The organism is Nocardia cyriacigeorgica (genome assembly GCF_010868145.1).
Classification (GTDB): Bacteria; Actinomycetota; Actinomycetes; order Mycobacteriales; family Mycobacteriaceae; genus Nocardia; species Nocardia cyriacigeorgica_D.
In genome coordinates, this window is record NZ_JAAGUY010000012.1 from 1 (window position 1) to 172,597 (window position 172,597).

General features: G+C 66.9%; 160 protein-coding genes, 2 tRNA genes, 1 other RNA gene and 2 pseudogenes. 73 read left to right on the plus strand and 92 right to left on the minus strand.

Features of this window, described 5'->3' with window-relative positions; genetic code table 11:
* On the minus strand, window positions 1-128 hold a 128-nt coding region (locus GV792_RS30345), incomplete at its 3' end, for a hypothetical protein (protein WP_375154465.1).
* Between GV792_RS30345 and GV792_RS15710 the strand changes: the two genes are divergently transcribed.
* Window positions 81-2,279, plus strand: a complete 2,199-nt coding sequence (locus tag GV792_RS15710) for an elongation factor G-like protein EF-G2 (RefSeq protein WP_375154466.1) — start codon at window positions 81-83, stop codon at window positions 2,277-2,279. The two genes, GV792_RS30345 and GV792_RS15710, sit on opposite strands and share 48 nt — an antisense overlap.
* Before the next feature lie 169 nt (window positions 2,280-2,448).
* Window positions 2,449-3,201 carry an SDR family NAD(P)-dependent oxidoreductase gene (locus tag GV792_RS15715; protein ID WP_163824866.1) on the plus strand — a complete coding sequence of 251 codons (753 nt, stop codon included), beginning with the start codon at window positions 2,449-2,451 and terminating at the stop codon, window positions 3,199-3,201.
* A gap of 237 nt (window positions 3,202-3,438) precedes the next feature.
* Here the strand turns inward: GV792_RS15715 and GV792_RS15720 are convergent, their stop codons facing one another.
* From GV792_RS15720 to GV792_RS15730, 3 genes are read right to left on the minus strand one after another with little or no spacing between them, the layout of a single operon-like run.
* Window positions 3,439-4,131 carry an ABC transporter permease gene (locus GV792_RS15720; RefSeq protein WP_163824867.1) on the minus strand — a complete coding sequence of 231 codons (693 nt, stop codon included), beginning with the start codon at window positions 4,129-4,131 and terminating at the stop codon, window positions 3,439-3,441.
* The gene (locus GV792_RS15725; protein ID WP_163824868.1) at window positions 4,131-5,048 is read right to left on the minus strand and encodes an ABC transporter ATP-binding protein; all 918 of its coding nucleotides are present in this window, start codon (window positions 5,046-5,048) and stop codon (window positions 4,131-4,133) included. Before GV792_RS15725 ends, GV792_RS15720 begins: the two co-directional genes overlap by 1 nt.
* A complete protein-coding gene (locus GV792_RS15730; protein ID WP_163824869.1) occupies window positions 5,045-5,407 on the minus strand; it encodes a GntR family transcriptional regulator in 363 nt (120 codons plus the stop codon). The genes GV792_RS15725 and GV792_RS15730 overlap by 4 nt, the downstream gene beginning before the upstream one ends.
* A gap of 280 nt (window positions 5,408-5,687) precedes the next feature.
* On the opposite strand from GV792_RS15730, the gene GV792_RS15735 reads away from it, so the two are divergent.
* Window positions 5,688-6,428: an SCO6745 family protein gene (locus tag GV792_RS15735; protein WP_163825000.1), complete on the plus strand. Its 741-nt coding sequence runs from the start codon at window positions 5,688-5,690 to the stop codon at window positions 6,426-6,428.
* A 156-nt stretch (window positions 6,429-6,584) separates the two neighbouring features.
* Here GV792_RS15735 and GV792_RS15740 read toward each other — a convergent pair whose 3' ends face one another.
* The gene (locus tag GV792_RS15740) at window positions 6,585-7,148 is read right to left on the minus strand and encodes a TetR/AcrR family transcriptional regulator (RefSeq protein ID WP_163824870.1); all 564 of its coding nucleotides are present in this window, start codon (window positions 7,146-7,148) and stop codon (window positions 6,585-6,587) included.
* A gap of 94 nt (window positions 7,149-7,242) precedes the next feature.
* Between GV792_RS15740 and GV792_RS15745 the strand changes: the two genes are divergently transcribed.
* Window positions 7,243-8,133 (plus strand): oxidoreductase, encoded by an 891-nt coding sequence (locus GV792_RS15745; RefSeq protein ID WP_163824871.1) that lies wholly within the window; start codon window positions 7,243-7,245, stop codon window positions 8,131-8,133.
* Window positions 8,134-8,372: 239 nt separating this feature from the next.
* On the opposite strand, the gene GV792_RS29075 is transcribed toward GV792_RS15745, so the two are convergent.
* From GV792_RS29075 to GV792_RS15770, 5 genes are all read right to left on the minus strand, one after another.
* Complete coding sequence (locus GV792_RS29075; protein WP_175584417.1) at window positions 8,373-10,751, minus strand: hypothetical protein; 2,379 nt, start codon at window positions 10,749-10,751, stop codon at window positions 8,373-8,375.
* 91 nt (window positions 10,752-10,842) lie between these two features.
* A complete protein-coding gene (locus tag GV792_RS15755) occupies window positions 10,843-11,154 on the minus strand; it encodes a hypothetical protein (RefSeq protein WP_163824872.1) in 312 nt (103 codons plus the stop codon).
* 76 nt (window positions 11,155-11,230) lie between these two features.
* Window positions 11,231-11,572 (minus strand): hypothetical protein, encoded by a 342-nt coding sequence (locus GV792_RS15760; RefSeq protein WP_163824873.1) that lies wholly within the window; start codon window positions 11,570-11,572, stop codon window positions 11,231-11,233.
* Between the two features lie 22 nt (window positions 11,573-11,594).
* A complete protein-coding gene (locus GV792_RS15765; RefSeq protein WP_256671739.1) occupies window positions 11,595-11,948 on the minus strand; it encodes a hypothetical protein in 354 nt (117 codons plus the stop codon).
* Window positions 11,949-12,183: 235 nt separating this feature from the next.
* The gene (locus GV792_RS15770) at window positions 12,184-12,867 is read right to left on the minus strand and encodes a class I SAM-dependent methyltransferase (RefSeq protein WP_163824874.1); all 684 of its coding nucleotides are present in this window, start codon (window positions 12,865-12,867) and stop codon (window positions 12,184-12,186) included.
* Between the two features lie 106 nt (window positions 12,868-12,973).
* Here GV792_RS15770 and GV792_RS15775 point away from each other — a divergent pair, with 106 nt between their 5' ends.
* Together GV792_RS15775 and GV792_RS15780 are read left to right on the plus strand one after the other, a co-directional pair.
* Window positions 12,974-13,546 carry a TetR/AcrR family transcriptional regulator gene (locus GV792_RS15775; RefSeq protein WP_163824875.1) on the plus strand — a complete coding sequence of 191 codons (573 nt, stop codon included), beginning with the start codon at window positions 12,974-12,976 and terminating at the stop codon, window positions 13,544-13,546.
* A gap of 329 nt (window positions 13,547-13,875) precedes the next feature.
* A complete protein-coding gene (locus tag GV792_RS15780) occupies window positions 13,876-14,130 on the plus strand; it encodes a hypothetical protein (protein ID WP_163824876.1) in 255 nt (84 codons plus the stop codon).
* A gap of 13 nt (window positions 14,131-14,143) precedes the next feature.
* On the opposite strand, the gene GV792_RS15785 is transcribed toward GV792_RS15780, so the two are convergent.
* Together GV792_RS15785 and glnA (GV792_RS15790) are read right to left on the minus strand one after the other, a co-directional pair.
* A complete protein-coding gene (locus tag GV792_RS15785) occupies window positions 14,144-14,617 on the minus strand; it encodes a nitroreductase family deazaflavin-dependent oxidoreductase (RefSeq protein WP_163824877.1) in 474 nt (157 codons plus the stop codon).
* A 251-nt stretch (window positions 14,618-14,868) separates the two neighbouring features.
* Window positions 14,869-16,305 carry a type I glutamate--ammonia ligase gene (gene glnA, locus GV792_RS15790; protein WP_163824878.1) on the minus strand — a complete coding sequence of 479 codons (1,437 nt, stop codon included), beginning with the start codon at window positions 16,303-16,305 and terminating at the stop codon, window positions 14,869-14,871.
* Between the two features lie 287 nt (window positions 16,306-16,592).
* Between glnA (GV792_RS15790) and GV792_RS15795 the strand changes: the two genes are divergently transcribed.
* Together GV792_RS15795 and GV792_RS15800 are read left to right on the plus strand one after the other, a co-directional pair.
* On the plus strand, window positions 16,593-17,123 hold the full coding sequence (locus GV792_RS15795) for an RDD family protein (RefSeq protein WP_163824879.1): 531 nt from the start codon (window positions 16,593-16,595) through the stop codon (window positions 17,121-17,123).
* A gap of 52 nt (window positions 17,124-17,175) precedes the next feature.
* A complete protein-coding gene (locus GV792_RS15800) occupies window positions 17,176-17,556 on the plus strand; it encodes a YrdB family protein (RefSeq protein ID WP_309138570.1) in 381 nt (126 codons plus the stop codon).
* A gap of 92 nt (window positions 17,557-17,648) precedes the next feature.
* Here the strand turns inward: GV792_RS15800 and GV792_RS15805 are convergent, their stop codons facing one another.
* Window positions 17,649-18,383 (minus strand): DUF4191 domain-containing protein, encoded by a 735-nt coding sequence (locus GV792_RS15805; protein WP_163824880.1) that lies wholly within the window; start codon window positions 18,381-18,383, stop codon window positions 17,649-17,651.
* 296 nt (window positions 18,384-18,679) lie between these two features.
* Between GV792_RS15805 and GV792_RS15810 the strand changes: the two genes are divergently transcribed.
* From GV792_RS15810 to GV792_RS15820, 3 genes are read left to right on the plus strand one after another with little or no spacing between them, the layout of a single operon-like run.
* Window positions 18,680-20,326, plus strand: coding sequence for a CocE/NonD family hydrolase (locus tag GV792_RS15810; protein ID WP_163824881.1), 1,647 nt, complete (start codon window positions 18,680-18,682; stop codon window positions 20,324-20,326).
* Window positions 20,323-21,861: a M20 family peptidase gene (locus GV792_RS15815; RefSeq protein ID WP_256670493.1), complete on the plus strand. Its 1,539-nt coding sequence runs from the start codon at window positions 20,323-20,325 to the stop codon at window positions 21,859-21,861. The genes GV792_RS15810 and GV792_RS15815 overlap by 4 nt, the downstream gene beginning before the upstream one ends.
* Window positions 21,858-23,765 carry an alpha/beta hydrolase gene (locus GV792_RS15820; protein WP_163824882.1) on the plus strand — a complete coding sequence of 636 codons (1,908 nt, stop codon included), beginning with the start codon at window positions 21,858-21,860 and terminating at the stop codon, window positions 23,763-23,765. Before GV792_RS15815 ends, GV792_RS15820 begins: the two co-directional genes overlap by 4 nt.
* A 63-nt stretch (window positions 23,766-23,828) precedes the next feature.
* Here the strand turns inward: GV792_RS15820 and GV792_RS15825 are convergent, their stop codons facing one another.
* The 3 genes from GV792_RS15825 to GV792_RS15835 all read right to left on the minus strand — a co-directional run bounded on the left by GV792_RS15825 (window position 23,829) and on the right by GV792_RS15835 (window position 27,795).
* A complete protein-coding gene (locus GV792_RS15825) occupies window positions 23,829-25,268 on the minus strand; it encodes a metallopeptidase (protein ID WP_163824883.1) in 1,440 nt (479 codons plus the stop codon).
* 251 nt (window positions 25,269-25,519) lie between these two features.
* Window positions 25,520-26,335: a phosphotransferase enzyme family protein gene (locus tag GV792_RS15830; RefSeq protein WP_163824884.1), complete on the minus strand. Its 816-nt coding sequence runs from the start codon at window positions 26,333-26,335 to the stop codon at window positions 25,520-25,522.
* A gap of 65 nt (window positions 26,336-26,400) precedes the next feature.
* Window positions 26,401-27,795, minus strand: coding sequence for an XRE family transcriptional regulator (locus GV792_RS15835; RefSeq protein ID WP_256670492.1), 1,395 nt, complete (start codon window positions 27,793-27,795; stop codon window positions 26,401-26,403).
* 850 nt (window positions 27,796-28,645) lie between these two features.
* On the opposite strand from GV792_RS15835, the gene GV792_RS15840 reads away from it, so the two are divergent.
* Entirely contained in the window at window positions 28,646-29,788 is a 1,143-nt protein-coding gene (locus tag GV792_RS15840) for a radical SAM protein (RefSeq protein WP_163824885.1), read from the plus strand.
* An 8-nt stretch (window positions 29,789-29,796) separates the two neighbouring features.
* Window positions 29,797-30,450 carry a hypothetical protein gene (locus tag GV792_RS15845; RefSeq protein WP_163824886.1) on the plus strand — a complete coding sequence of 218 codons (654 nt, stop codon included), beginning with the start codon at window positions 29,797-29,799 and terminating at the stop codon, window positions 30,448-30,450.
* A 59-nt stretch (window positions 30,451-30,509) separates the two neighbouring features.
* Here the strand turns inward: GV792_RS15845 and GV792_RS15850 are convergent, their stop codons facing one another.
* Window positions 30,510-30,926 (minus strand): NUDIX hydrolase, encoded by a 417-nt coding sequence (locus GV792_RS15850; RefSeq protein ID WP_309139116.1) that lies wholly within the window; start codon window positions 30,924-30,926, stop codon window positions 30,510-30,512.
* A 390-nt stretch (window positions 30,927-31,316) separates the two neighbouring features.
* On the opposite strand from GV792_RS15850, the gene GV792_RS15855 reads away from it, so the two are divergent.
* On the plus strand, window positions 31,317-31,502 hold the full coding sequence (locus GV792_RS15855) for a hypothetical protein (RefSeq protein ID WP_163824888.1): 186 nt from the start codon (window positions 31,317-31,319) through the stop codon (window positions 31,500-31,502).
* Between the two features lie 70 nt (window positions 31,503-31,572).
* On the plus strand, window positions 31,573-31,758 hold the full coding sequence (locus GV792_RS15860) for a hypothetical protein (protein WP_163824889.1): 186 nt from the start codon (window positions 31,573-31,575) through the stop codon (window positions 31,756-31,758).
* A gap of 265 nt (window positions 31,759-32,023) precedes the next feature.
* On the opposite strand, the gene GV792_RS15865 is transcribed toward GV792_RS15860, so the two are convergent.
* Entirely contained in the window at window positions 32,024-32,968 is a 945-nt protein-coding gene (locus GV792_RS15865; protein WP_256673826.1) for an endonuclease/exonuclease/phosphatase family protein, read from the minus strand.
* A gap of 152 nt (window positions 32,969-33,120) precedes the next feature.
* Between GV792_RS15865 and GV792_RS15870 the strand changes: the two genes are divergently transcribed.
* Complete coding sequence (locus tag GV792_RS15870; protein ID WP_163824890.1) at window positions 33,121-33,408, plus strand: hypothetical protein; 288 nt, start codon at window positions 33,121-33,123, stop codon at window positions 33,406-33,408.
* A 47-nt stretch (window positions 33,409-33,455) separates the two neighbouring features.
* On the opposite strand, the gene GV792_RS15875 is transcribed toward GV792_RS15870, so the two are convergent.
* From GV792_RS15875 to GV792_RS15885, 3 genes are all read right to left on the minus strand, one after another.
* Window positions 33,456-36,467 carry a bifunctional [glutamine synthetase] adenylyltransferase/[glutamine synthetase]-adenylyl-L-tyrosine phosphorylase gene (locus GV792_RS15875; RefSeq protein WP_163824891.1) on the minus strand — a complete coding sequence of 1,004 codons (3,012 nt, stop codon included), beginning with the start codon at window positions 36,465-36,467 and terminating at the stop codon, window positions 33,456-33,458.
* Window positions 36,468-36,523: 56 nt separating this feature from the next.
* On the minus strand, window positions 36,524-37,861 hold the full coding sequence (glnA, locus tag GV792_RS15880; protein ID WP_163824892.1) for a type I glutamate--ammonia ligase: 1,338 nt from the start codon (window positions 37,859-37,861) through the stop codon (window positions 36,524-36,526).
* Between the two features lie 85 nt (window positions 37,862-37,946).
* Window positions 37,947-39,485: an alpha/beta hydrolase gene (locus GV792_RS15885; RefSeq protein ID WP_175584428.1), complete on the minus strand. Its 1,539-nt coding sequence runs from the start codon at window positions 39,483-39,485 to the stop codon at window positions 37,947-37,949.
* A 268-nt stretch (window positions 39,486-39,753) separates the two neighbouring features.
* On the opposite strand from GV792_RS15885, the gene panB reads away from it, so the two are divergent.
* From panB to GV792_RS15905, 4 genes are all read left to right on the plus strand, one after another.
* Window positions 39,754-40,608 carry a 3-methyl-2-oxobutanoate hydroxymethyltransferase gene (panB, locus tag GV792_RS15890; RefSeq protein WP_163825007.1) on the plus strand — a complete coding sequence of 285 codons (855 nt, stop codon included), beginning with the start codon at window positions 39,754-39,756 and terminating at the stop codon, window positions 40,606-40,608.
* A 192-nt stretch (window positions 40,609-40,800) separates the two neighbouring features.
* Window positions 40,801-41,262, plus strand: a complete 462-nt coding sequence (locus GV792_RS15895) for a hypothetical protein (protein ID WP_175584418.1) — start codon at window positions 40,801-40,803, stop codon at window positions 41,260-41,262.
* Window positions 41,262-42,224 carry a prolyl aminopeptidase gene (gene pip / locus GV792_RS15900; RefSeq protein WP_163824893.1) on the plus strand — a complete coding sequence of 321 codons (963 nt, stop codon included), beginning with the start codon at window positions 41,262-41,264 and terminating at the stop codon, window positions 42,222-42,224. Before GV792_RS15895 ends, pip (GV792_RS15900) begins: the two co-directional genes overlap by 1 nt.
* Window positions 42,225-42,227: 3 nt before the next feature.
* Window positions 42,228-43,106, plus strand: a complete 879-nt coding sequence (locus tag GV792_RS15905) for a CHAD domain-containing protein (RefSeq protein WP_163824894.1) — start codon at window positions 42,228-42,230, stop codon at window positions 43,104-43,106.
* Window positions 43,107-43,110: 4 nt separating this feature from the next.
* Here GV792_RS15905 and GV792_RS30350 read toward each other — a convergent pair.
* From GV792_RS30350 to GV792_RS15915, 3 genes and pseudogenes are all read right to left on the minus strand, one after another.
* A pseudogene (locus GV792_RS30350) lies at window positions 43,111-43,215 on the minus strand (hypothetical protein); the annotation flags it as partial.
* Between the two features lie 28 nt (window positions 43,216-43,243).
* Entirely contained in the window at window positions 43,244-44,698 is a 1,455-nt protein-coding gene (locus tag GV792_RS15910) for an RNB domain-containing ribonuclease (protein ID WP_163824895.1), read from the minus strand.
* Window positions 44,699-44,716: 18 nt separating this feature from the next.
* Window positions 44,717-45,049, minus strand: coding sequence for a hypothetical protein (locus tag GV792_RS15915; protein WP_163824896.1), 333 nt, complete (start codon window positions 45,047-45,049; stop codon window positions 44,717-44,719).
* A 397-nt stretch (window positions 45,050-45,446) separates the two neighbouring features.
* Here GV792_RS15915 and GV792_RS15920 point away from each other — a divergent pair, with 397 nt between their 5' ends.
* A complete protein-coding gene (locus GV792_RS15920) occupies window positions 45,447-45,884 on the plus strand; it encodes a hypothetical protein (RefSeq protein ID WP_163824897.1) in 438 nt (145 codons plus the stop codon).
* Window positions 45,885-45,949: 65 nt separating this feature from the next.
* Here the strand turns inward: GV792_RS15920 and rnpB are convergent.
* An RNA gene (rnpB, locus tag GV792_RS15925) (RNase P RNA component class A) lies at window positions 45,950-46,365 on the minus strand.
* Between the two features lie 36 nt (window positions 46,366-46,401).
* Between rnpB and GV792_RS15930 the strand changes: the two genes are divergently transcribed.
* From GV792_RS15930 to GV792_RS15950, 5 genes are all read left to right on the plus strand, one after another.
* Window positions 46,402-47,289, plus strand: a complete 888-nt coding sequence (locus GV792_RS15930; protein WP_163824898.1) for an alpha/beta hydrolase — start codon at window positions 46,402-46,404, stop codon at window positions 47,287-47,289.
* A 186-nt stretch (window positions 47,290-47,475) separates the two neighbouring features.
* Complete coding sequence (locus GV792_RS15935; protein ID WP_163824899.1) at window positions 47,476-47,994, plus strand: TrmH family RNA methyltransferase; 519 nt, start codon at window positions 47,476-47,478, stop codon at window positions 47,992-47,994.
* Between the two features lie 30 nt (window positions 47,995-48,024).
* Window positions 48,025-48,882, plus strand: coding sequence for a helix-turn-helix domain-containing protein (locus GV792_RS15940; protein WP_309138571.1), 858 nt, complete (start codon window positions 48,025-48,027; stop codon window positions 48,880-48,882).
* 94 nt (window positions 48,883-48,976) lie between these two features.
* On the plus strand, window positions 48,977-49,678 hold the full coding sequence (locus tag GV792_RS15945; protein ID WP_163824900.1) for a DUF998 domain-containing protein: 702 nt from the start codon (window positions 48,977-48,979) through the stop codon (window positions 49,676-49,678).
* A gap of 136 nt (window positions 49,679-49,814) precedes the next feature.
* Entirely contained in the window at window positions 49,815-50,219 is a 405-nt protein-coding gene (locus GV792_RS15950) for a nuclear transport factor 2 family protein (RefSeq protein WP_163824901.1), read from the plus strand.
* 85 nt (window positions 50,220-50,304) lie between these two features.
* Here GV792_RS15950 and GV792_RS15955 read toward each other — a convergent pair whose 3' ends face one another.
* The gene (locus GV792_RS15955; protein ID WP_163824902.1) at window positions 50,305-51,138 is read right to left on the minus strand and encodes a class I SAM-dependent methyltransferase; all 834 of its coding nucleotides are present in this window, start codon (window positions 51,136-51,138) and stop codon (window positions 50,305-50,307) included.
* A gap of 114 nt (window positions 51,139-51,252) precedes the next feature.
* Window positions 51,253-52,128, minus strand: a complete 876-nt coding sequence (locus tag GV792_RS15960) for an NAD(P)-dependent oxidoreductase (RefSeq protein WP_163824903.1) — start codon at window positions 52,126-52,128, stop codon at window positions 51,253-51,255.
* 49 nt (window positions 52,129-52,177) lie between these two features.
* Between GV792_RS15960 and GV792_RS15965 the strand changes: the two genes are divergently transcribed.
* The gene (locus GV792_RS15965) at window positions 52,178-52,579 is read left to right on the plus strand and encodes a MerR family transcriptional regulator (protein ID WP_163824904.1); all 402 of its coding nucleotides are present in this window, start codon (window positions 52,178-52,180) and stop codon (window positions 52,577-52,579) included.
* 127 nt (window positions 52,580-52,706) lie between these two features.
* Here the strand turns inward: GV792_RS15965 and GV792_RS15970 are convergent, their stop codons facing one another.
* Window positions 52,707-53,351 carry a class I SAM-dependent methyltransferase gene (locus GV792_RS15970; RefSeq protein ID WP_163824905.1) on the minus strand — a complete coding sequence of 215 codons (645 nt, stop codon included), beginning with the start codon at window positions 53,349-53,351 and terminating at the stop codon, window positions 52,707-52,709.
* A 38-nt stretch (window positions 53,352-53,389) separates the two neighbouring features.
* Window positions 53,390-54,385 carry an NAD(P)/FAD-dependent oxidoreductase gene (locus GV792_RS15975; protein ID WP_175584419.1) on the minus strand — a complete coding sequence of 332 codons (996 nt, stop codon included), beginning with the start codon at window positions 54,383-54,385 and terminating at the stop codon, window positions 53,390-53,392.
* Window positions 54,386-54,563: 178 nt separating this feature from the next.
* Between GV792_RS15975 and fabG the strand changes: the two genes are divergently transcribed.
* Window positions 54,564-55,316, plus strand: a complete 753-nt coding sequence (gene fabG, locus GV792_RS15980) for a 3-oxoacyl-ACP reductase FabG (protein WP_163824907.1) — start codon at window positions 54,564-54,566, stop codon at window positions 55,314-55,316.
* Between the two features lie 89 nt (window positions 55,317-55,405).
* Here the strand turns inward: fabG and GV792_RS15985 are convergent, their stop codons facing one another.
* On the minus strand, window positions 55,406-55,615 hold the full coding sequence (locus GV792_RS15985; protein ID WP_163824908.1) for a hypothetical protein: 210 nt from the start codon (window positions 55,613-55,615) through the stop codon (window positions 55,406-55,408).
* Window positions 55,616-55,849: 234 nt separating this feature from the next.
* Window positions 55,850-56,827, minus strand: coding sequence for a prolyl aminopeptidase (gene pip, locus GV792_RS15990; RefSeq protein WP_163824909.1), 978 nt, complete (start codon window positions 56,825-56,827; stop codon window positions 55,850-55,852).
* A gap of 344 nt (window positions 56,828-57,171) precedes the next feature.
* Between pip (GV792_RS15990) and GV792_RS15995 the strand changes: the two genes are divergently transcribed.
* Window positions 57,172-58,413, plus strand: a complete 1,242-nt coding sequence (locus GV792_RS15995; RefSeq protein ID WP_163824910.1) for a molybdopterin molybdotransferase MoeA — start codon at window positions 57,172-57,174, stop codon at window positions 58,411-58,413.
* Here GV792_RS15995 and GV792_RS16000 read toward each other — a convergent pair.
* Genes GV792_RS16000 through GV792_RS16010 form a run of 3 tightly spaced genes read right to left on the minus strand, consistent with a single transcriptional unit; the run spans window position 58,331 to window position 62,430 of the window.
* Window positions 58,331-58,873: a DoxX family protein gene (locus GV792_RS16000; RefSeq protein WP_163824911.1), complete on the minus strand. Its 543-nt coding sequence runs from the start codon at window positions 58,871-58,873 to the stop codon at window positions 58,331-58,333. The two genes, GV792_RS15995 and GV792_RS16000, sit on opposite strands and share 83 nt — an antisense overlap.
* 60 nt (window positions 58,874-58,933) lie before the next feature.
* The gene (locus GV792_RS16005) at window positions 58,934-60,640 is read right to left on the minus strand and encodes an ABC transporter ATP-binding protein (protein ID WP_163824912.1); all 1,707 of its coding nucleotides are present in this window, start codon (window positions 60,638-60,640) and stop codon (window positions 58,934-58,936) included.
* Window positions 60,637-62,430 (minus strand): ABC transporter ATP-binding protein, encoded by a 1,794-nt coding sequence (locus GV792_RS16010; protein ID WP_163824913.1) that lies wholly within the window; start codon window positions 62,428-62,430, stop codon window positions 60,637-60,639. Before GV792_RS16010 ends, GV792_RS16005 begins: the two co-directional genes overlap by 4 nt.
* A 185-nt stretch (window positions 62,431-62,615) precedes the next feature.
* Here GV792_RS16010 and GV792_RS16015 point away from each other — a divergent pair, with 185 nt between their 5' ends.
* Window positions 62,616-63,233, plus strand: coding sequence for a TetR/AcrR family transcriptional regulator (locus GV792_RS16015; RefSeq protein ID WP_163824914.1), 618 nt, complete (start codon window positions 62,616-62,618; stop codon window positions 63,231-63,233).
* Window positions 63,234-63,239: 6 nt separating this feature from the next.
* Here GV792_RS16015 and GV792_RS16020 read toward each other — a convergent pair whose 3' ends face one another.
* Together GV792_RS16020 and GV792_RS16025 are read right to left on the minus strand one after the other, a co-directional pair.
* Window positions 63,240-63,689, minus strand: coding sequence for an SgcJ/EcaC family oxidoreductase (locus GV792_RS16020; protein ID WP_163824915.1), 450 nt, complete (start codon window positions 63,687-63,689; stop codon window positions 63,240-63,242).
* A gap of 78 nt (window positions 63,690-63,767) precedes the next feature.
* Window positions 63,768-64,196 carry a hypothetical protein gene (locus GV792_RS16025; protein WP_163824916.1) on the minus strand — a complete coding sequence of 143 codons (429 nt, stop codon included), beginning with the start codon at window positions 64,194-64,196 and terminating at the stop codon, window positions 63,768-63,770.
* 171 nt (window positions 64,197-64,367) lie between these two features.
* Here GV792_RS16025 and GV792_RS16030 point away from each other — a divergent pair, with 171 nt between their 5' ends.
* The gene (locus GV792_RS16030; protein ID WP_163824917.1) at window positions 64,368-65,189 is read left to right on the plus strand and encodes a helix-turn-helix domain-containing protein; all 822 of its coding nucleotides are present in this window, start codon (window positions 64,368-64,370) and stop codon (window positions 65,187-65,189) included.
* Between the two features lie 117 nt (window positions 65,190-65,306).
* Here the strand turns inward: GV792_RS16030 and GV792_RS16035 are convergent, their stop codons facing one another.
* From GV792_RS16035 to GV792_RS16060, 6 genes are all read right to left on the minus strand, one after another.
* Window positions 65,307-72,521 carry an amino acid adenylation domain-containing protein gene (locus tag GV792_RS16035; RefSeq protein ID WP_163824918.1) on the minus strand — a complete coding sequence of 2,405 codons (7,215 nt, stop codon included), beginning with the start codon at window positions 72,519-72,521 and terminating at the stop codon, window positions 65,307-65,309.
* Window positions 72,522-72,690: 169 nt separating this feature from the next.
* Complete coding sequence (locus GV792_RS16040) at window positions 72,691-75,165, minus strand: FAD-dependent monooxygenase (RefSeq protein WP_163824919.1); 2,475 nt, start codon at window positions 75,163-75,165, stop codon at window positions 72,691-72,693.
* 352 nt (window positions 75,166-75,517) lie between these two features.
* Window positions 75,518-76,834, minus strand: a complete 1,317-nt coding sequence (locus GV792_RS16045; protein ID WP_163825010.1) for a bifunctional RNase H/acid phosphatase — start codon at window positions 76,832-76,834, stop codon at window positions 75,518-75,520.
* Between the two features lie 44 nt (window positions 76,835-76,878).
* Window positions 76,879-77,616 carry a zinc ribbon domain-containing protein gene (locus GV792_RS16050; protein WP_163824920.1) on the minus strand — a complete coding sequence of 246 codons (738 nt, stop codon included), beginning with the start codon at window positions 77,614-77,616 and terminating at the stop codon, window positions 76,879-76,881.
* A 129-nt stretch (window positions 77,617-77,745) separates the two neighbouring features.
* Complete coding sequence (locus GV792_RS16055) at window positions 77,746-78,507, minus strand: ABC transporter permease (protein ID WP_163824921.1); 762 nt, start codon at window positions 78,505-78,507, stop codon at window positions 77,746-77,748.
* Window positions 78,504-79,778, minus strand: a complete 1,275-nt coding sequence (locus GV792_RS16060; protein WP_163824922.1) for a glycosyltransferase — start codon at window positions 79,776-79,778, stop codon at window positions 78,504-78,506. The genes GV792_RS16055 and GV792_RS16060 overlap by 4 nt, the downstream gene beginning before the upstream one ends.
* A gap of 41 nt (window positions 79,779-79,819) precedes the next feature.
* Between GV792_RS16060 and GV792_RS16065 the strand changes: the two genes are divergently transcribed.
* Window positions 79,820-82,384 carry a cytochrome P450 gene (locus GV792_RS16065; protein WP_163824923.1) on the plus strand — a complete coding sequence of 855 codons (2,565 nt, stop codon included), beginning with the start codon at window positions 79,820-79,822 and terminating at the stop codon, window positions 82,382-82,384.
* Between the two features lie 57 nt (window positions 82,385-82,441).
* Here the strand turns inward: GV792_RS16065 and GV792_RS16070 are convergent, their stop codons facing one another.
* On the minus strand, window positions 82,442-83,017 hold the full coding sequence (locus GV792_RS16070) for a GlcG/HbpS family heme-binding protein (RefSeq protein ID WP_163824924.1): 576 nt from the start codon (window positions 83,015-83,017) through the stop codon (window positions 82,442-82,444).
* 167 nt (window positions 83,018-83,184) lie between these two features.
* On the opposite strand from GV792_RS16070, the gene GV792_RS16075 reads away from it, so the two are divergent.
* A complete protein-coding gene (locus tag GV792_RS16075; RefSeq protein ID WP_256673827.1) occupies window positions 83,185-84,396 on the plus strand; it encodes a sensor histidine kinase in 1,212 nt (403 codons plus the stop codon).
* On the plus strand, window positions 84,393-85,028 hold the full coding sequence (locus GV792_RS16080; protein ID WP_163824925.1) for a response regulator: 636 nt from the start codon (window positions 84,393-84,395) through the stop codon (window positions 85,026-85,028). The genes GV792_RS16075 and GV792_RS16080 overlap by 4 nt, the downstream gene beginning before the upstream one ends.
* A gap of 113 nt (window positions 85,029-85,141) precedes the next feature.
* Here GV792_RS16080 and GV792_RS16085 read toward each other — a convergent pair whose 3' ends face one another.
* The 3 genes from GV792_RS16085 to GV792_RS16095 all read right to left on the minus strand — a co-directional run bounded on the left by GV792_RS16085 (window position 85,142) and on the right by GV792_RS16095 (window position 89,362).
* A complete protein-coding gene (locus GV792_RS16085) occupies window positions 85,142-85,786 on the minus strand; it encodes a DUF4097 family beta strand repeat-containing protein (RefSeq protein ID WP_163824926.1) in 645 nt (214 codons plus the stop codon).
* 277 nt (window positions 85,787-86,063) lie between these two features.
* Window positions 86,064-88,112, minus strand: coding sequence for a glycosyltransferase family 39 protein (locus tag GV792_RS16090; protein ID WP_163824927.1), 2,049 nt, complete (start codon window positions 88,110-88,112; stop codon window positions 86,064-86,066).
* Window positions 88,109-89,362, minus strand: a complete 1,254-nt coding sequence (locus tag GV792_RS16095; protein ID WP_163824928.1) for a bifunctional glycosyltransferase family 2/GtrA family protein — start codon at window positions 89,360-89,362, stop codon at window positions 88,109-88,111. Before GV792_RS16095 ends, GV792_RS16090 begins: the two co-directional genes overlap by 4 nt.
* 126 nt (window positions 89,363-89,488) lie before the next feature.
* Between GV792_RS16095 and GV792_RS16100 the strand changes: the two genes are divergently transcribed.
* Window positions 89,489-90,250: a class I SAM-dependent methyltransferase gene (locus GV792_RS16100; RefSeq protein WP_163824929.1), complete on the plus strand. Its 762-nt coding sequence runs from the start codon at window positions 89,489-89,491 to the stop codon at window positions 90,248-90,250.
* A 53-nt stretch (window positions 90,251-90,303) separates the two neighbouring features.
* Here the strand turns inward: GV792_RS16100 and GV792_RS16105 are convergent, their stop codons facing one another.
* Complete coding sequence (locus GV792_RS16105) at window positions 90,304-90,612, minus strand: antibiotic biosynthesis monooxygenase family protein (RefSeq protein ID WP_163824930.1); 309 nt, start codon at window positions 90,610-90,612, stop codon at window positions 90,304-90,306.
* 368 nt (window positions 90,613-90,980) lie between these two features.
* On the opposite strand from GV792_RS16105, the gene GV792_RS16110 reads away from it, so the two are divergent.
* Window positions 90,981-91,364, plus strand: a complete 384-nt coding sequence (locus GV792_RS16110) for a DUF5313 family protein (RefSeq protein ID WP_163824931.1) — start codon at window positions 90,981-90,983, stop codon at window positions 91,362-91,364.
* Window positions 91,365-91,485: 121 nt separating this feature from the next.
* Here GV792_RS16110 and GV792_RS16115 read toward each other — a convergent pair whose 3' ends face one another.
* Both GV792_RS16115 and cobC read right to left on the minus strand, forming a co-directional pair.
* Complete coding sequence (locus tag GV792_RS16115) at window positions 91,486-92,601, minus strand: Nif3-like dinuclear metal center hexameric protein (protein ID WP_163824932.1); 1,116 nt, start codon at window positions 92,599-92,601, stop codon at window positions 91,486-91,488.
* Window positions 92,602-92,727: 126 nt separating this feature from the next.
* Window positions 92,728-93,798 carry an Rv2231c family pyridoxal phosphate-dependent protein CobC gene (gene cobC / locus GV792_RS16120; RefSeq protein ID WP_163824933.1) on the minus strand — a complete coding sequence of 357 codons (1,071 nt, stop codon included), beginning with the start codon at window positions 93,796-93,798 and terminating at the stop codon, window positions 92,728-92,730.
* A gap of 17 nt (window positions 93,799-93,815) precedes the next feature.
* On the opposite strand from cobC, the gene GV792_RS16125 reads away from it, so the two are divergent.
* Both GV792_RS16125 and GV792_RS16130 read left to right on the plus strand, forming a co-directional pair.
* Complete coding sequence (locus GV792_RS16125; protein WP_163824934.1) at window positions 93,816-94,322, plus strand: low molecular weight protein-tyrosine-phosphatase; 507 nt, start codon at window positions 93,816-93,818, stop codon at window positions 94,320-94,322.
* Window positions 94,322-95,251 (plus strand): SURF1 family cytochrome oxidase biogenesis protein, encoded by a 930-nt coding sequence (locus GV792_RS16130; protein ID WP_163824935.1) that lies wholly within the window; start codon window positions 94,322-94,324, stop codon window positions 95,249-95,251. The genes GV792_RS16125 and GV792_RS16130 overlap by 1 nt, the downstream gene beginning before the upstream one ends.
* A 10-nt stretch (window positions 95,252-95,261) precedes the next feature.
* Here GV792_RS16130 and GV792_RS16135 read toward each other — a convergent pair whose 3' ends face one another.
* Entirely contained in the window at window positions 95,262-96,083 is an 822-nt protein-coding gene (locus GV792_RS16135; RefSeq protein WP_163824936.1) for an SDR family NAD(P)-dependent oxidoreductase, read from the minus strand.
* Window positions 96,084-96,189: 106 nt separating this feature from the next.
* On the opposite strand from GV792_RS16135, the gene GV792_RS16140 reads away from it, so the two are divergent.
* Window positions 96,190-96,786 (plus strand): TetR/AcrR family transcriptional regulator, encoded by a 597-nt coding sequence (locus GV792_RS16140; RefSeq protein ID WP_163824937.1) that lies wholly within the window; start codon window positions 96,190-96,192, stop codon window positions 96,784-96,786.
* 173 nt (window positions 96,787-96,959) lie between these two features.
* On the opposite strand, the gene GV792_RS16145 is transcribed toward GV792_RS16140, so the two are convergent.
* The gene (locus GV792_RS16145; protein ID WP_163824938.1) at window positions 96,960-97,886 is read right to left on the minus strand and encodes a cobalamin biosynthesis protein; all 927 of its coding nucleotides are present in this window, start codon (window positions 97,884-97,886) and stop codon (window positions 96,960-96,962) included.
* A gap of 244 nt (window positions 97,887-98,130) precedes the next feature.
* On the opposite strand from GV792_RS16145, the gene sigJ reads away from it, so the two are divergent.
* Window positions 98,131-99,087: an RNA polymerase sigma factor SigJ gene (sigJ, locus tag GV792_RS16150; protein ID WP_163824939.1), complete on the plus strand. Its 957-nt coding sequence runs from the start codon at window positions 98,131-98,133 to the stop codon at window positions 99,085-99,087.
* A gap of 146 nt (window positions 99,088-99,233) precedes the next feature.
* Here sigJ and ald read toward each other — a convergent pair whose 3' ends face one another.
* Window positions 99,234-100,349, minus strand: a complete 1,116-nt coding sequence (gene ald, locus GV792_RS16155) for an alanine dehydrogenase (protein ID WP_163824940.1) — start codon at window positions 100,347-100,349, stop codon at window positions 99,234-99,236.
* Between the two features lie 245 nt (window positions 100,350-100,594).
* The gene (locus GV792_RS16160) at window positions 100,595-101,362 is read right to left on the minus strand and encodes an MBL fold metallo-hydrolase (RefSeq protein ID WP_163824941.1); all 768 of its coding nucleotides are present in this window, start codon (window positions 101,360-101,362) and stop codon (window positions 100,595-100,597) included.
* A 71-nt stretch (window positions 101,363-101,433) separates the two neighbouring features.
* Here GV792_RS16160 and GV792_RS16165 point away from each other — a divergent pair, with 71 nt between their 5' ends.
* From GV792_RS16165 to GV792_RS16180, 4 genes are all read left to right on the plus strand, one after another.
* Complete coding sequence (locus GV792_RS16165) at window positions 101,434-102,417, plus strand: GlxA family transcriptional regulator (RefSeq protein WP_163824942.1); 984 nt, start codon at window positions 101,434-101,436, stop codon at window positions 102,415-102,417.
* Window positions 102,414-102,929 (plus strand): gamma carbonic anhydrase family protein, encoded by a 516-nt coding sequence (locus GV792_RS16170; protein WP_163824943.1) that lies wholly within the window; start codon window positions 102,414-102,416, stop codon window positions 102,927-102,929. Before GV792_RS16165 ends, GV792_RS16170 begins: the two co-directional genes overlap by 4 nt.
* A gap of 161 nt (window positions 102,930-103,090) precedes the next feature.
* Window positions 103,091-103,276: a hypothetical protein gene (locus GV792_RS16175; RefSeq protein ID WP_163824944.1), complete on the plus strand. Its 186-nt coding sequence runs from the start codon at window positions 103,091-103,093 to the stop codon at window positions 103,274-103,276.
* 93 nt (window positions 103,277-103,369) lie between these two features.
* Window positions 103,370-103,993, plus strand: coding sequence for a TetR/AcrR family transcriptional regulator (locus GV792_RS16180; RefSeq protein ID WP_163824945.1), 624 nt, complete (start codon window positions 103,370-103,372; stop codon window positions 103,991-103,993).
* 217 nt (window positions 103,994-104,210) lie between these two features.
* On the opposite strand, the gene GV792_RS16185 is transcribed toward GV792_RS16180, so the two are convergent.
* From GV792_RS16185 to aceE, 6 genes are all read right to left on the minus strand, one after another.
* On the minus strand, window positions 104,211-105,644 hold the full coding sequence (locus tag GV792_RS16185) for an acyl-CoA carboxylase subunit beta (protein ID WP_163824946.1): 1,434 nt from the start codon (window positions 105,642-105,644) through the stop codon (window positions 104,211-104,213).
* Between the two features lie 124 nt (window positions 105,645-105,768).
* Complete coding sequence (locus GV792_RS16190) at window positions 105,769-107,019, minus strand: KasA/KasB family beta-ketoacyl-ACP synthase (RefSeq protein ID WP_163824947.1); 1,251 nt, start codon at window positions 107,017-107,019, stop codon at window positions 105,769-105,771.
* A gap of 10 nt (window positions 107,020-107,029) precedes the next feature.
* On the minus strand, window positions 107,030-107,332 hold the full coding sequence (acpM, locus tag GV792_RS16195) for a meromycolate extension acyl carrier protein AcpM (RefSeq protein WP_163824948.1): 303 nt from the start codon (window positions 107,330-107,332) through the stop codon (window positions 107,030-107,032).
* 126 nt (window positions 107,333-107,458) lie between these two features.
* On the minus strand, window positions 107,459-108,373 hold the full coding sequence (locus GV792_RS16200) for an ACP S-malonyltransferase (protein ID WP_163824949.1): 915 nt from the start codon (window positions 108,371-108,373) through the stop codon (window positions 107,459-107,461).
* Between the two features lie 128 nt (window positions 108,374-108,501).
* Complete coding sequence (locus GV792_RS16205) at window positions 108,502-109,803, minus strand: PucR family transcriptional regulator (RefSeq protein ID WP_375154327.1); 1,302 nt, start codon at window positions 109,801-109,803, stop codon at window positions 108,502-108,504.
* Between the two features lie 44 nt (window positions 109,804-109,847).
* Window positions 109,848-112,643, minus strand: a complete 2,796-nt coding sequence (gene aceE / locus GV792_RS16210; RefSeq protein ID WP_163825013.1) for a pyruvate dehydrogenase (acetyl-transferring), homodimeric type — start codon at window positions 112,641-112,643, stop codon at window positions 109,848-109,850.
* A 380-nt stretch (window positions 112,644-113,023) separates the two neighbouring features.
* On the opposite strand from aceE, the gene GV792_RS16215 reads away from it, so the two are divergent.
* From GV792_RS16215 to GV792_RS29080, 5 genes are all read left to right on the plus strand, one after another.
* Window positions 113,024-113,581: a hypothetical protein gene (locus GV792_RS16215; protein WP_163824950.1), complete on the plus strand. Its 558-nt coding sequence runs from the start codon at window positions 113,024-113,026 to the stop codon at window positions 113,579-113,581.
* Between the two features lie 138 nt (window positions 113,582-113,719).
* Entirely contained in the window at window positions 113,720-114,142 is a 423-nt protein-coding gene (locus tag GV792_RS16220; RefSeq protein ID WP_163824951.1) for a DUF3052 domain-containing protein, read from the plus strand.
* Between the two features lie 77 nt (window positions 114,143-114,219).
* Window positions 114,220-114,684: a peroxiredoxin gene (locus tag GV792_RS16225; RefSeq protein ID WP_163824952.1), complete on the plus strand. Its 465-nt coding sequence runs from the start codon at window positions 114,220-114,222 to the stop codon at window positions 114,682-114,684.
* A 35-nt stretch (window positions 114,685-114,719) separates the two neighbouring features.
* Window positions 114,720-114,794, plus strand: a tRNA-Val gene (locus GV792_RS16230).
* Window positions 114,795-114,922: 128 nt separating this feature from the next.
* Window positions 114,923-115,090: a hypothetical protein gene (locus GV792_RS29080; protein WP_175583070.1), complete on the plus strand. Its 168-nt coding sequence runs from the start codon at window positions 114,923-114,925 to the stop codon at window positions 115,088-115,090.
* A gap of 246 nt (window positions 115,091-115,336) precedes the next feature.
* Here the strand turns inward: GV792_RS29080 and GV792_RS16235 are convergent, their stop codons facing one another.
* Window positions 115,337-115,600, minus strand: coding sequence for a hypothetical protein (locus tag GV792_RS16235; protein ID WP_309138572.1), 264 nt, complete (start codon window positions 115,598-115,600; stop codon window positions 115,337-115,339).
* Window positions 115,601-115,807: 207 nt separating this feature from the next.
* On the opposite strand from GV792_RS16235, the gene GV792_RS16240 reads away from it, so the two are divergent.
* Complete coding sequence (locus GV792_RS16240; RefSeq protein ID WP_163824953.1) at window positions 115,808-117,028, plus strand: helix-turn-helix domain-containing protein; 1,221 nt, start codon at window positions 115,808-115,810, stop codon at window positions 117,026-117,028.
* 97 nt (window positions 117,029-117,125) lie between these two features.
* Window positions 117,126-117,566, plus strand: a complete 441-nt coding sequence (locus GV792_RS16245) for a hypothetical protein (RefSeq protein WP_163824954.1) — start codon at window positions 117,126-117,128, stop codon at window positions 117,564-117,566.
* Between the two features lie 142 nt (window positions 117,567-117,708).
* Here the strand turns inward: GV792_RS16245 and GV792_RS16250 are convergent, their stop codons facing one another.
* The 8 genes from GV792_RS16250 to GV792_RS16285 all read right to left on the minus strand — a co-directional run bounded on the left by GV792_RS16250 (window position 117,709) and on the right by GV792_RS16285 (window position 127,915).
* Window positions 117,709-119,142, minus strand: a complete 1,434-nt coding sequence (locus GV792_RS16250) for an ATP-binding protein (protein ID WP_163824955.1) — start codon at window positions 119,140-119,142, stop codon at window positions 117,709-117,711.
* A gap of 212 nt (window positions 119,143-119,354) precedes the next feature.
* On the minus strand, window positions 119,355-120,314 hold the full coding sequence (locus GV792_RS16255; RefSeq protein WP_163824956.1) for an alpha/beta hydrolase family protein: 960 nt from the start codon (window positions 120,312-120,314) through the stop codon (window positions 119,355-119,357).
* Window positions 120,315-120,456: 142 nt separating this feature from the next.
* Window positions 120,457-121,755, minus strand: a complete 1,299-nt coding sequence (locus GV792_RS16260; protein ID WP_163824957.1) for a thioester reductase domain-containing protein — start codon at window positions 121,753-121,755, stop codon at window positions 120,457-120,459.
* 99 nt (window positions 121,756-121,854) lie between these two features.
* On the minus strand, window positions 121,855-123,048 hold the full coding sequence (locus GV792_RS16265) for a glycosyltransferase family 87 protein (protein ID WP_309138623.1): 1,194 nt from the start codon (window positions 123,046-123,048) through the stop codon (window positions 121,855-121,857).
* A 349-nt stretch (window positions 123,049-123,397) separates the two neighbouring features.
* Window positions 123,398-125,023 (minus strand): helix-turn-helix transcriptional regulator, encoded by a 1,626-nt coding sequence (locus GV792_RS16270; RefSeq protein ID WP_163824958.1) that lies wholly within the window; start codon window positions 125,021-125,023, stop codon window positions 123,398-123,400.
* Between the two features lie 71 nt (window positions 125,024-125,094).
* Entirely contained in the window at window positions 125,095-126,204 is a 1,110-nt protein-coding gene (locus tag GV792_RS16275) for a flavin-containing monooxygenase (protein ID WP_163824959.1), read from the minus strand.
* Window positions 126,205-126,452: 248 nt separating this feature from the next.
* Complete coding sequence (locus GV792_RS16280) at window positions 126,453-126,986, minus strand: DUF3145 domain-containing protein (protein WP_163824960.1); 534 nt, start codon at window positions 126,984-126,986, stop codon at window positions 126,453-126,455.
* Window positions 126,987-127,081: 95 nt separating this feature from the next.
* On the minus strand, window positions 127,082-127,915 hold the full coding sequence (locus tag GV792_RS16285; protein WP_163824961.1) for a serine hydrolase domain-containing protein: 834 nt from the start codon (window positions 127,913-127,915) through the stop codon (window positions 127,082-127,084).
* A gap of 43 nt (window positions 127,916-127,958) precedes the next feature.
* On the opposite strand from GV792_RS16285, the gene GV792_RS16290 reads away from it, so the two are divergent.
* The gene (locus tag GV792_RS16290; RefSeq protein ID WP_163824962.1) at window positions 127,959-129,149 is read left to right on the plus strand and encodes a serine hydrolase domain-containing protein; all 1,191 of its coding nucleotides are present in this window, start codon (window positions 127,959-127,961) and stop codon (window positions 129,147-129,149) included.
* Between the two features lie 102 nt (window positions 129,150-129,251).
* A complete protein-coding gene (locus GV792_RS16295) occupies window positions 129,252-129,596 on the plus strand; it encodes an iron chaperone (protein WP_163824963.1) in 345 nt (114 codons plus the stop codon).
* Window positions 129,597-129,600: 4 nt separating this feature from the next.
* On the opposite strand, the gene GV792_RS16300 is transcribed toward GV792_RS16295, so the two are convergent.
* Both GV792_RS16300 and GV792_RS16305 read right to left on the minus strand, forming a co-directional pair.
* Window positions 129,601-130,731, minus strand: coding sequence for an NDMA-dependent alcohol dehydrogenase (locus tag GV792_RS16300; RefSeq protein WP_163824964.1), 1,131 nt, complete (start codon window positions 130,729-130,731; stop codon window positions 129,601-129,603).
* 193 nt (window positions 130,732-130,924) lie between these two features.
* Window positions 130,925-131,980, minus strand: a complete 1,056-nt coding sequence (locus GV792_RS16305; RefSeq protein ID WP_256673828.1) for a phosphotransferase family protein — start codon at window positions 131,978-131,980, stop codon at window positions 130,925-130,927.
* Window positions 131,981-132,069: 89 nt separating this feature from the next.
* On the opposite strand from GV792_RS16305, the gene pabB reads away from it, so the two are divergent.
* Complete coding sequence (gene pabB, locus GV792_RS16310) at window positions 132,070-134,397, plus strand: aminodeoxychorismate synthase component I (protein ID WP_163824966.1); 2,328 nt, start codon at window positions 132,070-132,072, stop codon at window positions 134,395-134,397.
* Between the two features lie 53 nt (window positions 134,398-134,450).
* Here pabB and GV792_RS16315 read toward each other — a convergent pair whose 3' ends face one another.
* Window positions 134,451-134,954, minus strand: a complete 504-nt coding sequence (locus GV792_RS16315; protein ID WP_163824967.1) for a hypothetical protein — start codon at window positions 134,952-134,954, stop codon at window positions 134,451-134,453.
* A gap of 166 nt (window positions 134,955-135,120) precedes the next feature.
* Between GV792_RS16315 and GV792_RS16320 the strand changes: the two genes are divergently transcribed.
* The gene (locus tag GV792_RS16320; RefSeq protein ID WP_163824968.1) at window positions 135,121-136,890 is read left to right on the plus strand and encodes a TerD family protein; all 1,770 of its coding nucleotides are present in this window, start codon (window positions 135,121-135,123) and stop codon (window positions 136,888-136,890) included.
* Window positions 136,891-136,894: 4 nt separating this feature from the next.
* On the opposite strand, the gene GV792_RS16325 is transcribed toward GV792_RS16320, so the two are convergent.
* The 3 genes from GV792_RS16325 to GV792_RS16335 all read right to left on the minus strand — a co-directional run bounded on the left by GV792_RS16325 (window position 136,895) and on the right by GV792_RS16335 (window position 139,717).
* Window positions 136,895-137,629: a TetR/AcrR family transcriptional regulator gene (locus GV792_RS16325; RefSeq protein ID WP_175584422.1), complete on the minus strand. Its 735-nt coding sequence runs from the start codon at window positions 137,627-137,629 to the stop codon at window positions 136,895-136,897.
* Window positions 137,630-137,856: 227 nt separating this feature from the next.
* Window positions 137,857-139,320, minus strand: a complete 1,464-nt coding sequence (locus GV792_RS16330) for a DUF1254 domain-containing protein (RefSeq protein ID WP_175584423.1) — start codon at window positions 139,318-139,320, stop codon at window positions 137,857-137,859.
* Between the two features lie 97 nt (window positions 139,321-139,417).
* Window positions 139,418-139,717: a hypothetical protein gene (locus GV792_RS16335; protein WP_163824969.1), complete on the minus strand. Its 300-nt coding sequence runs from the start codon at window positions 139,715-139,717 to the stop codon at window positions 139,418-139,420.
* A gap of 273 nt (window positions 139,718-139,990) precedes the next feature.
* Here GV792_RS16335 and GV792_RS16340 point away from each other — a divergent pair, with 273 nt between their 5' ends.
* The 3 genes from GV792_RS16340 to GV792_RS16350 all read left to right on the plus strand — a co-directional run bounded on the left by GV792_RS16340 (window position 139,991) and on the right by GV792_RS16350 (window position 142,021).
* A complete protein-coding gene (locus GV792_RS16340; protein ID WP_163825018.1) occupies window positions 139,991-140,266 on the plus strand; it encodes a hypothetical protein in 276 nt (91 codons plus the stop codon).
* A gap of 148 nt (window positions 140,267-140,414) precedes the next feature.
* Window positions 140,415-141,506 carry a DNA polymerase III subunit beta family protein gene (locus tag GV792_RS16345; protein WP_163824970.1) on the plus strand — a complete coding sequence of 364 codons (1,092 nt, stop codon included), beginning with the start codon at window positions 140,415-140,417 and terminating at the stop codon, window positions 141,504-141,506.
* Window positions 141,503-142,021 carry a hypothetical protein gene (locus GV792_RS16350; protein WP_163824971.1) on the plus strand — a complete coding sequence of 173 codons (519 nt, stop codon included), beginning with the start codon at window positions 141,503-141,505 and terminating at the stop codon, window positions 142,019-142,021. Before GV792_RS16345 ends, GV792_RS16350 begins: the two co-directional genes overlap by 4 nt.
* 86 nt (window positions 142,022-142,107) lie before the next feature.
* On the opposite strand, the gene GV792_RS16355 is transcribed toward GV792_RS16350, so the two are convergent.
* From GV792_RS16355 to GV792_RS16375, 5 genes are all read right to left on the minus strand, one after another.
* Complete coding sequence (locus GV792_RS16355; protein ID WP_163824972.1) at window positions 142,108-142,527, minus strand: hypothetical protein; 420 nt, start codon at window positions 142,525-142,527, stop codon at window positions 142,108-142,110.
* Window positions 142,528-142,614: 87 nt separating this feature from the next.
* Window positions 142,615-143,844 (minus strand): RNA polymerase sigma factor, encoded by a 1,230-nt coding sequence (locus GV792_RS16360; protein ID WP_309138624.1) that lies wholly within the window; start codon window positions 143,842-143,844, stop codon window positions 142,615-142,617.
* Complete coding sequence (locus tag GV792_RS16365; RefSeq protein WP_163824974.1) at window positions 143,841-144,185, minus strand: YciI family protein; 345 nt, start codon at window positions 144,183-144,185, stop codon at window positions 143,841-143,843. The genes GV792_RS16360 and GV792_RS16365 overlap by 4 nt, the downstream gene beginning before the upstream one ends.
* A 118-nt stretch (window positions 144,186-144,303) precedes the next feature.
* Window positions 144,304-144,783 (minus strand): DUF4383 domain-containing protein, encoded by a 480-nt coding sequence (locus GV792_RS16370; RefSeq protein WP_375154348.1) that lies wholly within the window; start codon window positions 144,781-144,783, stop codon window positions 144,304-144,306.
* 118 nt (window positions 144,784-144,901) lie between these two features.
* Window positions 144,902-145,483, minus strand: coding sequence for a TetR/AcrR family transcriptional regulator (locus tag GV792_RS16375; RefSeq protein WP_163824976.1), 582 nt, complete (start codon window positions 145,481-145,483; stop codon window positions 144,902-144,904).
* A gap of 87 nt (window positions 145,484-145,570) precedes the next feature.
* Between GV792_RS16375 and GV792_RS16380 the strand changes: the two genes are divergently transcribed.
* Window positions 145,571-146,608: a beta-ketoacyl-ACP synthase III gene (locus tag GV792_RS16380; RefSeq protein WP_163824977.1), complete on the plus strand. Its 1,038-nt coding sequence runs from the start codon at window positions 145,571-145,573 to the stop codon at window positions 146,606-146,608.
* A 134-nt stretch (window positions 146,609-146,742) separates the two neighbouring features.
* Here GV792_RS16380 and GV792_RS16385 read toward each other — a convergent pair whose 3' ends face one another.
* Window positions 146,743-147,108, minus strand: coding sequence for a PepSY domain-containing protein (locus GV792_RS16385; RefSeq protein WP_163824978.1), 366 nt, complete (start codon window positions 147,106-147,108; stop codon window positions 146,743-146,745).
* Between the two features lie 121 nt (window positions 147,109-147,229).
* Here GV792_RS16385 and GV792_RS16390 point away from each other — a divergent pair, with 121 nt between their 5' ends.
* Both GV792_RS16390 and GV792_RS16395 read left to right on the plus strand, forming a co-directional pair.
* The gene (locus tag GV792_RS16390) at window positions 147,230-147,907 is read left to right on the plus strand and encodes a response regulator (protein WP_163824979.1); all 678 of its coding nucleotides are present in this window, start codon (window positions 147,230-147,232) and stop codon (window positions 147,905-147,907) included.
* On the plus strand, window positions 147,900-149,453 hold the full coding sequence (locus tag GV792_RS16395; protein WP_309139117.1) for a sensor histidine kinase: 1,554 nt from the start codon (window positions 147,900-147,902) through the stop codon (window positions 149,451-149,453). The genes GV792_RS16390 and GV792_RS16395 overlap by 8 nt, the downstream gene beginning before the upstream one ends.
* A 21-nt stretch (window positions 149,454-149,474) precedes the next feature.
* Here the strand turns inward: GV792_RS16395 and GV792_RS16400 are convergent, their stop codons facing one another.
* Window positions 149,475-150,428: an acyl-ACP desaturase gene (locus tag GV792_RS16400; protein WP_163824980.1), complete on the minus strand. Its 954-nt coding sequence runs from the start codon at window positions 150,426-150,428 to the stop codon at window positions 149,475-149,477.
* A gap of 356 nt (window positions 150,429-150,784) precedes the next feature.
* A tRNA-Ile gene (locus GV792_RS16405) sits at window positions 150,785-150,858 on the minus strand.
* Window positions 150,859-150,973: 115 nt separating this feature from the next.
* Here GV792_RS16405 and GV792_RS16410 point away from each other — a divergent pair.
* The gene (locus tag GV792_RS16410) at window positions 150,974-151,405 is read left to right on the plus strand and encodes a nitroreductase family deazaflavin-dependent oxidoreductase (RefSeq protein WP_163824981.1); all 432 of its coding nucleotides are present in this window, start codon (window positions 150,974-150,976) and stop codon (window positions 151,403-151,405) included.
* Between the two features lie 226 nt (window positions 151,406-151,631).
* Here the strand turns inward: GV792_RS16410 and GV792_RS16415 are convergent, their stop codons facing one another.
* From GV792_RS16415 to GV792_RS16425, 3 genes are all read right to left on the minus strand, one after another.
* Window positions 151,632-152,642, minus strand: a complete 1,011-nt coding sequence (locus tag GV792_RS16415; protein WP_163824982.1) for a zinc-binding dehydrogenase — start codon at window positions 152,640-152,642, stop codon at window positions 151,632-151,634.
* Window positions 152,643-152,743: 101 nt separating this feature from the next.
* Entirely contained in the window at window positions 152,744-153,034 is a 291-nt protein-coding gene (locus tag GV792_RS16420; RefSeq protein WP_163824865.1) for a hypothetical protein, read from the minus strand.
* Window positions 153,035-153,060: 26 nt separating this feature from the next.
* Window positions 153,061-153,381, minus strand: a complete 321-nt coding sequence (locus GV792_RS16425) for a hypothetical protein (protein WP_163824983.1) — start codon at window positions 153,379-153,381, stop codon at window positions 153,061-153,063.
* 37 nt (window positions 153,382-153,418) lie between these two features.
* On the opposite strand from GV792_RS16425, the gene GV792_RS16430 reads away from it, so the two are divergent.
* A complete protein-coding gene (locus GV792_RS16430) occupies window positions 153,419-153,943 on the plus strand; it encodes a hypothetical protein (RefSeq protein ID WP_309139118.1) in 525 nt (174 codons plus the stop codon).
* Between the two features lie 81 nt (window positions 153,944-154,024).
* Here the strand turns inward: GV792_RS16430 and GV792_RS16435 are convergent, their stop codons facing one another.
* The 3 genes from GV792_RS16435 to GV792_RS16445 are packed head-to-tail and all read right to left on the minus strand — an operon-like array spanning window position 154,025 to window position 157,829.
* Window positions 154,025-155,800: an SDR family oxidoreductase gene (locus GV792_RS16435; RefSeq protein WP_163824984.1), complete on the minus strand. Its 1,776-nt coding sequence runs from the start codon at window positions 155,798-155,800 to the stop codon at window positions 154,025-154,027.
* A 23-nt stretch (window positions 155,801-155,823) separates the two neighbouring features.
* Window positions 155,824-156,930 carry a PDR/VanB family oxidoreductase gene (locus GV792_RS16440; protein WP_163824985.1) on the minus strand — a complete coding sequence of 369 codons (1,107 nt, stop codon included), beginning with the start codon at window positions 156,928-156,930 and terminating at the stop codon, window positions 155,824-155,826.
* Window positions 156,927-157,829, minus strand: coding sequence for a metal-dependent hydrolase (locus GV792_RS16445; protein ID WP_163824986.1), 903 nt, complete (start codon window positions 157,827-157,829; stop codon window positions 156,927-156,929). Before GV792_RS16445 ends, GV792_RS16440 begins: the two co-directional genes overlap by 4 nt.
* A 216-nt stretch (window positions 157,830-158,045) precedes the next feature.
* Here GV792_RS16445 and GV792_RS16450 point away from each other — a divergent pair, with 216 nt between their 5' ends.
* Window positions 158,046-159,434, plus strand: coding sequence for a WS/DGAT/MGAT family O-acyltransferase (locus GV792_RS16450; protein ID WP_163824987.1), 1,389 nt, complete (start codon window positions 158,046-158,048; stop codon window positions 159,432-159,434).
* Between the two features lie 55 nt (window positions 159,435-159,489).
* On the opposite strand, the gene GV792_RS16455 is transcribed toward GV792_RS16450, so the two are convergent.
* Complete coding sequence (locus tag GV792_RS16455) at window positions 159,490-160,374, minus strand: alpha/beta fold hydrolase (RefSeq protein ID WP_163824988.1); 885 nt, start codon at window positions 160,372-160,374, stop codon at window positions 159,490-159,492.
* A 42-nt stretch (window positions 160,375-160,416) separates the two neighbouring features.
* Window positions 160,417-161,955, minus strand: coding sequence for an aldehyde dehydrogenase family protein (locus tag GV792_RS16460; RefSeq protein ID WP_163824989.1), 1,539 nt, complete (start codon window positions 161,953-161,955; stop codon window positions 160,417-160,419).
* Between the two features lie 209 nt (window positions 161,956-162,164).
* Between GV792_RS16460 and GV792_RS16465 the strand changes: the two genes are divergently transcribed.
* From GV792_RS16465 to GV792_RS16490, 6 genes are read left to right on the plus strand one after another with little or no spacing between them, the layout of a single operon-like run.
* Window positions 162,165-162,623, plus strand: a complete 459-nt coding sequence (locus tag GV792_RS16465) for a Zn-ribbon domain-containing OB-fold protein (RefSeq protein ID WP_163824990.1) — start codon at window positions 162,165-162,167, stop codon at window positions 162,621-162,623.
* On the plus strand, window positions 162,620-163,120 hold the full coding sequence (locus GV792_RS16470; RefSeq protein WP_163824991.1) for a Zn-ribbon domain-containing OB-fold protein: 501 nt from the start codon (window positions 162,620-162,622) through the stop codon (window positions 163,118-163,120). Before GV792_RS16465 ends, GV792_RS16470 begins: the two co-directional genes overlap by 4 nt.
* Window positions 163,113-164,183 (plus strand): lipid-transfer protein, encoded by a 1,071-nt coding sequence (locus GV792_RS16475; RefSeq protein WP_163824992.1) that lies wholly within the window; start codon window positions 163,113-163,115, stop codon window positions 164,181-164,183. The genes GV792_RS16470 and GV792_RS16475 overlap by 8 nt, the downstream gene beginning before the upstream one ends.
* Window positions 164,180-165,334, plus strand: coding sequence for a thiolase domain-containing protein (locus GV792_RS16480; RefSeq protein WP_163824993.1), 1,155 nt, complete (start codon window positions 164,180-164,182; stop codon window positions 165,332-165,334). Before GV792_RS16475 ends, GV792_RS16480 begins: the two co-directional genes overlap by 4 nt.
* Before the next feature lie 43 nt (window positions 165,335-165,377).
* On the plus strand, window positions 165,378-166,577 hold the full coding sequence (locus tag GV792_RS16485; RefSeq protein ID WP_163824994.1) for a lipid-transfer protein: 1,200 nt from the start codon (window positions 165,378-165,380) through the stop codon (window positions 166,575-166,577).
* 9 nt (window positions 166,578-166,586) lie between these two features.
* Window positions 166,587-167,255 carry a TetR/AcrR family transcriptional regulator gene (locus GV792_RS16490; protein WP_163824995.1) on the plus strand — a complete coding sequence of 223 codons (669 nt, stop codon included), beginning with the start codon at window positions 166,587-166,589 and terminating at the stop codon, window positions 167,253-167,255.
* A gap of 60 nt (window positions 167,256-167,315) precedes the next feature.
* Here the strand turns inward: GV792_RS16490 and GV792_RS16495 are convergent, their stop codons facing one another.
* Complete coding sequence (locus tag GV792_RS16495; RefSeq protein ID WP_163824996.1) at window positions 167,316-168,908, minus strand: AMP-binding protein; 1,593 nt, start codon at window positions 168,906-168,908, stop codon at window positions 167,316-167,318.
* A gap of 384 nt (window positions 168,909-169,292) precedes the next feature.
* On the opposite strand from GV792_RS16495, the gene GV792_RS16500 reads away from it, so the two are divergent.
* Entirely contained in the window at window positions 169,293-171,005 is a 1,713-nt protein-coding gene (locus GV792_RS16500; RefSeq protein WP_163824997.1) for a hypothetical protein, read from the plus strand.
* Window positions 171,006-171,013: 8 nt separating this feature from the next.
* Window positions 171,014-171,397, plus strand: a complete 384-nt coding sequence (locus tag GV792_RS16505) for a hypothetical protein (protein ID WP_163824998.1) — start codon at window positions 171,014-171,016, stop codon at window positions 171,395-171,397.
* A 52-nt stretch (window positions 171,398-171,449) separates the two neighbouring features.
* Here the strand turns inward: GV792_RS16505 and GV792_RS16510 are convergent, their stop codons facing one another.
* A complete protein-coding gene (locus tag GV792_RS16510; protein ID WP_163824999.1) occupies window positions 171,450-171,632 on the minus strand; it encodes a hypothetical protein in 183 nt (60 codons plus the stop codon).
* A 533-nt stretch (window positions 171,633-172,165) separates the two neighbouring features.
* Between GV792_RS16510 and GV792_RS16515 the strand changes: the two are divergent.
* Window positions 172,166-172,597: pseudogene (locus GV792_RS16515) on the plus strand (lipase); the annotation flags it as partial.

A 172,597-nucleotide genomic window follows, 5' to 3' on the forward strand; every position in this document is an offset into this window, starting at 1 on the left:
CGGTTCACCGACCCGGTGGCCAGCGCCAACGCCTCCACCAACGTCGTCTTCCCCGACCCGCTACCCCCGACCAACACCACATTCCGGATGGCCTCCGGCCGCCCCACCCCATTCGCTCTGTCCACCATGACTCACCGTCCTCGGGAATCGACACGCGGTTACAACGAGCTTCCCACCAGTGCGGTGTTCACGTCCACGATTCGGTCCGTGCAGCTCTCGGCGCCGCCGTATCGGTCCGGTATCGGGCGGGGCGGGTGGAGGACGGGACGTCGCTGTCGGATTACGACGAGATCGAGCAACGTCAGCACCGGTCGGTGCAGTTGTCTGTGGTGCCGGTGCAGTGGGGTGGGGTGAAGATCAATCTGATCGATACGCCCGGGTATGCGGATTTCGTCGGTGAGCTGCGTGCGGGTTTGCGGGCGGCGGATGCGGCGTTGTTCGTGGTGTCGGCGGCCGAAGGGGTCGAGGGGATTGCCGGGTCGACCAGGGCGTTGTGGGAGGAATGCGCCAGTGTCGGGATGCCGCGCGCGATCGTGCTGACGCATCTGGATACGGCGCGCGCCGACTTCGACGAGATGACGCGAACCTGTCAGGCGCTGCTCGGCGGCGGGTCGGCGGAGAATGTGCTGCCGCTGCATCTACCGGTGTACGGGCCCGCGAGTGCGGATGGGCATCGGCCTGCGACCGGGTTGGTGGAGTTGCTGGAGCAGAAAGTCGCCGACTACTCGACCGGTGAGCGCACCTGGAAGGAGCCGACGGCCGAGGATCTGGAGCTGATCGAGTCCGCCAGGGATCGGTTGATCGAGGGCATCATCGCCGAGAGCGAAGACGAAACCCTGATGGAGCGGTATCTGGGCGGTGAAACGATCGAGCTCAGCACGCTGGTAACCGACCTGGAGCGGGCGGTGGTGCGTGGCAGTTTCCATCCGGTGCTGTTCGCGGCCCCCGCAGCCGAGGAAGGGATGCAAGGACTTGGCACGCTCGAGATGCTCGAACTCATGACCGCCGGTTTCCCCACGCCCGCCGAACACGAGGTGTCGGCAGTGCATTTGGCGAACGGCTCGAAACCCACTCCCCTGCACTGTGATCCGTCCGGAGAACTGGCGGCGGAGGTCATCCGGACGTCGTCGGACCCATATGTCGGCCGGGTATCGCTGGTGCGGGTGTTCTCGGGGACGCTGCATGCCGACGACACCGTCCATATCTGTGGTCACGGTTCCGGCACCGACCACGATGCCGACGAACGCGTCGGTGGCGTGACGGCGCCGTTCGGTAAACAGCAGCGCCCGCTCGGTGAGGCCGTCGCGGGCGATATCGCCTACGTGACCAAACTCGGGCACGCCGAAACCGGCGATACCCTGTCCGGCACGGGTTCCCCGTTGCTGATCGAACCGTGGCAGATGCCGGAACCGTTGCTGCCCATCGCCATTCGCGCGCACAGCAAGGCCGATGAGGACAAGCTGTCGCAGAGCCTGTCCCGGCTCGTCGCCGAAGATCCCGCCATTCGGGTGGAGAACAACGACCGCACTCACCAGCTGGTGCTGTGGTGCCTGGGTGAGGCGCACCGCGACGTCGCGTTGGAGCGGTTGCGCACCCGGTTCGGGGTCCAGGTCGATGTGGAGGATCACAAGGTTGCGCTGCGGGAAACCTTCGCGGGCAAAGCGGGCGGGCGCGGCAGGCATGTGAAGCAGTCCGGCGGACACGGCCAGTATGCGGTGTGCGAGGTGGAGGTGGAGCCGCTGCCGGAGGGGTCCGGGATCGAGTTCGTCGACAAGGTGGTCGGCGGGGCGGTGCCGCGGCAGTTCATCACCTCGGTCGAGAAGGGTGTGCGCGCGCAGGCCGCGCGCGGGGTGGCGACGGGCTATCCGCTGGTCGACGTGCGGGTCACGCTGCTGGACGGGAAGGCGCATTCGGTCGATTCCTCCGACGCGGCGTTCCAGACCGCCGGTGCTCTCGCGTTGCGGGAGGCGGCGTCCGGGAGCCGGATCGATCTGCTGGAACCCATTGCGGAAGTTCGGGTCAAGGTGCCCGATGACTATCTCGGCGCCGCGCTCACGGACCTGTCGGTGCGTCGCGCACGCATCCTCGGCACCGAACCGGCCGAGACCGGGCGAACCCTGATCCGTGCTGAGGTCCCGGAGCTGGAACTCACCCGGTATGCGATTGATCTGCGTTCACTCACGCATGGTGTCGCGCATTTCAGCCGCGACTATCTTCGTCACGATCCCATGCCCGCCCAACTGGCCGAACGAGTTCGGAACGAATCCGTGTCGGCCTAGAACCACTACCGATCCGTCCGTCGCTGATCCTGCTTCGCCGCTCGGCGTCGGGCACACAGACGGTGGTCTTCGGCACGTGATCTCGCGCTGTCGACTGTGCCTGCCGCGCCACGGGTGGCCATCTCCGGCACGGCGATGATTCTCGGGCCCCTGCCCCGTCTGCATCAATATGCGACTCGATGGCAAGAATGCGGTGGTGTACGGAGCGGCGGGGCAAATGGGCGGTGCCGTGGCGCGGGCGTTCGCGGAGGCGGGGGCTCGGGTGTATCTGGTCGGGCGGACGCGGGCGAGCCTCGAGGTGGTCGCGGCGGAGATCGCGGCGGGCGGCGGTCGAGCCGAAGTCGCTGTAGTCGACGTGTTCGATCAGGCGGGCATCGGGGCGCACGCCGAAGCCATGGTCGAAGAGGCGGGCTCGCTCGACATTTCCTTCAATGCGGTGGGGATGGACGCGGTGCAGGATGTGCCGCTGGTGGATATCACGCTGGAGGACTTCATGTCTCCCATCGTCGGCGCGGCCCGCTCGCATTTCATCACCACAACCACGGCGGCTCGGCAGATGTCTGTGCAGGGAAGCGGTGTCATCGTGCTGCTGTCGGCCACCGCGGCCGGTGAATCCCGGCACCGGATGGGCGGATTCAATGTTGCTTGCGCCGGGATCGAAGCGCTCAACCGCAGTCTCGCAGGCGAACTCGGACCGGAGGGCGTTCGGGTCGTCTGCATTCGCGCCAACTTCACCCCCGAAACGATGCCCGAGCTGGCGGAGGAAGACTCTGTTCTCGATCCATTGATCGGCGACACTCGGCTCGGGAGGCTTCCTCGCCTCGCCGAGGTCGCGCACACCGCGGTCTACGCCGCCTCCGACAGTGCGGGGGCGATGACGGGAGCGGTCCTCAACCTGTCGTGCGGAGCCCTCGTCGACTGACAGCCATCGGCCCACTCCAAGTCGCCGTCGACACTCTGGGGTGATCGACCCGCGTCTGTTCAGCCCATTCGGCCAGTCAACGCCGAAGGCGCCGGCCATTCGCTTGCCCGCCGCACCCGGCAGACCGGGTGCGGTCCCTCAGCTGTCGTGCGGCGCGCTCATCGACCGACAGCCGCCGCGTCCTGAACATCGCGAGCCTCGCCAGGTAGGTCCGGACGAGGCTCGCTCAGCAATCCACTACACCGTCGACCGTCGAAGCGCCGCCCACGCTCCGGCCGTACTCACGGCCGCCAGCACTCCGGGAAGCAGCACCATCGGCACCACACGCGGGCTGTCGGCGAACCAGCGACCGACCTCGGGCCACCAGCTCTGCCAGGTGATCACGATCGCCGCCAGCCCGAACCCGATCAGCAGCGCCGCAAGCAAGGAGTACACGCCGGTGACGCGCCACCGCTGATAGAGCGCGCCCATCACCAGCCCGGTCCCGGCGATCAGAGCGAGCATGGCCAGATAGGTGCCGAGCTGGATGGCCGGGTTGGCAGTGAACTGGCCAGGGATATCGAACATGACCATCTTCACGCCCCAGCCGTCGGTCGCTTCCTCGATCAGCCCGAGCCCCCACAACAGCACTCCGGTGCCGACGATCTGCACCGCGGCGACCAGCAGCGTGGCGGCGAAATAGTCGCGGCGGGTGACGCTCATGCCGAGAGCGAATGGGAAGGTCTGGGTCATCGCACCCGCATAGAACGCCAGACTGACGCCGAGAACAGCGGACACACTGCCGGTGACATTGTCCTCGCCGGCATCGACCAGCAGGAAGATCACCCACGGGATCAGAAACGCCACCACGAGGATGCCGACCGGCCACGCGACGAGCAGCGGCCAGGCGACAGTGTGGATTCGCGAGACGGATAAGGCACGGCGCAGCATTACTGGTCCTTTCCACGCAGGTTGGTGGTTTCGACGATCAGCTGCTGCAACGACACTGGCTCGATGAGCAGTCCGAGCGATTTGGCGTGGGCGATATCGTCGGCCCTGTCCTGGATGCGCAGCATCACCCTGGCCTGGTTGCCAAGGGATTCGCGGCGCAGTTCGGGCCGACCGCCGAGGAACGAGTCGACGTCGGCGAGTGGGCCGGAGACGGTCATCGCGGTGTCGCGCAGATCGTCGGCGGCGGAGTCGACCACGAGGCGGCCCTTGTCGATCAGCAGCACGTGTTCGAGCAGGTCGGCGACCTCATCGATGAGGTGGGTGGACAGGACGACGGTGCGCGGATGTTCGGCGTAGTCGGCAAGCAGCCTGTCGTAGAACAGCTGGCGGGCGACGGCATCCAAACCCAGATACGGTTCGTCGAAGAAGGTGAGCGGGGCACGCGAGGCGAGGCCGATGATGACGCCGAGCGCGGAGGTCATACCGCGAGACAGCTTCTTGACCTTGCGTTCGGTCGGTAGATCGAAGTCGCGCAACAACTCTCGTGCGAAATCCTCATCCCAATCGCGCAGCAGGTTGCGGGCTGCGGCCAGCACGTGCTTGACCTTGTAGTCGTTCGGATACGCCTGGCTCTCCTTGATGAACGACACGCCGCGTAGTACTTCGGTGTTCTCGTGCGGGGTGTGCCCGAACACGCGCACCTCGCCGACGGTCTGGAACGCCTGGCCCGTCATGACCTGCATGAGGGTGGTTTTGCCCGCACCGTTGCGGCCGAGCAGGCCGTAGATGGTGTTCTCGCGCAGATCGAGAGTGACGTCCTCGAGTGCGGTGACGGATCCGAACCGCATGGTCAGCCCCCGCGTGGAGGCGACGACTTCGGTGTCGAGCATGGTCGGTTCGATGGTCGCGGCGCTCATCGCGTCCTCTCTCGATGGTCGAGCATGGCTTTGAGTTCGTCGATACCCATGCCGAGCTTGTCGGCCTCGGCGATCAGCGGATCGATGAACAGTTCGGCGAATCGTTCCCGTCGGCGCAGGCGCAGGGCATTGCGCGCACCGGCTGTGACGAACATTCCGATCCCTCGTTTCTTGTACAGAATCCCGTCCGCCACCAGCTGATTCAGCCCTTTGGCCGCGGTCGCCGGGTTGATCCGATGGAAGGCGGCGAGCTCGTTCGACGATGGTGCCTGGGACTCTTCGGGCAGCGATCCGTCAACGATCGAGTTCTCGATCATCTCCGCGATCTGCAGAAAGAGCGGCCTGCCGTCTTCGAGCACGATCACCCTCCTCGGTTGAGTGGTTCATTACTCATGTAACTAACCATAGAGGTGCCCGGCAGACGCCGCAAGCGAAACAAAAGGCGGCCGCCCACCGCCCCTTTCGATGCATGCAGATCGCGTGCCGGACAGCCCAGCCGTGCTCGCCATGGCACGCAGCCACAGAATTGGCCGGGCCTCTAGCGCCAGCGCCGAGTTACAGAATCGGCCAGGGTGTTCCATACGGCGTACAAAACCAATAAGGTGGCAGCTGATGTCAGTCCAGCGGAAGGAACCCGGCATGTCGGTCGGCGCGGCGGTGAACCCCTACATTCAGCAGCTCGGTGGAGGATTCATGTTCTCCAGGGAAGCAAAGGAATACGCGGCGGAGACCGGCGTCGAGGAATTCTTCGGGCCCTACACCCGCGGCCGCGGCGGGGTGCTCGGCGATACCGATGCCGATGTGGTCACCGCGGCGTTCGGATTCTTCCCCCGCCATTCGATTCGCAAGGCCTGGGAGTCGGTGCCGATGCCCGCGGCGAAGGCGGCAGAACGGTACGCACGGGTCTGCCAGGAGTTCGGCCGGCGCAAGCTCGTCGGGTTCGAGGAGGCCGGCCGACTCGCGGAACTGCTCGAAACCGTTGCGGCGGCAGCTGATCCAGCGGGCATCCCGCTGTTCGCAGGGTGGCGGGCCATGCCGCTGCCCGACGACGCACCGGCCCGCGTTCTGCAACTCACGCACGTGCTGCGCGAACTGCGTGGCGGCCTACACCTGATCGCTGTCCGCGCGTCCGGTCTCACCCCGCAGCAGGCCGTGCCGATCTCCGGCTCCCCCATCAACGACGGCCCCAACCAAGCCCGCTGGTACGGCTGGCCCGAGCCATTCGAGGAGATCACCGACGACGTGCGCGAACGCTGGAAGCAGGCCGAAGCCGTGACCGATACGCTCATCGACCCAGCTTTCGCCGTGCTCGGCGAGGCCGATACCGCCGAGCTCGTCACGCTACTCACTGCCGCCCACGCGACGGTTTTCACCCGCTAGCCACCGAGCCGGTTTTCGGGGCGACCCGAGCGAGGCTCGCGCCGCCCCGAAAACCGGCCGACGGCACACATCGGCGGTGTCGCCCACCTGCCACGAAGGGGCGGTGTCGCTCACCAGCGGGCCCAGCGAACCAGGCCCAACCAGTTCTTCAACATGTCAGCCGGACGTACCGGGACCGAGCGCGCGCCGAGCCAGGGTCAGCCAGCGCGCCCTATCCAGGCCCGAGTCGTCCACTGGCGAGGTAGCCAGCAGCAGAATCACATCGTCGACGGAAATATCGTCATACAGCGCTCCCTCGCGATGCGCGGTCTCGACGAGTCCGACAACGGAGTTCCGCGCGCGATTACGCAACTCGCGTAGCGAGTCCTGAGCCAGATCCGCTACTGCGAAGCGCAGCAGTCGTTCCTGCTCCATCTCCAGAACCACCCGGCGCAGTAGCGCGACGATCTCGTCGATCGCGGTGCTGGTTCCTGCCGCCACCCGCGAGCCGGCCGCGTCGAGCGACTCCCCCACAACCTCCGATAGGCCGGCAACGATTGCCTCCACCAGGTCTTTCTTGGCGGGGAAATGCCGATACAACGTTCCAACGGCAACGCCGGCCGCGCCCGCGATCTCGTCCATGCCGACTCCGGGCCCGCGCGTGAGCACCAACTCCCGTGCCGCGCCGACGATCGCTTCGCGATTGCGTTGCGCGTCCACGCGCTTCGGTTGTCCGGCCATAGCTACGTCACCCTATCGCTCCGACCACTTGCCATCGAACATGAACTAGTGGTTCACTTTTATTATGAACCACACGTTCACATTAGGAGGCGGTATGGAGCAATGGACGACGACCGACATTCCGGAGCAGCACGGACGGACCGCGGTGATTACCGGCGCCAATACCGGCATCGGTTTCGAGACAGCGCTCGCGTTGGCCGAACGAGGGGCGACCGTCGTGCTCGCATGCCGAAACGCCAATCGAGCCGAATTCGCGGCGACCGCGATCAGAGAATCGATACCCGGTTCGGATGTCCGGACCGTTCGACTCGACCTGACGGCATTGGCATCGGTTCGTCACGCCGCCGAGGAGATCGGTGCACAGTTCGATCGCATCGACCTGTTGATCAACAATGCTGGAGTGACCGGCCTGACCGGCGAGACCGAGGACGGATTCGAGATCCAGTTGGGCGTTAACCATCTCGGCCACTTCGCCTTGACCGGCCTCTTGCTGGACCGGATCGCGGATGTGCCCGGCGCCCGCGTGGTCACCGTCAGCAGTATCGGCCATCGATTCGGGCGAGTCGACTCACTGAATCCGCTGGACCGCCGTGGCAATGCTTACGGGAAGTCGAAGCTTGCCAACCTATTGTTCAGCCATGAGCTCGATCGCCGGTTGGCCAATTCGTCCGCGTGCGCTCTCGCCGCGCACCCCGGCGGGGCGAGCACCGAAGTATTCCGCTACTCCTCCCCCACATTTCGCGTGGTGAATCTTGCCGTTGCTCGACTGTTCGGCAGGACGCCCGCAATGGGAGCTCTGCCGACACTACGAGCCTCGACCGATCCATGTGCCGCCGGAGGTGAATACTTCGGGCCCGCAGGGATGTTCGAAATTCAGGGATATCCAACCGTCGTCGGGGCCAGCCGACGGTCCCGCGATCCGGAACTCGGGGCGGCGCTCTGGGATGCGTCCGAGCGCGCGACCGGCGTGCGGTATCGGTTCTGAAAGCCGGCGATCACCTCCCTTCGGGTTTCCTGGCGATTACCCGACGGAGGCCGCCTCCAACTCGACCATCCGACCAGCCAGAATGACCCGAGCATCGTGGGGGTCGGGTCCACCCCTCAGCCCCAAACCCGAGGCCAGTATGCCGTAGCGCTGGGGCAGTAGCTCGACGTCGGAGTTGGACACGGGTCGACGCGTTGTTCTCAAACGGTGACCCGTGTCCGGTTGGCGATCACCCGAACTCAAATCCACTGCGTATCAGTGGTAGGCCCTGGGTCGGCCTCATCATCCGGCTCAGTCGAATCTCGTGCATCGCGTTCGCCGGGATCATTGTTCGCCGAGCGTCGCGCCGCGAACCTCGCGCCGGGCAACCCCGTTGCGTGTGGCGCCTGCTCATCGCGAGACTCATCGGGGAACATCCGGTCGACGATCTGAGCGGTGGCCGCCGAGACATCCAGCACCGGGGGCGTGCCAATGCCGGACGGCGCAGTGACACCGCCCGGAGACGACGCCTGTTGAGTGTGAAAATCTCCCTCGCCAGGCGCAGGATCATGGCGGCGGTCCGAGCCGGGAAGGTCGTGGCCGTCCTGCAGGTCCGTCAGCCATGAGCCAGGATCGAAGTTTCCAACGCCCTGGTTGATGGAGTCGGTGAGTTGTGAAATCCAGTTGCCGCCATTGCCCATTCCGCCATCGTTGCGTCCGTCCCCGAACACAGGGTTCTCACCGCCACCGGGAAAAAGGGCGTCTCGTCCACCGTCGAGGCCGGGCAGGAGGTCATCGATCCCCGGCAGGACATCTTCGATGCCGGGCAGACCGTTGCCAAGGCCCGGACCTCCACCGTTTCCGAGTCCAGGCAGGTCGAACCCGGGCTGCGGACCGCTATTGCCCAAACCGGGTGGATGGTACGGCAACTGTGATGCAGGCGGGGCCGTTTGCGCCGGTGGCGTGACCTGGGCTGGGAGAGTTGTCGGCGGACCAGGGTTCGTCGGCGTCGCCGGAGTCGTCGGGGTCGGCGTCGGCGTCGGCGTCGGCGGAGTCGTCGGCGTGGTCGGCGTCGGCGTCGGCGGAGTCGTCGGCGTGGTCGGCGTCGGCGTGGTCGGCGTCGGCGTCGGCGTCGGGGTCGGGGTCAGAGTCCCGCCGCCGCCCGTGTTGCCACCACCGGTATTGCCACCACCGGTATTGCCACCACCCGTGTTGCCACCACCCGTGTTGCCACCACCGGTATTGCCACCACCCGTGTTGCCACCACCGGTATTGCCACCACCCGTGTTGCCACCACCGGTATTGCCACCACCGGTATTGCCCTTGCCGTCGCCGTCCTTGCCGTCGCCGTCCTTGCCGTCGCCGTCCTTGCCGTCCTTGCCGTCGCCGTCCTTGCCGTCCTTGCCGTCCCCGTCCTTGCCGTCCTTGCCGTCCCCGTCCTTGCCGTCCTTGCCGTCCTTGCCGTCCCCGTCCTTGCCGTCCTTGCCGTCGCCGTCCTTGCCGTCCTTACCCTTGGGCGAACCGTCATCGTCCACAGACGACTCGTCGACATACGCGACGAGCAGATCCATACATTTCTGCACGGAGTCGCCCATGATGCGATATAGCGGGAATTCTTCCATTATGTCCTGGAGACCCGCGGCACCAGTACCCTTCTCACCTTTGACACCTGTGGCGAGGGACTTGGTAATCGCATCGTTCGCGGATTCGACGTTGTGGTACATCTTCTTGTACGTGTCGGCGTTGTCTTTCGTCAACTTTTCCGCCATTTTCTTCAGCTTCTCATCGTACTCCTTAGCCTCATTGAACTTCTTTTCAATACCCTTGCTAGCCTTATTGTATCCCTCGTTGGTGAGACCCGCCCCCTCCAAAGGTTTCACCGAGGATTCATCGAAAACGTCGTTCTTTTTATTTGCGAGAAACTTAGGAATCTCAGGGTTCTTCGAACCCATCTGACTGCCGATATGTTTCAGTTTGAGGTTCATGTACCCGACCCAGTGTTTCAACGCCGGTGACGGCTTCTCACCATCCTTCGGCAACCTGAACTCGAGCAGGTGGTCCTTGGGGTTCGCCCCGGCGACAATCCCCATATGAGGCTTACCCCAGACCGCGATCGCGCCTGAATCGCTCATTGGGTCGTACTTGTCCCAATTCTTGGGCACCCCACCCCTGGCTGCTACGATTCGGCCATCATTCGTCAGGTAGAAATGGTTGGGTTTATTGTCGCTATCGTCATCCCAATCACCGTCATAGGCCGGGCCCTTCCCACCCTCTTTCGCCTGATTTCCAGGCTCCGTCGACCAAACTCTGATGTCTTTCTGTTCCGTATACTTGTATTCATTACCAGCTTCGTCCTCGCTGGTTTTTTCCTCTGATTTCTTACCAATTAGATTGAGTCTATTCGCGCCATTCTGAAAGAATCCTTCTTCCTCGAACTCTATTCGATAGCCACTCTTCGAGCCAGAGAGGTTATTGACAACTTTGCCCGTCTCAACCTCTTGAACAACAGCGTCGCCATCTTCTATGCCGAATCGATACTTATTATTGTCGGAGTACAGCCAAACTTTATCGTCCCCGCCGAGCTCATCACCCGGCCTGAAGACACCCCCTGTTATCTTGCCAGGATCTTTATCAGCCACAGCACAACTCCTTTATCTACCTGTCGTACCGGACTGCTCGCGAGTCAGAAACGGTCGATTGGATTCAAACACGCCGGCACACGCGGCGCGGTTACTTCTTCGGCCCGGAACGGCGCACGTTCCCAGCGCCGTCGATATCCGTGTCATCGAATTTTGCGGCTGAAATATCGGAGTAGTCACCCGCCGTATTGCGATCGTCCCCGATGCCGGTGTAATTGACCTTGCGGTCGTGGATCCGCCGCATCCACTGCCCGCGCGCCCTGTTGGCCGCTTTGCCGAACATCTCCTCGAAGTCGCGCTCCCAGTCGGGGTCCCCCTCGGAACGGGCGTATGCGGGCTCTGCGGCCGCGCGCTCGGCATTGGCCTGTTTACGCATCTCGGGCGAATTATGGTCCAGAACCATCGACGAACACTCTCCTTCTGCTGTGCCGGGCGACCGTCGCAATGTCGGGCCGACGTCGGTTGCACCCTGATCGGAATCAGTAGCCCGGACCGAACTCATCTCTCAGTTGCTGTTGGAATTCGGCCTCCGTCGGAAGTCCCAGCGCATCGGCGGTGTACGGCGGCACACCAGCCTCCAGTAGTTCTACCCGGCGGCCGACTCGTGACTTCAGATAGGCAAGGCGGGCAACCCGCACGATCTCGGCCGCCGCCCAGTGGTCGCTGCTTCCCCACACCTCGTCCCCGAGGTGAATGCCGACGATCATGCCGCTACGGTCACATGCGACACCCACCGAAAAATCGGGATTGAATACCTCGTGGTAGACCGCCTGCTCAGCAGGTGGTGCATCGTGCTCATCGAGTTCGTCCACATGTGTCATCAATCGGCTCCCCTCCTGATGGTCAGGTCGAATCGGTGGCTGTCGACCCGGGGTTCTCCGGCGGTCGCATCTCTTCCAACGCGATCCGGTGCTGACGAGCGGCATCGGTCGCGCTGTCGCGGATGGCAGCCATGATGTCGGCGACGAGTTCCTGAGTATTGGCCGAGTTCGCGATCGTTCCCGGAGCGATGTAGAGATCTGTGAGCCGGCCCAGCCCATCGACCTCCGGGATGACACGACCGGACGGCGACGGGCGGCGGGCGCGAATATCGTCGATCCGTTCGAGCATCGCATCGACGGCGTGCACCGCCGCACGGCCGCCCTCGAGCGCGGCTTCCGTGTCGGGGTGCATCCCGAAGTCCCAGTTCTCCGACATCGTCACCACACAGGGGGCAGTTGACGGACCGCAGCAACGTCGCCGGGCGGCGGCGTCGCCGCAGCCCGGGCTGAGCTGTCGATCGGTAGATGGATCGAACACGCATGCCGGATGCCGCCGAGCTCGGTCCGCACACTGCCTCCTCCCGCGGTGGTATCCCTTCAATTTTTCATACGCGCGCGTGTTTGCCAGGGATGGGAAGAGCTCAGACGTCCTCCACGCCGTGTGAAGGGGCTCAGCTTTCGATCGGCTTGACTGCGACCAGCATTCCGGTCGAATAGCGGCTGACCAGGAACCGGGGTTCGGGGAATCCCACCGCGCGCAAGGTGTCGGTGTAGTGGCGAATGTCGACGTCGGCGAAGGGGTCGGCGTGCGCTGCGCGGCCTGTCAGACGCAGGATTCGCGCGAAGATCATACGCATTCGCGGCGATGGGTGGACGTCGGCGAGGAGGAGGCGGCCGCCGGGGCGCAAGACGCGGTACATCTCGTCAATGGAAGTTGCGCGGTGTTGCTCGGGGATGTGATGCATGACGAACGTGCAAGTGATCACGTCGAATTCGGCATCGGGCAGGTCCAGCTGCTGGGCGGTCGACTGCTGGTAGTGGTGGTTCGGGGCCGGGTCGGTCGCGCGGTTGTGCTCGATGGCGTTGCGGGAGGGGTCTATTCCGGTGGTGGAGCCCGTCGGACCGACCACTGCGCCGAGCTGCCGGACGAGTTTGCCTGGCCCGCAACCGATGTCCAGAGCCTCGTCCCCCGGCTGCGCGCCAGTGGCCGCAGCCAGCTCGCGGAGCAGACGATGGTGGCGCCCGAGGAAGAACACGGCGGTGAATGCGTTGTAGCGGCGAAGGTTGGCGATGACGAGGCCGGTGTCCTCGGCGTTGATGAACATGGTGCTGGAGTGCTGATTGTTTCCTGACATGTGCCCATCGTCGGAATTTCCGCCGACTCCGGCCAGAATCAGAATGTGCGGATCCGTTCGTTTCCGCACAGAGCCACCCGATCTGTCCGCCGACGAGAGAGCCAGCATGAGCGAATCCGCCGATCGCCGGGTGCGCAGGACCCGGGACCTGCTGCATCGCGCGCTGATCGAGTTGATGATCGAACGCGGGTATGAGCGCGTGACAGTCACCGACGTCATCGACCGCGCCGACGTCGGCCGCTCCACCTTCTACGCGCACTATCGCGATAAGGACGACCTGCTGGTAGTGAGCTGCACCGAATTCCTGCGCCGGGAAATCGACCGGGTGCGCGGGACCCGCGGTTCACCGCTGGGACCGCTGCGGGTGATGTTCCATCTCGCCGCCGACTACCCGGACGTCTACCGGCCCCTGATCGGACCGAAGAGCAGCGCGACCGTGCTGCGGGCGTACCAGCAGTCGGTCACCAGCATCGTCACCGAACAGCTCGATGGGCGACTCGAGATGGACGACGGCGAGGTCGCCGATACGGTCGCGTTTCTGTCGTGGGGATTGATCGGGCTACTCGGATCGGTGATCGATACGAAGGCTCCGACACCACCTGCGACCGCTTGGGGGCGGTTCGAGAAGCTCTGTATGTCGGGTCTCGGCGATCACCTCAGGGAGGCCGACAGGGGGTGAGACGGCGTCGATGGACCCCGTCGTATTCCGTTGTCTTCGAACACCATCCGATACGAATGCAAGGTGGTGTCGACAATTCATCGATTCCGGAGGAGTCACTCCCGCAGATGGGACCGACATCCCCGATCAGACCGGTGGTGTGACGAGTCCGGCCAGGGTGGGCGGCGCAGGATGGCGAGGGTGGCGCCTCGGATGCCTCGTCCCGACCACCTGGCCACCCGGGAACAAGTCGTCGTCCGCGCCGCGTAACTGCGGAATAGCGGGGTACGCGGTCCTCGAGACGGCGACACCATCGCCGTCGACGTCAGACGACGCGTCAGGAGGATGTCATGAGTGTTCATCGGATGATTGCGGCGGTCGGCATCGCCGCGGGGATGACGTTGGCGGGGATGGGGGGTGCGGGGGCGCAGCCGCCGGAGCCGGAGTCGCCGTTGACGCAGTACATGAAGATGTTGCCGCCGGCGCCGGCGTGGTGTGCGGGTGTGTGGGATCCGATCGAGGACCGGATCGAGGATATGGTGCCTCCGCAGGCGAAGGATGCGTTCGACGCCTTCGACGACTGGTGCGAAGGCGAAGCGGACTGACCGACCGGCGCGGCTACCGCACAGTGAGTCGGACCACCGGATAGATCCGCTTGGATTTGGCCTGGTACTTCCCCAGGCGGGGCTGGTCGGCGACGATGCGTTTCCACGCCTGCTCGCGGTCGTCGCCCTCGAGACGCTGCGGAGTCACCGGCACGGCGTCGTGGCCCGGCAGCTCCATCGACGCCTTGTCGGGATGAGCCATGAGGTTGACATACCAATCCGGGTTCAGGGTCCCGCCGCCCGAGGCGACGACCAGCTTCGCGTCGTCACCGTCATCGAACCATGCGATCGGGGATTCCCGCTGCTCCCCGGTCCGGCGGCCGACCGTGTGCAGGATCAGCACATCCATCCCCATGACCTTGCCGCTGCGTTTGCGGCGCATGCGGCGATTGGTCCTGGCATTCATCTTCCGCTGCATCCACCGCGAGAACGCCCCGGGCGTTCCGGGCTTGCGCTCCGCGCGATCGCTTCCCTGCTCGCCTGCCATACCTGACCTCCCAGTTGGTTTCCTGGTCTGCGCAGCCGAGCGTTCAGCGCTCGACGCGTTCTGGCTATCACGTTAGCCAGGGCGTACCCACCGGTGCTTCTCGATTCCTGATCGGTCCGGCCACATGTTCTCACCGGCAGCAGCCCGGACACCATTCTCGACGACCGGTCGGCACATGGTTCGGCACGAACGGGACGAGCCCTCCCGCACCGAAGTGCGGAAGGGCTCGAAACGTCTTGCCTTACTTCGATTTACACGTCGAAGTAGAGTTCGAACTCGTACGGGTGCGGGCGCAGGTTCACCGGGGCGATTTCCTGCTCGCGCTTGATGTTGATCCAGGTCTCGATCAGGTCCTCGGTGAAGACGTTGCCTTCGGTGAGGTAGTCGTGATCCTGCTCGAGGCGGTCGATCACCGCGGACAGGCTGGTGGGGGCCTGCGGGATGTTCTTGGCCTCCTCCGGCGGGAGCTCGTAGAGGTCTTTGTCGACCGGGGCCATCGGCTCGATCTTGCGCTTGATGCCGTCCAGGCCTGCCATCATCATGGCGGCGAAGGCCAGGTACGGGTTACCCGAGGAGTCCGGCGCGCGGAACTCGATGCGCTTGGCCTTCGGGTTGTTGCCGGTGACCGGGATGCGGACCGCGGCGGAGCGGTTGCGCTGCGAGTACACCAGGTTGATCGGGGCCTCGTAGCCCGGAACCAGACGGTGGTAGGAGTTCACGGTCGGATTGGTGAACGCCAGCAGCGACGGCGCGTGGTGCAGGATGCCGCCGATGTAGTGGCGGGCCAGATCCGACAGACCGCCGTAACCGGACTCGTCGTGGAACAGCGGCTTACCGTCCTTCCACAGCGACTGGTGCACGTGCATGCCCGAGCCGTTGTCACCGAAGAGCGGCTTCGGCATGAAGGTGACGGTCTTGCCTTCCTGCCACGCGGTGTTCTTGACGATGTACTTGAACAGCTGCAGGTCGTCGGCCGCCGAGAGCAGGGTGTTGAACTTGTAGTTGATCTCGGCCTGGCCGGCGGTGCCGACCTCGTGGTGGCCGCGCTCGAGTTCGAAACCGGCCTGCTGCAGGTTGGTCGAGATCTTGTCGCGCAGGTCCACGTAGTGGTCGTACGGCGCGACCGGGAAGTAACCGCCCTTGTTGCGGACCTTGTAGCCGCGGTTGAGGGTGCCGTCCGGGTTGAACTCGGCGCCGGTGTTCCACGAACCGGAGACCGACTCGATCTCGTAGAACGCACCGTTCATGGCCGAGTCGTAGCGGATCGAGTCGAAGATGTAGAACTCCGCCTCGGCGCCGAAGTACGCGGTGTCGGCGATACCGGTCGAACGCAGGTACTCCTCCGCCTTACGCGCGATGTTGCGCGGGTCGCGGGAGTAGGCCTCGCGGGTGAACGGGTCGTGCACGAAGAAGTTCAGGTTCAGCGTCTTGGCCGCGCGGAACGGGTCCAGCTGCGCGGTGCTGTAGTCGGGCAGCAGCAGCATGTCCGACTCGTCGATCGACTGGAAACCACGCACGGAGGAGCCGTCGAAGGCCAGCCCTTCCTCGGCCAGGTCGGCGGTGAACGCCTGCGCCGGGATGGAGAAGTGCTGCTGAACACCGGGCAGATCGCTGAAGCGGATGTCGACGTATTCGACGTCCTTGTCGGCGATGTATTTGATGACCTCGTCGGCCGTGCTGAACGTCACTTAGTTCTCCTTACGGATAGTTTCCCAGGCCAGTGTCGATTGCATGGGCGTCGCGACCAGACGGTATGGACGCGGTGTTTCCCGGCAGTCAAGGTTGTGTTTCGCCAGTGTTACACGTGCGCCCGAACGGGTGGCATATGCCACCCATCCTCGGGCAGTAGCGCCATTCTGCCATCCGTGACCTGGGCCGACGGCGTGAGCACCGGTTATGCGGTCGACGGTGGTCTCCCGCACACACAGGAGCACCGGGCCGAGCGAAGGCGAGGCAGCTGCCTATTCTGGGAGCCATGGCACGTATCACCGGATCCTGGCTTTCCGGACCGACGGCGGATCCGGATGAACCGGCAACTCCCGAGTTCCGCGGCGAACACATCGGGCTGCCGCGTTCGGGTGCTGGCTCGCTGGTCGGCATGGGCCGCCGCATCGCCGCCCTGATGGTGGACTGGGTGATCGCGATGGGCATCGCGGCCCTGATCGTGCGGCCGAACCCGCAGCAGATCATCGCCGATCTGGATCTTCCGGCAGGCAAACAGCCGCCGACCAACTTCGAGGCCGTGGTGAGCGCGTTGAGCACGCCGACGTGGATGGTCTGGGTGGTCGTCGGCATTCTGGCGGTGACGCTGTTCGGGTTCACGCCGGGTCAGTATTTCCTGCGGTTGCGGGTCATCCGCGTCGACGAGCCGGTCCGGGTGGGATTCGTGCGCGCGCTCGGCCGCCAGCTGCTGCTCATCTTCGTGGTGCCCGCGCTGTTCACCGACGCCGACGGTCGCGGTATGCACGACCGGGCGACCGGAACCGCGGTGGTTCGCTCGCGCTGATTCTCCCCACTCCCGGGCAGGCAGATCTGCCGGCGCGCAATATGCTGCCGCCGTGTCACTGAATCCGGCCATGCTCGCCGTCCGGCTCATCCTCGAGCTCGCCGCCCTCACCGCTTTCGGAGTGCTCGGCTGGCGGGCGTTCGATTCGCCATGGAAATACGCGCTGGTCGTGATCTTGCCGATCGCCGGGGCCACGCTATGGGGCACCTTCGCGGTGCCGGACGATCCGAGCCGCAGCGGAAACGCCCCGATCCCGGTCGACGGCCGAGTGCGGCTGCTGGTGGAGATGGTGGTGCTGTTCGGCGGGGCCCTAGCGCTCTGGGCCGCCGACCTCCCTCGGTGGGCACTGGCGTTCGCCGCGATCCTGGTCGCCTATCACGCCGTCGCCTACGACCGGATCCACTGGCTGATCAGTTCCGGAGGTACTCGGTAAGTCCAACGGACCGATTGCCCGTTCCGATCCCCGCATGACAACGGGCCGGCGTCCCAGAGGACGCCGGCCCGTGCCAGACGATGCGGCTGAACTCAGCGGCGGCGAATGGTGCGCTGCACGCCGCGCATCTTGGCGCCTGCGGGCATCGGGCCCTTCGGCAGTGCCGGGCCGGTGCGCGAGCTGAGCGCGGCGAGACGACCTTCGATGAGGTCGATGCGCTTGGTGTCGATATTGCGGGGCAGCTTGGTGAGGTAGCGCTGCAGTTCCTTGAGCGGAACCTGGCCTTCCTCGTTGCCGATGATGACGTCGTAGATAGGGGTATCGCCGACGAGCCGGGCGGTGCGCTTCTTCTCCTGCGCCAGCAGCGCCTTCAACCGCTGCGGAGAACCCTCGGCGACGAAGATGACGCCGGGCAGGCCGACGACGCGGTGCACGGCATCGAGCTGTGTGGTGGCGGCGACACCGTTGCTGACCCGCCATTTACCCTGCAGGTTGTCCAGCACCCAGGCCGCGGCGCCGGCCTGGCCTTCGGCCTTGCTGTACACCGAGCGCTGCACGCGGCGACCGAAGATGATGAACGCGACCAGCACACCCAGCAGAATGCCGAGCGGCAGCAGGAACCACTGCAGGCCGAAGATCAGCCCGATCAGGAAGAACACGACGGTGATGCCGACCACCGCGCCGATCATCAGCGGCAACAGCAGCTTGTCTTCCTTGCGCTGCATCTGGAACGCCTGCCACAGCTGCTGGCGACGCTCCTTCGACTGCTGTTTGCGGGCCGCTTTCGCCGCGGCCTTCGCTTCCTTGGTGGGCTTACCTGCTGGCATGCCTCTCAGGATAGTGCCCGCGGGTAACCGTTCCCGCCACGGGACGACCAGGGCTCGGGGCAGCTGTCACGGTCGCCACCGAGCGCACACCCTTGGCTCGCTCGCGCGGTCCGGTTGGCAAAGCGAACGGAGTCGGAGGCGCGGAGTCGCAGACGCACCCCCGGTTCCATGGGCTGGACGTTTGTCCGGCAACCCGATAATTCTTAGGTGCGCTGCCGACGTAGTCCGTCGCCGGCCCGCGCGTGCGCTGGAACGGATGCGGAGGTAATCGAGCGGTGCGTGGTCGACCTGTTGTGATGCGTGCACTCTTGCTCGTGGTCGGCGTGCTGGTCGTGGTGACCGCCGGTGTCCCGCTCACCGCGAACGCCGGGCCGCAGGTGCCGCACCAATGGCGTGAGGCATACATCGACGCACCCGACGGCACCCGGCTGCATGCCGACATCTTGCGCCCGGCAGGTCTGGCCGACGACGTCCGCACTCCGGTGATCCTCACGGTCAGCCCATATCGCGCGCATTCGGCATATCTGAGCGAACCGCGCATCGAGGGCGGGCCGTCGGTGGAGAACCTGACGGTGGAGCTGTTCCTGAACGCCGGATACACCTACGTGATCGTGGATCTGCGGGGATTCGGCGGCTCGTCGGGCTGCCCGGATTTCGGCGGGCCGGGTGAGCGCGCGGATGTGTCGGCCGCGGTGGAATGGGCGGCGAGCCAACCGTGGTCGACCGGCAAAGTCGGCATGTGGGGGACTTCGTACGAGGCATGGACCGGGCTGATGGGGCTGGCGACCAAGCCGAAAGGGCTGGCCGCGGTGGCCGCGTTCGAGCCGGTGGTCGACCCGTACACCTACCTCTACATGCAGGGGGTGTCGTGGAAGTTCTCCGGTAAGCCGGTCACCGAGGACGGTGTGCGCCCGTCCGACCTCGCGGGTTTCGAACATGTGTTGATCGCATCCACCCCTCCGCACCCGGCCGACTCCCCCGAGTACCAGGCCAACGCCCTGCAACTGCCTATGCAGTGTTATGCCCGCTACCTCGAACAGATCACCGACCACAACGGCGACACCGCGTTCTGGCGTGACCGCGACCTGGTCGCGAAGCTGGCGGGCAACACAACGCCGCTGTTCCTCGGACAGGGCTTCCTCGACTACAACACTCGCGCCTACCGCTCGCTCGAACTCTGGAACAACCTCGGCCCGGGTGACCACAAGGCCTGGTTCGGGCAGTGGGGTCACCAGACCTGCCACGAGAAGTGCGCGACCCCGCATTTCGACAGCGAACTGCTGGCATTCTTCGATAAGCATGTGGCCGGGCGCGATGTGCGGATACCGGGACCGCGGATCACCGTCGGACAGTTCGACGGGCGGTGGCGCGGTGAAACGCAATGGCCTGCCGCCGACACCGTGCGGGTGCCGGTCGAGCTGCGCACCGGTCGCTACACCGATCGTGGGCTGTTGCCAGGGCCGGATCGGGAAATCTGGTCGGTGACCGAACCGTTCGCGCGCGAGGTGCATCTGTCGGGAATTCCGTCGGCGACGCTGTCGCTGACCGGTCCGCCGACGGCGACAGTGGCCGTGGAGCTGTTCGACATCGGTCCGGACAACCGCGCCGTCGTCATCACGCGCGGTATCGCGCCGGTGAGCGAGACCGCGCAGATCCGGATGCTGGCCCAGGACTGGCCGATCACGGCCGGTCACCGGCTCGGCGTACGTATCACCGACGTCGTGGACGATGTGTGGTCGCATTCCCCCGCGTTCGCGGACGTCACCGTCACCGCCGCCCGCCTCGAGGTCCCGATCCTCACCGAACCCCGCACCGCCGACCTCCCCGGAGGCATCGGCGAGGCCATCCCGAAGTGGCACCGCAAGAAGACCCGCACCCTCGACGCCGGGGTGGTGAACAATGCAGTGGTGCCCATGAACCTGCCCACTGCCACCACCCGATGACCGAAGGTGCCCGCAACGGACCCGACGCCGGTCCCCCGATCGGTTCGCCCATCGACCCGCCGCATGCCGCTGAACAGCGCGAATCCGGTGAAGCGCCGGACGACACGGCAGCTGACAGTGCTGCGGCTGCGAAGCCCGCGGGGCACGTAGAGCCGGCGGGCGATCGACTCGGTGGGGTCGACGACGCGACCGCGGAGCGCCTCGCGGCGGCATTGCGGTGTGCCACCGTGTCACGGGAGGACCCCGCCGACACCGACGACGCGGCGTTCACACTGCTGGCCGTACACCTCGAGCGGTCGTTCCCCCGTGTGCACGCCGAGCTCGAGCTCGAGATCTTCGGGCACAGCAGGCTCTACACCTGGCGCGGTGCCGATCCGTCGCGGACGGCGGCGATTCTGTTGGCGCATCAGGATGTGGTTCCGGCCGATGATCAGCCGCATTGGACGCATCCGCCGTTCGCGGGGGTGGTCGACGAGGAGTTCATCTGGGGGCGCGGGGCGATCGACGACAAGAGCCGGGTGATGGCCATCCTGGAGGCGGTCGAAGCCGCGCTGAACGCGGGCGTGCGGCCTGCGCAGACGGTGTATCTGGCATTCGGGCACGATGAAGAGGTCTTCGGCGACGATGGCGCGGTGCGCATGGCGCAGATGCTGCGCGACCGTGGTGTGCGCGCCGAACTGTTGCTCGACGAGGGCGGCGTGATCACCGAGGGTGTCGCCGATGGTGTCGACCGGCCGGTGGCCTCGATCATGCTGGGCGAGAAGGGGTATGCGACCGTTCGGTTGTCGGTGTCGGATGTCGGCGGGCATTCGTCGATGCCCGGTCGGCAGACGGCGGTCGGCCGGATCGCGCGGGCGGTCGGGCGGCTCCAGGATCGGCCGATGCCGCTGCGGTTGACGCCGGTGATCGTCGATATGCTCGGCCGGCTGCGTCAGGCCATGCCCGCGACCAGGCGCACACTGCTCGGGCTGACCGGGGTCGCGGGGCCGGTGATCACGCGGGTGCTGGCGGCAAGGCCGCAGACCGAGGCGATGGTGCGGACCACGACCGCACCGACCGTCATCCGCGGCGGGGTGAAGGCGAATGTGCTGCCGCAGCACGCCGAGGCCCTGGTCAACTTCCGGATCTTGCCCGGTGATTCCGTGGAGGTCGTGCTGGAACACTGCCGTCGCGCCGTGCGCGACGACGGCGTGCAGATCGAGCTGGTGGGCATGTCATCGGAACCGTCACAGGTGGCCGCGCCCGGCCCGGCCTTCGACCGGATCGCCCGCCTGGCCACCGATGTGGTTCCCGGCATCGTCGTGACGACCGGCATCGTCCCCGGCGCCACCGACTCCCGCCACTACGACGATCTGGCGGGTACGCGATGCAACTTCGCCCCGGTCGTCTTCGACCAGACCGACCTCGAGCGCATCCACGGAACCGATGAACGGATTTCCCGCGTCAACTACGCTCGCCTCATCGAATTCAACCGGCGACTGATCGACCAGCTCGTTCACCCGCAGCCAAGCCCCACCCGAGGAATCGCACAATGACCGAAGCCGCCGAGCCGGACAAGCACTCCGCCTCCAGCACAACAGATTCCGACGCGCCGTCCGCCTCGGGCAGTGCGCCCGCAGCGACCCCCGAGACCAACACCGAGCCCACCGCCGCACCGAGTGCGGCAGCAAACTCGGTCGACGGCGCTTCCGCCACGAAGTCGAAGTCGTCCACCAGGACCGCTGCCAAGAAGACGGCGGCCGCGAAAGCACCGAGTACCGGCAACGGCGCACGGTCGACGTCCGCCGCCGCCAAGAAATCGGCCGCCGCAAAGAAATCGACGGCGAAAGCACCGGCGAAACGCACCGTCGCACCGGGCTCTGACGCGACGGTGGACAACTCCGCTGCGGACACGACCGCCGACGAGAAGGCCGCCAACCCGGCCACAGGCGATGACGTAGGCGCCCCTGCCAAGAAGCCAGCGAAGCGAGCAGAACGCCCCGCGAAAAGCACCGCCTCCACCGCTGCCGCACAGAAGCCGGCGGCGGCCAAAGCCGCAACCACCGCAGCAAGCGATGACGGGACATCGACGGATCCAGCCGTCGACGTGGTAGCCGACAGCGCCACCGACAGCCCTGCGGACGCCGCTCCCAAGAAGGCGGCCAAGGCCACTCGCGCCACCAATAGCGCTCCGGCTAAGAAGAAGCCGGCGGCAAAGGTAGCGGCCAAAACAACCGCCGCAAAGAAATCAACTGCGAAGGCGCCGACCGAAGCCACGGCCACCGCTGGGGCCGATTCCGAGTCGGACACCGTTGCCGAGGCAGCGAGCGGTACGGACTCCACCGCCGGATCAACGAGCTCGGGCAGCACTGCGGCGCACAGTTCCACCACCGAACCGGAAACCACCGGCTCCGCAACCGCAGCTACGGCACCGCAGACGGATTCGACCAGCGCAGAATCGGCCATCACCGCAGACGAATTCGGTCCAGACGCTACGAGCGGAACCGGCTCCGCCGCTGCGCAGCGCTCGGACGATGACTCACAGGCGGCGGCTGCCGACGGTGACGCGGCCGAGGACCAGCCCGGCGCCGAGGCAGACGCGGCATCGTCTACCGGTGACGCTGCTCATCCCAACACCGGTTCCTTCATCGGGCACGGCGCCCGCATCGACTGGCGCACGTGGCTTCCCGACAGCGATGTGCGTGGTGTGATCGTGCTGGTACACGGTGTTGCCGAGCATGCCGGGCGCTATGAGCATGTCGGGCGGCGGCTGGCGGGTGCCGGGTTCGCGGTGTACGCGCTGGATCATCCGGGGCATGGGACGTCCGGTGGTAGTCGCGCGAATATCGGGTCGATGGATGCGGCGGCCGATAATGTCGCGACATTGCTCGCATTGGCGCGGCGGGACTTCCCAGACGTGCCCGCGTTTGTGCTCGGGCATTCGATGGGCAGCTTGATCGTGCTGTTCCTGGCCACACGGGCGCCGATCGAGGTGGACGGGGTCGTGGTGTCGGCGCCGCCGCTGGATATTCCGGCGGGCAATCCGATCCAGCGGCTGCTGGCGCCGGTGCTCACCCGATTGACGCCGAATCTCGGTGTACTGATGCTGGATTCCTCCGATATCAGCCGGGACCCCGAGGTCGTCGCCGCCTACGACAGCGATCCGCTCGTGTTCCGCGGCAAGCTCCCGGCCCGCACCGCCACCGAGATCCTGAACGCGTCGGTCGCGGTCAAGGGTCGCCTGCACAAGCTGACGGTGCCGACGCTGGCCATGCACGGCACCGCCGACACCATCGCCGCACCGTCGAGCACCGACTTGATCGAGAAGGGGGCGGGCACTTCGGATCTCACCGTGCGGCGCTATGACGGGCTGTACCACGAGATCTTCAACGAGCCCGAGCAGGATCGAGTGCTCACCGATGTGGTGGACTGGCTGGAAGCACACCTGAGCAAGGCGTAGGCAATAGCGCGAAGGCGCCGAGGTCGATCAATCGACCTCGGCGCCTCTGTTATTCGGACTGCGTCAGTTGTACTTGTTCGCGCAGGCAGCCTCACCCTGCAACACGCCGAGACGGAAGGCCTCGAGCCGCAGGTAGCCGCTCTCCACGGTCTTGCCGTTGACGTCGCTGGCGGCCAGGCCGTCCGACAGCAGGCCGGAGATGGCCTCGTCCAGGTCACCGGCCGACAGCTGGACCTCGTTGCCCGGCTTGCTCAGTTCGGTGGTCACCGCACCGGACAGGCAGGAGGTCCGCAGACCGGCGGTCTCGGCGCCCTCCAGCGACAGCCCCCGCGCCTTCTGGACGGCGAGGGTGTAGCGGGAGATGAAGACGACGTAGGCGTTGTAGTCACCGCTGACGATCGCCGACAACGGCTTGTCCTCATCCTCCAGCGGCCCAGCGCGTTCGGCGAGTCCCGAAATGTCGGCGCCGATGGCATTGCTGTCCGGGCAGTAGGACACCGGCTCGGTGACGGTCACGCCGGAGCAGCTCGACGCCACACCCGAATAGTCGTACTGCGGGGCCGACTCGGCGGGCAGCACCTTCGCGGCGGCATTGGCGACACTGACCAGCGATTCCTGATCGACAGGCAGCTGACGATCACCGTTGTCGTCCTCGAAGGTGATCGGCAGACCCGCACGGCGCTGTTCGATCTCGTCCTCATTGATGGCCTTGCAGGCTTCCGCACCGGTGGTGTAGCCCATCTGCACCGCGGTCACCCGCTCGAACGCCGAACCGTGCACGTTGTCCGGGTCGTCCGGATCACGGTCGCGCACCGCGACGGTCGCACCGAGCACGCCGTTGAGACCGTCGGTGGTGTTCATCGTGAAGTACTTGGAACTGCCCTCGGCGACGTAGCGCAGATACACACCGGCGAGGCAGTCGGCCTGCTGTTCCCGGACCAGGCCGGGGGTGCGGCGGTCGGAGATCTTGGCCTGGCCCTGGAGGGCGTGGCCGTACTCGTGGGCGAGCACCATCACCACAGACATGTCGCCGAACTCCTTGACAAGTTCGGGCAGCAGCACACCGCGGTCCCAGCCGATCGAATGGTCGGTGCTGCAGTAGGCGGCGTTGACCATCTGATAGGTGTCGACCGTGCAGAAATCGACCGCCTCCGACTTCGGCGCCAGCGCATCCCAGGAGATCAGCTCGTCGACCGGTGTGAAAGTGCCGGGAAAGGTCTTGCTGTACTCGGTCTTCCAGAATTCCTGGACGTCATAGACCGCGTTGAGGGCGAGCTGGTCCATCGGCCCGCCGTCACCGTTCTCGGCCTGGATCGGCGCGTCCGGAGCGTCATCACGTGGTCCGCTCGGCCCGGTGCTCGATGTCGCACCCGCGATCTGCCACGGATTCTCCTGCCCCGGACCCGACTGCGCCGCTTCGGCCGATTCCGAACAGCCGGTGAGCACCAGCGCGGCAGACGCCACGATGGCGGCGGCAAAGCGCAGCCGCTTGTTCCTTATCACTTGAATGCCTCCCCAAGGTCGACCGGACCGGAAAACCTGTCCGGGCCCGGACCTGCGCCGCATGCGCCTACCGCCCGAGCGATCACATGGTAATCGCTCCGAGCCGTGGAAACGCATCGCAGCGGAAGAAATTCGTGGCCGGTGGTGGGCGGGTCGGCGCGGTGGGGCTCACACCGCAGCCTTTGCATTCCCGGCCGCCCGGCACGCGGCTGTACACCTCGGGCCTTCTGGACTGGTGTGGCGTTGTGCCGTCACGGGATGGCTTCCCAACCGGCCCACGGGCGTGGACCACTGCGTCCACGTAAGGAATCGACGCGTAGTTGTGCCTGTTTCGCGCGGCCGGGGTGTTGCGATGCGGCCTGTGCGGCCATGCACGTCATCCGCATCTCACGGATATCTCGGAGCAATGGAAACCCCGTCCATGTGGCGACGTCGAAACCGTACGCGTGCACGAATTCTGCGTATCGTTCGCCGGTGATCCAGCCGAACGAGCTGTGCTTAATTGCTGTGGAGGTCAGATCCCACTCTGGTGGGCCGATGGATGTGCGTTCCAGGTCGAGGAACAGCGTCGTGCCATCGTTGGTCGTCACAACATTGCCTTCCCATGCGTCACCGTGGATCGGTGACCAGGGCAACCCTCCTGGCAGGTGCGCCCACTGAGTTTGCAAGGCGGCGAGGTGCTGCTGTAGCCATCGGCGGTCATCGGCAGACAGCGTGGCTGCGGCGTCGATCCGTTGCTCGAGTCTGACGAATGGGTCCACTTCGGCGAGGAAGGGTGGTGGTTCGAGCGCGTGTAGTCTCTGAAGGGCGACCGCGATTTCTGTGGCGGTACCGCTACGGTGTGCGGGTAGCTCCTTCCAGAAGGTCACCGGCCGATCACCGACCATGACGAAGGTTGTTGGCAGGTCAGCTGGTTCGACGGCAGGCACGCGGGAGGCGCGCAGCCAGTCAGCGATCGTGAGCTCGCGCTCAGCGGCGGCGCGCTGCCCCGCCTTCGCGATTCGCACGACGACCCCTGGCTGCGGGAGTCGGTAGATGGCGTTCTCCGCCACCTTGATCGCCGTCATACCCCTTGCTCCCAGACCTACGGCCGCGCACGCGGCGCGGGCGATGAGGTCAAGGGTCTCGCTGCTCACTCGCCTACTGCCGGGGCGAGATCGACGCCTGCACGCCGTGCGAAGGAGCTGAGTTCGTGGACGTCCTCAGCAGCGCGCATTGATTTGAGGCCGGTTGCGCGCGCGACGGCGACAGTGCCGATTGCGGCTGCTTCGTTGGGATCACCGGTTGTCATCGTGAGGGAGGCGAGTTTGATCATCGAGATGGTGCGGGAGCGTTCGGCGTCAGGGGTGTGGCCGGCGGCGGCAGCTTCTAGTCGTTTGCGCGCCTCGCCGCCGAATTTTCCGTGTATCGCGATGTCGAACAGAGCGTGTCCCGTGTCGCCGGCGTGCTGGGCAGCGTCGTAGTAGGCCATCCATGTGGGATCCTCGGCAGGCACGGAATGAGCGAATTGCTCATCGGCGCGCCCGACGGCGGCGACAACTGCCGCCACGTCGCCGATCTTGCCGTGGGCGCGGGCTTGTGCGGTGTGCAGCATCGCGCGTTCGGTGGCGGTGAGCCGGTCCGAGTGCAGGAACGCCTTGTCGGCGAGACGCAGCCCATCCTTGGGTTTGCCGGTCCAGATCGCCTGCCGCGCCAGCGAGGACAGAACCTTCGCCCGCAGGTGCCAGGCGTCGGCCTCCTCGGCGCATGTCAAGGCCAAATTGAACATCTCTGTGGCGTCGCTGTGGGCGCAGGCGTCGAACGCCATGAAGCCTGCGGTGTGGCTGAGTGATCCCACGGCGAGGTACAGGTCGTTGCGGTGTTTCGGTGCGCATCCAGCTCGCAGGTAGGAGACGGCGACCCGCAACTGGGCGGCGACTACGTCGCGAACCAGTCCGCCGCCGTACAGCGCGTCCCAGCTTGCGAAGAGGTTCGAGGCGGCTCGTAGCTGCTCGATTTCGACTGCACCAACTCGCGTCGGAATGTCGGTCAATCGAGTGTCGTTCAGCAGTTGGAGGAGACCGTGAGGCGCGGCGACTGCTGTCGCCGCGGCGGCCGCCGCGGCTCGCAGAAATTCGTTGCGGTTCACTTCGTCGAGCGTAGACCCGACCGGTAGCTTGAACCACAGCAGTTCGCCGGGAATGTGCAGGGTCGTCGCCCACTTGATCAACTTGGTCAAATGCTCAGGAGCTGGGCCTTTCTCGATTCGACTCAACTGCGCTTGGGTGAGGTCGAGCCAATTCGCCACTCGCTCTTGCGGTATCGGTCGACCATGAACGGGGTGGGTGCGGTACGCGTAGATGACCCGCCCCATGTGCCAGCTCGACAGCGCGGCGAGCATGTGCTCACTCCGCCAGAAGTTGGCCGGCATCTCGACTGGTTCGTCGACGGACGTCGTTGTGCACACGCCGCACCACGCACCAGGGTTGTAGCGGCTGAGGTGGCCGCCGCAACGAGCGCAACGGCGCTCCTCGGTCGTGCGCGTCATCCTCCCCGCTCCCACGATGTCGCAGTCCAATTGGATCAGATGACGCTATCACCCTGCGGCGCAGCGAATATGCGTCTGACGTATGGCCGCTATGTATTTCGCGCGTAGCCGTCTACGCCGTCGAGAAGCGATGGTCGTCACGTCCGGGAAGCACATCTGGAAGGGGCGGTATGTCGTTATCAATCGTGGTGCCCATCCTCGGGCCACCAGCGGTCGGCAAGACCACGCTCACACTCGCGCTCGGAGCGCATCGGCGGCGGCAGGTTTTCCGACTGCGCGAGCACGTGCCGGTCGACATCCTTGCGGCCACGGCGTCGGCGTCCGACCGACTCGGCTGGCTCGATGACAGCGTTGTCGAGCGCGCACTACGCGCATACATCAAATCGGCGGCCAGGCATCGCCGCATTCACACGGTCTTGCTGGACAACTTCCCCGGCACCAGCCAGCAGGCAGAGATGCTGATCGACACTCTCGCCGAAGTTGCGCCACAGTGTGCGCTAGAGCCGGTCGAGTTGGTTCTCGATGAACGAATCCGGAAAAGCCGAGCCCGAGGGCGTCGCGTCTGCCACCGCTGCGAGAAGGACCCGATCGCCGATCCGCGGATTCCCGCCGTTGCCGCAGTGTCGAACCCGTGGAGATGCGGACGGTGCGGCAGCCTCCTTCACCCGAGGCGGGGAGACGCACCTTCTCTGTTCGCCGTGCGGACCCGCCGGCACGAGTGCGCAACCGAGGCGATACGCGAAACGTTCGCTCGCGCCGGATATCCCGTAACCACTCTCGAGGCCGACGCAGCGCCATCCGCCATGGCGCAACTGCTCGAGCCGATGCTGACCAGCAGGAGCCACACCGCATGACCACCGTTCCGCTTCCCGAGCCGACAATCCAGCCCGACAAGTACGGACATGCCCGCATGCCGCGCGGCTTCGCGGTGCCCGAACCCAATCACATCGATCGTGTTCCCTACGGCCGCTTCCGCAATGTCTACCTCTACATCACCGAAGCGTGCCAGCTTCGGTGCGAACACTGCTACATGGGCGAGCGGCTGGAACGGGCACTGAAGATGACACCCAGGCAGATCATCGACACCCTCACAGTGTGGCGGAAGATGGGTGGCGACAAGCTGACCATCCTCGGCGGCGAGCCCACGCTGCACCCGTTCTACGTCCATTCCATCAGGGCGGCGAGCAAGATCGGTTACAGCCACGTCATCACCACCACGAACGCCCAGAAACCCGCCCGACGCAAGCTCGCGCAACTCGAGCCGTCCGACTTCGCCTACGTGCAGGTTAGTCTTGACGGTGGAAGCGCGGCAACCCACGACACCGTCCGCGGGGCGGACACCTTCGATATCGCGATGGAGACCAGCGCCGAACTGTGTGCCCGCGGCTTCGACACCCGCATCATTTGCACGGTCAACAAGGCCAACGAGGTCGACGTGCTGAACCTCCTCACGATCGCCGATGAGATCGGTGCATCACTGGTGAAGTTCCACGTGTTCAGCACGATCGGAACCGGCCACGGCAACCAAGGCATGGCAATGACACCGCACGAGTGGGTCGTCTTCTGCAACCGCCTCGAGCAGGTCGCGCCCGAGCACAGGACCAGGGTCTGGTTCCAGCCCACGTACGCACGCCGCGACCAAATGAACCGCTACACAGCGGAGGGCTATCAGGGATGCATCGGCCGGACGTTGGATCGGATCAGCATCTTCCCGGACGGCCGGGCCTACGTGTGCTCGTACCTGTTCGACACCGACATGTACCTCGCACGTATGCAGGGCAACCAGGTCGTACTCAACCGGGAAACCGCAGCGAACGAATTCGACCTGTTCACCCTTCCGCTGATCGACAACGACTGCCACGGATGCGGCACCTCCGCCTGCTTCGGCGGCTGCCCCGCCGAAGAGATCGTCATGGGCGCCAGCTCCTGCGCGGAGTACCCCGACATCGTTCCCGTCTGCCGACTGTGGAAGTCGAGCGCCAAACCCGAATAGGAGACTCAATGCTCACCATCGAGACCCTGATCGACCCGCTGCGCAGCGTGGACTGGAACGAGACAGAGGCCGTCGACTCAGCGACCCGGAAGGCATTCGACCAGATAGCCAGCAGCAGGTACCTGTTGCGGCGTGGGATTGCGGCCGTTCGTGAAGACCCACGGCTGATGTCGCTCTGCGAGCACTACGACATTCTCGACAAGCTCGTCCTTTTCGACGACCAGGAGACAGCGATCCGCGTCCGGCTCCATATCTTCGGTCCCGGGTATCACGATCGACCACACAACCATCGCTGGACCTATTCCAGCCGGATTTTGCGCGGCGAGTACCGCCACCGGATCTACAGTCCCGTGGACCTCCACACCGACCTGGACCCGACGACCCTGCACGCGATGCATGTACGCCAAGAACAGGTGGGCACCAGCTATACCCTGCATCACAGCGCAATACACGCGGTCGTCGCCGAACCTGGCACGGTGTCGATCGTCCTACGCGGCCCAGCGATGGCGGACCGATTCCTAGTGATGGACAGCGCGACCGGACAGGCATGGTGGCAATACGGCGCCGCGAAAGAAACCCCCGACGACGCCTACCGCAAGCGCATGACGCGGGAAAGGTTCGACGCGCTGGTCACCTCGCTCACCGACTGGAACGTCATCTGAGCGAGGAACCGGCCGCGGGGTGCTACCGAGAGAGGCGGTATCGCCCCGCGGCCACGCCACTACCAGCCGAACAGGGAGAATTTACACCCAACTGTGATGTGCCCCAGAGCCTCACGGCAGTAAGGGATCATCCGGTCCGGGAGCGCATCAAGCGCAAACCAGTCGAGGTCATCACACTTGTCGGGCTCCATGTTCAACGGCTCACCCTGCCACCGGACAACCCTGAAGAAGAACGCCACCCGACCGCCCGAAGACGAATTGTGCATGACGTGCGCGAAGTCGATATCGGAAGCTTCGATAGTCACCCCGATCTCCTCTTTCGCCTCCCGCGTCAACGCATCGACCACCGATTCGCCTGATTCGAGGTGCCCCGACGGAAGGTGATAGACGCCGTCCTCGTAGCCGGTGTTCGCCCGTCGGCCCAACAGCACACGCCCGTCGCTATCGGTGAGTAGCAGGTGGACATCCCCGATCACCCTGTGCCTTTCCGCGCTCATCACCAACCCCAATCTCATCCGTGCGCGCCCACCATGAGCAACGCGATCAAGACCGTAGGCCCGATACCCCCAGATACCTATGCGTTCGACGCATACCGCCCCGCAGAACAATTGGAGAGAACATGCCGGACTTGCCCCAACGTCGAGCCGAGCCCCAGCGCCGCTATCCCCCGCCACGAACTCCGCTCGAACCCATTTCCCAGGAACTCATACACCGCGCAGCAACAGCAATGCGCAAGGCATGGCCAGAAGCGGCCACCCGGTCCAGTCAACTGAACGCATCCTCATAGCGGCCGCGCATGTTCCGCCGCCACCAATCCCATCCGGACCCTTACGCCGCTCGATACCGGAAGATTCGAGGTACCAACAATGTTCGGATTGCCCATCACCGATCACCAATGCGCCCAGATCATGACGATCGAACTCGCCCACAACGTGATGCAATGCCATATCGACTGCCCCATATCGATCTGCCCGATCAAGCACCAAGCCAAAGCTCACCTCGTCGCCGTCCACCGACTGGTGCCAGCCGACCGGCCGCGCATGGGCTACTGAACCGCACAACACGAATGTCTGTATGTCCGACAAGATTCCACGACGCCGGCCAGGTCGATCCGGAATTCCGTTGCCTAAACGTACCCATACCAGCCCACCCGCACCAGACCTGCCGACGTTGTCCCGGCTCGACGCCTTGCGAACCCACCGATGTGCCCAATTCGACGACCTTCGCACCTATCAACGCACTCTCGTGGAATCCGGTCGCGCGGCCGCCGATGAGCTCGCCGATCTTGGGCAGGAACTGGGTATCTGAGATGGCCTGCGTGGTCGAATTCGGCGCATATGTACTGTACGGAAACACCGTGCGGGACATGTTGATCCGGGCCGGTTCCGTTGGTGCAAGTGAGGTTGTCCGACCGCAGAGGGCGTACGCGACGCACTCGAGCGAGCGGTGCTGGTGGGACCCGCTGCCGCTCTACCCTCTCGCCTCGGAGTTGACGACGAAGCGCACCGAACGCTCCAACCCGTCAGGCTTCAAAATATTGTGGTAGCGGTGATCCGGTGCGGATCAGCCCGGATCAATGCAACCGGGTTCGAGCCAGCAGCGCCCGGTGGTCCGTGCCGGGTACGACCATGGTCCAAACCTTGTCCGCAGTCGCATCGGCCAGCAGAACGTGATCGATCCCGATGACGGGCCCCCACTTCCGGTCCTGTGGGTAGGTGCGTAGCGGGCCGGCCCCAGCTTGGTCCGCGGCGGCTTCGAAGCGTCCGCGGAGCAGGTCGCGGAAGGCGGTGTGGTCGCGGGTGGCGTTGAAGTCGGCGCCGACGATGGCCGGGCGTTGTTCCAGTTCGAGGATGTCGCGGATGGCGCGGAGTTCGCGCTGCCACCTGGTGAAATCCAGGGGTGGGGGTACCGGGTGGAAAGCGTAGACGGCGATGGGGCCGCGGTCGGGGTGGTTCATGACGGCGGAGATGTTGTTGAGGAGGAATCCGTCGTAGTTCTTGCTGTCGCGCAACGGGTATCGACTATAGATGCCGGTGCCCACGCCGCCGGCCTCGGAATCTTCGAGGTAGTGGTACGGGAGCAGGGTGTCGATTCCGGCGGCGGTGAGTCCGGCGACGGCGGCTGAGGTGAGTTCGTTCAGGGTGAGCACATCGACGCTCTGGGCGGCCACGGCGTCGACCACCGCGCCGGTATCCGCACCGCCGAACAGCAGATTCGATTGCATCACGGTCAGTTCCGGCCCGCTGGCGGCGTGGCCGTCGGGGACGAAGATCGGCACCTGGGTCCACAGCGCGGCCGCTACCGCGATCCCGGCGGCGATCATGCTGCGCCGGCCGCGGGCAAAGGCGAACAGCACCAGCGCCACGATCGTCCCGACCATCAGCAGCGACGCGCCGGAAGCCAACAGCACCATCGTCCGCCGCTGCGACCCGCTGAAATACAGCGCGAGCCCCGTGACTCCCACCAGGAGAGCAACCCACCCCGTGCCGAGCAATGCCCGGTTCACCCACATTCGCATGTGTGGGACCTTAGAAGGTGGCGGTGACCGATTCGTGGATCACTTGTGTGGATTCTGTGAGAATCGGGACGGGCCTGGCCATGTGAGTGGCGTTGTTCCGGCAATATTGGCAGACACGACCTGGACTGAGGCCCCACAGGAGGCGATTGCCGGTGTACTTCGAAGAATTCGATTCCCCGGGCGCACTGTCGCTCGAAACCGCCGAAGCACTGCACGACGTGGCGGGCCGCTACTCCTCCACCCTCGTCATCACCGCCAACGCCCATTCCGTGCACGCGCCGCTGCTGCCGTTGTGCTGGGAAGACCTCGGTATCACCGCGGGCACCACGGTCACCGTCACCGCCGACAGCGGGCACCACCCGCCCGATATCGAGGACCGGCATGCGCTCGGCGATTTCGTCAGCAGATTTCGGGAACTCACCGGGCCGAGCGCGCGGTAGTAGTACGGCTCGACGTCGCGCTGGCGAACCCCGATCACGAGGCTCGTTCAGGCCCCGAAAACCCGCTCCACGACACCTTTCGCGCGCCGGGTGATCCGCATGTAGTGGTCGAGGAATTCCCCGCCGTCACCGTTGCGCCAGCCGGCCGCGTACGCGACGGCCGACAGTTGCGGCCCGGGCGCCGGCAGCTGATCGCTCGGTTTGCCGCGCACCTGGACCAGGGCGTTGCGCGCCTTCGTCGCGATCAGCCAAGCCTGCCGCAGCAGGTCGACATCCTCGGAGTCGAGCAGGGCTTTCTGCTCGATGACGTCCAGCGATTGCAGGGTCGAGGTGTTGTGCAGCTCGGGCACCTCATGGGCGTGGCGTAGCTGCATGAGCTGCACGGTCCATTCGATATCGGCGAGTCCGCCGCGGCCGAGTTTGGTGTGGGTGGCGGGGTCGGCGCCGCGTGGTAGCCGTTCGGAGTCGACGCGGGCTTTGATCCTGCGGATTTCGCGCACCGATTCGGACGACACCCCGCCCGCCGGATAGCGAACCCTATCGATGACGTGCAGGAACCGCACACCGAGCTCCTGATCGCCCGCCACCTGATGGGCGCGCAGCAGCGCTTGCTCTTCCCACGGCTGCGCCCACTGCTCGTAGTAGGCGGCGTACGAGGCGAGTGTGCGAACGAGCGCGCCGTTGCGGCCTTCCGGGCGAAGGGCGGCGTCGACCTGAAGCGGCGGATCGGTGCTCGGTGCGCCGAGTAGCCGCTGGACCCGCTCGGCGATACCGATGGCCCATTTGACCGCCTTGGTCTCGTCTTCGCCTTGGCGCGGATCGCAGACGAACAGCACGTCGGCGTCGGAACCGTAGCCCAGTTCCATGCCGCCGAGCCTGCCCATGCCGATGACGGCGAAATCGGCGGGCGCCGGCGCGCCGCGTTCGGCCTCGCTGGCACGAATCACCGCGCGCAGCGACGCTTCAAGCACCGCGACCCACACCGAGGACAAGGCCCTGCACACCTGCGGCACATCGAGCAGGCCGAGCAGGTCGGCGGAGGCGACGCGCGCCAGTTCGTGCCGTCGCAGGGATCGTGCCGCCGCGACCGCGCGTTTCGGATCGTCGTAGCGGGCGGCGGCGGTGAGAATGCCGCGGGCGACATCCTCGGGCTGCGGTCCGAGCAACAGTGGCCCGCTGGGTCCGTCGGCGTACATGCGGATGGTTTCCGGCGCGTTGATCAGCAGGTCCGGCAGGTACGCCGAGGAGCCGAGCACGATCATCAACCGCTGCGCGACCGCACCCTCATCACGCAATTCACGCAGGAACCAGGTCTGGTCGACCAACCCCTCCGAAACGCGCCGGTACGCGAGCAGCCCCGCATCCGGGTTGGGTGTGTCACCCAGCCATTCCAGCAGTGTCGGCAGCAGCAGCGCCTGGATGCGGCCCTTGCGCGATACCCCGCCGGTCAGGGCACGGAGGTGACCGAGTGCGTGTTCGGGGGCGGCGTAGCCGAGTGCGGCGAGCTGACGGACGGCCGCATCGGGGCTCAGCCGCAGCGCGTCCGAATCCAGGCGGGCAACCGATTCCAGCAGCGGCCGGTAGAACAGTTTGGCGTGCAGGCGCCGCACCCGGACGGTATTGCGGCGAATCTCGGTGCGCAGCACACCCACCGCGTCCTGGCGGCCGTCGGGGCGCATATGGGCGGCCCTGGCCAGCCAGCGCAAGCCGTCGGCGTCGTCGTCGGCCGGCAGGGTGTGGGTGCGTTTGAGCCGCTGCAATTGCAGCCGGTGTTCGAGCAGGCGCAGGAATTCGTAGGAGGCGGTGAGGTTGGCGGCGTCGTCACGGCCGACGTAGCCTTCGGCCGCCAACGCCGTCAATGCCTCCACCGTGCCCTGCACGTGCAGGGCCTCGTCCACCCTGCCGTGCACCAATTGCAGCAGCTGGACCGCGAATTCGACGTCACGCAGACTACCGTGCCCCAGCTTCAGTTCGCGTTCGCGCAGGTCGGCGGGCACCAGATCCTCGACGCGGCGGCGCATGGCCTGCACATCGGGAACGAAGTCGGGACGTTCGGAGGCAGACCACACCATCGGCATGAGCGCGGCGCGGTACTCGTCGCCGAGAGGCATATCGCCGGTCATCGGGCGAGCTTTGAGCAGCGCCTGGAACTCCCATGTGCGAGCCCAACGCTTGTAGTAGGCGATATGGGACTCGAGAGTGCGAACCAGTGCACCCGCCTTGCCCTCGGGACGCAGCGCGGCATCGACCTCGAAGAACGCCGCGCTGCCGATGCTCATCATCTCGGCGGCGAGCCGGGCCGCGGTGGAGTCGGCGGGTTCGGCGGCGAACACGATATCGACATCGCTGACGTAGTTGAGTTCACGCGCACCGCATTTGCCCATGGCGATGACCGCGAGCCGCACCGGGCAAGGCTCGTCACGGCACACGCGGGCGACGGCCACCGACAGCGCCGCGGTCAGGGCCGCGTCGGCGAGGTCGGTGAGGTGACGACCGACCACCTGATAGGGCAGCACCGGCTCGTTCTCCACCGTCGCGGCGAGATCCTGGGCGGCAAGCAGCATCAGCTGATCTCGATAGCGTTTCCGCAGCAGCGCAACGACTTCCGGCCCCGCCTCCCCCGCCCGATACAGCATCGGCCCGGCGTTCGGACCCGTCTCCGGTACCGCGTCGACGGCGTCGAGCAGATCGGCGACCAGCTCGTCACGGTCCGGGAGGTCGGTGCGGCGCAGCGACTTCCACGCGCCAGGATCGGCCACCAGATGGTCGCCGAACGCGGTCGACGAGCCGACCAGCGCGAACAACCTGCCGCGCAATGCCGTATCGGTGCGCAACGCCGTATCCAGTTGCGCCCACTCGCATCCGAGCGCCTCACGCAACCGGATCAGCGTGGTCAGGGCCAGATCGGCGTCGGGTGCACGCGAGAGCGCCCACAGCAGCGGGATGCCATCGATGTTGTCCCATGCGAGTTCGGTGAGGGAGGCGGCGGCCGTCGGCTCGAGCAATCCGAGACGGCCGACACCGGGGACAGCGGAGCGGGCAGTCGGGGGCCGGACCATGCTTTCAAATTACATGCTCGGGCCATGGTCATGGTGGGCGCGACCCCACCGTGACCTCACAACCCGAGGTACTCCTTCAGTTCGAACGGCGTCACCTGGCTGCGGTAGTCGGCCCACTCCCGGCGCTTGTTGCGCAGGAAGAAGTCGAACACGTGCTCACCCAAGGTTTCGGCGACCAGTTCCGACCGCTCCATCGCCTGCAATGCCTCGTCCAGGGTGCCTGGCAACTCCCGGAAGCCCATGGCACGGCGTTCGGCGGCGGTGAGCGACCAAACGTCGTCCTCGGCCTCCGGCGGGAGCGTGTAGCCCTTCTCGATACCGCGCAGACCCGCGGCCAGCAGCACCGCGAAGGTCAGGTACGGGTTGCAGGCCGAGTCTGGGCTGCGGATCTCGACACGCCGCGAGGAGGACTTGTTCGGCGTGTACATCGGCACACGTACCAGCGCCGACCGGTTGGACCGGCCCCACGAGGCCGCGGTGGGCGCCTCGCCGCCGTGAATGAGGCGCTTGTAGGAGTTCACCCACTGGTTCGTGATCGCGCTGATCTCCGGGGCGTGTTCGAGGATGCCCGCGATGAACGCCCGCGCGGTGGACGAGAGGTTGTTCGGGTCATCTGGGTCGGAGAACGCGTTCGCTTCGCCCTCGAACAGGCTCATATGCGTGTGCATGGCCGAGCCCGGGTACTGGGCGAACGGCTTGGGCATGAAGGTGGCGCGCACGCCTTCGTCGATGGCCACTTCCTTGATCAGGTAGCGGAATGTCATCACGTTGTCGGCCATGGACAGCGCATCCGCGTAGCGCAGGTCGATCTCCTGCTGACCCGGCGCACCCTCGTGATGGCTGAACTCCACCGAGATGCCCATCGACTCCAGCGCGTCGATGGCGTGGCGACGGAAGTTGGGTGCGGAATCGTGCACGGCCTGGTCGAAGAAGCCTCCGCTGTCGGCGGGCACCGGGTCCGAGCCGTCGGGGGTGTTCTTCAGCAGGAAGAACTCGATCTCGGGGTGCACGTAGCAGCTGAAGCCGACGTCACCGGCCTTGTTCAGCTGACGCCGCAGCACATGCCGCGGATCGGCCCAGGACGGGGAGCCGTCGGGCATGGTGATGTCGCAGAACATGCGCGCGGAATGCTGATGGCCCTTACTGGTCGACCACGGCAGCACCTGGAAGGTCGAGGGATCGGGCCTTGCGACCATATCGGCTTCGGAGATCCTGGCGAATCCCTCGATGGCCGACCCGTCGAAGCCGATACCTTCCTCGAAGGCGCCTTCGAGTTCGGCGGGGGCGATCGCCACGGACTTCAGGTAGCCCAAGACGTCGGTGAACCAGAGCCGCACGAAGCGGATGTCCCGCTCTTCGAGCGTCCGCAGCACGAATTCCTTCTGGCGATCCATGACCGCGACTGTAGGCACCCGGCGTTAAATCTGTGTTACATAGCGACACGGGGTTTGTATCCCGCAATGTGAGCCGACCTGCGCGTCAGCACCTGAGCCCGGGTTGCGGCTCGATCAACTCGGTCAGATAGGCGACAACCGCGTTGTCCACGCACGGCGAGCCTTCGTTCAACACGACCGTGTGGCTGTCACCTTCGTAGGTGATCAGCGCGGCGCCGAGTTGTTCGGCGAGGTCGACTCCGGCCTGGTAGGGGGTGGCCGGATCGCCGGTGGTTGACACCACGACTGTCTTGGGCAGGCCGGTCACCGAGATCTCGTGCGGTTGACTGGTGTTGGGTACCGGCCAGCTCGCGCACAACTCCAGCGGCGCCGCGCCGGTACCGCGGCCGTCGTCCATGAACGGGGCGGCCTTGCGGTATTCGGTGTCCTGCCTGCTCGCCACGGCCGGGTCGGTGATGCGTGGATCGTCCACGCAGCGGATCGCGTTGAAGGCGTCGTTGAGGTTGTTGTAGGTGCCGTCCTCGTTGCGGCCGTTGTACAGGTCGGCGAGCTGGAGCAGCGTGTCCCCGCGGCCCTGGCTCAGTTCGGCCAGTCCGAGCGACAGCACGCGCCAGAAGCTCTCGCTGTAGAGGGTCTGCCGGACGCCGGTGAGGGCGTCGCCGTAGCTGAGGCCGCGGGCATCGGTGGTGGCGGCGGGTGTGTCCCACAGCGGATCGACCAGCTCACGAAAGCGCTTCACCGCGGTCGACAGATCGTTACCCAGTGGACATTCTTCGCGGGTCACGCAGTCGGCGGCATAGGCGTCGAAAGCCTGCTGGAAGCCCTCGGCCTGGCGCAGCGACTCCTCCACCGGGTCTTGGGTGGGGTCGATGGCACCGTCGAGGACCAGCGCACGCACATTGCCGGGGAACTTCTCGGCGTAAGCCGTGCCGAGGCGGGTTCCGTAGGAGTAGCCGAGGTAGCTGAGCTCGGGATCGCCGAGCACCGCACGGATGACGTCCATGTCTTGCACCACTTCGCGGGTACCGACGTGGGCGAGGAACTCCTTACCGGTCTGCTCGACGCAGGCGTCGGCGTACTCGCGGTTATCGGCTTCCTCGGCGGTGATTCCCTCCGGCGTGTTGACCAGTGGTGGCTCGGCGCGTTCGGCATCGGCCTCCTGCGGGGTCAGGCAGGTTACCGAGGGCGTGGAGGCACCGACGCCGCGTGGATCGAAGCCGACGCGGTCGAACCGTTCGGCCACCGCGGTGCCGCCACCCACCGTGACGGTGGACAACCCGGACATGCCGGGCCCGCCCGGGTTGAGCAGCAGGGAACCGATGCGGTCCTTGCCCTCGGCTTTGACCCGCGACAATGCGATCTGGGCGGTGGCGCCCTCGGGGTCGGCGTAGTCGACGGGGACGGTGATGCGGGTGCATTCGGCCGCGGGCGGCAGCGACTCGTTCGGCCCGGTGAAATCGGCGCAGCTACCCCACTGCGGGGTCTGGGTGTAGAACTGCGCGAGGCCGTCCGGGGGCGCCGGGGCTGCGGAGGGTTCCTCCCGCGACTCCGCGCAACCGGCCGCCAAAGCCGTCACCGCCAGCACCGTCACCAGCACACCACGCCCACTCCGCACCGGCGTCATGCTAGTCGGGGCCCTGGTCAGGCTGCGCGGCGCCATCAGACCGGAGTGCGCGGGTGTGCCCACACCCTGTTCGTTCCGGCCATGCGCGGGCCGCCCGCAACCGCACAGCATCGCGCTGGCCGACAACGGGCACCCCGGCCGCGCCAGATGTGACCAACCGCACCGGCCGGAGCCCTTAAATGGGCGGTGCGACCGGTGGCACACTGGATGGCGTCACCCAGACCCGGGGACCCGTATACGGGCCTCGAGGACGACGAAAGGGACGATGATGTCCGTATCCGATTCGGAAACTCCCGCTTACGGCGCTGCCTCCGCCGAGGTGAAGCCGAGGCGTAAGACCCGCGTCCATCATCTACAGCAGATGAAGGCGACGGGCGAACGCTGGTCCATGCTCACCGCCTACGACTACTCGACGGCGCGACTGTTCGAGGAAGCGGGCATCCCGGTGCTGCTGGTCGGCGATTCGGCGGCCAACGTGGTGTACGGCTACGACACGACCGTGCCGGTCACCGTCGACGAGCTGATCCCGCTCGTGCGCGGTGTGGTGCGGGGCGCACCACACGCACTCGTGGTCGCCGACCTGCCGTTCGGCACGTACGAGTCCTCGCCGCAGCAGGCCTTGGCCACCGCGACCCGTTTCATGAAAGAGGGTCAGGCACATGCGGTGAAGCTGGAGGGCGGTGAGCGGGTCGCCGAGCAGATCGCACTCATCACGGCCGCAGGCATTCCCGTCATGGGCCATATCGGCTTCACCCCGCAGAGCGTCAACACCCTCGGTGGTTTCCGGGTGCAGGGCCGCGGCGACGGCGCCGAACAGCTCATCGCCGACGCCATCGCCGTACAGGAGGCGGGCGCGTTCTCCGTGGTGATGGAGATGGTCCCGGCCGAACTGGCCGGGCAGGTCAGCCGCAAACTGACCATCCCCACCGTCGGTATCGGCGCCGGCGCCGACTGCGACGCCCAGGTGCTGGTCTGGCAGGACATGGCGGGCTACACCAGCGGCAAAACCGCCAAGTTCGTCAAGCGTTTCGCCAACACCGGCGACGACCTTCGCACCGCCGCCGCCACGTACGCCGACGAAGTCCGCCGCGGCACCTTCCCGGGTCCGGAACACAGCTTCTGATTCGGCGATAACCGATGCCCGTCCGGGTAGCGCGAGTCCCTCTCACGCTGCCCGGACGGCATCCTCCGAGCCACGACATCCGAGAGTTGGTTCGTCGACAAGCTCACCTCGAGGACGGGAACGCCGCGCGGCCGGCGCGCCGGAAAAATGGCAGACTCGGTGGCGACAATCTCGAGTCGAGCAGAGGTACTGATGCCGGAACGCCGTTGGATTTCCCGGAGCACGCTGGTGGTCGCGGGGGTGTGTGCTGCTGTCCTACTCACCGCGTGTGGAGGTGAATCCGGAACCGGATCGAGTGAGGCGGGCGGGTCGACGACCGCAGCGCCGACAAGCATTCCCGCAACAACTCCGGGCGGTGCGACCAAGCCGGTACCGGGCAAGCCGCTCGAGGTGTCCGATTCCGCGGCGACCGCACTGTGCGAGATGATCCGCCCCGAGCTGTCGAACTGGCGGGTGCAGGGTCCGACGCTCGGCCGCATCGGCCTGAACGCGATGGTGCACGACTGGGCATTGCGCAACGGCGCCATCAACGCTCAGGTGCTTGCCGACAAGCCGGTCATCGACCGGATCACGCTGAAAGCCTGTGCGGATGTCCGGCAGGAGGCGATCCAAGCGCTCGAGCTGCCGGACCTGGCGTCCGGCCTGGCGTTCTGATGCGCACCCTGTACCCGCCGATCGAGCCGCACCAGCAGGGCATGCTCGATGTGGGTGCGGGCCAATCGGTGTATTGGGAGGTCAGCGGCAACCCTGACGGCAAGCCCGTGGTGTTCCTGCACGGCGGCCCCGGCGGCGGGACCGCGCCGTTCCATCGGCAGTTCTTCGATCCGGCCGAATATCGGATCGTGCTGTTCGATCAGCGTGGGTGTGGCCGCTCCACCCCGCATATCGCCGATGTCGCGGACCTGTCGGTGAACACCACCGACCATCTGATCGCCGATATCGAGCAGCTGCGCGAAGCGCTCGGTATCGAACAGTGGCAGGTGTTCGGCGGATCGTGGGGTTCCACGCTCGCGCTGGCCTATGCGCAGCGGTACCCGCAGCGCGTCACCGAGCTGGTGTTGCGCGGCATCTTCCTGTTGCGCCGCAAGGAGATCGACTGGTATTACAACGGCGCGGCCGGCTACGTCTACCCGGACGAGTGGGAGAAGTTCCTCGCCCCGGTCCCGGAAGCCGAACGCGACGGCGATCTGGTCGAGGCCTATCACCGGCTGTTGCACTCCCCCGACGATGACGTCGCCACCGCCGCCGCGGTCGCCTGGTCGACCTGGGAGGGTGCGACGAGTTCGCTGCTGCCGCAACCGGATCGGGTCGCCGAAACCGGTGAGCCACGGTTCGCACTCGCCTTCGCCCGGATCGAGAATCACTATTTCCGGCACGGCGGATTCCTCGACGAGGGACAGTTGCTGCGCGATATCGACAAGATCACCGACATTCCCGCGGTCATCGTGCAGGGTCGCCACGACATCGTCTGCCCGGCCGTCAGCGCCTGGGAACTGCATCGGGCCTGGCCGGGTTCGGTGCTCCACATCGTCGACGATGCCGGGCACGCGGCCAATGAACCCGGGATCACCCACCGTCTCGTCGAAGCCACCGACGGGTTCGCGAAAGGACGCTAGCTCATGACGGCCACCGCCGCAGACGCGCTGATCGCGGCGCTGGGTGAGGATGTCGATCGGTTGCTGACCGCCGAACCCGAAGTACGTGCCGACGCATGGGATTCGGTGCATCAGATGCGGGTGGCGACGCGCAGGTTGCGCAGTGTGCTGAAGTCCTATCGGCGGTTGTTCCGGCGTGGGCCCGCCGCCGCCATGGGTGCCGAGCTGGCGTGGCTTGCCGATCTGCTCGGCGTTGCACGGGATGCGGAAGTGCGGGCGGAGCGGTTCGCCACGTTGCTGGATTCCGACCTGGTCGATGGGGCGGATCCGGCGGTGCTCGACGCGGTGACCCAGCGCCTCGTCGCCGCCGAACGCGCACGGTACGAATCCGCGCACGCCGAGGTGCTCACCGCGCTCGACGGCGACCGCTACCGTGCGCTGCGTGCTCGGCTGTCGCGCTGGCGTTCGGAGCCCCCGCTGCGCAAAGGCCGCGTCGACGGTCCTGCCGCCGCCGCCTTCACCACGGTGCTGCACCGCGATCGTGAACGTCTGGATCGGCTGATCCACAGCGAGGTCACCGCGACGCCCGGCCAGCAGATCGAGCTGCTGCACGATATCCGCAAGGGCGCCAAACGGTTACGGTATTCGTGCGATGCGGCCACAGCTGTTCTCGGCGAGCAGGCTCACGAGCTGGGCTCCCGGGCCAAGCGCTTGCAGACCGTGCTCGGTGATCACCGCGACGCCATCGAATCCCATGAAGCGATCCTCGCCCGCGCCGCCGAAGCCAAGGCCGCGGGCGAAGACACCACCTTGTACACAGCCCTCGCCGATGCGGAGGACCGGGCGGCGGGCGAGCATCTGGCCCGGTATCCGTCGACGGCCGCGGCGCTCTCACCCGCCTGACGATTCACGCCGGGGTCTTGTTCGCGATCTCGACGAGTTCGGACCGCTCGGGCGAATGGTCCGCGGGCGGATCTTCCACAGGCATCACGCGAACCACGAGTTCGTATTCGTCGCCTGGTTCGGCGACAGGTGTTGGATCACTCCGATTCGGATAGGTAGGTGAAGACGACTTTCCGAGTCACCGGGTCCGCGGATTCCAACCGCACCCGGACCGTCGCACCTTCGGGCGGCGAACCTTCGCACGGTCCGAGCAGCGGCGGGGCGGCGATGAAGATTTCGGCGGGGCGGTTGCCGTTGCCCTCGCGCACCACGACCGCATCGAATTCGGTGCCGATGCGCTGGGACAGCAGCGTCGCCTCGGTCAGATCGATACAGGCGCGTTCGATCTTGTTCGCCACGCCGTCGCTACGTTTCATCGTCTCGGCGGTGGCGCTCAGATCGTCCCGCACCCACTCCGGGACCGGAGTACCCGCGCAGTGTGCCAGGCAGATCTCGGTGGTGAACCGGTCAACCAGACGCCGCAGCGGCGCGGTGACGTGCGCGTACGGGGCGCCGATCGCGCTGTGCCGCAGGTTGTTCGACGCCGGGTCGGTGCCATCGAGGACGGTGTAGGCGGCGCCGCGCAACAGGCCGGTGGCCTCCGACATGAGCACCAGCGTGGCGGGTGTGCTCGGGTCGAGCCCCGCCAGCATCCGCCCCACCGGCTGATCGGCGGGCCAAGTGACGCCGAGGGCGGCGGCGGTGCGACGGATCGAGGCAATAGCCGAATCGGGCGGCGGCGGCATGGTGCGCAGCAGACCGATACGTTCGCCGGAGCCTTCGGCGCCTCCGTCGAGCATGATGCGGGCCGCACACATCCCGGCCAGCAGCGACACCTGCTCGTTCCAGTCGTCGACGTCGGTGCGCGGTTCCAGGACAAGGCGCCAATGCCCGTCGGCACCCTCATCGCGGATGACGCTCTGCGCGGGCAGCCGCAGTTCGATCGCGCCGCGTGCCAGCCCGGCCGCGATGCGCCGCGTGCCGAATTCCGGCAGGGCCGCGATCGCTGCGGGGAGGCGTCCGGCATCGGCGTCGGCCTGAACACCGGCGTAATCGAGACGCGCGCGGGAGCGCACCACAGCGCGCTCGACCGAATACCGCACCGGTTCCGCGTCGTGGTCGAGCTCGATGGTCCACAGCGCCGCGGGACGCGTCTGTTCGGGGAGCAGGCTGGCCGAGTTCTCCGACAGCACCGGCGGATGCAGCGGCACGGTGGCGTCGGGCAGGTAAAAGGTCTGACCCCGGGTACCTGCTTCGGCGGCGAGGGCGCCATCCGGGACCACGACGGCGCCGAGGTCGGCGATGGCGTAGTGCAGCAGGAAGCCGGTGTCGGTGCGTTCGAGATGGAGCGCCTGGTCGAGGTCGAGCGCTCCCGGCGGGTCGATGGTGACGAACGGGATATCGGTGCGGTCGACCCGAGCGCCCGCGAACGCGTCGACCGCGTCGCGGGCTTCCGCGGTGGCCTCGGCCGGATATGCCGAGGTCAGTCCGAATTCGGATCGAATGGCGCCGAAATCGACCGGCGCCGAGACGATCCGCTGGTGGAGTTCCACGCTGAGGATTCTTCCTCGCTACTTCAGCGCCAGCATGGTGCCGCTCAGCTGGTCGAACGGCCCGAAGACGGTGAAGACGACCCTACCCTCGGGATACTGCGACGACAGCGCCGCAGCTCCATCGAGGGAGTAGCCGAACGAGGCCGCCGACGGGTGCGGCAGGCCGGCGATGGTGCGCCCGAAACCGCTGTGGTGCACCCACCTGGTGTCGCCCGGGCTGAGGTCGACCTGAACCCCGCCCGGCAGCGGGGTCACCGCGACGGCACCGGCGGAACCGGCCCCGAGCGTGGCGAAAACCGATGCGGCCCCGGCGATCAACGCGCCGGCGACCAGAGAACGAACTACCCGCATATCAGTTGAGACCTGCTTCCCGAGAGTTTCAGTGTGAGGGCATGCACCGCAGCACCGCGACACATGTCGATCCAACGGCGACCACTCTATGACCTCCATCACGTTCTGGGCCAGTCCCGGACGAATCCGGCAGATATGACGCACGAACTCGGCAGCCGGCCGGCGCGGTCGCTGCTAGGGTGGCCGAGCGTAACCATCCCGCCTCACACAATCTTGGGAGTTCCGCACCTCATGTCCACTCTTGTGTACGACTACCTGCTGCCGCTGCTCGGTCCCGAACAGGCCGCCAACCTGGCGCGGATGCTGTTGATCGGCCCCGCCTGATCCAGCGGGTAGATCGCCTCCCGCCCATATCGCGGGAGGCGGTTTCGGTCGGGTGCCGCTAGCATCCGGCAACGTGATCAGAACTTCCGCCGCGATTGCGGCATCTGCCTGCGCCCTTGCCCTGTTCGTCGCCGGTTGTGAGGACGAGACCACCTCCAGCGTCTCCCAGACCACCGCCGCGACCTCGGCGTCGGCAACCGCGACCGCGTCCGGCTCCGAGACCAGCGATGCGGCTGCGCCGTCGACCGACGACAAGGGCGAGATGAGCCTGGATTCGGTGAAGGTCAGTTCCTTCGTCATCGGCTACAAGCAGGCCTTCCCGAGCTTGGCCGAGGGCCGCAGCGATGAGGAGATCGGCGAGATCTTCACCGAGACCTGCGAGGACATCCACGAGGGCAAGGCCGAGGACGAAATCCTGACCGAGGTCTCCAACCGCACCAAGAACGGCCGTGGCTCGGCGTCGCCGGAGGAGTCCAAGGCGATCTACGAGATGATCAAGGTGCTCTGCTGAGGCGCGACTGCGGCTGATACCGACGCGGCGGGGCCCTCATCGGGCACCGCCCCGCGCCGTATGGGCGGACGAGCCGGCGTATAAGCCGGATCCTGTCCCCGGTTCGCACCGGGTGGCGGCCATCCATCTGGACACACCGTCGCCGGGTGCCTCGAGCGGTCCACCCGCAGGCTCGGGCGAGCAGCCCTCGAACACCTGCGCAGTCGCACCGCACGCGATGCGACCTTCGACCTTGCTCCGGGCGGGGTTTACCGAGCCGCCCCGGTCACCCGGGGCGCTGGTGCGCTCTTACCGCACCGTTTCACCCTCACCACACGATCCCGAAGGATCGTGGGCGGTCTGTTTTCTGTGGCACTGTCCCGCGGGTCGCCCCGGGTTGCCGTTAGCAACCGCCCTGCTCTGTGGAGTCCGGACTTTCCTCGGCGGCGGGCAGCGGCACCGTAGTGCCCGTTCCCGTCGCCGCGGCCGCCCGACCGACTCGTCCGCCAGGACAGGATACTCGGTAAGTTAATCGACCATGGAACGTGTCGAGGTCAGCTTCCCGTCGGGGGGAGAGCAGTGCGCCGCCTGGCTCTACCGCCCGGACGGCGTGCCCAAACCGCGCCCGCTCGTGGTGATGGGACACGGCCTGGGGGCCAACAGAGAAATGGGTTTGGATCGGTACGCGCGACGGTTCGCGGCCGCGGGGATGGGGGTGCTGGTCTTCGATTACCGCCATTTCGGTGCCAGTGATGGCGCACCACGTCAGCTGATCCATATCGCCCGTCAGCGCGAGGACTGGCATGCCGCAATCGCCTACGGGCGCACCATCCGCGGATTCGACGCCACTCGGATCGCGTTGTGGGGCACCTCGTTCGGCGGTGGACACGTGCTGTCCATCGCACCCGACGACGCCTACATCGCGGCCGTGGTCGCCCAGGTGCCGTTCACCAGCGGATGGGCCGCGGCGAAGGCCAAGGGCCCGACCAGCCTGACCAAGGTCGCGACCATCGCCGCGACCGACCTGCTCATCGGCCCGATCCGGCGCAAGCCGGTGCCGGTACGGCTGGCCGGACGCAAGCGTTCCGCGGCACTCATGGCCGCGTCCGATGTGCCGGAGGGCTTCGGCAGGCTGGCCGAGGAAAGCGAGAGTTACCACCCGAAAGTGTCTGCCCGCGTCGCGTTCTCGGCACTGTTCGACGCACCGGGCCGCCGCGCCAAGTCGTTGAAGATGCCGGTCATGTACGCGCTGTGCGACAACGATTCGATCACCCCGGTCAAGAACGCGCTGCGCGCCGCCGAGCGCACCAAGCACGCCATCGTGAAGCGTTATGACGCAGGACATTTCGATATCTACTTCGACGACCTGTTCGAGCAGGCCGTGCACGACCAGACCGAATTCTTGGTCTCGGTCCTTCGCCCCTGAGCCGTCGCCACCGGAGGGCCGGTATCGTGGAGGTACCCGGCCGGCCCTTCCGGTGGCAGGCCATGTCGAAGGCTCCGATGCGCCGCGAAGCATCGTCGCTGTGAATCACATTGTTCTGACCTTTGGTACCGCGGGGAATCCCGGTGCCGCACTTGCGATCCGCGGGAAGGGACTTCCCTCCCGCCGATGAGCACCGCGCGGGTTCGGACCCGCCCGGAACTGCGTCGTCAGCGCCGTCAGCGCTCCCACGGCTGCTGGAACCATCTCATCGCCGCTCCCCTATGGCCCAAGCACGGCGTCAATCTTGGCACCATGCTGCGCACCTGCGATGCCGTCGGCGCCTGCCTGGCCGTCCCCCGCCGCCCCTGGGTCCCCGACGCGCTCGCCCAGGGGAACACGCTGCGCCACCGCCAATGCGTGCACTGGATCGATGGCCGAGTCGACCGCTGGCTCGACCGCCAACGCGCAGGCGGATCCGCCGTGATCGGTGTCGAACTCACCGACGAATCCATCCGCCTCGCCGACCTGCCCGTGGCGCGCAAGCGCACCGTAATCGTGCTGGGTCACGAAGCCGACGGAATCCCACCCGAAGGAATGGAGCGGCTGGACCTGACAGTGGAGATACCGATGGCGGGAACAGGGCACAGCCTGAACGTGGCGGTGGCGGGGTCGCTCGTGCTGTACAAGCTGGCGGGACTCTGCTGAGCGTGTTCACATTTCCGTAGGCTGGACCGGGTGGGAGTTGCGGATGTCGGCTGCGGGCCTGGTGCGGGCTGGGATTTCGCGGGTCCGTCGGCCGCCGTGCAGTCGGGTGCCGGAATCATCGGATACCGCGATGTGGGGGCCGCCGGGTTGGACTTGCGGGTTGCCGCGTCGACGGCGGTCGCCGTGGTGATCGAGTTCGGGGGCCACGACATGATTGTCGACGACATTGGTGGTCAGCAGTCTTTGGGCGGTTTCGTCGTGGGGCTTCCCATGGCGGCCATGCGTATTCGTAGCAGGCAGGCCGCGTGCGTGGAGGTTCGCATGTCGCCGATCCGGGCGCACTCCCTGCTGGGTATTGCCGCAACCGATCTGGGCCGTGGCGTTGTCCCATTGGAGCAGCTGTGGGGATCCGAGGTTCGGCGACTGCGAGAGCAACTCGCGGACGCCAGGACCTGGGAGGAACGGTTCGCACGGACGAAGTCGTTTCTGACACAGTGCGACAGGCCGATGCGGACGCCCGATCCCGAGGTGATCGCCGCCTGGCATCACATACTCGCCTCCGGTGGCCAGGTGAAGGTCGGCGAGCTCGCCGAATCCCTCGGATGGAGCCGTAAGCGGCTGTGGGCGAGGTTCGAATCCCAGATCGGTCTGACACCCAAGCGGGCGGCGATGCTGGTCCGATTCCGGCGCGCGGTCGTCGGTTTGCTGGCAGGCCTGCCCGCCGCCGACGTCGCCGCGGTGTGCGGCTACACCGATCAGGCTCACCTGTGCCGGGATGTGTCGATCTTCGCGGACCGCACACCGGGGACGCTGTATGAGGACGATCTGCCTGCCATCGCCCGGGATCGGTACCGGGCTTGGGGAACATTTTTCCAATCCCCGGGATGACCGATCGGTCGATAGTGGTGTTCACCTCGGGTGCGGTCGGCGAACCGAACGCGACTCGAGCCTCACCCCGATCGACGACGAGAGGACACGTGTCGTGACCGACACCCTCGGCCATACGAAGCGGCATACACGAAGTACTGGAGAGCAGTCAGGGTCGATGCGACTGCTGCTGGCTTGCGGTGTCATCGGTCCGCTGCTCAATATTGTTGTCATTCACGTGCTCGGGGCACTACGCCCTGACTACAACGCCTTGGTAGTCCCCGACAGCAACCTCGAACTGGGGCCGGGTGGGTGGATGCAGATCACCAACTACATCGTCACCGGAACCCTCCTGCTCGCTTTCGCCCTTGGGATGAGGGGGCTCATGCGTACCGGACGTGGCTCGACCTGGGGGCCTATCCTGCTCGGCATCTACGGCTTCACCTTCGTCGCCATCGGGCCTATCCTTCCCGACCCGTCGCTGGGGTACCCACCGGGAGTGCCGGAAGTGCTGACCATTCACGGCGCCATTCACAGTCTTCTCGGTCTGGTTCAGTTCGGTTCGCTGACTGCGGCTTGCTTCGTGCTGGCACGGCGCGATGAGGCGCTCGAAAGTCGCGGCTGGTACCGGTATTCGGTTGCCACCGGCCTGATGGTCCCCACCTCTTATATCGCCTTCGCTCTCATCGCCAAATTGGCAGAAGGAGGACCCGCAGGGCTGATCGAACGGATCGGGATCGTCGCCAGCGGTATCTGGATTGTTGTGTTGGCGATCCGCCTCATGCGTCGACCTGTTCCACGCGCGGCTGTCGGATGAACGGATCTGTCAGAAGTCAGGTTCCTCCTCGCCTTATGGCGCGGCGTCGACTTGGCGGCCTTCCGCCACGGTTGACAATCTGAATTTGCTCCATTCGTCCAAGCCGGTCGTCCGCAACGATGCGATCGTCGGATCCATGACGAAACAAGCAGTATCCGCAGATCTCGATACGTTTACGCGGCTCTGTCGCGACTGGGACGATGCGCTCGTCGCGAACGATGTGGAGCGGATTGCCGCCTTCGCTACGCGGGGGTGGATGTTCGTCTCGCAAGACGGGGTGATGGCCGGCAGTCGGTTCCTGGCGGCCGTTGCCGACGGGGTGGTACTGCACGACACGTTCCGCAGTGCGGTGCAGTCCGTGGTCGACCTCGGTGATGTCGCAGTCGTCGTCGCTCGGGTGGTCAACACCGGTGTGTATCAGGGCGAGCGGTTCGAGAACGACGAATGGGCCTCGGACGTTTTCGTGTACCGGGAGGGGCGCTGGCTCTGCGAGTTGACTCACCTCACGCCGGCGAGGGCCGCGCCGTGGCCGACACCGTAGTCGACGTCACCCCCACCCGGAACCGGCCGGATTGCCCGAGGTCCCGGGCAACCGCCGGCTGCTTCGGTCCCGATTGCCGGATCAGCTAAGGCCGTCGAGCGACGACGGCGAAGTTCAAGGGGATGCGGGGGAACCCGGGCTCCAACGCCCAACCTTCGGCGCACGGAACGAGACCAGGGAAGGCCGGCCAGTCCATGTACGGGAGTTCCTCGACGGCTTCGATTCGCAGACCTGCCTTCAGCAGCGCGGTGATGACTTCGCCGAGGTCGTGGCGCCATTCAGTGTTCGTGGTGTGGGCTATCCGGCCGTCCGAGTCCTCGGTGTAGGTGCCCGAATCCTCGTAGGTTCGAGCGCCACCACCACTGAGGTAGTCGTCGTTGACAGTCCAGGGTTCGAATTCCACGGCGCCGAGGAGGGGGTGGTCGTCGCGGATGAGGAAGACCCCGCCCGGTTCGAGGAGATCGTGAATGGACTGCGCCCACTCGGTGAGATCAGGGAGCCAGACGATGGTTCCGGCGCTGGTGACGATCGTGTCGAAGCGACGGTCGATCCGGGTGGAGGCGTATCGGGCGTCGCCTTCCACCCAGGTGATGTCGCGACCGTCGGCTGCTGCGATGCGGGTCGCGTGACGCAGCGAGTTCGGCGAGAGGTCGAGGCCGTGCACCTCGACCGCGCCGAGCCGCGCCCAGGACACCGTGTCGGTGCCTATATGGCATTGCAGGTGCAGCAGGGACCGGCCCTCGATACCGGAATCCGGCAAGTGCGGTGCCAGCACCGACAGGTCGTTGCGTACGACCTGGGAGATATCGGTGGGGTCGGCCAGAAAGGCTTCTACGTCGTACATCTCCGAGCGCGCGTGGACATCTGCTCGGTCGTCCCAGTTGGCGCGGTTGGCGGCGACGGCTTCTGCCTCGTGCACGGCCGGTCCTTTCGACGGTTCAGCCCCCACTGTTCGGCCCCCGGATCTTTGTAGTGGAGCCCGGATCCGGCCGCCACTGATTTTCCGCGCGACCGACCCCGGGCTCCAGATCGGTCAGGCCGGTGCCGGCTTGCCGAATTCGTCGATCAGCACGGCATATTCATCCCCGCCGTGCCCGGCGGCGATCGAGCGATCGGCCATCATCTTGATCAGCTTCGGCAGCTCGGCATTGATACCCGCCGCTTCACACTCCTCGATCAGGTGCGCCATCGTCCGCGCGTGGGTGTCCAGCGACGCCACCTCGGCATGGAAGGACCCGTTGTCGATCTGCTCCGCATGTCCGGGCAGCCATCCGGCCACACCGGTGGCGAGCTGCTGCGCGAACGGGGCGAATGTCGCGGCATCGACACCTGCCGTCCTGAGCAGGGCTGTGCCCTGAAGCCAGGCGTTCAGGACGCTCCACATCATGGCCAAACCGGCGACGTCGTACAAGGACGCCAGCCCATGGTCGGCACCGAGGTAGGACGCGGTGCCGAGCGCTTCGAATGTCGACTCGTGGGCATCGAAATCAGCCTGCGCCCCGCTGTGCAGGATCACCGCCTCGGCGGTTCCGATCGCCGGCGGGATGGCCATGATGGCGCCGTCGAGGTAGCGGGCGCCGCGCTGTTCGGCCCATCGGGCGGCTTCTCTGGCCTGGGCCGAGTCGCCTGAGGTCAGGTTGAGCAGAGTCGTCCCGTCCAGCTCGCTCGCGGCGAGCAGCTCGTACATCGCCTGATAGTCGGTGAGGCAGATGATCGTCGGTGAACCCGCCCGGAGCGCGTCGGCAACCGTTGGCGCCAGCTGTGCGCCCTCGGACACCAACCGATCAGCCTTCGCGGCTGTCCGGTTCCATACGGTTGTCGGGTGCCCGGCTTTCAGGAACGCGCCGGCGAGCGCCTGGCCCATCAGCCCGAGTCCGATGACTGTCACGGGCGCTTTGGTGTTGGTCATGGCAGCATCGTCAACGTTGATACCGGTGTGAAGGTCAAGTGAGGTTTCGATGCTGATCGGGGAACTGAGTCGCCGGACGGGCGTCAACGCCCACCAATTGCGCTACTACGAAGCCCAGGGCCTGCTCGAAGCAGACCGCAGCGCGAACGGCTACCGCGACTACGACGAGAATGCCGTGCTTCGGGTGCAGCAGATCCGGCACCTGCTCGACGCGGGCCTGTCCTCCGACGACATCGCCTATCTGCTGCCATGCGCCAGCGGAGCAGCACCCGAGCTACCCGGGTGCCCCGAAATGCTGGCCGCGATGCGGTCGCGGCTGCGCAGGCTGGACGAGCAGATGGACAAACTGGCTCGATCTCGTGGCGCCCTCGCCGACTACATCGCGGCAGCCGAAACCTCAGGCAGGGACAGCTATCCACCGTTCGACGGATCCGACCGGGTTCCCGCCTGAGCCATTGCCGCCCCCGCGAATGCCGACCCGGCGGCGGCGTTCACCGCACTCAGCGCACAGCGGCTCAGGCAGTCAGCGAGATCTCGCGCGCCCACCGCTGAGCCACACGTACTGCGGCCGGCGGAAGCTACCGGCGACGAGCCCGCAGCACGGTGTCTTCGAGGGTGGTCTCGATGCCGTGCGGACCGGCTGCCTGGCGGGAACGGTCCTCGGCGACTCGGACCTCCCATCGGGCGGGGTCCAGGTGGGCGGCAATGTCTGCTGCGGTGACATGGACCTGCGACGAATGGCTGTGCGTAGCGGACGAATGGCCGTGGGCGCTGCTGGACAGGTGGTCGGTCGGGTGGTGGCCGACGATGAGGAGGGTGCCGCCGGGGGCCACGGCGGTCGCGAGCCGGTCGAAAAGATCCTGCGGGGAGCCCGAGGTGTGCACGTAGTGTGTGCAGACCAGGTCGAAATGAGCTGCGGGAGGGATCCATTCGGTGAGGTCGGCCTGGTGCCAATCGATGCGCGCGGCGATCTCGGATACGGCGGCGTCGGCGCGGGCGCGGGCGTGCTGGAGGGCGGCCGTTGAGATGTCGACGGCCGTCACCTGCCAGCCGCGGGCAGCGAGCCAGAGGGCTTCGCCGCCCGCGCCGCAACCAGCGTCCAGCGCCGTCCCGGGAGACAGCTCGCCCACCTCCGCGACGAGGTGCGGGTTCGGCTCCCGTTCGGCGGCGTGGGCGCCGTGGTAGCGCGCTTCCCAGAACTCTTTACCGAACTCCTCGGTCATGGTGATCCTTTCGGTTGTCGCGGTGGTGGCAGGTCAGGTCAGTGTTCCTGCCGCAGCGCGGCGACAGCCTCTCGCGTTTCCTCGGCGACCAGGTCGGCATTGATCTGCGCGCCCGCCATGACTCCGGCGGCCGCGGCGGCGCCGACTTGCGCAGCCAGATCGGTGACGTTGCCCGCAGCCCACACACCCGCGACATCCGTTCGCCCGGTCTGATCGACGGGAATGTGCTCGCCGATGCCGGCGGCATGTTCGACCGGCTTCAATCCGAGGTCGGTCAGGAATCCCGCGCGCGCCACCATCCGCGATCCGACCGCCAGTGCGTCGCGGGCGATAACCGTGCCGTCGGCGAGACGAAGCCCGACCAGCCGGTCGTCCTCGACTTCCAGCGTCGCGACCTCACCGGACACCACGCGGATCCCGCGCGCCGCCAGTTCTTCGGCGACGTCACCGGCCGGCGGGGCCGAGGTGTGGGTGAAGAACGTGACGTCGTCGCTCAGCTGCCGGAACAGCATGGCCTGATGCACCGACATCGGACTGCTCGACAGCACGCCGATCGCCTGGTCACGCACCTCCCAGCCATGGCAGTACGGGCAGTGCAGCACATCGCGGCCCCAGCGTTCATGCAGGCCGGGGATGTCCGGCAGGACGTCGGTCAGACCGGATGCGAGCAGGATCCTGCGCGCCCGGGTCGACCGGCCGTCGGTCAGCGTGACCGCGAATCCGTCGCCGTCACGCACCGCGGTGCTCACCTCGCCGGTGACGACCTCTCCCCCGTAGCCACGAACCTCGGACCGGCCGCGCTCGAGCAGTTCGCCGGGCGGCATGCCCTCACGGCCGAGTAGTCCGTGCACACCCTCCGCAGGTGCATTGCGCGGCGCACCCGCATCGACCACGATTACCGAGCGTCGCGATCGCGCCAAGGTCAGCGCCCCGCTCAGTCCCGCGGCTCCGCCGCCGAGTACCACCACGTCATAGCTGCTTTTCAGCTCATCGGTCACGTTGACCACCTCCGCAGACGATGATGCGGACGCCATTCGATCCTGGCAAGAAAATTTGCCAATACCGCAAACTGCCCGTGAGCAGGTGCCTGGGACGAACCGGACGAATGTGCCCACTTGGCCAGGTCAGCACCACCAAGCTGCCGCGACGCGCGGTGCGGCACCGGGTGTTAGATGGCAACGAAGACATCGCCTCGAGGAAGGACGTCCATTCATGGCCGAGAGGGTCGCAGTAGTTTCTGGTGCCGCGCGAGGAATCGGCGCGGCGATCGCCACACGTTTGGCCGCCGACGGCATGAAGGTGGGCGTGCTCGATCTGGACGAGGCCGCCTGCGCCGGCACGGTCGCCGCGATCACCGAGGCCGGCGGGCAGGCCGTGGCGTTGGGCGCCGACGTCAGCGATGAGGCGTCGGTGGCGGCGGCGATCGAGAAGCTCGAAGGTGCGCTCGGTGCGCCGACGGTGGTCGTCAACAATGCCGGCATCCTGCGCGACAATCTGCTGTTCAAGATGAGCGTCGATGATTGGGACGCCGTCATGAACGTGCACCTGCGCGGCGCGTTCCTGCTGACCAAGGCGGTGCAGAAGCACATGGTCGAGCAGAAGTACGGCCGCATCGTCAACATGTCGAGCACCTCGGCGCTCGGCAACCGCGGCCAGGCCAACTACGCCGCCGCGAAGGCGGGCATGCAGGGCTTCACCAAGACCCTGGCGTTCGAACTCGGCAAGTTCGGTGTCACCGCGAACGCGATCGCGCCGGGTTTCATCGTCACCGATATGACCGCTGCCACCGCCGCGCGGGTCGGCGCCTCGTTCGAGGATTTCCAGACCGCGGCCGCCGCCCAGATCCCTGTCGCCCGCGTCGGCTACCCCGAAGACATCGCCCACACGGCCTCCTTCCTGGCCAGCGAGGGCGCGGGCTTCGTCTCCGGGCAGGTCATCTACGTCGCCGGCGGACCGAAGGACTGATCAATCCCCTTGCGGGTGTGTGGCATCCGGCGCACGACACAAGGGAACCCGCGAATCGCCGGGTTCCCTTGTGCGCGAATATATGCCGATCAGCTACCTGCGGCGCTGGCCGACATGGTGGACAGGTAGCACAGCAGGCCGGCCGAGGGATCGAGGCAGGCCTTGCCGACGGTGTCGGACAGCTCGGGAGCGGCCGGTGCGGCCGGCTCCAGCGGGATGGCCGAGGCGGGGACAGCCGCGGCCAGCGGGGCGATCAGCACAACGCCGGCGATAAGGCCGACACGCACACGGTTACGCATGGATTGTCCTTTCCGGATGACGATGAGGTCTCGCCGTAGGGAGGAACGGTATTCGGATGCGCAGACGCCGGACAGACCCATGTAGGTGTGCCCCTAGAAGCGGGGGCGGTAGCGAAATAGATTGTAGTAGTCCAGATTTCAACTCGACCTGATCATTCCGACCGGTGCCATAGGGCCGCCGAACAGCACCGATGTGGTAGGCGGCGCCGATGCCGTGGACCGTGCGGCCGCACACTACGTCCGCCCGAATCGCGCCACGGCCGACAGAATGGCGTCACGCATCGCGGGACTGCCGGTATGCCCGGAATCCGGGATAACAAGCAGTTGTGCGTCCGGCCAGGCTCGGGCCAGTTCCCATGCCGTGCGCAGCGGGGCGCTCAGGTCCAGCTTGCCGTGAATGAGCACGCCAGGAATCCCGGCGAGCCGATGGGCGTCACGCAGGAGCTGCCCGTCCGGAAGCCAGGCGGCGTGGGCGAAATAGTGTGCGCAGATCCGCGTCATCGCCAACATCGCTTGCTCCGACTTGGCGCTGTACTGCCCAGGTGAACCGACACTTTCATGCGCGATGACGGCGTCTTCCCACGCACACCATCGGCGCGCCGCCGCCATCCGGACCTCCGGGGCAGGGTGATCGAACAAGCGGCTGTACGCGGCCACCAGATCACCGTCGCGCTCGGCGGGGGGAACACCCTCGCGGAACTCTTCCCACTCCACGGGTAGCAGTTGCCGCACACCCCGGTAGAGCCACGCGACCTCCGAAGGCCGCGTCATGGTGACGCCGACCAGCACGATCTCCGAGACCCGCTCGGGATACCGCTGAGCGTAGGCGAGGATCAGAGTCGCACCCCACGAACCGCCGTACAACATCCATCGCTCGAGGCCAAGGTGCACCCGCAGCCGCTCCATATCCGCGATCAGATGCTCGGTGGTGTTCTGCGCCAGACTCACCTGCGGATCGGCCGCGTTCGGCACGCTCTCCCCGCATCCGCGCTGATCGAAGAGCACGATGCGGTAGACCCGCGGATCGAAGGTTTTGCGTGCGCCGCGTGTACCTCCCGATCCCGGCCCGCCGTGCACGACCAGCGCGGGCTTGCCCATGGGGTTCCCTGAGGCCTCCCAGTAGATCCGGTTGCCGTCGCCAACGTCGAGTAGTCCGGAGGCGTAAGGCTCGATGTCGGGGAAAGGCTGAACCTGCGTCGGCGGAGAGTCCACGAATCGGACGCTAACACGGTATTTCCGCCCGCTCACCGGGTCGCGGCTACGCCGGCAGGTTCCATACCGATCACCGCCCACGGCTGATTACTGGTGCGCGCATACCTGCCGGGGCCGGCGGCATCCTCACTGTCCGGCGTGAGGTCGCACTCCTGCCTCGCCCCGAATCACGCACAGCCGCGCCAAGCCGTGTGTGAGGACAGCGTCACTGCGGGGCAACTGCGGTGCAAATGCCGGGAAATCGAAGTCGGTGAGGATGGCCTCCATGATGTGGCTGAGCTCAGGTCGGAGAATGACCGGCGGATGTGCGGGCGGCGTGCGGTGAACCGGCCACGAGGCAGGCGATGAGCGCGGCGACCGCTCGAGCGACGGTGGCGGGGCACGGCGGGTTCGGCTGCGGCACCGGTGACGTCCCCGCTCGTACGGTCGACGAGGCACGGATCCTGCTGCGGGAGCGGCTGGATCCGATCGCGAGCATCGAGCGTCCGTCGACCGAAGCCAACGGTGCGACGCTGGCGGGACCCCTCACCACCGCCACAGCTCTGCCGCGCGTCGATACCGCCGCCATGGACGGGTACGCCGTCTGCGGTTCAGGGCCGTGGGTACTGCGTGACGACACCCGGGTCGCTGGCACCCACGGTGGTCGGCCGCTCGAACAAGGACAGGCCGTGCGAATCGCTACGGGAGCGCCGACACCGTCCGGCTCGACTGCCGTCGTTCGTGACGAATTCATCTCGGCCAGCACACTTTCCGGCGAAACCCTGCTGATCCGCAACCCTGATGCCCCGCTGCGTGACGACACAAGGCCGCGCGGCGAGAACTGGTATCCGGGGACGTTGCTCGCGGCGGCGGGGACGCGGGTGTCGGGGGCGGTGGTGTCGGCGGCGTCGAGTGCGGAGGTGCATTCGCTGGCGGTGCGGGGCCCCTTACGTGCGGATGTGCTGATCACCGGTTCCGAGATCCGCGCGCAAGGTCCGCTGGCGCCGGGGCAGACACGCGATTCGATCGGTCCGGTGCTTCCCGGCTACCTGCGGGCCTGCGATATCGAAACCACCCATGTCTGGCGGCTCGACGACTGTCGTGAGCTGCTCGGCTCCTGGTTCGCGCTGCGTTCGGACGCCGAAGTCGTCGTCGTTGTCGGCGCCACCGGTCGCGGCGCCGCCGATCATCTGCGGTCGCTGCTCGGCGAGGTCGGCGCGGAGATCCTGATCGACGGCGTCACCATCCGTCCGGGCGGCTCACAGCTGGTCGCGCGCCTCCCCGACGGCCGAGTGCTGCTCGCGCTCCCCGGTAACCCGTTCGCCGCAATCGCCGCCCTCCTGCTCACCGGTCCCGCGATCGTCGACGCCCTCACCGCCCGTACCCCCACCGCACCACTACGCGGCCGCATCGCCGATTCGGCCGGCACCAGCGACACCCGCACCCGCATCATCCCGGTGTGCCAGCAGCCGGGCGGTGTCTGGCATACTACAGGACCGGTACACACCCCACACCTCGCGGGCCTCATCTCCGCCCAGGCACTGGCCCTGCTCCCACCTCGGTCCGGCCGAGGGGCGTTGGTCGAACTCGTTCCCATACCCCACTGACCCCCGACACCCACAGGGCAACGGCGACGAACACGATCTGCTCGGGAATCCGGAACCATAGCGGGGTGGCGGGATCGCCGTTCAACGGAATATCCGCCACGGCCGCATGAACGTTCGCCGGGAACATCAGCACGAATAGTGCGGCGAGGCCGAGTCCGGCATACCTCCTGGTGCGGGTCACGACCAGACCGGCGGCGCCGAGTAGTTCCAGCACACCGGTCAGGTAGACCGTGGCGGCGGGGAAGGGAACGAGTTCCGGAACCATGGCCGCCAGATCGTCATGGCTCGGCATTGCCTCGATCGAGTCGGGGATGAAGTGGGCGATGCCGGTGGAGACGAGCATCACCGCGAGTCCGTGTGCGAAAGACACTCGCCAGGTGGCGAATCGGCTGACGCCGAGTGCACCCAGTGCGCGGAAGCTCAGGGTGGGAACGATCAACAAGAGTGGAGTGGTGAACATGGTGCACTTCCGATTCGGGGAATCACTGTGTGGTGAGAGGGATTGCGAAGGCCGCGGAGATCATGGCCGTGCCGTGGAGATCTCCCAGAACTCGGCGTAGCGACCGCCTCGGCTCAGCAGGTCGTCGTGGGTGCCTTCTTCCACGATCCGACCGTTGTCGAGGAAGACGACCTTGTCGGCGTTCTGCACGGTGTGCATGCGGTGGGCCACCATCACGACTGTGCGGCCGGCCATCAGCCGTTCGATGCCCTGGTGGACGGCGGCTTCGTTGATCGGGTCAAGGGCGGAGGTGACCTCGTCGAGCAGAACGACGGGCGCGTTCTTCAGCAGGGCGCGGGCGATGGAGACGCGTTGACGTTCGCCGCCCGACAGCAGTGCGCCGCCTTCGCCGACGTCGGCGCTCCAGCCACCGGGCAGTCGTTCGATTACCTCGTCCAAGCGCGCTGCCGTTGCTGCAGCACGGATTTCGGCGTCGGTGGCGTCTAGGCGGCCGAGGCGAATGTTGTCCTCGATGGTGCCGTCGAAGAGATAGACGTCCTGGAAGACGATGGCGACCTGCGCCATCAAGGTGCCGGTGCCGATGTCGCGCACATCGACACCGCCCACACGCACCGAGCCTGTGTTCACATCGTGAAACCTCGCGACGAGTTGCAGCACCGTGCTCTTGCCCGCCCCGGAAGGACCAACGATCGCCACCCGCCGGCCGTGCGGCACTGTCAGCCGGAGATCGTCGATCACCGTGCGGTCGCCATGACCGAAGGTGACGGCGTCGAACTCCAGGGCATGACTCAGCGGCTGGGTCGGTTCGCCGGGTTCCGGCAACGGCGCGATGCGCAGGAGGGTGTCGAGTCGCATCAGTTGGGCACGAGCGCTGCGGAGTTTGCCGCCGATATCGGCAAGCGACAGCACGGGTTCGGCACACCGAGCCGCGAGCACCAGAATGGCCAGCACCTCGGCTGCGCCGATGCTCCCACCCAGCGCGAGGTAGGCGCCGAGGGCGAGCAGCACCGTGAACATCGCCTGCACAGCAAGCGTGAGTCCGACAATGCCGGGCAGGGCCGACAGCGCGGACCGGCGGGCCGCATGCTGGAGGCCGCGCAGTGAGTCGTCCAGCAGGCCGAAGCGTTCGGTGGTTCGGCCTCCTGCGCGCAGCACCGGCTGGGCTTGCAGGTATTCGATGACTCGCCCGGCGGCACTCTGGTCGCGTTCGTGACGTTCCGCGTCGGCGTCGGCCATCGCGCGTCCGGTCCAGGACTGGATCGCAGCGACGAGCGGGACGGCGAACAGGGCGGCCAGCCCCAGCTTCCAGTTGAACGCCACCATGACGACGACGATGGTCAGTGGGGTCACCGCGGCACCGATGAACGGAGCGAGCAGGTGCGCGATGATACCCATCGCTTCCAGCACTCCTCGGCTGGCGAGTACCGATACTTCGCCGACTCGGTCGGGGCCGTACCAACCGATGGGCAGCCGGGCGAGGTGGTCACCGAGCCGGTGGTAGGTGCCGTGCAACAAGGTGGTCCCGGCGCGGAAACCGGCCAGATCGCTGACGTAGCGCAACCCCGCGTAGACGGCGACCGCGGCCCCGAACGCGATCAGCCACGACCAGGCGTCGTCGGGATCGCTGCCGAACAACTCCCGGAGCACAGGGACCAGCAGAGCGTAGGACAGACCCTCCAGGACGGCCGTGGTGGTCATCAGAGCCACGGTGCGACGCACCGGCCCGGCGTACTGATGGCCCAGTACGCGCAACAGGATTCGGATCATGACAGTACCTCTCCTAGATGGGACTGCCAGAACGCGGCGAACCTGCCGTCGCCCGCCAGCAGCTGCGCGGGTGCGCCGCGCTCCACGATCACCCCGTCTTCCAGCACGACGACGATGTCGGCATCGGCAATGGTGTCGAGTCGGTGGGCGATGACCAGGATCGTCCGGTCGCCCTTCATGCCCGCCAGGGCGTGGCGCACGGCCTGATCGGTCTGCGGGTCCGCGAAGGCGGTCGCCTCGTCGAGGACCAGCACGGGAGTGTCGGCCAGCAACGCACGGGCGAGCGAAAGACGTTGCGCTTCACCGCCCGATAGCCCGGCCTCAGCGCCGAGAACGGTGTCGTATCCGTGCGGCAGCTCCAGGATCCGGTGGTGGATGCCTGCGAGCCGGGCCGCGTGGACCACCTGCTCGCGGTCGGCGTGCGGGACGGCGAGCGCGATGTTGTCGGCGACGGAGGCGCGCAGCAGTCGCACATCCTGGAAGACGAACGACACCGCACGGTAGAGCTCGCGACTGCCGATGTCGCGCACGTCGACCCCGCCGAGGGTGATGGCACCGTGCGTCGGGTCGAAGAACCGCGGAAGGAGCTGGACAAGTGTGGATTTGCCGCTCCCGGACGGTCCGACGAGCGCGGTGACCGTGCCCGGCTCCAGCACTAGGTCGATCCCGCGCAGTACCTCCCGGCCCGCGCTGTAACCGAAACGGACGTCGCGCAACTCCACTCGGTGCCCGTTCGGCGCGACCGGGTGAGCGGGTTCGGGCAGCGGCTCGACGTTCAGCACCTCCCGGATCCGGCCGAGTGCGCGACCTGCGGCCTGCATATCGTCGAAACCGTGGCCGAGCGCCGCGACAGGCGCGGTCAACCCCAGCCCGAGCAGCAGGAACGGCAGCAAATCGACAGGGGCGAGCCCACCGCCGGTGATCAGCACCGTGCCGCCGACGAGCACGACCAGCAGCACGAACGGCGGCGACAATGCCAGCTGCATTCCCGCCGCGATCGGAGAAAGGCCCCGCGCCCAGCGCAAAAAGGTGTCGGCGAAATCGTTCACCGCCGTCCGGAACCTGCTGTGGGCGCGGTCGCCGCCGCCGTATGCCTTGACCACCGCGATGCCCTGCACGAATTCCACTACCGCATCAGCGATCCGGCCCATCGCCGCATCGAAGTCGCTCTGCTCGCGCTGCCTGGCCGGGGTCATCATCAACGGGACCAGCACCACCGCAAGGAGCACCGGGATCAGCGTGATCAATGTCAGCCGCCAGTCGACGGTGAGCAGGTAGACCAACGACACCAGCGGCACGACGAAGGCCGACACCAGCTCCCCCGGCGCGTGGGCGATGAACGGGTGCACCGCGCTCACGTCCTCGCCGACCACCTTGGCCAGCTCGCCCGTGCGGCGCCGGGAGAACCAGCCGATCGGCACCCGCCCCAGATGGGCGGCCAGCTGTCGACGCAACGACAGCTGCACCCGCCCATCGAGCAGATGGCCGAGCCCGGACGAACCGGCCGTGAACAGCAGCCGGAACAGCATGCCGACCGCCCCCACAACCACCACGAACCAGACGTGACCGTGGTCGATCGGGCCGGGCCCGAGAAGTGCGCGCCCCAGCTCGACTACCGCCAACAACGGCGCCAAACCTGCCACGGCGCCGATGACCTGGAGGACGACAACGGCGGCGAAACCACCGATGTGCGGGCGTAGCAGCGCGGCGAATGTCTGCCCCCCGGTGTGGCCGGTTTCTGGTGGTCGATCAGATGTCTGTCGTGCCTCGGCAAGACCGGTGTTGGTCATCGCTCTCCCGTCCTGGATCGCTCATCTCGGCGTCTGGCCGCCGAGCCCGCGGGGCGAAGTGCCGGACCGCGCGTTAGAGAAAGTCACTGTCTCTAGAGAGTGACTTTAGGGATCCATTTTCAGACAGTCAATGTCTGTTAGACAGCAACATGCTTCAGAGAGTGACTTTCTGATAACCTGCCGACATGAGCGGACTTCGCGAGCGCTGGCGGCTCAAAGCCATGCACACCGTCCAGGAATGCGCCCTCGACCTGTTCGACGAGAAAGGGTTCGGCGCGGTCACCATCGACGAGATCGCGGCCGCCGCCGAGGTCTCCCCGTCGACGGTCTACCGCCTGTTCGGCACAAAGGAAGGCATCATCGTCGCCGATGAGTTCGACAACCTGAGCGCGGAGGAGATCGAAGAAGTCGTGGACCCCCGCGATCCCATCAGCAGCCTGATCCGCTCCGTGCGTGCCGACGAATCCGCAACGGACAGCGCGCCCGCCGACGACGACACTCCCCCCGACAGCGGCCCGTGGCGCAGGGTCCGCTATCACTTCACCGAACCGTCAGTGCGCATGGCGGCCTGCGCCTCGGCCGACCGCACCAGCCAGCGACTGACCCCCGTGATCGCCTCGACCGGACTGCTGACCGAAACGCAGGCGCGCGTCGCCACCAATGCCCTGGTCTTCGGCTACTTCGCCGCCCTCGAACAGTGGTACCTCGACGGCGGCGACCGCCCCATTGCCGACTACGTCGAGGACGGCCTGCGCCCGCTACGCGCTATCTGGCCGTCCACCGACCAGGAGGATTCCGCGTAGTCGCGCTCATCCACCCATCTTCACGATCCGTGTGTTCTGGAACGTCGTGAACAGCCAGCCGTCTGCCGTTCGTACCGCAGTGCGGGTTTGCACGGACAGGTCCTCAGGGCGACACACCTGCGCGCCATCGCGAAGAACGCATACTCCGTACGTCACCAGGACGGCCGTGTCGGGGGTCGGGAATCGGAGGGTGATCCGTTCCGGTTCGGAGAGCCGGGTGCCGCGCATGAAACCGTCGAATCCCTCCTGCATGACGGACGCGAGTTCCCTTCTGCCCTGGATGAATTCGCCGATGACGGAAACGAAGTCAGCGTCATCGGTGAAGGTCGCCGCGAATGCGCTGCCGTCGCCTGCGGCCCATGCGGCGCATTGGGCGGTGAGCAGCTCCCGCAGGGCCCGCTCATCGACGCTTCCAGCATCGGTCTCGGTAGCTGCTCGTACCGCGTTACCGGTCATTTCTCCTCCTACATTGTGGTTTTTTCTGCATCGGCACCCCGGCGGCGAGCCGCCGGGGTCGGCTCCGTCGCCGGCAGGTCAGCGCGACCGACCATTCGGGCCGGCCTGCCGAAGACCGCTGTACTCGGCCCCCGCGAAACCCGCGACGATCAGCGCACCGAACAGCAGGAAGGCCACTCCTGGCCCGGTGAGGTCGATCAGCCCGGAGAACGCCAGCACCGTCATCCCCACAGCCGACGCGCCGTTCACCGCGACCACCGCGGCCGCATGCCGACCACTTATCGCCGGATATCCGGCGATCAGCAGCAACGCGAGTCCGCCGCCGATCATCGCGACCCCGAACGGGATCGACCAGGAGGTCGGCAGTCCGAGCGGGTCGCGCAGTGGGATCGCGCCGGCCAGCATGATCGCCCCGAATGCGCCGGTGGCCCAGCCGTCGACTCGCAGCGCGAGCCGCAGTCGGTCGGGTGCGGCTGGTTCGGTGTGCTCGTTCAACACAATGCTCATGGCGTGTCCTGTCTCGTGATCGGTCCTGCGGCGCCCCGCCTTGTCATTCCGCCTGGTCGGCTGACGAGATCGCGCCTCGGTTCCGGCACCACTGTGCAACGGCGAGGTCATCGGCTCAATAACCTCAGAGGTCATGGCGGCACCTCTGTCGAATCGGCTAGCGTGCACACAATGACCTCCACACAGCTCACCGCACCGTCGAGGGTCGGTGGTCTACTGCGGGAATGGCGGCAGCGGCGCCGGCTGAGTCAGCTGGATCTGGCGCTGGCGGCCGATACCTCCGCGCGACATCTGTCGTATCTGGAGACCGGACGGGCGCAACCGAGCCGCGCGATGATCCTGCGGCTGTCCGACACCCTGGATGTGCCGCTGCGCGAACGCAATACGCTCCTGCTCGCGGCCGGCTTCGCTCCCGCGTATCGGGAGAGCAGCCTCGACGACGCCGAATTGTCCGCGGTGCGTTCCGCGCTGGACACGATGCTCACCGCGCACGAACCGTATCCTGCGGTGGTGGTGGACCGGCTGTGGAATGTGGTCACCGGCAACCGCGCGATGGGCATCCTCACCCTCGGCGTCCCCGAACACCTGGTGACGCCGGCGCCGAACGTCTACCGGCTCGTCCTGCATCCCGAGGGCTTGTCCGCACGCCTGACCAGCCCGAACCAGGTGCGGGAACTGTTCCTCGACCGGCTGGCCCGGCAGGTCGGCGCGACCGGCGACCCGCAGCTACGCGCCCTCTACGACGAGGTCGCGGCGTACCCGGTCCCCGAGGCGCTCGACGATGACGAACCCGGTCAGCCGAGTCCTTTCCAGTTCCCGATCCGGGTCCGCACCCCGACCGGCGTGTTGTCGATGTTCTCCACCATGGCCACCTTCGGTGCGCCGGCCGATGTCACCTTGTCCGAACTGGCCATCGAATTGTTCTATCCGCTGGACGAATTCACCGCGGCAGCCTTCCGCGCCGCGGAATTCCCCGACGCGGCCCCTTGGTGAACCCGGCCGCGGCCTCCGCATGCGCCGCGCGTGAAGGCGGACGTACCGCGCCCGGGGTTCATCACCCGCGTACGTAGTGGAAGCCGCTGCGGCACACTCACACCGCAGCGGCTCCGTTCACACGTCGAGCATGCCTTCGCTGAACTCACGATCCAGATCCGGGTCGGCCGCCGACACGGCAGCGTCCAGCTGCATACCGACCTCACCGACATGCGGTTCGGTCATCATGTGCAGATGATCGCCGGGAACCGCGACCACTTCGAATCGGCGTCCCGCGTACTGCTCCCAGCCGTTGTTCTGGCTGTCGAACATGGTTCCGATGGTCTGGTGCGCGATATCGAAGCCGCGCGGGATGCCGTCGGTGGCCCGCAGCAGGGTGATATCGCGGTCGAACACCGACGGCTCGTACTCGATCAGCGCCGTGTAATTGGCGTGGAACACCTCGTACAGCCGTCGAATCGACTGTGCAGGACTACCTTCGGGAAGGATGCCGGAGCGGATCGCCTCGGCGAGCATGGCATCGAACAGTTCCGCCGAATCGTGGACGTCCGGTTCGAATTCACCGAGGGCGCTCTCGTTGCCGCGCGCGTACCAGAGCAGTTCGAGGAAGAACCAGCGAATCAGCTTCTCTTCGGGAATGGGTTCGCGCGATTGCCGCCGCAGCGCCATGGTGTCGAGCAACGTCACGCTGGCTACTTCGTGGTCGGGCAGCCTGCGCCCCATCTCCAACGCCACATACCCACCGAACGACCAACCCGCCAGATGGTAGGGGCCTTCCGGATGTACCCGCCGCACCGCGGCGATGTAGGAATCGGCCATCTCACCGACCGAGGTCAATGGTGTGCTTCCGGTGTCGGCGCCGGCCGACTGCAACCCGTAGACGGGGCGATCCGAATCCAGATACTTGGCGACCGCCAGGTAGCACAGGACGTTGCCGCCGATCGGATGCACCAGGAACAGCGGCGGTTTCGTGCCCTCGGGCTGGATCGGCACCAGTGGATCGAAACTGGTGTGGGTGTCCCCCGCGCGGATCAGCTCGGCCAGTCCCGCTGCGGTGGGCGCGGCGACGAATGCGCTCATCGGCAGGTCGATCCCCCAGCGCCGCGACAGCCCCATCACCACGCGCATGGCGCCGATGGAGGTGCCGCCCATGGCGTAGAAGTCGTCGTCGGGGCCCATGGACGGTAGTCCGGCGTATTCGGCGAGCAACTCCATGGCCGAACGCTCGATATCGTCGACCGGCCCCCGGTTCGGCTGCGCCTGGTCGACGACGCCGACCACCGGCAATGCGAGCAGCGCGCGATCGTCGCGTTTACCGCTGGGGGTGCGCGGCATCGACTCCACCCACTGGAACCTCGACGGCACCATATGCGCGGGCAGGACTGACCGCAGCGCCGCACGCAACGCCGTGAGGTCGGTCGATTCGGCATCACCGACAAGGAAGGCCACCAGCGCACCATCGATGCCGCCGAACCCGCGCGCCACCACAGCCGCCTCGGTGAGCCCGGGGAAATGCTCGACCAGCCCGAGGATGCTCAATTCGACCTCGGCGGGCTCGACCCGGTACCCGCGAATTTTCACCTGACTGTCGCTGCGGCCAAGGCACACGATATCGCCCGAGCGCAGCCGCACACCCAGATCACCGGTGCGGTAACGGATCGCACCACCCGGTGCGGCGACGAAGCGTTGCGCGGTGAGACCGGGCATCGCCTCGTACCCGCGTGCCAGCGAGCGTCCGCCGATGTAGAGCTCACCGACGACACCGTCAGGCACCGTCCGCAACCGGCGGTCAAGCAGGTCGGCGGTGTCGCCGTCGACGGTGCGGCCGATGGGCGGCAGCACCGGAAATGCGCTTTCCGGGCCCGTGAGCGTATAGGTGGTCGCCACATGGGTTTCGGTGGGACCGTACTGATTTTCCAGCAGCAGGCCGGGGATGGCCGCGCGCAGCGCCCGGATCTCGTCGGTGATGCGCAACTGCTCACCCGAGGACGCGAGCACCTTCAAGGCGGTCGGGTAGATCTGCCGCACCGACGCCGCCTCCGCGAACGCCTGCAACGCCACATAGGGCAGGAAGACCCGCTCGATCTCCTCATCGGCGACGGTGCCGAGCAGATCGTCCATATCGGCGCGCAGGTCACGCTCGCTCACCCGCAGTGTCGATCCGGCCGCCAGGGTCGTGAAAATTTCCTGGAACGCCACGTCGAAGCTCAATGGCGCCGCCTGCAGGGTGCTGGCCAGCCCTGCGCCGGAATCGGCGCGCAGCTGCCAGTCGACCAGCGCGGTCAGACCGCGATGCGGCATGGCCACACCCTTCGGCTCACCGGTGGAGCCAGAGGTGAACAGCACATACGCCGTTGTTTCCGGATGCACCGGTGCGAATCGCGGCGCCGGGGCGTCCGACGGTCCGGCCGGGGCGGTGAGCTCGGCGGAGTCGAGCACCAGCGCGGGATCGTCGACCAGATCGAGGTGTTCGGCGTCGACGACCACACGGTGCGGCCGGGCCCGTTCGATCATCAGATTCAGCCGGGCCCGCGGATAGCGCACGTCCAACGGGACACTCGCCGCGCCGATCCGGGCGACCGCGAGCACCAGCGCCACCAACCGCGGGGTACTGCGGCCGATGATCGCCACCTTCGACCCGGCGCGCACGCCCTGTGCGAGCAGCCGGGCCGCGATGACATCGCTGCGGGTCACGAGTTCGTCGTAGGTCCAGACGGCGTCGTCGGAGGCGATGGCGATCTCGTGTGGACGCACCGCCGCCACCTCGGCGACCAGCGAACCGACATCGCGACCGGACACCCAGTTCGCGCCGGGATCGACCGCGGCGTCCGGATTGTCCACCAGCGCGGCCAGCATCCGCAGTTCGGTGAGTGCGAGGGTTTCGCACTGCTGGGCACCGATCGCCCCGTCACCGTCGACCCGCAACCACATCCGCCCGTCACGTGGATCGGTGGCGGCGGTGACCAGCAGCTGGAAGTTGGTCTCCTCACGAATGTCGATGTCGTCCAACCGCACCCGATCGGTGCCGAGGATCGTCTGGAACTGGTGGTAGTTGACGTAGTTGAACGCCGTCTCGAAGACCGGTCCGCCATGGTCGGCCATGATCGAGCGCAGTGGGTAGCGCCGATGCGGATAGGCGTCGCGGTCGCGGCGCACCACCTGATCGACGGCATCGCGCCACGTCGTCACGGTGGCGTCAAGGCGCATCGGCAGCGTGTTGAGGAACAGTCCGGCCAGGCTTTCCGCACCCGCGCGGTCGGGGCGGCCGTGGCTGACGACGCCGGTGGTCACATCGCCGCGCCCGGACAGCAGCCGCAGCGCCAGCAGATGCGCGGACAGGTAGACCGACTTCTCCGGGACCTGGTGCCGCGCGGCGAAGTCCGCGATCCGCGCGGTGAGCCGCCGCGGCACCAGGGCACGTGCCCGCCCCGGTGCGTGCCGTTGCGGCTGATGCGCTGCCAGGGCGGTCAGTGCGGTCGCCTCGGCTCCGGCCAATGCCTCGCGCCAATAGGTACGTGACGACTCCCGCTGCGTAGCGATCAGTTCCGCTTGTGCGTACTCGGCGAGCGCGGCCGCCGGATGTGCGGTGTCGTCGATGCCGGTGTCCAGGACGCCGAGTGCGTGCAGATAGTCACGTAGCAGTTCGAGCACCGAAGTCGCCACGCTCCAGCCGTCGAGGATGGCGTGGTGGAAGCTGAGCACCAGGTCGACCGCGACGGTGTCGGTGGCCGGTTCGGGGGCGCGCAGGAACACGCGCAGGGCGTGCAGCGGCGCCTGATCGATGGCGAAGCGGGCGTGCCTGCGTTCCTGGATGTAGTCCTCGACCTGCCGTTCAGCAGCGGCTTCGGCGATGGTGGTGAGGTCGACCACCGCATAGTCCGGGTCGATCTCCGGGTGCACGATCTGCAGCGGCACCGAGAACTTCGTCATCTCGAACGACGACCGCAGCGCAGGTTGACGCCGCAGCAGCCGATCGAACGCCGTCCGAAACTGCCTCTCCTGCCATGGAATTCGCAGCCGGTACCGGAACACGTCCTTATAGGTGACCGAATCGGCGCGTTCGAGACTGTGGAAGAGCATGCCGAGCTGCAAGGCAGTGGCCGGGAAGGCGTCCTCGGCGCGGTGCAGTGCGGCGTGATCGACCAGCGGCACCGTCGCCAGCCGGGCGGTGATCGGTTCCGGCGCCCGCTCGGCGCCGTCGGCGATCACCTCGGCCAGCTCGGCAATGGTCGGGCGTTGGTAGAAAGTGTCGACGTCGAAGCGCAGGCCGGCGCGCTCGGCGGCGGTGCGCACCGACAGCGCGAGGATCGAATCACCGCCGTGGGTGAAGAAATTGTCGTGCACACCGATCGAGTCGACGCCGAGCGTCGCCGACCAGACCCGCACGAGCGCGGCCTCCACCTCGTTGCGCGGCTCCCCCGAACCAGTGGTGTGACCCACCGGCTGGTGCTCGGCGGCGGCCTGAGCCAGAGCGCGACGATCCAGTTTGCCATTGCGGGTGACCGGAATCCGCTCCACTCGCACCAGCCGGGTGGGCACCATGTACTTGGGCAGCCGGGTGCCGAGTTCGGCCGCCAGCCGGTCGGTCGTCGGTTCGGTGCCGGACTCGCCGACGTAGTAGCCGACCAGGTATACCCCGTGCGTCGTGGACTTCTCGTCGACGACGGCCGCCGCACGAACTCCAGCGCAGTCGAGCATCGCGTTCTGCACCTCGCCGAGGGTGACGCGGTTGCCACGCACCTTCACCTGGTCGTCGAACCGGCCAAGGTATTCGATCTGGCCGTCGGGCAGCCAGCGCACCAGATCGCCGGTGCGATAGCGGCGCCGACCCGACACCGTCAGGTCGTGCACGAACGACGCGGCGGTCAGCTCATCGCGACCGCGGTAGCCGCGCGCCACACCGACACCGGCGATATTGAGTTCACCGGGTACACCGGGAGGCAACCTGCGACCGTGCTCGTCGAGCACCAGCAGGTCGATGTTCTCGATGGGCCTGCCGATGGGCACCACGTCGAGCGGTTCGTCGTCTGGGCAGTCGAAGTAGGAGACGTCGACTGTCGCTTCGGTCGGCCCGTAGAGGTTCACCAACCGCGGCGCAGTCACACCCGCGGCGGTGAACAGCGCGTGGAATCGCCGTACCAGCGCGGGCGGCAGCGCCTCACCGCTGCAGAAGACCCGCCGCAGCGTGGCGACGCGGTCGACGGCCGCGCGGTCGCTCTCCAGTTCGTCGACGAAGGCCGCCAGCATCGACGGCACGAAATGCAGCACCGTCACCGCATCGTTGTCGATGGCGGCGATGATGCGGCGCGGATCGCGCTCGCCGCCTGCCTCGAGCAACGCCACCCTTGCGCCGGTGATGGCCCACCAGAACAGCTCCCACACCGACACATCGAAAGTCGCGGGCGTCTTCTGCAGAATGACGTCCTGCACGCCCAGCGGATACCGGCGCTGCATCCAGTTCAAACGGTTGACCACCGAGCGATGCTCGATCATCACGCCCTTGGGTTTACCGGTCGACCCCGAGGTATAGATCAGATAGGCGAGATCGGCAGGATGTGAACGGTTTTCGACCTTCACCGGGCGCGCCTGGCCGGGGTGGACCCGGATCACACCCAGCCGGTCGAACACCGCCTGATGTTCGGGCCCGGCCACCACGAACCGTGCACCGCAGTCGGCCAGCACGGTCTCGATGCGGGTCGCCGGGAATTCCGGATCCAAGGGCACATACGCGCAGCCGGCCCGCAGGATGCCGTACATGGCGATCAGCATCTCCGGCGAACGCGGCAGCACCACGGGAACGCATTCGTTGCCGGTGGCGCCGAGCTCGAGCAGCCGGTCCGCGAAACCGTCTGCCCGCTCGGCCAACTCGGCGTAGCCGAGCCGTGTGCCATCGGCGGCGATAACGGCCGTGCGCGCCGGATGCGCGGCCGCCTGCTCGGCGAAGAGCCGGTCAAGCGTCGTATACGGGAACTCCGCGCGCGGCCCCGCCTCGAACTCGGCGACCCGGTGCGCTGCCCGTGGCGCCAGCAACGGCAGCGCCGAGACCGGCTGGGTCGGATCGGCCAGCGAGGCCTCGATCATGGTGGCGACGCTGTCGATGGCGCTGCCGATCGGATAGGCGGCGTCGAAGACGTCCAGGTCGTAGATCAGCTGCATACTCAGTGAACCGTCGCGCTGGTGTTCGATGGCGACGATATTGAGTGCCTGCAGGCAGGAGCCGGCATTGGGCAGCCGCAGCCGCTCCATGATCTGATCCAGATGGTCAGAGGCAGGCAACCGCATATACGAATACGACACATCGAACAGCGGTGGAGCGGACGGATCTTCGGCCAGCGCGCGCATCAGGTCGCCGTAGGCGAAGCGCTGCCTTTTCTTCAATGCCTTGATCTGGGCCGCCACATCCATGGCGACATCGGCCAGCGTGCGCTCGCCGCCGACCCGGACCCGAACCGGCAGCATGTTCGTGACATGCCCGCCCGCGGCGATCGCCACCGGTGTGTCGCGGTTGAGCATCGGCACACCGAGCATCACCTCGTCGGTGCGGTGCACCGCGCACAAGTAGGCGCCGAGCGCGGCAGCCGAGTAGGCGAACGATGAGGTTCCGGTGGCGCGCAACCGATCCAGATACTGCTTGTCCAAGCGCACCACTCGATGCCCGCGCGCAGCCGTCGGCGCCGCCGTGCGGGTGAACAGTGCGGGGATCGCGTCACCGACATGTTCGAGCAGCGCGTCACGGTCGGCATTCCACTCCGCCGAAAAGCGATACTCCCGTTCAGCGGTGAGCAACTCCTGATACGAGGGCAGCGGCTGGGTGAACTCCTGCCCGTCCCCGCTCAGGAAATCCAGGATCAGATGGGCGAGCAGCATGTTCAATGCCCAGCCGTCGGCGTTGGCGTGCAGCACCCGGATGAAGATGTGGAAGTCGGCCGGATCATCGACAAGGACCGCCACCGCCAGATTGCCGTCACCCACGATGGGCTGCGCCGATGCGGCGCGCATCCACCGGGCGCACGCGTCGGCCGGATCCGGTTCACCGGTGAAATCGACGTGCTCGAGCACGGGTTCGGTCTCGGAAACCCACTGCAGGAACTCGCCGTCGACAAGTTCGAAACGCAACCGCAGCGCGTCATTGCGGCGCACCGCCCGGTGCAGCACCTCCCGCATCCGCGCCACATCCAGCGGCCGGTCGACATCACCCTGCACAGCCAACTGAGACACCGGTTCCGGAGCGAACCGGAACGCGGCGGACAGGACGTCACGCTGGTAGGCGGTGACCGGCCAGCGAGGTAGGCCGGGTTCCTCCGCTTCCGCCGGTGTCGTCTCGGAAATCACGGTAGCTCCTCGTGCGGCCAGGTGCGGACCCTGCCGGCGTCGGTGGGTCACGGACTGTGATCACGCGGGTACGCCAGAGCAGTCGTCCGCATCGATCGAAAGGTTGTGGCGATGACGGCCCGGAGACTGCAGGGCCGCCTCGCGGTTGTCGGACGGTGAACGATCTGTCTCAGATCGCCGACAGCAGCGCCAGGATGCTCTCGTCGGCGAGCAGTTCGGCACGTTCGGTCGACACCGCAGGCTCCACGTAGCCGACGTTGAACGACAGCTGACCGTGCGTGGCGTTCGCCGTCGCCATGATGAAACCGCTCACCGACATGCCGGAGACGAACTGTGCCTCCGACAGTCGCCAGGCGCCGATCTTGTCCGGAACCTCGTACTGTCCCAGGTAGGTCATGCACAGGTGGCCCGGGCCGCGGCTGTCCATCAGCTTCACCGTCGAAGCGCTGGCCGCCACCGACTTCGGGCCGACCGCCTGCAGCAGGTTCAGCGCCGACATATGGTCCCGGCGCGCCATCCGGGCACGGTAGGCACCGTCGATCTCCTCGGCCAGCTGCCACAGCGACGCCCACGGCGCGTAGGTCGCCATCGTGGCGATCATGCCCTGGTAGGAACCGACTTCCGCGTCGGAGACCACACCGTCGAGATGCGAGCGGAAGTTCACCGAACTGCCCACCGTGTACGGTGCCGCACCCGTGGTGCCCGCCTCCCTGGCCGCCCCGACCAGCAATGCCGCCGACAGCACCGACTGCAGGCTCACCCCACGCGCGGTACAACCGGCCAGCAGTGCGTCGAGCCGGTCACCGTCGAGCGAACGGTGCACGACCCGGCTGCGACGCTGAGCGGGCGGCACCAGGGTGGTCGGTTCCAGCCGCCGTGGCCTGCGCAGTTGAGCCAGCTGATCACGGACCTGCGCGCCGATCATCTTGCGAGTTCCGCTGCCGCCCCGGTACTTCGCCGGAAACAGCTGCTCCGGCCCCGGACGCACCGGACTGGGCGGCAGCTCGCCCGCTTCGCCCGCGGCGACCTGCAGGATCTGCCCGGCCACGGTCATGGCCGATTCACCGTCGGCGATCGAGTAGTGCATGGTGACCACCAGGTCGGCGGTCTCACCCGCCGGATCGGTGATCAGCACCGCGCGGGCCAGCGGGCCCTGCTGCCAATCGAACGGCTCGCGCAGCTCGACGTCATCCGTCTCGGACAGCCAGGCATCGGCGGCGGCGGATTCGACGACGCGCAATGGCAGCGGGCAGTCCGTGGGAACGAACGATGGTTCGGTGCCATCCGGTTTCGCGGCGATCGCTACCCGCAACAACGGGTGTCGGCGCTGCACTTCGTCCAGGCCCACCCGGATCTGCTCGGCGGTGACGGTGCCGTGCACCCGCACCCGCGACAGAATGTGCAGCGGAGCCAGTTGATCGGCAATCCAGTGCCAGCGCTCCATCGGCGACAGCGCGCGCGGCAGGTCGACGCTCGGTCCACCCAGTTCGGGGAAGCCCATCGGCTTGGCCAGGTTGGTCAGGAAGAACGCTTCGGGCGCACGCCGGAAGTAGGTGTCGCGTAGCGCGACAGCCTTGTCGTTATCGGTCTGCTCGACCTTGGCCAGCTGCGCGGAACCATTGACGAACATGGCGCTGCGGTCGGCGCGCAACTGCTCGTAGCGCCGCAGCCCGGCCACCGGGTCGAGGGAGCTGGCCAGCGTATTCGCCAGCACCACGGCATCTTCGATCGCCGAGTTCGCGCCCTGTCCCAGACTGGGCAGCATCGGATGCGCGGCATCGCCGAGCAGGGTGACGCGGCCGCGGCCGAGTTCGGCCAGCGGCGGACGGTCCTGCGCGGGTACCGCCAGCACGTCGGACCATTCGGTCTGCTCGATGCAGGCCCGCACCTCCGGCGCCCAACCGGCATACAGTCGCAGGAGGTCGTCTTTGGTGCCCTGCCAGTTGGCGGCTTCCGCACCCGGCATGGTCATGGTGCCCCACCAGTAGACCCGGCCATGGCCGATGTCGTGGATGCCGAAACGCATTCCGGTGCCCCAGTAATGGGCGGACGCACCGCGCGGGACGCGCGGATGCTCGAACGGGACGCAGGCCAGCCAGCACACGAAGTTGCCCGGCCGCGGCTCGGTGCGACCATGTAGCTGGGCGCGCACCATCGAGTGGATGCCGTCGGCGCCGATCAACAGATCGCCTTCGGCTTCGCGGCCGTCGGCGAACTCGACTCGCACACGGTCACCGTCATCGATGAAACGCGTGGCCTGCGCACCGGTGAACGTCGGCGTATCGCCGATCGCGCGCACCAGCGCGGTATGCAGATCGGCGCGATGCAGCGCAACCGCGGGCGCGCCGAGCCGGGCATCGAGTTTGTAGACGGGCAGCTCCCGGATCAGGGTGCCCTCCGGCTTGCGGAACTGGAAGGTCTCGACGCGACCACCGCGTTCGAGCAGTTCGGTGTCGATGCCGAGGTCGAGACTGCGCAGTGCGTTGATCCCATTGGCCTGTACCGAAAGACCGAATCCCTTGGCCCGCAGCTCGGGTCCCGCCTCGTAGAGCTCGACCCCGAACCCGGCATGTCGCAGTGCGGCGGCAGTGGTGAGTCCGCCGATCCCCGCCCCTAGTACAACGACCTTGATCGGACTGCTCATCGAACCTGCACTCTCATAGACCGATAGGCGGCGCAGAACGGAATCTTCCCTCGAAACCGCTGGTGAGCAGCATTACTCGCCGATCGTCACCCCCGACAGCGCTGACCGGGAAACCAACACCCTTCCCCGGTCAGGCAGGCCGTGCGGGACGCCTGTGCCTGACCGATCCGAAGCGTACCGCGATCCTCTAAATTCGACCAACGCAACTATGATTCGCGCACAAATGTTGTTGGTATGCGCAATTACGTTGGAGTTCGGCAGGATTCGCCGCACACGCTGGGCGTTAACGGGTTCCTCCAAAACAACTCACGCACCGCGTGAGGGCACAGCGCATCAGTTGCCGGGGCAAGATTTATAGATAGCTCGTATCGTTGACCAGTCGCACCGAGGACCCGCCGTCGGGATAGAACTCGGCGATAGACAGCGACGCCAGGTCGAGATGTAGCCGGTAGAGCAGGGAGGGGCCGACACCGAGGGCGAGCTGCAGCAGCGTCTTGATCGGTGTGACATGGCTCACGACAACGAGATTCGCGCCGGGGTACAACGCGACGAGATCACGGCGCGCCGCCTCCACCCGCTCGCGCACCTGGTCGAAGCTCTCGCCGTTGGGCGCGGGCAGCGATGGATCGCCGAGCCAGTCGGAGTGCAGCTGTGGATCGCGTTCGACGGCTTCGGCGAAGGTCAGCCCTTCCCAGTCGCCGAAATCGGTTTCGATGAGGCCGTCACAGATCTGCGTCGGGACACCGAGCGCGGCGGCCGCGGCCTCGGCTGTTTCCTTGGCACGGCCTAGTGGTGAGGTGACCACCGCGGCGATATCACCCTTGGCGGCCAGCATCTTCGCGGCCCGCGCGGCCTGGTCGCGACCGAGGGCGGTGAGCGGCGGATTGCCGCGACCGGAGTAGCGGCGTTCGATCGACAGTTCGGTCTGGCCGTGGCGCAGCAACAGGAATCGGGTCGGGCGACCTGAGAGGCCGGTCCAGCCGGGAGGTGGTTCCTTCGCGGTCACGAGGCGTTCATCCGGGCGCGTGGGCGCGGTCACCGAACCGTCCTCCGAGCGCGACGCTTCGCGGACTTCGTCGATCCAGCTCGGCTGGTCGCGTTCGGAGCCGGCACCCGTGGCGACCGTTCCGCCGGGCACACTCGTCGATCCGTCCGCGTCCGCTCGCGATTCACTGCCGGACTCGGCTGCGGGGCGAACTGCCGACCCACCGAGCGCGGTCGGTGCGTGCCCGGCCTCACGCGCGGCGCGGACCTCGTTCACGAGCCCGCCATCGTCCATCGCCTCGTTGGCGAGACGGTCGGCGTGCGAATTCTCTTTACGCGGGATCCAGCGGAAGCTCACCCGATCGAATCCGGCGACCAACCGTTTCGCGCGGTCGGCCAGCGGGATCATCGCCGCGTGCTTGACCTTCCAGCGGCCCGACATCTGTTCGACGACCAGTTTGGAATCCATCCGCACCGACACCTCGCGGGCGCCGAGTTCGGTGGCGGCTTCCAAGCCCGCGATGAGTCCGCGGTATTCGGCGACGTTATTGGTGACGACGCCGAGGTACTCCTTGCGTTCGGCGAGGACATGCAGGTGATCGGCGTCGAAGACGACGGCACCGTACCCGGCGGGGCCGGGGTTGCCGCGGGAGCCGCCGTCTGCCTCGACGATCACCTCACGCACGGACACCACCGCCACCTCCTCGCCTTGCGTTCACGAACCCGAACTCACAGACCGGACTCTTTGGTCCGGACCATGATCGCGCCACATTCGGGGCAGCGCACCACGACGTCCGGTTCGGTTTTGGCGATGCGGGCGATCTCGCCGCGATCGATTTCGATCCGGCAGGCGCCGCAGCGGCGGGCTTGGAGCAGCGCGGCGCCGACACCGTGCTGTGCGCGCTGACGGTCGTAGATGGCCAGCAGTTCGTCCGGGAACGCTCCCACCAACTCGGCGCGATCGTTGTCGCAGCGGTTCTGCGCCACGTCCAGATCGGCCAGTGCCTCGTCGCGGGCGCGATTGGCGGTTTCCAGGTCTTCGTCGGCCTTGCTCAGCCTGGCGCCGGCATGGTCGTGGTCGGATGCGGACGCCTCACGCCGCTCCATCACCTCGAGCAGATCGTCCTCGAGCACCGAGCGGCGCCGCTCCAGGCTGCCGAGCTCGTGCTGGAGCTCGGAGAGCTGCTTGGCGCCGACGGAACCGGAGGTGAGCATGCCGCGGTCGCGTTCCTCGCGCTTGCGGACCGCCTCGATCTCGCCTTCGAGTTTGCGGATATCGCGGTCAAGGTCGTCCAGCACGATCTCCACGGCCACCGCGGCGTCTTTCTGCGCATTGCGCTCGGCTTCCAGCCGCGTGACCTCCTGCTGCTCGGGCAGCACGGTGCGCCGGTGGGCGATTCGCGTCAGCTCGGCGTCGACGGCGGCGAGCTTCAGCAGCTTGGCCTGGATCGGTGGTTCGACATTCAACGCGGACAAACTCCTGACAACGCTGTGGACGGATAGGAGCTCAACCGTACCGCGCCGACCTGCCGATTCCGGCCACACGTGGTGATCGGGCCGGAAGCGGGACCATCGGCCCTCGACGTCGTCGAGGGCTCACCTGCGCGCCAGGGCAGCGAACTGCACGCTCGCGCCGACGAACCCCGCCGCCCCGAGACCCACGCACCAGACCACCGCGGCACCGGCGTAATCGCCTGCCCCGGTTCCGTCGAGCAGACCGCGCACCGTCTCGACCACCGGGGTCGCCGGCTGGTGTTCGGCGAAGCCGCGCAGCCAGCCGGGCATGGTCGAGACCTGCACGAACGCGCTGCTGATATACGGGATGAACATGATCGCGTAAGTGAGCCCGCCCGCCGCCTCTGGATTCTTGGCGACCAGGCCGAGCGCGACCGCGACCCAGCACACCGCGGTGACGAACAGCGCGATCATCAGCACCGCCGCCAGCCAGCCGAGCGGGCCGGCCTCGGGCCGGTACCCGAGCACCACCGCGACCGCGACCGCGATACCGATCGCGACCATATTGCGGGCCACGCCCTCCGCGACGTGGCCGGCGAGCACCGCCTGGCGGAACATCGGGAGCGTACGGAATCGGTCGACGCTGCCGTTGGTCATATCCGTCGAGACGCCGGTGGCGGTGATGGAGGAGGCGAAGCCCGCACACAGCAGCATGATGCCCGGCACCACATAGTTCAGATACGAGCCACCGACGTTGATCGCACCGCCGAACACATAGGTGAACAGCAGCATGATCAGGATCGGCATGAGCAGCGAGATGATCAGCGTGTCCCGGCTGCGCAGCGTTTTGCGGGCGCTGCGCCGGAACATGGTGGCCGTATCGGCGACGACGTGCCCGATCACCGGCCCGCGGCCTCGATGATCTCGGCGGCCCGTGCGCTCGCGCCCTCGGTGGTGAGGGTGGTAGCGAACCGCGTCGCTCGGGCCTTGCACTCGAGAGTCAGCACCGACCGCAGCTTTTCCTCCAGCCGGGCGGCGGTGAGTTGGGTGAACCGCAGGTGCGCGCCGACGCCGAGCCGCTCCACCTGCCCACCCCACATGGGTTGTTCGAACGACACCGAGCAGACCAGGGTCGGCAGTCCGGCGCGCAGGCTTTCGAACAGCGTCCCGATGCCGCCGTGGTGCACGGCCGCCGCGCAACGCGGAAAGACGACGTCGTGGGCGAAGGGTCCGACGATCTTGACATGCTCGCCGACCTCGGCGTCGACGTCCAGATCGCTCCACCCGACGCTCACCAGCGCCCGCACCCCCAACCGAGCCGCAACCTGCGACACCATGGCCAGCACGGAGGCGGTATCGCGGATGGGCATGCTGCCGAATCCGAAGAACACCGGCGGCTCGCCCGCCTCGACCCAGGCCAGGATGTCGTCGTGGTCGCCGGAGAGTTCACCGACGGCCTCGCGGGTCTGCCGGTCGAGGGTGAGGAATCCGGTGAACGGGCGCCGTGCACCCCACTCCTGTTCCAGTCCCGGCACCAGCGCCGGATCATAGATCTGGATTTCCGGAACCTTCGCCCTGGCGAGCACTGCGGCGGTGCTCGCCCACGATGTCGGCAGGCCGAGCCGGCCGCGCAGTTCGTTCAGGTAGCGCGCGAACACCACGCGGCGCAGGTTTTCGGCCAGCACCCAGGTGGTGCGGTTGACCAGTGCCGGCGGATCCCAGTGCGGCGGTAGCGCGCCGGGAAACGGATAACGGCTGTTGTGGCGGCACGGGTAGTAGTGCACGCTGACCAGCGGGACGTCCATCGCTTCGGCCACCGAGCTCGCGCGGTCCTCGGTGACGGTGGTGGCGACGATCAGTTCGGCGTCCGCGCAAACATCGATGACTTCCTGATTCATCTGCGCCGCGTATCCCGCCATCTGCTTCCCGACCATCTGCATCAGCCGGAAGGTACTACCTGCCGCCAAGGCCTGTTGCCCCTCGGGTGAGCTGTAGAGCTGTTGAATGTCGGGACCGCACGCGCGTGCGGTGAGCCCGGCGTCGGTGACGAAGTCGACCAGATTCGGTGGGGCACCGATCAGCACGTCATGCCCGCGACCTTCGAGTTCGCGCCCGAGCGCGACGATCGGCTGCACGTCGCCACGGGTTCCCGTGAGGGGGATGGCAATCTTCACTCGGCGCTTCTTTCGGTATCGTGCGTCGGTACAGTGACATTGTGCACATCGCGATGTTCATGGATTACCACCCGGCCACGCTCGGTGGTGTCCAGACGGCTGTCGACTCGCTCTGCGAGGGTCTCGAAAGCGCAGGTCATCGCGTCACATTGTTCGTCGCACCGCTCGCAGGCGCACGAGTGGACACCGCGGCGAACGTCGTGGAACTCGAGGCCGTCTCGGTGGCGGTGAACGGCTTTCCGATGGTGCTGCCTACCGCAGCCAATGCCCGTCTCATCGACGATGCCTTCGCCGCACGTGGCCCGGTCGATGTCGTGCACACCCACACCACCTACGGCGTCGCCATCGCCGGTATGAAAGCCGCACGGCGGCATCGGCTTCCTCTTGTGCACACCGCGCAGAGCCGCGACGACGCCTTCATCGAACACACCTCCCCCGCGCCTTATCCGGCGGCGCTGCTGATGCGAGCCCTGCACGGACGTTTCGTGCCGCACCGGCATCACATGCCGCATCGCGCGGAAAGTCGTGCCGCGCGGCATGCCTGGTGGACGATCGCCGGTCAGGCGCAGGCCGCCGATCGGGTGATCGCACCCACCAGGCATTTTTCGGATCTGCTCGTCGATCACGGCGTCACGCGCCCGATCCGGGTGGTATCCAACGGTGTCGGCGATGCCTTGGTCGACAGTCGTTCCGGCGCAGACCTTTCCCGTCCCGAATCCGGTCCGCTGCGGCTGATCTGGTGCGGCCGATTGTCTGCCGAGAAGCGGCTGCTCGAATCGATCGAGGCGGTGCGCGAGGTCTCGCATTGCACGCTCGATGTGTACGGCGAAGGTGATCAGCGTGACGCTGCTGCGGCGACCGTGGTGGAGCATGGGCTCGGTGATCGAATCCGGCTGCACGGCAGGGTGACTCAGGCCGAGTGTGTGAAGGCGATGGCCAAGGCGGATGCGCTGCTGTTTCCGTCGTCGGGGTTCGATACACAAGGAATGGTGCTGCTCGAAGCCGTCGCGGTAGGGCTGCCGATCATCTACTGCGATCCCGATCTGGACGAGTCGGTGCCCGTCGGCGGCGGTGTCCGTACTGCGGGATCGTCGGCTGCCGCGATCGCCGCGACCGTGTCCCGGCTCGCGGGCGATCGTGGCGCACTCGCGCAAATGCGCACGGTGCAGTCCAAGCACAGTGACGGTGTGCGGCAATCCCATCAGATCGGTGCCGTTGTCGAGGTGTACCGGCAGGCGGCCGATGAGGTCGCCGCCAGCCCCGAGCAGGTGATGCCGCGCAGCCTGGCCGATATCCCCACCGCTCCGGGTGGTCTGCCGCTGGTCGGGCACAGCCTGCGCGCGCTGCGTGACGCACCGGGTTTCGTCACCTCCCTGTCGGAGCTCGGGCCGATCGTGCGGCTGCGTTTCGGCCAGAAGACGGGTTATCTGCTCACCACTCCTGATCTGGTGCGCGAGGTAGGCCTTGGCGAGGCCGAATTCAACCGCGAGGATCTGCGCGAGGCGATCAAGGATGTCGCGGGCGGTTCGGTGAATGTGTTGCGCGGCGCCGAACACAAGCTGCGGCGCCGGATGATCGCACCGGCCTTGCGTCAGAGTCGCCTCGCCGAGTACACCAGGGCCGCAGCCGATATCGCCGAGGTCTGGTCCTCCGGGCTGCCATCGGGAACCACGGTGAACCTCATGGACGAGGCACACGGGCTCGTGCTCGACACGGTGTCGTCCACACTGTTCAAGGCCAGCTTCAGCGATACCGCGCGCCGCGAGATCCGCGACAATGTGCCGTGGTTGCTGAGTCAGGTGATCATCCGCACCGCCATGCCGCCGCAGATCCGCAGACTACGAGTGATCGCGAACTGGCGGTGGGAACGCAAGTCGCGGCATCTGCGCGGCGCGATCGGCGATGTGATCGCCGAATATCGCCGTCTCGACGAGGATTTCAACGATGTGGTGTCGGCATTGATCCGCCACCGCGACGAGGAGACCGGCGCCACCCTGTCCGACGAGCACATCATCGACGAGGCGATCCTGATGCTGGCCGGCGGCGTCGGCTCGATGGCGTCGCTGGCGGGCTGGCTGTGGCATGAGGTGATGCGCAGGCCCGACGTCGCCGAACGGCTCTACCGTGAACTCGATGACGTCGTCGGTTCCGGGCCGGTACGCGCCGAACACATCAATGCTCTGCCCTATCTGAAACAAATCGTGTCCGAGACGATTCGGTTCTGGGGCCCGTGGATCAGTGCCGCCACCGCCGAGGGTGACGTCACGATCGGCGGCGTCACCATCCCCGACGGCACCGCTGTCATGTTCAGCCCGTACATGGTCCAGCACGACAAGCGCTACTACCCCAACCCGGAAGCCTTCGACCCCGACCGCTGGTCTCCGGCCCGCGCCGAGGAGATCGATAAGAAGTCGAGCCTGTCGTTCGGTGTCGGACGGCGCCGGTGCTTGGGTGATCATTTCGCGATGCTGGAGATCACCCTCGCGTCGGCGGCCTTTTTCGCCCGGTGGAAGCCGACGCCGGACCCGGACTACGTCGTGCGGGCCTCCAACCGCGACTTCGTGCTCTCGCCGTCGGCATTGCCGGTGACACTCGCGCCGAGGTAGTAGTCCCTGGCCGCTCGGCAGCGCATCCGTCCGGCTCCGTCGCGCGGCGGCGTCGGGTCAGTCGCGCAGTGTCTGCGCACCGGCCTGAGCGAACTTCTCATCCAGGTCGCCACTCGGCGCGCCCGCGACGCCGATGCCCGCGATCGGGGTGCCTTCGACGGCCACCGGAGCGCCGCCGCCGAGGAACAGGGTGCCGGGAATGTCCGCGAGGTGCGGTGCGGAGTTCAGTCGCTCGGCCAGCTTCGAGGTGGGCGTATTCCAGGAGACGGCGGTGTAGGCCTTCTTCTCGGCGGATTCGTAAGACTGCGGGCCGGCGCCGTCGCCGCGCAGCATCACGATGGTGTTGCCGTTGCGGTCGACGACGGCGACGCTGATGCGCTGGTTCTCCTTGCGGGCGGCGTCCAGCGCCGCCTGCGCGGCCTCGGTCGCGGCGTCGATGGTGAGGTGGGTGCTGTGGGTCACGTTGCCCGCGGACGCGTTCACGGCAACAGGAGTAATTGCCACCTGGTCCGGGCTGTCGGCGTTGACCGACACGATGCCGACGGTGCCTGCCGCGATGGCGGCGACGGCGACACCGCCGATGGCGATCCGAGTGCGGGTGGCCACGGACGAACGGGTGCTGCGCGAGTTCATGAGGTTCTCCTCGTCAGGGATGAACGGCGGTCGCCATTCGGTTCACCTTCGATCCTCGGGGGCCGCCACGGGTTTGCCATCGGCTCCCCAGCTCGGTCTGCGCAGGCGATCGGCTGACACCGGGGTCATCCGATCGGCTGACCCGTCGACGCGGCACACACGGCAGAATGAATGTGTTTGCCCAGTTCGCCATGACCGAGGAGGTGGCGGTGCCGGAGATTTCCACGACGGATCAGAGCGAGGACCGAGTACTCGCCATCATCATGCACGCGACGTTCTATGTGTTGCTCGGCGCTTCACTGGCGCGGTTCCTGATCCGCCATCCCGGCAGCTCCCAGTCCGGCTGGGTGCTCGCACTCTCGGGCATACTCGCGCTGCTCTACGTGGTCGGTGCGCCACGCGGCACGCGTGGGACCGTGTGGTTCGCATTGCTGGTTGCCTGCTGGGCGGTGCTGGTGGTGCTCGCGCCCAGCTTCGCGTGGTGTGCGGTGCCCTTGCTGTACACCGGTTTCCGCATTCTGCCGGTGCGCACCGCGATCGGCCTGGTGGTGGTACTCACCGGCCTCGTGGTGCTCACCCAGGTGCGGCTGGCCGGCTGGGGCGATCCGAATCTGCTCCTGGCCCCGCCCGCGGTGGCCGCGGTGACCACGGCACTGTTCGTGCAGATGCGCCGCCAGACGGTGCGTCAGGCCGAACTCATCGACGACCTGATGCGTACCAGGCAGGAACTGGCCGCCACCGAACGCCGCGAGGGCACACTGGCCGAACGGCAACGCCTTGCCATCGAAATCCACGACACCCTGGCGCAGGGGCTGTCCAGTCAGCGCATGCTGTTGCAGGCCGCCGACCGGATCTGGGACGACGACGCCGATCGGGCGCGCACGCATGTGCGCACCGCGGCCACCATCGCCGAGCAGAATCTCGCCGAGGCCCGCCGTTTCGTGCACGATCTGGCGCCCGCAGATCTCGCCGCCACCGGATCACTGGACGCCGCCCTGCGGACGCTGGCCGAACGGGAGAACTCCGATGAACTCGAGGTGCGTTGCGTCATCGACGGCACACCGGTGCAGCTGCCCGGCCGGGTCGAGGCCACCGTGCTGCGCATCGCGCAGGGCGCGCTCGCCAATATTCGCGAACACGCCGCGGCGAGCGCCGCCACCCTGACCTTGACCTACCTCGACGATCAACTCCTGCTCGACATCGCCGATGACGGCCGCGGATTCGACCCGGCGGCACCGGGCATTTCCGGTCATCGTCGCGGCTACGGACTGTCCGCCATCCGGGCCCGGTTACAGCAGCTCGGCGGCACCCTGACCATCGAGTCCGCGCCCGGCGAAGGCGCCGTACTCTCGGCCGCGATCCCCGTGGAGCGAATATGACGAATCCGACCGTGCGCCTGCTGATCTGCGATGACCACGTGGTAGTGCGGGCGGGCCTGCGAGCACTGCTGGACAGCGCATCCGATATCGACGTCATCGGTGAGGCGGGCAGTGGTGCCGAGGTGGTGGCACTCGCGGGTGCGCTGCACCCGGATGTCGTGCTGATGGATCTACAGCTCGGTGGCGACTTCGACGGAGTGGAGGCCACCCGCCGCATCGCCGCGCTGCCCGAGCCGCGACCGCACGTGCTGGTACTCACCACCTTCGACACCGACGCCGACATCACCCGTGCCATCGCCGCGGGCGCCACCGGCTACCTACTGAAAGCCGAACCGCCCGAGGAGCTCTTCGCCGCGATCCATACCGCGGCCGCCGGACGCACCGCGCTGTCGGCGCCGGTGGCGAGCCGGGTCATGGCGCGCATGCGCGATCCGCGACCCGGCCTCACCGACCGCGAATCGGATATCCTCGGCCAGCTCGCCCAGGGTCTCGGCAATCGCGAGATCGCGCGCGCCCTGCATATCAGCGAAGCGACCGTGAAGACGCACCTCGGCCGCATCTACGCGAAATTGGGCGTCGACACACGCGCGGCCGCGGTCGCGGTTGCCAAAGAACAACGCTTACTCGGCTGAGAACTGAGTCACCGATCCTTGGCACCGTCGCACGCCACCGGCTACCCGAGTCGAACGTTCGCGAGCGGCGCCGTCCCGGCTGAGATGGCGCCGCTCACGATCCGATCTCGGCGTCAGGCGGCCGTGGCGTGCTGGATGATGATGTTGCCGAACGAGTTGCGCACGTCCACCTGCACGACGTCCTCGTCCGGCTGAGGCATGTCGACCGGTTCCATCAGGTTCTGCACCGTGCCGCACAGGGCATTCGACTTCAGCCGCGCCGCTCTACCCGGGCGGATACCGACCTCGACGGTTCCCATCGATGTTTCCAGCTCCAGCACACCGCGTGATGCCTCGCCGATCCGGATGCTTCCCATATCGGTCTTCGCCTTGACCGAACCGCGCGGGCGCTCGACGGTGATGTCACCGGCGGACACCTTCAGGTCGCACGTGCCGAGTTCGCCGCTGCCGAGCACCCGACCCAGTGCGGTGGTGGCGTCGAGCCGCGAGCCGGTGGGTACCTCGATGGTCACCCCGATCGAGCCGCTGCCGCTGAACGGAGCGAAGTCGCGCCAGCTGCGCGGCGACTTCACCGTCAGCTTGCCGGCGACGTAATCGACCCGGGTCTGCTCGGCGGCGCGCACATCGTCCTTCTTCGACGAATCAGCGGGCCGGACCTCGACGACGGTGTCGGTGCGATCGGACGCGATCACGATCACGTCACCGCAGCTCACATCGACGCTGACGGCGATCGGTTCCATGGTCTCGAACGTAGGCATATCGGCTCTCCTCAGTGGTGGTATCCAGCTACGTCTGATATACGTAGATGTATACGTACATTCAGCGGCTGACGTCGACCATACGTAGATGTATACGTATATGCAAGCGGGGGATGATTCCGCTCCGCGCGCCGCCCCTGCCCACCGGACTCGGACGCCGCCCTCAGCGACACGGTGGACACACTCACCCTGGTCAGCCGACGTGGACGGGAATTCACCCAACGACCCCGCGCTCATCGACACGGCCCGACTCCGAGCGGGAGCCGGGCCGTTCGAGTCAGCGGGTGAGGTCGTACACCGCCACGCCGTCGACCTCGGTGGCGGTGAAGTTCTCCTGCACCCACGCCGCGATGCGGGCACTTTCGGCATCACCCGAGCTCGGACCTCCTCGGTTGCCGCCGAGGAAGTAGTGGATCTTGCCTTCTTCGACGTACTGCTGGAACTGCTCCAGCGTGGGCGAGGGGTCGCTGCCGTTGAACCCGCCGATCGGCATCACCGGTAATTCGGTCGCCAGCTGGTACCCTGCGGCGCTGTTGGAGCCGACGGTTGCCGCCACCCAGGTGTAGGTCGCGCCGTCCTGTTCGAGCAGAGCCACGAGCTCGTCACCCGGTTCGCTCGCGCCCATCACACCGCCACCGGGGCCGCCGCCCATTCCGCCGAATCCATCACGGCCGGACGGTTGGCCCGTTGACGCGCCGGTGGTCGGGAGCTTCCCCGTCGAGGCGCCGTCGGGCCCGCCATCCGAGGTGCCGGCCGAACCGGGAGTTACTGCGCCGCCGTCGGTTCCGGGCGGCATACCGGGTCGCCCGCCGTCGCCGAACCGCATGCCACCTGGCCCGCCCATGCCACCGGTCTCCGGTCCCGCCGTCGGGATCGGCCCGGTATGCGCCGAGTTCAGTGTGTCCACGGTGTAGGCCACCGGCCCGGACAATGCCACGATGCCCGCCAGGACAGCAGCGCCGACGGCCGGTTTCGTAGGCATCGGAATCACCACCGCGATCGTCGCCAGGACACCCGCGACGAGCACCACCCACCGCAACCAGGGCACGAAATCAACACTGCGCGACAACAGCATCCATGCCGTCGCGGTCGTCAGGCCGACGGCCAGCGCAGTGCAGACGCGGACCCACCATCGAGAACGGTTGCGCCACGCCATCTGCGCGCCGATGCCGACCAACGCCGCGATCGCCGGTGCCAGCGCCACCGTGTAGTACTGGTGAAAGATTCCCGCCATAAAGCTGAACACCAGCCCGGTGACAAGCAACCATCCACCCCACAGGATCAGCGCAGCGCGCTCGAGGTCGGTCCGGGCGGCGCGACCGCGCAACAGCAGTCCCGCGACCAGCGCCACCAGGGCGGCGGGGATCAGCCATGCGATCTGCCCACCCTGGGCGGCGTCGAACATGCGCCCGATCCCGGTACTCCCCCACATCCCGTTGCCACCAGGAGGCAGCTCGCCGCCCGGGCCTACGCTGCCGGTCTCGTTACCGTTCAGCCGTCCGAGCCCGTTGTAGCCCAAGGTCAGTTCGAGGATCGAATTGTTGTGCGAGCCACCGATCCACGGCCGTTCGGACTCCGGCCAGAGCTCCACCGCCAGCAGCCACCAGCCTGCCGCGACCACCATCACGGCACCGGCGGCGAACAGTTGCACGATGCGTTTACCCAGCCGCGGCGGGCCCGCGATGAGATAGGTCAGCGCGAGGGCGGGCACCACCAAGAGCACTTGCAGCTGCTTGGCGAGGAAACCGAACCCGATGAAGGCGCCCGTGAGCACCAGCCAGCGCCACCGGCCGTCCTCCACAGCACGCAGCATCGCCCAGGCCGCGGCGACCATCAGGAACACCAGCAGCGCATCGGGGTTGTTGAAGCGGAACATCAGCGCCGCGACGGGAGTGACCGCGAGCGCGAGACCGGTGATCAGCCCGGCAGGTGCACCGAAGGATCGGCGCACCGTCGCCCATACCAGCGCGACTGTCGCCACTCCGAGCAGCACCTGCGGCACCAGCATGCTCCAGCTGTTCACTCCGAATAGCCTTACCGACAGTTCCACCAACCACAGCGAACCCGGCGGCTTGTCCACGGTGATCGAGTTCGCGGCATCGGATGAGCCGAAGAAGAAGGCTTTCCACGACACCGAACCCGCCTGCACCGCAGCGGAATAGAAAGAGTTGGCCCAGCCGTTGGCGCTGAGGTTGTAGTGGTAGGCCAGACCGGTGCCGAGTAGCAGAACCGCCAGTGCTGGGTATTCCCAGCGGCGTGTTCGGATGGGAGCCGATTCGGTGGGCGCAGCTGGAGCCGGTTTCGATGCCGTTGCCGTGATCGTCATCGGCTCACTACCTTTCGCAGGTCAGAGCGTGCCGCCGGGTCGCGGAATATCCAGCGCAGCCCGACGAACCGCATCAACGTCGCCACCAGATTCGCGCCGACCAAGACGAACAATTCGAGGTGAACGGGCGCGTCCGGCGCCCAACGGTGCAGGGCGAACAGCGAGCCACTGGTCACCAGCAGGCCGAAGGCAAAGATCAGCAACCCCTGGAATTGGTGGGTGATCATTCCCATCGTTCCGCGCACACCGAACGTGAACGCCCGGTTGGCGGCGGTATTGGCGATGGCGGTGAGCACCAGCGGGACGAAGTTCGCTACCTGCGCGCCGGTCAATGGTTGCACCAGCAGATACAGCACCATGTAGGCCAACGTCGAGCCGACACCGATGATCGCGAACCGCACCAGCTGCCCCACCATGCCCAGTGGCACACCCGGCACCAGCGGCTCCCGGCCGATAGCACGCCGAAGCTCCTGAAGCGGCAGCGCGCCGGTGGCGAGTTCCCGCCCCAGTCGCCAGATTCCGAGCAGATCTTTGCGCGCGGTGTCGACGATGTCGACGCGGCTGTCCGGGTCGTCGATCCAGTCCACCGGCACCTCGTGAATGCGCAGCCCCGCGCGTTCCGCGATCACCAGCAGCTCGGTGTCGAAGAACCATTCGCCGTCGCGGACCAGCGGCAGCAATTCCCGCGCCACCTCGGTCCGGATCGCTTTGAAGCCGCACTGCGCGTCCGAGAAACGTGCCAGCAGTGATGCTTTCAGCAGCAGGTTGTAGCAGCGGGAGATGATTTCGCGTGTGGGTCCGCGCACGACCCGGGACGCGGAGTCGAGACGGGTGCCGATGGCCAGATCGGAGTGACCGGACACCAAGGGCGCCACCAGCGGAAGCAGTGCGTTCAGGTCGGTCGACAGGTCCACATCCATGTAGGCCACGACCTCGGCATCGGAACGCTCCCATGCCGCCCGCAGCGCCCGCCCGCGCCCCTTCACGGCCAGATGCACGACCTCGACGTCGTCGAGTTCCTCGGCCAGCAGCCGCGCGAGCGGCAATGTGGCATCGGTACTCGCGTTGTCGGCGATGGTGATTCGGGCGGGAAACGGGAACCCCGCTGCCAGGAATTCGTGTAGTCGGCGCACGCACACACCGAGGTCGGTTTCTTCGTTGTATACCGGGACGACCACGTCGAGCACAGGTGCCGCCGACGTGGTGTCCGTGTTATCCGCCGTCTCGGCGACGGCCACGATTTCGGTCATGCGACCACGCTCTCGAGCGCCGCTGGGGCACGACTGCGCGCAGGCTGGGAGGTTGCTGGGAACTCAGTTCATACATGTCGGTCGAACTCGCTGGCCTGCGCTGCGCTGGAGGAGGATGATTCGCTGATGGGGCAAACATTCGAGGACCTGGTGACCGAGGCCGAGTCGGTCGCGGTGGAGGGCTGGGATTTCTCCTGGCTGGCGGGACGCGCGACCGAGCAGCGCCCGTCCTGGGGCTATCAGCGACTGATGAGTGCGCGGCTGGCCCAGGCCACCGCGGCCCTGGACATCCAGACCGGTGGCGGTGAAGTACTAGCCGAAGCCGAGAAACTACCGCAGGTCATGGCCGCCACCGAATCCTGGCCACCCAACATCGCCAAGGCGACCGCACGGCTCCGCCCGCGCGGTGTGGTGGTCGTCGCCGACCCCGACGAGCCTCCACTTCCCTTCGCCGACGCCGCCTTCGACCTGATCACCAGCCGTCACCCCGCCACCGTGTGGTGGCGCGAAATTGCCCGCGTCCTGGAACCCGGCGGCACCTACCTCGCCCAACACGTTGGCCCCGCCAGCGCTTTCGAACTGGTCGAGTACTTCCTCGGCCCCCAGCCGGAATCCGTGCGCCGTAAACGCCACCCCGATGACGAACGCGCCACCGCGGAATCCGCTGGCCTGCACGTCGTCGACCTCCGCGCCGAACACCTCCGCATGGAGTTCTTCGACATCGGCGCCGTGATCTACTTCCTGCGCAAGGTGATCTGGATGGTCCCGGGCTTCACAGTCGACCACTACCGGGAACCCCTCCGGGATCTACACGAGAAGATCGAGAACGAAGGCCCTTTCATCGCCCACTCGACCCGCTTCCTCATCGAGGCTCGCAACCCTGCGTGAGTGGCCGGCTCAGGGCTTGGCGCGCCGGTCGCGACAGCCGGCCGGCCTGCGGGTCAGTGGTATTCGGCGACGACCTCGTACAGACCGGGGTTCGCGCTCGCGACCTTCCTCGCGTCGTCCACCGATGCCACCACCGCCGGGTTCATTCCGGCGGCCTCGCACGCCTCCGCGCTGTCCCAGTGGGCGACGTTGACGAGCTGGAAACGCGCGTCCGGCAGGAGGGCTCGGTGCAGGCGGACATCACGGAACCCGGGCGCGGTCCGCATGAGGGCCGCCCGTTCACGCCACTGCTCGACAAATGCGTCGACGTGCTCGGCGGGCACCTCGAGTACGTTGATGAAGGTTACGCCCTGGTCGGTCATCGCAATCCTCTCACTAAGCTTCAGGTGAATTGAAGCTTAGCGGTCATCTTCAACTCGACTGATGGTTGTGCTCTGAATCACTCGCCGGGGAAGCGGCACCAGGCGCTACGAGCGTCGACCAAGCGGAGCGGCGCCCGCGAAGGACACATGCCTGCGGCATATCCCGGCGGCGCCACACTCAGGTGCCCGGTAATGTCGGCACCCCGACGTGCTCGATACGGAAGTAGGACCATGCCCACCGCCACCAGCAGCCGGACCAGGCTCGGCCACGACGCCGTCACCGCCCCCGCGCTCCTCGGCACCGGTCGCGACTGTGGCACAGCGCGGACAGCCGCGGCGGCAGGGGCGAGATTCCGGAGGCACATCCGGTGACCAGCGAGTCGACCACACCGAACCTCGTGCAGCGGATCCGCTACGTCTGCGGCGGCACGCTGCCTGCGTCGATGAACCAGTGGGTGATCAACGATCTCACCGGGCCCGGCGCGGCACGGCGCTATCTGACGCGCATCCTGGTGCCGATCATCGTGCCACTGTGCTTGTTCCTACTCATCCCCGGACCCGCATGGATGGGACCCGCGATGATGGCGCTGCTCTACCTGCCGCTGATCTATTTCACCGTCGCGCTGATGTACGTCTACCGACGCCACCGCCTCGTCAAACACGGCCTCGACCCCGCCCTGGCCGATGCCCGCGAACGACAGAAATCCGCGGCCGAACGTGACGCCTACGAACGCCGCCACGGCCGGACGTGAACTCCGATTTCATTCGCGAGGTGCATATGACCGAGACGTTCCGCGAGTAGACCTCACGCTCATGTGCCGCTCGCGCAGCGCAGGCTTTGCGCTATGCGGCGGGTTTTCGATGGCGTGTGGATCAGGCGGAGACCGTCCAAGGGTCGGTACGCAACGACGACACTCTGGTCTCCAGGTCCGGAAGTCCGGTGCGGACAATGGATTCGGCTTGGGCGCACCAGGGGAATTCGGTTGCCCAGTGCGCGGCATCGATGAGGACGGGGCCGTGGCGGCGGAGGTGCTCGTCGGCAGGGTGGTGGCGCAGGTCCGAGGTGAGGTAGGCGTCTACCTTACGGCGGGTGACGGTGTCCAGGTACGAGTCCCCTGCGCCGCCGCAGACCGCGACGGTCCGGATGAGGCGGTCGGGGTCACCTGCGGCGCGGACACCCCAGATGGTGGTCGGTAGGGCCGCTGCGGCGCGGGAAGTGAAGGCGCGCAATGTTTCCGGTTCGGGCAGGGTACCGATGCGGCCGATGCCGAGGCGACCGGGCACACTCGCGCGTTCGGTGATGTGGAATGCCGGTTCCTCGTAGGGGTGAGCTGTGCGCAGGGCGGACAGAATGGCACTGCGCGCGGCGGGTGGGGCGACGAGCTCGATACGGTCCTCATCGACGTATTCGATCTCCCCGATGGAACCGATAGCCGGATCGGCGCCTTCCATCGGCCGGAACTGACCGACGCCCGCCACCTTCCATGCGGCCTCGCGGTACTTGCCGCTACCGCCGGCACCGGCGGCGAACAGTGCCGCGAGCAGCTGATCGGTCTCCGAGCGTGGCACCTGGACCACCCATTTATCCACCGCGACAGCCGGTTTCGCATCCAACGGGCCGATGACGGTGAGCCCGAGCGCTTCGGCGAGTGCGTCGGAGACTCCGGGATCGGCCGAATCAGCGTTGGTATGGGCACTGAACAGTGCACAGCCCGAACGAATCAGCCGATGCAGCAGCGCACCTTTCGGAGTGTCCGCAGCGACGGTGTCGACTCCGCGTAGCAGCAGCGGATGATGCACCACCAGCGCCTGCGCACCCCACTCGATCGCCTCGTCGACCACGGCGGCAGTGGCGTCGACGGCGAACACCACCCGCCGCACCATCTCGCCGGGGTCGCCACACACCAGCCCCACCGAATCCCACGATTCGGCCAGCTTCGGCGGGTAGGCCGCATCCAGCACCTCGATGAGTTCCGCCAGCGTCGTCACCGCTCAACCTCCATCGTCCGACTCGACCCGGCAATCATCCCCCGTTGCCGCTGCGCGCCCGCGCACCGGCACCCCGCCGCTGAGAACGGCTACCTCGTCCGCCGACCACCTCTCCGCACCCCGGCCTCAGCCCATACCTTCGGCCGCCCTGATCGCCGCGATCAGCCGATCGACCTCGGCGGACCCGCGGACCGCGACGCGCAGGTGATCGGCATCCAAGCCAGGGAAGGTGTCAGCTCGGCGCACCGCTATCCCGTTGTCCGCCAGGTGCTTACGCAACAGCGCACCGTCACGCACATGAAGCAGCAGGAAGGGCCCGGACGCCGGGGTGTGCACCGCGACACCCGCGGCGGCCAGTCGGTCGACCATGGCCGCACGCTCGCGAGTGATCTGTTCGGCACGTGCGCGAGTCTCGACGACAGCGTGCGGTTCGGCCGTCGCCGAGATTGCCTCCAACTGCAAGACGCCCAGTGGCCAGTGCGGGCGGCCGTGCGCGAGGCGGGCGAGCACATCGGGGGCGCCGAGAAAGTAGCCGCAGCGCAGACCGGCCAGGGCCCACGTCTTGGTGAGGCTGCGCAGAACCAGGACGTCGGGCATCGATTCACCGGCCAGCGATTCGGGTTCGCCGGGGACGGCATCGGCGAAGGCCTCGTCGACGACGATGATGCGACCGGGGCGGCGCAGCGCACGGAGGGTGTCGGCGGGGTGCAGGACGGAGGTGGGGTTGGTTGGGTTGCCAAGGACCACGAGATCGGCCCCGTCGGGGACGCGCGCGGGGTCGAGGACGTACGGCGGCGCCAGCACCACCCGTGTCACCGCGACGCCCGCTTCCCGCAACGCGAGCTCTGGTTCGGTGAACGACGGATGCAGCACCGCCGCCAGCCGTGGGATCAGCCGGGGCAGCATCGCGAACCCTTCGGCGGCGCCCGCCAGTAGCAGCACCTCATCGGGACTGCGACCGTGCCGTGCGGCGACGGCGACCCGCGCGGCCAGATCCGCCTCGACGCTCGGGTAGCGGCCGAGGTCGTCCAGCCTGGTCGCGAGGCGGGCGCGCAACCAGTCCGGCGGGGCGCTGCCCTGCACGTTCACCGCGAAATCGAGCAGGCCGGGGCGGGCCTCCACGTCGCCGTGGTGGCGCAGTTCGGCGAGGTCGATGCGGTCGGCGGACACGACTTCACACCCTACGTGGCGGGCCATCTGGGCGACCGGCCAGAATGGCTGTCGTGGGTGAGCTGCACATTTCGTTCGTCTGTACCGGAAACATCTGCCGATCTCCGATGGCGGAGAAGATTCTGGCCTCGCACCTCTACCGGGCGGGGCTGGCCAATCGTGTCCGGGTGAGCAGCGCGGGCACCACCGCGTGGCACGTCGGCGCCGACGCGGACCCGCGCACCAGCGCGACGCTGCGACGTCACGGTTACCCGACCGGGCACGTCGCCGCGGCCTTCGGCGACGATCACCGCGACGCCGATCTGGTCGTCGCGCTCGACTCCGGCCACGACCGGGAACTCGCGCAGCTCGGCATCCCGACCGAGCGGCGGAGGCTGCTGCGCAGCTTCGACCCCGACGCCGACGGCACCGACGTCCCGGACCCGTATTACGGCCCGGACGCCGGGTTCGAGCTGGTTCGCGATCAGATCGAGGCCGCGATTCCGGGTCTGCTCGACTGGGTTCGCCTGACACTGTCCGCTCCGCAACCGGTTGCCGACGGAGGACACTGATGCGTCGGTTGGCGTTCCTGCTGCGACCCAGCTGGCTGATCCTGGCCGTGCTGGTCGCCGCCTTCGCCTACCTGTGCTTCACCGTCCTCGCGCCCTGGCAGCTCGGTAAGAACACCGATACCTCCGAACGCAACGAACTGATCGCCGAATCGGTGGATGCCGAGGCGGTCGATGTCACCACGGTGCTCGACAACCCCGACGGTGCGACCGAATGGCGGCGGGTCGTCGCCGAGGGCACCTATGTACCGGATTCGACGGCGCTGGTGCGCTTGCGTCATCTCGACGGAGCTCCCGGCTATGCCGTGCTCGCCGCCTTCCAGCTGACCGACGGCCGGATTCTGCTGGTCGATCGGGGCCTAGTCGGTGCCGTCGACGGTTCCCGGCCGCCGCGGATCGCCGAACCGCCGACCGGACAGCAGCGCGTCGAGGCCCGCGTGCGCAGGTCGGAGGGCATCAGCGCGGACAAGCTGCCGACCGTCCAGGACGGCTACCGGCAGGTCTATTCGGTGGATACCGAACAGGAGACCACCGTCCTCGGCCTGCCGATCACCCCTGTGCCCACCGGCGAGCGCGGCGGCTACCTCCAACTCACCGAGCACCAGCCCGGCGCCTTCACCCCCACGCCGCTTCCCCAGCTCGACGCGGGCCCCTACCTGTCCTACGGCCTGCAGTGGCTGGCCTTCGGGATCATGGCGCCGCTCGGCCTCGGCTACTTCGTGTACGCCGAGATGCGGGAGCGTCGCAAGGAACGGGCCGCCAACGCGTCGGCACCGAACCAGACGGTCGCGGCCGGACCGCCTGCCGACCATCCCGGACAACACGACGCGCGCGATACCGGCGATCGTTCCTCCACCACCGAGAGCCCTGCCAAGGCCCGGACGTCGAACGAAGATCGGCTCGCCGACCGATATGGCCGGGCGCGCAAGTAGCAGCTGATCGTCAGCCCGCCGCCATGCGGCTGAGGTGCTCCCACTTCCGGTACGCCTCGACCCGCGCCTTGTCCAGCTCCATGACCTGGTCGTAGGACTTGCCACCCACGATGAGCCGCCGTGGCGGATCCGCGAGGCCGGCCAGTTCCATGATCACCGGGGCGGCGGTGCTCGGCTCCGGGCCCGCATCCTCGCCCCACATCTCCGCCAGTTCGGCGCGCAGGGTTTCGTACTGCGGGGCGGGCTCCGTCGCCGTGGTGCCCGCGGTGAACAGGCCGGTGGCGTACCCACCCATCTCGACGATGGTGACCTCGATGCCGAACTGTTCCACCTCCATCGCCAGCGCCGCGCTGACTGCATCCAGGGCTACCTTGCCCGCACCGTAGAGACCGACGGAGGCGAACCCGCCGACGCTGCCCATCGAGGTGATCTGAAGGATCCGGCCGCCGCCCTGCGCGCGCAGATGCGGCACCACCGCCTGCGACACCCAGACCGCACCGAAGAGATTCACGTCCAGGTGGGCGCGGATCTGTTCCTCGGTGGCCTCTTCGACCATGCCGTACAGCATTCCACCCGCATTGTTGACCACGATGTCGAGCCGGCCGAAGGCGGCAACGGCCCGCTCCACGCCCTCGAACACGGCGCCGCGATCGGAGACGTCCAGCTGCAGCGAGACCAGGGCGTCGGGATATGTGTCGGCGAGGTCCGCGAGCGGCTCGACATTGCGGGCGGCCGCGACGACGCGATCCCCCGCGGCCAGTGCCGCCTCGGCGAACGCCCTGCCAAGGCCTCGCGATGCACCGGTAATGAACCACACTCTGGCGGTCGTCATGTCGTCTCCTCCCATTCGAGACGGTCCGTCTCGTCTCGAATGAGAATGGCGGACGTAGCCACGATTGTCAAGACGAACCGTTCCGTCTCGGTGCTACGGTGTCCGCATGGCCGACACCGAGACGTCGAACCGCTCCCGGCGCAGCGAGCGCTCACGGCACGCGATCCTCACCGCCACCCGCGAACTGATCGCCGAGGTCGGCTACGCGAAGGTCTCCATCGAGGCCATCGCAGCGCGGGCAGGTGTCGGCAAGCAGACGATCTATCGCTGGTGGCCGTCCAAAGGGGCGGTGATCTTCGATTCCTTCCTCGCGCTCAGCGAAGGAACCGACACGGACGTAACGCTGCCGGACACCGGTGATCTCCGCGCCGACCTGACCCTGGTGATGCGCGCGACCGTCGCCGAATTCGCCGAACCGGCTTTCGAGAACCCTATCCGCGCGCTCAACACCGAGATCATCAACGACGCCGAACTGGCCGAGCAGTACCGCACAACACTGGCCCGTCCCGTCGAGGAGGCCAAGAAGGCCCGACTGCGCAGCGCACAGCAGGCAGGCCAGCTCGCCGCCGACGCCGACCTCGACCTGGTGCTCGAAGTTCTCTACGCCCCACTGTTCCAACGGTGGCTACACCGATCGGGACCGCTCACACCCGAATACGCCGACTCGCTGGTCGAGGTCACCCTCCGGGCTTTCGCGCCCTGAGCCGCCGGCCGCCGCGTCGCTTCTGCACGGTCGGCCGCGTCATCCGCCGATGCCCGCCACCGCGGCGAGCTGGCGCGGCGCGGCGGATCCGATCGGTCGCGCGATCTCCGCAACCCTCCGATCTGGCCCCGTGTCCACGAGCCGGTCCGGTCCGCGGCGCATATGCACGCTGGTCAGCGACGTAACGCGACCGTCGATACGCAACCCGCTAGGACGGCAACCGCAGCGAGCTGCACCGCTTCCGACATCCGGACGGCGCGACGAAGATCCGGCACGGTGGGCTCCGGGCCGTCCCCCAATGTGGGCCGCTCCTCGATGCCGTGCCGGTACCGGGTCGTCCCGCCCAGCCTGATATCGAGCGCACCCGCCATCGACGCTTCGACCACGCCCGCGTTGGGGCTTGGGTGTTTCGCGGCGTCGCGGCGCCAGGCACGCCAGGATCGCGAGGCGCGGCCACCCGTGGACGGGGCGAGCAGCACGGTGAGCAGACCGGTCAGGCGGGCAGGCACGAGGTTGGCGATGTCGTCGGTGCGGGCGGCGGCCCAGCCGAAACGGTGGTAGCGATCGTTGCGGTAGCCGATCATGGCGTCGAGGGTGTTGATGGCGCGGTAGCCGAGCAGGCCGGGCACGCCCGCGACCGCACCCCAGAACAGGGGCGCGACAGTGGCATCGGAGGTGTTCTCCGCGATCGATTCCAGCGCCGCGCGCGCGAGCCCATCGGCATCCAGCGCCTCGGGATCGCGGCCACACAGCGACGGCAGCAGCGCCCGCGCGCCCGCGATGTCTCCGGATTCCAGTTGTCCGGCCATCTCCCGGCCGGTACGGGCCAGACTGCGCCCACCGAGCGCCGTCCACGTGGCCAGCGCCGTCGCGGCTGTCCCGCCACGCCCGAGCACGGCCCCCGCCCCGATCACCGCGCCGACGAGCACCGCCTCGTGCACCACACCGGCCACCCGCCGATCCGCATAGGTCACCGACTCCAACGCCAGTGCCGCCGAACCGAACCCGGCCACCGGATGCCACCGCCGCGGATCGCCGAACACCCGGTCCAGCCCGAACCCGAGCACCAGCCCCGCCGCCCTCGAAGTAGCACTACGCACCCTGCGACACTATCCAGCGTGCCCACCGCGCCTCCGATCGCCTGCCGAGTGGCACCTCAGCGTGAGCCCCCTCGCGAAATGCCGCAGCCATGTACCACTCGCGAACCTCTGTTTGCCGAGGGTGTGGTGCTGGGTGGGGCGGTTGGGTCGGGGGATGTCACACTCGACCGGCCCGCGTCGTCACCCTGACGACGGGATCAGAACCGCCCGGCACCGGGCCGCACCGAGGGGTGGCGAAAGCGCAGTGAGTACCGATAAGCGCGGCGAACGCATCGATCAGGCCGAGCTGGCCCGGCGGTTCGAGGAGCATCGGCAGTATCTGCGCAGACTGGCCTACAGCACCCTCGGCAGCATCACCGACGCCGAGGACGTGGTGCAGGAGGCGTGGTTGCGATTGCAGCGACAGCACGAATCCGGCGATGTCGGCGAGATCGAGAACCTCCGGGCGTGGCTGAGTACGGTGACGGGGCGGTTGGCGTTGGACTATCTGGGGTCGGCGCGGGTGCGGCGCGAACAGTATGTCGGCGAATGGCTGCCGGAGCCGACCGTGGTCGACTGGGATGATCCCGCCGATCGCGTCAGCCAGGACGAACGCGTCACCATGGCGCTGCTGGTGGTGCTCGAATCACTCTCGCCCGCCGAACGCACCGCCTTCGTCCTCCAGGATGTGTTCGGTATGTCGGGGCCGGAAGTCGCCGAGGTCGTCGGCCGGACGCCCGCTGCGGTGCGGCAGCTCGCCTCCCGCGCCCGTAAACGCGTCGAGGACGGCACCCCACGCTTCCCCGCTTCCCCCGACGAACACGAAAAGGTGGTGTCGGCCTTCGCGGTCGCCTGGCGGTCCGGCGATATGAGTTCGCTGCTCGGCGTGCTGGACACGGGCGTCACCCTGACCGCCGACGGCGGTGGGAAGGTGCCCGCCGTGCGCAAGCCGGTCACCGGCGCCGAACTCATCGCGAAGCTGCTGCTCGGCTGGTACAGCTCGCCATCCGCGCGCTCATGGGGACGGATGGTGCTCGTCAACGGCCGCCCTGGTCTCGTCGTCTTCGACGGCACCCACACCGGCGTCTTCTCCTTCACTGTCGAGGCAGGCCAGATCACCGCGATCGACGTCATCCGCAACCCTGACAAGCTGCACGACCTCCCTGAGTCGGGAGAGCCGTGGTTCATGAACGAGGTCGAGGACGACCAGCCGACGGACTGACGCGTGCCCTTCGCCCGCGCGCGGAGCGCCCTGCCCGACCGATCGACTACGCGAACCCGATGCCGGCCATGCGGTGAGCGCAGCGCCGGCAATCCCGGTCCGGGGGGCCGGTTCGTGAGACCGGGGCGATCGCAGCGCCTGTCGTCTCAGCCGGCCAGCCCCACTCGACGTACCGTCGAATACCCATGCGCTGCTGCCACTTCAGGAGACACCAGTCGGCCGGCTTCCGCGGTGAGCCCATGGGCGAGCCCGGGGTCGGCGACGCAAGCGGATTGCCAGCCGTCGGCAGCGATGGCACGGATATAGGGCAGGGTGGCGTTGGTGAGTGCGACGGTTGCGGTGTGCGGCACTGCGCCGGGCATGTTCGCGACGCAGTAGTAGAGCGAATTCGCCACGCGGAAGGTCGGGTTCGCATGTGTTGTGGGGTGGGAGCCCGCGAAGCAGCCGCCTTGATCGATGGCGACGTCGACCAACACCGATCCGGACCGCATACCGGCGACCAGTTCCCGCGACACCAATTTCGGTGCTCGCGCGCCCGGCACCAGCACCGAGCCGATCACCAGATCGGCGGCGAGAACGGCACGTTCGACCTCGGCGGCGTTGGAGGCGACGGTGGTCAGGCGGCCGTCGAAGCGGTCGTCCAGCGCGCGCAGCCGATTCACGTTGGTGTCGAGAACGCTCACCCGCGCGCCCATACCGACCGCGACCGTCGCCGCATTGGTGCCGGCAACTCCACCACCGAGCACCACCACATCGGCGGGCCGCACACCCGGCACCCCACCCAGCAAAACACCCGCACCACCCAGCGGCGCCATCAGATGGTACGCACCCACCTGGGTGGCGAGCCTGCCCGCGACCTCACTCATCGGCGCGAGCAATGGCAGCGTCCCGTCGGCAGCGCGCACCGTCTCGTAGGCGATGGCGGTGCTCCCCGAGCGCAGGATCGCATCGGTGCATTCCCGCGACGCCGCCAGATGCAGGTAGGTGAACAGCACCTGATCTTCCCGCAGCCGGTGATACTCCGGCGCGATCGGCTCCTTCACCTTCAACACCAGCTCCGATGACGCCCACACCTCGTCGGCGTCGGGCACGAGCCGCGCACCGGCGGCCGCATAGTCGACATCGGGAAATCCCGATCCCACCCCCGCCCCGGCCTGCACCAGCACGTCGTGTCCGTGCCCGGTGAGGTCCGCCGCGCCCGCGGGCGTCAGGGCCACCCGGAACTCCTGCTCCTTGACTTCCTCCGGCACACCGATCCTCATACAGCCATCGTGGCCCGGATGGGCCGGGCATGCCATCAACCCCGGGCGGGTGTCGCAACCTGCTGGCAACTACCCGCCCGCCGGGGTCGATTCTGATCATGCCGACCAGGTAGGGCGCTGTTCGCCCGGCGCGTCGCGGAGCGGCCGGCTGTTATCTACCACCGACCCGCTCCGGTTCTGCCGGACTCTGGAGGCTCGCGCTGCTGACCCGGTCGCATCTCGGAGCCGAGTCGGCACGCACACACTCAGACGCCGACCGATTCTCCCAGCGGCGGGATCACCAACTGGTCCCGACGCCCCGCGTACTCGAACGTCCGCCCCAGATGATCGAGCGTCTCCGAGAAATGCGCCCATCCCTCACCGTGTACTGCGACGATCACCGCCTCGCCGAGAATCTCCGCTGCCTGCAATGCGGTGCGAGCGTTCAAGGTGGCATCGGCATCACCGAACCGGCCGACATTCGCAGCACCCACGTTCAGCACCGCGACATCGATGTGCCCGACCCGCTCGACGATCTCCCGCACCACATCCACCGAGGCGTTGTCACCCGAGACATACACCGTCGGCTCCCCCGCCGCCCGCAGCACGAACCCCGTGACGATCCCGCTGAACGGCTCGCACCCCTCGGGCCCGTGCAGCGCGGGAACGCTGGTCACCTCCACCTCACGCACGGTGTAGGTCTCCCAATCGCGCAGACCGCGAACACCGTTCATACGCTCGGCAGCGCCCGGGGTCGATAGCACGATCGGCACCGTGGCCACGAATTCGCGCCCGGAGATGTCGAGGTTGTCGGCGTGCTCATCGTGGGACAGCAGGACGACGTCGACCGGGCCGACCTGCTCCGGCGACACCGCGGGTCCCGCCAGTTTGTGCAGGGTAACCAGGCCCGGGTAGTCGCGGGGTGCGTCGAAGGTTGGGTCGGTCAGCCAGGTCAGACCGGCGTACCGCAAACGCAGGGTCGGTCCGCCGACGTGCAGGGCCTCGAGGGTGGTGCGGGTGATCGGGTTCGTCATGTGGATCAGTCTCTTGGCCACGAACGGCCGGCAACAGTGGCCCGGAGGACATCCATCGCTAAAATCGGGCCATGACATCCGTTGCGGTCATCGCCTTCGACGACATCAGCCCGTTCCACCTGTCGGTGCCAACGCTGGTGTTCGGCCGCGCGGGTGTCGGCAAGGCCGCCGACTGGCCCTATGAGGTCCGCATCTGCACGGAGAACCCCGGAATGCTGTCGACGGCAGCCGGATTCGACATCTCGGTACCGAACGGTCTCGAGGCGGTGGACAGTGCGGACATCGTGATCGCACCGAGCTGGCTGCGCGGCGTCATCGCGCCGGAACCGGTCCTCGACGCCTTGCGCACCGCGCATGCCCGTGGCGCCCGCATCGTCGGGCTATGCCTAGGATCCTGGCTGGTCGCCGCGAGCGGGCTCGTCGACGGCCGAGAGATCACCACCCACTGGTCAGATGCCGAACGCCTGGCCCGCGCTCATCCCGCGGTGCGGGTGCGCGCGGACATGCTCTGGTCGGATCTGGGCGACGTCATCACCTCCGCAGGCGTCGCCGCGGCGCTGGACTGCTGCTTGCACATCGTCCGCACCGACCTCGGCAGCCGTATCGCCGCCGACCTCGCCCGCGGACTCGTCCTCGCCCCGCACCGCAGCGGCTCACAGTCTCAGTTCATCCCGGTAGCGGTACCCGAAGACACCGACGACGACCCGATCGAGCACGCGATGGTCTGGGCCCGCACCCGACTGGCCGAGCCCATCGACCTCGACTCCTTGGCGCACGCCGCGGTGATGTCGCGACGCACCTTCACCCGCCGGTTCCGGGAACGCACCGGTCTGAGCCCGCAGCAATGGCTGCTGCACCAGCGCACCGATCGCGCACGAATGCTCCTGGAAAGCACCGACGACACCATCGAGCGCATCGCGGCGGATTCCGGGTTCGGTTCCGCGGTCACCCTGCGCCACCATTTCCATCGAATCCTCGGCACCAGCCCGGCCGCACATCGTGCGCTGTTCCGCGCACGGACGCCCGCAACCGACCTACTAAGTTCCTCGGTATGAGGATTGAAATCAACGGGATCGCACCCGAGGTCGACGAGTCCGCGTTCATCGCGGTCAATGCGACTCTGATCGGCCGCGTGCGCATCGCCGCCGAAGCGAGCATCTGGTACAACGCTGTGCTGCGCGGTGACGGCGAACAGATCACCATCGGCGCACGCAGCAATATCCAGGACGGCTGCGCCGTGCACACCGATCCCGGATTCCCGGTGGTCGTTGGTACCGGAGTTTCAGTGGGGCACAACGCGATCCTGCACGGCTGCACAGTCGAAGACGATGTCCTCATCGGCATGGGCGCGACCGTGCTCAACGGTGCGGTGATCGGCGCGGGCAGCCTGATCGCGGCCAACGCACTGATCCCCGAGGGCGCACAGATCCCGCCCGGGTCGCTGGTCGCCGGGGTGCCAGGCAAGGTGCGGCGCGAGCTGACCGAGGATCAGCAAAATGGCATTCGCCTGAATGCGCTCGCCTATCTACACCACACCGAAACCCACCGCAGCGCGAAAGTGTTGTGATACCCGCCACACTGATCAAGCGTCCAGTAGGATCCGCTGCTAGCATTTTTGACAGCGCGCCCGCCTGATCGGGCTCCCCATCACCCCGCCGATCATTCGGCTTCCTGGTGCTCCGGTGAGTCCACACGGTGACGGCACGCTGGCGAGCAGGAGGTAAGACCGTGGCGTACAAGCAGTCCAGTATGCACCGGCCTAAGGGGCGGATCAGTGTGGCCGATATCGCGGCCCAACCGGGCGGTATCGAGGCGCTCCAGCGTCGCGTGCACGAATTACGTTCCAGCGGGGAAGATTTCGCGGCCAACGCGATCGAAAAGGAAATGGCCGAATTCGACCTGCCGCGGCACTGAGGAACGCGGCGTCGAGTATCGGCGCATAATGTGCGGCAACGAACGCACCGCCGCGGCGGCGTGATGCCGTGCGCCGTCCCCAGTGGAGACTCGATGCCGACCGTCCCACCCATGCTGCAGCGCATCCTCGATACACCCGCTGCCGACAACGAAAAGCTGTTGGCGAGCGCGCTGTCGGCGTTCCTGGATTTCGGGATCAAGCGGACCAGCATGGGCGAGATCGCCCGCCGTGCCGGTATCAGCCCCGCGACCCTCTACCGCCGCTTCGAATCCAAAAGCGATCTGGTGGAAGCGGTGACCATTCGTGAGGCACAACAGTTCGTCGCCGATATCGATGCCAGAGTGCGTACGGTCGAGGGCACCGCGGATCAGTTGGTGGAGATCTTCGTCGCCTTCATCGCTGCCATCGCGCGCAGCGAACTACTGCGCAGGCTGCTACGCACCGAACCGGAGCTGATCCTGCCCCGCCTCACCACCGACGCGGGCCAAGTCCTCGCCGTCGGCCGCACCTACCTCGCCGGAAAGCTGCGCGAACTGCGCGACTCCGAAGCGGCCGCCGATTTCGACGCCGACCTGGTCGCCGAGATCATGGCGCGACTGGCATTGTCGCTGGCCCTCACCCCGGATGGGCTCATCCCGCTCGACGACGAAGACGCCGCCCGCGAATTCTCCCGCCGCACCCTGCTGCCGATGGTCGGGGTTCGGCCCGGCACATAGCGACGACACCACCGTCCGACACGCGCGCCGGCGCACACGGCCGGGCCCACACAGCTGATCGGCGCGACACCGACCGGCCCGCGCCACGCCACGCCAATGCTGCCCAGCACAAGGTGTCCAGCCAGGTGAACAGGCGCACCGAACATCGTTCCCGGACAAGACAAACGGCCCCGGATCGCTCCGGGGCCCGTTCGTGTCTACTGCGGCTGTCAGCCGATCACAGCGGAATGTTCTTGTGGTGGCTCGCGCGCGAGGGCGCAGCAGCCAGCGCCGCGGCGATCACACTGCGAGTCTTGGCCGGGTCGATCACCTCGTCCACCACACCAATCGACAGGGCGCGCTCCACGCCACCCGCGATGGCCTCGTGCTCGGCGGTCAGGCGTTCGTGCAGCGCTTCCCGCTCGTCCTCCGGCGCGGCGGCCAGCGCCTTCTTGTGCAGGATGCCGACCGCGGCCTTGGCACCCATGACGGCCACCTCGGAGCCGGGCCACGCGTACACCGCGGTCGCACCGAGCGCACGGGCGTTCATCGCGATGTAGGCGCCACCGTAGATCTTGCGGGTGACCAGCGTGACCCGCGGGACCCGCGCCTCGGCGAACGCGTGCAGCAGCTTCGCCCCACGCCGCACGACGCCTTCCCACTCCTGGCTGACGCCCGGCAGGTAGCCCGGAACGTCGGTGATCACGATCAGCGGAATGCCGAACGCATCGCACAGGCGCACGAACCGAGCCGCCTTCTCGGCGCTCTCCGAGTTCAAGCAGCCACCAAGGCGCAGCGGATTATTGGCGAGCACACCGACCGTGCGGCCACCAAGGCGGCCGAGACCGGTCACGATGCTGCGCGCGTAGCCGCCCTGCAACTCCTCGAAGCTGGACTCGCCGTCGACGTTGTCGAGCAGCTCGTGCACCAGCGGCTTCACGTCATAGGCGCGCTTGGCCGACTCGGGCAGCAGCGCCTTCAGATCCACGTTGCCGTGCTCGGCGGCGACCAGATCGAATTCACCCTGCTCGGCGAACATCGACACCAGCCGGCGAGCCCGGTGCATGGCGTCGGCCTCGTCATCGGCGACGATGTGGGTGACGCCGGACTTCTTGCCGTGGGTCTCCGGGCCACCGAGGGTGGCCATATCGACCTGCTCACCGGTGACGCTCCGGACCACGTCCGGGCCGGTCACGAACACCCTGCCCTCAGGCGCCATGATGACGATGTCGGTCAGTGCCGGGCCGTAGGCGGCGCCACCGGCGGCGAAGCCGAGCACCACCGAGATCTGCGGGACAAGGCCGGACGCGCGGACCATGGCCTCGAAGACCAGGCCGACCGCGTGCAGCGCCTCGACGCCTTCGGCGAGACGCGCGCCACCGGAATGCCACAGACCCACCACCGGAATCCCGGAATCGATGGCGGTGTCGATGGCGTCGACGATGTGCTTGCAACCCTCGACACCCATGGCGCCGCCCATGACGGTGGCATCCGAGCAGTAGGCCACGGTGCGAACACCGTCGACCTCACCGATCGCCGCCAGCACGCCCGACTTGTCACGCGGGTGGAGGGGAAGAATGGTTCCGGGATCGAAGAAGCGCTGGAGTCTACCCAGCGGATCACGCGGATCTGTGGCTGTGTCCTGCTGATACGCGGGCGCCAAGATGGTCATCGCGTTCTCTCCTCATGATGAGCGGCCGCGGTAGCAGCTGCGGATGTCGAGGGCCCGGCGGGGGTCGAGCCATTCAGTTGGCCGACCCCCACCGGGTTCGTTTGAGCAGCCGGTCGGGTCTGGGTCAGGCCCGACCGAAGGCGAGCGCGACATTGTGCCCACCGAAACCGAAGGAGTTGTTGATCGCGTACTCGATCTCCTGGCGGCGGGCTTCGCCCTTCACCACGTCGAGGTCGATCTCCGGGTCCTGGTTTTCCAGGTTCAGCGTCGGCGGGACGATCCCGTCCCGGATGCTGAGCACGGTGAGCACGGACTCGAGAGCGCCGACGGCGCCGATCGAGTGACCCAGTGCTGATTTGGGCGCGTAGACCGAAGCGTGCTGGACGCCGGCCTTGTGAATCGCGTTCTTCTCCGCGGTGTCACCGATAGGGGTGGCAGTCGCGTGGGCATTGACGTGGGTGATGTCCTTGGGAGACAGACCCGCGGTCTGCATCGCCCTTGTCATCGCCCGGCCGGCGCCGGTGCCCTCGGGATCGGGGGCGACCAGGTGGAAGCCGTCGGAGGTGATGCCGGCACCGAGCAGGCGAGCGTGGATGGTGGCTCCGCGCGCCTTGGCGTGCTCCTCGGTCTCGACGACCATGAGCGCACCGGCCTCGCCGAAGACGAAGCCGTCGCGATCCTTGTCGAACGGACGCGAGGCGCCCTTCGGATCGTCGTTGCGGGTGCTCATCGCACGCATCATGGAGAAGGCCGCGATCGGCACGGAGTCGATGTAGCCCTCGACGCCTCCGGTGACGACCATGTCGGCATCGCCCATGGCGATCATCCGCCACGCGTTGGCGATGGCTTCCGATCCCGACGAGCACGCCGAGACCGGAGTGACCACTCCCGCCCTGGCCTTCAGCTCGAGACCGACGACGGCCGACGGGCCGTTCGGCATGACCATCTGAACAGCGAGCGGCGAGATCTTGCGATAGCCGCCGTTCTTCAGCTTGTCCACCGAATCGATGAGTGCGTCACCGCCACCGAGCCCGGTGCCGATCGCCACACCCAGCCGGTCGGGATCGACCTCGGGGCTGCCCGCGTTGCGCCATACCTCGCGACCGAGCACGGTCGCGAGCCGCTCGACGTAGGCCATACGCCGGATCTCGACCCGGCTCAGCAGGGTGTCCGGCGAAACCTTCAGGTGACCGCCGATGCGGACCGGAAGGTCGTATTCCTCGACGAAGGAATCCTCGAGAACGTCGATGCCGCTCTCGCCGTTGAGGAGTCCCTTCCACGTCGCATCGACGTCGCCCGCGATCGACGTGGTCGCCGCCAGGCTCGTAACGACGACGTTCGGGAAGTTCCCGTTCAAGGTGGAAGGAGTGGTCACGGTGTCGGCCCTACTCGGCGTTGTCGAACTTGGCCTTGAGCTCAGCGGCGGTCTCCGCGTTCTCCGCCTCGAGCTTCTGGATGTAGCCGACGGCGTCGCCGACAGTCTTCAGGCTGGCCAGATCCTCGTCCGGGATCTTGACGCCGTACTTGTCCTCGGTCTGCACAGCGATCTCGACCATGGACAGCGAGTCGATGTCCAGGTCATCGACGAAGGACTTCTCGATCGTCACTTCGGAGGGCTCGATACCGGTCACCTCTTCGATGATCTTGCCGAGTTCCTCGACGATTTGTTCCTGGGTCAGAGCGGCCACTTTGGTGGCTCCCTTCTTGTTACTGTGTAGGGCTTTACTGTTTTTCTTCGGATCGAGCGGGCGGAAAGTTACGCCAACTCGGTCACGACCGGGCTTCAACTTCGAAGCACGATCGCGGGTGGAAAGCTAGCCGGAGCTGGTGAGCTCGGCCAAGGTGGGGAGGTCAGCGGGGGTCTTCAGGGCAAGCGTCGGCGTGCCCTTCAGTTCCCGTTTCGCAATTCCGACGAGAGTGCCCGCCGGCGGCAATTCCACCACCGCCGAAACGCCGGCCTGCCGGACGGTCTCGGTGCACAGATCCCACCGGACCGGCCGGGTGACCTGCGCGGCGAGCTTATCGACCGCGTCCTGACCCGATGCGACCGGCTTGCCGTCGAGGTTCGACAGCAGGGTCCGGGTCGGCTCGTTCGGCGCGATCTTTGCCACAGCTGCGGTGACCGCGTCCTGGGCCGGAGCCATGAACGCGGTGTGGAACGCGCCCGCGACGGGCAACGCGCGCACCCTGGCCTTTTCCGGCGGATTCGCGGCGAGCTCGGCGAGAGCGGCCATGCTGCCCGCGGCCACGATCTGGCCCACCGCATTGCGGTTGGCCGGGACGAGGTCGAGTTCCGCGAGCCGTTCGAGCACGGCGGCTTCGTCGCCACCGAGCACGGCGGACATTCCGGTCGGTTCGAGCGCGCACGCCTTGGCCATTTCCGCACCGCGGATGGCGGCCAGGGTGACCGCGTCGTCGGCGGAGATGACTCCGGCGACGACGGCGGCGGCGAGTTCGCCGACCGAGTGTCCGGCGACGATGGTATCCGCCGGAAGCGAATCGGTGTCGATTTCGGCGAAAGCGAGCAGCGCGGCCGCCACGACCAGCGGCTGGGTGACGGCGGTGTCGGTGATCTCTTCGGCCGTCGCGGTGGTACCTAGACGAAGCAGGTCCAGACCGGAGGCCTTCGACCACAGCGCGAGACGATCATGCGCGCCGGGGAGGTCGAGCCAAGGCGCGAGCATGCCGGGTGTCTGGGAGCCCTGTCCAGGGGCGAGCAACGCGATCACATCTCTAAGAGAACACTGTGAGGCGGCACTCAGGAGATGTCGACGCGAATGAAGCTTGCCGACCCGTTTTGTGTGAACTCCACAAAACGCCATGTGGCTCGTCCGGATCGACAGAGCCCTCGTCGGCGTTACAACCCATCTCCGTCGGTCGAGACGTAAGTGGCCTCAGGGGCGGGTGTTGATGATTCGTTACGAGTTCGTGTCAAACGACCTACCGTGGCGGCAATACGGAGCACGTACGCATCACGCGGATTGAGCGGATCGCGCCCGGTAACTTCACCGATTCGTTTGAGGCGGTAGCGAACGGTATTTGGATGGACGTACAGCTGACGAGCACAAGTCTCGACCGCTCCACCACAATCCAGATAGGCATCGAGAGTGTCCGCCAGCGCCGAACCTGCCGCGGCCAACGGTAGGACAAGGTACTCGTTCAACGCCTCGACCGCAGCTCGATCACCCAACAGAGCTCGTTCGGGCAGCAGTTCGGCCGCATGCACCGGCCGCGGAGCACCCCGCCAGCCGATCACCGCCTCCATCCCGGCCAGTGCTTCCAGCGCGCTGGCATGCGCGGCGCCAAGGGTCCGCGTGGTCGGTCCGATCACCACCGGGCCATCGGAGAAGACCTCGGTCAGCAGATCGGTCACGAACGACGACACCTGGGTGGTGTCGTCGAGATGCCCGCTCACCACCATCACCAACCGCGACCCCTGCACGACCGCCAAGGCGGCCCGGCCGTGCCTTGCGGCGATGGTGTGCACCGCGCCGACCACCGACACGCCCTGATCACGCGGCGGGGTGCCGACGAGCACGGTGGCGGGTGCGGTGGCATCCCAGTTCAGCGTCGCGGCCCGCGACAGCATGTCCGGGCCGGTATCGCCGCGCACCACGGCGTCGACGACCAGCGCCTCGAGCCGGGTATCCCAGGCACCACGCGACTCGGCGGCACTCGCATACACCGAGGCGGCCGCGAAACCGAGCTCACGCCCGTAACGCAGCACCGCCTCGGTGAGCGCGACCAACTGCCGGTCGTTGCGCGCCAACGCCGGCAGCCACTGTTCGAAGAACTCCATGGCCACCCGGACCATGTCCACGGTCTGGCGCAGCGTCAGCCGCCGCGCCAGATCCTGCGGAATCACCTGGAACGCGTCCAGGCTGAACCGGATATCGCTGTCGGGGTCCTGCAACCACTCCAGGAAGTTCACCACCGCCGTCTGCACCAGCATCTGGACGCCGGCCCGCTGCGCGGCGTCCAGATCGGCGAAGAACGGCAACCGGTCCTGCATCGACCCCACTGCCTCGGTGGACAGTCGCCCCGAGAACTGCTTCACGCGTTTGAGCAGCGTGTCCGGTAGCGGGTCTCGGGTTTGCCGGTTCGGGGAGAGCGCGCCGGTCGGCAGATACACCTCGTGCTCGGAGGAGCCGTCGGAGATCCGTCGGGGCCGCGGCGGTTTTCGATCCACCCTCTAATGGTGCGCTATTCGGTTTCTCCGTCCGCGCCCGCCACCGGCTTCGGCGCGGCGTCAACGTCGTCGATGCGGTAGTTCTGGGCGGCCCGAGTGAGCACGGACGGGTCGATCTTGCCTGCCCGCGCCAGCCCTTCGAGGGCCGCCACCGCGATGGATTCGGCGTCGACATTGAACACCCGGCGAGCAGCCGGACGCGTATCGGAGAACCCGAAACCATCGGTGCCGAGAGTGATGAACTCGCCCGGCACCCACTTGCGGACCTGATCGGGCACCGCACGCATCCAGTCGGTCGCCGCGACGTAGGGGCCCTCGACGCGCGAGAGCGCCTCGGTGACGTACGGGACGGCCTCCTCGGTGCCGGGTGCACGCAGCGCCGCGATCTCCTTGGCCAACGCCTCCTTGCGCAGCTCACCCCACGACGTCACCGACCACACATCGGCCTGCACACCCCATTCGGCGAGCAGCTCCTGTGCACGCACGCCGTCGGGCACGGTGACACCCGAGACCAGGATCTGGGCCCGCACATCGCCGGCAGCGCCCGGCTTGTACAGGTAGATGCCCTTCAGCAGACCCGCGACGTCCAGGTTGTCCGGCTCGGCCGGCTGCTGGTACGGCTCGTTGTACAGGGTGATGTAGTAGAAGACGTTCTCGCCGCCGAACACATCGGCGTCGCCGCGGGTGTGCGGCTCGGTGCCCGGCACCGAGTACGGGATGGCTTCCGGTTTCCCGCCGCCGTACATCCGGCGCAGGCCGTCACGCACGATATGGGCGATTTCGAACGCGAACGCCGGATCGTAGGTGACCACCGCCGGGTTGGTCGCGGCCAGCAACAGCGAATGCCCGTCGTTGTGCTGCAGGCCCTCACCGGTGAGAGTGGTGCGGCCCGCGGTGGCGCCGAGGACGAACCCGCGTGCCAGCTGATCGGCAGCCGCCCAGAGGCCGTCACCGGTGCGCTGGAACCCGAACATCGAATAGAAGATGTAGAGCGGGATCATCGGCTCGCCATGGGTGGCGTAGGAGGTGCCCGCCGCGGTGAACGACGCGGTGGAGCCCGCCTCGTTGATGCCCTCGTGCAGGATCTGCCCGACGGTGCTCTCCTTGTAGGCGAGCATGAGCTCCGCGTCGACCGAGGTGTAGAGCTGGCCGTTGCGGTTGTAGATCTTCAGCGACGGGAACCACGAGTCCATACCGAAGGTGCGGGCCTCGTCGGGAATGATCGGCACGATCCGCTTGCCGATCTCCTTGTCCCGCAGCAGCTCCTTCATCAGCCGCACCAGCGCCATCGTGGTGGCGACGTTCTGCTTGCCCGAACCCTTGCGCACCGAGCGGTAGGCCTCATCGCCTGGCAGCTGCAACGGCTTGGCCGTGGTGCGCCGCTCCGGCAGGAAACCACCGAGCGCCTTGCGCCGGTCCAGCATGTACTGGATTTCGCGGGTCTCCGCACCGGGGTGGTAGTACGGCGGCAGATATGGATCCTTCTCCAGCTCGGCGTCGCTGATCGGGATCCGCTGCAGGTCACGGAAATCCTTGAGATCCTGCAACGTCAGCTTCTTCATCTGATGGGTGGCGTTGCGGCCCTCGAAGTGCTTGCCGAGGGTGTAGCCCTTGATGGTCTTGGCCAGGATCACCGTCGGCTGGCCCTTGTGTGCCATCGCCGCGGCGTAGGCGGCATAGACCTTGCGGTAGTCGTGGCCACCGCGCTTGAGGTTCCAGATCTCCTGGTCCGACAGGTCGGACACCAGCGCCTTGGTGCGCGGATCGCGACCGAAGAAGTGATCGCGCACGTAGGCGCCGTCGTTGGCCTTGTAGGTCTGGTAGTCGCCGTCGGGCGTGCTGTTCATCAGATTGACCAGCGCACCGTCGCGGTCGGCGCCGAGCAGCGCGTCCCACTCCCGGCCCCAGATCACCTTGATGACGTTCCAGCCCGCGCCACGGAAGAACGACTCCAGCTCCTGGATGATCTTGCCGTTGCCACGCACCGGGCCGTCCAGGCGCTGCAGGTTGCAGTTGATGACGAAGGTCAGATTGTCCAGGCCCTCGTTCGCCGCGACCTGGATGAGCCCGCGCGACTCCGGCTCGTCCATCTCACCGTCACCGAGGAACGCCCACACATGTTGATCCGAGGTGTCCTTGATCCCGCGGTCGTGCAGATAGTGGTTGAAACGCGCCTGGTAGATGGCGTTCATCGGGCCGAGGCCCATCGACACCGTCGGGAACTCCCAGAAGTTGTCGAGCAGGCGTGGATGCGGGTACGACGGCAGGCCCTTGCCCGGGCCGCCGTGGCTGTACTCCTGGCGGAATCCGTCCATCTGGTCGGTCGACAGGCGGCCTTCCAGGAACGCCCGAGCGTAGATGCCTGGCGAGGCGTGCCCCTGGATGAAGATCGAATCTCCGCCGCCGGGATGGTCCTTACCGCGGAAGAAGTGGTTGAACCCGACCTCGTACAGCGCCGCCGAGGACGCGTAGGTCGAAATATGGCCGCCGACTCCGATGCCGGGGCGCTGTGCGCGATGCACCATGATGGCCGCGTTCCAGCGGATCCAGGCGCGGAAGCGGCGCTCCACCTCTTCGTCGCCGGGGAACCACGGCTCATTCTCGGTGGGGATGGTGTTGACGTAGTCGGTCGAGGTCAGCGACGGGATCGAGACCCGGCGCTCACCGGCACGCTCGAGCAGCCGCAGCATCAGATACCGCGCACGTCCCGGCCCTTCCCGATCGAGCATGTCGTCGAAGGACTCCAGCCATTCGCTGGTCTCCTCCGGATCGATATCGGGCAGGTAGGAGGCCACCCCTTCGCGGATCACCCGGACCCGTTCACCGGACTGACGGCCGGCAGACGATCCGTTCGCGTCGCGGGCGGCAGGCGGCGTGGAATCGGGTACAGCGGGTTGCGCTGGAGCGGAAGAGTGGATCAGGTCGGTCAAATCTGCTCCTCGTACATGGGGCGGACAAGCTGATGGCTTCTGTTTCCCCGGGCGGCCACTCTGGTGGGCGGACCACCCGTTGACGAAAGTCCGGACGCACCCTCCATCCTTGCCGAGGATGCGTCCCAGGTCATCATGTCAGCCACAAATCCAGTACGGTTTCTCTGCGACGGGTTACTCGGCAGTTTCCGGTGTGGGCCGGTGTTCGGGGGCTACCCGATGACCGCCACCAACGAGATGAGACGAGAGCGGGGAGGACGATGAAACTGCTGGACCCACGCGGGGTCGGGCTGGTGTGCGCGGCTGCGGCACTGATCGCGGGAGCGACCATCGCGGGCTGTTCGAACAGCGTGGACGGCACGGCCGCGCCCAATGCCTCCGACCTGTCGGCCTACAAAACTTTCGCGTCGTCGTCGTCGGCGGCGGCGACCTCGTCGCGCAAGGCCGCGGCGCAGGCCAAGGCGATATCGGACAACTGCGATCAATTCCCGGTCATCACCGGCGTCGGGGTCAGCAAATACAACGACTTCGTCGACGCGCACGACTCGAACGCGCCCGACTACGACGCCAAACGCGATACCGCGGCGACCACGCTCGAGGACGCGGCGAATCAGGTCGAGTCGGGAGTCAACGCCGCCAAGGATGATCTGCCCGAAGACCTGAAGGTCAAACTCACCGAATACGTCACCGCCGCGCGCGCGTTGGCGCAGGCCACCAGGGGTATGCAATACACCGCGCCGGTGGGTCCGCTCAACGACGCCAGCCGCCGGGTCAACGACGCGCGCAATGCCGTACGCGACGCCTGCCCGGCGCGCTGAGCGCCTGCCCGGTGGCGAAGAACCGAGTCGAATTGACGCGACATCCGGTGGCCAATTCATCGGATCGGCTTGCGCTGCGGCCGATAACCATGTTCGCTTGCAACTACCTGTAGTCGGCATATTGAGGAGGACACCACCGTGGTCGCCGCGGCGGACGCGCAGAATTTCGCTCAGAAGCTTGGCATCATCCACGGCTTGGTCGTCCAGGAGCTGGGCTGGGACGAGGACACCAACGACGACCTCCGGGCCGACGTCGAAGAGGCGATCGGTTCGGAGTTGCTCGACGAGGACTCCGATGAAGTCATCGACGTCGTCTTGCTGTGGTGGCGTGACAGCGACGGTGACCTGGCCGACCAGCTGATGGAGGTCATCGGACCGCTGTCCGACGACGGTTTCATCTGGGTACTCACCCCCAAGACCGGTCAACCCGGACATGTCGACCCCAGCGAGATCGCCGAGGCCGCCCCCACCGCGGGGCTGACCCAGACCTCGGCCATCAGCCTCGGCGACTGGGCGGGCAGCCGCCTGGTCCAGCCGAAGGCACCCTCCAAACAGCGCTGACCGGCGTTTCGCCTATGGTTGCGGCCGGGCGCGCCGACGCGCCGCCCGGCCGAGCCCGACATGATGGAGGATCAGCGATGCCACTCGAGGTAGGCACCCTCGCGCCGGACTTCACGCTGAAGGATCAGAACAATCAGGAAGTCAGCCTGTCGGACTTCCGTGGCAAGAAGAACGTGCTCGTGGTGTTCTTCCCGCTGGCGTTCACCGGCATCTGCCAGGGCGAGCTGTGCAAGGTGCGTGACGAACTGCCGAAGTTCCAGAACGACGACGCGGAGATCGTCGCGATCTCGGTCGGCCCGCCGCCCACCCACAAGATCTGGGCGGCCGAACAGGGCTACACCTTCCCGCTGCTGTCGGATTTCTGGCCGCACGGCGCCGTCGCCCAAACCTACGGCGTCTTCAACGACAAATCCGGCTTCCCCAACCGCGGCACCTTCGTCGTCGACCGGGACGGATTCATCCGTTTCGCCGAAATGAACGCCCCCGGCGAGCCCCGTGACCAGGCGGCTTGGGAGAAAGCGCTCGCCGCGCTAGATTCATAACCCGTCGCCGCCGGTTTTCACCGCCGGTGGCGCCCGGGCGTATAGCTCAGCGGTAGAGCTCTGGTTTTACACACCAGCGGTCGGGGGTTCGAACCCCTCTGCGCCCACCATCACAGCTTGGTTCAGCAACTTCCTGATGAACTATGAACGCGATCACTCCAACTCCCCCCGAGGGCTCAGCCCCTCCCCGCCAGAGGACACCTTTGCGGCACTCGAGGCCCGCGCGTCCAAATGATGCATGTCCGAATACGTCGACGCTGTGATCCAGCGCCAACTGGAACAAGATCGGTTGCGCGAACTCATCGAGGACGCCGAGACGTCGCATGGTCCGGTCGATGACGCGGTTGTCGAGGCCAAACGCGCACTCTTGCGCAGCACATTCGCCGCCTCCGAGGACGCCGTGTAAACGGCGCCCTCGTCTTCCACTGTGAAGGCTCGTCCAAGCTCATGTTCTGTATGCTCGAGCCCCCGAGTGGCTGGCAGCGGCCGAATCCGCCCGCAGCACCATCAGTGTGGGCCGTCAACCGAAGACCAACCAGGCCAGTTTCGACGAAGCCGTATCCCGCGCGCCCGGTTCAGCGTTCGGGCCAATAGATCGTGCCGACGATGACCACCAGCGGCAGAACGATCACGACCAGCCAGCCGAGGGCGATCACCGCAGCGACCCAGCTGCGTACCACCGCGCGAAGGACAACCGAGGGTGCATCACCTCCACATCGGCAATATGCATGACTCGGTTCAGCTCCAACGGGCCGAGATGCTCCGGGGCGGGCAGGATCACCGCCTCTGCCCCGGCGGCGCGTGCCTGGTCGGCCACCGGCAACACCGAACGTCCATCCGGCCACACGATCCGGTAGCCGAGACGGCGCGCGAACCTGCACACCTGCGCACGGTCCCACTCCGGTGCAGTGCTCACTTCACTGTCGATCCATCCGAACGCGGTCGGCCGCATCGTTTCCCCTGTCGTCATCCCCTGCTGGTGTGCACCCGCCGCCGGGGAACCGAGCTCGACCCGACGGCGGGGCTGCGCTCAGCCTTCCTCCGACACGGGCGCTGGTTGTTCCTGTAGGGAACAATGCACGTAAGGCGTTGGAACTCGACAGGAAAAGCGCAGGTGCGTGGCATGAGCGACGAGCCGGATACCTATATCGGTCAACGGGTACGCCAGATACGCGCCCGGCGAGGCATCACTCAACAGGTGCTCGCCGATCGGGCGGGGATCAGTCGATCCGTGATCGCGAAGTATGAGGCCGGGCTCCGGCCGGTCGATTCGCGCCGCACCCTCTTGGCTCTTGCTCACGCACTCGGCTGCACACTCGGCGACCTGACCGGACATGAGCAAGACCGAATGGACCCATCCGCAAACGGATTCCACACATCGGTGCCAGAAGTCGAGATCGCGTTGTGGTCAGCAGGCAACGTCACCCACACCGCGCCACCCCGCGGCCTGGACAAACTGGCGACCGCCGCGCAGCGGGCAGCAGAGCTGCGCATCGCGTGCGATTACGCCACGCTGGGGCCGATGCTCGCGCCGATGCTGACCGACTGCTACCGGCATATCCGGGATGGTGCTGATATCGACCGTGAACGTGCGTGGGACATCCTGTCCATGGCGGCGCACACCACGGCGGCAGCACTGAAAGCACGCGGGTACAGCGCACTGTCCTGGACGGCCGCGCAGGAGGCCGAGAACGCCGCGCGCAACATCGGCGGGACGGCCGCCCTGGCCGCGACGGCATTCGCTCGTAGTCAGGTGCTCTTGTCGCGGCCCGGCTCACTGCCCGCCGCGCTGGAGCAGGCCGAAGGCACCGCCGAGCAGATCGCGGCCGATGTGCGCACGGTCGGCGAAGTCGAGACGTACGGGATGCTGCACCTACAAGCGTCGCTGGTGATGGCGGCAATGGGTGGCGACCCGGACCCACACCTGGCGGAAGCGGCCGAACAAGCGGACAAGCTCGCCACCGCCCCGCAGGGAAAGTCGATCCTGCGCAATCCCACCTTCGGCCCGGCGAACGTAGCGTTATGGCGCATGAGCGCGGCCATGGAGCGGCGGGAGCCCGGCCAGGTGCTGGCGCTCGCCCCGACATTGAGCTCGGACGACCTGCCCGCCGAAGGCCGGCGCGCTCAGTATTTCGTGGAGATCGGTCGCGCGCACGCGATGCAGCGCAACTACCGCGAGTCTCTGCACGCCCTGCTGCGGGCCGAGCACACCGCGCCCCAGCATGTTCGGAACATGACCCACGTCCGTGAGCTCGTCGGCCACATGATGCGAACCGCGCGGCGTGACCTGACAACCGGCGACCTCGGCAAGCTCGCGCAGCGGGTCGGTGTCGTGCCCACCTGATCGCTGCCGCGCATGGTCGCCGACGAGGTTTCGGCGTGCCCGAAGGTCGAACGCGGAAGCCATTGCACCGGGAGGGAATTGCGGTGAGGATGGCGGGATGAGCAAGGTTGCGGTGAGCACCGAACTGCCCATTGCCGCCGAGGATGCCTGTCGGCTGGCGCAGAAGCCGGAGATGTTCGCCTTTGTGCTGCGGCCGATCATTCGGATGACCGGCCTGAACCTCCCCAACCGGCTCGAGGCAGGTGCATCGGGTTCGGCACGGATGTGGATTCTCGGCATCATCCCCGCCTGGACCCACCACTTGACCGTCGTGCGGCTGGAGCCCACCGAGATCTACACCAACGAGCACGGCGGCCCGGTGCGCGTCTGGAACCATCGCCTCACCTTCACCCCGCTGGGTGAGAACCGATGCCGCTACACCGATGAGATCGAGCTCGAGGACGGCTGGCGCGCGTTCGGCCTGCGCCAGTTTGTTGCCTTGCTGTTCCGGCACCGCCAACGCCGCTGGCGCCAGTTCGCCCGCATCATCGCCGACTGATCGCCACAAGATCAGTCGCATCGACCGCGGGATACGAGCCCGCTCGTATCCCCTCACCTGGGGACGAGGCGAAGCCGCCGAGATCCGCCGGTTCCTCGATCGGTTGCCGTGAAACGCAGCTCGCTACTTCATGCTCCGACGCTCAGCGCCAAGCGTCGACCAACTCCTCTGGCCCCCATACGGTCGCGAGCGGCAAATCGGCCTCGGCGCCCGATCGAGAAACCGCGACCAGCGGGGTACGCGTGCCCGTTCCCGGGACGGACAGCACCGCCCGCGCCAAGGCGTCGTAGTCGTGGCGGTCGAACGGGCGATCCTCGAGCCACTTGATCGAGCCGAGAAAATGCACCGCCCGGGCTGTTGGCTCCCGGTCGGCACCGATGAGGTCGATTTCCGGATTATTCTGGCGATTCCACCATCCGCCAATGGATTCGGTGGTCGGCCACCGGTCGTCAGGTAGCAGACGTAGTAGGGAGGCACGGATCAGTGGCTCGACAGCGCGGCCGCGCCATGTGGTCCACGATCGTTCGATGCGGTTGAGGGCGAGGTCGCCACGGCCACGCTCGATGAGCGGTATGCCTCGCTGCAGGAAGGCCAACCAGAATCGCAAGTAGGGGTCGGCAATTCGGTAGCGCTTGTTCCTGGTATCGGATTTCGTCGAAAGAGGCAGATCCGCTGCCACGATTCGCTTGGCTTGGAGCATGCTGAGCAGCGGCGTGAGGGTACCCGAAGGCAAGGCGCCATCACCACCCGCCTGGGCGGCGATGGTAGCGAACGTCCGCTCACCGGAACCGACTGCCTCGAGTACCGCGCGAGATCGTGTGGATTCAGGGAATTCACCAAGGAGTGATAGTTCCCCCGCCACCAGCAAGGGCGACAGCGGATTTGACGTTGCTGCCTGTAGAAAGTCGATCCTCGTCATTCCCGGCCGCCAGGACTGCACGATCTCAGGGAACCCGCCGGTGATCAGATGCGCGTCCATGGCGGCTGCCGCGTCGAGACCGGTCATCGTTTGAACGTCGGCCAAGTTCAGCGGTTCGACCGCCATCTTTGTCGCCCGCCCGAAGAACGGACGGTCGCGGGACTGCAACGCCTCCATGACCGAGATGTCACTACCAACCAACACCAGCAGAACCGGCTTGGCCGACAGTTGACGGTCCCAGACGGCCTGCAGAGCGCCCTCGAACTCGCCATCCTGCTCGACCAGCCAGGGCACCTCATCGAGCACCGCGATGCTCGGAACATCTTCAGGGAGAGCAATGCTCAACGCACGCAGCGCTTGATTCCAATCGTTGGCCCGTAGGCCGTCGACGAGCTCCGCGCCACCGAGGGCCGAATGCGCGATCGTGCCGACGAAATCCTCGCGCTCGGCCACGGGGTTACGACCGCGAGTGGCTTGAAAAACGAGGTAGGGCACATCCACGCGATCACAGAACTCCTGCAACAGACGTGACTTCCCAACGCGGCGGCGACCGGTCACAATCACCGCTCGTCCACGAGTAGCACCGGCCCCCTCGGTCACCACAGCCAGCTGCCCCGCCAGCAGGTCGAGGTCGGCACTCCTACCAGCGAATTTCATTGGTCGACCTCCTGGACCTGGCAGATCTTACGTAGATGGCTTCTTACGTAGATTCAATCTACCTAAAATCGGAGTAGCTGGCCAAACCGTGTCGCGAATCGGCATGAGCCCGGTTCCTGCGACCGAGTCCGGCACGCTCGGCCGAAAGCCATGCGACGCCTCGGCCAGGCGCCCGATCCGGAACCGGCGCCGAACTAGACGCCGCTTCCTGTTCACAGCGGCGAACGCACGACCTCCGCTACCCAATCGGCATTGGGTTCGATCGCATACGGCTTGGTCGATCCACGGTCGGTCCAGCTCGGTTCGAGGAAGGTCTCGGCGGCCCAACATGTGTGCCGGTAGAACCAGCAGTGGTCGGCGGTGGTCGCCACATCGGCCTTGCGGACGATGATCCAGCCGCTGCCGTCGGCGCGCAGGCAGTGGCTGCGGCCGTCGTCCGGGCACTCCTGCGGGGTGAAACCGGCGGCCTTGTTCAGGACCTCGGGCTTGCCGTTGTTCTCGTTCTCACCGGCCAGCACTCGTAGGCGGTTCACCGGGAGGACCGAGGGCATATCGCCGCCGTAGCCGGTGGTCCACACCGCGCGTACTCGCCGATCGTGGTTGGGGGCCAAGTGGGAGACTGCCCCGCCTTGGCTGTGCCCCCAGGTCGCGATACCGAGATCGCAGTCGACGGTGTCGAGCGCGCAGGCGGTCCGGAGCAGGCTACGCGGTTCGTGCGGCGCGAACAGGCAGCGAGTCTGGTTTCCGTGGTCGCTGGCCAGGGCGAGCACGGTGTTGTCGTAATCGACCATGAGCGCGACGAAGCCGCGGCGGGCCATCGCCTCGGTGACGGCGTTCGCGGCTGGAATGTTGTCCCGGAGGTCGGTCTCCGGGTCCTTGCCGAAATTGGTTCCGACGAAGTACAGGAACAACGGGTGACGCCGGCCATCCGCAGGCTCGAATCCGCGCGTCTGATACTCCCGCCGGCAATCGGCACTGTTGTCCACGGTCCCGGCGTAGGCGGGCGGAGCCGCGATCTGCCGCACCGCATCCGGGTTCTGCGCCGAGGACACCCCCACTGGACCGGAGCAGCCCAGAAGCAGCGCAACCAGACCCAAGAGGATCACCCGCCACCACGGCCACCGGTGCGTTCGATCTCGCGAATCGCCGTCCGACGTCAGTTCGATCGCCACGCCCCCGAGCGTAGTTGGGCAGGCCCAGGAGTTTCGGTCCCACGCCGAAAGGCCGGACCCCGTGCAGATTCGGAGCTCGGCGCGCTCCGCCCAGCGGATACCCTGATTCCTGCCCAGGCGCCTCGCGCAAGATTCATCCCGACTACACCGGCCTCGGCAGGAATCCGGTGTCGATGAAGTAGTCGATATGGCGGTCGATGAGGTCGGCTGTCATCGGTGGACACACGATTCCGGATCCGGACAGTGCCTGCCTGGTATTCGCCTCGTCCCAGGTCGGACGGTGTCGGGCGAATGTCGCTCGCTCCCCCAGGATCAGGGCCTTGGCAAGGTCGCGGTCCGTACCGGCGGTCACCGCGAGCCGGGCGGCCAATTCCGTCGCGGGCGTGAGGTCGATATCGAAGCCCTTGCCGCGCAGCCGCTCCCAGACGGTGTCGAGGGGCAGCGAGGTGCGATTGACCAGATGATGAACCTCGGCGTCGGCACCGGTTCTCATGATGCGCACGATCGCCGCGGCCACGTAATCCGCGGGCACCAAGCTCAATTCGGTACCGCGGGTCGGCGGTACGCCGCCCAGCAGCACCGCCGCACGGATCAGCAGCCAGGCAGCGTCATCCGGGCTGGTGGCGCCCGTTCGTGAACTGCCACAGATCCGGTCGGGACGGTAGATGACGGTCGGCAGGCCACGCTCGGCGGCGCGTGCCATCAACTCCTCACCCACCCATTTGCTCAGGACGTAGCCATTACCGGTGAGCACGTCGGGACCTGGGCGCGACGCTTCGAGCACGGTGAGTCGTGGCCTGGTGACCGTCGCCGAACCGACCGACGTGGTGGAGACGAAATGCACGGGTTTGCTTCGCCCCGTGCAGGCGAAGCGCAGTATCGATTCGGTGCCGGTGACGTTGGCTGCGCGGAGTCGCGCGTATGGCTCGGCGTGATTGACCCGCGCACCGTTGTGGACGACAACGTCGACCTCGGTGCACTGCGTTCGATACGCGGCAGCCGCGAGGCCGAATCGCGGTTCGGTCAGATTGCCCGGCACTGCCACCACCCGCGCCGCGATATCCGGATGCCAGAGCCGGTATCTCCGCAGCGCGTCCATGATCCTGAGGTGTGCCGCCGTCGAGTCGGCGGCCCGGACCAGACAGCGGATCTCCGCGTCCGTATGTCGCGCCAATTGCCACACCAGATGGGCGCCGAGGAACCCTGCCGCCCCGGTGACGAAGACAGCGCGCGGATCGGCAACGCCGGACGGAATCTGTGCTTCCGGCACGATCGTGGCATCGAGTTCGGCATCAGCACCGATCTCTGCGGCGGGGCGAGCGCGAGCGTTCAGGCGTGGGATCTTATTCGGCCCCGCCAGCTCGGTGATCGAACGCGGACGTCCTGCGAAGCCGAATCGGCCTGTTATCGCCGATATCGGCCGACCCGGCTGAGGATGCACGAAATGAGCGTAGCCAGATTTGGGCTGGTATCCGCGCCCGAAATTATGGGGCCGGTATCTTTCGGGTCCCCGGTCGGGACGGCGTTTCGTCGCGCGGCGCTACCGCAGCGTCGGGCTCCGCTCGGCCACCACTTCGTCGGGTCCGGTGACCGACTCCGGTTCCGCGCGTTGTTCCGCCCGGCGCGCGAACGCGATCCAGCCCAGCATCAGCAGCGCCACCCACACGTAGGCATCACCGACGACGTGCTGGCCGATCGACCAGCTCAGTTCGCGGTCCTCGCCCTGCGGGACCTGCTCATGCGGTGCGTAGTAGAACACCCACGCGATGGCGATCACCGACAGGTAGCAGGCGATCGCGGCGTTGCGGGGCAGCCTGCCCGCGTAGGCGACCATGACCAGCAGACCGGGCGCCACCCACACCCAGTGGTGCGACCAGGAGATCGGCGATACCAGCAAGGCGAGCAGCGCGTTGGCGTACAGCGCCAACGGCGGCACGTCCGCGACCTTGCGCATGATCGCGTAGACCACGACCAGAGCTGCTGCGGCCAATACCAGCCACAGCGCGGTGAACGCGATTCCGGAGATGCCGAAGCGGGCCAGCACGCCCTGGATCGACTGGTTGGTATGGAAGACCGAACCGGACAGCCCGGACATGTTTCCACCGCCGAACCAGTAGTCGAACGACTCGCGCGGCAGCACCGCGAAGGCGAGCGCGGTGACCGTGGCGCCGGTGGCGGCGGCGGTGATGGCGGCCTTGTAGTCCTTGCGGACCAGGAAGTACAGCACGAACGCGGCAGGCGTCAGCTTGATCGCCGCGGCGATGCCGACCAGCACGCCGCGCGGCCATTTGGTCTTCTCGGTGAGGCAGTCGGCCGCGACGAGGCCCATGAGGATCAGGTTCACCTGGCCGAAGTCCAGCGTCGAGACCGTCGGCTCGAGCAGCAACGTCAGCGGCAGCGCGGTCGCCGCCGCCCACCAGCCGAGACCACGGTGCTGCGGCCACATCCTCCTGGCCACCAGGAACAGGGTGAGTGCGAGCGCGGCGACGGAGACCGTGAAGTAGCTGACCACCGCCGCACTCCATGGCAGCAGCGCGAATGGCGACAGCGCCAGGGCCGCGAAGGGCGGATAGATGAACGGCAACCCGATCCCGAACGAGGTCTCGGGCAGCTCGCCGTACATGTCACCGCCGTCGCGGAGAGTGTCGATGCCGATCCGGTAGACCTCGAGGTCGATGAAGCCACGGGAGATGTGGTCCGACAGCCAAAAGGCGACGGCGATCGCGAGCAGCACCGGAATACACCACGGCACTACCCTGGACCAGCGTGTGGGCAACGTAAGCAGACTCCGTGTCATAAAGGATGTGTGTTGTCTCGCCATGGACTCGGCTGGGCGTCGATCCCGGTCGATCCGGCGGCACGGTGTGCTCGGATTCCGACCACCTCCCCACTGCTCGACGACCCCGGCAACCTTACACAAACGCGGCCGATCGATGGGAAGGAGGTGTGTCCGGCCCGCCACAGCGCGACGGGGCCGCGCTCATGGGCGACGAAGGCGCCGAATCCGGGTTGCCGCGGGAGCGAACGGGTCGACGGCCCGCAACCACATCGCTCGGACCTGGGCCGATCATCGCCCGTCCGCATCAGGTCAGCCCGTGCTCGTAGGCGAACGCGGCCGCCGCGGTACGTGAGGTGACATCGAGCTTGGTGAAGATATTGGACAGGTGCCGCGCCACCGTCTTCTCACTGAGCACGAGCGCGGACGCGATCTCGGGATTGCTGCGTCCGGCCGCCACCAGACGCAGCACCTCGAGCTCACGGGCCGACAGGCCACCCGGCGCACGTGGGGTCAGCAGAGCCGACACCTCGCGTTCGGCCGGCGCGGCCCCCAATTCGGCGAAGACGCGGCGCGCGGCCGCGAATTCTGATCGGGCCGAATCCTCATCGCCCAGCGCTCGCAAAGCACGACCGATATCGACCCGGCACCGCGCGGTCTCGTAGGGAGCGCCGAGCTCACTCCAGATGCGGACCGCGTGGCGTAGCTGCGGCACGGCCACAGCGCAGTCGGCGCGTGCGGTCGCGACACACCCGGTGGCCCGCGCCGCCATCGCCCGCAGCGGAGCGCAACCGAAGCTCGCGGCGATCTCCGCCAACTCGGCGCTCAGCGCCGCGGCCTCCTCTGTCTCCCCTGCCGCGAGCAGGATGTCGATCGCCGCGGGCAGTCGCTGGCAGCGATGCACCGGGTCCGCCGCTTCGGCGACCAATCGCCGCACCGCTGCCAACGCAGCGCTGGTACGGCCACGAATCGACCAGAGCAGCGCCAGCCCCGGCTGCGGCTCATGGCCGTAATCGGTCGCCCCGGTGTACGCATCGTCGGCCTCATCGAAGGCTCCGCGAATACGCAGTACGTCACCGCGCTCGGCCAGCGCCAGGCCGGCGGCGGCCGGTGACTGGGCCACGAGATAGCGGCGGACTGCCAGCCCGAACTCCTCCAAGGCGGCGTCGTAAGCGCCGTGCAGCCGCATCAGCTGCCCGCGGTGCACCGCGCATTGGCCGGTGAACAACACCAGGCCGGGCTGGTCGGCGCACCAATTCGTCAACGCCACCGTCCATTGCTCGGCCCGGCCCAGGTCCGAGATCTCCTGGCATCCCTCGATCATCGTGCAGTAGATGTGACCGGCGAACATCGTCGATACGCCACCGGCGGCGATGCACGCCATCGCCTCGTCCATCAGGGCGAGCCCTTCGCGCACCCGCCCGGTGTACAACGCCAGCCTGCCGTGCGCGGACAGACCCATGGCGGTCAACTCGGGGGCGTCGAATCGGCGGCCGTAGTCGGTGACGTTCTCGGCGCATTCGGCCGCGGCCGGGAATTCCCCGGCGAAGACATGCCTCAACATCACGGCCACCAGGATGTAGCCGCGTTCGACCACATCCCCCGGCACCTGGTCGAGCAATCGCCGCGCCCGCCCCACCCAGCCGCCGGAGACCGCCGATTCACCGGCCATCAGCAGGGTCTGTGCCAACCAGAACGCGCATCGCACGGCGGCGAGCCGATTCCCGTCGTCCAATTGCAGCTGGTACGCGCGCTGCATGGCTTGGATGCTGTCGTTGGTGTGGCCGGTCAGATAGGCCGCAGTAGCGAGCCTGGCGAAATCATCGCCGCGTAAGGCGTCGGCGTCCGACTCCGACAGCGCCTCGAACGCCGCCACCCATTCCCGGCGCTCGTAGGCCTCACGAGCCTGTCGCAAGCTGTCGACAACGCTCATCGCGCATCACCTGTTACGGGACAATACGCGCAGTTCGGAGCTGAACACATCCCGTCCCCATCCGGGTGATCTCAGGCCGCTGCCCGTACGGTGGCCGGCGCCTGCGCCCGCGCCGCGATCTTCCGCGCGACATATTCGGCGTCCCGCCCGACGCCGGGGAACACCATGGACGAGAACGCGTACTGGAAACTGAGCCCACAGAAGAACAAGCCCGGCATGTCGTCGACCACACCGCGATACTCCTTCGGCCAGCCGTCGTCGCCGATGACGGGCAAGTCGATCCAATCGAACACCTGACGGAACCCGGTCGCCCACACGACGTTGCGCACATCCACAACCGTGCCGTCGTCCAGTTCCGGGAGTCCGTCGCGAACACCGCGCATCCGGGCGGTATTTCGCCGCACGCCACGCTCGGCCAGATCGGCCCGCTTCACCCGCAACATGGGTCCACCGTGGAAGCGAACCTCCCGCATCACCTTCCGGCCGATCGGAGTGCGGCGAGTGAGTACGTGCCGCCACATGAACACCAGCACCGGTAGCGCGAGCCTGATCGAGCTACGGTCCCAGCGCACCGGAATCTGTCCGCAATCGCGGCCGCAGAGGATGGTTCGGTGGGTGCGGGCCACTTCGTAAGCGATGTCGGTGCCGGAATGGGAGGCGCCCACCACCAATACCGGTCCGGGCGCCAGCTGATCCGGCCTGCGGTACTGGCTCGAATGCAGTTGGGTGATGGCAGGATCCAGGTCGGCGGCGAAATCCGGGACGTAGGGCGAGCGGCCGAAGGTGCCGGTCGCGACGACGACGTTATCGCAGGTGATGGTGTCGGCACCGAGCCGCGCCACGAACCCTCCGCCGGGGCGGGCGGTCAACTGATCGACACCGGTTCGCATGCGCACCGGCAGATCCCAGTGCAGAGCGTACCGCTCCAGGTAGTCGGCCACTTCGTCCTTACCCGGGTAGCTCCACGGATCAGCGGACGGGAACGGCAGGCCGGGCAGCCCGTCGTATTTCGCGGGCGAATACAGGCGCAGCGAGTCGTAATGACGCCGCCAGTTGTCGCCGATGCGTTCGTTGCGGTCGACGATCAGAAATGGCCGCTGTCGCCGTCGCAGCGCGCTCCCGGTCGACAGCCCGGCCTGTCCGGCCCCGATGATGAGTGTCTCGATGTGTTGAGTGGTCATGGTCGCCTCCTGAACCGATGGTTACGAGGCTTCCGACGCTATGGTTCAGACACTGGCTCACGCTTCGGGCGAATTGCCCATTCGGCTGGGCGGGATCTATGCACGTAATCACCCACTTCCGGGCGCTCCCGCGCACCGATTTCCCGCGCCGCAGCACGAGGGGCACGACGGGGATCGAGGGCACCGAGTAGATGCGGGTCTGGTCCAGCCGGCTCTCCGACCGTGTCGGGCGGTGGCTTCCGGCGCTGCTACCCCACGTCGCGGCGCAGCCAGGTGACCTCGGCGCCTTCACTACCGCCACGGTAGACCTCGAGGTCGGTGTCCCATGCGGTACCGAGGGCGCGGTCGAGTTCAGCGGCGAGGTCGTAGCCGGAGTACTTGTCGAGTTCGCGTGCGGTTTGCAGCATTACCCGTAGCCGCATCTCACCGAGGGTGACATCGCCGTTGGCACTGGTGGATCCGTGCCAGAGGCCGAGGGTGGGCACGAAGCTGTAGCGCTCGCCGTCCACGCCCTCGCTTGGGTCCTCGGTGACTTCGAATCTCAGCACGGGCCAGGACCGCAGGGATTGGGCGATGCGCGCGGCGGTGCCGACGGGGCCGACCCAGTCGCTGGTTGCCCGCAGTTGGCCGGAGGCGGCCGGCTGCGCGGTCCAGCGAAGCTTGGCGGGGGCCCCGAGAGCAGAGGCGAGTGCCCATTCGATGTGCGGGCACAGCGCGGCAGGCGACGAGTGGATGTAGACCACACCCGCCGTCGCATCCGCGAACTGACTCGATGCGCGCACCACTGACACCTCCAGCTTCGACGAGGAACGTCTTCCCCAACGGCCCGTCGAACTGGCGTTGCCCGAGTGTACTCGAGTGTCCGGTGTTACACCTGTTACTTAGCGGACGAGTTGCTTCGGCGTGTCGCCTCCGCGATCACCGCATCGCTGAACGGCGGCCATACCCCTCGTGCCCAGTCGCCGAAATTCTCGTCGCTCAAGGCGAGACACGCCAAGCCGACTTCCGGGTCGACCCACAGAAATGTGCCGGATTGCCCGAAATGACCGTAGGTTCGCGGCGAGTTCGCCGAGCCGGTCCAATGCGGGGATTTCCCGTCGCGGATTTCGAATCCGAGTCCCCAGTCGTTGGGCCGTTGCGATCCGAAGCCGGGCAGCACACCGTTGCGGCCGGGGAACTGGACGGTGGTGGCCTCGGTATGGGTCTCGGCCGAGATCAGCTGCGGATTCAATAGTTCCGCGGCGAAGCGGAGCAGGTCAGCCGCGCTGGAACGGCAGGCGTGACCGGCGGATCCGTCCAGCACCGACGACGTCATGCCGAGCGGCACGAAGACGGCATCGCGCAGGTAGTCGTCGAAGGCTATGCCGGTCTGTCCGGCGACGAACTCGGCGAGCACCTCGAATCCGGAGCTGGAGTAGATGCGCCGGGTGCCGGGCTCGGCCATCACGTCGGTGGTGTCGAAGGCGAGCCCGGAGGTGTGGGCCAGCAGATGTCGCACTGTCGAGCCCGGCGGGCCCGCAGGCTGATCGAGTTCGATCGCACCCTCTTCGACCGCGACCAGCACCGCATACGCGGCCAGGGGCTTGGTAACCGAGGCCAATCGGAAGACTCGGTCGGTATCCCCCGCGACGGCGGTGTCACCGCCGCCGAACACCACGCCCGCCGCCGCGTGGCGTACCGGCCAGTCCCTGATCTGCTCGAGTGAACGCACGCAGCAGAGCCTACGAGAACATCGCCGATACGATCGAGTAACCATGAGTGAGCACCCCACGATCCACGGCGAGGTGGAGGCCGGTTTCGGCCCCGTCGCCGACGCGTTCCGCCGCAACTTCTCCCAGCACGGCGAGATCGGCGCCGCCGTCGCGATCTACGCGGGTGAGCGCCCGGTGGTTGACCTGTGGGCCGGGTATCGCGACCGTGAACGCGTGACGCCCTGGGAGCGCGACACCATCGTGCCGGTGTTCTCCTCGACCAAGGGCATGGCGGCGTTCGCGCTGGCGACCGCGGTGTCGCGCGGACTGCTCGACTACGAGCAGCCGGTGGCGAAGTACTGGCCCGAATTCGCCGCTAACGACAAGGACGAGATCACGGTCCGTCAGTTGATCGACCATCAGGCGGGTTTGTCCGGGCTCGATCGCCCGGTGAAGGCCGCCCAGATGGCCGATCTCGACGGGCTGGCCGAGATCCTGGCCGCACAGAAACCCGCATGGCGCTCTGGCACCCGCCACGGCTATCACGCACTGACCCTCGGCCTCTACCAGGGCGAGCTGTTGCGCCGCGTCGATCCACAGGCCCGCACCATCGGACAGTTCTTCGCCGATGAACTCGCGGCGCCGCTCGGGCTGGACTTCTTCATCGGCCTGCCCGCCGAACAGAGCCTTGACCGGGTCGCCATCCTTTCCGCGACCAAGGGCCTGGACATCTTGCGCTACGAACGCGATATCCCGCTGCGTATCGGCGCGGAGGTCTACACCAAACGCGGCCTGTCCTATGCGGCCCTGACCAATCCGCGCTTCGGCGCCCCCGCGCGCGCCACGCGCCGGGAGTTCCTCGACCTCGGAGTGGCCAGCCACGGAGGCGTCGGCTCCGCCCGCGCGCTCGCCTCGATCTACGGCGCTGCCGCGGGCCGCACCGGCACACTGCCCATCGACAACGCAGTACTGGAGCGACTTGCCGCCGCCGACACCGCAGACGATGTGCCAGCCGATGATCTCGTGCTGCACACCAAAAGCCGCTACCACATGGGTTTCCGCAAGTCGCGCGGCGCGTTCCGCTTCGGATCCGATAAACGCGCCTACGGCACCACCGGACTCGGTGGCTCCTTCGGATTCGCCGACCCCAGCACGGGATTCGGCTTCGGCTACGTTATGAACCGCCTCGGGATGGCCGTCCTCGACGACGTTCGCAGCCGCAATCTGCGCGAAGCCCTGCTGCGCTGCGCCTGAACGAACGACGCACAACCATCACCGCTGCGACGGCAGAGGTACGCCTACACTGGGCGGACACACGATTCATCCGCTGCTACCGGCCACGAATCGAGGGATCGCATGACCGCGAAACCGACCACGGTAGACACCTATATCGCCGGATTCCCCGACGACGTCCGTCCGGTCCTGAACGGGCTGCGCGCCACGATCCGTGCGACCCTGCCGGACGCGGAGGAGACCATCCGCTACGACATTCCGACGTACCGGCTCCACGATCACAATGTCGTGCACTTCGCCGGTTGGAAGCATCACATCAGCCTGTATCCGGTCCCGGAGGGCGACGCCGAGCTGACGCGTGCCCTCGCGCGGTATCAGACCGGCAAGGGCACGCTGAAATTCCCGCTCGGCGAGCCGATTCCGGAGGAGTTGATCATCCGGATCGTCGCGCTGCTCGCCGAGCGGTAGCAGGTCAGCGGTCGGCGTCGGTGTACTTGATGATGCCGCGGATGTTCTTGCCGTCGAGCATGTCCTGGTAGCCCTGGTTGATCTCTTCCAGGGAGTAGCTGCGGGTCACCATGTCGTCCAGGTTGAGCTGTCCGGACTTGTACAGCGACAGCAGCCGCGGCGCGTCCTGACGGGCGTTGCCGCCACCGAAGATGCAGCCCTTCACCGTCTTCTGCAGCATGGACAGCAGGAAGCTGTTCATCTTGACTTCGCCTGCGTCCATCCGGCCCATCGAGGTGACGACCAGGGTGCCCGCCTTGCCGGTGAGGATCAGGCCCTCTTCGATGTAGTCGCCGTGCATTTCGCCCATGGTGAGGATGACCTTCTCGGCCATCCGGCCTTCGGTGGCATCCATCAGCGGCATGATCGCCTCGGCCATGCTGGCGTAGGTGTGGGTGGCGCCGAACTTCTGCGCTTGCTCCCGCTTCCACGGGTTGGGGTCGATGGCAACCACTTTGGAGGCGCCCGAGAGCACCGCACCCTGCAGCGCGCTCATGCCGACGCCGCCGATGCCCGCGATGACCACGGTCTCGCCGGGCATCACGTTGGCGACGTGAGTGGAGGAACCGAAACCGGTCGGCACACCGCAACCGACGAGGCAGGCGACCTCGAACGGAATCGACGGATCGATCTTCACCACGGAGGTGTGGTGCACCGTCATGTACGGGGAGAAGGTGCCGAGCAGGCACATCGGGATGACGTTCTCACCCCTGGCCTGGATGCGGTAGGTGCCGTCGCTGATGGCCTGGCCGAGCAGCAGGCCCGCACCGAGGTCGCACAGCGCCATATTGCCCGCGACGCAGGCCGGACAGCGACCACAGGCCGGGATGAACGACAGGATGACGTGGTCGCCGACCTGCAGGTCGCTCGGCACGTTCGGGCCGAGCTTGGTGATCACGCCCGCGCCTTCGTGCCCACCCATGACGGGGAAGCTCGGCATCGGCGTCGCGCCGGTGACGATGTGGTGGTCCGAATGGCACATACCCGCGGTCTCCATGCGGATCTGCACCTCACCGGCGACCGGGTCGCCGATCTCGATCTCTTCCACCGACCACGGCTCGTCGATCCCCCACAGGATCGCGCCCTTCGTCTTCATTCCTGTAGACCTCTCGCGTGCTTCAATGTGACTGCACCCACAGTACGAGAAAAGTGGAACGCGTTCTAGTAGCTAGTGGAAAATTCATCCATGAAGGCGCGCGAGCAGCGCGAACACGTTCTAATATTGGAATCCGTTTTCAGCAGCGGACGTCATGGACGTGGTGCACGAGGTCGCGCAGGAGGTACTGGCATCACTCCATCAGGCCCTGCGCCCGCTCGAACAGTTCGAGGGTGATGGCGTGCAGGAAGTCGCCGACCTGCTTGGGCGCCTTACCCGCGAATGCCCGAGCATGCGTGCCCTCGAGCACGATGCCGAGCTTGAAGCAGGCCAGCACGGTGTACCAGGTGACCGCGCTCAGATCGCGTTCGGAGAACTTCGCATAATGGGCGATCATCTCCTCAGGAGTCGGCAGGCCACCGACCGCACCGAGCTTGCCGACCAGGGCCGCACCGGTGGTGCCCGGCACCGGCCTGGTGGCGATCTGCCAGCCCAGATCGAGCAGCGGATCGCCGATGGTCGACATCTCCCAGTCGACCATGGCAGCGACCTCGGGACCGTCGTAGGAGAACATCATGTTCGCCAGGTGACAGTCGCCGTGCAGGATGCCGGGCGTCCACTGCGCCGGACGATTGCGGTCCAACCACTCCCCGACCCGCTCGACGCCGGGAATCTCCGGCCCCGGGTACCCCTCGTTCGTGGAATACGACTCGAGCTCGCCCATCCAACGTGGAACCTGACGCTCCAGGAAGCCGTCCGGCTTTCCGTAATCGGTGAGTCCGAGCGCCTGATAGTCCAGCGATCCGAGCCGAGCGATCGCCTCGACGGCCGACAACCCCATCTGCCGCCGGACCTCGGGATCGCTCGCGTGCAGTTCGGGCAGCTCGTTCTGAGGGTTGAATCCGGTGATGGGCTCCATCAGGTAGAAGACGGCGCCGAGCACCGATTCGTCGGTGCATGCGGCGATCACGCGCGGCGCCTTGACTTCGGTGTCACCAAGGGCGGCGAGGAGCCTGGCCTCACGCCGGATGACGTCGTTGCTCTTGGCGCGCAGATGCTTCGGCCCGCGGCGCAGGACGTAGTCGCGGCCGCCGCGGGTGAAACGCAGCATGATGTTCTGGGTGCCACCACCGAGCTCGGTGACGTCTTCGAACTCCCCCTCTGGCAGGCCCTGTTCGGTCATCCAGTTTCCGACCACGGCGAAATCGACGACCTCGCGGTCCACACCGACCGGTTGCGCTACAGACATGACCCACATTCTGCACCACCGCGGGACCAAATCTGAAGGCACCCGACCACAGTTGACGGACCGGGTCGCAGCGTAGGGTTCGCAGCACCATGCGCACGCTGTTGATCGACAATTACGACTCGTTCACCTACAACCTGTATCAGCTGATCAGCGAGGTATATGGGACCGAGCCGACCGTCGTGCGCAACGACGAGGCGCGTGCGGTGCGGCAGTTGCGCCTCGACCGATTCGACAACATCGTCATCTCGCCAGGGCCTGGCCGGCCCGACGTGGCGCGCGACGTCGGAATCTCTGCCGCGATCATCCGGGAAACCGACTTGCCGCTGCTCGGCGTCTGCCTCGGCCATCAGGCGATCGTGGTGGACGCGGGTGGCGTGGTGGATACGGCGCCGGTCGCGCGGCACGGCTACCTGGACCGGATCGAACACGACGGCATCGGCTTGTTCACGGGGCTGCCGCAGCAGTTCACCGCCGTGCGCTACCACTCGCTGTGTGCGCCACGACCACTGCCGGATGCGCTCGAGGTGACCGCGCGAGCCTCCGACGGCGTCGTCATGGGGATCCGCCATCGCAGCCGACCTCAGTGGGGCGTGCAGTTCCACCCGGAGTCGATAGCCAGCGAGTACGGTGCCGCGATCCTCACCAACTTCGCGGAGTTGACGGCGGCGCAACGAGATCGGGGGGCGCGACGCGCCTTCGCTTCAACGGGGGTGCGATCAGCTGCCGGCCGCCCGGCGATCGACCTCTCCACGGGCAGGGCCATCACCTCGTCCGACGCCGGCTCGGCCGGCGCGCCGACTGCGTCCCCGCCATGGAACGGCGACACCGCGTCTGTGGGTACCGACGCGCAGACCAGCGGCACCCCGGGTGCGGATACAGACCGGCCGACGATCAGCGATCCAGCAGTGTCGGCGGTGGGCTCGAGCGAGCACGCCCGCACCGCATCGAGGGGGTCGACGGGCCCGGCCGGCGCGTTACGACTCGAGCATCTGGTGATCGAGCGGGCGGTGGATACCGAGTCGGTGTTCCTACGGTTGTACGGGGATTCGCAGACCGCGTTCTGGCTCGACAGTGAGCATGTCGAGCCGGGACTGGATCGGTTCTCGTTCCTCGGCGATGCGAGCGGGCCGCTGGCGGAGGTGGTGCGGTATCGGGTGGGGGCCGGCGTCGTCACGGTGACCGGCGCCGCGGGTGAACGCACGGTGCCGGGCCGGATCCTGGACTACCTCGATACGCAGCTGCGCTCCCGGCGGATCGAATTACCTGAGCTGCCTTTCGATTTCACCGGCGGATACGTTGGCTACCTCGGCTACGAGGTGAAGGCCGAGTGCGGCGCCGTGGCCGCCCATCGCGCCGAGGCGCCGGACGCGCAATGGATTTTCGCGGACCGGATAGTGGTGGTTGATCACGAGGCCGGACGCACCCACCTGCTCGCGCTCTCGGATTCGGCGGCCACCGACTCCGCCGCGGAGTGGTTACGCATGACCTCCGAACTGCTGGAATCGCTACCCACCTGGGCCAATCCGCCCGAACTCAGGATCGAGGCCGAAACCGATGCAGTCGCGGCGACACTCGGGCGAGGCCGTGAGCGCTATCTGATCGACATCGCCATCTGCCAGGACGCGCTGCGGGCGGGCGAGTCCTATGAGATCTGCCTGACCGATACCGCCACCGTGCCCGCCATCGCCGACGGACTCGACGTCTACCGGACGCTGCGCCGCTGCAATCCGGCCCCGTACGCCGCGTATCTGCGGTTCGGCGACCTCGAGATCGCCTGCTCCTCACCAGAACGCTTCCTGAAGATCGACCGCCACCGCACCGTGGAGAGCAAACCGATCAAGGGCACGGCGCCGCGCGGAGCCACCCCAGCCGAGGACGAACGGCTGTGCCGTGAACTCGCCGCCAGCCCCAAGACCAGGGCCGAGAACCTGATGATCGTCGATCTGCTGCGCAACGACCTCGGCCGGGTCTGCGAGATCGGCAGCGTGCACGTGCCGAGGCTGATGGCGACCGAAACGTATTCGACTCTGCACCAACTGGTGTCGACCGTGCGCGGCACCCTTCGTTCCGAAGCGGGCGTGATCGACTGTGTACGTGCGTGTTTCCCCGGCGGTTCGATGACCGGCGCACCGAAGCTGCGCACCATGGAGATCATCGATGAGCTGGAAACGACAGCCCGCGGCGTCTATTCGGGCACCATCGGTTTCCTCGGCCTCGGTGGCACCGCCGACCTCAATATCGTCATCCGCACCGCGGTCCGCCACAACGGCCGCTGGCAGATCGGCGCGGGCGGGGCGATCGTACTGGACTCGGTGCCGGAGGACGAGTACGAGGAGATGGTTCTCAAGGCCGCCGCCACCCATCGCGCCATCACCGCTTCGGCGCCCGCGCCACGCGCCTCAGCCGCAATGGCCTGAGCTACTCAGATCTCGATCTCCGAGTGATCGCACGCGGACCGCTCGGACACCGCTTACCGGCGTTTGGAGTCGCGCGAGCGCGAGCCGCGGTCCGGCTGGTCGGGTTCAGCGGATTCCTCACCGCGACCTGCGAGGCGCCCGAGCATGCTCACCCCGGGCAGTTTCGACAGCGCGCCGAACAGGTCCTCACCGAGGGAGATCATCGCTTCCAACCGAGGCAGCAGCCGGTCGTAGGCGGCGAAGGCCGGATCGGCCAAAGCGAGAGTGCGGTCGAGGCGGTCGATCGTGGAGTTGAGGCGGTCGATGGCAGTGGACAGGTTGTCGAGCAGATCGGGCAATTGAGAGGCCAGCTGGGCCGAGGCCGGCGGCAGACGTACCGCCGCGTCGAAGGAGTAGCCCGCGGTCAGCCGCGCGGCATCCAGCGCCTGACCCGCGGCGGTCTGCGCCGCTTCCACTGCGGACTGGGCGGCGGCCAGGACGTCACCCGGGTTGGGCACCTTCCGCGATCCGGGCGCTCGCCCCGGCGGCTGCTTGCCCGCATCCTTCGGATTCGTCATAGCACCACTGTGCCGCAACCTGGGCCGATGCGACAGGATTGCGAGCACCGGATCAGACGGTGTCGCCACCGCCGCGGAGTAGGCATTCCCGGCACCGACCGGCCTCCCGCTGCCGACGGACAGCCGTGGCGAGGGTGTCGGAGCCTCGTGGCATAGTTCGACAACGATGAAACTCAGCAAGGGCGCGAACGCGCCGGTACCGACTTCGCTTCTAGCCGTGGTTGTTTCATGGCGTTCGGAGCACGCGGTGGACGCGCACGCGCTGCTGCTCACGGATTCGGGCACGGTGCGCACAGATCGTGATCTGGTCTTCTACAACGCGCCCAGGCATATCTCCCAGGCCGTCGCCCTCGATCAGGACCCCGCGGCGGGGACGGCACGGCTGAGTGTGTCGTTGCCGCGCACCGAGGCCGAGGTCGCGCGGATCGTCGTCTCCGGATCGGTGGACGACGCGAGCTTCGCCGATATCGCCGGCCTCACCGTCACCGTGCTCGATGCCGACGGCCCGATCGCCGCGTTCGAGGTCGACGGCTCGGAAGCTGTGGCGGCAATGATGTTCGGCGAGTTCTACCGGCGCGACGGCCAGTGGCGTTTCCGTGCCGTCGGGCAGGGCTGGGAGTCGGGCATGGCCGGACTGATCACCGAGTTCGGCGTCGTCGTCGACGAACCGGGTGCCCCCGCATCGGCACCACCCGCACGCGACGTCTCGCCCACCCAATACCTCGACGGCAACCTCTCCCCGACGCAACCTGCCCCCGGAAACGTCCTCACCCATGAGCGCGCACGCACAGCCCCGACGCTGACCTTGCGCCGCGACATCGCCCCGGAACTTCCCACCGAGCCCCCGGCACCGCCGGACCCCGACCGCGCCGACTGGCATCCCGACCCGCGCGACAGCACGAGGCTGCACTGGTGGGACGGCACCCGCTGGACCGGCGACACACGCCCGCGGCTGCCCGCGCACCCGCATATCTGCGACCGATGCGGAAACAGCAGACGGCGCAAGATCTTCGGCGGACATCACTCCTGCCGCTTCTGCGCCGACCAGATCGAGGAGTACCTCACCCACTGGCACACCCAGGTCTGGCGGGTGTTGTCCAATTCCGGACCGCAGGGCCCGGAGTGGGCGGCGCTGTGGGCATCGTTGCGATATCAGCGCATCGACGAGAACGCCGGTCACGCCTCGCTACGGCCGCTGGCGCTGCATCATGTCGAACGGATGGTGGCCTTCGCCATGGCCGACGGACAGATCGAGGGCCCGGAGTTCGAGCGCTTCAAACAGACCATCGCCGAACTCGAGCTGAGTGGCCCGCAGATCGACGATCTGCATCGCCGCATGCACCGCGGCCGCACCCTCACTCGGCTGCGCACCGGCGATCTGCCGACGGTCCGCACCCCCGGCCTGCACCTGGACCCCGAGGAGCGGGTGCACTTCGATGCGGGCGCGACGCAGGTCCGGCTCCTGGTCAAGGGACCCAAGTACACCGACGGGCGGTTGATCGTCAGCAATAAGAAGCTGCGGTTCGTCGGCTCGGACTCCGGTATCGAGATGCCGTGGTCGCGCATTGTCTCGGTCGCCATCGAGCCCGATGAGCAGTCCGGGGCCGATACCGTCGTGATCGCCGCGACCTCAGCGCGCGGCGGTGCTCGCTTCTCCGTCGACGACCCGCATTACGTCGCCGCCGCCGTCGAGGGGGCGCTCAGGGTAGCCAAACGACTTGCCCTCACCCCCGGTCAGCGTGACACCCGCAGCATCCCGCAGGAGGTGAAAGCGGAGGTGTGGCAACGCGACGGCGGAAAATGCGTCGAATGCGGTGACGGCCACTATCTCGAATTCGACCACATCATCCCGCTCAGCCGCGGCGGCGCCACCAGCGCGGCCAACCTGCAGATCCTGTGCCGGGCCTGTAACCGCGCGAAGGGCGCACGTATCTGAGCGATCAGCCAGGGATGAACCCGGCGGAGCGGCCGAGGTCGGCCAGCATGGTGTCGAACAAGATCTCCGGATTCGACAGCGGCACCGGATAGTTGCCGAACACCTCGAGCGTGACATGCCCGTAGAGCCGCGCCCAGATCTGGATCATCAAATAGGTGACGCCGAGATCGATGCGGTCGGCGGCGACGGGCTGGCCCGCCTCGGCGAGCGCGGCCAGCAGTTCGGCCTGGAAGCGCTGCAGATCCGCGCGCAGCTCGGCGGGGATGTCGTCGGCCGGCGGGGTGATGACCTCGTAGGTGGCCAGCAGCCTGCCCGCCGCGGCGAGGAAGATCCGGCCGAACGGTTCGTCGAATCCGCGCATACCGCGACCGCCGCTACCCGGCGAGGCGAACACCAGCGTGAATTCCGTGGTGTGTGCCAGCGCCCAATGCCGGAATCCCTGGCAGATGGCGAGGAATTGGACCGCGCCGTCGTCGGGCAACTCGGCGATCCGGTCCGACAGTTCGGCCGCCAGATCGGCGCAGATGTCCAGCCGCAGGCTTTCCAGCAGGTCGTCGAGGGACCGGTAGTACCGGTACAGCGCGGGAGCGGTGACGCCGAGTGAACGTGCGATCGCGCGCAGGGTGACCGCATCCGTGCCGTGCTCGACCAGCAGCGTGCGCGCGGCGCGGCGGATATCGGCATCGGTGATCACCGGCGCGCGGCCGCGCGTCGTCGGGTGGCTGATCCGCAGGTTCAAGCGAGACCGGCTTTCCCGCGTATCGCGTCGGCGATCGTTGTGGTCACGGCTGTCTCCTGCGGGTGCGGGCATCCGCCCTCGAGTATTCGGGTCCGATAAGGAGATGAAACCACATCCGGCACCGAGTGAACACCGTTTAGTAATGTCCGTTAACTCAGCTCACACCGCGGGTGGCGCACCGCGTTCGCTCATCCGGCGACGACACCCGATCCGCCAAGGAGATCCGATCAGGTCACCGGTTCGAGCGGCGGTGGCGCCCACCCACCGGTGAGCGCCGCTTCACGCGGTGCGTACATGCGCAGCACCAGGGAGAACTGACCCGCCGGGGGAATCGGCAGCCAATTGCCCGTTGGCACCGTGGAGCCGGGATCGGCATATTGGACCGCGAGTTCGAGCGTGCCGTCGGGCTGGTACACCACCGGGACCTGATGGCCGATGGAGTAGATCTCGGCCGGGTTGGCGACCAGATGCCCGTTGGCGCCGTAGGCGGTGAGTGACCAGAAGGCATCGACCGGCGGCGTCTGCCCGGGCGGGAAACGCAGCCGGAACGGGATCGGCGCGCCATTACCGCCCGCGTCACCGAACAGCGTCGGATACATCGCGTCCTCAGCGAGGTTGGCGCCGAGACCGCGGTGCGCCGTGCTGGCCCGTAGCAGGTAGTTGGTGCCGTACCGACCGATATCGGCATTGATCACCCAGCCGTTCTCGATCCTGGCGAGGGGATCCAGATACACCGCGAGCTGTCGCTTGGCGTTGTCCGCGCCCGCGGTCAGCTCTTCGGTGCTGATGCCACGGGGCCGGCCGCCCGGAGTGATGCCGATGGTTGCGAATCGGTCGAGTGCCGGAGCGTCCTCAGGGGCAGGGGGATTGTCGACCATCAGTGCGCACATCCGGTCGAAGAAGGTGCGCGCGGGCATCTGCGCCACCGCCTCGACAGGCGGTTCCGGCAATTCCACCGGGCCGTCGGGGTCCGCGGGCCGCTCTTGCTCGTCGGCGAGGGGCCACGAACTCAGCGGGGCCAGTTTCAGCTGGGACTGGATGGCGCGGACGGCGGGCACATCGTCACGACCGTCGACCTGGATTCGGCCGAGCAGCCACACCATCCGGGTCGTCATTGGCAGCGCCCGCATCCCTTCGGGCACGGTGCCCGACCAACCAGGTCCGGTGATCAGATAGGTGTAGGGCGCTGCCGTCGTCTCGGCCTGTGGGCGCACGCTGCTCGGGCTGTGCACGGCGTTGGTCCAGGCGTCGAGCAATTGCATGATCCAGTAGCGGTTCGGCTCGATCTCGGGCACTTGCAGCACCATCGGCTCGTCACGCAGGTCAAGCCATGCCGACGAATACAGGTAGTCGAGACCGACACGACGCGTGCCGCGCGTGCTCGGCACCGGAAGATCGGCGGCATGCTGAAACTTGTTGTTATCGGCACCGGCGGTCAGCGCCTCACGGTTGACATCCATCAACACGAGCGGGTAGCCGAAGATGTAGGCGTCGGTGGCCACCTCCGTACGGTCTTCCGCCGAGCCGGAGGGCGTGACCGAGCCGTTGTCGCCGGATTCGCCGCAGGCTGCCAGACCCGCGGCGGCAACCACCGCCCCGAGCACGGCACGACGGGAAAACGCCGGTCGCCCATCGGATGCCGATCCCGGTGACGCCGGGCCAGAAGCGTACGTCGGTGCGGTGCGACTCATCGCCGAACTCCCTGCTTTCCGATCTGGCCGACAGGAGTGGAGAGATACGCGACGAAGTATAGCTATGGGGTTGCCGACGCTCGCCGGCATCAGGGACTCAGGTGTTGAGTACGGTGTCCATGATCGTGCCGGCGCTTGTGGCGACGGTACCGCCGATCAGGGCGCCCGCAATCATTTTCGGTGATTGCAACGCCCCGCCGCTCCACTTCTCCCAGGCGAAACGCCCACCCGCGTAGATGATGCTGATGGTGCCCGAGAGTTTCGCCAGCCAGGTGCCGTACCCGAGAAACTGCTCCACCTTGTCGGCCAGCGGCGGCGGCTCCGGTGTCGGGTTACCGACCTGCGCGAGCGTCGTGACAGTGTCTGCGAATGCCGTCGAGATGATGCTCACGTCCATACCCTCTCTCATACAACCGAACCGATGGAGCCACACTCGGCGGATGTAAGGCGTTACGCACCAAGCGAATCGACGCGTTCGGCGGTGGCCCCCGCGCGTCCCCATCATCCCGGACCCCGGTCTGCTACCGCAAGTGTTGTCGCACACCGGGTTTGACGGTATGCCCAACCGGAAAACACCACGTCAGGGTCACGTGACTGCGATCGGCCGGATGACCGGATACGATTTCACCGAAGAGTTCCCGCCCCACCCCGAACCAGAGTGAGCAGCGAGATGATCCTGGCCGCCGTATACGACACCGTCGCCCAAATCGGCAACCCCACACCCGAAGCGCCACCGATGTCGGACAAGATTCTCCAACTCGTCCGCTACCTGACCTGGTTCGTACTGCTGTCCGGGGTCTGCGGCATCATCTACGCGGGCGGCCGATTCGCCTGGGAGAAGTGGACCGGAGGTGGTCTCCAATCCCCGAAGATGGTCGCGGGCGCCATGATCGGCGGTGCGGTCGCTACCAGTGCGGGCACCATCATGAACGCCGTCATCGGCTGACCGTTCGCCGCAGGACACGATGCCTGCCGCGGTAGCCGCACCCAGCAGTCCGACGGACCCCAGCAAGACACGCACCGTGCGCGGACCCGCGAGGTCCGGCGGCGGGTGAGCTTGACCTTCCAGTTGGTTGAGGGCCGATGATGGCCGGGTGAATGCGGACAGGCGATTGATCACCATCGGGGTGCTGGCCCGCGCGTGCGGATTGACTCCCAGCGCGCTGCGGTTCTACGGCGACTGCGGTCTGCTCATCCCGGCCGAGGTCGACGCGGCCACCGGATACCGGTACTACACCGATGACCAGCGTGAGCGGGCGGTGCTCATCCGCAAGCTGCGCGATATCGACATCGGTCTAGATACCGTCGCCGCGATACTTGCCGCAGAGCCGGGCGAGGCCGCACGTCTGCTCGACGAACACGTGGACGCCATGACGCGACGTGCGCACGATGCCGCCGCGATCAAATCCGAACTGACGGCGCTGCCACGGGTTTCCCTGCCGGGTGCATTGCTGGCAGCCGCGATCACTCGAGTCGGCTCGGCGGTCGCCACCGACGGTGAGCTCCGCGCGCTCACCGGCATCTTCGTAGAGGCCGGCCGCGATGCCGTCGTCCTCACCGCCACCGATCGGTACCGGCTGACCACCCGCACGCTGGTACCGCGTTCGTGGTCAGGTGAGAGCTGGTCGCGGGTGGTCGATGCGGCCGCATTGGCGCACGTGGTGGCGTGGCTGGCCGAACAGGATGAGGCACTGCTGATCCCGCAGGCCGACGTCATTCGGCTGAGCAGCGGCGGGACCATCCACCTCTGCGCGACGCTCGACGAACGGTATCCGGACTACCGCGCAATGCTGTCGGACCTGGCGCCGGTGCGGACTCGAGTGGTGGTGCAGCGCCATGAGCTGATCGAAGCCATCGACTCCGGCGAGGGCCTGTTGCACCTCTCGATCGGCGCGGATGAAGTCACCGTCACCGACTCCGACAACGTAGCTCGCGACCCCGGCTACGCCCCGGTGGCCGGCCCTGGGCCGACCATCCGGGCCGCAGTGACAGGGCCGGACACGGTCATGGCCTTTTCCCGCGCCACCCTTCGTCCCGCCATCGCCACCGCCGTCGGCCCCGACATCATGCTCGACATCGCGGCGCCCGACGTGCCCGTCGTCATCCGCTCCGCCACCGACGGAGACCTCACCACCCTCGCCATGCCAACCCGGCTCCCCACCGACTCCGAGGAGAATCCCGCATGACCGCGACCGACCCGACCATGACCGCCATCACCGACGCCGTGACCCGCGGCCGCGCGGGCGACGGTGACGGCGCGCGCATCGCCCTTACCGACCTGTGGGCCGGCATCGGCCCGCACGGCGACCCATTCCACCGCTGCACCCTCGCCCACTACCTCGCCGACCTGCACGACGATCCCGCACAGGCGCTGGCCTGGGATATCCGCGCCCTGGACGCCGCGGAGGCCCTCACCGACTCCCGCGCCCGGGAATTCGACGACTCCCTCGACGTCCGCGGATTCTTCCCCTCCCTGCACCTGAACCTCGCCGACAACTACCGCCGCCTCGCATCCTTCGACGCAGCGCGACAGCAGGTCGACGCCGCGCGCCGTCACCTGCACGCGCTCCCGGACGACGCCTATGGCGCCATGATCCGCACGGCCCTCGACGAGGTGGAAGCGTCGATCAGCAGCGGCACCACGGCGCGACGTGAGTCCGCCCCAACCGGCAGGCCCGTCGATGCGGCGTCGACCACGTAGCGGTTATCGATGCCCGCACGATCACCACACCGGTGACGGTCACCAAGCGAGGTGCGCTGGTGATCGCCACCAAGAGCCTGTGGTGATCAGCGACGTTGCAGCGTGACACCGGCCAGCGGATAGGGCACCGCTACCGGCGTGCCCGCGATATTCATCGTCCCGATCCAATGACCTTGGCGCGGATCGATATCGCGCAGGTCCAGTCCGATCGGCACGAAGTCGAGCGTCACATACGATTCGTCCGTCCCGACCGGCCGCTGGCGTCCGGCCCGGCTGAACGTCGGGCAGACCAGCACAACGGAACTCCCGTCCACGAACACCTGCAGATCGCAGTTCTCCAGCGGAGACCCGATCACATTCGAGGGATGCCGAACGACGTGGTAGGTCCCCGGTGGAATGACGCCGTTGCGCGGGAATTCCGGATCGTCGGCCGACGCGACCGCAGGGGCGGCGCACAGGGCCGCGGCGGCCAGCGCGACAGCGGCCACGCTATGTCGAAGTTTCACTGCAGCTCCTTCGAGGTTTTCGTCCACGGTAGGTGGCGCGATCGCCTCATCCGGGTCAGCTCGAACGCGTGTCGCACGCAGAGGATGTCAGCCACCGGTCCGCTGTCCTTGTCGATCGGGCCGGCCGAGCAGGCCGAGCCGCGCCTCGAGGACGGCCTGTTCGGCGGGGTTGCGGGTGAGTTCGAGGGCGCGCTGGTCGGCGGTGACGGCCTCGTCGTCGCGGCCGAGTTCCCGCAGGAGTTCGGCGCGCGTGGCGTGGAAGAGATGGTAGGTCGCCAGCTGTGCGGCCAGCTCGTCCACGTCGGTCAACGCGGCCTGTGCACCGTCGGTGCGGGCGAGTGCAATGGCGCGATGCAGGCGGATCACCGGTGACGGCGCGAGATGCAGCAACATGTCGTAGAGCACGACGATCTGCGGCCAGTCGGTGTCAGCCCAGCTCTCGGCCTCCGCATGGCAGGCGACGATCGCCGCCTGCAGCTGATAGGGGCCGGGTCGCCGCAGCCGGCCTGCCTCGGTCAGCAGCCGCACCGCGCGGTCGATCGCCGCATGGTCCCATCGCGCACGATCCTGGTCACGCAGCAGGACGATCCGCCCGCTGGGGTCGAAGCGTGCTGCTGCCCTGGCTCGGTGCAGCCGGATCAGCGCCACCAGGCCCATGACCTCGGGTTCGCCGGGCAGCAGGCGGTCGGTCAGGGTGGCGAGCCACTCGGCGTCGATGGCGAGATCGCGTCCGGTCGACTGTTCGGTCGCGAGGTAGCCTTCGTTGAACAGCAGGTAGATGACGGCAAGCACCTCGGTCAACCGGCTGCCGAGCTCGTCGTCCGAGGGTACTCGGTACGGGATGCCCGCCTGGCTGATCTTGCGCTTTGCGCGCGTAATGCGTTGCGCGACAGTTGCTTCCGGCAGTAGGAACGCCTTGGCCAACTGGGCAGCACTCAGGCCGCAGACCATGCGCAGGGTAAGCGCCACCTGGGCCTCGCGGGAGAGGGCGGGGTGACAGCAGGTGAACATCAGCCGCAGTCGATCGTCGGGTTCGTCGTACACCGGCCACTGCAGTTGACGCAGCTTGTCGCGGTAGTTCGCCTCCCGCCGCAGCACATCAAGCCCGCGTCGGCGCGCGACCGTGAACAGCCAGGCCTGCGGTTGCTCCGGGACACCGTCGAGCGGCCAGGTGCGCAGGGCTTTCTCCACCGCGTCGGATACGAGATCCTCGGCTGCGGAGAAATCACCGAGCAGCGACACCAGCGATGACGCCAGCCTGCTGCCGTGTTCTCGGACCACATCCGCGAGCACGGTGGCGGCCTCGGGCTCGGTCACATCAGAACCGGGCGGATCTCCACCAGCGGGCATCCTGGCCATGTCCGCGCCATTCCGATCGCCTCGTCCAGATCAGCCACCTCGGCCTCGACATACCCACTGACCACCTCTTTGCCCTCCACGAACGGTCCGTCGGTGATCAATGGAGCGCTGCCACCGTTGAGCCGAACAGTCGTCGCCGTCTCCGGCGCGGTCAGCTTGCGGTTGTGCAGGATCTTGTCCGAATACCGTGCCAGCCACTCCTGGACCTGCCCGAACCCCCGATCACGCTCGGCCTGATCCATCGCCTCCCAGTCCTTCTCCCACTGCTCGGTCTCGCAGAACATCAGCACGTATTTCATGCCGGTTCACCTCCTTTACCCATTAGACGATCGGGGCGCCGCAGAATCCGACAACCGAGCGGAAATAGTCGCCATGATCGTGAACTACGCATTCCACCTGAGCGCGATCGCCGCGCCCCTATTCGATGATTCCGGGTTGGCGCCCGGACAGATGCCGACCGGCGTCGGTCTTCCTCGGCATGATGGCGCCCAGCGCGATCATGACCACGCCGAGGCCGAAGTGCAGCCAGTTGTCGGCGGTGTCGAGGGGGACGAAGTTGGCGTCGCTGTTCTGGTCGATAACGAGGCCGTAGATCCAGAGCGCGAGATAGATCGTGCCGCCGCCGAGCAGGAAGCTGCGGGCCGCGGGTGGATTCGCGCCGGCGATCAGGCCGACGATGCCGAAGGACAGATGGACAAGATTGTGCAGGACCGACACGTTGAACACGCCGAGCAGCTGAGCTTCGGAATGATGACCGGCCCACTCGAGGCTGTCGTAGTTCGTGGTAATCCCCGGAATGAAACCCAGGACGCCAACCAGCAGAAATGCCGCGCCCACGACCATCGCCGCGAGCTGGACCGGCGTACGCACTGTCACTGTGGTGCTGCTGTTCGGCACGGTCCTGTCCTTCCGCCACATTGGCCGCGCGGGTGGCCTGCGCAGGCCCGGACATCGACCGAATTCCCGGCAAGGCCGCGGACAAACCCGCAGTGGACTCCGCCCACCGCGCCCTTCGCTATTCAGGCGGCAGATATGCGGCCATCAGCACCGCGCATTGGGTGCGCGCGTCGTCGAACGGATGCGCTGATCTCAATGCGCGGCTCTGCACGATGGCACCCTCGATCACCGATAGCAGCAGCCCCGCGAGGGCACAGGCCGTTGCTCGTTCGACGCCGGCACCGACGAGACCGTCGGCGAGCCTGGCCGTCCATTCGGCGAAGGCCTGACCCGCTGCGGACTGGACCGACGGATTCAGTTCGTCCAAGGCGGCCGCCATCATGAACGAGCCGGCACGGTAGCCGCTGGATTCGAGGGGTCCGCGCCAGAATCCGAACAGATCGTCGAGCCAGCGTTCCACCGACGACGCGGTCGCCAACGCATCGGCCATCGTGCTGACATGCGAGTACACCAGCCGCGACACGATCCTGGCCGCCGTCTCCACCAGCTCGCCCTTGCCCGACGGGAAGTGCTGGTACAGCGAGTTGCGGGAGGCATTGCTGCGTTTGAGCAGTTCGCTCAGCCCGGCAGCGTGCACACCGTGCTCCTGCACCGTGCTGATGGTGCTGGCGATCAGTCGGGCGCGAGGTCCGGCCGTCACTGAATTCCTCCCACTCTTGATTGAACCGATCAGTCCATGTTAGAACTTCGTCGACGTGAACCGATCGGTTCACACGGAGAGGAAGCCGTGCCCGCCCAGATCGCCACCGCCACCCCGGTCGCCCACGCCGCACTGCTCGGCCTCGGGATCTACCGACCCCGCCGCGTCGTGCCCAATGCCGAGATCGTCGAACGAATCGATTCCTCCGACGAGTGGATCCGCACCCGCTCGGGCATTGCCACCCGGCACTGGGCGGACGCGGACGAGACCATCGTCGGGATGAGTACGGCCGCGGCTCGTGACGCGCTGAAGGCCGCCGGGCTGGCTGCCGGCGATATCGACACCGTCATATTGGCCACCTCATCCCAGATGGTGCTCGGCCCGTCGGCGGGCGCGGTGGTGGCCACCGAACTCGGTATGCACGACACGGCCGCGTTCGACGTCTCCGCGGGCTGCGCGGGCTTCTGCTACGCCTTGGCCAATGCCGCGAATCTCGTGCGCGCAGGCCAGGCTCGTCACGTGCTCGTGATCGGTGTCGAGCGGCTCTCTGATCTCCTCGACCCGGCCGATCGCAGCTGCGCGTTCATTTTCGCCGACGGCGCGGGCGCGGTCGTCGTCGGACCATCGGAGTCCGAGGGTGTCGGCCCGGTCGCCTGGGGGTCCGACGGTAGCCAGACCGCGGCTATCAAGCAGGACAAGGACTTTCAGCAGTACTTCGCCGAGGTGGCCGCTGCCGAGGCAAGCGGAGGGAGCACCGAGCGCCCCTACATCCGAATGAACGGTCAGGCGGTATTCCGCTGGGCAGTCACGTTTTTGGAGAAGGCGTGCCTCGACGCCCTTGCACGCGCCGGAGTCACCGTTGACGACCTCGATGCCTTCGTCCCGCACCAGGCCAATATGCGTATCACCGACGCCCTGACCCGCGCACTGCACATCCCCGACACCGTCGCCATCGCCCGCGACATCGTTGACACCGGAAACACCAGCGCCGCCTCGGTTCCCATGGCCATGCACCAACTCCTGCGCTCCGGCGCCGCCCAGCCCGGCGATACGGCGCTGCTGGTCGGTTTCGGCGCGGGGCTCGCCTATGCGGGCCAGGTGGTGCAGCTTCCCGCGTTCGCCTGAGCACCGCCCACACCAGCGCCGATCACGCGCTCTCGACCGCTGCCACAGCCATGTGCCCCCCGTGATCACACGAGGGGCACACGACGAACACGATCGGCCCGGTCGCCGCCTACCGGGCCGATCGTCCGACACCGTCAGTCGTGGTCGACGGTGCCGAGTACCTTGCCGGTGTTCGCGTCGACGGTCACGTCGTACTCCACACCGGCGGGAGTCTGGACTTCCACCTCCCACACCGCCGTACCGTGCTCGGTATCGAACTCGGCCGAGACCGCGACACCGTCAGGAATCTGTGCCGCCGCCGTATTCATCGCCTCTTGACGGTCGATGCTGGGGTTGGCGACCAGCGACCACTCGGAGATCGGGCGGTCGAGCGAGACCGTGGTGTGCGAGCCGTTGCCGAGGGTCAATGCGGCGATACCGATTCCGGCGGCGGCAAGGACGACCGCTCCGACGAAAACCCAGCGCAGACTTGCAGCGGCACGGCGGAAGATGCTGACCATGGTGAAACCTCCTGTGGGGGTGATCTTCTGCGAATGTGGTCACCACTGTGGCAAATCGATGCTGAAGACGAGCTGAAGCAACCTGAAGGACGTTTCAGCGAGAATCTGACACGCTGTGCTGATGCGTCTGCTGATCGTGGAGGACGAGAAACGCCTCGCCCTCGCACTGGCAAAGGGTTTGTCCGCCGAGGGTTTCGCCGTCGATGTCGTCCACGACGGCGCCGAGGGGCTGCACCAGGCCACCACCACCGACTACGACCTCATCATCCTCGACATCATGCTGCCGGGGATGAACGGCTACCGAGTGTGCGCGTCGTTGCGCGAGGCGGGCGATGACACCCCGGTGCTGATGCTCACCGCCAAGGACGGGGAATACGACGAGGCCGAGGGTCTCGATACCGGCGCCGACGACTATCTCAGCAAACCGTTCTCGTATGTGGTGCTCGTCGCGCGCATCCGGGCGCTGCTGCGCAGGCGTACCCGCGGGGGTTCGCAGCTCCTGCGGGTCGGCGATCTGGTCATCGACCCCGCGACACATATGTGCCGACGCGGCGACACAGAGGTGACACTCACCGCCAAAGAGTTCGCCGTGCTGGAACACCTCGCCGTTCGCGCGGGCGAGGTCGTGTCGAAAAGCGATATCTTGCAGCATGTCTGGGATTTCGCCTACGACGGTGACCCGAACATCGTCGAGGTGTACATCAGCACCTTGCGCCGCAAGATCGACACCCCCTTCGCCTGCCGCACCATCCTGACGGTGCGCGGCGTCGGCTATCGACTGACGGCCGACCGTGGCTGAGCGGATGCGCCGCGCAGGCTCACCGTGGAGTTCGGTGCGGGCACGCACCACGACGGCCGCGACCGCTGTCGTTGCGGTGGCGCTGACCGCGACGGGATTGATCGTGCTCGCCGCGTTGCGCGACAACCTGGTCGAGAGCGCGAGCATCCAGGCGGAGGGCAACGCACGCGATATCGCCATGCAGTTGGAATCCGGGACACCCCTCGCCGAGCTGCGGTTTCCCGATCCTGAAGACGAACCCGCCCAGGTTGTTTCGGCTGATGGGCAGGTGCTCGCGGCCGATGTCGACATGCATATTCCCGGCCCGATTGCGACGTTCACGCCGCAGACGACGGCAGCGGGCGCCGCCTCCGGAGGCGAGGAAGAGGAAGAGGAAGAGGACGACGAAGACGAGGAGGAGGAAGAAGACGAGGACGAAGAGAGCCCAGCGAACACCGCGAGAACCCTCGCCGATTCCCGGACTGCCCCAGGTGCCACGCTTGCCGCGACCACGGCTCCGGACGCAGCCACCGGAGAGGTCGTCGTCGAGGATGTGCGGCTACCGTCCGACGACTCCGCGTCCACCGACAACTTCCGGGTCGCCGCTTTCGCGGGCCTCACCGCCGACCGGCAGCCGGTCACCATCTACGCGGGCGCAGCCCTGGACACCGCCGAGAGTGCGGTGGCCGACGTACGCCGAGCCATGTTGATCGGCCTGCCGCTGCTGCTCGCTGTGGTCGCTGCAGTGACCTGGCTGGTCACCCGCCGAGCATTGCGGCCAGTCGAGGCGATTCGCCGCGAACTCGCCGAAATCATGCACGGCGATCTATCGCGCAGAGTCCCCGAACCCCGGTCACGGGACGAGATCGGCAGGCTGGCCGCCACCACCAACGAGACACTGGCCGCACTGGAGAAGTCCTCCGAACGCCAGCGCCGGTTCATCGCCGACGCCGCACACGAGCTGCGCAGCCCGATCGCCAGCCTGCGCACCCAGCTCGAAGTTGCCCAGGCGCATCCGGGGCTGCTCGAGCTGGACGACGTGCTCGGCGACACCGTCCGGATCGGGGACCTGGCCGCCGATCTGCTGCTGCTCGCCCGCCTCGACGCGGGTGAACAGCCGCGGGTCGACCGCGTGGATCTGACCACATTGATCAATGAGGAGCGCAGCCGCAGGGCGGGCGACCGTATTCGAGTCGGCTACGCCCTGCCGGATGACGAGGTCGCGGTGACCGGTAGCCGCACCCAGATCGCACGTGTCGTCGGCAACCTCGTCGACAACGCCCAACGACACGCCGAGACATCGGTGCAGGTGGTGCTCCGGCGCGTCGGCAACACGGCGGTGGTCGAGGTCGTCGACGACGGCCCCGGTGTGCCCGAGGCCGACCGGGAGCGCATCTTCCAGCGCTTCGTCCGCCTCGACGACGCCCGCAGCCGCGACGACGGCGGCGCGGGCCTCGGTCTCGCCATCGTGCGCGACGTCGTCGAACGCCATGACGGTGTCATCCGTGTCGAAGGCGGCACGCAGGGTGGCGCCCGCTTCATCGTCGAACTCCCGGTGGCAGGGTGAGCGCCCTGCCACGAGATTCGGCTATCCGACGCGGGCGGCCTCCCGAGCGGCCTCGCGGGCGAGGATGCGTTCGCGCTGTTCTTCGAACTTGGCGACGTCACGGGTGAGCTTGTCCATGTACTCGCCGAGTTCTTCGCGACTACGTTCGCCACGCGCAGTGAAGTCATTGCGGTTGAAGACATTCCAGATGCGCAGGACCGGAGCCACGACCTCGTCCAAGTGCTGACGCAGATCGTAGATCCCGTGCTTGACCATCAGGACGCCATTGCGGCGCCAGTTCGGCATGCCGGTACCTGGCATGCTGAACGTCTTCACGATGTGGGTAACCGACTCCATCGTCTGGTCGGGCGCGATGTCGAACGCCGCGGCGGTGATATTGCGGTAGAACATCATGTGCAGGTTCTCATCGGCCGCGATGCGTTGCAGCATCCGATCGGCTATCGGGTCCTCACAGACCCGTCCGGTGCTGCGATGGCTGATCCGGGTGGCCAGCTCCTGGACGGTCACGTATGCGACCTGATCGAGCACGCCCCCGAAACCCTCCGGTGCGTGCACACCGCGGGTCATATGCACCATCCGGTCGTTTTCCAAGGCGACCGGATCGACCGCGCGGGTGCAGATCAGATAGTCACGCATCGCGATCGCGTGCCGGTTCTCCTCGGCCGTCCACCGGCCCACCCAGGTGCCCCATGCGCCGTCCTGGGAGAAGTTCTCCGAGATCACCCGGTGGTAGGAGGGCAGATTGTCCTCGGTGAGCAGATTCGTCACCATCGCGACCTTGGCGACCTCGGACAGCCGCGACTGTTCCGGATCCCAATCCTCGCCGCCCATGGCCGCGAAATTGCGGCCCTCGTCCCACGGCACGTAATCGTGCGGATGCCAGTCCTTGGCCGTGGCCAGGTGCCGGTCGATATTGGTCGCCACGACCGGTTCCAACTCGGTCAGCAGCTCGATCTGTGTCAAATCCCTTGCCATGCAGCGCCTCTCAATTCGATGGAACACACCACGAACATCCCGCTGTTCCCGCATCACTGATTGTGCGGCGTCACCGCACCCACACCCTAGACGAGCCCGATCGGCGTGGTGCTCGATTCAACCAGCGGCCTTCCGCCCACCGGCCCCCTGCCCGACCGAACGCACTGACCGGTCAGCCGCGGGGCTGATATCGAGCTGATAGAAGAGTGTAGTCAGGACGGGCCGGTCAGAACAGCGCAGCGGAGCATGCACACAGACAAAGTGGGCACCTGGAGCGGCCCACCCATGGCTCACGCGGAGCGGAAGCGGCTCCGACGCGATCAAATGCGCAGATTTCCGCTGGTAAAGGGAAATTGTGGGGCGGGCGGGGCTCGAACCCGCGACCAATGGATTATGAGTCCACGGCTCTAACCGACTGAGCTACCGCCCCCGGATGCGGTGGGTCCGCAGGTGTGGGGAATGGTACCGGGTCGGGCGCGGCGTGGGCCAATCGGGCTGGGGCGTGGTTAGGGTGGGGCGTTGTCGGGAACTGCTGAGGGGTTGGTATGGCCGGGGTATTCACGAAAGTGTTGCAGGCGCACCAGTGGATCTATGAGAACAGTGGTGGATGGGTAGGACATCGGCTGCTGTTCGGGAACCCGACGTTGCTCTTGCGGACGGTAGGTCGTAAGACGGGGCAGCCACGGACCTCGGCGCTCACCTACGCGCGCGACGGGGGCGACTATTTGGTGACGGCATCCAACGGAGGTTCGCCGCGGCCGCCGGGGTGGCTGGCGAACCTGAAAGCGAAGCGGGACTGCGAGATCCAGATCGGACGCCGCAAGATTCGAGTGACGGCGCGGCCGACGCTGCCGGACGATCCGGACTACGCGCGCCGCTGGGAGCTGGTGGACCGAGTGAATCAGGGCCGCTACAGCGAATATCAGGAGCGCACGCGGCGACCGATCGCGGTGGTGGTGCTCAGTCCGGTCGCTTGAACCGGGCCGAGCACCACCGTTGATGGCGGATTCTGGACGGTCAGTACTGACTTTCCCGTTCTCGTTCACGACCGGAACCGGCACGTCCGCGACTGGATTCGACCATGTCGCGTGGTGGGCGGCTGGCGATATGTACTACGGACGCAACGAGAATAAGGATCATGACAACTATGGCTGCGGTAAGCACGCAGGCACCATAGCCGCAGAATTCGCTACCCGCAGGTATTCATTTCGGTCGGTTTGTGTTACTCAACAGTGTGCGTCCGATGGCGGTTCGCGCATCGATCGCCGCGTGCGCTCGATCCGCCTGTTCCAGCGGAAATGTCTGGCCGATAACGACCTCCAGACGTCCTGCGGCGACTTCGGTGAGGGCACGTCGGGCCAGCGCGGGCCAGTCGGTGTCGTCGGAAGTGATATCGAACAGCCCGAGCACCGTGATCGACCGGCGTTGTGCGGTTTCGGTGTCGACCGCGGCGAAATCCCCTGCCGCGGAGCCATATCCGAGGAACCGGCCACCTTCGGCCAACGCTTCGGCAGCAGCACCGCCGAGTTCACCACCCGCCCCGTCCAGCACGACATGAGCACCCGAACCACCGGTCGCAGCCCGGGCCTCGTCCACCCAATCGGGGTCGGAATAGTCGACAAGCACGGTGGCGCCGAGTCGTTCGGCCAGCTCGAGCTTGGCCTTGCCACGGGCCGCCGCGATCACCTTGGCGCCTGCGTTGCGTGCGAGTTGGATCAGCAGCGTGCCGAGCCCGCCGGCGGCGGCGGTGATGAGCACCCATTCGCCGGATTCGATGGCGGCCCGATCGAAGACGGCCAGCGCGGTTTTTCCATCGTGAATCAGCGCGACAGCCTGATCCAGCGTGACATCTTCGGGGATGGGAGTCAGCGTCTCGGCTTTGGCCAGCGACTTCTCGGCATAGCCGCCGATCGGCAGCCCGCCTGCGATTCCGCTGCGCACGGTAGCGGTGCTGACTCGCCTGCCGATCCAGGACGAATCGACCTCCGGACCGACCGCCGTGACCACGCCGCCGATCGCCCCGCCGGGGACATAGGGCGGCTCGACCGGGAAGAAGTCGGTTCCCCAACCGGACCGCAACCTGGTGTCGAGGAACATGACGTCGGCCGCACCCACGTCGACCAGGACCTCCCCCGCCGCCGGGACCGGTTCGGGCACTTCGCGCACCTCGAGCACATCGGGACCACCGAATGCCGTCGCGTACACCGCTCGCATGACCAACCTCCATCGTTCCGGGTGTTTCGGATACGACAAGCCTCAACCCTGAAGGACGGTTGAGGTCAAGAGTGGGTGATCGCGCTCACTGATCGGCCGGTTCAGCCCCCACCACCACAGCCACCACCTCCACCGCAACCGCCACCGGATCCGCCGGAGTCTCCACCGCCCGAGTCACCGGATCCGGCGATCCACCATCCGCCACCTGCTGCTGCCGATCCCGCACCGGTGCCGGTGCCGGTCCGACGCCTGGCTCGTGACCGCTGGGACCCCTTGGCGAGCTTCGACATGGTCGTTTCTTCAGGGCGTCGTTGTTTCACGAGGACCGTGATCGCCACCGCCGTCGTGACCGCGATCAGCACCAGCGCGAGCCCGATGAGAATTTCCGTCATCGCCATCGAGTACCCGCGTGGAGCACTCAGGAACCGCCACCGCCGCAACTGGATCCGCCGCCGCCACCACCGCCGCAGCTGGATCCGCCACCACCGCAGCTCGATCCACCACCGCAACTCGAGCCACCGTGACCGCCGGAGCCCGGCCCGTCGCCAAAGCCTCCGTGGTGGTGGCCACCACCCCCATCCGGATCCACAGCAGAACCCGCCACCCAGTACTGCCCGTGTGGCCCGCCCCGATGCTGTGAGCGACCGATGCGCTGGACAATGACCACGATCAGCACGACGCCCACAGCCACGATCGAGACCAGCGCGACCAGCACGAACAGCGCTATCAGAATCTCCATGCTCGCAGCGTATCGACCGCCGGTCCTACAGTGAACTGTGTTCGGATTCGGTAAGCGCAGCATCCAGACGATCGACCTCTCCACGGTCGACCGTGTCGTTCATGAACTCGAGCTGCCCGAGGCGATCTACAAGACCTGCCCGTGGCAGCCACGCGACCTGGTGGAAACCGGGCTGCGCCAATGGTTGCGCTGTTGTGGTGCGGCCATGCGCGACGGTCAGGTGATCGGGATGCCATCCCATGCCGTCGACGAGGCCTGGCACGGTTTCATTCTGTGCACCCAACTCTATGCCCAGTTCTGCGCGGCGACCTACGGCCGGTTCCTACACCACTTTCCGGAAGGCGTTGCGACACAGTCGGGCTCGCATGGCTCGATGGCGGAGCAGCTGGGGCGCACCGTCGTCGCCTGGTCGATGGTGGCGGCCGAGGAAGAGCGCTGCGTGCTCTGGGATCTGGACTCCCGGGTCGGCGTGGAGCAGCCATGGGGCATCAGCGCCGAGCGGGTCACCGCCATCGAAGCCGAACTCCGCCGGGCTGGCGTACCCTCTTCCGAACGGGCGTGATCCCACCGCGCCGTACTGCGGTACGAACTCGTTCACCGGGAGCATCCGGCCCGCACCGGGAGACGTCGCCTGCCACTCAGCTCAGGTGAGTTTCACCCGCGCCGCTGCCCAGCGCACCACACCCGGTACAAATCGGTTGACCCGGTACTGGACCTGCGATTCCGGCGTCACCGGAACGATGCTGCGCCCACGCGTGACAGCACGCACGATCTGCTCGGCCACCTTCTCCGGCCCGTAATGCCGCATCCGGTACAGATTGTCGAAATGCTGCTGCTTGCGCTTCTCCTCTTCGGCATCGACACCGGAAAAGCTGGTCGTAGCAACGATATTGGTGTGCACGATGCCGGGGCATATGGTGTGCACACCGATTCCGCGTCCGGCCAGCTCGGCGCGCAGGCAATCGGAGAACATGAAGACCGCCGACTTGCTGGTGGCGTACGCGCTGAAGCCCTGCTGCGGTGAGTACGCCGCCATGCTCGACAGGTTCACGATGTGCCCGCCTGCACCGCGTTCGGCCATCGCGGGACCGAAGGATCGGCACCCGTTGACGACACCACCCAGATTGACGCGCATGACCCGATCGAATTCCGCCGACGGGGTATCGAAGAAGTCGCCGGCCTGACCGATGCCGGCATTGTTGACAAGGACGTCGGGCACACCATGGGCTTCCAGCACCGCACGAGCATGATCGGCGACGGCGGATTCGTCTGAGACGTCGAGTTGGTAGGGATGCGCGAGCCCACCGGCAGCGGCCACCATCTCCGCGGTCTCCTTGGCCGCGGCCAGGTTGATGTCGGACAGCACGATTTCGGCGCCGCGGCGCGCGAACGACAGCGCGGTCTCGCGCCCGATCCCGCTCCCACCACCGGTAATGACGACCAGTTGATCACCGAACTCGCCACGGCTACGGCCGATCTCGGCGCGCCGCAGCCCGCGTGGCAACGCGCCGCCCGCAAGTGCGTCGATGAGCTCGGTCGTCGCGTTCGCCAGCAGCTCCGGATGCGAGAACGGCATCCAGTGCCCCGCGGGTACGTCACGACGCCACAACCGCGTCGCCCACTTCCGTTCGTCGTCGTAGCCGGCAGGCCGGATCGCGACATCACGTCCGGCAACGATCAGTTGAACCGGCACGTCGGTGTGCCGTTCACGCGGCGCCAGCATGCGCGGCAGAATATTGGCGCGATAGATCAGCAACCCGTCGACGATGTCCTTGCGGAACGTCTGTCCGAGCGTCACGTTCGACGCTGCGGTCTCGTTCATCAACCCCACGAACTGGCGCCAACGCCCCTCGGTGGCCAACTGCCCCAGCGCGACGCGCGGCAGGAACGGCGTCATGAAGAAGAACGTGTACGCCGAGGATGCGAGCTGCGTGGCGGGCTGCCACACATTGCGGGGCGTCGGCCGCGACAACCGGTTGCGCATCCATTTGCCGACGTGATCGAGATTGGGCCCGGACACCGAGGTGAACGACGCGACCCGCTGGGCCGCACCCGGTTCGCAGACCGCTTCCCACACCTGAATGGAACCCCAGTCGTGGGCGAGCACATGCACCGGCCGGTCGGGACTGACGGCGTCGGCGACGGCGAAGAAGTCCGATGCCAGCTCCTCGAGCCGGAAATCGGCGGTGCGCTGGGTGCGGGTGGATTCGCCGTGGCCACGGGTGTCGTAGGTAACGACGTGGAAGCGCCGCGCCAGCAATGGCACGACCTTGTCCCACAGCTCATGGGTGTCGGGCCAGCCGTGGACGAGCACGACGGTCTCGGCGGTCGGGTCGCCGTATTCGTAGACGGCGAGTTCGAAATCGCCGTTACGCACGGTTCGGCGAGTCCGGTCCGGTTGGGGTGTTCGGGTGGTCATAGGTCGGTCTCCTCGCCCCTGAACTAGATGTCCAATGTCAAACGTCCACCCGCCGAACGGGAGACACAGATCAGCATGTCACCGGCAGCATGGTCGGACTCTGTGAGAACGGTTTCCCGGTGATCGGGTTGCCCCGCGAGTACCCGCACCGTGCAGGTGCGGCAGAACCCCTGGCGGCAGGAGTACGGCCGGTCCGGGCGGGTCTCCAGGACGACGTCGAGCGCCGAGCGATCGGCAGGCACCCGCACCACCTCACCGGTGGAGGCGAGTTCGATCTCGAACGCGACACCGTCGACGATCGGTGGCGGGGAGAACCGCTCGGAATGCAGTTCCACGCCGGGCATCTGCCGGACCGCGTCCGCGACCATTCCGGTCATCGGCACCGGCCCACAGCAGTAGACGGCGGTCCCGGCGTCTACTCCAGGCAGCAGCGCCGATGCGTCGGGCAGGTCGTGTTCGTCATCGGTGCGCACGGTGACCCGGCCGCCGAAACGCTCCACCTCGTCCAAGAAGGGGATGGTGTCGCGGTTGCGTCCGGTGTAGACCATGGACCAGTCGACGCCGAGCCGATCGGCCAACCGCATCATCGGCAGGATCGGGGTGATGCCGATACCGCCGGCAACGAAATGCAGTCGGGTGGCAGGTGAGCCGTGACCGGGTACCGCGAAAGGGAACGCGTTGCGCGGCCCGCGCACCGTGATCGGGGTACCGACGGCGAGATCGCGATGTACTTCGACCGACCCCCCGCCACCGTCGGGAATGCGGCGCACCGCAACCCGATACGCGTGAACATCGGCCGGATCGCCGCACAGCGAATACTGTCGCAGCTTGCCCGACGGCAATTCCAGGTCGAGATGCGCGCCGGGACGCCAGGACGGGAGCGCACGTTCGTCGGGAGCGCGCAGCACCAGGCTGATCACATCGGTGTCGTGCGCCTCGATCCGCCGCTCGGTGACCACCAACGCCATCCGATGATCGTCGACGCGCGGCGCCCGCGGCCTGCGATTGATCAGCGCGGCCCACTTCAGCCGCGCGTCCACGACCGCATCGAGCACCCGCACGGTGCGGTCGCGCGACCGCTTGCCGTAGAGGTCACCGGGCGGAGTGCCTGGAATCTTCGTCGAATTCACGACGCGGCCGCCCGGGCAGCCGGAGAGGCGGCCAAATAGGCGATCGCCTGCGCGGTGGAGCCGACCGTTTCCGGGGTGTAGCCGGGCTCGAGCGTCGACAGCGCACTCCACAGCAGCGACGGCACCCCTGGCAACGCACCGCGCCACATGGCGGCGAACACCGCGGGGACCAGCCGTGGATACCCGTAGTCGGGCAGGGCCGGGTCCTGGCGCACCAGGAACTTGGTGCCACGCAGGACGAGTCCGATGAAGACCGGGAAGACCAACGTCATGATCGCCGCCCGCCGCAGATAGCCTGCCCCGAAATACACCGCCACATCGTGGGCGACGTGACGATGCTCGACCTCTTCGGCGCCGTGCCAGCGGAACAGATCGGCTACCCGAGGATCGGCGTCGAACTTCTCCAGATCGGCATTGAGTACCCAGTCGCCGAGATAGGCGAAGAAGTGCTCCAGACACGCGATGAACGCCAACCGCTCGACGAGTTGCTGATGCCGGGAATTGCCCGCACCCTCCCGCGGGCCGAGCGACTTGCGGAACAGGAATTCGGCCTGCCGCAGGTACGGCTCCGGGTCGATACCGTGCGCGGCCAGCACCTCGTGCAGCACCTTGTCGTGGGTCTGGGCGTGCATGGCTTCCTGGCCGATGAAGCCGAGCATGGCCTCGCGCAGCTTCTCGTCCTTGACCGACGGCAGCGCCTCGGTATAGGTGGCGCAGAACATCCGCTCCCCTTCGGGCAGGAGCAGGTTCAGCGAGTTGATCAGATGCGAGGCGATCGGCTCCGCCGCCATCCAGTGCAGCGGGGTATCGGCCCAGTCGAATCGCACATTGCGGGCATGCAGCGCCACCGGCCCCGGATCGGTGTCCCGGCGCGAGCGGCCCCGGCGAAGTAGCTTCATCGATACTCCTCAGCGTGTCACGGTGTGTTCGGCAGCGATAGCCGACGATCTTCCTTCACGACCGTAGAAACAGCATACACATACCTAGGACCTTGAGTTACATACAGATTCCGGAACGATACCCGCAGGTCACAATCTGGCAATATCACCCGCTACTGTGATCGACTTCGCGTTGAACCAGGCGAAAACTAGAACACGTTCTAGTAGGCTTTGGCTATGGAACAACTCACCGGGCTGGATGCCAGCTTCCTCTATCTGGAGACCGGAACACAGCATCTACATGTCTGCGCACTGCTGATCCTCGATCCCGTCGAGGGCACCTATTCGTTCGACGCACTGAAGGCCGAACTCGGCCGCAGGCTGCCGCTCATCCCCCATATGCGACGGCGGGTGCACGAGGTGCCGTTCAACCTCGACCATCCGGTCTGGGTCGACGACACGAACTTCGACCTGGACTATCACATCCGCCGGGTCGGACTACCCAAGCCGGGCGGGCGGGCCGAACTCGCCGAACTCATCGGCGATATCGCCAGCCGCCCGATGGACCGGGATCGACCACTGTGGGAGATGTCGGTCGTTGACGGCCTCGACGACGGCAAGGTCGCCGTGATCTGCAAATACCATCACGCGGCTGTCGACGGCATCACCGGCACGAACATGATGATGCACCTGTGCGACCTCGAACCGGGTGCCACTCGGCCCGAGCCGGAGCCGTGGCAGCCCGAACCCGAACCGAACGATCTCGCGCTGGCGGCTCGCGCGGCGGTGCGCTTCCCGATCAAGGCGGGCATGCTCGGCATGGTGCCCAAAACCGTGGGGATGGTCGCGGGGTTCGCACAGCGGCGCCGGAACAAGCAGGCGGGCATGGCATTGCCGTTCTCCGCGCCACGCACACCGTTCAACAAGGCCATCACCGCCCACCGCGCGGTCGCCTTCACCAAGGCCGATCTCGGCGCGATCAAGGAGATCAAGGCAGCCTTCGACGTGAAGGTCAACGATGTGGTGCTCACGATTGTCGGCGGGGTGCTGCGCAGTTATCTCGACAACCACGACGAACTGCCCGCGCGTTCGCTGATCGCCTCGGTTCCGGTGTCGGTGCACGATTCGACCCGGCACACCGAGGGCATCAACAAGGTGTCGACACTGTTCTGCCGCCTCGGTACCGATATCGCCGATCCGGTGGAACGGCTGAACATGCTCGCCACCTCGAACCAGCAGGCCAAACAGGAGCACGATCTGATCGGCGCCGACTTTTTGCAGGACTGGTCGAAATACGCTCCGCCCAACGCCTTCCAGCTGGTATCGCGGGTCTACTCGTCGCTGAAGCTGGCCGAACACCACCCGGTGGTGCACAACCTCGTGGTGTCGAATGTTCCCGGCCCACCGATGCCGCTGTACTTCCTCGGCGTCCGAGTCGATGGCATGTATCCGTTCGGCCCGATCTTCCACGGGGCAGGCCTGACCGCCACCGTGCTGTCCAACTGCGGCGACCTGGACTTCGGGTTCATCGCCTGCCGTGAGCTGGTACCCGATATCGGCGAGCTGGCCGACGCGGTACCTGCCGTGATCGCCGATCTGCTGTCCGCGGCGCGAACTCGGGGCTGATCACCGCTCCGACCGACCGCCCTGTTCGCCACCGGCGTCGAACAGGGTCGTCATCTCATAACCGCGCCGCCACCGCGGCGCACGCTTCGTCGAGCACCGGAACGAACCGGTCCGCCGCGAACGCACAGGCCGTATGCCCCGCAGCAACCGGGTGAATGCTCGTCCCCGGAATCGAGGCCGCCATTTCGATCTGCCGGTACACCGGAATCGCCTTGTCCTTGGTCGTGATGACCACCGCCGTCGGCAGGTGCAGACTCGACAGCCACTCGGTGGCGTCGAATGTCCCGATCTCCGCCAATATCGGAGTCAGGGCCCACCCGCTGGTACTGCGCAGCTCCCCCATCGCCCAGCGCCGCAGCTGTCCGGGAACCAGGGCCGCGGGTAGTTCCGGCAACGCGCCCGCCAGCCGCCCTGCCCGCTGATACGGATAGCCACCAAGCCTGTTCGCCATGGCCGCGAAGCCGCGATGGAAGGCTCGTTCGCGCCATTTCTCCTGGAAGCGGTACGGGGTCGCACAGAGCACGAGCCCGGCCACCCGATCGGGATGACGGTGGGCGGTCAGCAGGGAGACCACACCGCCCAGCGAATACCCGACGCAGACGAAGCGGTCCACCCCCAGCGCATCGGCTACCGCGACCACGTCGTCGGCGCAGTCGTCGAGCCGGAACCGCTCGGAACGGATGCCGCGCCCATGCCAACGCTGGTCGAACAGCACGATCCGATAGCGCGCGGCCAGGGTGTCGAGCGCTGGGAACCAATTGAGCATCGCGGTGCACGCGGTGCCGTGCAGCAGGACCAACGTCGGCGCATCCGGTGGGCCGGGAATGTCGACGACGTAGGTGCGACCGCGGCCGGGCAGCTCGAGCAGCCGTCCGCCGGGGATCTCGTCGATCGCGGGCACCACGAACGGACCGGTCCGCACCGATCGGTCAGTTCCCATCGCGAACCTCCACAGGCTCCACCGAGCAGATCCCGCAGGCCGTCACGACATGAGCTTGCGGGCGATGGCGCTACCGAACGCCACGTCGATCATCCGCTCCAGCGTCCGCACGGTCTTGTCGGTGTACGGGTACCAGATGTTCTCCTTCTTCAGCTGCCACCGATCCAGCAACACCGGCTGGGCATGAGTGAAGCCGCGCAATGCGTCCCGGCCGTTGACGTGGCCGAGCCCGCTGTCCTTGCGGCCACCGAACGGCGCCTCGGGCACTCCGTAGATGACCGAGGCGTCGTTGTGCACGACCGAACCGGTGCGCAGCTGCTTTGCGATCCGGACGACGGTGTCGGGGTCCTTGGTGAATACGCTGCCGCTGAGTCCGTACTCGCAGTCGTTGGCCATACGGATGGCCTCGTTCTCGTCGGCGACCCGCATGATCGCCACGACCGGACCGAACGTCTCTTGCTGCATCAGATCCATGTCATGGGTGACGTCGACGATCAGCGTCGGCTGGAAGAACACGCCGTCGGCGGTATCGCTCTTACCGCCGACCAGCACCTTGGCTCCCTTGGCCACGGCGTCGTCGACATGCCGGGTGACGATATCGAGCTGGCGGTCGCAGAACAGCGGACCGACATCCTTGCCGGTACCGGGACCATAGGTGACCGATTCGGCCTTCTCTCGCACTTTGGCGATGAATTCGTCGGCGATGCTGTCCACTACGTAGATCCGCTCGACGCCGACGCAGACCTGACCGGTGTTGAACATCGACAGGTATACCGCGCCCGCCGATGCCCGCTCCAGGTCGGCGTCGGCGCAGACGATCATCGCGTCCTTGCCGCCGAGTTCCATCGTGCAGGGAATCAGCCGGGCCGCACATGCCGCGGCGATCTTCTTTCCGGTCGGGACGCTACCGGTGAACGAGATCTTGTCCACGTCGCCCGCGACGAGCGCCGCGCCGGTCTCGCCGTCGCCGTGCACCACCTGCACGACATCCTCGGGCACACCCGCCTCGTGCAGGATCTTCACCGCCCATTCGGCCGAATGCGGTGTCACCTCGGACGGTTTGAGCACCACCGAGTTCCCCGCGAGTAGCGCCTGCGCCATGGGATTGAGCGAGAGCACGAACGGGCCGTTCCACGGCGTGATCACCCCGACCACACCGAGTGGCTGGTAGTTGACGACGAGCTTCTTCAGCGGGGCCAGGTAGCCGTGCAGCCGTCGACGTTCGTCGGCCAGATCCTTGCGGGCGCGACCACTCCAGTAGTTGAGGAAATCGCAGGCGGGCACGATCTCGATCGCGAGCGCTTCCACCCGCGGCTTACCGGTTTCGGATCGGACCGTCGCGACGATCTCGTCGCGGCGGGAGATCAGCACCTCGACCGCGCGTCGGATGATGTCGGCGCGCTCGGTGACCGGACGTGCCGCCCACCCCGGCTGCGCGGCGCGAGCGCGCCGGACGACCTCGGCCACCTCCTCCGCGGTGCTCACCACGATCTCGCCGACTTCATCGCGCGTGGCCGGGTTGCTCAGGCCGAGCCTGCGGTGGCCGTCGGCCGTCGATGGCAGCGATTGGACTATGGCCATGGGAATCTCCTCACCCGAGGAATGCATCTGAAACAAGTTCTACTTTGGGCGCCAGACTACGACATCGCCGACCAGCTGTACATGCCCTTCAATCAGGTGATTGAAACAACTGATTGACAGTTGGTGTACCGCTGGTCCACGATCGAATCGCGGCCCGCTGCCCCTCGGGGGCCGACCGCCACTGCTCGGTACCAGTCGGTAGGAGCCCTATGACAGCCGAAACACCTCACGACAGCCTGAATGCGCCGTACAGCCTGCAATTCCCGTTCAACCGCACCGTCGGTCCCACGGTCGGCGCGTTCCTCGGCGGCCTACGCGAGGGCAGGCTCTTCGGTGTCCGTACCGATCGCGGCACGGTGCTGTGCCCGGCGGCCGAATTCGATCCGGAGACCGCCCGTGCCACCGGTGAGCTCGTGGAGCTGGCGGAGACCGGAACGGTGCGGCACTGGACCTGGGTGCCGCGTCGCCCGCACGACGACCTCGCCCACGATTACGCCTGGGCACTGATCACCATCGACGGCACCGAAGGCGGCCTCTTCCACGCCGTGGACACCGGTGGCGATCCCGCGACGATGGCGCCGGGGTTGCGGGTCGCACCGCGATGGCGTGCGGAACGCGTGGGCAGTATCCGCGACATCGTCTGCTTCGAACCGGTGGTGACCGCATGAGCAGACAGCTGCCCGAACCCGTCACCGACTTCACCAACCCGTTCCAGATGGACTACACCTACGTCGCGGGCGTCGGACGCTCGGTGTTCCTGCGCGGACTCGCTCAGCGCCGGCTGCTGGCCCGACGCTGCCCGAGCTGCGCCCAGGTGTATCTGCCGCCCCCGGAATTCTGTTCGCGCTGCCTTACCGAACTGTCCGAACCACTCGAACTGCCCGGCGACGGAACCATTTCCACCTTCTGCGTGGTGAACTTCCCCTTCCCCGGCCAGGTCTTCCAGCCGCCGTACGTTGTCGCCTACATCCAGGTCCGTGGCGCGGACACCCGGCTGATGCATCTGATCCAGGAGATCGAGCCGAGCGAAGTGCGCATCGGGATGGCGGTGGAACCGTTCTGGTGTGCCGACGACGAACTCGACACATCGATGAACAGCATCCGCTACTACCGGCCGGCGACGGCCACCGAATCCGTGTCAACGACAGGAGGTTCCGATGCGTGAGGTCGGTATCGTCGCCTTCGCTCAGTCGCCGTGCACGGCTGCGGATCGCCGCCACGATATGGCCGAAATCCTGCTGCCGGTGATCCGCAGTGCGCTCGACAGCGCCCGAATCACCCGCGACGACGTGGATTTCTTCGCCTCCGGCAGTCACGACTTCTTCGAAGGGCGCACCTTCGCCTATATCGAATCGCTCGACGCGGTGGGGGCATGGCCGCCGATCTCGGAATCGCATGTCGAAATGGACGCGGCCTGGGCCCTCTACGAAGCGTGGAGCTGGCTACAGCTCGGCGAGGGCGATATCGCTGTCGTCTACGGCATCGGCCGCGGGTCCTTACCGCAGGATCTCGACCAGGTGATGGCCGCCCAGCTCGATCCGTATTTCCTGGCGCCGCTGCGACCGCATCGCGATGCCATCGCGGCATTGCAGGCCGCAGCGCTGATCGAAGCGGGCGCGGTGAGTGAACGGCAGTTGGCCGAGGTGGTGTCACGCAGCCTCCGCTCGGCAACCGAGAATCCCGCCGCGCAGATATCCGGCGAGTATCCGGTAGATCAGCTACTCGACGCGCCCTACATCGCCTCTCCCCTCCGCGCCCACGATGTGGCGCCCGTCGGAGACGCGGCGGCGGTCGTGGTGCTCGCCGCCGGTGATACCGCCCGTAGGCTCACGCACCGGCCTGCTTGGGTGCGCGGCGCCGATCATCGGATGGACAGCCACTATCCGGGTACGCGCGATCTCACCCGCGTCGACACGGTCGCGGCCGCGGCCGCCAAGGCGGCCGAACTCGCCGGTTTCGGCGCGGCCGCCGTCGATATCGCCGAATTGCACTGCGAGTACAGCTATCAGGAACCGCTGCTCGCCGCGACGCTCGAAGTGAACAGTGCTCGAATCAATCCCGGTGGCGGACCACTGGCGGGCCGGCCCGCGACCGCGACCGGGTTGATCCGGATCGGGGAGGCCGCACAGCACATCCTGGCCGGCCGCGCCGATCGCACCCTTGCCCACGCCACCAACGGGCCGGCGCTACAGCAGAACCTGATCTGCCTGATGGAGGGCGATCGATGAAAACCGCGGTCATCGGAATCGGACAGAGCAAGCAGGCCAAGAAACGCGAGGTCACCATCGGCGCACTGGTGCGCGAATCGGTCGACGCCGCACTGGCCGACGCCGGACTCGACCACGGCGATATCGACGCCATCGTGCTGTCGAAGACGCCAGACCTGTTCGACGGAGTGATGAATCCCGAGCTGTACCTTGCCGACGCGATGGGTGCGCGCGGCCTGCCGGTCACCCGGGTGTTCACCGGCGGCAGCGTCGGCGGGCATGCCGCGATCTACGGCGCGCATCTCGTGCAGGCCGGACTGGCGCGGCGGGTGCTCGTGGTCGCCTATTCGAAGGAATCCGAGGGCGATTTCACCTGGGCGCTGTCACGGGGGCTGCCGTTCAGCGCCAACCTCGGCGCAGGCGCGGGCGGGCATTTCGCCCCGGTCATCCGCGAGTACATCCGGCGGTCCGGTGCGCCGGAGCACATCGGCTGGCAGGTGGCGGTCAACCATCGGCTCAATGCGACGCGCAATCCGTACGCGCACATCCAACGTCCGAATATCACCGTGCAGGAGGTGCGCGATTCGCGGATGCTGTGGGATCCCATCCGGTATCTGGAATCATGCCCATCCTCGGACGGGTCGTGCGCGGTCGTCATCGCGGGCGAAGACGACGCCGAGGGCAATCCGCGACCCCCGGCCTGGATTCACGGCATGGCCTGGCGCACCGAGACAGGTCATTTCGCCGGTCGCGACGAGGTGAACCCGGAAGCGGGCAGGCAATGCGCGGCCGAGGCATATCGGCAGGCAGGCATCACCGATCCGGCCCGCGAGATCGACACCGCCGAGCTCTACATCCCCTACAGCTGGTACGAGCCGATGTGGCTGGAGAACATCGGGTTGGCCGACATCGGTGCGGGCTGGAAGATGGTCGACTCCGGGCGCACCGCCTTCGGCGGCGATCTACCGATCAATCCGTCGGGCGGAGTGCTGTCGGGCAATCCGACCGGCGCCACAGGATTGTTGCGTTTCGCCGAGGCCGCGCTGCAAGTCCGTGGCACCGCCGGTGCGCATCAGGTACCGGAGGCCACGCTGGCCATCGGCCACGCCATGGGCGGTGCGTCGCAATTCCATGCCCTCTGGGTCGTCGGCAGTGAACGGCCGAGTAAGTAGTCACCACATATCAACGCGCACAGCGTTGTCGAGGAGAGAATCAATGAGTCAGCGTACGTTCGTCATCGGTGTCGGGATGACGAAGTTCGAGAAGATCGCCAGCCGGGACTGGAACTACCCGGATATGGTCGCCGAGGCGGTGGGCGCGGCGCTCGCGGATGCGGGCGTCGGCTACGACCAGGTGCAGCGGGCTGCGGTCGGTTATGTCTTCCAGCCGTCCACGGCGGGGCAGCGGGCGCTCTACGACGTGGGGCTCACCGGGATTCCGATGGTGAACGTCAACAACAACTGCGCCACCGGGTCGACCGCGCTGATGCTCGCCCGGGAATGGGTGCAGGCGGGTCTGGTCGACGTGGCGCTTGCCGTCGGCTTCGAGCAGATGACCAAAGAAGCGATGGCGGGCTCCGGTAACCCGGCCGTGACGACCATCGACCGCCATATCGCGGTCCTGAAGTCCACCAACGGATTCGGCAAGGCGCCGCTGACAGCCCAGTTCTTCGGCGCCGCCGGGGCCGAGCACATGCGCCGCTATGGCACGACCCGCGAACAACTCGCAGGCGTCGCGGTGAAGAACCACGAGCATTCGACCCGAAACCCCTACGCGCAGTTCCAGGACGCGTACACGCTCGAGCAGGTACTCGGCGACAAACCCGTGCACGATCCGCTGACCCGCTCGCAGTGCTCGCCCATGTCGGACGGTTCCGCGGCGGCGGTCGTGGTCAGCGAGGCGTTCGTGCGCAAGCATGGGCTCGCCGATCGCGCCGTCGAGATTCTCGGCCAGGCGCTGGCCACCGATGACACGTCGTCGTTCGCCACCGAATCGATGATCGACGTGGTCGGTGCGCCGATGACGCGCAAAGCGGCGCAGGAAGTGTTCGCGGCGACCGGCGTCGGCATCGACGAGGTGGACGTTATCGAATTGCACGACTGCTTCTCGATCAACGAGCTGATCACCTACGAAGCGCTCGGCATGTGCGCCCCCGGTGAATCGGGTGCCCTGATCGATGCCGGTGCGACGACCTACGGTGGACGCTGGGTGGTCAACCCCTCCGGCGGGCTGATCTCCAAAGGACACCCGCTCGGTGCGACCGGGCTGGCGCAGTGCGCCGAGCTCACCTGGCAGTTGCGTGGTGAAGCCGGACCACGCCAGGTGGATGGCGCTCGGCGCGCCCTCGCGCACAACCTCGGCCTCGGCGGCGCCTGCGTCGTGACGCTCTACAGCGCGCCGGCACCACTCGATTAGGGTGCGCACGTGACCCGAGGACTACAGACCGACGCCGCGCCGGACGGGCCGCCCGCGGCCACCCTGCCGACCGATCAGCGCCTGATCCTCGCCGCCGAACGGCTCTTCGCCGAGCGTGGGATCGACGCGGTGTCGCTGCGCGCGGTGATGTCGGCGGCCGGCGCGAATGTCGCCTCGGTGCACTATCACTTCGGTTCCAAGGACGCGCTGGTCGAGGCCCTGCTCGACCAGCGAGGGGGTCAGGTCTCGCACCGGCGCGCCGAATTACTCGACAGCATCGAGGCTTCCGGCGCACCGACCGCACGCACGGTGGCGGAGGCCTTCGTTCGGCCGGTCGCCGAGCAGATCGCCGCGGGCGGTACCGCGTGGGTCACGATCGTCGCGGGAATTATCGGCAGCCGCCACCCGGCGCTGGCGCGGATCACCGATGGGTTCGCGCCCCAGGCCCGCCGGTTCACTGCGCTGCTCGGCGCTATCAATCCCGGTGTGCCCGCCCGGACCATCCGTTTCCGGCTGACCCAGGCCATGAGCCTGACCTTCCAGGCACTCGGTGATCTCGACGGGCTGCGCGACATGCTCGCGCTCAGCGGCACTCGGCTGTCGTCCGAGGAAGTTCTCGAGGAACTGATCGATATGGTCACCGCGATCCTCGCCGGACCACCGGATCGCGCGAAGTAGACGGCCACAACGAAACGCCGTCGGCCGAATCTTCTCGGCCGACGGCGTTTTCGCGTGTGTTCAGTTCACCTGCCGCGCACCATCGCCCCAGTACTGCGCGCGCAGGGCCTTCTTGTCCGGCTTGCCAAGCGGGCTGAGCGGGATGCTGTCGGCGAAATCGACTGTCTTTGGCGTGTATACGGCGCCCTTGCGTTCCTTCACCAAGGCCTGCAATTCCTCGACCGCCACCTCGCGGCCCGAGCGCAAGACGACGACCGCCTTTACCGCCTCGCCCCATTTGTCGTCGGGGACACCGATGACCGCAGCAGCACTCACCGCGGGGTGCGCGGAGAGCACATCCTCCACTTCGCGCGGGTAGACGTTGAAGCCGCCGGAGACGATCATGTCCTTCTTGCGGTCGACGATGTAGAGGAAACCGTCAGCGTCGCGGCGGGCGATGTCACCGGTGTGCAGCCAGTCGTGCTCGGTGGCCTCGGCGGTCTGCTCGGGCTTGTTCAGATAGCCCTTCATGACGAGTGGGCCGCGCACGCAGATCTCGCCCGGCTCCCCCGTCGGTACCTGGTTACCCTCGTCGTCGAGCAACGCGACATGCAGCCACGGCACCGGACGGCCACAGCTTGCCAGACGCTGCGGTACGGCCGGATCGTGGTCTTCCTTGCGCAGCACCGAAATCGTCATCGGGCATTCGGCCTGACCGTAGAACTGGAAGAAGATCGGGCCGAACCTCTCGATCGCCTCGGCCAGTCGGGTCGGTGAGATGGCAGACGCGCCGTAGAAGACGGTTTCCAGGCTCGACAGATCGTATTTGTCCAGGTCGGGGTAGTCGAGCAGGGCGTAGAGCATGGTCGGGACCAGCATCGTGGAGGTGATCTTGTACTTCTCGATGGTGGCGAGGACCGTCGCCGGATCGAATCCGGGCAGCACCACGATCGAGCCGCCCTGCAGGCTGGTCGGGTTCCAGAACGCGCCGCCCGCGTGGCTGAGCGGCGTGCAGACGAGGAAACGCACGTCCTGTGGCCACTGCCATTCGGTCATCTGGATGCGCAGCAGCGTCGCACCGCCGCGGAAGCTGAGCATCACACCCTTCGACTTACCGGTGGTACCGCCGGTGTAGGCGAGGCTGACGGTGTCGCTCGGCGCGACGTCGGGAGCGACGAGTGGGGCGGGGTCGAAGGCCCGCGCGGCGGCCAGCAGGTCGGTGCCGGCCTCAGTCGGGCCGAAGGCCAGCAGGTTCTTCAGCTCGGGTACCCGTTCGGCCAGTTGAGCGGCCCGCTCCTCGTACTTGTCCGGGTCGTAGATGAGGGTCTCGATGCCCGCGTCCTGCAGGACGTAGGCGTGATCGTCGAGCGAACCCATGGGATGCAGCGCGGCGAACCGGACACCGGTGACCGCGTTGGCGCCCTGGGTGAACAGCACCTCGGGCCGGTTCGCGGACAGGATCGCCACCGGGCTGCCGATCCCGAGCCCGAGCGAGGCGTAGGCCTGCGCGAACGTGCTGATCTGGTCGCGCACCTGGCGATAGGTCAGCTGCTCGTCACCGATGTGCACCGCGGTCCGATCGGCATACAGATCTAGCGAGCGGATGAGCATATCGACCGCCAACGGCTCCCGATGGAGCTGATCGACCTCGGTGATCTGCGGATCAGTGTTCATTCATGCGCCTTTCGGGCCCGCGTCGCGACAGATACATACTCAAAGCTAGAACGCGTTCTAGTTTTGAGCAAGGGTTCTGGGCGATCTATTCCGGGCAGGCCGTGACGCCTGCACCTCCCCCGTCGAGGGATCCCGACCCGGCGACAGGTTTCGTCCCGCCTGCTACGTTGCGTTGCCCTTGACGAGCCGGGTACCGCCACGCCTGAACCACTGGGCCGACACTCCGGGGTCGGCCGACACTCCGGGCACAAACCTTGACCGGCCCGAATCCGGCGATCTTGTCGGCGACCGCTGATACCCTCTGCGACACAAGCGATTCGAGTTCATCAGGGGGGCGTGAATGAGCACGGCGAGACGACTTCGGGGCACCACACCGAGACCGCGATGACCCCACCGACCGATGAGCCGACGCGCTACCTTGCGGCCGCGGTTCACCTCGATGACGAGCTCGCCGATGCGCTGGTCGAGGAGTATCTGGCCGAGCCGAAGCGGGCGATCCCACCCTCGCCGGGCGTGGATGCGGCGACCGTGCTGCGCGAGGCGCTGGCGGCGCAGTCGCGGCGGCGGACCGTGAACACCGCACTACTCGGACTGCTCGCGATCACCACCGTGCTCGCGTTTCCGCTGGTCGCCGTGTGGCTCGCGTCCGGCCTCACCTGGCGAGTGTGCTCGACGATCGTGTCACGACTGACATACAGCTCTTCGGGCTCCGGCCGTTTCTTCCTTGGGCGGCGCCAGCGCTGGTGGGCAACAGCCGTCATATGGTGGTTGCTTGCTTTTCTCTGGCTACTCCTACCGGCGATGGTTGCCGTGCCATTCGGGGCATTCCTGATCGGGTCATCGGATTCGGGCTCGAGCTCGGGTATCGCCGTGCTGTTGGTCCTGACCGCGCTCGCGCTGACGACCGCGATGCTGTGTGTGCTCATCGCCCGTCACTATCTACCCTGGCAGGTCGCCACAAACTGGTTCGGCTACGGGCGATATCACTCGCAGACCGCGCCGAGAGAAGCCGTGGTCAAGGCGTCCGCGCCGTACGCCGCGCGGCTACAGCGCATCACCCAGGATCAGTTGCGTCGCTCGCAGGAGAACTCGGGCGAGATCGTGGTCTATCGCGGGCGCAAACCGTTCGTCGGCGCGGGCAATCGGGTCCGCTCCTGGTCGGCCGCACTCGAGCTGTACGCGAAGACGACCACCGAGGATGCCGCCGCACCGGAGAAAACGGTCGCCCTTGTGCCGAGCTTCGATCCACGCGAACTGCAGGACTTCGTATCCGAGGACCTGAAGAAGCTGCGCACCTCCCCAACGCTTACCCCCGGATGGCGGTTCTCGGACCTGGGCATCACCAGTTGGGCATTGTTGTCGCCGGTCGATATCGTGCACAACCCGTCCGCCGGTCCGCTGTTGGATCGGCTGAACGCCGGCGCCGAGCCGGAGCTGAACGAGCAGGACTGGGCCGACCTGGCCAACAAGTCACCGGAATGGCTGCGCTACTACCGCTGCTTCCGGCTGGAGAGCTGGGCGCGTCAGCTCGCGGTATCGGGATTCCTGCACGTCGGCTGCGAGGAACGCATACTGGTGCTGGAATGGCATGCGTTCGTGTTGCCGCCCATCGCGCCCACATTCCGTCGCGTCGACACCCCACCGGACATGCTGGAGCTGCGCGCACTGTGGGCGGCGGTCGCAGACCTGGCTCTGCTGCCGACCACGGTGCCCAGCCGCGTCGGCGATCTGGTGCGCGGCATCATCGCCCGCAACCGCCCCGGCGGCACCTGGACCACGCCCGACGAAGCGGCACGGGTGCTCGGAGCCGCGGCGAGTATCCGGGAAATCGGCGCCGGGAACAGGCTCAACAATCTGTTCCAGGAGACCGACTGCGACCGCTACGTCAAGATCCTGGAGCGACGCACCCTCGACGCAGCGCATCGATATCTCACCGAGAAGGGCATTGCCGCCAAGGGCTTCGACGACATGGTCAAGCAGATCAACAACTCGACGATCGTCAACAACTCCAACGTCATCGCCGGAAACATCGGCGGCGAAGGCAATTCCGGCTCCGTACAGTCGGGACCTGAAAACAACTCGACCGCAACGGAATAGGAAGCTCGATGGCAGACAACACACCGTCGCAATCAGTGCGCATCACCGGCGGCCAGGTGGTCGCGGGCAATATCGGAGGCTCCGGCAACAACGGGCAGATCAACGGACCGGTCCATCTCTCCGGTGGCACGGACACCGATCAGCTCGCGGCTGTGCTCACCCAGCTCCGCGGCGAGCTCGCTCACCTGCGCACCCAACTCGCCTCGGCGCCCGATTCAGCCGCGGATGTGGACGATGTCCTCGGGGATCTGGCCGACCCGGAACCGAATATCAGCGGAGCCACCAGCCGCTGGGAGCGACTGCGTCGTCGCATCCCCGAGTCGTTGCAGAACCTCGACACGATCCAGCAGATCGTCGGCCTCCTGGAACAGGTGCGCGAGCTGGCATCCTGACGCGATCGCCGCGGCGACTGATACGCCGGTCGCCGGTCGCCGGTCGGATCCATCACCGGCCGGCCGCGAGCTGCATCCAGACCAGCATCACCACAACGCTCAACAGGCACATGGGGCCGAGTGAGCGTTGCACCTTGACGCGGGTGGGCACCGGGGCCGCCCAGACCACCCACAGGGATGTCGTGCCGAGCGCGGCGAACGTCAACCAGGCCGCGACCATGCTCGCGAAATACATCCAGCACCATCCTCTCCGATCCCGCCCCGCAGAGAGAGCTGTTAGCAGCGCACCGCTGATGTCTCACCGCCGGGACGTGGCCACGCCGCGAAGGTCTCGAACGGCCGAAGCTCTGAACCTCCTACTGCCATGACGGGTTTCACCGGGACAGCCACTATATGCGGCGCGGAATACGGAATCTCCGAATTCATTCCACGCCTGTACAGCTCACAGTGCTGATGGTTCGAGAATTGTTTCCACACACATGTGATTCCCGCGCGCACCGCGCGCCCTGACCAGAGCGTCAGCGAACCTCCTGATCAACACCCCACTCTGCTCGATATATCGGGCGTCTCGGTGCTGACACACAGGTTGACAACAGCTCGATTGTCCATCGTGCCGAATACCGGTGATCAATTTTCGTGAGGTTTCCAGAGACCACCGTTCTCCATGGGACTGCGTCGTTTTCGCAAATACCGTTGGCGCAGTTTTGGTGCCGTCCCATTTCGGGCGGCGCTGTCACTGAAAACGTTTGTCGCTCAGGAAGGTTTGTTATGAGGCGAAGTACCTCGCGTCGGTTGTCGCGTGTGGCGGTGGTGGCGAGTGCTGCGGTGTTGGCGCTGGGCCCGTTGGGTGGGCAGGCTGCGGCGGCGCCGACCGAGCAGGAGTTGGCCGACTACATTGCTGCGGGTCGTTCGGTGGCCGGGCCCGTCGCCGATTCGGGGTCGAGTTCAGGGTCGGCGTGTGATTCTGGCAGCGGTGCGGGCTCGGGCAACGGGTCAGGGGATTGTTACGGCGGGTCCGGCAGCAGCTCGGGTTTCTCGGGTGGGTATGCCTCCGACACCATCGGGGTGGGTCCCGCGCAGACGTCGTGGTTGGCGGCGTTCGCTTATGGGTTGGCCAATGGTGATGCGGCCCCGCCCGGTGCCAATGATTGGAACTGCAAACCCACCCGAGAAACCCGAGCTGCTGCCGGACCCGCCGTA

Excerpts from the sequence above, each read along its gene's own strand:
- GV792_RS15715 (WP_163824866.1), top strand. The coding sequence starts at position 2,449 with ATGCGACTCGATGGCAAGAATGCGGTGGTGTACGGAGCGGCGGGGCAA.
- GV792_RS15720 (WP_163824867.1), bottom strand. The coding sequence starts at position 4,131 with ATGCTGCGCCGTGCCTTATCCGTCTCGCGAATCCACACTGTCGCCTGG.
- GV792_RS15725 (WP_163824868.1), bottom strand. The coding sequence starts at position 5,048 with ATGAGCGCCGCGACCATCGAACCGACCATGCTCGACACCGAAGTCGTC.
- GV792_RS15735 (WP_163825000.1), top strand. The coding sequence starts at position 5,688 with ATGTCGGTCGGCGCGGCGGTGAACCCCTACATTCAGCAGCTCGGTGGA.
- GV792_RS15740 (WP_163824870.1), bottom strand. The coding sequence starts at position 7,148 with ATGGCCGGACAACCGAAGCGCGTGGACGCGCAACGCAATCGCGAAGCG.
- GV792_RS15745 (WP_163824871.1), top strand. The coding sequence starts at position 7,243 with ATGGAGCAATGGACGACGACCGACATTCCGGAGCAGCACGGACGGACC.
- GV792_RS15755 (WP_163824872.1), bottom strand. The coding sequence starts at position 11,154 with ATGGTTCTGGACCATAATTCGCCCGAGATGCGTAAACAGGCCAATGCC.
- GV792_RS15760 (WP_163824873.1), bottom strand. The coding sequence starts at position 11,572 with ATGACACATGTGGACGAACTCGATGAGCACGATGCACCACCTGCTGAG.
- GV792_RS15765 (WP_256671739.1), bottom strand. The coding sequence starts at position 11,948 with ATGTCGGAGAACTGGGACTTCGGGATGCACCCCGACACGGAAGCCGCG.
- GV792_RS15770 (WP_163824874.1), bottom strand. The coding sequence starts at position 12,867 with ATGTCAGGAAACAATCAGCACTCCAGCACCATGTTCATCAACGCCGAG.
- GV792_RS15775 (WP_163824875.1), top strand. The coding sequence starts at position 12,974 with ATGAGCGAATCCGCCGATCGCCGGGTGCGCAGGACCCGGGACCTGCTG.
- GV792_RS15780 (WP_163824876.1), top strand. The coding sequence starts at position 13,876 with ATGAGTGTTCATCGGATGATTGCGGCGGTCGGCATCGCCGCGGGGATG.
- GV792_RS15785 (WP_163824877.1), bottom strand. The coding sequence starts at position 14,617 with ATGGCAGGCGAGCAGGGAAGCGATCGCGCGGAGCGCAAGCCCGGAACG.
- GV792_RS15795 (WP_163824879.1), top strand. The coding sequence starts at position 16,593 with ATGGCACGTATCACCGGATCCTGGCTTTCCGGACCGACGGCGGATCCG.
- GV792_RS15805 (WP_163824880.1), bottom strand. The coding sequence starts at position 18,383 with ATGCCAGCAGGTAAGCCCACCAAGGAAGCGAAGGCCGCGGCGAAAGCG.
- GV792_RS15810 (WP_163824881.1), top strand. The coding sequence starts at position 18,680 with ATGCGTGCACTCTTGCTCGTGGTCGGCGTGCTGGTCGTGGTGACCGCC.
- GV792_RS15815 (WP_256670493.1), top strand. The coding sequence starts at position 20,323 with ATGACCGAAGGTGCCCGCAACGGACCCGACGCCGGTCCCCCGATCGGT.
- GV792_RS15820 (WP_163824882.1), top strand. The coding sequence starts at position 21,858 with ATGACCGAAGCCGCCGAGCCGGACAAGCACTCCGCCTCCAGCACAACA.
- GV792_RS15830 (WP_163824884.1), bottom strand. The coding sequence starts at position 26,335 with ATGACGGCGATCAAGGTGGCGGAGAACGCCATCTACCGACTCCCGCAG.
- GV792_RS15835 (WP_256670492.1), bottom strand. The coding sequence starts at position 27,795 with ATGACGCGCACGACCGAGGAGCGCCGTTGCGCTCGTTGCGGCGGCCAC.
- GV792_RS15840 (WP_163824885.1), top strand. The coding sequence starts at position 28,646 with ATGACCACCGTTCCGCTTCCCGAGCCGACAATCCAGCCCGACAAGTAC.
- GV792_RS15845 (WP_163824886.1), top strand. The coding sequence starts at position 29,797 with ATGCTCACCATCGAGACCCTGATCGACCCGCTGCGCAGCGTGGACTGG.
- GV792_RS15855 (WP_163824888.1), top strand. The coding sequence starts at position 31,317 with ATGTTCGGATTGCCCATCACCGATCACCAATGCGCCCAGATCATGACG.
- GV792_RS15865 (WP_256673826.1), bottom strand. The coding sequence starts at position 32,968 with ATGCGAATGTGGGTGAACCGGGCATTGCTCGGCACGGGGTGGGTTGCT.
- GV792_RS15875 (WP_163824891.1), bottom strand. The coding sequence starts at position 36,467 with ATGGTCCGGCCCCCGACTGCCCGCTCCGCTGTCCCCGGTGTCGGCCGT.
- glnA (WP_163824892.1), bottom strand. The coding sequence starts at position 37,861 with ATGGATCGCCAGAAGGAATTCGTGCTGCGGACGCTCGAAGAGCGGGAC.
- GV792_RS15885 (WP_175584428.1), bottom strand. The coding sequence starts at position 39,485 with ATGACGCCGGTGCGGAGTGGGCGTGGTGTGCTGGTGACGGTGCTGGCG.
- panB (WP_163825007.1), top strand. The coding sequence starts at position 39,754 with ATGTCCGTATCCGATTCGGAAACTCCCGCTTACGGCGCTGCCTCCGCC.
- GV792_RS15895 (WP_175584418.1), top strand. The coding sequence starts at position 40,801 with ATGCCGGAACGCCGTTGGATTTCCCGGAGCACGCTGGTGGTCGCGGGG.
- pip (WP_163824893.1), top strand. The coding sequence starts at position 41,262 with ATGCGCACCCTGTACCCGCCGATCGAGCCGCACCAGCAGGGCATGCTC.
- GV792_RS15905 (WP_163824894.1), top strand. The coding sequence starts at position 42,228 with ATGACGGCCACCGCCGCAGACGCGCTGATCGCGGCGCTGGGTGAGGAT.
- GV792_RS15915 (WP_163824896.1), bottom strand. The coding sequence starts at position 45,049 with ATGCGGGTAGTTCGTTCTCTGGTCGCCGGCGCGTTGATCGCCGGGGCC.
- GV792_RS15930 (WP_163824898.1), top strand. The coding sequence starts at position 46,402 with ATGGAACGTGTCGAGGTCAGCTTCCCGTCGGGGGGAGAGCAGTGCGCC.
- GV792_RS15935 (WP_163824899.1), top strand. The coding sequence starts at position 47,476 with ATGAGCACCGCGCGGGTTCGGACCCGCCCGGAACTGCGTCGTCAGCGC.
- GV792_RS15950 (WP_163824901.1), top strand. The coding sequence starts at position 49,815 with ATGACGAAACAAGCAGTATCCGCAGATCTCGATACGTTTACGCGGCTC.
- GV792_RS15960 (WP_163824903.1), bottom strand. The coding sequence starts at position 52,128 with ATGACCAACACCAAAGCGCCCGTGACAGTCATCGGACTCGGGCTGATG.
- GV792_RS15965 (WP_163824904.1), top strand. The coding sequence starts at position 52,178 with ATGCTGATCGGGGAACTGAGTCGCCGGACGGGCGTCAACGCCCACCAA.
- GV792_RS15970 (WP_163824905.1), bottom strand. The coding sequence starts at position 53,351 with ATGACCGAGGAGTTCGGTAAAGAGTTCTGGGAAGCGCGCTACCACGGC.
- GV792_RS15975 (WP_175584419.1), bottom strand. The coding sequence starts at position 54,385 with ATGGCGTCCGCATCATCGTCTGCGGAGGTGGTCAACGTGACCGATGAG.
- fabG (WP_163824907.1), top strand. The coding sequence starts at position 54,564 with ATGGCCGAGAGGGTCGCAGTAGTTTCTGGTGCCGCGCGAGGAATCGGC.
- GV792_RS15985 (WP_163824908.1), bottom strand. The coding sequence starts at position 55,615 with ATGCGTAACCGTGTGCGTGTCGGCCTTATCGCCGGCGTTGTGCTGATC.
- GV792_RS15995 (WP_163824910.1), top strand. The coding sequence starts at position 57,172 with ATGAGCGCGGCGACCGCTCGAGCGACGGTGGCGGGGCACGGCGGGTTC.
- GV792_RS16000 (WP_163824911.1), bottom strand. The coding sequence starts at position 58,873 with ATGTTCACCACTCCACTCTTGTTGATCGTTCCCACCCTGAGCTTCCGC.
- GV792_RS16005 (WP_163824912.1), bottom strand. The coding sequence starts at position 60,640 with ATGATCCGAATCCTGTTGCGCGTACTGGGCCATCAGTACGCCGGGCCG.
- GV792_RS16010 (WP_163824913.1), bottom strand. The coding sequence starts at position 62,430 with ATGACCAACACCGGTCTTGCCGAGGCACGACAGACATCTGATCGACCA.
- GV792_RS16015 (WP_163824914.1), top strand. The coding sequence starts at position 62,616 with ATGAGCGGACTTCGCGAGCGCTGGCGGCTCAAAGCCATGCACACCGTC.
- GV792_RS16020 (WP_163824915.1), bottom strand. The coding sequence starts at position 63,689 with ATGACCGGTAACGCGGTACGAGCAGCTACCGAGACCGATGCTGGAAGC.
- GV792_RS16025 (WP_163824916.1), bottom strand. The coding sequence starts at position 64,196 with ATGAGCATTGTGTTGAACGAGCACACCGAACCAGCCGCACCCGACCGA.
- GV792_RS16030 (WP_163824917.1), top strand. The coding sequence starts at position 64,368 with ATGACCTCCACACAGCTCACCGCACCGTCGAGGGTCGGTGGTCTACTG.
- GV792_RS16040 (WP_163824919.1), bottom strand. The coding sequence starts at position 75,165 with ATGAGCAGTCCGATCAAGGTCGTTGTACTAGGGGCGGGGATCGGCGGA.
- GV792_RS16070 (WP_163824924.1), bottom strand. The coding sequence starts at position 83,017 with ATGAACTCGCGCAGCACCCGTTCGTCCGTGGCCACCCGCACTCGGATC.
- GV792_RS16075 (WP_256673827.1), top strand. The coding sequence starts at position 83,185 with ATGAATGTGTTTGCCCAGTTCGCCATGACCGAGGAGGTGGCGGTGCCG.
- GV792_RS16080 (WP_163824925.1), top strand. The coding sequence starts at position 84,393 with ATGACGAATCCGACCGTGCGCCTGCTGATCTGCGATGACCACGTGGTA.
- GV792_RS16085 (WP_163824926.1), bottom strand. The coding sequence starts at position 85,786 with ATGCCTACGTTCGAGACCATGGAACCGATCGCCGTCAGCGTCGATGTG.
- GV792_RS16090 (WP_163824927.1), bottom strand. The coding sequence starts at position 88,112 with ATGACGATCACGGCAACGGCATCGAAACCGGCTCCAGCTGCGCCCACC.
- GV792_RS16095 (WP_163824928.1), bottom strand. The coding sequence starts at position 89,362 with ATGACCGAAATCGTGGCCGTCGCCGAGACGGCGGATAACACGGACACC.
- GV792_RS16100 (WP_163824929.1), top strand. The coding sequence starts at position 89,489 with ATGGGGCAAACATTCGAGGACCTGGTGACCGAGGCCGAGTCGGTCGCG.
- GV792_RS16105 (WP_163824930.1), bottom strand. The coding sequence starts at position 90,612 with ATGACCGACCAGGGCGTAACCTTCATCAACGTACTCGAGGTGCCCGCC.
- cobC (WP_163824933.1), bottom strand. The coding sequence starts at position 93,798 with ATGGCCCGCCACGTAGGGTGTGAAGTCGTGTCCGCCGACCGCATCGAC.
- GV792_RS16125 (WP_163824934.1), top strand. The coding sequence starts at position 93,816 with ATGGCTGTCGTGGGTGAGCTGCACATTTCGTTCGTCTGTACCGGAAAC.
- GV792_RS16130 (WP_163824935.1), top strand. The coding sequence starts at position 94,322 with ATGCGTCGGTTGGCGTTCCTGCTGCGACCCAGCTGGCTGATCCTGGCC.
- GV792_RS16135 (WP_163824936.1), bottom strand. The coding sequence starts at position 96,083 with ATGACGACCGCCAGAGTGTGGTTCATTACCGGTGCATCGCGAGGCCTT.
- GV792_RS16140 (WP_163824937.1), top strand. The coding sequence starts at position 96,190 with ATGGCCGACACCGAGACGTCGAACCGCTCCCGGCGCAGCGAGCGCTCA.
- ald (WP_163824940.1), bottom strand. The coding sequence starts at position 100,349 with ATGAGGATCGGTGTGCCGGAGGAAGTCAAGGAGCAGGAGTTCCGGGTG.
- GV792_RS16160 (WP_163824941.1), bottom strand. The coding sequence starts at position 101,362 with ATGACGAACCCGATCACCCGCACCACCCTCGAGGCCCTGCACGTCGGC.
- GV792_RS16165 (WP_163824942.1), top strand. The coding sequence starts at position 101,434 with ATGACATCCGTTGCGGTCATCGCCTTCGACGACATCAGCCCGTTCCAC.
- GV792_RS16170 (WP_163824943.1), top strand. The coding sequence starts at position 102,414 with ATGAGGATTGAAATCAACGGGATCGCACCCGAGGTCGACGAGTCCGCG.
- GV792_RS16180 (WP_163824945.1), top strand. The coding sequence starts at position 103,370 with ATGCCGACCGTCCCACCCATGCTGCAGCGCATCCTCGATACACCCGCT.
- GV792_RS16185 (WP_163824946.1), bottom strand. The coding sequence starts at position 105,644 with ATGACCATCTTGGCGCCCGCGTATCAGCAGGACACAGCCACAGATCCG.
- GV792_RS16215 (WP_163824950.1), top strand. The coding sequence starts at position 113,024 with ATGAAACTGCTGGACCCACGCGGGGTCGGGCTGGTGTGCGCGGCTGCG.
- GV792_RS16225 (WP_163824952.1), top strand. The coding sequence starts at position 114,220 with ATGCCACTCGAGGTAGGCACCCTCGCGCCGGACTTCACGCTGAAGGAT.
- GV792_RS29080 (WP_175583070.1), top strand. The coding sequence starts at position 114,923 with ATGTCCGAATACGTCGACGCTGTGATCCAGCGCCAACTGGAACAAGAT.
- GV792_RS16240 (WP_163824953.1), top strand. The coding sequence starts at position 115,808 with ATGAGCGACGAGCCGGATACCTATATCGGTCAACGGGTACGCCAGATA.
- GV792_RS16245 (WP_163824954.1), top strand. The coding sequence starts at position 117,126 with ATGAGCAAGGTTGCGGTGAGCACCGAACTGCCCATTGCCGCCGAGGAT.
- GV792_RS16250 (WP_163824955.1), bottom strand. The coding sequence starts at position 119,142 with ATGAAATTCGCTGGTAGGAGTGCCGACCTCGACCTGCTGGCGGGGCAG.
- GV792_RS16270 (WP_163824958.1), bottom strand. The coding sequence starts at position 125,023 with ATGAGCGTTGTCGACAGCTTGCGACAGGCTCGTGAGGCCTACGAGCGC.
- GV792_RS16275 (WP_163824959.1), bottom strand. The coding sequence starts at position 126,204 with ATGACCACTCAACACATCGAGACACTCATCATCGGGGCCGGACAGGCC.
- GV792_RS16290 (WP_163824962.1), top strand. The coding sequence starts at position 127,959 with ATGAGTGAGCACCCCACGATCCACGGCGAGGTGGAGGCCGGTTTCGGC.
- GV792_RS16295 (WP_163824963.1), top strand. The coding sequence starts at position 129,252 with ATGACCGCGAAACCGACCACGGTAGACACCTATATCGCCGGATTCCCC.
- GV792_RS16300 (WP_163824964.1), bottom strand. The coding sequence starts at position 130,731 with ATGAAGACGAAGGGCGCGATCCTGTGGGGGATCGACGAGCCGTGGTCG.
- GV792_RS16305 (WP_256673828.1), bottom strand. The coding sequence starts at position 131,980 with ATGTCTGTAGCGCAACCGGTCGGTGTGGACCGCGAGGTCGTCGATTTC.
- pabB (WP_163824966.1), top strand. The coding sequence starts at position 132,070 with ATGCGCACGCTGTTGATCGACAATTACGACTCGTTCACCTACAACCTG.
- GV792_RS16315 (WP_163824967.1), bottom strand. The coding sequence starts at position 134,954 with ATGACGAATCCGAAGGATGCGGGCAAGCAGCCGCCGGGGCGAGCGCCC.
- GV792_RS16320 (WP_163824968.1), top strand. The coding sequence starts at position 135,121 with ATGAAACTCAGCAAGGGCGCGAACGCGCCGGTACCGACTTCGCTTCTA.
- GV792_RS16330 (WP_175584423.1), bottom strand. The coding sequence starts at position 139,320 with ATGAGTCGCACCGCACCGACGTACGCTTCTGGCCCGGCGTCACCGGGA.
- GV792_RS16335 (WP_163824969.1), bottom strand. The coding sequence starts at position 139,717 with ATGGACGTGAGCATCATCTCGACGGCATTCGCAGACACTGTCACGACG.
- GV792_RS16340 (WP_163825018.1), top strand. The coding sequence starts at position 139,991 with ATGATCCTGGCCGCCGTATACGACACCGTCGCCCAAATCGGCAACCCC.
- GV792_RS16350 (WP_163824971.1), top strand. The coding sequence starts at position 141,503 with ATGACCGCGACCGACCCGACCATGACCGCCATCACCGACGCCGTGACC.
- GV792_RS16365 (WP_163824974.1), bottom strand. The coding sequence starts at position 144,185 with ATGAAATACGTGCTGATGTTCTGCGAGACCGAGCAGTGGGAGAAGGAC.
- GV792_RS16385 (WP_163824978.1), bottom strand. The coding sequence starts at position 147,108 with ATGGTCAGCATCTTCCGCCGTGCCGCTGCAAGTCTGCGCTGGGTTTTC.
- GV792_RS16390 (WP_163824979.1), top strand. The coding sequence starts at position 147,230 with ATGCGTCTGCTGATCGTGGAGGACGAGAAACGCCTCGCCCTCGCACTG.
- GV792_RS16400 (WP_163824980.1), bottom strand. The coding sequence starts at position 150,428 with ATGGCAAGGGATTTGACACAGATCGAGCTGCTGACCGAGTTGGAACCG.
- GV792_RS16410 (WP_163824981.1), top strand. The coding sequence starts at position 150,974 with ATGGCCGGGGTATTCACGAAAGTGTTGCAGGCGCACCAGTGGATCTAT.
- GV792_RS16415 (WP_163824982.1), bottom strand. The coding sequence starts at position 152,642 with ATGCGAGCGGTGTACGCGACGGCATTCGGTGGTCCCGATGTGCTCGAG.
- GV792_RS16420 (WP_163824865.1), bottom strand. The coding sequence starts at position 153,034 with ATGACGGAAATTCTCATCGGGCTCGCGCTGGTGCTGATCGCGGTCACG.
- GV792_RS16425 (WP_163824983.1), bottom strand. The coding sequence starts at position 153,381 with ATGGAGATTCTGATAGCGCTGTTCGTGCTGGTCGCGCTGGTCTCGATC.
- GV792_RS16435 (WP_163824984.1), bottom strand. The coding sequence starts at position 155,800 with ATGACCACCCGAACACCCCAACCGGACCGGACTCGCCGAACCGTGCGT.
- GV792_RS16445 (WP_163824986.1), bottom strand. The coding sequence starts at position 157,829 with ATGAAGCTACTTCGCCGGGGCCGCTCGCGCCGGGACACCGATCCGGGG.
- GV792_RS16450 (WP_163824987.1), top strand. The coding sequence starts at position 158,046 with ATGGAACAACTCACCGGGCTGGATGCCAGCTTCCTCTATCTGGAGACC.
- GV792_RS16455 (WP_163824988.1), bottom strand. The coding sequence starts at position 160,374 with ATGGGAACTGACCGATCGGTGCGGACCGGTCCGTTCGTGGTGCCCGCG.
- GV792_RS16460 (WP_163824989.1), bottom strand. The coding sequence starts at position 161,955 with ATGGCCATAGTCCAATCGCTGCCATCGACGGCCGACGGCCACCGCAGG.
- GV792_RS16465 (WP_163824990.1), top strand. The coding sequence starts at position 162,165 with ATGACAGCCGAAACACCTCACGACAGCCTGAATGCGCCGTACAGCCTG.
- GV792_RS16470 (WP_163824991.1), top strand. The coding sequence starts at position 162,620 with ATGAGCAGACAGCTGCCCGAACCCGTCACCGACTTCACCAACCCGTTC.
- GV792_RS16475 (WP_163824992.1), top strand. The coding sequence starts at position 163,113 with ATGCGTGAGGTCGGTATCGTCGCCTTCGCTCAGTCGCCGTGCACGGCT.
- GV792_RS16480 (WP_163824993.1), top strand. The coding sequence starts at position 164,180 with ATGAAAACCGCGGTCATCGGAATCGGACAGAGCAAGCAGGCCAAGAAA.
- GV792_RS16485 (WP_163824994.1), top strand. The coding sequence starts at position 165,378 with ATGAGTCAGCGTACGTTCGTCATCGGTGTCGGGATGACGAAGTTCGAG.
- GV792_RS16495 (WP_163824996.1), bottom strand. The coding sequence starts at position 168,908 with ATGAACACTGATCCGCAGATCACCGAGGTCGATCAGCTCCATCGGGAG.
- GV792_RS16500 (WP_163824997.1), top strand. The coding sequence starts at position 169,293 with ATGACCCCACCGACCGATGAGCCGACGCGCTACCTTGCGGCCGCGGTT.
- GV792_RS16505 (WP_163824998.1), top strand. The coding sequence starts at position 171,014 with ATGGCAGACAACACACCGTCGCAATCAGTGCGCATCACCGGCGGCCAG.
- GV792_RS16510 (WP_163824999.1), bottom strand. The coding sequence starts at position 171,632 with ATGTATTTCGCGAGCATGGTCGCGGCCTGGTTGACGTTCGCCGCGCTC.